Source organism: Streptomyces sp. NPDC046866 (assembly GCF_040704625.1).
Classification (GTDB): domain Bacteria; phylum Actinomycetota; class Actinomycetes; order Streptomycetales; family Streptomycetaceae; genus Streptomyces.
Map to the genome: position 1 here is coordinate 223130 of NZ_JBEYXN010000002.1, position 227529 is coordinate 450658.

At 72.0% G+C, this 227529-nt stretch carries 198 protein-coding genes, 1 tRNA gene and 15 pseudogenes (1 of these 214 running past the window's edge); 96 read left to right on the top strand and 118 right to left on the bottom strand.

Going from position 1 to position 227529, the window contains the following annotated elements; genetic code table 11:
- The 3 genes from AB0953_RS04330 to AB0953_RS04340 form a co-directional block, all read right to left on the bottom strand.
- Positions 1-643: the 5' portion of an NAD-dependent epimerase/dehydratase family protein gene (locus AB0953_RS04330; RefSeq protein ID WP_366857866.1), read on the bottom strand. The gene continues 344 nt to the left of window position 1, outside the view; 643 of the gene's 987 nt are visible here — the first part of the coding sequence; it begins with the start codon at positions 641-643; the stop codon falls past the left edge of the window.
- Between the two features lie 266 nt (positions 644-909).
- Entirely contained in the window at positions 910-1086 is a 177-nt protein-coding gene (locus AB0953_RS04335) for a hypothetical protein (RefSeq protein WP_366858188.1), read from the bottom strand.
- A 359-nt stretch (positions 1087-1445) separates the two neighbouring features.
- Positions 1446-2927: an SDR family NAD(P)-dependent oxidoreductase gene (locus tag AB0953_RS04340; protein WP_366857867.1), complete on the bottom strand. Its 1482-nt coding sequence runs from the start codon at positions 2925-2927 to the stop codon at positions 1446-1448.
- A gap of 290 nt (positions 2928-3217) precedes the next feature.
- On the opposite strand from AB0953_RS04340, the pseudogene AB0953_RS04345 reads away from it, so the two are divergent.
- Positions 3218-4060, top strand: a pseudogene (locus AB0953_RS04345) (DMT family transporter); the annotation flags it as partial.
- Positions 4061-4084: 24 nt separating this feature from the next.
- Here AB0953_RS04345 and AB0953_RS04350 read toward each other — a convergent pair.
- Positions 4085-5350 carry a transglycosylase family protein gene (locus AB0953_RS04350; RefSeq protein WP_366857868.1) on the bottom strand — a complete coding sequence of 422 codons (1266 nt, stop codon included), beginning with the start codon at positions 5348-5350 and terminating at the stop codon, positions 4085-4087.
- Positions 5351-5537: 187 nt separating this feature from the next.
- Between AB0953_RS04350 and gndA the strand changes: the two genes are divergently transcribed.
- Positions 5538-6980 (top strand): NADP-dependent phosphogluconate dehydrogenase, encoded by a 1443-nt coding sequence (gndA, locus tag AB0953_RS04355; protein WP_366857869.1) that lies wholly within the window; start codon positions 5538-5540, stop codon positions 6978-6980.
- Positions 6981-7498: 518 nt separating this feature from the next.
- On the opposite strand, the gene AB0953_RS04360 is transcribed toward gndA, so the two are convergent.
- From AB0953_RS04360 to panD, 3 genes are read right to left on the bottom strand one after another with little or no spacing between them, the layout of a single operon-like run.
- Positions 7499-8140, bottom strand: a complete 642-nt coding sequence (locus tag AB0953_RS04360; protein ID WP_366858170.1) for an aspartate/glutamate racemase family protein — start codon at positions 8138-8140, stop codon at positions 7499-7501.
- A complete protein-coding gene (locus AB0953_RS04365) occupies positions 8134-8487 on the bottom strand; it encodes a GNAT family N-acetyltransferase (protein ID WP_366857870.1) in 354 nt (117 codons plus the stop codon). The genes AB0953_RS04360 and AB0953_RS04365 overlap by 7 nt, the downstream gene beginning before the upstream one ends.
- Before the next feature lie 17 nt (positions 8488-8504).
- Positions 8505-8927, bottom strand: coding sequence for an aspartate 1-decarboxylase (gene panD, locus AB0953_RS04370; protein WP_366857871.1), 423 nt, complete (start codon positions 8925-8927; stop codon positions 8505-8507).
- Positions 8928-9721: 794 nt separating this feature from the next.
- On the opposite strand from panD, the gene AB0953_RS04375 reads away from it, so the two are divergent.
- Together AB0953_RS04375 and AB0953_RS04380 are read left to right on the top strand one after the other, a co-directional pair.
- The gene (locus AB0953_RS04375; RefSeq protein WP_366857872.1) at positions 9722-12382 is read left to right on the top strand and encodes a SpoIIE family protein phosphatase; all 2661 of its coding nucleotides are present in this window, start codon (positions 9722-9724) and stop codon (positions 12380-12382) included.
- Positions 12383-12554: 172 nt separating this feature from the next.
- Positions 12555-13646 (top strand): extracellular solute-binding protein, encoded by a 1092-nt coding sequence (locus tag AB0953_RS04380; protein WP_366858171.1) that lies wholly within the window; start codon positions 12555-12557, stop codon positions 13644-13646.
- Here the strand turns inward: AB0953_RS04380 and AB0953_RS04385 are convergent.
- The 7 genes from AB0953_RS04385 to AB0953_RS04415 form a co-directional block, all read right to left on the bottom strand.
- Positions 13612-14988: a GAF domain-containing SpoIIE family protein phosphatase gene (locus AB0953_RS04385; protein WP_366857873.1), complete on the bottom strand. Its 1377-nt coding sequence runs from the start codon at positions 14986-14988 to the stop codon at positions 13612-13614. The genes AB0953_RS04380 and AB0953_RS04385 overlap by 35 nt on opposite strands.
- Positions 14989-15270: 282 nt before the next feature.
- Complete coding sequence (locus AB0953_RS04390) at positions 15271-15663, bottom strand: hypothetical protein (protein ID WP_366857874.1); 393 nt, start codon at positions 15661-15663, stop codon at positions 15271-15273.
- A 12-nt stretch (positions 15664-15675) separates the two neighbouring features.
- Positions 15676-16383 carry a TNT domain-containing protein gene (locus AB0953_RS04395; RefSeq protein ID WP_366857875.1) on the bottom strand — a complete coding sequence of 236 codons (708 nt, stop codon included), beginning with the start codon at positions 16381-16383 and terminating at the stop codon, positions 15676-15678.
- Between the two features lie 203 nt (positions 16384-16586).
- Complete coding sequence (locus AB0953_RS04400) at positions 16587-17066, bottom strand: hypothetical protein (protein ID WP_366857876.1); 480 nt, start codon at positions 17064-17066, stop codon at positions 16587-16589.
- Between the two features lie 45 nt (positions 17067-17111).
- Positions 17112-18188 carry an SCO0930 family lipoprotein gene (locus tag AB0953_RS04405; RefSeq protein WP_366858172.1) on the bottom strand — a complete coding sequence of 359 codons (1077 nt, stop codon included), beginning with the start codon at positions 18186-18188 and terminating at the stop codon, positions 17112-17114.
- A gap of 157 nt (positions 18189-18345) precedes the next feature.
- Complete coding sequence (locus tag AB0953_RS04410) at positions 18346-19794, bottom strand: NADH-ubiquinone oxidoreductase-F iron-sulfur binding region domain-containing protein (RefSeq protein ID WP_366857877.1); 1449 nt, start codon at positions 19792-19794, stop codon at positions 18346-18348.
- Entirely contained in the window at positions 19791-20924 is a 1134-nt protein-coding gene (locus AB0953_RS04415; protein WP_366857878.1) for a hypothetical protein, read from the bottom strand. The genes AB0953_RS04410 and AB0953_RS04415 overlap by 4 nt, the downstream gene beginning before the upstream one ends.
- A gap of 442 nt (positions 20925-21366) precedes the next feature.
- On the opposite strand from AB0953_RS04415, the gene AB0953_RS04420 reads away from it, so the two are divergent.
- Positions 21367-22737 (top strand): helix-turn-helix domain-containing protein, encoded by a 1371-nt coding sequence (locus AB0953_RS04420; protein WP_366857879.1) that lies wholly within the window; start codon positions 21367-21369, stop codon positions 22735-22737.
- Between the two features lie 212 nt (positions 22738-22949).
- Here AB0953_RS04420 and AB0953_RS04425 read toward each other — a convergent pair whose 3' ends face one another.
- The 7 genes and pseudogenes from AB0953_RS04425 to AB0953_RS04455 all read right to left on the bottom strand — a co-directional run bounded on the left by AB0953_RS04425 (position 22950) and on the right by AB0953_RS04455 (position 30221).
- Positions 22950-23720: a transposase gene (locus AB0953_RS04425; protein ID WP_366857880.1), complete on the bottom strand. Its 771-nt coding sequence runs from the start codon at positions 23718-23720 to the stop codon at positions 22950-22952.
- A 35-nt stretch (positions 23721-23755) separates the two neighbouring features.
- On the bottom strand, positions 23756-24436 hold the full coding sequence (locus AB0953_RS04430) for an ABC transporter substrate-binding protein (protein WP_366857881.1): 681 nt from the start codon (positions 24434-24436) through the stop codon (positions 23756-23758).
- Positions 24437-24581: 145 nt separating this feature from the next.
- Positions 24582-24743, bottom strand: a pseudogene (locus AB0953_RS04435) (IS5/IS1182 family transposase); the annotation flags it as partial.
- A 29-nt stretch (positions 24744-24772) separates the two neighbouring features.
- The gene (locus tag AB0953_RS04440) at positions 24773-25636 is read right to left on the bottom strand and encodes a sigma-70 family RNA polymerase sigma factor (protein ID WP_366857883.1); all 864 of its coding nucleotides are present in this window, start codon (positions 25634-25636) and stop codon (positions 24773-24775) included.
- 131 nt (positions 25637-25767) lie between these two features.
- Positions 25768-27186 (bottom strand): DUF1996 domain-containing protein, encoded by a 1419-nt coding sequence (locus AB0953_RS04445; protein WP_366857884.1) that lies wholly within the window; start codon positions 27184-27186, stop codon positions 25768-25770.
- A gap of 9 nt (positions 27187-27195) precedes the next feature.
- Positions 27196-27933 carry a DUF4142 domain-containing protein gene (locus tag AB0953_RS04450; RefSeq protein WP_366857885.1) on the bottom strand — a complete coding sequence of 246 codons (738 nt, stop codon included), beginning with the start codon at positions 27931-27933 and terminating at the stop codon, positions 27196-27198.
- 209 nt (positions 27934-28142) lie between these two features.
- A complete protein-coding gene (locus AB0953_RS04455) occupies positions 28143-30221 on the bottom strand; it encodes a SpoIIE family protein phosphatase (RefSeq protein ID WP_366857886.1) in 2079 nt (692 codons plus the stop codon).
- A 982-nt stretch (positions 30222-31203) separates the two neighbouring features.
- Between AB0953_RS04455 and AB0953_RS04460 the strand changes: the two genes are divergently transcribed.
- Complete coding sequence (locus AB0953_RS04460) at positions 31204-32781, top strand: alpha/beta fold hydrolase (RefSeq protein ID WP_366857887.1); 1578 nt, start codon at positions 31204-31206, stop codon at positions 32779-32781.
- Between the two features lie 67 nt (positions 32782-32848).
- On the opposite strand, the gene AB0953_RS04465 is transcribed toward AB0953_RS04460, so the two are convergent.
- Positions 32849-33532, bottom strand: coding sequence for a TetR family transcriptional regulator (locus AB0953_RS04465; RefSeq protein ID WP_366858173.1), 684 nt, complete (start codon positions 33530-33532; stop codon positions 32849-32851).
- A gap of 114 nt (positions 33533-33646) precedes the next feature.
- Between AB0953_RS04465 and AB0953_RS04470 the strand changes: the two genes are divergently transcribed.
- Positions 33647-34576: an SDR family oxidoreductase gene (locus AB0953_RS04470; RefSeq protein WP_366857888.1), complete on the top strand. Its 930-nt coding sequence runs from the start codon at positions 33647-33649 to the stop codon at positions 34574-34576.
- On the opposite strand, the gene AB0953_RS04475 is transcribed toward AB0953_RS04470, so the two are convergent.
- The 10 genes from AB0953_RS04475 to AB0953_RS04520 all read right to left on the bottom strand — a co-directional run bounded on the left by AB0953_RS04475 (position 34545) and on the right by AB0953_RS04520 (position 47618).
- Entirely contained in the window at positions 34545-36038 is a 1494-nt protein-coding gene (locus tag AB0953_RS04475) for an MFS transporter (RefSeq protein WP_366857889.1), read from the bottom strand. The genes AB0953_RS04470 and AB0953_RS04475 overlap by 32 nt on opposite strands.
- Positions 36039-36043: 5 nt before the next feature.
- Complete coding sequence (locus AB0953_RS04480; RefSeq protein ID WP_366857890.1) at positions 36044-36457, bottom strand: PaaI family thioesterase; 414 nt, start codon at positions 36455-36457, stop codon at positions 36044-36046.
- Between the two features lie 170 nt (positions 36458-36627).
- The gene (locus tag AB0953_RS04485) at positions 36628-38649 is read right to left on the bottom strand and encodes an NADPH-dependent 2,4-dienoyl-CoA reductase (RefSeq protein ID WP_366857891.1); all 2022 of its coding nucleotides are present in this window, start codon (positions 38647-38649) and stop codon (positions 36628-36630) included.
- A 145-nt stretch (positions 38650-38794) separates the two neighbouring features.
- On the bottom strand, positions 38795-39184 hold the full coding sequence (locus tag AB0953_RS04490) for a hypothetical protein (protein ID WP_366857892.1): 390 nt from the start codon (positions 39182-39184) through the stop codon (positions 38795-38797).
- Positions 39185-39405: 221 nt separating this feature from the next.
- Positions 39406-42432, bottom strand: coding sequence for a glycoside hydrolase family 38 C-terminal domain-containing protein (locus AB0953_RS04495; RefSeq protein ID WP_366857893.1), 3027 nt, complete (start codon positions 42430-42432; stop codon positions 39406-39408).
- A gap of 113 nt (positions 42433-42545) precedes the next feature.
- Positions 42546-43382: a carbohydrate ABC transporter permease gene (locus AB0953_RS04500; RefSeq protein ID WP_366857894.1), complete on the bottom strand. Its 837-nt coding sequence runs from the start codon at positions 43380-43382 to the stop codon at positions 42546-42548.
- Positions 43379-44272, bottom strand: coding sequence for a sugar ABC transporter permease (locus AB0953_RS04505; protein ID WP_366858174.1), 894 nt, complete (start codon positions 44270-44272; stop codon positions 43379-43381). Before AB0953_RS04505 ends, AB0953_RS04500 begins: the two co-directional genes overlap by 4 nt.
- A 41-nt stretch (positions 44273-44313) precedes the next feature.
- The gene (locus tag AB0953_RS04510) at positions 44314-45648 is read right to left on the bottom strand and encodes a sugar ABC transporter substrate-binding protein (protein ID WP_366857895.1); all 1335 of its coding nucleotides are present in this window, start codon (positions 45646-45648) and stop codon (positions 44314-44316) included.
- A gap of 378 nt (positions 45649-46026) precedes the next feature.
- Positions 46027-46947 (bottom strand): serine/threonine dehydratase, encoded by a 921-nt coding sequence (locus tag AB0953_RS04515; protein ID WP_366857896.1) that lies wholly within the window; start codon positions 46945-46947, stop codon positions 46027-46029.
- 26 nt (positions 46948-46973) lie between these two features.
- Positions 46974-47618 (bottom strand): TetR/AcrR family transcriptional regulator, encoded by a 645-nt coding sequence (locus AB0953_RS04520; protein ID WP_366857897.1) that lies wholly within the window; start codon positions 47616-47618, stop codon positions 46974-46976.
- 204 nt (positions 47619-47822) lie between these two features.
- Between AB0953_RS04520 and AB0953_RS04525 the strand changes: the two genes are divergently transcribed.
- From AB0953_RS04525 to AB0953_RS04545, 5 genes are all read left to right on the top strand, one after another.
- Complete coding sequence (locus AB0953_RS04525; protein WP_366857898.1) at positions 47823-49499, top strand: ricin-type beta-trefoil lectin domain protein; 1677 nt, start codon at positions 47823-47825, stop codon at positions 49497-49499.
- A gap of 75 nt (positions 49500-49574) precedes the next feature.
- Positions 49575-51938: an alpha-N-acetylglucosaminidase gene (locus AB0953_RS04530; RefSeq protein WP_366857900.1), complete on the top strand. Its 2364-nt coding sequence runs from the start codon at positions 49575-49577 to the stop codon at positions 51936-51938.
- A gap of 290 nt (positions 51939-52228) precedes the next feature.
- Positions 52229-52546 carry a hypothetical protein gene (locus AB0953_RS04535; protein WP_366857901.1) on the top strand — a complete coding sequence of 106 codons (318 nt, stop codon included), beginning with the start codon at positions 52229-52231 and terminating at the stop codon, positions 52544-52546.
- Positions 52547-52607: 61 nt separating this feature from the next.
- Positions 52608-54230 carry a molybdopterin-dependent oxidoreductase gene (locus AB0953_RS04540; RefSeq protein ID WP_366857902.1) on the top strand — a complete coding sequence of 541 codons (1623 nt, stop codon included), beginning with the start codon at positions 52608-52610 and terminating at the stop codon, positions 54228-54230.
- Between the two features lie 122 nt (positions 54231-54352).
- Complete coding sequence (locus AB0953_RS04545) at positions 54353-55429, top strand: alpha/beta hydrolase-fold protein (RefSeq protein ID WP_366857903.1); 1077 nt, start codon at positions 54353-54355, stop codon at positions 55427-55429.
- Positions 55430-55571: 142 nt separating this feature from the next.
- Here AB0953_RS04545 and AB0953_RS04550 read toward each other — a convergent pair whose 3' ends face one another.
- Positions 55572-56825, bottom strand: a complete 1254-nt coding sequence (locus AB0953_RS04550; protein WP_366857904.1) for a cytochrome P450 — start codon at positions 56823-56825, stop codon at positions 55572-55574.
- 201 nt (positions 56826-57026) lie between these two features.
- Between AB0953_RS04550 and AB0953_RS04555 the strand changes: the two genes are divergently transcribed.
- The gene (locus AB0953_RS04555) at positions 57027-57950 is read left to right on the top strand and encodes an SDR family oxidoreductase (protein ID WP_366857905.1); all 924 of its coding nucleotides are present in this window, start codon (positions 57027-57029) and stop codon (positions 57948-57950) included.
- Here AB0953_RS04555 and AB0953_RS04560 read toward each other — a convergent pair.
- Positions 57941-59053, bottom strand: a complete 1113-nt coding sequence (locus AB0953_RS04560; protein ID WP_366857906.1) for an enoyl-CoA hydratase/isomerase family protein — start codon at positions 59051-59053, stop codon at positions 57941-57943. The genes AB0953_RS04555 and AB0953_RS04560 overlap by 10 nt on opposite strands.
- A gap of 29 nt (positions 59054-59082) precedes the next feature.
- Here AB0953_RS04560 and AB0953_RS04565 point away from each other — a divergent pair, with 29 nt between their 5' ends.
- Positions 59083-59649 (top strand): dihydrofolate reductase family protein, encoded by a 567-nt coding sequence (locus AB0953_RS04565; RefSeq protein ID WP_366857907.1) that lies wholly within the window; start codon positions 59083-59085, stop codon positions 59647-59649.
- A 9-nt stretch (positions 59650-59658) separates the two neighbouring features.
- Here AB0953_RS04565 and AB0953_RS04570 read toward each other — a convergent pair.
- The 6 genes and pseudogenes from AB0953_RS04570 to AB0953_RS04595 form a co-directional block, all read right to left on the bottom strand.
- A pseudogene (locus tag AB0953_RS04570) lies at positions 59659-59784 on the bottom strand (AraC family transcriptional regulator); the annotation flags it as partial.
- Between the two features lie 761 nt (positions 59785-60545).
- Positions 60546-61103, bottom strand: a complete 558-nt coding sequence (locus AB0953_RS04575) for a DUF6434 domain-containing protein (protein WP_366857908.1) — start codon at positions 61101-61103, stop codon at positions 60546-60548.
- A 146-nt stretch (positions 61104-61249) separates the two neighbouring features.
- Positions 61250-61897: an ATP/GTP-binding protein gene (locus tag AB0953_RS04580; RefSeq protein WP_366857909.1), complete on the bottom strand. Its 648-nt coding sequence runs from the start codon at positions 61895-61897 to the stop codon at positions 61250-61252.
- A complete protein-coding gene (locus tag AB0953_RS04585; RefSeq protein ID WP_362182429.1) occupies positions 61878-62237 on the bottom strand; it encodes a DUF742 domain-containing protein in 360 nt (119 codons plus the stop codon). Before AB0953_RS04585 ends, AB0953_RS04580 begins: the two co-directional genes overlap by 20 nt.
- Positions 62234-62620 (bottom strand): roadblock/LC7 domain-containing protein, encoded by a 387-nt coding sequence (locus AB0953_RS04590; RefSeq protein WP_366858175.1) that lies wholly within the window; start codon positions 62618-62620, stop codon positions 62234-62236. The genes AB0953_RS04585 and AB0953_RS04590 overlap by 4 nt, the downstream gene beginning before the upstream one ends.
- A 26-nt stretch (positions 62621-62646) precedes the next feature.
- A complete protein-coding gene (locus AB0953_RS04595; protein WP_366857910.1) occupies positions 62647-64287 on the bottom strand; it encodes an ATP-binding protein in 1641 nt (546 codons plus the stop codon).
- Between the two features lie 301 nt (positions 64288-64588).
- On the opposite strand from AB0953_RS04595, the gene AB0953_RS04600 reads away from it, so the two are divergent.
- Positions 64589-65215, top strand: coding sequence for a hypothetical protein (locus AB0953_RS04600; protein ID WP_366857911.1), 627 nt, complete (start codon positions 64589-64591; stop codon positions 65213-65215).
- 23 nt (positions 65216-65238) lie between these two features.
- Here the strand turns inward: AB0953_RS04600 and AB0953_RS04605 are convergent, their stop codons facing one another.
- Both AB0953_RS04605 and AB0953_RS04610 read right to left on the bottom strand, forming a co-directional pair.
- Positions 65239-66435 carry an ROK family transcriptional regulator gene (locus AB0953_RS04605; protein ID WP_366857913.1) on the bottom strand — a complete coding sequence of 399 codons (1197 nt, stop codon included), beginning with the start codon at positions 66433-66435 and terminating at the stop codon, positions 65239-65241.
- A gap of 146 nt (positions 66436-66581) precedes the next feature.
- Positions 66582-66938, bottom strand: a complete 357-nt coding sequence (locus AB0953_RS04610; protein ID WP_366857915.1) for a PRC-barrel domain containing protein — start codon at positions 66936-66938, stop codon at positions 66582-66584.
- Positions 66939-67135: 197 nt separating this feature from the next.
- Between AB0953_RS04610 and AB0953_RS04615 the strand changes: the two genes are divergently transcribed.
- The 3 genes from AB0953_RS04615 to AB0953_RS04625 all read left to right on the top strand — a co-directional run bounded on the left by AB0953_RS04615 (position 67136) and on the right by AB0953_RS04625 (position 69628).
- A complete protein-coding gene (locus AB0953_RS04615; RefSeq protein ID WP_366857916.1) occupies positions 67136-67849 on the top strand; it encodes an HAD family hydrolase in 714 nt (237 codons plus the stop codon).
- A 121-nt stretch (positions 67850-67970) separates the two neighbouring features.
- On the top strand, positions 67971-68600 hold the full coding sequence (locus AB0953_RS04620; protein WP_366857917.1) for a hypothetical protein: 630 nt from the start codon (positions 67971-67973) through the stop codon (positions 68598-68600).
- The gene (locus AB0953_RS04625) at positions 68597-69628 is read left to right on the top strand and encodes an NAD-dependent epimerase/dehydratase family protein (protein ID WP_366857918.1); all 1032 of its coding nucleotides are present in this window, start codon (positions 68597-68599) and stop codon (positions 69626-69628) included. The genes AB0953_RS04620 and AB0953_RS04625 overlap by 4 nt, the downstream gene beginning before the upstream one ends.
- Before the next feature lie 10 nt (positions 69629-69638).
- Here AB0953_RS04625 and AB0953_RS04630 read toward each other — a convergent pair whose 3' ends face one another.
- The 3 genes from AB0953_RS04630 to AB0953_RS04640 all read right to left on the bottom strand — a co-directional run bounded on the left by AB0953_RS04630 (position 69639) and on the right by AB0953_RS04640 (position 71289).
- Positions 69639-70325 (bottom strand): UdgX family uracil-DNA binding protein, encoded by a 687-nt coding sequence (locus tag AB0953_RS04630; RefSeq protein ID WP_366857919.1) that lies wholly within the window; start codon positions 70323-70325, stop codon positions 69639-69641.
- Between the two features lie 2 nt (positions 70326-70327).
- Positions 70328-70888, bottom strand: coding sequence for a hemerythrin domain-containing protein (locus AB0953_RS04635; RefSeq protein ID WP_366857920.1), 561 nt, complete (start codon positions 70886-70888; stop codon positions 70328-70330).
- Between the two features lie 218 nt (positions 70889-71106).
- Complete coding sequence (locus AB0953_RS04640) at positions 71107-71289, bottom strand: CsbD family protein (RefSeq protein WP_366857921.1); 183 nt, start codon at positions 71287-71289, stop codon at positions 71107-71109.
- Positions 71290-71451: 162 nt separating this feature from the next.
- On the opposite strand from AB0953_RS04640, the gene AB0953_RS04645 reads away from it, so the two are divergent.
- From AB0953_RS04645 to AB0953_RS04680, 8 genes are all read left to right on the top strand, one after another.
- Positions 71452-71607 carry a DUF6131 family protein gene (locus AB0953_RS04645; protein ID WP_366857922.1) on the top strand — a complete coding sequence of 52 codons (156 nt, stop codon included), beginning with the start codon at positions 71452-71454 and terminating at the stop codon, positions 71605-71607.
- A 97-nt stretch (positions 71608-71704) separates the two neighbouring features.
- Positions 71705-72976 carry a cytochrome P450 gene (locus tag AB0953_RS04650; protein WP_366857923.1) on the top strand — a complete coding sequence of 424 codons (1272 nt, stop codon included), beginning with the start codon at positions 71705-71707 and terminating at the stop codon, positions 72974-72976.
- A 225-nt stretch (positions 72977-73201) separates the two neighbouring features.
- A complete protein-coding gene (locus tag AB0953_RS04655; RefSeq protein ID WP_366857924.1) occupies positions 73202-73693 on the top strand; it encodes a nucleotidyltransferase family protein in 492 nt (163 codons plus the stop codon).
- Positions 73690-73944 carry a hypothetical protein gene (locus AB0953_RS04660; RefSeq protein WP_366857925.1) on the top strand — a complete coding sequence of 85 codons (255 nt, stop codon included), beginning with the start codon at positions 73690-73692 and terminating at the stop codon, positions 73942-73944. Before AB0953_RS04655 ends, AB0953_RS04660 begins: the two co-directional genes overlap by 4 nt.
- The gene (locus AB0953_RS04665; protein WP_366857927.1) at positions 73941-74705 is read left to right on the top strand and encodes a metallophosphoesterase; all 765 of its coding nucleotides are present in this window, start codon (positions 73941-73943) and stop codon (positions 74703-74705) included. The genes AB0953_RS04660 and AB0953_RS04665 overlap by 4 nt, the downstream gene beginning before the upstream one ends.
- A gap of 115 nt (positions 74706-74820) precedes the next feature.
- The gene (locus AB0953_RS04670; RefSeq protein ID WP_366857928.1) at positions 74821-75510 is read left to right on the top strand and encodes a HemK2/MTQ2 family protein methyltransferase; all 690 of its coding nucleotides are present in this window, start codon (positions 74821-74823) and stop codon (positions 75508-75510) included.
- Positions 75511-75562: 52 nt separating this feature from the next.
- On the top strand, positions 75563-75829 hold the full coding sequence (locus tag AB0953_RS04675) for a CDGSH iron-sulfur domain-containing protein (RefSeq protein ID WP_366858176.1): 267 nt from the start codon (positions 75563-75565) through the stop codon (positions 75827-75829).
- Complete coding sequence (locus AB0953_RS04680) at positions 75826-76824, top strand: iron-containing redox enzyme family protein (RefSeq protein WP_366857929.1); 999 nt, start codon at positions 75826-75828, stop codon at positions 76822-76824. Before AB0953_RS04675 ends, AB0953_RS04680 begins: the two co-directional genes overlap by 4 nt.
- A 71-nt stretch (positions 76825-76895) precedes the next feature.
- Here the strand turns inward: AB0953_RS04680 and AB0953_RS04685 are convergent, their stop codons facing one another.
- Positions 76896-77861 (bottom strand): LLM class F420-dependent oxidoreductase, encoded by a 966-nt coding sequence (locus AB0953_RS04685; protein WP_366857930.1) that lies wholly within the window; start codon positions 77859-77861, stop codon positions 76896-76898.
- A 90-nt stretch (positions 77862-77951) separates the two neighbouring features.
- Positions 77952-78279, bottom strand: a pseudogene (locus tag AB0953_RS04690) (plasmid stabilization protein).
- Positions 78280-78456: 177 nt separating this feature from the next.
- Here AB0953_RS04690 and AB0953_RS04695 point away from each other — a divergent pair.
- Positions 78457-79557 (top strand): glutamate--cysteine ligase, encoded by a 1101-nt coding sequence (locus AB0953_RS04695; protein ID WP_366857932.1) that lies wholly within the window; start codon positions 78457-78459, stop codon positions 79555-79557.
- A 25-nt stretch (positions 79558-79582) separates the two neighbouring features.
- Here AB0953_RS04695 and AB0953_RS04700 read toward each other — a convergent pair whose 3' ends face one another.
- The 7 genes and pseudogenes from AB0953_RS04700 to AB0953_RS04730 all read right to left on the bottom strand — a co-directional run bounded on the left by AB0953_RS04700 (position 79583) and on the right by AB0953_RS04730 (position 85546).
- A complete protein-coding gene (locus AB0953_RS04700) occupies positions 79583-80140 on the bottom strand; it encodes a DM13 domain-containing protein (RefSeq protein ID WP_366857933.1) in 558 nt (185 codons plus the stop codon).
- 48 nt (positions 80141-80188) lie between these two features.
- Positions 80189-80801, bottom strand: a pseudogene (locus AB0953_RS04705) (hypothetical protein).
- Complete coding sequence (locus tag AB0953_RS04710) at positions 80765-82033, bottom strand: molybdopterin-dependent oxidoreductase (RefSeq protein WP_366858177.1); 1269 nt, start codon at positions 82031-82033, stop codon at positions 80765-80767. Before AB0953_RS04710 ends, AB0953_RS04705 begins: the two are co-directional and overlap by 37 nt.
- Positions 82034-82312: 279 nt before the next feature.
- A pseudogene (locus tag AB0953_RS04715) lies at positions 82313-83458 on the bottom strand (glycosyltransferase 87 family protein); the annotation flags it as partial.
- Positions 83455-84180, bottom strand: coding sequence for a class I SAM-dependent methyltransferase (locus tag AB0953_RS04720; protein ID WP_366857934.1), 726 nt, complete (start codon positions 84178-84180; stop codon positions 83455-83457). The pseudogene AB0953_RS04715 and the gene AB0953_RS04720, both read right to left, overlap by 4 nt.
- Positions 84177-84806 (bottom strand): DUF2064 domain-containing protein, encoded by a 630-nt coding sequence (locus AB0953_RS04725; protein ID WP_366857935.1) that lies wholly within the window; start codon positions 84804-84806, stop codon positions 84177-84179. The genes AB0953_RS04720 and AB0953_RS04725 overlap by 4 nt, the downstream gene beginning before the upstream one ends.
- Positions 84803-85546 (bottom strand): glycosyltransferase family 2 protein, encoded by a 744-nt coding sequence (locus tag AB0953_RS04730; protein WP_366857936.1) that lies wholly within the window; start codon positions 85544-85546, stop codon positions 84803-84805. The genes AB0953_RS04725 and AB0953_RS04730 overlap by 4 nt, the downstream gene beginning before the upstream one ends.
- Before the next feature lie 94 nt (positions 85547-85640).
- Here AB0953_RS04730 and AB0953_RS04735 point away from each other — a divergent pair, with 94 nt between their 5' ends.
- The gene (locus tag AB0953_RS04735) at positions 85641-86381 is read left to right on the top strand and encodes a response regulator transcription factor (protein ID WP_366857937.1); all 741 of its coding nucleotides are present in this window, start codon (positions 85641-85643) and stop codon (positions 86379-86381) included.
- Positions 86378-87496: a HAMP domain-containing sensor histidine kinase gene (locus AB0953_RS04740; protein ID WP_366857938.1), complete on the top strand. Its 1119-nt coding sequence runs from the start codon at positions 86378-86380 to the stop codon at positions 87494-87496. The genes AB0953_RS04735 and AB0953_RS04740 overlap by 4 nt, the downstream gene beginning before the upstream one ends.
- Positions 87497-87512: 16 nt before the next feature.
- Here the strand turns inward: AB0953_RS04740 and AB0953_RS04745 are convergent, their stop codons facing one another.
- Together AB0953_RS04745 and AB0953_RS04750 are read right to left on the bottom strand one after the other, a co-directional pair.
- Entirely contained in the window at positions 87513-88583 is a 1071-nt protein-coding gene (locus AB0953_RS04745; protein WP_366857939.1) for an NAD-dependent epimerase/dehydratase family protein, read from the bottom strand.
- Positions 88584-88647: 64 nt separating this feature from the next.
- Positions 88648-89454: a helix-turn-helix domain-containing protein gene (locus AB0953_RS04750; RefSeq protein WP_366857940.1), complete on the bottom strand. Its 807-nt coding sequence runs from the start codon at positions 89452-89454 to the stop codon at positions 88648-88650.
- A 123-nt stretch (positions 89455-89577) separates the two neighbouring features.
- Here AB0953_RS04750 and AB0953_RS04755 point away from each other — a divergent pair, with 123 nt between their 5' ends.
- The 5 genes and pseudogenes from AB0953_RS04755 (at position 89578) to AB0953_RS04775 (ending at position 93210) form a co-directional block, all read left to right on the top strand.
- Positions 89578-90126 (top strand): DUF2231 domain-containing protein, encoded by a 549-nt coding sequence (locus AB0953_RS04755; protein WP_366857941.1) that lies wholly within the window; start codon positions 89578-89580, stop codon positions 90124-90126.
- A 35-nt stretch (positions 90127-90161) separates the two neighbouring features.
- Positions 90162-90593, top strand: a complete 432-nt coding sequence (locus AB0953_RS04760) for a hypothetical protein (RefSeq protein ID WP_366857942.1) — start codon at positions 90162-90164, stop codon at positions 90591-90593.
- Positions 90594-90669: 76 nt separating this feature from the next.
- Positions 90670-90897: pseudogene (locus AB0953_RS04765) on the top strand (GTP cyclohydrolase I); the annotation flags it as partial.
- Positions 90898-91018: 121 nt separating this feature from the next.
- Positions 91019-92704 carry an SLC13 family permease gene (locus tag AB0953_RS04770; RefSeq protein ID WP_366858178.1) on the top strand — a complete coding sequence of 562 codons (1686 nt, stop codon included), beginning with the start codon at positions 91019-91021 and terminating at the stop codon, positions 92702-92704.
- A 5-nt stretch (positions 92705-92709) separates the two neighbouring features.
- Positions 92710-93210 carry a universal stress protein gene (locus AB0953_RS04775; protein WP_366857943.1) on the top strand — a complete coding sequence of 167 codons (501 nt, stop codon included), beginning with the start codon at positions 92710-92712 and terminating at the stop codon, positions 93208-93210.
- Between the two features lie 31 nt (positions 93211-93241).
- Here the strand turns inward: AB0953_RS04775 and aspA are convergent, their stop codons facing one another.
- From aspA to AB0953_RS04795, 4 genes are read right to left on the bottom strand one after another with little or no spacing between them, the layout of a single operon-like run.
- Complete coding sequence (gene aspA / locus AB0953_RS04780) at positions 93242-94651, bottom strand: aspartate ammonia-lyase (protein WP_366857944.1); 1410 nt, start codon at positions 94649-94651, stop codon at positions 93242-93244.
- A 54-nt stretch (positions 94652-94705) separates the two neighbouring features.
- Positions 94706-95725: an asparaginase gene (locus tag AB0953_RS04785; protein ID WP_366857945.1), complete on the bottom strand. Its 1020-nt coding sequence runs from the start codon at positions 95723-95725 to the stop codon at positions 94706-94708.
- A complete protein-coding gene (locus tag AB0953_RS04790; protein WP_366857946.1) occupies positions 95725-97161 on the bottom strand; it encodes an amino acid permease in 1437 nt (478 codons plus the stop codon). Before AB0953_RS04790 ends, AB0953_RS04785 begins: the two co-directional genes overlap by 1 nt.
- Positions 97158-97835: a FadR/GntR family transcriptional regulator gene (locus AB0953_RS04795; protein WP_366858179.1), complete on the bottom strand. Its 678-nt coding sequence runs from the start codon at positions 97833-97835 to the stop codon at positions 97158-97160. The genes AB0953_RS04790 and AB0953_RS04795 overlap by 4 nt, the downstream gene beginning before the upstream one ends.
- Positions 97836-98368: 533 nt before the next feature.
- Between AB0953_RS04795 and AB0953_RS04800 the strand changes: the two genes are divergently transcribed.
- The 3 genes and pseudogenes from AB0953_RS04800 to AB0953_RS04810 all read left to right on the top strand — a co-directional run.
- Entirely contained in the window at positions 98369-99277 is a 909-nt protein-coding gene (locus AB0953_RS04800) for a LysR family transcriptional regulator (RefSeq protein WP_366857947.1), read from the top strand.
- A gap of 213 nt (positions 99278-99490) precedes the next feature.
- Positions 99491-100756: a hypothetical protein gene (locus AB0953_RS04805; RefSeq protein ID WP_366857948.1), complete on the top strand. Its 1266-nt coding sequence runs from the start codon at positions 99491-99493 to the stop codon at positions 100754-100756.
- Positions 100757-100909: 153 nt separating this feature from the next.
- A pseudogene (locus AB0953_RS04810) lies at positions 100910-101272 on the top strand (VTT domain-containing protein); the annotation flags it as partial.
- A gap of 120 nt (positions 101273-101392) precedes the next feature.
- On the opposite strand, the gene AB0953_RS04815 reads toward AB0953_RS04810, so the two are convergent.
- The 6 genes from AB0953_RS04815 to AB0953_RS04840 are packed head-to-tail and all read right to left on the bottom strand — an operon-like array spanning position 101393 to position 107023.
- Positions 101393-102397, bottom strand: a complete 1005-nt coding sequence (locus AB0953_RS04815) for an agmatine deiminase family protein (protein WP_366857950.1) — start codon at positions 102395-102397, stop codon at positions 101393-101395.
- Complete coding sequence (locus AB0953_RS04820; protein ID WP_366857951.1) at positions 102394-103269, bottom strand: hypothetical protein; 876 nt, start codon at positions 103267-103269, stop codon at positions 102394-102396. The genes AB0953_RS04815 and AB0953_RS04820 overlap by 4 nt, the downstream gene beginning before the upstream one ends.
- Positions 103256-103534 (bottom strand): phosphopantetheine-binding protein, encoded by a 279-nt coding sequence (locus AB0953_RS04825; RefSeq protein WP_366857952.1) that lies wholly within the window; start codon positions 103532-103534, stop codon positions 103256-103258. The genes AB0953_RS04820 and AB0953_RS04825 overlap by 14 nt, the downstream gene beginning before the upstream one ends.
- Positions 103521-104396, bottom strand: a complete 876-nt coding sequence (locus AB0953_RS04830) for a diiron oxygenase (RefSeq protein ID WP_366857953.1) — start codon at positions 104394-104396, stop codon at positions 103521-103523. Before AB0953_RS04830 ends, AB0953_RS04825 begins: the two co-directional genes overlap by 14 nt.
- Before the next feature lie 60 nt (positions 104397-104456).
- Positions 104457-105887, bottom strand: coding sequence for a condensation domain-containing protein (locus AB0953_RS04835; RefSeq protein WP_366857954.1), 1431 nt, complete (start codon positions 105885-105887; stop codon positions 104457-104459).
- Entirely contained in the window at positions 105884-107023 is a 1140-nt protein-coding gene (locus AB0953_RS04840; RefSeq protein WP_366857955.1) for a low specificity L-threonine aldolase, read from the bottom strand. The genes AB0953_RS04835 and AB0953_RS04840 overlap by 4 nt, the downstream gene beginning before the upstream one ends.
- Positions 107024-107335: 312 nt before the next feature.
- Between AB0953_RS04840 and AB0953_RS04845 the strand changes: the two genes are divergently transcribed.
- From AB0953_RS04845 to AB0953_RS04870, 6 genes and pseudogenes are all read left to right on the top strand, one after another.
- Positions 107336-108553, top strand: coding sequence for an MFS transporter (locus AB0953_RS04845; protein ID WP_366857956.1), 1218 nt, complete (start codon positions 107336-107338; stop codon positions 108551-108553).
- 106 nt (positions 108554-108659) lie between these two features.
- A complete protein-coding gene (locus tag AB0953_RS04850) occupies positions 108660-109808 on the top strand; it encodes a PP2C family protein-serine/threonine phosphatase (RefSeq protein ID WP_366857957.1) in 1149 nt (382 codons plus the stop codon).
- Positions 109809-109868: 60 nt separating this feature from the next.
- Positions 109869-110066 (top strand): annotated as a pseudogene (locus tag AB0953_RS04855) (hypothetical protein); the annotation flags it as partial.
- A gap of 281 nt (positions 110067-110347) precedes the next feature.
- Positions 110348-110983, top strand: coding sequence for an ATP-binding cassette domain-containing protein (locus AB0953_RS04860; RefSeq protein WP_366857958.1), 636 nt, complete (start codon positions 110348-110350; stop codon positions 110981-110983).
- Positions 110980-111846, top strand: coding sequence for a metal ABC transporter permease (locus AB0953_RS04865; RefSeq protein WP_366857960.1), 867 nt, complete (start codon positions 110980-110982; stop codon positions 111844-111846). The genes AB0953_RS04860 and AB0953_RS04865 overlap by 4 nt, the downstream gene beginning before the upstream one ends.
- A complete protein-coding gene (locus tag AB0953_RS04870) occupies positions 111804-112613 on the top strand; it encodes a zinc ABC transporter substrate-binding protein (RefSeq protein WP_366857961.1) in 810 nt (269 codons plus the stop codon). Before AB0953_RS04865 ends, AB0953_RS04870 begins: the two co-directional genes overlap by 43 nt.
- Positions 112614-112688: 75 nt before the next feature.
- On the opposite strand, the gene AB0953_RS04875 is transcribed toward AB0953_RS04870, so the two are convergent.
- On the bottom strand, positions 112689-114368 hold the full coding sequence (locus AB0953_RS04875; protein WP_366857962.1) for a class I adenylate-forming enzyme family protein: 1680 nt from the start codon (positions 114366-114368) through the stop codon (positions 112689-112691).
- Positions 114365-116140, bottom strand: coding sequence for a CoA transferase (locus AB0953_RS04880; RefSeq protein WP_366857963.1), 1776 nt, complete (start codon positions 116138-116140; stop codon positions 114365-114367). Before AB0953_RS04880 ends, AB0953_RS04875 begins: the two co-directional genes overlap by 4 nt.
- A 206-nt stretch (positions 116141-116346) precedes the next feature.
- Here AB0953_RS04880 and AB0953_RS04885 point away from each other — a divergent pair, with 206 nt between their 5' ends.
- The gene (locus AB0953_RS04885) at positions 116347-117501 is read left to right on the top strand and encodes an acyl-CoA dehydrogenase family protein (RefSeq protein WP_366857964.1); all 1155 of its coding nucleotides are present in this window, start codon (positions 116347-116349) and stop codon (positions 117499-117501) included.
- Here the strand turns inward: AB0953_RS04885 and AB0953_RS04890 are convergent.
- Together AB0953_RS04890 and AB0953_RS04895 are read right to left on the bottom strand one after the other, a co-directional pair.
- Positions 117488-118579: a sugar ABC transporter permease gene (locus AB0953_RS04890; protein ID WP_366857965.1), complete on the bottom strand. Its 1092-nt coding sequence runs from the start codon at positions 118577-118579 to the stop codon at positions 117488-117490. The genes AB0953_RS04885 and AB0953_RS04890 overlap by 14 nt on opposite strands.
- Positions 118576-119787, bottom strand: a complete 1212-nt coding sequence (locus AB0953_RS04895; RefSeq protein ID WP_366858180.1) for an MFS transporter — start codon at positions 119785-119787, stop codon at positions 118576-118578. The genes AB0953_RS04890 and AB0953_RS04895 overlap by 4 nt, the downstream gene beginning before the upstream one ends.
- 200 nt (positions 119788-119987) lie before the next feature.
- On the opposite strand from AB0953_RS04895, the gene AB0953_RS04900 reads away from it, so the two are divergent.
- Together AB0953_RS04900 and AB0953_RS04905 are read left to right on the top strand one after the other, a co-directional pair.
- Positions 119988-120833, top strand: coding sequence for a hypothetical protein (locus AB0953_RS04900; protein ID WP_366857966.1), 846 nt, complete (start codon positions 119988-119990; stop codon positions 120831-120833).
- A 146-nt stretch (positions 120834-120979) separates the two neighbouring features.
- Complete coding sequence (locus AB0953_RS04905; RefSeq protein ID WP_366857967.1) at positions 120980-121675, top strand: sigma-70 family RNA polymerase sigma factor; 696 nt, start codon at positions 120980-120982, stop codon at positions 121673-121675.
- Positions 121676-121999: 324 nt separating this feature from the next.
- Here the strand turns inward: AB0953_RS04905 and rpsR are convergent, their stop codons facing one another.
- From rpsR to rpmG, 4 genes are all read right to left on the bottom strand, one after another.
- The gene (rpsR, locus tag AB0953_RS04910) at positions 122000-122236 is read right to left on the bottom strand and encodes a 30S ribosomal protein S18 (RefSeq protein ID WP_366857968.1); all 237 of its coding nucleotides are present in this window, start codon (positions 122234-122236) and stop codon (positions 122000-122002) included.
- A 71-nt stretch (positions 122237-122307) separates the two neighbouring features.
- Positions 122308-123459: a GTP-binding protein gene (locus tag AB0953_RS04915; protein ID WP_366857969.1), complete on the bottom strand. Its 1152-nt coding sequence runs from the start codon at positions 123457-123459 to the stop codon at positions 122308-122310.
- Positions 123459-123704: a type B 50S ribosomal protein L31 gene (locus AB0953_RS04920; RefSeq protein WP_366857970.1), complete on the bottom strand. Its 246-nt coding sequence runs from the start codon at positions 123702-123704 to the stop codon at positions 123459-123461. The genes AB0953_RS04915 and AB0953_RS04920 overlap by 1 nt, the downstream gene beginning before the upstream one ends.
- 39 nt (positions 123705-123743) lie before the next feature.
- Positions 123744-123908: a 50S ribosomal protein L33 gene (gene rpmG / locus AB0953_RS04925; protein WP_366857971.1), complete on the bottom strand. Its 165-nt coding sequence runs from the start codon at positions 123906-123908 to the stop codon at positions 123744-123746.
- A gap of 67 nt (positions 123909-123975) precedes the next feature.
- Between rpmG and rpmB the strand changes: the two genes are divergently transcribed.
- The 4 genes and pseudogenes from rpmB to AB0953_RS04945 all read left to right on the top strand — a co-directional run.
- Positions 123976-124212, top strand: a complete 237-nt coding sequence (gene rpmB / locus AB0953_RS04930; RefSeq protein ID WP_366857972.1) for a 50S ribosomal protein L28 — start codon at positions 123976-123978, stop codon at positions 124210-124212.
- Complete coding sequence (gene rpsN / locus AB0953_RS04935) at positions 124212-124517, top strand: 30S ribosomal protein S14 (protein WP_366857973.1); 306 nt, start codon at positions 124212-124214, stop codon at positions 124515-124517. The genes rpmB and rpsN overlap by 1 nt, the downstream gene beginning before the upstream one ends.
- Before the next feature lie 193 nt (positions 124518-124710).
- A complete protein-coding gene (rpmF, locus tag AB0953_RS04940; RefSeq protein ID WP_366857974.1) occupies positions 124711-124881 on the top strand; it encodes a 50S ribosomal protein L32 in 171 nt (56 codons plus the stop codon).
- 4 nt (positions 124882-124885) lie between these two features.
- Positions 124886-125212 (top strand): annotated as a pseudogene (locus AB0953_RS04945) (GTP-binding protein); the annotation flags it as partial.
- A 581-nt stretch (positions 125213-125793) separates the two neighbouring features.
- On the opposite strand, the gene AB0953_RS04950 reads toward AB0953_RS04945, so the two are convergent.
- The gene (locus AB0953_RS04950; RefSeq protein ID WP_366857975.1) at positions 125794-125955 is read right to left on the bottom strand and encodes a hypothetical protein; all 162 of its coding nucleotides are present in this window, start codon (positions 125953-125955) and stop codon (positions 125794-125796) included.
- Positions 125956-126351: 396 nt separating this feature from the next.
- Positions 126352-126861, bottom strand: coding sequence for a helix-turn-helix transcriptional regulator (locus AB0953_RS04955; RefSeq protein WP_366857976.1), 510 nt, complete (start codon positions 126859-126861; stop codon positions 126352-126354).
- A 443-nt stretch (positions 126862-127304) separates the two neighbouring features.
- Here AB0953_RS04955 and AB0953_RS04960 point away from each other — a divergent pair, with 443 nt between their 5' ends.
- The 18 genes from AB0953_RS04960 to AB0953_RS05045 all read left to right on the top strand — a co-directional run bounded on the left by AB0953_RS04960 (position 127305) and on the right by AB0953_RS05045 (position 156563).
- Positions 127305-127697 carry a hypothetical protein gene (locus tag AB0953_RS04960; RefSeq protein ID WP_366857977.1) on the top strand — a complete coding sequence of 131 codons (393 nt, stop codon included), beginning with the start codon at positions 127305-127307 and terminating at the stop codon, positions 127695-127697.
- A 137-nt stretch (positions 127698-127834) separates the two neighbouring features.
- Positions 127835-129139, top strand: a complete 1305-nt coding sequence (locus AB0953_RS04965) for a hypothetical protein (protein ID WP_366857978.1) — start codon at positions 127835-127837, stop codon at positions 129137-129139.
- A gap of 592 nt (positions 129140-129731) precedes the next feature.
- Entirely contained in the window at positions 129732-131612 is a 1881-nt protein-coding gene (locus tag AB0953_RS04970; protein WP_366857979.1) for a phage tail tip lysozyme, read from the top strand.
- Between the two features lie 193 nt (positions 131613-131805).
- Positions 131806-132789, top strand: coding sequence for a hypothetical protein (locus AB0953_RS04975; RefSeq protein ID WP_366857980.1), 984 nt, complete (start codon positions 131806-131808; stop codon positions 132787-132789).
- The gene (locus AB0953_RS04980) at positions 132786-133487 is read left to right on the top strand and encodes a hypothetical protein (protein WP_366857981.1); all 702 of its coding nucleotides are present in this window, start codon (positions 132786-132788) and stop codon (positions 133485-133487) included. The genes AB0953_RS04975 and AB0953_RS04980 overlap by 4 nt, the downstream gene beginning before the upstream one ends.
- Before the next feature lie 74 nt (positions 133488-133561).
- The gene (locus AB0953_RS04985; protein WP_366857982.1) at positions 133562-134350 is read left to right on the top strand and encodes a hypothetical protein; all 789 of its coding nucleotides are present in this window, start codon (positions 133562-133564) and stop codon (positions 134348-134350) included.
- Positions 134347-135057, top strand: a complete 711-nt coding sequence (locus tag AB0953_RS04990; RefSeq protein WP_366857983.1) for a hypothetical protein — start codon at positions 134347-134349, stop codon at positions 135055-135057. Before AB0953_RS04985 ends, AB0953_RS04990 begins: the two co-directional genes overlap by 4 nt.
- 63 nt (positions 135058-135120) lie before the next feature.
- Positions 135121-135645 carry a hypothetical protein gene (locus tag AB0953_RS04995; RefSeq protein ID WP_366857984.1) on the top strand — a complete coding sequence of 175 codons (525 nt, stop codon included), beginning with the start codon at positions 135121-135123 and terminating at the stop codon, positions 135643-135645.
- Complete coding sequence (locus AB0953_RS05000; RefSeq protein ID WP_366857985.1) at positions 135645-136679, top strand: hypothetical protein; 1035 nt, start codon at positions 135645-135647, stop codon at positions 136677-136679. Before AB0953_RS04995 ends, AB0953_RS05000 begins: the two co-directional genes overlap by 1 nt.
- A gap of 95 nt (positions 136680-136774) precedes the next feature.
- On the top strand, positions 136775-139051 hold the full coding sequence (mobL, locus tag AB0953_RS05005; protein ID WP_366857986.1) for a relaxase MobL: 2277 nt from the start codon (positions 136775-136777) through the stop codon (positions 139049-139051).
- A gap of 90 nt (positions 139052-139141) precedes the next feature.
- Positions 139142-139690 carry a hypothetical protein gene (locus tag AB0953_RS05010; RefSeq protein WP_366857987.1) on the top strand — a complete coding sequence of 183 codons (549 nt, stop codon included), beginning with the start codon at positions 139142-139144 and terminating at the stop codon, positions 139688-139690.
- Between the two features lie 364 nt (positions 139691-140054).
- On the top strand, positions 140055-141809 hold the full coding sequence (locus AB0953_RS05015) for an AAA family ATPase (protein ID WP_366857988.1): 1755 nt from the start codon (positions 140055-140057) through the stop codon (positions 141807-141809).
- Positions 141810-141950: 141 nt separating this feature from the next.
- Positions 141951-144008: a hypothetical protein gene (locus AB0953_RS05020; RefSeq protein WP_366857989.1), complete on the top strand. Its 2058-nt coding sequence runs from the start codon at positions 141951-141953 to the stop codon at positions 144006-144008.
- Positions 144009-144144: 136 nt separating this feature from the next.
- Positions 144145-148185, top strand: a complete 4041-nt coding sequence (locus AB0953_RS05025) for a type IV secretory system conjugative DNA transfer family protein (RefSeq protein WP_366857990.1) — start codon at positions 144145-144147, stop codon at positions 148183-148185.
- 165 nt (positions 148186-148350) lie between these two features.
- Positions 148351-153900, top strand: coding sequence for a hypothetical protein (locus tag AB0953_RS05030; protein WP_366857991.1), 5550 nt, complete (start codon positions 148351-148353; stop codon positions 153898-153900).
- 1 nt (position 153901) lies between these two features.
- Positions 153902-155641, top strand: coding sequence for a hypothetical protein (locus tag AB0953_RS05035; protein WP_366857992.1), 1740 nt, complete (start codon positions 153902-153904; stop codon positions 155639-155641).
- Between the two features lie 40 nt (positions 155642-155681).
- A complete protein-coding gene (locus AB0953_RS05040) occupies positions 155682-156047 on the top strand; it encodes a hypothetical protein (RefSeq protein ID WP_366857993.1) in 366 nt (121 codons plus the stop codon).
- A 132-nt stretch (positions 156048-156179) separates the two neighbouring features.
- Complete coding sequence (locus tag AB0953_RS05045; RefSeq protein ID WP_366857994.1) at positions 156180-156563, top strand: HU family DNA-binding protein; 384 nt, start codon at positions 156180-156182, stop codon at positions 156561-156563.
- Between the two features lie 172 nt (positions 156564-156735).
- On the opposite strand, the gene AB0953_RS05050 is transcribed toward AB0953_RS05045, so the two are convergent.
- Positions 156736-157281: a hypothetical protein gene (locus AB0953_RS05050; protein ID WP_366857995.1), complete on the bottom strand. Its 546-nt coding sequence runs from the start codon at positions 157279-157281 to the stop codon at positions 156736-156738.
- Complete coding sequence (locus tag AB0953_RS05055) at positions 157241-157648, bottom strand: hypothetical protein (protein WP_366857997.1); 408 nt, start codon at positions 157646-157648, stop codon at positions 157241-157243. The genes AB0953_RS05050 and AB0953_RS05055 overlap by 41 nt, the downstream gene beginning before the upstream one ends.
- A gap of 473 nt (positions 157649-158121) precedes the next feature.
- Between AB0953_RS05055 and AB0953_RS05060 the strand changes: the two genes are divergently transcribed.
- Positions 158122-158616: a LysM domain-containing protein gene (locus AB0953_RS05060; RefSeq protein ID WP_366857999.1), complete on the top strand. Its 495-nt coding sequence runs from the start codon at positions 158122-158124 to the stop codon at positions 158614-158616.
- A gap of 283 nt (positions 158617-158899) precedes the next feature.
- Here AB0953_RS05060 and AB0953_RS05065 read toward each other — a convergent pair whose 3' ends face one another.
- Complete coding sequence (locus AB0953_RS05065) at positions 158900-159418, bottom strand: hypothetical protein (RefSeq protein ID WP_366858000.1); 519 nt, start codon at positions 159416-159418, stop codon at positions 158900-158902.
- Between the two features lie 266 nt (positions 159419-159684).
- Between AB0953_RS05065 and AB0953_RS05070 the strand changes: the two are divergent.
- A pseudogene (locus AB0953_RS05070) lies at positions 159685-159837 on the top strand (helix-turn-helix transcriptional regulator); the annotation flags it as partial.
- A gap of 30 nt (positions 159838-159867) precedes the next feature.
- A complete protein-coding gene (locus AB0953_RS05075) occupies positions 159868-160533 on the top strand; it encodes a helix-turn-helix transcriptional regulator (RefSeq protein ID WP_366858181.1) in 666 nt (221 codons plus the stop codon).
- Positions 160534-160836: 303 nt separating this feature from the next.
- Here AB0953_RS05075 and AB0953_RS05080 read toward each other — a convergent pair whose 3' ends face one another.
- The 9 genes and pseudogenes from AB0953_RS05080 to AB0953_RS05120 form a co-directional block, all read right to left on the bottom strand.
- A complete protein-coding gene (locus AB0953_RS05080) occupies positions 160837-161466 on the bottom strand; it encodes an HAD-IA family hydrolase (protein WP_366858001.1) in 630 nt (209 codons plus the stop codon).
- A 281-nt stretch (positions 161467-161747) separates the two neighbouring features.
- Positions 161748-162983, bottom strand: a complete 1236-nt coding sequence (locus AB0953_RS05085; protein WP_366858002.1) for an MAB_1171c family putative transporter — start codon at positions 162981-162983, stop codon at positions 161748-161750.
- Between the two features lie 8 nt (positions 162984-162991).
- Positions 162992-163555: a hypothetical protein gene (locus tag AB0953_RS05090; protein WP_362068539.1), complete on the bottom strand. Its 564-nt coding sequence runs from the start codon at positions 163553-163555 to the stop codon at positions 162992-162994.
- A gap of 163 nt (positions 163556-163718) precedes the next feature.
- A complete protein-coding gene (locus tag AB0953_RS05095; protein WP_366858004.1) occupies positions 163719-164045 on the bottom strand; it encodes a hypothetical protein in 327 nt (108 codons plus the stop codon).
- A 1033-nt stretch (positions 164046-165078) separates the two neighbouring features.
- Positions 165079-165635: pseudogene (locus AB0953_RS05100) on the bottom strand (transposase); the annotation flags it as partial.
- Positions 165636-165751: 116 nt separating this feature from the next.
- Positions 165752-166156 carry a hypothetical protein gene (locus tag AB0953_RS05105; protein ID WP_366858189.1) on the bottom strand — a complete coding sequence of 135 codons (405 nt, stop codon included), beginning with the start codon at positions 166154-166156 and terminating at the stop codon, positions 165752-165754.
- Between the two features lie 115 nt (positions 166157-166271).
- Positions 166272-166514, bottom strand: a pseudogene (locus AB0953_RS05110) (transposase); the annotation flags it as partial.
- Between the two features lie 48 nt (positions 166515-166562).
- On the bottom strand, positions 166563-167366 hold the full coding sequence (locus AB0953_RS05115; RefSeq protein ID WP_366858005.1) for a type II CAAX endopeptidase family protein: 804 nt from the start codon (positions 167364-167366) through the stop codon (positions 166563-166565).
- A 20-nt stretch (positions 167367-167386) separates the two neighbouring features.
- Positions 167387-167977, bottom strand: coding sequence for a hypothetical protein (locus AB0953_RS05120; protein WP_366858006.1), 591 nt, complete (start codon positions 167975-167977; stop codon positions 167387-167389).
- A gap of 329 nt (positions 167978-168306) precedes the next feature.
- Between AB0953_RS05120 and AB0953_RS05125 the strand changes: the two genes are divergently transcribed.
- A complete protein-coding gene (locus AB0953_RS05125; RefSeq protein ID WP_366858007.1) occupies positions 168307-168642 on the top strand; it encodes an Lsr2 family protein in 336 nt (111 codons plus the stop codon).
- Between the two features lie 514 nt (positions 168643-169156).
- Here the strand turns inward: AB0953_RS05125 and AB0953_RS05130 are convergent.
- Positions 169157-169576, bottom strand: coding sequence for a hypothetical protein (locus AB0953_RS05130; protein ID WP_366858008.1), 420 nt, complete (start codon positions 169574-169576; stop codon positions 169157-169159).
- Positions 169577-171749: 2173 nt separating this feature from the next.
- Between AB0953_RS05130 and AB0953_RS05135 the strand changes: the two genes are divergently transcribed.
- Positions 171750-172175, top strand: a complete 426-nt coding sequence (locus AB0953_RS05135) for a hypothetical protein (protein WP_366858009.1) — start codon at positions 171750-171752, stop codon at positions 172173-172175.
- Positions 172176-172233: 58 nt separating this feature from the next.
- Positions 172234-173520 (top strand): ParM/StbA family protein, encoded by a 1287-nt coding sequence (locus AB0953_RS05140; RefSeq protein ID WP_366858010.1) that lies wholly within the window; start codon positions 172234-172236, stop codon positions 173518-173520.
- 1265 nt (positions 173521-174785) lie between these two features.
- Here the strand turns inward: AB0953_RS05140 and AB0953_RS05145 are convergent.
- From AB0953_RS05145 to AB0953_RS05165, 5 genes are all read right to left on the bottom strand, one after another.
- Positions 174786-175211, bottom strand: coding sequence for an NUDIX domain-containing protein (locus tag AB0953_RS05145; protein ID WP_366858011.1), 426 nt, complete (start codon positions 175209-175211; stop codon positions 174786-174788).
- A gap of 97 nt (positions 175212-175308) precedes the next feature.
- On the bottom strand, positions 175309-176097 hold the full coding sequence (locus AB0953_RS05150; protein ID WP_366858012.1) for an SDR family oxidoreductase: 789 nt from the start codon (positions 176095-176097) through the stop codon (positions 175309-175311).
- Complete coding sequence (locus AB0953_RS05155; RefSeq protein WP_366858014.1) at positions 176094-177143, bottom strand: hypothetical protein; 1050 nt, start codon at positions 177141-177143, stop codon at positions 176094-176096. Before AB0953_RS05155 ends, AB0953_RS05150 begins: the two co-directional genes overlap by 4 nt.
- Positions 177140-179032, bottom strand: a complete 1893-nt coding sequence (locus AB0953_RS05160; protein WP_366858015.1) for a nucleotidyltransferase domain-containing protein — start codon at positions 179030-179032, stop codon at positions 177140-177142. The genes AB0953_RS05155 and AB0953_RS05160 overlap by 4 nt, the downstream gene beginning before the upstream one ends.
- A 418-nt stretch (positions 179033-179450) precedes the next feature.
- Positions 179451-179588 (bottom strand): hypothetical protein, encoded by a 138-nt coding sequence (locus AB0953_RS05165; RefSeq protein WP_366858016.1) that lies wholly within the window; start codon positions 179586-179588, stop codon positions 179451-179453.
- Between the two features lie 566 nt (positions 179589-180154).
- Here AB0953_RS05165 and AB0953_RS05170 point away from each other — a divergent pair.
- Positions 180155-180325 (top strand): hypothetical protein, encoded by a 171-nt coding sequence (locus AB0953_RS05170; protein ID WP_366858017.1) that lies wholly within the window; start codon positions 180155-180157, stop codon positions 180323-180325.
- A gap of 107 nt (positions 180326-180432) precedes the next feature.
- A pseudogene (locus tag AB0953_RS05175) lies at positions 180433-180910 on the top strand (IS5/IS1182 family transposase); the annotation flags it as partial.
- A gap of 191 nt (positions 180911-181101) precedes the next feature.
- On the opposite strand, the gene AB0953_RS05180 reads toward AB0953_RS05175, so the two are convergent.
- Positions 181102-181323, bottom strand: a complete 222-nt coding sequence (locus AB0953_RS05180) for a hypothetical protein (protein ID WP_366858190.1) — start codon at positions 181321-181323, stop codon at positions 181102-181104.
- A gap of 639 nt (positions 181324-181962) precedes the next feature.
- On the opposite strand from AB0953_RS05180, the gene AB0953_RS05185 reads away from it, so the two are divergent.
- The 8 genes from AB0953_RS05185 to AB0953_RS05220 all read left to right on the top strand — a co-directional run bounded on the left by AB0953_RS05185 (position 181963) and on the right by AB0953_RS05220 (position 192831).
- Positions 181963-182799: a hypothetical protein gene (locus AB0953_RS05185; protein ID WP_366858018.1), complete on the top strand. Its 837-nt coding sequence runs from the start codon at positions 181963-181965 to the stop codon at positions 182797-182799.
- A 183-nt stretch (positions 182800-182982) separates the two neighbouring features.
- Positions 182983-183390 carry a hypothetical protein gene (locus AB0953_RS05190; protein WP_366858019.1) on the top strand — a complete coding sequence of 136 codons (408 nt, stop codon included), beginning with the start codon at positions 182983-182985 and terminating at the stop codon, positions 183388-183390.
- Entirely contained in the window at positions 183387-184487 is a 1101-nt protein-coding gene (locus AB0953_RS05195) for a hypothetical protein (RefSeq protein ID WP_366858020.1), read from the top strand. Before AB0953_RS05190 ends, AB0953_RS05195 begins: the two co-directional genes overlap by 4 nt.
- 197 nt (positions 184488-184684) lie before the next feature.
- Complete coding sequence (locus tag AB0953_RS05200) at positions 184685-184828, top strand: hypothetical protein (protein WP_366858021.1); 144 nt, start codon at positions 184685-184687, stop codon at positions 184826-184828.
- Entirely contained in the window at positions 184825-185475 is a 651-nt protein-coding gene (locus AB0953_RS05205; RefSeq protein WP_366858022.1) for a hypothetical protein, read from the top strand. Before AB0953_RS05200 ends, AB0953_RS05205 begins: the two co-directional genes overlap by 4 nt.
- A 442-nt stretch (positions 185476-185917) precedes the next feature.
- Positions 185918-186817, top strand: a complete 900-nt coding sequence (locus tag AB0953_RS05210; RefSeq protein ID WP_365504034.1) for a hypothetical protein — start codon at positions 185918-185920, stop codon at positions 186815-186817.
- Positions 186818-187015: 198 nt separating this feature from the next.
- Complete coding sequence (locus tag AB0953_RS05215) at positions 187016-189163, top strand: hypothetical protein (RefSeq protein WP_366858023.1); 2148 nt, start codon at positions 187016-187018, stop codon at positions 189161-189163.
- Between the two features lie 44 nt (positions 189164-189207).
- Positions 189208-192831 (top strand): hypothetical protein, encoded by a 3624-nt coding sequence (locus AB0953_RS05220; RefSeq protein WP_366858024.1) that lies wholly within the window; start codon positions 189208-189210, stop codon positions 192829-192831.
- A 198-nt stretch (positions 192832-193029) separates the two neighbouring features.
- Here the strand turns inward: AB0953_RS05220 and AB0953_RS05225 are convergent, their stop codons facing one another.
- On the bottom strand, positions 193030-193479 hold the full coding sequence (locus tag AB0953_RS05225) for a hypothetical protein (protein WP_366858025.1): 450 nt from the start codon (positions 193477-193479) through the stop codon (positions 193030-193032).
- 481 nt (positions 193480-193960) lie between these two features.
- On the opposite strand from AB0953_RS05225, the pseudogene AB0953_RS05230 reads away from it, so the two are divergent.
- Positions 193961-194164, top strand: a pseudogene (locus AB0953_RS05230) (hypothetical protein); the annotation flags it as partial.
- A 281-nt stretch (positions 194165-194445) separates the two neighbouring features.
- Here AB0953_RS05230 and AB0953_RS05235 read toward each other — a convergent pair.
- Positions 194446-194519: transfer RNA gene (locus AB0953_RS05235), tRNA-Pro, on the bottom strand.
- A 108-nt stretch (positions 194520-194627) separates the two neighbouring features.
- Between AB0953_RS05235 and AB0953_RS05240 the strand changes: the two genes are divergently transcribed.
- Entirely contained in the window at positions 194628-195134 is a 507-nt protein-coding gene (locus AB0953_RS05240) for a DUF309 domain-containing protein (protein ID WP_366858026.1), read from the top strand.
- A gap of 1 nt (position 195135) precedes the next feature.
- Here AB0953_RS05240 and AB0953_RS05245 read toward each other — a convergent pair whose 3' ends face one another.
- The 4 genes from AB0953_RS05245 to AB0953_RS05260 all read right to left on the bottom strand — a co-directional run bounded on the left by AB0953_RS05245 (position 195136) and on the right by AB0953_RS05260 (position 198560).
- On the bottom strand, positions 195136-195537 hold the full coding sequence (locus AB0953_RS05245; RefSeq protein WP_366858027.1) for a VOC family protein: 402 nt from the start codon (positions 195535-195537) through the stop codon (positions 195136-195138).
- A gap of 4 nt (positions 195538-195541) precedes the next feature.
- On the bottom strand, positions 195542-196189 hold the full coding sequence (locus AB0953_RS05250) for an LUD domain-containing protein (RefSeq protein ID WP_366858028.1): 648 nt from the start codon (positions 196187-196189) through the stop codon (positions 195542-195544).
- Complete coding sequence (locus tag AB0953_RS05255) at positions 196186-197634, bottom strand: lactate utilization protein B (protein WP_366858029.1); 1449 nt, start codon at positions 197632-197634, stop codon at positions 196186-196188. The genes AB0953_RS05250 and AB0953_RS05255 overlap by 4 nt, the downstream gene beginning before the upstream one ends.
- A 170-nt stretch (positions 197635-197804) precedes the next feature.
- A complete protein-coding gene (locus AB0953_RS05260) occupies positions 197805-198560 on the bottom strand; it encodes a (Fe-S)-binding protein (RefSeq protein ID WP_366858030.1) in 756 nt (251 codons plus the stop codon).
- 18 nt (positions 198561-198578) lie between these two features.
- Between AB0953_RS05260 and cobF the strand changes: the two genes are divergently transcribed.
- Positions 198579-199331, top strand: coding sequence for a precorrin-6A synthase (deacetylating) (cobF, locus tag AB0953_RS05265; RefSeq protein ID WP_366858031.1), 753 nt, complete (start codon positions 198579-198581; stop codon positions 199329-199331).
- Here cobF and AB0953_RS05270 read toward each other — a convergent pair.
- The gene (locus tag AB0953_RS05270) at positions 199318-200547 is read right to left on the bottom strand and encodes an aminotransferase class V-fold PLP-dependent enzyme (RefSeq protein ID WP_366858032.1); all 1230 of its coding nucleotides are present in this window, start codon (positions 200545-200547) and stop codon (positions 199318-199320) included. The two genes, cobF and AB0953_RS05270, sit on opposite strands and share 14 nt — an antisense overlap.
- Before the next feature lie 196 nt (positions 200548-200743).
- Positions 200744-202462 carry a glycoside hydrolase family 71 protein gene (locus AB0953_RS05275; protein WP_366858033.1) on the bottom strand — a complete coding sequence of 573 codons (1719 nt, stop codon included), beginning with the start codon at positions 202460-202462 and terminating at the stop codon, positions 200744-200746.
- 247 nt (positions 202463-202709) lie between these two features.
- Here AB0953_RS05275 and AB0953_RS05280 point away from each other — a divergent pair, with 247 nt between their 5' ends.
- Positions 202710-204065 carry a DUF2254 domain-containing protein gene (locus AB0953_RS05280; protein WP_366858034.1) on the top strand — a complete coding sequence of 452 codons (1356 nt, stop codon included), beginning with the start codon at positions 202710-202712 and terminating at the stop codon, positions 204063-204065.
- 137 nt (positions 204066-204202) lie between these two features.
- On the top strand, positions 204203-204661 hold the full coding sequence (locus AB0953_RS05285) for a hypothetical protein (protein WP_366858035.1): 459 nt from the start codon (positions 204203-204205) through the stop codon (positions 204659-204661).
- Positions 204662-205332: 671 nt separating this feature from the next.
- Here the strand turns inward: AB0953_RS05285 and AB0953_RS05290 are convergent.
- From AB0953_RS05290 to AB0953_RS05325, 8 genes are all read right to left on the bottom strand, one after another.
- Positions 205333-205614: a hypothetical protein gene (locus AB0953_RS05290; RefSeq protein ID WP_366858036.1), complete on the bottom strand. Its 282-nt coding sequence runs from the start codon at positions 205612-205614 to the stop codon at positions 205333-205335.
- On the bottom strand, positions 205611-206159 hold the full coding sequence (locus tag AB0953_RS05295) for a GNAT family protein (RefSeq protein WP_366858037.1): 549 nt from the start codon (positions 206157-206159) through the stop codon (positions 205611-205613). The genes AB0953_RS05290 and AB0953_RS05295 overlap by 4 nt, the downstream gene beginning before the upstream one ends.
- A 156-nt stretch (positions 206160-206315) precedes the next feature.
- Complete coding sequence (locus AB0953_RS05300) at positions 206316-208541, bottom strand: NADP-dependent isocitrate dehydrogenase (RefSeq protein ID WP_366858038.1); 2226 nt, start codon at positions 208539-208541, stop codon at positions 206316-206318.
- Between the two features lie 223 nt (positions 208542-208764).
- On the bottom strand, positions 208765-209118 hold the full coding sequence (locus tag AB0953_RS05305; protein WP_366858039.1) for a DUF805 domain-containing protein: 354 nt from the start codon (positions 209116-209118) through the stop codon (positions 208765-208767).
- A gap of 401 nt (positions 209119-209519) precedes the next feature.
- Positions 209520-210344: a chitosanase gene (locus tag AB0953_RS05310; protein ID WP_366858182.1), complete on the bottom strand. Its 825-nt coding sequence runs from the start codon at positions 210342-210344 to the stop codon at positions 209520-209522.
- Between the two features lie 251 nt (positions 210345-210595).
- Positions 210596-211678: a magnesium/cobalt transporter CorA gene (corA, locus tag AB0953_RS05315; protein WP_366858040.1), complete on the bottom strand. Its 1083-nt coding sequence runs from the start codon at positions 211676-211678 to the stop codon at positions 210596-210598.
- Between the two features lie 75 nt (positions 211679-211753).
- A complete protein-coding gene (locus AB0953_RS05320) occupies positions 211754-212149 on the bottom strand; it encodes a TOBE domain-containing protein (protein ID WP_366858041.1) in 396 nt (131 codons plus the stop codon).
- A 9-nt stretch (positions 212150-212158) separates the two neighbouring features.
- On the bottom strand, positions 212159-213088 hold the full coding sequence (locus tag AB0953_RS05325) for a LysR family transcriptional regulator ArgP (RefSeq protein ID WP_366858042.1): 930 nt from the start codon (positions 213086-213088) through the stop codon (positions 212159-212161).
- Positions 213089-213157: 69 nt separating this feature from the next.
- On the opposite strand from AB0953_RS05325, the gene AB0953_RS05330 reads away from it, so the two are divergent.
- The 3 genes from AB0953_RS05330 (at position 213158) to AB0953_RS05340 (ending at position 216740) form a co-directional block, all read left to right on the top strand.
- Positions 213158-213781: a LysE/ArgO family amino acid transporter gene (locus AB0953_RS05330; RefSeq protein ID WP_366858043.1), complete on the top strand. Its 624-nt coding sequence runs from the start codon at positions 213158-213160 to the stop codon at positions 213779-213781.
- Between the two features lie 83 nt (positions 213782-213864).
- Positions 213865-214977: an NUDIX domain-containing protein gene (locus AB0953_RS05335; RefSeq protein ID WP_366858044.1), complete on the top strand. Its 1113-nt coding sequence runs from the start codon at positions 213865-213867 to the stop codon at positions 214975-214977.
- Between the two features lie 209 nt (positions 214978-215186).
- Entirely contained in the window at positions 215187-216740 is a 1554-nt protein-coding gene (locus tag AB0953_RS05340; protein WP_366858045.1) for an MFS transporter, read from the top strand.
- 3 nt (positions 216741-216743) lie between these two features.
- On the opposite strand, the gene AB0953_RS05345 is transcribed toward AB0953_RS05340, so the two are convergent.
- From AB0953_RS05345 to AB0953_RS05360, 4 genes are all read right to left on the bottom strand, one after another.
- Positions 216744-217754 (bottom strand): hypothetical protein, encoded by a 1011-nt coding sequence (locus AB0953_RS05345; protein ID WP_366858046.1) that lies wholly within the window; start codon positions 217752-217754, stop codon positions 216744-216746.
- A gap of 93 nt (positions 217755-217847) precedes the next feature.
- The gene (locus AB0953_RS05350) at positions 217848-218384 is read right to left on the bottom strand and encodes a cupin domain-containing protein (protein ID WP_366858047.1); all 537 of its coding nucleotides are present in this window, start codon (positions 218382-218384) and stop codon (positions 217848-217850) included.
- Entirely contained in the window at positions 218381-219598 is a 1218-nt protein-coding gene (locus AB0953_RS05355) for a cytochrome P450 (RefSeq protein WP_366858048.1), read from the bottom strand. Before AB0953_RS05355 ends, AB0953_RS05350 begins: the two co-directional genes overlap by 4 nt.
- Before the next feature lie 16 nt (positions 219599-219614).
- Positions 219615-220676 carry a type III polyketide synthase gene (locus tag AB0953_RS05360; RefSeq protein WP_366858049.1) on the bottom strand — a complete coding sequence of 354 codons (1062 nt, stop codon included), beginning with the start codon at positions 220674-220676 and terminating at the stop codon, positions 219615-219617.
- Between the two features lie 224 nt (positions 220677-220900).
- On the opposite strand from AB0953_RS05360, the gene AB0953_RS05365 reads away from it, so the two are divergent.
- Positions 220901-222145, top strand: coding sequence for a cytochrome P450 (locus AB0953_RS05365; RefSeq protein WP_366858051.1), 1245 nt, complete (start codon positions 220901-220903; stop codon positions 222143-222145).
- Positions 222142-222366, top strand: a complete 225-nt coding sequence (locus AB0953_RS05370; RefSeq protein WP_366858052.1) for an acyl-CoA carboxylase epsilon subunit — start codon at positions 222142-222144, stop codon at positions 222364-222366. The genes AB0953_RS05365 and AB0953_RS05370 overlap by 4 nt, the downstream gene beginning before the upstream one ends.
- A gap of 76 nt (positions 222367-222442) precedes the next feature.
- Here the strand turns inward: AB0953_RS05370 and AB0953_RS05375 are convergent, their stop codons facing one another.
- Entirely contained in the window at positions 222443-224254 is a 1812-nt protein-coding gene (locus AB0953_RS05375; protein WP_366858053.1) for a VanW family protein, read from the bottom strand.
- Positions 224255-224582: 328 nt separating this feature from the next.
- Here AB0953_RS05375 and AB0953_RS05380 point away from each other — a divergent pair, with 328 nt between their 5' ends.
- A complete protein-coding gene (locus AB0953_RS05380) occupies positions 224583-225200 on the top strand; it encodes a hypothetical protein (RefSeq protein ID WP_366858183.1) in 618 nt (205 codons plus the stop codon).
- A 52-nt stretch (positions 225201-225252) separates the two neighbouring features.
- Here the strand turns inward: AB0953_RS05380 and AB0953_RS05385 are convergent, their stop codons facing one another.
- Together AB0953_RS05385 and AB0953_RS05390 are read right to left on the bottom strand one after the other, a co-directional pair.
- Positions 225253-225936, bottom strand: a complete 684-nt coding sequence (locus AB0953_RS05385) for a DUF308 domain-containing protein (protein WP_366858054.1) — start codon at positions 225934-225936, stop codon at positions 225253-225255.
- Between the two features lie 50 nt (positions 225937-225986).
- Positions 225987-226826 (bottom strand): class II glutamine amidotransferase, encoded by an 840-nt coding sequence (locus tag AB0953_RS05390; RefSeq protein ID WP_366858055.1) that lies wholly within the window; start codon positions 226824-226826, stop codon positions 225987-225989.
- A gap of 229 nt (positions 226827-227055) precedes the next feature.
- Here AB0953_RS05390 and AB0953_RS05395 point away from each other — a divergent pair, with 229 nt between their 5' ends.
- A complete protein-coding gene (locus AB0953_RS05395; RefSeq protein ID WP_366858056.1) occupies positions 227056-227511 on the top strand; it encodes a DUF6325 family protein in 456 nt (151 codons plus the stop codon).
- Positions 227512-227529: the final 18 nt, after the last annotated feature.

The window sequence follows — 227529 nt, forward strand, 5'->3', positions numbered from 1 at the left end:
GGCAGACCGCGTTGTAGGGGCCGCCGAGGCCGGCCTCGGCCGCGTCGAGGGTCCAGTGGGCGAGGTCGCGCACGTCGATGTACTGCAGCGGCAGGTCCCGGGGCCCGGGCGCGAGCATGGGGCCGCCGCGGGCGGCCCGGCTCAGCCACCACGGCAGGCGGCCGACGTTCTCGTACGGGCCCACGATCAGCCCCGCGCGCACCAGGAGGGCGCTCTCTCCGAAGGCGTCGGCGGCGGCGATCTCCCCGCCGCGCTTGTCCTCGGCGTACGCGACCGGGCCGGCGTCGGGAGAGCCCTCCACGAGCGCGGCGTCCTCGGCCGCGCCGGGCGGCGCCGGGTAGGCGTACACGGAGCGGCTGGAGACGTAGGTGTAGTGGCCGGCGCGGCCGCTCAGCAGCCGGGCGGCGTCGCGCACCGCGGCGGGGGCGTGGGCCCAGGTGTCGACGACGAGGTCCCAGCTGCCGCCCGCGAGGGCCGCCAGGCCGCCGGGCGCGGTGCGGTCGCCGTGCAGGGCGCGGACGCCGGGGGGCGGGGCGTGGTGGCCCCGGTGGAAGACGGTGACGTCCCAGCCGCGTGCCAGGGCGTCCTCGGTCAGGGCGCGTCCGACGAACTCGGTGCCGCCCAGCATCAGCAGTTTCTTCATGCGGGCCAGCCTGCTCGGGCGGGCGGGGCGGTGGAAGCCGTGATCGCCGACAGCGATGACGCTGACGGCGTACCGGGACCGGGAACCCGGGTGCGCGGGGGGAGGGTTGGGCCGGCTCGCCCGGGGCAGGGCGGGGCGGCGGAAGCAGGCGAAAGGAGGGGAAAGCAGGGGCGAAGCAGGCGGAAGCAGGGAGCGGGCGGCGGGCCCGGACAGCGCTGCGCCCCGTCGCCGTGCGGCTCGGGGGCGGTGTGCGCGCTGCTGCGCGGTCAGTCGATGCCGGGCAGGATGTGGGACTCCGCCAGGTCGTCCTCGTATCCGGCGAGCCGGATCGGGGCGGACCGGGCCCAGACCTCCAGGTTTCCGAGCTCCTCGGCGTGCGGGCGGCCCCGCCAGCCCGTGCGCTCCAGCAGCAGCTCGTCGGACTTCGTCGTCGTGTCTGTCACCGCGCACTCACTCCTTTGCGTCTCTCGCTCGGCGGGCGGACCTCGCCGGGCACGTGGGGATAAAGGGTTTCAAGACGCGGTGGCGCCATGGTGGAGCGTGGCCCGGGTGGGGCCTTGCCGTGCCCCTTAGAGTACACATTTGAGCGCGCCTCCGCTCGATAGATTGGCAAAATCCACCCCATTGCCGTGAGTTCCCCGGATGTTGGGGGACCCGTACGCCAGTGTTGCCCCGACCGGCTCTCCGCTCGGCCCGGACGGGGCAATCGGGTGAACGCCCTCCGGGTACACGCGTGCCCCGGTCCCTCCGAGGAGGAGCCGGGGCACGCGGGGGCATCCGGGCGGCGACGGGGCCGCGGCGCCTACCAGTTGGCGGGGGCGTAGTCCTTCAGGAAGACGCCGTACAGGTCCTCGCCGGCCTCGCCGCGGACGACCGGGTCGTAGACCCGCGCCGCGCCGTCGACCAGGTCGAGCGGGGCGTGGAAGCCCTCCTCGGCCAGGCGCAGCTTGTCGAAGTGCGGGCGCTCGTCGGTGATCCAGCCGGTGTCGACCGAGGTCATGAGGATGCGGTCGGTTTCGAACATCTCCTGGCCGCTGGTCCGCGTCACCATGTTCATCGCGGCCTTGGCGGCATTGGTGTTCGGGTGGCCGGCGCCCTTGTAGCCGCGGCTGAACACGCCTTCCATCGCCGAGACGTTGACCACGTACGCACGTCCGCTGGGCGCCTTGCGGGCGGCCTCGGCCATCGACGGCCGGAGCGCGCTGATCAGGATGAACGGCGAGGTGTAGTTGCACAGTTGGGTTTCGAGCAGCTCCACCGGGGAGATCTGGTCGATGGTCTGGACCCAGGTGTTGGTCTCCACGACGTCCGGCAGCAGGCCGCCCGCGTCGATGGCGGTGCCGGCGAGGTGCCGCTCGAGGCTGGCGTTGCCCGCGACGAGGGCGAGGTCGGCGACCTTCTGCGCCTCCAGCCCGCTCACGCCGACGGGCAGCGCCGCCAGGCCGTCGACGGCACCGGAGTTGAAGGCGCCGATGACGTGGTGGGCGGGGAGCTCGCCGGCCGGCAGCGGGGCGCTCTCTCCCTCGACCAGCGCGGCGTACGCGGTGGGCAGGCGGCGCACGGTCTGCGTCGCGTTGTTGATGAGGATGTCCAGCGGACCGGCCTCGGCGACCTGGTCGGCGAGGGCCACGGCCTGGGCGGGGTCGCGCAGGTCGATGCCGACGACCTCCAGGCGGTGCATCCAGTCCGCCGAGTCCTCCATCGCCTTGAAGCGGCGGATGGCGTCCTTGGGGAAGCGGGTGGTGATCGTGGTGTGCGCGCCGTCGCGCAGCAGCCGCAGCGCGATGTACATGCCGATCTTGGCCCGGCCGCCGGTGAGCAGCGCGCGCTTGCCGGCGAGGTCCGCGCGGGCCTCGCGCTTGGCGCGGTTCTCCACGGCGCACGGCGGGCAGAGCTGGTGGTAGAAGTAGTCGACCTCGACGTACCGCGTCTTGCAGACGTAGCAGGAGCGCGGGCGCTGGAGTATCCCGGCGATCCGGCCGGCCTCGGTGATCGAGGAGGGCAGGATGCCCTCGGTCTCGTCGTCGATGCGCTCGGCGGAGCCGGTGGCGGTCGCCTCGGTGACGGCCTTGTCGTTGGCCGTCTTGGCGGCGCGGCGCTCCTGGCGGCGGCGCTGCTTGACCGTGCGGTAGATGCCGGCGGTGGCGCGGCGTACGGTGACGGCGTCGGGGTGGTCGATCTCGAGCCGGTCGAGCTCTTCCAGCACGCTGAGGCAGACGGCCATGCGCTCGGGGTCGATGCCCGGCCCGTATACCTGGTTCTCTTCGGTCTCGGTCGCCGTCATGGCCGCTGCCGTTCCTTGATCACTCGTCCGCGTCCGCCTGCTGCGGAGGTCCCGAAGCGGCAACTGTACGGATCCGACGCGCCCGGAACCAAACCCGTTGCCGCCGGTCTCGCTGAGCGTGAACGGGCGGTCACGGTGGGGTGGTCGAGCGGCGCCCGGAGCGGGGGCGGGGTCCTGCGCGAGGACGGCCCGGGGCGGCCCCGTACTGCCTGCGGAGTACGCCCTGAGCAGGACGGATGACCTCCTCCAGAGGGAGGAATAGCCCGCCCGGGTCGGGCATTGTGGAATTCATGAGTGCCCTGGTGCTGTCGGTCCTGCTCTGCCTGGTGTCCGCCGTCGCGTACGCGGGCGGGGCCATCGCCCAGGAGCGGGTCGCGCGGACCACTCCGGACCGCCCGTACGCACCGCTGCGCCGGCCCGGCTGGTGGGCCGCGGTCGCGCTGAACGGGCTGGGCGCGGTCCTGCACGTGGCGGCCCTGGCGTACGGGCCGCTCAGCCTGGTGCAGCCGCTGGGCGCCCTCACCATCGTCTTCGCCCTGCCGATGGCGGCCCTCTTCGTACACCGCCGGGCGGGCGCGGCGGCCTGGCGCGGGGCGGTCCTGGCCACGGTGGGGCTGGCGGGGCTGCTGGCCCTGACGGGCGGGAACGGCGACCAGGCGCTCACGGCCGGGGAGCGGAGCCTGCTGCCGGCGCTGACGGTCGGCGCGGTGGCCGTGCTCTTCGCGGCCGCGCACCGGGTGCGGCGCGCGGTGCTGCGCAGCGTGCTGCTGGCCGCGGCGGCGGGGGTGTCGTTCGGGATGGCCTCGGTGTTCACCAAGTCGGTGGCCGAGGACGTCACCGGGGCGCCCTGGGGCCCGCCCGGCGGACTCGCCGGCGAGGGCGGCTCCGGCGACCTGTGGCTCGACCTGGCGGCCATCGCGGTCCTGGCGAGCAGCGGTCTGCTGCTCTCGCAGGCCGGCTACCGGGGTGCGGGGCTGACCGCACCGCTGGCCACGGTGACCGTGGTGAACCCGGTGGTCGCGGCGGCGGTCGGCATCGCGTTCCTCGGCGAGGGCTTCCGGTACGGGGCGGCGGGCACGGCGGCGGCCCTGGCGAGCGCGGTCCTGGCCGCGGCGGGCCTGGTCGCGCTCACCGTGGTGCCGCCGCACGTGCGCGGGTCAGATGCTGACGCCGTGGCCGCGGAGGTACTTCAGCGGGTCGATGTCGGAGCCGTATCCGGGAGCGGTGCGCATCTCGAAGTGCAGGTGCGGCCCGGTGGTGTTGCCGGTGGAGCCGGAGCGGCCGATCCGCTGCCCGCCCGAGACCTGCTGCCCGTCCTTCACGGCGAGCGCCGAGAGGTGGGCGTACTGGGAGTAGCGGCCGTCGGAGTGCCGGATGACGACCTGGTAGCCGTAGGCCCCGGCCCAGCCGGCGGAGACCACGGTGCCCGGGCCGACGGCCTTGACGGAGGTTCCGGTGGCGACCGGGAAGTCGACGCCGGTGTGGTGGCCGCTGGACCAGGAGGAGCCGGCGACGCGGTACGCGGTGCCGATGGCGGCGTCGACGGGCGCGACGAAACCGCTGCCCGGGGCGGTCTGCTGCTGCGGGGCTGAGGCCTGCCGGTCGGCGGGCTTGGCCTCGGTCTTGGGCGCGGGCTTCTCGGCGGGCTTTTCCGCCGGCTTCTCGGCGGGCTTCTCGGCCGGCTTCTGCGCCGCGGGCTCCACGGGCTTGACCGGCTCCGCCGTGCGCGGCGGCTTCTCCGGGTTCTGCCCGGGCGGCGCGGCGGTGATGCGCAGGGTGAGCCGCTGGCCCGGGAAGATCAGGTTCGGGTTGCTGCCGACGGTGGCCCGGTTCGTCTCGTACAGGGCCTGCCAGCCGCCCTCGACGTGCTGGCGCACGGCGATCGTGGAGAGGGAGTCGCCGGGCGCGACGACGTACGGGTTCGGCAGGACCGAGGTGTCCGTCGGGCGGGGCGCGGCGGGCGGGGGCGTGGCGTCCTTGGACGCCGGGGCCTGCGCCGTGACGACCCGGGTGGTGGGCGTGAGGACGGGCGCGGGGCCGCCGCGGCTGAGCCCGGCCTGCTTGCCGCACGCCGGCCAGGCCTGCGGGCCCTGCCCGCCCAGGACCTTCTCCGCGACCGCGATCTGCTGTTCCTTGGTGGCCAGGTCGGCGCGCGGGGCGTACACGGTGCCGCCGAAGGCGCGCCAGGTGCTCTGGCTGAACTGGAGCCCGCCGTAGTAGCCGTTGCCGGTGTTGACCTGCCAGTTGTTGCTGGACTCGCAGTCGGCGACCTTGTTCCAGGTGTCCACCGATGCGGCGTGCGCGGCTCCGGCCCCGGCTCCCACCAGCGGGAGCGCGATGCCGGCGCCGCCGGCGGTGACGGCGAGCGAGGCGCGGTTGATGCTGCTCGGCTGGTACCGGCGGTGCCGGCCCCGTACACCCATGGGACTTCCCCCGTCGAAGACATCAGGAACCGCACAACCTAACGTCGCGGCCAGGACGTGACAAGGGGCGCAACAGGGCGCAGGGGCGGCCCAGTTGACATTGTTCCGGTGGCGGAGGGATCTTCCTCCGCCGGTGCCGGGGTAGCGTCGGGGGCACCCGCACATCGAAGCACTCAGGAGCGCACGCATGGGCAGCACGGCCCAGATCGGCGTCACCGGGCTCGCGGTGATGGGCAGCAACCTCGCCCGGAACTTCGCCCGCAACGGCTTCACCGTCGCCGTCCACAACCGCACCGCGGCCAAGACCCGGGCGCTGGTGGAGGAGTTCGGGCACGAGGGGGACTTCGTCGCCGCCGAGTCGGCGAAGGAGTTCGTGGACGCGCTGGAGCGGCCGCGCCGACTGATCGTCATGGTGAAGGCCGGGGAGCCCACCGATGCGGTGATCCGCGAGTTCGCGCCGCTGCTGGAGCCGGGCGACGTCATCATCGACGGCGGCAACGCGCACTTCGAGGACACCAGGCGGCGCGAGCGCGAACTGCGCGAGCAGGGCATCCACTTCGTCGGCGTCGGCATCTCGGGCGGCGAGGAGGGCGCGCTGCTCGGCCCGAGCATCATGCCGGGCGGCTCGCCCGAGTCGTACGCCTCCCTGGGGCCGCTGCTGGAGCGGATCGCGGCGAAGGCCGCCGACGGCACGCCGTGCACCTCGCACGTCGGCCCCGACGGGGCCGGGCACTTCGTGAAGATGGTGCACAACGGCATCGAGTACGCCGACATGCAGCTCATCGCCGAGGCCTACCACCTGCTGCGCGAGGTCGCCGGCTACTCCCCCGCGAGGATCGCCGAGACCTTCCGGGCCTGGAACCGGGGCCGGCTCGACTCGTACCTGATCGAGATCACGGCGGAGGTGCTCGCGCACACCGACGCCGAGACGGGGCGGCCGTACGTCGACGTCGTGGCCGACGCGGCCGAGCAGAAGGGCACCGGGCGCTGGACCGTGCAGATCGCGCTGGACCTCGGGGTGCCGGTGTCCGGGATCGCGGAGGCGGTCTTCGCCCGCGCGGTGTCGGGCCACACCGCACTGCGCGCGGCCGCGCGGGGGCTCGCGGGGCCGTCCGCGGCGCCGCTGCCGGCGGAGGCCGCGGATGCCTTCGCGGCGCGGGTGGAGCAGGCGCTGTACGCATCGAAGATCGTCTCGTACACGCAGGGCTTCCACCAGATCCAGGCGGGCAGCCAGGAGTACGGCTGGGAGGTGGACCTCGGCGCGGTGGCCGCGCTGTGGCGGGGCGGCTGCATCATCCGGGCCGCGTTCCTGGACCGGATCCGGGCGGCGTACGACGCGCAGCCGGGACTGCCGAGCCTGCTGGCGGACGCGGGCTTCGCGGCGGAGATCGGCGCGGCCCAGGGGGACTGGCGGGCCGTGGTGACGGCCGCGGTGGCCCAGGGCATCCCGGTGCCGGCGTTCGCGGCGTCGCTGGCGTACTACGACGCGCTGCGCGCGGAGCGGCTGCCGGCGGCGCTGACGCAGGGCCAGCGGGACTTCTTCGGCGCCCACACGTACCGCCGCACGGACCGCGAGGGCTCGTACCACACCCTCTGGACCACGACCCGCACCGAAATCCGCACGTCCTGACCCACCGGGGCGGCGCCGCCGCAACGCGGCACCGCCCCGTACCGCCCACACGTCACAGCCCGGGTCCGCCCGCGGCCGGCCCCAGGGCCGGGCACTTGCGCCGGGCAGGACACGCCTCCGCCCAGGGCCTGGCGGCTCAGCTGGGCGGCGGGGGCTGCGGGACCGGCGCCGGACCGGGCGGCGGCGGAATCGGATCGGGCTCGGGGAACGGCTCCGGCACGGGCGGCACCGGCCGGGGAATGGGCTCCGGATCCGGGAAGGGGCTCGGCCCGGGCACGGGCGGCTGCGTCTCCTCGTCGTACACGTTTGACACCATGTGTTCCACCTTCCCCGCATCACCCTCCCCACGCCCCCCGAAACGCCGCTCCTCCCTGAAAGCCATGGCCCGCATGTGGCAGCCCGTGCAGCCGCGCGCACAAAGCCGGGGGGGGCGGAACAGGCCAAGCAGCGGAGCCCGGTGTCCGGCAGGGCCGGAGTATCGGCTCCGCGGAGCCCCACCGGGCCTGGCCGGCCGCGGCCTACGGCAGCACGGCGGCGGCGACGCCAAGGGCCGCGGCCAGGCCCAGGGCCGGGCTGGCCAGGACCGGGACGGGCGGGGTGGTCAGGGCGGCGGCCCCGGCCATGGAGGCCTGGGCCAGCACGATGACGTCCGCCTCCGCCTCGGTCACGGCATCGGCGGCCGCAGCCACCGCCGCCAGGTAGCCGTGGCCGTCCCCGCCCTCGAAGCGCTCCCACGCACCTGCGACCACCCGCGCGGCCACCTCGACCGGACGGCCGCCGGCCTCCTCGGCGAGCAGCGCAACCGTCGGGGCCAGCGTCGACTCCAGGGCCGCCAGGACCACGATCCGCGGCCCCGTCCTCACCGCGGCCGCCGCCATCGGCCGGTCGACCCGCAGCACGGGCACGCCGAGGTCACCGGCCAGGGACTCCGCGACCGCCCCGAGCGTCGAGCAGGTCACCAGGACCGGCCCGCGGCACTCGCGCAGCCGGGCCCGCAGGGCCGGAGCCACAGCCTCCGGCCCTTCCTCCCGGGCCCGGTCCAGCAGCTCCGGCGCGACGAGGTGGCGCAGTACGGCGCCGGGGTGCTCCCGGTCCCGCAGCGCGTCGAAGACCGGCACGTGGGCGGGCGAGGTGTGCAGCAGCGTCAGGCTCGTCACCAGAGGTCGGGGCTGGCGTCGAGCTGCGCCCGGGCCGCGGCCGCGACCTCGGCCGGAGCCTCCGGCGCCTCGTCGGGATGCCGGGCGGCCCAGCTCGCCGCGTACGGGCAGAGCGGAACCACGGGCACCCCTTCGGCCGCGGCGATCCCGTAGAACGCGTGCACCAGGTCCCCGGCGATCCCCCGGCCCTCGTGCCCCGGCTCGACGATGGTGTGCACGGCCACCAGCGCCCCGGGCGCCTCGGCGAGCACGAAATACGCGATGAGGCCGACCACCTGGCCGTCCTCGACGGCGAGCAGCCTCCCGGCCTCCCGCTCGTCCTCGAACTCGATCGTGCCGCTCTGCGTCATGGTCCCCGACTCTCCCCTCAGCCGGCAGCCACCGCGTGGGGGCTGCGCTCCTGGTCCGTGCCCGGCACCGGGGCGGACGGGTCCGCGCCCAGCTCGATGATGCGGTTCTGCGCGTCGACGTGCACGACGCGCGGCACGAGGGCCCTGGCCTCGGCGTCCTCCACCTGCGCGTAGCTGATGAGGATGACCAGGTCGCCCGGGTGCACGAGGTGCGCGGCGGCTCCGTTGATCCCGATGACCCCGGAACCGCGCTCGCCCTCGATGACGTACGTCTCCAGCCGCGCCCCGTTGGTGACGTCCACGATGTGGACGAGCTCCCCGGGCAGCAGGTCCGCGGCATCGAGGAGATCGGCATCGATGGTCACGGACCCGACGTAGTGCAGATCGGCCTGCGTGACGGTAGCCCGGTGGATCTTGGACTTGAACATGGTGCGCAGCATCGAGGTACTCCTGGATCTATGCTCCCTGCCTGCGTTTTTGCAGGTCAAGTGCGGTTTCCCTACCCTACAGCCAGTCGCAGGTCCGGTCGGCTTTCCCCAGGTCTTGGAGAACTGATGCAGACCGACTGCCGACTTTCCCGGTTCGTCGTCGGCCAACTCAGGAGGGGCCGGGCGGTTTCACCCACGCCCCCTCCGCGACGACGACGCCAGCCTACGCAACGACCTTCGGCAGCCGTCCAGAACCACTGCCACTGTGACCGGAGCCACGCGAGCAGGCCGCCGGTGGTCCTCCCCCAGACCGGGATGCGGTCCACGGGCCGGACCCGGCGATCGTGCCGTGATGTCCTGTTCGGCCCTCCGGAGTTGGCCGACGCTGAACCGGGAAAGTCCGCGGTCGGTCTGCATCAGTTCTCGAAGACCCGGTGAAAGCCGACCGGACCTTTCCGCAGGTCAGCGGCGTGGTGACGGGGCTTTGGTCAGCAATCAGCCAGCATCGGCCCCGAGGCGCCCGCAGGAGCACACCCGCCGGCGGTCGCGCATGGGTGCCGGCGCCGGGGACTTCCCGGGGGCGGGGTGGGTGGTGTGGCGGGGGCGGGGGGCGTCCGGCTGCCGTCCGGGCCGGGAGCGTTAGAAAATGGGTTATGGGCGACTATCGGGGACACCTCCGGCGCCGGCTGCGCGGTTCGGCCGTGGGCTCTTCCGCCCCACCCGGGGGGCGCGGGCAGACCGCCCCGCCCCCCGCGGGAGGGGCGCCGCGGCAGCATCGTCTTTCCTCGCTGCTGAGCGTCCGCAGCGTGGCCGGCGAGGTGTTCCTCCTCCAGCTGGCCGTCGTGGTCCTCCTCGTCGCCGCCGCGGTCGTGGTCCTCGTGGTGCAGGGCCGCAGCGCCGCCATGCAGGACGCCAGGCACCGTACGCTCGCCGCGGCCGGCACCTTCGCGGAGTCCCCCGGGATCGTCGCCGCCCTGCGCAGCCCGCATCCCAGCGCGCTGCTCCAGCCGAGCGCCGAGGCGGCCCGGAAGATCGCCGGGGTCGACGGCATCAACGTGTACACGCTCGACGGGGTCACCGTCACCCACACGGACCCGCGGCAGATCGGAAAGCACGTCGTCGGCCCGTTCTCCAAGGCGGTGGCCGGCAAGTCGTTCACCGAGACGTTCAAGGGGTCGCTGGGGCAGTCCGTGGTCTCGGTGGTTCCCGTCAGGGACGCCGACGGCCGCGTCATCGCGATCGTCTCCTCCCCGGTCACGGTCCAGAACGTGCAGGGCATGGTGAACAGGCAGCTGCCGGTCGTCCTCGGCAGCGCAGCCGTCGTCCTCGCCCTGTCCGCGGGCGCCACCGCTGCGGTGAGCCGCCTGCTCCTGCGCCGGACGCACGGGCTGGGACCGGCCGAGATGACGAGGATGTACGAGCACCACGACGCCGTGCTGCACGCGGTCCGGGAGGGCGTGCTGATCGTCGGCGACGGCGGGCGGCTGCTGCTCGCCAACGACGAGGCCCGGCGGCTGCTGGACCTGCCGCCGGACGCCGAAGGGCGCCCCCTGGCGGACCTGGGTCTGGAGGACGGGATCGCCGAGCCGATCGCGTCGGGCCGCTCCGTGACCGACGAGGTGCACATGGCGGCCGACCGGCTGCTGGCGGTGAACATCCGGCCCACCGCCCCGTACGGGCCGGCCGGGGCCGTCGTCACGCTGCGGGACACCACCGAGCTGCGGGCGCTGTCCGGCAGGGCCGAGGTGGCCCGCGAGCGGCTGAAGCTGCTCTACGACGCGGGGGTGCGGGTGGGAACGACCCTGGACGTGGAGCGCACTGCGGAGGAACTGGCCGAGGTGGCGGTCCCGCGGTTCGCCGACGTGGTCACGGTCGACCTGCTGGACCCGGTGCTGCGCGGCGAGGAGCCGCCCGAGGAGACCACCGAGATGCGCCGCGCCGCCGCCGTCGGCCTCCAGGGCGACCACCCGCTGTACCCCGTCGGCAAGCTGATCCGGTTCGTTCCCACCAGCCCCATGGGCGCGGGCCTGGCCGGCGGCCATGCGGTTCTGGAGGCGGACCTGCGCACCAGCCAGGGCTGGCGGACTCAGGACCCGGCGAACTCCCTGCGCATCCTGGACCGCGGCATCCACTCCATGATCGCGGTGCCCCTGCGGGCCAGGGGCGTCGTCCTGGGGATGGCCGGCTACTGGCGGGGCCAGGACTCCCCGCCGTTCGACGAGGAGGACGTGTCCTTCGCCGAGGAGCTGACCGCTCGAGCGGCGGTGTCCGTCGACAACGCCCGCCGCTACACGCGCGAGCACACCGTGGCCGACACCCTGCAGCGCAGTCTGCTGCCCCGGGGCGTGCCGGAGCAGACGGCCGTCGAGGTCGCGCACCGCTACCTGGCCGCCCAGGCCGGTGTGGGCGGTGACTGGTTCGACGTCATCCCGCTGCCCGGCGCCCGCGTGGCGCTGGTGGTCGGCGACGTCGTCGGCCACGGTCTGCACGCGGCCGCCACCATGGGTCGCCTGCGGACCGCCGTGTACAACTTCTCCACCCTCGACCTGCCTCCCGACGAGCTCCTGAGCCACCTGGACGAGCTGGTCACCCACATCGACACCGACGAGTACGAATGGCAGGGGATCACCGGGGCCACCTGCCTGTACGCCATCTACGACCCCGTCTCCGGGCAGGTGGCGGCCGCCACCGCCGGCCATCCGGGCCCGGCCCTGGTCCGGCCCGACGGCACCGTGTCCTTCCCCGAGGTGCCGGTCTCCCCGCCGCTGGGCCTGGGCGCCGGTGTGCCGAGGGAGACCACGGAGCTGGCCCTGCCGGAGGGCTCGGTGCTGGCGCTCTTCACCGACGGGCTGATCGAGGGCCGCGACCGCGATCCGGACGCGGGGCTGGCAGCGCTGCGCGCCGCCCTGGCCGGGCCCGCCCGCAGCCCGGAGCAGACGTGCACCGCGGTGATCGACGCGGTGCTGCCCGACCGGCCCAGCGACGACATCGCGCTCCTGGTGGCCCGCACCCGCCGGCTGGACCCCGCGCGGATCGCCCAGTGGGACGTGCCCGCCGACCCCGCGGAGGTGTCACGCGTACGCAACGCCTGCACCCGGCAACTGGCGCACTGGGGGCTGGAGGACCTCTCCTTCACCACGGAACTCGTCCTCAGCGAGCTGATCACCAACGCCATCCGCTACGGGAGCGAGCCCATCCGGGTGAGGCTGTTGCACGACCGCAGCCTGATCTGCGAGGTCTCCGACGGGTCCAGCACCTCCCCGCACCTGCGCCGGGCCGAGGCCACCGACGAGGGCGGCCGCGGTCTGTTCCTCGTGGCTCAGTTCGCCCAGCGCTGGGGGACCCGCTACACCGCCCGCGGCAAGATCATCTGGACCGAGCAGGCCCTCCCGGACGGGACCGGACAGGCTGTGGCCGTTCCGGAGGAGGCACTCCTGGCAGCGTGGGACGACGAGCCGCTCCGGTGACGCGCCGATGCGGCAGCCGCTGGCATGCGGCCGGCGCCGTCGCCTGGAACTGCGCCGCCGAAACCGTGACCGTAGGCTGGTTTCCGACCGGTACGCGACCGCCCGCCATGGAGCCTTCGTGCCCGCACCCCGTCTCCGGACAGCCGCCGGCGCCGGCTGCCTGGTTCTCGCGGTGGCAGCCCTCGGCGCCTGCGGTGAGGAGCCCTCCGCCGCGCCCAGAGCCCCCGCGGTGGCCACCTCGGCCTCGGACGCCGGCGGCATGGCAGCACTGACCGCAGCGGCGAAGAAGGAGGGCGCTCTCCACACGATGGCGCTCCCGCGCGACTGGGCCAACTACGGCGCGCTGATCGACGGCTTCGAGAAGAAGTACGGGATCAAGGTCACGGTGGAGAACCCCGAGGGCACCAGCCAGGACGAGATCAACGCCCTCAAGGAGCGCCGGGGAGCGGGGCGCGCCCCCGACGTGGTCGACGTGGGGGACTCGTTCGCCCGGTCCGCGGCCCAGCAGGGCCTGCTCGCTCCGTACGAGGTCGCCGCGTACGACAGCATTCCCGAGGACCAGAAGGACTCCCGGGCCCGCTGGTACAACAACTACGGCGGCTACGTCTCGATCGGCTGCGACGCCAAGCGCGTCACGACCTGCCCCGCGACCTTCGCCGATCTGCGCAAGCCCGAGTACAAGGGCAAGGTCGCGCTCAACGGCGACCCGACCAGGTCCGGTTCCGCCTTCGCCGGCGTGTATGCGGCGGCCCTGGCGAACGGGGGTTCCTTCGACGACATCCAGCCCGGTATCGACTTCTTCGCCGAGCTCAGCAAGAACGGCAACTTCGTCCCGGTCGAATCCACCCCCTCCACGATCGAGAAGGGACAGACCCCGATCAGCATCGACTGGGACTTCCTCAACCTCGGGTACGCCGACGAGTTCCGCAGGAAGGGCGCGGACGTCGACTGGCGGACCGCCATCCCCTTCGACGGCAGCTTCGCCCAGTACTACGCCAACGGCGTGAACAAGAACGCCCCGCACCCGGCCGCGGCACGCCTGTGGCAGGAGTACGTCTTCAGCCCGGAGGGCCAGAACATCCGGCTCGGCGCCTATGCGCGACCGGTGCTCATGGACGCCATGGAGAAGGATGGCACCCTCGACAAGGCCGCCGCGGAGAACCTGCCGACGGTCGAGGGCACGCCGGCGTTTCCGACGCAGGAGCAGCAGAGGAAGGCCAGGGCGACCGTCAACCGCGGCTGGGCCGAGGCCGTCCCGGGCTGAGGGCGGGGGTGGGGGCGGGGGCGGGGGTGCGCAGGGCCAGGATCGCCATGTCGTCGTGGCCGTCGCTGGGATGGTGATCGGCCAGTGTACGGACGAAGTCCTCCAGCGGCAGCGCCGCGTGGGCGGCGGCGAGGCCGGCGAGCACGTCCAGGCCCTCGTCGACCGGCCGGGCGCGGTGCTCGACGAGCCCGTCGGTGAAGAACACCACGGTGGCCCCCTCGGGGACGGAGCAGAAGTGGTCCGGGCGGTGCTGTTCGGTGCTCACCCCGAGCGGCACGCCGGGCTCCGCCCGCAGGTACTCCGTGCGCCCGTCGGCGGTGAGCAGCAGCGGGGGAAGGTGGCCTGCGGTGCTCCAGTGCATCGTCCAGCCCGCTCCCTCGGATTGGAGGCGGGCCAGGCAGGCCGTGGTGACGGGGTTGTCGGTGGTGGCCTCCAGGGTGCGGTCGAGCTGCGCGAGGATCCCGCTGGGCGGGGTGCGGCGGTCGTAGAGCAGGGCGCGCAGCATGCTGCGCGTCTGCGACATGGCGGCTGCCGCCCGCAGGTCGTGGCCGACGACGTCGCCGATGACGGCGGCGCAGACACCGTCGGGCAGCATCAGGGCGTCGTACCAGTCGCCGCCGATGTGGTCGGGCTCGGAGGCCGGCCGGTAGACGGCCGCCGAGGCGAAGGGGTGCAGGTCGGGGAGGGTCGGCAGCAGGAGGCGTTGGAAGTGCTCGGCGCCGGCGCGCACCTGCCCGAACAGGCGGGCGTTCTCGATCGCGATGCCGACCACGCCGGCCAGCGCGACGACGATCTCCTCGTCGGCACGGTCGAAGGGCCGGCCGTCGCGCCGCTCGGACAGGTAGAGATCGCCGTAGATCGTGCCGCGGACCCGCACGGCGGCCCCGAGGAGGGTGCCCATGTGCGGGTGGCCGGGAGGGAAGCCCACGGAGGCGGGGTGGGAGGGGATGTCTTCGACCCGCATGGGTTCGGGGTGGTGAATGAGGTGCCCGAGCACGCCGCGGCCGTGCGGGAAGTCGATCCCGGCCAGGTCCGCTCGCTGGGACTCGGACAACCCGGCGGTGATGAACTGGTCCAGGTACTCACCGGACTCGTGCAGCACGCCCAGCGCTCCGTACCGGGCGCCCACCAGGCCCATGGCCGCGGTGACGATGCGGTGCAGCACCTCGGGCAGTTCCAACTCCTGGGTGATGGCCAACACCGCATCCAGCAGGCCCTGCAGCTGGTCCTTGGCCCTGCCCGCTTGCCGCAGCTGCTCGTCGATCCGCTCCAGCTCGGCTTCCAGGCGGTGGCTGGGCCCGCGGCTGCGCCGGCGCCGTCGGTGCTCGGACGGCTCCTCCATCACGGCCGCCCGGCCGCCGGCGCCGGCGGCGAAGCCGCCGGACCCGCGTGGCGGTCACGGCGCATCCCTCCACGGGACCCTCTCGGCGAGCAGTGCACCCGGCCCCCTGACACGGACAGCCATCGAAGGGACCACAGCCTCACACAGCCGTCCGCCCGGCCCCGCCGATTGCTCCGTGCGCGGCATGTCGCGTCCGGTCCGTGCGACGGGCCGGCCGAGCGGGCCGGGCAGCCCGGTGGCCGGCCGGCCGCTGCGTCACCGCACGGTGCGGACGCCCCAGGGTCAGGCGGTACGCCCGTCGGCGGGGCCGGGGTGCCCGGGGGACCGGCGGCGGGCCTCGGCGAGGGCGCGTTCGAGGTCCTCGCGTGCCCGCCGCCGGACGGCCTCGCCGTCGTGCAGGAGCGCCTCCAGCTCTTCGGCCGTGGCCGGCTCGGGCAGGGGCCCCTCGTCGGTGAGCCGGGCGTGGAGCCACGCGCACGCCGCGTGCTCGTCCCCGAACCGTTCGAGCACTTCCCGCCGGTCCCGCTCGTGGATGCCCACGACCCATGCGCCCTCGCGCTCTTCGAGGAAGTAGCGGTCCACCGGGTGCGGACCGCCGGGGTGGCCGGGGATCTCGTAGTACGCCTCGGGGACACCGGCCGCGCGAAGGGCTTCATACAGCTCGAACCGGTCCACGGCGCACGTCTCTCACTTGCTCAGCCGCACGAGCGTGCCGTTGGCCACCAGGTCGCCCACCGTGGTGCGGGGGATGTCCGGGCAGAACCGGCTGGACGTCACGTACTGGATTCCCTCGCCGGGCTGTTCGAACGCCGGGGCCTGGGGCCCTGCGCACACGGTGACGTCCTTGGCCACCCGGTACAGGTGGTAGTCGTACGGGTAGCGGGGGTCGCTGGTGTTGAGGTTCGACGGCGGCAGCGCCCGGTACCCGTACTTGGTGCCTGCCGGGGCGAGGAACCGGCCCGCCTCGTTGCCGAAGCGGTCCACGGTGAGGCCGGCTCGGAGGACCAGCGGTGCGGCGACCACTCCCTGGTTGTCGTGCTCGTAGCCGTCGTCGGGCGGGTACTTCCAGTTGCCCTGGCCGGCGTCGGCCGCGGGGTCCCACCACCGGTCCAGGAACTCCACCGCGGTGAGACCGCCGAGGCGGTCGTAACCCTCGAGGATGCTGCCGACGACCCCCTTTTCCGCAAGCCGCGCGGGACCCAGCCGCCAGTCCTTGCAGAAGTACTCGTGCTGCAGGGCCTGGGCGATGGGATACGGCTTCAGGCCCTTGCACGCCTTCGGCGTTTGCTTGCCGTCGTCACCCGCCGGCGCTGCCGGCGCGGTCGACGCGGTCGACGCGGTCACCGCGGCGGCGGGGCCCGCCGCCAGGGATCCGATCAGGCCGATTGCGATCACGAGGCCGGCACCCCGTCTTGACGAACTCACAGAACCTCCCGTGGAGAGAGCCGCGAACAGCCGGAACGGGAGTTCACTCAAGCCCAGGAGGGCGTGAGGACGTGCGAGGCGTGCCGCACCTGGGGCCGAATGGAGCCGCCGGTTCGCACGGTTCAAGGACGCGGCCGCGTACGCCTGCCGGGGCGGCGGGCCCGGGTGGGACGTCAGGGGGAGCCGTGGCCGGCGTGCGGGGAGGAGCCGTGTGCGTCACCGGATTCGAGGGTGCCGCCGAGGCGGGTGCGGGCGGGGGCCAGGGCTTCGGGCGTCGGTGCCGTGATCACCCAGGTGGGGCCGACGAGGTAGGTGCCGCCGTACATCCGGGCCTCGCTCAGCCAGGCCGTGCGGCCCGCCTCGGTGGTGAAGGTGGCCATGCGGTACGCCTGCGGGCCGGTCCCGCACGCCCCCTCCCGTACCTCGTCCGCGTCGACGGTGACCTCGGGGGTGCAGCCGAGGGCGGCCGCGATGTCCTCCAGCGGGGCGGGACGGGCCGCCCCGGCCGGGGACGCGGCCGGGGCGGGGCCGTGCGGGGCGGCCGTGCCGTCGCCGGCGCATCCGCCGACCAGGACCAGCACGGGCAGCACGGGCAGTACGGCGCCCGCGGCCAGGCGGCGGAGGGTGGTCGGCGTGGGCATGGGCTCGGGCACGGCTGCCTCGCAGGGGTGGAAGGGGCAAGGGGGTGGGCGCCGGGCTCAGCCGGCCGTCGGGGGGACCTTCTTGCCCGCGGCCGTCACCGCGAACCACAGGCCCTGCTTGTTGTGGCCGTTGGTCTGGCCGGGCTCGGTGTCGCCGGTGAAGGTGTACACGGGCCAGCAGTCGATCGTCAGCTGCTCGCTGCCGTCGGGCCGCTTGACCGAGCCGACCAACTCCGGCCTGATTCCGGTGGCCTTCGTCTTGTCGATCGCGGCCGCGGGCTTCCAGGTGTCCAGGCAGGAGCCGAGGCAGCCGAATTTCATCGGCCACGCACTGTCCTTGTCGAATCGGTAGAGGGTGCGCCACCGGCCGTCGACGAGGATTTTCCCGAGTTTCCCGTCGGACGCCACCGACAGTTCGGCGCCCGTGTTCATCTCCTGGTCGCCCATGCCCATGCCCGTTCCCGCACCCATTCCCGCGCCCATTCCCGCGCCCATTCCGCCGCTGCCGCCTCCCTTCTGTTTCCCGTCGACCGCCTTCTTCCCGTCCGGGGCGAGGGCGTGCCAGGTGCCGCCCACGCCCTCGCCCTTCGCCTCGCCCGGCGCGGTGTCCTTGGCGTACCGGTACACCGGCCAGCCGCCCAGCGTCAGCTGCTTGCTGCCGTCGGAGCGGGTGACCGCGCCGAGGAGGCCCGCCTCGATGCCGGCGGAGGCCGACGCGTCGTCGGCCGGTACCGGCGGCCAGGCCGTGGCGCAGTCGCCTTCGCAGGCGGACTTGGGCGGCTGTGCGGTGTCCTTGTCGAAGCGGTAGAGGGTGGCGCCGCCGCTGTCGGTGACCACGCTGCCCACGCCCGCTATCTCCCGTACGGCCAGCCGGCCCGCCGGCCCCGCCTTGCCGGTGCCCGCCGAGGGGTCCGCGCCCGAGCCGGCGCCGGTGCCGCTGAGGTCTCCGGGGGTGCCCCCGTAGCCGCCGGCCCCGTACCCCGAGCCCGACCCGTATGCGTCCGAGAGAGACTTTCCGGCGCCCGCCGGCTGTACGGCGTTCCCGGTGCGGGCGGCGTTGTCGTCGCCGCCGCTGCAGCCGGCCGCCAGCAGCAGAACGGCGGCCACCGATCCGGCGGTTGTCACGCGGCGCATCTTCTTCACGGTCACTCCTTCGGGTCCCATCCCGGGGGTTTTCGCTTGCCGGTTTATTCATAAACCCTGCGGGAGGCCGATCAATGGAACGGCCGGGGATTTATCAAATGACGCTAACCCGCGAACTCGCGCCTGCCCGACGCCGATTACCGCGGGGTCATTCCTGAATGCGCAGTGCGAGCGCAGGACAGCGGCGCACCGCGCGCAGGGCCTTGGGGCGCAGCCGCCCGGGTACGGGCATGACGGCCTGGGCCGGGTACCCGTCGGCATCGAGCCGGACGACGTCGGGAAGCAGGTCCACGCACAGCCCGTGGCCCTTGCACAGCGTCCAGTCCACGACGAGCCGTTCGGGGTTCTCGTCCTCGGGCAGCGGCAGCGCCCCGAGGACGCGGCGGCCGCAGCCGCTGCCGAGGGCGTGGTCGCGCAGCTCGTCGGGGAACACGGCGAGCGCGGAGGCGACGAACGAGGAGGTGCCGTCGGGATGGCTGCACGCACCGCGGCCGCGCACCGCCCGCATGCGCGCGTCGACGGCCTCCCAGGCGGCCCGCCCTCCGCCGCCGACCAGGTCCTCCACGGCGGAGGCGAGCGAGGGCAGCCCCCTGACGCAGGGACCGCACTGGCCGGCGGACTCGTCGGCCATCCAGCGGGCCACCCGGGCCACTTCGCCGGCCGGGCAGGTGTCCTCCGGCAGGGGCAGGACCGCCCCGGCCCCGAGGACGGCGTTGACGGTGGCCAGGGACTGCCGGGACAGGGTCACCGTGCGCGCCGCGGCCGCGGTGAGCCAGCGGCCGTGGTAGCCGCCGACCAGGACGCCCTGGCCGGGACCGGATCCGCACAGCTCCAGGACGTACGCCAGCGAGGTCCCGGTCGGCACCTCCAGCACCGTCGACCCGCCGACCGTGAGCAGGACGGTGCCCGGCTCGGTCGCGAGGCCGGCCGTGCAGTAGCCGGCCGCTCCCATGCGGGCCGCGATGGCGAGCTGGGCGTAGGTCTCGGTGTTGGACAGCAGGGTCGGCACGCCGCCGAGCCCGCGGTCGCTGGTGCGCACCTTCTGGCCGTTGGGCAGGGCGGGGCCGCCCTCGATGCCGTTGATGAGGGAGGTGCCCTCGCCGGTGACGAACCGCTCGGGGAGCAGGGCGACGCGGACCCGGGCGGCGGCCTCGCCCCGCTCGGCGATGGCGGCGCGTACGGACTGCTCCACGTCGTCCCGGGTCACGCCGAGGACGACCTCCTCGGCGCCGACCGCGGAGGCGGCCAGCAGGGCCCCGTCGAGGACGAGGTGCGGGGCGTGCAGCAGGACGGCGGTGTCCTTGAGGCAACTGGGCTCGCCCTCACTGCCGTTGACCACGACGGCGGTCCGCCCGTCGCGTGCGCGGGCGGACCGCATGACGGCCTTGAGCTTGCGGGCGAAGGGGAAGCCCGCTCCGCCGCGGCCGCGCAGGTCGATGGCCTCGGCGAGGGCGACCAGGTCGTCCGGCCGGTACGGGGGCACCTCCCCGTGCACGGTCAGATGGTCGACCCGGTCCAGGCGCGGGAGGGCGTCGAGGCCGGCCAGCACCCGGGGTTGGCCCACGCAGCCGAGGGCCGGGCTGGTCACACCGGTCACTGCCGCCCCCGCGCCCCGCCCAGCGGGCGGCTGCCGGGCCGTTCGGCGGACATGTCGAGCCTGCTGGTGATGAAGGCCGCGCCGGCGCCGTACGGCGGGCGCTCGGGCACGGGCGTCAGCGCCGGCCTCGGCGGGGCCGCGGCACGCGTGCCCGCCGCGCCCGCCCGGCCGGCGGCGGACGCCCCGACCGGGTCGGGGAGCGGGCCGGCCTGCCGTCCTGCGGTGGCGCCGGCCGCGGTGGCGGCCGCGCTCTGCCGGGCCAGCCGGGCGGTCAGCCGCTCGGCGGCCCACTCCGCGGGCCGCCGGACGAACCGGCCCCCCGGACGGGGCCGGGCGGCCTGCCCGGCCCCCCGGGGCGCGGACGGCTGCTGCGCGGCGGGGAGGGCGGCCTCGGCGCGCAGCCTGGCCCGCAGGCGTACCACGAGGACGGCCGCGACCCCGGCCAGGCACAGTGCGTACGCCACGGTCACCCAACCGCTCGCGGAGCGGCCGGACTTGAGGCCGTGGACCAGGGACGCGCCCCAGGCCGGGTACGCGCCCACGTGCAGGGCGCGCCACCACAGGGACCGGCCCTTGGTGGCGAAGGCGCTGCGGACGGCGCCCGAGACCGCAACGGACACGAAGAAGTAGCCCGCCAGGCTGCCGAGTCCGATCAGCACGGGCTGGTTCCGGTCGGTGAAGGGGATGAGGACGGAGAGGACGTCGGTGTGCGACTCCGCGATCTTGATCCATATGTGCAGCGCGAGGAAGCCGAGCCCGGCGACCGCGAGTCCCCGGTGCACGCCCTGGGCGACGAGCCGGTGGCCGGAGGTGAGCAGCACCCGGTCGGTGGCCGCGAGACCCCACAGGACGGCGGAGGTGAGGGAGACGAGCGAGAGGACGCCCGCGCCGAAGTCGAGGAAGTCCCACAGGTGGGTCAGGGCGCCCACCCGGGCCGCGACCCCGAGGGAGAGGAGGGCGGCGAGGGCGGCGCCGACCAGGGCCGCCGGGTGCAGGCCTCCGGCGGGAGACAGCAGCGGCGGCCTGCGCACGGCCCGCCGGCCGGCAGCCGCGGCCGCGGCCACGCCGGCGTGGCGTCTGGTGCGGCGGGCCCGGTGAGAGCGGGAAGCACGGGTCTGGGACAGGGGCATCGGGTTCTCCCATACCGCCCGGGCCCGAGGCACTCCAGCGCGCTCTCGGCGCCCGGGGTGTCGACGGAACTGCTCCGCGGCGGCGGGAGATGGGTGCCTCGCCGACCGGGAGCGGGGGCCGGAGTGCAGAAGCATCGTGGAGCTTCGCAACGCCTCCACAGGATTTATCGAATCGTGACAAGTTCTTGTGTGCATGGCATCGTCACACCGAACGTCCCCGGAAGATTCCCTTCCAACGGTGCGGTGGCGCCAGGAGGTGACGCCTTGTCCGCCGCCACACCTCCCCGTCGGCAAAATCGAGGCAAAGCCGCGGGACCGCAAGTGCTCGGCACTCTCCCGGAGGGTGTACGAGGTGCCCAACTCGCCCGTCCGCACCGGCGCGGAGGGGAAGGGGGGCGGCTCGACAGGCCTGTTCCCCTCACGGGGCAGGCCGTACCCCGGCATGAACGAGGTAACAATGTGCGAACTGCTGAACCGTATCTGGGCCCGCCCCCGCGGCGAATGGACCCGGGTCCTGCGCAGGGAACTGCCCGCGCTGGCCGCCGGGATGGTGGAGGAGCTGAGGGACGGGCTCCCCGGCTTCGCCGCCCTGGTCGATGAGCTCGACGACGAGGTGGTCAGACAGCACGTCGAGGCAGCCCTGCTGACGGCACTCGGGTACCGCGAGCCGGCGCCCCGCCTGCAGGACCGGCAGGCCGGCAGGCGGGACGACGACGCCGAGGACGACGGCCCGCAGCGGGGCTGCGACCCCGGCCTCGGGATCGGCCTCGAGGCGCACGCCGACGCGGACGGGTACGGGCGCGACGACGAGCGCGACGAGGAGCACGACCACGGGCACGCGGACGGAGCGGGAGGAGACGCGGATACGGACGCCGACGTTCTCGCGGCACAGGAGTTGAGCGCGATGGTGGCGCGCTCCGGCCGGATCCCCATCCCCGTACCGCGCCAGGCCTCGGACCGCAGGAGGGCCGCGCCGCCCCTGACGGTGGTGCCCTCCGAGGGGCCGGGCAGTCCGTCCGAACGGGCCCGGCGGGAGCTCTTCTCCGCTCTTACATGTGACATGCCCATGGCTGAAATTGCGCTCTCGGAGCTGGCGCGGGCGGCCGGCTGGCCCCTGCCCGCCGAGATACGCGCCGTCGCGCTCGCGACCCCCGGCGAGACCCAGCAGCTCGCGGCCGCCCTGGACGACGGACTCGCCGGCATGGTCGGCGGGCAGCCCTGCCTGCTGGTCCCGAGTCCCGACACCCCGGACACGCGCACCTCCCTGGAGGCCCTGCTGCGCGGCCGGTTCGCCGCCGTGGGCCACCCCGTCGCCCCCGGCGACACCTCCCACTCCCTGCGCTGGGCCCTGCGGCTGCTGGCGCTGACCCCGAACCGCCCGGGCCTCGACGGACGCCCCCTCTTCGTCGACGACCACCTCTCGACCCTGCTCCTCCTCCAGGACGAGCCGCTCGCGCACGCCCTGGCCGCCCGCTGGCTGCGGCCCCTGGCCAACCTGACCCCGCGCCAGAGCGAGCGGCTCGAGGTGACCCTGCTGGCCTGGCTGGAGGGCGGCGGCGCGCCCGAGGCCGCCAAGGCGCTCAGCGTGCACCCGCAGACGGTGCGCTACCGCATGCGGCAGCTGGAGAAGCTCTTCGGGCCGGGCCTGCGCGACCCCCGTACGCGCTTCGAGCTCGAGATGGCCCTGCGCAGCCGCCGCCTCATGGCCCAGGTCAGGCGCCAGTACTCCCGGGTCGGCCGCAAGGCCAGGGTCACCGCGACCGACTTCCGCCCCCTGGGCGTGGGCCGCATGGCCCGCGTCAACGGCCTGTAGGCCACCGGACCCCCGACCCACCGGCCTACCCGACCGACCCGAGCGACCCCACTCACCGAACCCACCCGACCCACCGGACCGACAGCGCTGCCGGTGGCGGCCGCTCACCTGCGGCACGCCACCGGCAGCGGCATGTCGGGAACCGGGCCGCCCCCCTAAGGGCTGTCCCGTAAATGATCTCTGACGCCCCTGCTGGCCTGCTGGTTTCTGTGTCACCCGGCGAGGACAAGGTTGTGCATACGGGCGACGCCGAGCATGGCGTGGTGGACGCCGTCGCCTTTCAGGCGGCAGTCGCGGAGAATCTTCCACGTCTTCATGCGGGCGAAGACGTGCTCCACTCGGGCGTGGACTTTGCGGTGAGAGGTGTTGTGTTCCTCCTGCCACGCGGAGACGTCGGTCTGGCCGCGTCTGCGGCGGTGCGGGATGACCAGGCCGGTGCCGCGGTAGCCGCCGTCTGCGATGACCGTGGTGTTGCCGATGGCGTCCTTGGCGCCGGACAGCTCCCACGCTTTGCAGTCGTTGCGGTTGCCGGGCAGCGGTCGGCCCACCGCGACGATGAACTGGGTGTCGGCGTCGATGACGACCTGGTGGTTGGTGGAGTACCGGTAGTTCTTGGACTGCTCGGCGATGGTGTGGTCGCGGGTGGGGACGAGGGTGCCGTCCACGATCAGCACGGTGCCCTTGCGGAACCGCTTGCGCTGCTGGAGCGCGAGCGAGGGCCTGAGGTGGTTGATGATGCGGTCGGCGGCCGACTTGGAGACCCCGAACAGGGGAGCGAGTTGGCGCAGGGTGAGGTTCGTGCGCCAGTACGCGGCTACGAGGAGCACGCGGTCCTCCAGCGGCAGGCTCCAGGGCCGGCCCTTGCGCACCGGGTCCGCACCCTCGCGCCGGAGCACGGTGATCAGCTTGCCAAACTGACGCGAGCTCAGCCCGGTGAACGGGGCTATCCAGGAGGGCTCCGACGCCGTGATCACACCAGACACAGCAAGATCATCTCACCTGTGATCTCGCCCTCCGGTCACCGCTCCCGCTGGGCGATCTTGCTCCTGGCTTCGAGCCACCTCGTCAGGCCGGTCACTCCCTCCTCACGGAGGATGCCATCCCACTCCTGTCGCTTGAGGGTGACGAAGCTGAAACCTTGGACGGAGTAGTCGGCGATCTGCCACAAGCCGGTCCCCCTGTCCTTGAGCCAAGTGACCTCCAAGTACACCGACTCGTCGCTCGGGGTTGGGAGTTCAACCTGGATGGTGGTGAGGATCGCTGAATGCCGGACATTCCCCTCGATGATGTAGGTCTGGTCAGGGGCGGCTGAGGCCAGCTTCTCGCCGATTTCCACGGCCAGGTAGTCCCTGAAGGCCGCGAAGTAGGCTTCGCGCTGCGCTGATGTGGCCTCCCCGTTGTAGCGCCCCAGGATGCTGGCCCCCATGTACCGAGAATTCACATCAGGAAGAATCTCCCGGCGCGCAACCTCGCGGAGCTCGGCAGGGGTCCTCTCCGTCGCGGCCACGCTTGCCAAGGTCCGCCGGAGCATGTCGTCAGTCCCCTGGAGGGGATCCGAGACCGAGCCGACCGCCGCCCGGACATGGCCGCCCATAGCCGCGCTCGCGGGCTCGGCCGACGCAGGGGCCGCCACGAGTCCCAGCGGCAGCATCACGCCGGCAGCGGCGATGGCCAACGCCATCGTCATCGAACGCTTCATCCCAAGATCTCCTCCTCGCCGGGGCTAACCCCGGGTCCTGGCCCCGGACACCACACACGCGTATCCGCAGGCACCGGCTTTCATGTACACGCTGCCGTGCCAAACACCCTGTGCCCGGGGCCGGTTACGGCTGGTCGGCGAAGTGGAGCACGCGGTCCTCCAGCGGCAGGCTCCAGGGCCGGCCCTTGCGCACCGGGCCCGCACCCTCGCGCCGGAGCACGGTGATCAGCTTGCCAAACTGACGCGAGCACAGCCCGGTGAACGGGGCTATCCAGGAGGGCTCCGACGCCGTGATCAGACCAGACACAGCTTTGACCACCACTTACGGGACAGCCCTTAGGGGGCGACGAGCGCGGCGCCGGCGCCCGCGCGCAGTGCGGCGTCGAGGTCGAGGAGTTCGGCGTACGCGCGGGAGCAGGGCCGGCAGGCCGCCAGGTGGCGGGCCAGGCCCCGGGTGCGCGGCGTCGGGCGGCGGCGGACGGCCGCGCCCAGCACGCTGCCGTAGTGGCGGCACCGGGCGTCGGCCGCCGAGGAGAGGTGGGCCCGCAGGTACGCCTCGCGCAGCCCTTCACGGGCGCGGAAGGCCAGGGAGGTCACGGCGCTGGGGGTGATCCCCAGCAGCAGCGGGACGGGGTGCGGGCAGTCGTCCTCGACGAGGGTGTGCCAGAGCACGGCCTTCCACCGCTCGGGCAGGGCGTGGAAGGAGCGGGCGACGAGCCGGCGGTCCTCGCTGTCCAGCAGCCGGCGCTGCGGGTCCTCCCCGCCGGGGCCGGGGCGGCACCACGGCTCGACGTCGGGCGTCAGGACGGTGCGCCCGGCGCCGGCCCGCCACTCGATGGCGGTGTGGCGGACGACTGCCAGCAGGTACGGGCGCCACTGCTCCCGCGGGCCGGCGCCGGAGCGGACGGCCTGCACCGTCCGTACGAAGGCCTCCGAGACGAGGTCCTCGGCGTCCTGCGGGGTGCGGCAGCAGTTGCGCGCACATGCGAAAGCGGCGGCACGGTGCCGCCGGTAGAGGAGTTCGCAGACGTCGGGGTCGCCCGTCCCGGAGGCGTAGGCCTGCCGCAGGCGCCGGATGAGGTCCGCGTCGGACCCGGGCTCCGGACTGGAGCGGGCTGCACAGCCGGCGGCCGGGTCGTGGGGCGGGGGCCCGGCCGCGTGGAGCGGGGCGGCCTGGGCGGGTGGGTGAGGGCCGGACATGGCACTCCTGGTGTGGTCGGGGGCACGTACGCACGGATGCGGTGCCGGCCCGAAGCCGGCTGGCTTCGGGCCGGCACCGCTCTCGGGGCGACACCGGGGAGGTGGAGGGACTGCGCGCCGCCCCGAGGGACTCAGCGGCAGGCGCGCCCGTCGTTGATGCAGCGCACCGCGTTCGACATGAGGCCGTTCGACATGACGTTGATGAAGTCGCCGTGGTCGGTGACCGGCTTGTGCAGCTGTTCGGGGAAGCTGTCCACGGCGAACCGGGAGCCCGGCGGCACGCTGTAGACGATCCGCTGCACCAGCTGCGGGATGGCCTTGAAGCCGGGCTTGCAGGAGCCGTCCTTCTTGGCGAAGTCCACGTGGGTGCGGTGGTTGGCGCTGTCGGTGTTGCGGCCGTCCCAGCAGCTCTGGAAGGTGAACGTGCGCACCACGTCGCTGCCCTTGGGGCAGACGGGGTACTTGTCCTTCAGCTGGCGGTTCTCGAAGCCGGTGCAGCTCCACGAGGCGTTGGCGTTGCCGGGCCCGTTGGTGAAGGACTTCGCGTCGCCCGTGATGATCCGCAGGAACCGGGGCATGGCCGTGACCTTGGAGGTCGGGTTGCCCTTGAACTCGATGGTCACCTGCTTCGGCTTCAGGATCGTGCCGACGTTGGCGTCCTGTCCGCCGCCGGGCGCCTTGGCGTCGCGTTCGGCGCGGCCGTCGCGCAGCCGCAGCACCGGCCAGTAGTAGGTCGACTGGTCGCCGTTGGTGCAGGTGGTGCCGGAGGCGGCGAGGCTGTTGTTGGTGGAGAAGGCGTCGGTGGTCTTGTTGCCCACGTAGTCGTGCATGTGGTGCGCGCCGTTGCTCACGCCGGGCGCGACGATGACGTTGTCCGGGTTGAAGTGGCCGTTCTCGTTGCGGCCGCAGTTCACCGCGAAGGAGCCCGTGGAGGCGTTGCCGCGCGCCGCCGGGGTGCGGACGTTCGGCTTCACCGTCCCGATGGCGACGAAGTCGCTGCGCGCCGGGCCGCCCTTGGCCTGCGGGGCGCCGCCCGCCTGCTGCGGTGCGGCGGCGGCCGCGCCGCCCTGCTCGGCCGCGCCCCGGGCGCCGGCCGCGGCGGCGGGGTCGTCGGCCGGGTCGGCGGCCGCGGCCTGCTTCAGCTTGCAGGAGCTCATCCCGTCCAGCCCGGCGGGGCGGGAGCCGGCCTTGCCGAGGGCGTCGCCGATCGCGGATATGGTCTTGCCGCGCTGGTCCTTCAGGCCGCTGAGGAGGGCGTCGCCCCTGGCCCGGCCCGTGGAGAGCTTCTGGTAGGCGTCGGCGACCTGGGTGTCGAGCTGGGCGAGGTTCTTGTCGACCTCGCCCTTGGCCTGGTCGGGGACGTCGCGGAGCTTGTCGCCCACGTCGGGGCAGTCGATGGTGGCGGTCACCGGCGCCGTACGGGAGTCCTGCCCGGCGAAGGCGCCCTGGGCGACGAACACGACCCCGCCGCCGCCCAGGACCAGGGCGGACACCGTGGCGAGGACCTTGTGCGACGTCCGCAGACGGCGTTTGTGGCCCTTTTGACTCATGCGATCACTTCACTTCGTCGGTCGGGGAAGGGTGGAGGAGGCGGGGACGGGGACCGGCGCGCCGGGCGATCCGGGCGCCGCGGGCGCGGTGTCGGCGAGTCCGTCGAAGTCGACCAGCCCGCTGGCCTCGAGGACCGAGATGTGGTCCAGGACGGTGGTGTTGGCGTCCGTGGCCAGCGCCCGGACCATGGAGTTGCGGGTCTGGGCGCGGATCTGTGCCACGAGCGTGAAGACCTTGCCGTGCGCCCGGCGCAGCAGCTGGACGAACAGCTGCTCGTACTGGGGGCCTTGAGCGGTGTCGAGCTGGGCGAGCCAGGCCTGCTGCTGCGGGCTGGGCTGGTTGGGCAGGTCCATTCCGAGGGCCTGGCCCACTTCGAGGACGCGCCGGTCCAGTTCGGTGTGGCCTTCGACGAGGTGCTCGCCGGCGGTGCGGATCGCGGGACGCTTCCCGCGCTGCTGGGCCTGGCGGCCCGCGGGCAGCTCCCACAGTCCGGCGAGGCGCACCTTGCGGACGAAGTCCCGGTCCTGGGGGGTCAGCGGCCCGAAGGCGGTGCTGACGGTGCCGAGTCCGTCGTCGTCGGCCGCCGGGGCGGTGGCCGCGGCGGCGGTTCTGCCGCCGAACTTCTGCACGGGGATCAGCAACGCGATCAGCGTGAAGGCGAGGGCGCCGATGACGGCGGCCGTGGCCAACACGTGGCGCGAAGCCACCGACATGCCGCCGAGGGCCGACCGACGGAATGACAGCACTGTGCCTCCTTGCTTCGGGGCCGGGAGGGGCTGCAGGGGCAAGGGATACGGCGGTTGTGCCGTGTGCACCCGCGCTCCCCGGGTGGCACGGGACGCTAGTGCCAGTTGTGGTGCCGGTTTGGAAGGACCATCACGAATGGACAAACATCCGGGCAACCACTCGAAAGACTGGTACCGTGCCCCGGCCCGCCCCGCCCGGCCCCGGCCCGCTACAGCGGCCTGGTGCGGGCGATGAGCAGCGCGACGTCGTCGCGGTCGTCGGGCTGGCGCAGCCGGCCCAGCAGCACGTCGCAGGTCTCCTCCAGGGCGCGCCGCGGATCGTCCAGCAGCGCGGTGAGGGCCTGCAGGCGGGTGTCGATGTCCTGGTCCCGGGTCTCGACCAGGCCGTCCGTGTACAGGACCAGCTCGTCCCCCACCGCCAGGTCGAGGGCGGTGGCCTCGAACGGCACGCCCCCGACGCCCAGCGGCGCCCCGGTCGGCAGGTCCAGCAGTTCCGGGGGCCGGCCGGGGCCGGTCCGTACGGGCGGCAGGTGGCCTGCGGTGGCGATGCGGCAGCGGCCCCGGTGCGGGTCGTACACGGCGATGACGCAGGTGGCCATGGTGTGGCCGAGCCCGGTGGTGGTGTGGTCGAGGCGGGTGAGCACCGCGGCCGGGTCGAGGTCGAGTTCGGCCAGGGTCCGGGCGGCGGTGCGCAGTTGGCCCATGGTGGCGGCCGCGTTGATGCCGCTGCCCATGACGTCGCCGACGACGAGGGCGGTCTTGTCGTCGGGCAGCGGGATGACGTCGAACCAGTCACCGCCGACCTCTCCGGCGGTCGTGGCGGGCTGGTAGCGGTAGGCGATCTCCAGGCCGGGCGTCGGCGTCGGGTGGTGGGGCAGCAGGTGGCGCTGAAGGGTGAGGGCCGCGTGGCGCTGCTTCTGGTACCAGCGGGCGTTGTCGATGCAGACGGCGGCGCGGGCGGCGAGCTCGCCCGCGAGCAGGACGTCGTCCTGGTCGAACGGCAGCGGGTTGGTGGTGCGTTGCAGGCCCAGGGCTCCGATCACCTCCCCGCGGGCGATGAGCGGCACCGCCAGGTACGAGTGCAGGCCGGCCTCGGCGAGGAGGGCGGCGGCCTCCGCGTCGCGCGCGATGCGGGACAGGTCCCGCGGCCCCACGTGGGCCAGCAGTATGGGGCGCCCGGTGCGGACGCACTGGGTGACCAGGCGGGTGGCGTCGTAGCGGGCGAGCGAGCCGACCGGGTCGGCGGCGCGCAGCGCGGGGGTGGGCTGGGCGGCCTTGATGGCCAGGGCCCGGAACTGCACGGTCTCGCCGGCGGTGGCGCCGGGCGGGTGGTCCCCGACGAGGACCGCGTCGAGGACGTCCACGGTGGCCAGGTCGGCGAGCTGCGGTACGGCGATGTCGCCGAGCTCGCGCGCGGTGACGCCGAGGTCCAGGGTGGTGCCGATGCGGACGGAGGCGTCGGCGATCAGGGCGAGCCGCTGGCGGGCGAGGGACACGGCGAGTGAGGTCTTGTGCTGCTCCGTGACGTCGACGATGGAGGCGGCGACGCCGATGGGCCGCCCGGACCAGTCCTCGAGCCGGTAGAAGGAGGCGGACCACGCGTGGTCCTGGTCGGGGTCGGCGGGGGTGCGGCCGGTGGTGAACTGGTTCAGCCGGGGCACGCCGCTGATCAGGACCTCGCGCATGGCCGCCTCGATGGCCGCGACGTCCAGGTGCGGGAGCGCCTCGTGGAGCCGCCGGCCCACGTGCTCGGCGGCCGGGAGGCCGTTGAGGCGTTCGAGTGCCGGGTTGACCAGGACGTAGCGCAGGTCGGTGTCCAGGACGGCGAGGCCGATCGGGGACTGGGCGACCAGCCGCATCGACAGCGCCAGGTCGCGCTCCAGGCGCTGCAGGGTGGCCTGGTCGGAGGCGATGCCGAGGGCGTAGAGCCGGCCCTCCCGGTCCTCCAGCCTCATGTTGCGGAACTCCGCCAGCCGGGTGCTGCCGTCCTTGTGCAGGACGGGGAAGACCCCGGCCCACGGGCCGCCGCCGGTCATCACCTTCCGGAAGAGGGCGAGGACGAGGTCGAGGTGCTCTTCGTCGACGAGCAGCTGGGCCGCGAACCGCCCCAGCGCCTCCTGCGCCGTGTAGCCGAAGAGCTCCTCGGCCTGCGGGCTCCACAGGGCGATCCGCCCTTCGGCGTCGAGGACCACCGCGGCAACGCCGAGGACGTCCAGCAGGCCAGGCCCGGTGGAGGGGCCGTCGGCCTCCGGATCCGCACCGGCCGGGACGCCGTTCGCCGTACTCATGCCGACCGCTCCTTCCCGTCCGCCGCCGAAGGGGCGGTGCGTCGGCCGCCCGCTGCCGCCCGTTCGGCCCGGGCGGCCCGGTCCGCGCGCTCCGGGCGCATCCCATCCTCCCCCCACCGGCGGGGAGCGGCACTGTGGCCGCCCGCCGATTCGGCCGTACGACGGAGCACGTACGGCCGGGTGCCGGGCGCGGCATGGGGGGAACCCGGGGTGCGGTTCCCTGATCGCGGTCGTCACGGCGGTGGACCTGGCGGCGCCGCCCGAGGTGCACCCGGGTCCGTTCCCGGTGGCGGCGCCTGCCGTGGCGGCCTCGCGGGGCCGCGCACGACCGGGTTCGTCGGGGTGGTGGCCGTGCTGGCGCAGGCGTCGGTCGCCGCTGCGCGCACCACCCCGACCGATCTCGACCACACCTTCCAGATCACCGCCCTGGTGCTGATCTCGACCTTCGTCATCTTCTTCGCACACCTGCGCGAGGTGCACGAGAGGCAGCTGACCCGGCTGCGGGCGGTCGCCGGGGCCGCCCGGCAGGGGGTCCTGCGGCCCCTGCTCGGCCGGATGGGGCCCGCCGCGGCTGGCCGCGGTGTACCTGGCCGCCGGGGGCGAGGCGCAGATCGGCGGCGACCTGTACGCCGCCACCCGGCGGACGGCGTGACCGAGGCCCGCGACGCGGCCGGCGTCTTCTTCCCGCTGCAAGGAGCGCCCCGCCGACTGGCAGGGCGACGGCCCGGCGGCACTGCTGCGCCGTCTGTGCCGGGACCTGCTCGCCCACTCCCCCGGCGGCAGCCCCGGCGACGACGCGGCGATCGTCGCGATCGAGCGCGTCGGCCGAGCGGCGCCGCCGTCCGTGGCGTGTCGGCCAGTTGTCCGGATATGAGCTCGTTCGCGAGGAGCATGCGGGCCGACCTCCGGGATGATTCGCCCGGGGCCGTGCCTCCAACAAGGTGGTGGGGCAACCCACTTCACGGAAAGGACACGGCTCTTCGTGAACCTCACCCGCCTCACGCCGGTGCTCGCCGCCGGCCTCCTCGCCACCGCCCTCCCCGTACTGTCCGCCCCACCGGCGTCCGCCGCGCAGGAGTCCGCCGCGTCGCAGACCGCCGAGTACGCCCCGCAGAAGCCGCAGTGGCACCGCTGCAGCCCGGAGCAGCCGGCCGCGTACGAGTGCGCGACCCTGAAGGTCCCGCTCGACTACCGGCGTCCCCAGGGGCGCGCCATCGACCTCGCCATATCCCGGATCAGGAGCGGGAACCCGGCCAAGCGGCACGGTGCGATGCTGTTCAACCCGGGCGGCCCGGGCGGCTCGGGGCTCGATCTGCCGTTGATGTTCGACGCGTCGATGCCCAAGGACGTGCGCGAGCAGTACGACCTGATCGGCTTCGACCCGCGCGGCGTCGGATCCAGCAGCCCCGTCACCTGCGGCCTGACCGACGCCGAGCAGAACATCGACCGCCCGTACAAGGAGGAGACGTTCGCGGCCGACGTGGAGTGGGCGCGCACGGTGGCGGAGAAGTGCCGCGAGAAGTCCGGCCAGGTGCTGCCGTTCATCACCACCCGCAACACGGCGCGCGACATGGACGCGATCCGCGCCGCGCTGGGCGAGAAGAAGATCTCCTACGTCGGCTACTCGTACGGGACGTACCTGGGGGCCGTGTACTCCCAGATGTTCCCCTCCCGCACCGACCGCTTCGTCCTCGACAGCGGTGTCGACCCGCAGCGCGCGTGGCGCGGCATGCTGCAGGTGTGGGCGACCGAGGCGGAGCCGGCCTTCGCGCGGTGGACGCAGTGGACGGCCGAGCGCAGCGGCGAGTTCGGACTGGGCGACACCCCGGCCGCGGTGTCGAAGACGTTCTGGGACCTGGTGGCGCGCGCGGACCGGGAGCCGATCGAGTTCGAGGGGCAGAAGCTCACGGGCGACATGATCCGCACCGCGCGGGCGCTGTTCTTCTACCCGGCGCAGGCGGCCCCGGTCGTCAAGGCGCTGAAGGACGCGGCCGACGGCAGGCCGGGCGCGCCGCTGTCGGCCGAGCAGCGCAGGCTGCTGAAGCCCGCGGCCGAGCCGGCGACGGACAACGGGACGGCCGTGTTCCTGTCCGTGCTCTGCGGTGACGTGGAATGGCCGCGCTACCCCGAGCAGTACGCCCGTGAGGCGGCCCGGGACAAGGTCCGGTACCCGCTGTACGGGGACTTCGCGTCCAACATCAAGCCGTGCGCCTACTGGCAGCGGCCCGTCGAGCCCGTGACGCAGATGAAGACGCGGGCGAACCTGCTCACCGTGCAGAACGAGTGGGACTCCCAGACCCCGCTGGCGAGCGGCCAGGGCCTGCACGGCGCGCTCAAGGGCTCGCGGATGGTGCTGGCGATGGGCGGGGAGGGCCACGGCGTGTACCTCTTCGACGGCGCGTCCTGCGCCAACGCCCCGGTCAACGACTACCTGGCCTCGGGCCGGCTGCCCGCCGCGGACGTGACCTGCCGGACGGCCCCGGGCGGCGGCGAACGCCGCGCGGAGCTGGTGCCGTCCTCGCCTCAGCGCTTCCCGGGCGGGCGTCCCGACCGGTTCTGAGGGATGTCGGACCGGACGGAGCAGAGGGCCCGCACTCCGCGCAGGAGTGCGGGCCCCCGTCATGCCCTCACGTGCGCCGGGCCGCCCGGGCCAGCAGGCCCGCGAGCATGACCTCCAGCGTCTCGCGCAGGGTCGGGCCGAATTCCAGGCGCAGGACGGCCAGCGCGGGGTCCGCCTCGTACGCCGCGAGCATGGCCGGCGAGGGGTGCGCATGGGTCCAGACGGATCCGGTGGCCATCACGGCGCCCGCCACGAAGCGGAAGGCGTCCTCCTCCCCCAGCTCGGGCAGGTGCGCGGCGAGGCTCCCGGCCAGGGCGCTCGCGTTGGCGATGACGCCCCGCTTGTACCGCACGGCCGCCTCGGGCGAGACGTTGCGCTCCAGGACCGCGGCCTGGGCGCTGATCAGGTCGCACAGGACGGGCCGTTCCTCCAGGCACCGCGTCAGGCAGGCGGCGATGCGGTCGGGCCGCTCCTCGGCGGGAGCGCCCTCCAGGGCCTCGGCCAGAACGCCGTCGAGACGGTCGACGAGCTCGCGGGAGGCGGCGTCGAGCAGTTCGAGCAGGACCTCCTCGCGCGACTCGAAGTAGCGCAGCACGTTGGACTTGGCGAGGCCCACGCGGCGGGCGAGCTCGTTCAGGCTGACCTGCGCCACGGGCATCTCCGCCAGCATCGCGGCCGCCGTGTCGAGGATCGCCCGGCGCCGGACGGCGCGCTGCTCCTCGTTGCGGGCACGCTGGAACTTCACAGGCAGGGTCACCCCGCCAGCCTACAGACCTGCGGTCTGTTGTTATGAGACCGGCGGTCTGCTACGTTCGGGACCATCAGCAGACCACCGGTCTCTTATTTCTCCGCCGAGGAGCACGCCATGTACGCCGTTCCCGACCAGTCCGGCAAGCTCGCCGTCGTCACCGGCGCCAACAGCGGAACGGGCAAGGAGGCCGCGCGCCGCCTCGCCGAGGCGGGCGCCCGGGTCGTGCTGGCCGTGCGCACGCCCGCCAAGGGCGAGCAGGCCCGCGCCGAGATCCTCGCCCGGCACCCGCGGGCGCAGCTGGAGGTGCGGCGGGTCGACCTGGCCGACCTCGCCTCCGTCGCCGCGTTCGCGGACGGGCTGCTCGCCGACGCCGTCCCCCTGGACCTGCTGGTCAACAACGCCGGCGTGATGGCCCCGCCGCGCCGGATGGCCACCGCCGACGGCTTCGAGCTGCAGTTCGGCAGCAACTTCCTCGGCCCGTTCGCCCTGACCGCACGGCTGCTGCCCGCGCTGCTCGCCGCCCCCGCCCCGCGGGTGGCCACCATGAGCAGCATCATGGCCCATTTCGGCCGGATCGACTTCGGCGACCTGCAGTGGGAGCGGCGCCGCTACCAGCCCATGCTCAGCTACGCCCAGTCCAAGCTGGCCGACCTGATGATGGCCCGCCACCTGGCCGAGCTGGCGGCCGAGCGCGGCTGGCCGCTGCGCAGCACGGCCGCCCACCCGGGCTACACCCGCACCAACCTCCAGACCGCCGGCGCGAGCCTGGCCACCGGTCGGCCCTCGCGGCTGCACCGCCTGACCAGCGCGCTGGACTTCCTGCCCAAGCAGGAGGTCGGCACCGGCGCCGAGCCCCTGCTGTACGCGGCCACCGCCGCGGACGCCGCCCCCGGCGGCTACTACGGCCCCGACGGCCCGTTCGAGCTCACCGGGCCCACGACCACCGCCCGGGTCGCCCGCGGGGCGCTGGACCGGGGGGCGGCAGCCCGGCTGTGGGCCGCCGCGGAGCGCCTCACCGGCGTCGAGGCCGCCTCGGTCGGCTGACCGGACCGCCCGGACGGTCAGGACCGTCGGGAGCATCGGGGCCGTCCGGGCCGTGCGAACCACCCGGGCCGCCGGGCCCGTCCGCAGCCCCGGCCCCGCCGGAGCCCTCCGCGCCGACGGGGCCGTGGAGGCCGCGGCCGCTCCCGCCCCCGTGTCCGGTGGCGGCCCCTCCCGCCACCGCCGCCCGAGCGACGGCGGCCGGGCCGCCCGGGGCCTGTCGGCGCCGCAGCGGCGTCAGCAGCCCCGCGGCCACGATGAAGAGGCAGAACGCCCCGCCCGCGACGCTGACCGCGGGTACGCCCCAGCGCGCGGCCAGCACCGTGAGCACGGCCGCCCCCACCGGGCCCGAGGCGTTGTGCACCGTCCAGAAGGCGGAGGTGACGCGCCCGAGCAGCGGGTCGGGGGTGACCTCCTGGCGCATCGTCATGGAGCAGACCCCGCCGAGGGTCATTCCGAACATGAACACGGCGGCCAGCACGGCCGTCACCGCGGTGCTGCGGCTCAGGCCGATCCCGGCGACCGCGAGGCCGATCAGGGCCGCCGCGCCCAGCCAGCAGACGCCGAAGCCGAACCTCCGGCGCAGCCGCCCGGCCGCGGCGGCCGCGCCCACGACGCCGAGCCCGCTGACCGCGATGACCGAGCCGGCGACCGTCGCGTCCCCGCCCAGCTCGTGCGTGACCCGGTAGAGCAGCAGATCGGTGGCGCCCATGGTCACGAACGTCAGCAGGGTCAGCAGCACCGTCAGCGGACGCAGCAGCGGATGCGCCCACAGGAAGCGGAAGCCCACCGCGAACATCTCCCGCAGCCGTCCGGCACCGCCGCCGCCCCCGGTTCCCTCGTGCGCCCCCGGGCCGGTTCCCGCTGCCCTGTCCCGCCGCCCGAAGGACACCCGGCACAGGCTGGCCGCGGAGACCAGGAAGGTCGCCCCGTCCACCCCCAGCGCCCAGTCCCCGCCCACCCAGGCGGTGAGGAGACCGGCCAGCGCCGGCCCGCAGAGCGTGCCGACGGCGAAGGTCCCCATCAACCGTGCGTTGGCCGCGGCGAGCTGCTCCGCGGACACCAGGTTCGCCACGGCCGTCACGTACGCCACGTCGAAGAACGTCTTGAGCGCGGTGACCAGGGCCGTGAGCACGTACAGCACCCACATCCGCGGGCCGGCGAGCCAGATGAAGGGCACCGCGCCCAGCAGCACGGCCCGTCCGAGATCGCAGGCGATCATCAGGCGGCGCCGGTCGGCGCGGTCCACGACGTACCCGGCGAACAGGCCCGTTCCGATGCCCGTGGCCCCGATGACGACGGTGACCAGGCCCATCTGCACGAGGGACCCGGTCGCCTCCAGCACGAGCAGCGGCAGGGCGAGGTAGGAGATCGAGCCGCCGAGGACGGACAGCGCCTGGCCGAGCCAGAAGACGGTGAAGTCCCGGTTCCGCCACAGCGAGGAGGGTTCCGGCTCCGGCGGCACCCCGCTCAGCCCAGCAGGGCGTAGACGGTCGACGCCGTCGCGGCCGGCTCCTGGGCCCCCTCCGGGGTCATGGTGATGTCGGCGAAGGCCATGCGCTTGCCGAGCTTGGTGACGCGCACGTCGATCAGCACGTCCGCGCCGACCACCGGCCGCTGGAAGCTCGTCGACTGCTGGACGGTGGTCATCGGCCCGTAGCCGCCGCGCGCGGCCGAGACGGCGATGACGGTGGCGGTGTCGGCAGCGGCCATCAGGGCCTGCCCGGACAGCCCGCCGCCGTCCCGGGCGAGCGCCCCGGACCACGGCAGCCGCAGGACGGCGTGCCGCTCGCCGGTCTCCTCGACGGTCAGGCCGAGGGCGAGCACCCAGGGGGCGAAGTTGTCCTTGAGGACCTTGTCTGCATCTGCCGGAGTCAGAGTCACCCGGAGATTGTGGCGGCCCGCCGGGGCCGCCACAACACCTTTGGTGCGGCGGAGAGTCGGACGGTGCACCGGGGCACCGCCCGAGCGGGGCGGCCGCACCGTCCGAGCGGGGCGGCCGCACCGTCCGAGCGGGGCGGCCGCCCCGGGGGCGGCGCCGGGCGCCGGCTCCATCAGAGCGAGGCGGCCAGCTCCGTGCCCTGGCGGATCGCCCGCTTGGCGTCCAGCTCGGCGGCGACGTCGGCGCCGCCGATCAGGTGCGCCTGGACGCCGGCCGCGCGCAGCGCCTCGTACAGCTCGCGGCGCGGCTCCTGGCCGGTGCAGAGCACGACGGTGTCGGCGGGGACGAGGCGCTGCTCGCCGTCGACGGTGATGTGCAGGCCCTCGTCGTCGATGCGGTCGTACGCGGCGCCCGCGACGGAGACGACGCCGCGGTGCTTGAGCTCGGCGCGGTGGATCCAGCCGGTGGTGGTGCCGAGGCCGGCCCCGACCTTGGTGGCCTTGCGCTGGAGCAGGTGCACGCGCCGCGGGGAGGCCGGCCGCTCGGGCGCGGTCAGGCCGCCGGGGCCGGCGTAGGAGGTGTCCACGCCCCAGTGGCGGAAGTACACGTCGGGGTCCTGGGAGGCTCCCTCGCCGCTGTCGGTGAGGAACTCGGCGACGTCGAAGCCGATGCCGCCGGCGCCGACGACGGCGACGCGCTCGCCGACGGGGGCCCCGTCGCGCAGCACGTCGAGGTAGCCGACGACGTTCTCGTGGTCGACGCCCTCGATGTCCGGGGTGCGCGGGGTGACGCCGGTGGCGACGACGACCTCGTCGTAGCCCTGGAGGAGCTGGGTGTCGGCGGGGGTGTTCAGCCGGACCTCGACGCCGCGCTCGGCGAGCTGCGTGCCGAAGTAGCGGATGGTCTCCTCGAACTCCTCCTTGCCCGGGATGCGGCGGGCGACGTCGAGCTGTCCGCCGATGTGGCCGGAGGCCTCGAAGAGGGTGACCTTGTGGCCGCGCTCGGCGGCGGTGACGGCACAGGCCAGGCCGGCCGGGCCGGCGCCGACGACGGCGACGGTCTTGGCGAGCCGGGTGGGCGACAGGACGAGTTCGGTCTCGTGGCAGGCGCGCGGGTTGACCAGGCAGCTGGTGATCTTGCCGCTGAAGGTGTGGTCGAGGCAGGCCTGGTTGCAGCCGATGCAGGTGTTGATGTGCTCGGGGCGGCCCGCGGCGGCCTTGGCGACGAAGTCGGCGTCGGCGAGGAAGGGGCGGGCCAGGGAGACCAGGTCGGCGCGGCCCTCGGCGAGGATCTCCTCGGCCTTCTCGGGGGTGTTGATGCGGTTGCTGGTCACGAGGGGGACGGAGACCGCGCCCATCAGGCGCTGGGTGACCCAGGTGTACGCGCCGCGCGGGACGGAGGTGGCGATGGTGGGGATGCGGGCCTCGTGCCAGCCGATGCCGGTGTTGATGATGGTGGCCCCGGCCGCCTCGATCTCCTTGGCGAGGTGGACGACCTCCTCCAGGGTGGAGCCGCCGGGCACCAGGTCCAGCATGGACAGGCGGTAGATCAGGATGAAGTCCGGGCCGACGGCCTCGCGGGTGCGGCGGACGATCTCCAGCGGGAAGCGGACGCGGTTCTCGTACGAGCCGCCCCAGCGGTCCTCGCGGCGGTTGGTGGCGGCGGCGATGAACTCGTTGATGAGGTAGCCCTCGGAGCCCATGATCTCGACGCCGTCGTAGCCGGCGAGCTTGGCCAGGCGCGCGGCGCGGACGAAGTCCTCCACGGTCTGCTCGACCTCGGCGTCGCTGAGCTCGTTCGGGGCGAAGGGGCTGATGGGGGCCTGGAGGGCGCTCGGGGCGACGAGGTCCTTGTGGTACGCGTAGCGGCCGAAGTGGAGGATCTGCATGGCGATCTTGCCGCCCTCGGCGTGCACGGCCTCGGTGATCTGCCGGTGCTCGGCGGCCTCCTCCTCGGTGGTGAGGCGGGAGCCGCCCTCGAAGGGCCGGCCGGCGTCGTTGGGGGCTATGCCGCCGGTGACGATGAGGCCGACGCCGCCGCGGGCGCGCTCGGCGTAGAACGCGGCCAGGCGCTCGAAGCCGCGCTCGTGCTCCTCCAGGCCGGTGTGCATCGAGCCCATGACCACGCGGTTCGGCAGCGTGGTGAAGCCGAGGTCCAGGGGGCTCAGCAGGTGCGGGTACCGGCTCTGGGTCATGGGGGCGCCTCCTCGCGCGGGGGTGGATGCCCCTGTTCTAGCGATCCGGCGGAGGTTATGCAACAAGGTGCATAACCGGGCCGGGGCCGCCCGACCGCTTTGCCCCGCAACGACGGGCCCGCGCCCGTCGCCCCTGTGGCACAGTTCACGCCGGGCCCTGCCGGGTGAAGCCGGCCTGAAGCGCGTGCACGGTGACGGTGGCCCCGCCGAGCATTTCGGCCTTCGCCCGCAGCGCCCGTACGGCCGCCGGGCCCGGGCTGCCGTACACGTCGATGGACCGCAGACGGATGAACGGCGCGAACTCCCGGAACCTCGGCCCGCCGATCTGCATGTGGAACTCCATCGACTCCGTGTCGGGATGGACGGCCACCACGGACATCGTGGATGCGGACTCGTCGATGTAGCAGCCGTAGGCCTGCAGCCGCGGCTCGTGCGCCTCGACGAACGCGGCGAGCCCGTGCATCAGCCGCCTGACCTGTGCGGCCTTGCCCTCCAGGATGTCCGACCGGTCGACGTAGTGGATGGGTTCCGCCATGCCCCGAAGCTACCGCCGGCCGGCCGCCCCCTCCGCCGCGGCGCGCGGGGCCCCCTGCTGCGGCTCCCCCGGTCACGGTGTTCGGACAAGGACCGGCTTGCTTTCCGGAGTCCGGGGGAGGGTCGGGGCGGAGCCCGCTGCCCGGCGGAGCCGGGTTCCTCGGGGCTCCGCCCCCGACCCCGCGCCTCAAACGCCGGCGAGGCTCACATGGCCGGACCCCGTCACAGGTGGCGGCGGAGGCGGAGGGTGACGATCTGGAAGGGGCGGAGGGTCAGGGGGAGGGAGCCGTCCGCGGCAGCGGGGCCCAGGGCCGTGCCGGGCAGCGGGCGCTCCAGGAGGTCGGTTTCCAGGGCCTGCGTGACGGGGAAGTCCGGCGTCACGGTGGCGTTCGCGCGGCCGCCCAGGGATTCGTACAGGCGGACCACCACGTCGCCGGTGCGGTCCTCGGCCAGTTTGAGCGACTCGAGCACCACCGCGCCCTCCGTCACCGCGACCAGCGGCGCGATCGGGCCCGCGCCGGTCAGCACCCGCTCGGGCAGGTTGAGCGCGTGGCCCTCGCGGACCGCGTCCGCGATCCCGGCGCCCGGCGCGAGGGCGTACCGCAGCGTGTGCGCGCCCTGGTCGGTCTCCGGGTCGGGGTAGCGGGGGGCCCGCAGGAGCGAGAGGCGGACGGTGGTGGTCTGGCCGCCGTCGGGGCGGACGTCGCGGGTGACGTCGTGGCCGTACGTGGAGTCGTTGACCAGGGCCACCCCCCAGCCCGGCTCCTCCACGTGGATCCACCGGTGGGCGCAGATCTCGAACTTGGCCGCCTCCCAGGAGGTGTTGGTGTGGGTGGCCCGGTACACGTGCCCGAACTGCGTCTCGGACGCCGAGCGGTCGGCCTTGACGTCCAGCGGGAAGGCGGCCTTCAGGAGCTTCTCCGTCTCGTGCCAGTCGACCTCCGTGACGAGGTCGACGGTGCCGGCGTCCGCCCTCAGGGTGAGGTACTGGGCCACCCTAGACCGGCCGAAGGAGCGGGCCGCGCGCAGCGTCACCGCGTCCGGGCCCTCCTCCACCACCTCCAGGGCGTCGAGCTCCACGAGGTCGGCGACGTTGTTGCGGTAGAACGCGTCGACGTCCCACGCGTCCCACATGTTGGGGAAGTCCGGGTGGAGCTGCAGCAGGTTGGCCGCCCCGCCGGGCGCCACCGCCTCCCGGCCGGCCGCCACGTCGTACGCCGAGACGATCAGCCCGCGGCCGTCGACCTCCACCCGCAGCCGCCGGTTGTCCAGGACGTGCCCGCCGCCGGTCCGCGGCGTGCGCCGCACCGGCCGGGAGGCCGCCGCCGGCCGGCCCGCGCCGCCCGCCGGGACGCCGCGCCGGGCGTGCGGCGCGGCGTTGAAGACCAGCTCCCCGGCGCCCTCGCCGGCCAGCGCGAGCTGCGCCGCCAGCGTGATCGACCGCAGCTCCTCGCCCACCCGCGCGTACGTGGCACGGGCCTCGCGGTGCACCCAGGCGATGGACGACCCGGGCAGGATGTCGTGGAACTGGTGCAGCAGCACCGTCTTCCACAGCCGCTCCAGGTCCTCGTACGGGTAGGCGTACCCCGGCACGCGCACCGCCGCCGTCGCCGCCCACCACTCGGCCTCGCGCAGCAGGGACTCGCTGCGCCGGTTGCCCTGCTTGGTCCGGGCCTGCGAGGTGTAGGTGCCGCGGTGCAGCTCCAGGTAGAGCTCGCCCGCCCAGACGGGGGCGTCCTCGTACTCGGCGCGGGCCTGCTCGAAGAAGGCGTCGGGCGTCTCGATCTCGACCCGCGGGGAGCCTTCGAGGTTCCGCTGGCGGGCGGCACGGGCCAGGTGCTCGCGGGTCGGGCCGCCTCCGCCGTCGCCCCAGCCGAAGGGGACCAGCGACCGCGAACCGCGGCCCTTCTCCCGGTAGTTGCGGGCGGCGTGGGCGAGCTGGGCGGCGCCGAGGTCGCTGTTGTACGTGTCGACGGGCGGGAAGTGGGTGAAGACGCGGGTGCCGTCGATGCCCTCCCAGCGGAAGGTGTGGTGCGGGAAGGGGTTCACCTGGGACCAGCAGATCTTCTGCGTCAGGAACCAGTGCGAGCCGGAGAGCCTGACGATCTGCGGCAGCGCGGCGGTGTAGCCGAAGGAGTCGGGCAGCCAGACGCCCCGGGTCTCGATGCCGAACTCGTCCAGGAAGAACTTCTTGCCGTACAGGAACTGCCGGACCATGGCCTCGCCGCCGACCATGTTGGTGTCGGACTCCACCCACATCCCGCCGACCGGCACGAAGCGGCCCTCGGCGATCTTCTTCTTGATCCGCTCGAAGAGCTCGGGCCGGTGCGTCTTGATCCACTGGAGCTGCTGCGCCTGCGACATCGCGAACACGAACCCGGGGTGCTCCTCCATCAGGCCGAGCACGTTGGAGGCGGTCCTGGCCACCTTGCGGACGGTCTCGCGCAGCGGCCACAGCCAGGCCGAGTCGATGTGGGCGTGGCCGACGGCGCTGATCCGGTGCGCCGAGGCGTGGGCGGGCGCGGCCAGCACCCCGGCCAGGCGGGCACGGGCGGCCGCCGCGGTGGCGGGCACGTCGGCCAGGTCCACCGCGTCCAGGGCCGCGTCGACGGCGCGCAGGATCGCGTACCGGCGGGCCTCGTCCTCGCCGAGCTGCATCATCAGGTCGTGGAGGACCTCGAGGTCCAAGGCGAGTTCCCAGACCTCGGTCTCGAAGACGGCCAGCTCCATCCGGGCGATCCGGTACAGGGGCCGGTCGCCGCTGGTGAGGGGGTCGCCCTCGTACGTGGGCCGGTGCTCGACGAGGACGGGGTTCGAGGCGGCTTCGACGTACCACTCGATCCGCTCGCCGCCCGCCGCGCGGTCGGCGACGCGCACCCAGTCGTTGTACGGGTTGAGGGCCTTGACCTCGCTGCCGTCGGCGCGGTGGACCAGGCCCTCGCACTGGAAGCCGGGCATCATCCGGTCGAAGCCGAGGTCGAGGACGGCCTCGACGGTACGGCCCGCCCAGTCGGCCGGCACGGTGCCGGTGACCTTGAACCAGGTGGTGCCCCAGGCAGGGCCCCACTCCTCGCCGACCGCGCAGGGCCCGTACGGGGCGGCCAGCCCGTCGGCGACGGGCACGGGCTGCCCGCCGGCGTCCCAGCGCTCGACGGTGAGCGGGACGGGGCGGGAGTACACGGCGGGCCTGATGCGCTCGGCCAGGACCCGGCGCAGGCGGTGTTCGGTGAGGCTGCGGTCGTCGTGCATGCGGCGGCTCCAGGTGGTGTCCGGGGGCGGGAGGCGGCAGGGGCGGCAAGCGGTGGGACGGCAGGGGCGGCAGGGCGGCAGGGGCGGCAGGGGCGGCAGGGGCGGGCGGCGGCTCAGGTCTTGACGGCTCCCTCGCCCACTCCCTTGAAGAAGAAGCGCTGGAGGGCGAAGAACAGCAGCATCATCGGCAGGAGCGCGGCCATCGCGCCGGCGGCGACGATGCGCTGATCGTTGGTGGTGGTGGCCCCGGCGAGGGTCTTCAGGCCCAGTTGGAGCGTGTAGTGGTCGCTGTCGGTGAGGACCAGCAGGGGCCACAGGAAGTCGTCCCAGGCCCCCATGAAGCTCGTGAGGGAGACGACGGCCAGCGAGCCCTTGGCGGCGGGCAGGAAGACCCGGGTGAAGCGGGTCCATTCACGGGCCCCGTCCAGCACGGCGGCCTCCTCGATCTCCCGCGGCACGGCGAGGAAGGCCGAGCGCATGACCATGATGTTGAGGACGGAGACCGCGCCGGGGAGCCACACGCCGATGAGGGTGTTCACCAGGCCCATCCCGCGGATCGTGAGGAACATCGAGATCATCACGGATTCGAAGGGGAACATCAGGGTGGCCGCGAGGAGGGTGAGGACGGTGGTGCGGCCCTTCCAGCCGGCCCGGGAGAGGGCGTAGCCGCCCATGGAGGCGAACAGGACGTTCGAGGCGACGGCCAGGGCGGCGACCGCGAGGGTGTTGGCGACGTAGCCCGGCAGCGGGAAGGACTCGGCGACGCGGGCGTAGTTGTCCAGGGTGGGGTGGGCGGGCAGCACGCCGTCGTACACGTTCTCCGTGCGGCCGCGGAGGGAGGTCAGGAACTGCCAGGCGATGGGCCCGAGCATCACCACGAGCATCAGGAGCAGCACGGCGTACCGGGCGGCGCGTGCGATCAGGCGGCGCGGGGCGGCCGGGGCGCTCAACCTTCGTCTCCCCTCGCCAGGCGGCGGCCCAGCAGGCTGAAGACCAGCGTGAGGAGGAACAGCAGGAGGGAGACGGCCGAGGCGTAGCCGGTCTCGCCGGCGAAGCCGAGGCCGACCTGGCGGATCAGGAAGGGCAGGGTGCGGGCGCCGCCGCCGGGGCCGCCGCTCTCGCCGCCGAGGATGTAGATCTCGGTGAAGACGCGCAGGGCGGAGATCGCGGAAAGGGTGCCGACCAGCAGCATCATCGGCTTCACCTGCGGGATCGTGATGCGGATGAAGCGGCGGACGGGTCCGGCGCCGTCGAGGGAGGCCGCCTCGTGGAGGGAGGCGGGCACGTTCCCGAGGGCGGCGAGGTAGAAGACCATGTAGTAGCCGAGGCCCTTCCACACGGTCACGGCCATCGCGGAGGCGAGCAGCATGCCGCTGTCGGTGAGGAAGGGGACCGGCTCGCAGACCAGCCGGAGCTTCAGGAAGACGGTGTTGACCAGCCCGTCGCTGCGCAGCACCCACTGCCAGATCAGGCCGACGACCACGGCCGAGGCGATCACCGGCGTGTAGAGGGCGGAGCGGAAGAAGCCGATGCCGGGTACCTTCGCCTGCACCAGCACGGCGAGGGCGAGCGGCAGCAGGACCAGGCAGGGCACGACGACGAGCAGGTAGAGCACGCTGTTGCGGGCGGCCGTCCAGAAGTCGGGGTCGGTGAGGGCGCGGGTGTAGTTGTCGAAGCCGACGAAGGTGCCGCCGCGCAGGATCCGGGCGTCGGTGAAGGACAGCACGACGGTGTTGACGAACGGCCAGAGGCTGAACAGGACGACCGTCACCAGGCCGGGGGCGAGGAAGAGGTACGGGGTCCACCACGCGCGGTGCGGCAGCCCCGGCTCCGCCGCCATGGCCCGCAGGGCCGCCGTACGGCTGCGGCCACGGGCGGGGATCACTTGCGGGCCGCGCGGACGAGGAGCTTGTTGGCCTCCTCCTGGGCCTTGCGCACGGCCGTCCTCGCGTCCTGTTCGCCCTGGATGGCCTTCTGCACCTCGCGGACGACGGCGTCGCCGACCTGGTTGGTCCACTGGACGGGGGTGTTCGCGTCGAGCGCGGCGGTCCTCAGCTGTTCGGCGCCCACGGCCCGGGCGACGGTGTCGGCGTCCGTGCCGTCGCCGCGGTCGGCGAAGCGCGGGTCGGCGAGGCCCCGGGCGTGGGAGGGGTAGATGGTGGCGTTCTTCGAGAACTCGACCTGGTTGGGGCCGTTGGTGACCCACCGGGCGAACTCGGCCGCCGCGTCGAGGTGCTTGGTGTCCTTCCGGATGCCGAGGGACTGGGCGTAGATGCCGATGTGCCCGAGCCGGCCGGTGACGGCCGGGGCGACCCGGGTGTGGGCGTAGACCTGCGGGGCGTTCTGCTTGATGTCCCGGACGAACCCCGGGGAGCCCGGGCCGAAGACGAGTTTTCCGCTGCCGTACAGCTGGTTGATGTCGTCGGCCTTGACCAGGGACTCCTTGGGCATGGCCCCCTTGGCGTAGAGGTCCTTCATCCGCTCGACCCAGGCGACGGCCGTGTCGGTGTCGAAGGTGAACCGGTCCTGCTGCTCGTCGAGGATCGGGACGCCCATCTTCTGCCAGTCCCCCGGCAGGCGGCCCTTGGGGTCGGCCATGAACGCCGCGTACCGGCCCTTCGAGGCGGAGGCGATCCGGTCGGCCTGGTCGAAGAACTGCTCGACGCTGGTCGGGGGCTTGTCGGGGTCCAGGCCGGACGTGCGGTAGAGCTCCTCGTTGTAGGTGAGGATCTCGGGGGTGACGTACCACGGGTAGGCGTACACGCCGTCGCCCTTGCCCGGGAGCCTGAACTGCTGCCAGGCGCCGGGCACGTACTCCCAGGCCGACTCCCCGTCGAGCCGGGCGACGTCGACGAGCAGGCCGCGGTCGCCGAGGAGCTGGAAGGAGTCGGTGGAGAGGTTGACGACGTCCGGGAGTGCTCCGGCCTGGGCGTCGGCGACGAGCTTCTCGTTGTAGCCGTCGCCGGGGACGTCCTCCCACGTGACCCTGGCCTCGGGGTACTTCTTCTCGAAGGCGTCGATGACGCCCTGGACGTACGCCGTGTACTTCGGCTTGAGCTGGAGGGTCCGGAAGGTGATCCCGCCGGCCACCTTGCCGGTCCGGTGCGCCTCCTTCGCGTCGGCCGGACCGCCGCCGACACCGCATGCGGAGGCGGACAGGAGGGTGCCGGCCACGAGGGTGGCGAGGGCGGTGCGGGGCAGGTGCGAACGGTTCATCGTCGGCCGCCTTAGGGGAGTTCCGGCCTCGCTGCCGGAGCGCGGGGCCACGCTGGCCGCGCGGAGCGATCGCGTCAATGAGGCGGGGCCGGCGGTGGCCGAGCGGGCGCGCCCTCCCCGTCGCGGCGCAGGGTGCGCGCGACGGGCCGGAGCCGTCCCGTCAACACGGCGGCGACCTGGACGGTTGCGCCGTGCTCGGGGAGCCGGCGGGAAGGGCCCCCATCCCCCTGGCGGAGGGGGGCCCTTGCCGGAGTTTGACTTCATGTGACCGGTCCGCGAAACCGGCGCGGTGCGCGCGGGCTGTCGCTCCGCCCGACCGGGGCCGCGATCCCCTCCGTCGGGGCCCCGGGCCGAAGGCGTACGGCGATCCGGGGACGGCTACAGGTCGCAGGGGTCGGTGTTCGCGCCGCACAGGACGACGGCCACCCGCTTCCCCAGCGGCTCGGGGGCCTCGCGCACCGCGGCCAGGGCGGTGGCGGCGCCCGCCTCCACCACGATGCGGTGCTCCTCCCACAGCGCCCGCCGGGCCGCGGTGATGGCGGTGTCCGGCACCAGCACCGAGCGGACGCCGGGGTCCTGGGCGGCGGCCAGTGCGTCCGCCGAGACGCGGGTGGCGCCGAGCGAGTCGGAGGCCACCGAGTCCACGGTGACGTCGACGGGCCGGCCGGCCTCCAGCGCCGCGCGGAGGGCCTTGCAGCGCTCCGGCTCGACGGCGGCGACGCGGATGCCGTGCTCCCGGGCGGCGGTGGCCACGCCGGCCAGCAGCCCGCCGCCGCCGACGGCGACGACGACCGTGTCCACGCCCGGCAGCCCGGCCCAGATGTCGTCCAGCAGGGTGCCCGCGCCGGCCGCGACGAGCGGGTGGTCGTACGCGTGGCTGCTCAGGGCGCCGCTTTGCGCGGCGAACTCCCGGCAGGCCGCCAGCGCATCGGCGTACCGCTCCCCCACGAGCCGTACGTCGGCCCCGTACCCGGCGAGCCGCTCCACCTTGACGCGCGGGGCGGTCACCGGCAGGAACACGGTGGCGGGGATCCCGTGCGCGCGGGCCGCCCAGGCGCAGGCCAGGCCGGCGTTGCCGCCGGAGGCGATGGTGACGCCGGCGTCGGGGAGGGCGCCGGCGGCGCGGTGGGCGGCGAGGAAGTTGTGGGCGCCGCGGGCCTTGAAGGAGCCGGTGTGCTGGAGGTACTCCAGGGCGTACCAGAGGCCGTCGGCGGCGGGCACCACGGCGGCGGGGCGCACGGCCCCGGCCATCCGGGCCGCGGCGGCGCGCACGGCGGCGGCGTCGAGCTGCTGTTCCACGATCGCTCTCCTCTTCGGGTGTGCGGTCAGGCCCCGGCGGGCCGGGCCGCCTCGATCAGCTGGCGCAGGGCGCCGTAGTACACCTCGTGGTCGGTCAGGGCGGGCAGTACGTCGGCCAGCCCGGCCGAGAGCACGGGGAACTCCTGCGGATCCAGTGCCGCGAGGGCGGCCCGCGAGACGGCGGTGGCCGCGGCGGGGTCGCGGTGGTCGACGAAGGCGGCACTGCCCAGCGTGAGCAGGTACAGGCGGCGGTAGACGGTCATCGCCTCCGCGGTGGCCATCCCCGCGGCCACGCTGTCGGCGAGGAAGGGCTCGACGAGCCGGGCCAGCAGCTGACGGCCCGTCCAGGGGCGGCCCCCGCGCAGGACCAGCAGTCCGGGATGGGCGGTGAGCAGCCGGTACAGGGCGGTGAAGCGCAGCTCGGCGGCCTCCGCCCAGCCGGTTCCGGCCGGGACCTCGGGCAGCCGGCCGGCCAGGTGGTCGGTGCACAGGTCGAGCAGGCCCGCGAGGTCGGTGCAGCGGCGCTGGACGGTGGCGTGCGAGACGTCGAGCCGTTCCGCGAGGGCGCGGAAGCTCAGCGCCCCGGGACCGTGCTCGTCCAGGATCCGCAGGGCGGCGACGGCGATCGCCTCCGGTGTGGCCCGGTCCAGGGCGGTGGATCTCCTCGGCATGAGATACAGCGTATCAGCCGCCGTATCTTCCGGTGTCTCTTTCGGCGCCACCGAATGGCGTCGGCCCGCGGCCTGCCTCCCGCTCGTGTGATCGCGGGTACACCCGAACTGCTGATCATCGAGCCGCGGCCATCGCGGGGCGTTGACAGAAAGTAATCGCGCCGCTGCACTGGGCGACACCTCCCCCACCCCAAGGAGTCCCCCGTGCCGCCTCGCCCGCGTGCGTCGCTTCCCTGTCTGACCGCGGCCGCCCTGCTCGCGCTCTGCCTCGCCCCGGCCCCCGCGGCGGCCGAACCCACCGCCACCTCGGACACCCCGCTCGCGCTGACCCCGCCGATGGGCTGGAACAACTGGGCGCACTACATGTGCGACATCGACGAGGCCAAGGTCGTCGCCAACGCCGACGCGCTGGTCGCGAGCGGCCTGGCGGCCAAGGGCTACGACACGGTGACCGTCGACGACTGCTGGATGGCGAAGAGCCGGGACGCGCGGGGCGCCCTGGTCGCCGACGCGCAGAAGTTCCCGCACGGCATGGCCTGGCTGGGCGAGTACCTGCACGCCAAGGGCCTGAAGTTCGGCATCTACGAGGACGCCGGCTCCCTGACCTGTGAGAAGTACCCGGGCAGCGGCTCCCCCGAGGGCGGCGGCCCGGACCACTACGCGCAGGACGCACGGCAGTTCGCGTCCTGGAAGGTGGACTACGTCAAGATGGACGGCTGCAACCTCTGGGTGCCGCCGGGCATGACGAAGGAGGAGGCCTACCGGGACGCCTACCACGCCGTGGCCGACGCGCTGCGCGACAGCGGCCGGACCATGGTGCTCTCGGCGTCCGCCCCGGCCTACTTCCAGCAGGGCGAGTGGGGCGGCCCCGACTGGCACCGGGTGCTCGGCTGGGTGGGCGAGACCGGCCAGCTGTGGCGCGAGGGCAAGGACATCAAGGTCCACAACCCGGCCGCGCCGGCGGCCTCCCGGTGGAGCTCCGTCCTCGGCAACTACGGCTACAACCGCTGGCTCGGCCGGTACGCGGGCCCCGGCAACTGGAACGACCCGGACTTCCTGATCGCCGGCGCGCCCGGGCTCACCGACGCCGAGAGCCGCAGCCAGGTCGGCCTGTGGGCGATGATGGCCGCCCCCTTCATCCTGTCCTCCGAGGTCTCCCGGCTCACCCCGGGCGGGCTCGCCGCCCTCGGCAACAGCGACCTCATCGCCCTGGACCAGGACCCGATGGGCCGCCAGGGCGCGGTGGTCTCCGCGAACGCCACCTTCGAGGTGCTGGCGCGGCCGCTGGCGGGCGGCGACCGCGCCGTCGCCGTGCTCAACCGGTCCGGCAGCACCCGGGACATCTCGGTCCCGCTCGCCGACATCGGCCTGTACGGGTGCACGGTCACCGCCAAGGACCTGTGGAGCGGGGCCGGCACGAAGGTCTCCACCTCTCTGACGGGCACGCTCGCCGCGCACGACACGGCGGTGTGGCGGCTCACCCCGGGCCGCGGCTGCGGCGCGGCCGTCCCCACGGGGCAGGTCACGGGCAACGGCTCCACCTGCGCCGACGGTGCCAACACCACCGGGGCCGGGGCGGTGGTCCTGGCCCCGTGCACGGCCGGGGCCGACCAGCGGTGGGTGCTCGGCGCCGGCGCGACCCTGCGGCTGGCCGGGAAGTGCCTGTCGGCGGGCGAGGACGGCGCCGTGGAGCTGGCCCGGTGCGCGCAGAGGCAGCCCGGGCAGAGCTGGACCCACCGCCGGGACGGCGCGCTGGTCGAGGACGTGAGCGGGCTCTGCCTGACCGCGCCCGCCGCGACCGCGGGCGCCCCGGCGCCGCGGCTGCGCCTGGAGGCCTGCGGCGACCACCGCATCGACCAGGCCTGGTCCCTGCCGGTCTGACGCACGGACGACACCTCCGGTGTCCCCGGCGCATGCCGTGATCCAGCACACGACCCCGAGCGGACGAGGGAGCACATGACGAACCACCCGAACCGCCGCCGGGCGGCGGACCCGCAGCCGCCCCGCCGCCGGACCCGCCGGAGCCGCCGCCCCCGCGCACGGGCCGCGCTGCCCGCCGCCCTGCTGGCCCTGGTCTGCGCCGGGACCGCCCCGGGCGCGGGCACCCCGGCCCGCGCCGCCGACGGGCCGGCCGCCGCCGGTGCACCCGGCGCGCGCCCGGCCCGCAGCTTCGACACCGGCCCCGCGCGGGCCGCGCTGAAGCGGCTGCTGCCGCGCCACGCCGCGCAGTTCACGCTCGTCGCCGACCCGGCGGCGGGCGGGCCCGACTCCTTCACCGTGTCGGGGAGGGCCGGCGCGATCACCGTCCGCGGCACCACAGGCGCCACCCTCCTCACCGGCGTCGGCTGGTACCTCCAGCACATCGCCGGCGCCGACATCGGCTGGCCCGGCGACAGCCTCGGCATGCTGCCCGCGCGGCTCCCGGCCGTACCCGCCCCGGTCACCCGCAGCGCCCTCGTCCCGCACCGGTACGCCCTCAACGACACCGACGACGGCTACTCGGGCCCGTACCGCACCTTCGAGCAGCACCGGCGGCAGATCGACCTGTTGGCCCTGCACGGCGTCAACGAGGTGTTCGTGCAGGTCGGCGCGGAGTACCCGTACTACCGGGCGCTCCAGGGCTTCGGCTACGGGGCCGCGGAGCTGCGCGAGTGGATCCCCGCCCCGGGCCACCAGAGCTGGTGGCTGCTGCAGAACCTCAGCGGCTTCGGCGGCCCCGTCTCCGAGCGGCTGATGCGCGAGCGCGCCGGGCTCGGCGCGCGGATCGCCGAGCAGCTGCGCGGGCTCGGCATGACGCCGGTGCTGCCCGGATACTTCGGCACCGTGCCGCCGGGGTTCGCCGCCCGCAACGAGGGCGCGCGGACGGTGCCGCAGGGCGACTGGGCGGGCTTCGAGCGGCCCGACTGGCTGGACCCGTCCTCGCCGGTGTTCCCGAAGGTGGCCGCCGCGTACTACGCGGAGCAGCGCGCGGTGTTCGGGGACAGCGCCATGTACCGGATGAGCCCGCTGCACGAGGGCGGGCAGACCGGCCCGGTCGACGTCGGGGCGGCGGCCCGCGCGGTCCAGGCGGCCCTGCACGCCGCCCACCCCGGGGCGGTGTGGGCGGTGCTGGGCTGGCAGGACAGCCCCCGCAAGGAGCTCCTGGCGGGCGTCGACACCTCGGAGCTGCTGATCCTGGACGGGCTGTCCGACCGGTACAACCGCCTGGACCGGGAGGCCCGCTGGGGCGGGGCGCCGTACGCCCTGGGCACGATCTACAACTTCGGCGGGCACACCACCGTCGGGGCCAACACCTCCGTGTGGATCGACCGGTTCGGCTCCTGGCGGGCCAAGGACGCCAGCGCGCTGCGCGGCACCGCGTACCTGCCGGAGGCGACCGGCACCAACCCGGCCGCGTTCGACCTGTTCACGGACCTCGCCTGGGAGCCGGGGCGGATCGACCAGCGGGCGTGGTTCGCCGGTTTCGCGGCCCGCCGGTACGGGCGGCCGGACCCGGAGGCCGCCGCCGCGTGGGAGGAGCTGCGCAAGGGTCCGTACAGCACCTCGTCCGGGCTGTGGTCGGAGTCCCAGGACAGCCTGTTCACCGCCCGGCCGAGCCTGACCGCGGCGGGCGCTGCGCACTGGAGCCCCACCGCGATGCGCTACCCGGCGGATGCGGTACGGCGGGCCCTGGAGCACCTGCTGAAGGTCGATCCGCGGCTGCGCGGCTCCAGCGCGTACCGCTTCGACCTGGTGGACACGGCCCGGCAGGCCCTCGCCAACCACTCCCGGGTGCTGCTGCCGCGGATCAGGGCCGCGTACGAGGCCCGGGACCCGGCCGCGTTCCGGGAGCTGACCGCCGCCTGGGCGGACGCGGAACGGCGGCTGGACGCCCTGGCCGGCTCCGACCCGAACTTCCTGCTGGAGCCCTGGCTGGCCGCGGCCCGCTCCTGGGGCGCGGACGAGGCGGAGAAGGACCGGTACGAGTACGACGCCCGGTCGATCCTGAGCGTGTGGGGCCGGCACGGCACCAGCGAGGGCGGCTTCCTGCACGACTACGCGAACCGGGAGTGGGGCGGCCTGATCCGCGAGCTGTACGCGCCGCGCTGGGCGGCCTACTTCGGGACGCTGGAGGAGGCGCTCGTGAAGAAGACGGCGCCGCGGGAGATCGACTGGCACGCCTTCGAGGAGGAGTGGGCGCGGCGGACCACACGGCGGCAGCCGGGCGTCGCGAGCGGCGCGAACGGCCCGACCGGCAACCCGTACGCGCTGGCGGCCGGGGTGGCGGCGGCCCTGCGGGCGGACGGGCAGCCGCCCGCACGGCCCGCCCGGCGCGGCTGAGCCCTACCGCACCGCAGGGGGTGGCGGCGGCGCCTCGCCCGCACCTCAGCCGCCCGGGGGAATCTCGCCCCTCCTACGGGGGAGAACCCCGCGGCGGAGCGCCGCACCCGGCGGGCACTCGCTTCACTGGCCCGGAAGCGGACGGGGGGCGGTTGCCGGAACGATCCGGCGGCCGTCCCCTTCCGCGACCGGGACGGCCCCCGCACCATGACGGCCCCGCGCCGGCCCGGCCGCCACGCCATGACGGTCCCGCGCCACGACGGCCCGACGCGAGCAGGAGTGCAGCGAGCATGCCCCAGACCGGACACGAGCGGCCCGGACGGCCCGGGCCAGGGCAGGAGCGCCCCGTGCGGGAGCGCCCCGCGCAGACCACCCCCGGCCGCGCCCGGCCGGCGCCGTCCGCCGACCGGCCGCAGGAGGTGCCGCGGCCCGCCGACCCTCGGGAGCTCCTCACGGACGGGGTGGTGGAGCTGCGCAAGCGCGGCGGGCCGGCGGGTCGGGCGGCGGGCGCGGAAGCCGAGGCCGAGGACCCCTTGGAGAGCGTGGCCCGGCGGGCGGCCGAGCGGACCGCGGAGCGGGTCGCCGCCGAGGGCCGGGCGCGCACCTGACCGCGCGGCGCCACACTGGAACCTGCGGGCGAAGGCCCTGGCAGCGGACGGTGGGTTGCACATGACCGGAGCGAATGGCGCGAAGGCCGGCCTCGGGCGTCGGCGCCTCCTGGCGGGCGCCGTCGGCGGGCTGGTCGCGGCCTTCGCGGGGCTCGCGGTGGCGGAGCTGGCCGCGGCGGCCGTCCGCCCCGAGGCCGCGCCGGTGACCGCGGTCGGCGGCACCGTCGTCGACCTCACGCCCACGGCCCTCAAGGAGTGGGCGGTGCGGCAGTTCGGAACCGCCGACAAGCTGGTGCTCGCGCTCGGGATCATCGTCGTCCTGGGCGCCGTGGCTGCCGCCGCCGGGGTGCTCGCGGTCCGCCGACTGCCCGCGGGCCTGGCCGTGGTGGGCGCGTTCGGGCTGGTCGGGGCGGTGGCCGCAACGAGCCGGCCGGAGGCGTCCTGGCGCGATGCGCTGCCCTCGCTGGCGGGCGGGCTGGCCGCAGCCGGGGTGCTGTACGTCCTGGTGCGCGCGCTGCGCCGGCCCCGGCCGGCGGGGGCGCCGCCGGGCGGGGCCGGGGCGATGGACCGGCGCGGCTTCGGCCGGCTGGTCGCCGCCGCGCTCGCCGCCTCGGCCGGCATCGGGTACGCGGGACGGCGCCTCGGCGCGTACGCCTCCGTCGGGGCCGGCACCTCCCGGGCGGAGCTGGTGCTCCCGCCGCCGGACGTGCCCGCCCCGCCCGTGCCGCCCGGCGCGGAACCGGCGGTGCGCGGGATCTCCTCCTTCCTGACCCCGGCCCGGGACTTCTACCGGGTGGACACCGCCCTGGTGGTGCCGCGCGTGGACGCCGGCTCCTGGCGGCTGCGGATCCACGGCGAGGGCGTCACGCGGCCGCTGGAGCTGGACCTGCGGGCGCTGCTGGCCCGTCCGCTCGTCGAGCACGACCTCACCCTCACCTGCGTGTCGAACGAGGTCGGCGGCCCGTACGCGGGCAACGCCCGCTGGCTCGGCGTGCGCCTGGCCGACCTGCTGCACGAGGCGGGCGTCCGGCCGCCGTCGCGGGGCGGCCCGGCGGACCAGCTGGTGGCGCGCTCGGTGGACGGGATGACCATCGGCACGCCCGTCGAGACGGTGATGGACGGGCGGGAGGCGCTGCTCGCCGTCGGGATGAACGGCGAGCCGCTGCCCTTCGCCCACGGCTTCCCCGTCCGCATGGTCGTACCGGGCCTGTACGGGTACGTGTCCGCCTGCAAGTGGCTGCGCGAGCTGCAGCTCACCGGCTTCGCCGCGTACGACGCCTACTGGGTGCGCAGGGGGTGGGCGGCGCAGGCCCCGGTGAAGACGCAGTCCCGCATCGACACCCCGCGCTCCTCCGCCGAGCCGCTCGCGGGCCGGGTGGCGGTCGCCGGGGTGGCCTGGGCGCAGCACCGCGGGATCGCCCGGGTGGAGGTACGGGTCGACGGCGGGCCGTGGCAGGAGGCCCGGCTGGCGGAGGCGGACGGGGTCGACACCTGGCGGCTGTGGTCCTGGCCGTGGGAGGCGGCGCCCGGTCGGCACACCCTCCGGGTCCGGGCCACGGACGGGAGCGGCGCCGTCCAGACCGACGCGGTCCGGCCGCCCGTGCCCGACGGGGCGACGGGCCTGCACACGGTGACGGTGCACGTCCGGCCGCGCCCGGCGGGGGCGGCGGCGCGGACGGGGTGACGGTCGGCCCGTCTACCGCGCCAGGAACGGGAGGAACCGTACATTTACCGCACCTCCTTCGCGCCTCCCCCGCGGCCCCTCCCCTCTGGATCCGCGGACACCAACGTCAGGAGCCGGCCCCTGTGGAGCTCACCAGTACCTCGCTGCTCGTCGCCCTGATCGCCGTCACCGCCCTCGCCATGCTGGCCGCGCTGCTGCTGTGGAACCGGATCCCCGGCCCCGGGTGGCTGCGCTGGCCCGCACGGGTGCTGATGCTCGGCCTGTGCCAGCTGACCGCCATCACCGTGATCGCCGCGTGGATCAACGGCAGCTACGGCCTCTACTCGTCCTGGGACGAGCTGCTGGGCACCGGGAACGGGCAGGACGCCTCCGCGATGACCGGGCCGACCACGGGCCGGGCCCGCTTCGCGCCGGGCGACAACGGCACGCAGACCGCCTGGTTCCGCGGCACCCACTCGAAGCTGGCCGGCCAGGTGATCGTGTGGACGCCGCCCGAGTACCGGGCCCCGGGAGCCCAGAGGACCCGGTTCCCGGTGCTGATGCTGCTGCACGGCTCCCCGGGCTCCCCGCGGACGTGGATCGACCTGGGCGGCATGCCGGGCGCGCTGGAGCAGCTGATCGCACTGGGCGCGTCGCGCCCCTTCGTCCTCGTGATCCCCGAGATCTACCCGGGCGGGGTGAACACCGACTGCAGCAACGCGCCCGGGCGGAAGGTGGCCGACTGGCTCGCGCGGGACGTGCCGGAGCTGGTCGCGAAGAACTTCCGCACCCTGCCCGAGCCCGCCGGCTGGGGACTGATGGGCGTGTCGACCGGGGGGTTCTGCGCGGCGAAGCTGCCGCTGCAGTACCCCGGGGTGTTCCGGGCCGGTGCGGCCCTGGACCCGGACCCGCTGACCGGGGACCCCGAGGTGCTGGCCGATCCGGTGCTGCGGGAGCACAACAGCCCGATGTGGCTGGTCCGGCAGGCCCGGAAGGCCGACGTCGGGCTGTTCCTCGCCACCTCGGCGCAGGACCGGGGCAGCCCGCCGCAGCAGCTGGAGGCGTTCACCCGGGCCGCGGAAGGCAGCCGGGTCCGCGTCAAGACCCTGGTCCGCCCGGCCGGCGGGCACAACTTCCAGACGTGGAGCGCGATGTACCCCGATGCGCTGGGCTGGCTGAGCACGGAGCTCCCGGCGCCCGGCGAGGGCCGCGGCCGGTGAGGGCACCGTGCGGGGCGCGCCGGGGGCCGGGCCGCGCCGTCCGCGCCGTGGGCCGGGCGGGTGACGGGGTGGCGGAAGGGGCCGGAGCGGTACCTCCCGTACCCCGCCCCGGCCCCTGGCGGCTACTGCAAGGCCGCGTGGCCTAAGCCCTCGCCCTGCCGAGGCGGACCGGGAGGGCTTCGACGCTGTTGCCGATGAAGCTGCGCTGGCGGGGCAGTTCGGCCTCGGGGACGGCCAGGTCGAGGTCCGGGTAGCGGGTGAAGAGCCGCTCCAGGGCGATCGTGGCCTCCAGACGGGCGAGCGGGGCGCCGACGCAGTAGTGCACGCCCTGCCCGAAGGAGAGGTGCCGGGCCGCCCCGGGCCGGGTGACGTCGAAGCGGTCGGCGTCCGGGCCGTGGAAGGCCGCGTCGCGCCCGGCGGCGGTGTAGCCGGCCAGCACCGGGGTGCCCTGCGGGATCACCGTGCCGCCGAGGTCGAGGTCGCGGGTGGGGTAGCGGAAGGGGAACCAGCTGACCGGACCGTCCCAGCGCAGCGTCTCGTCGACCACGTCCGACCAGGTGGCCTTGGACTCCAGGACCAGCGCGAGCTGGTCGCGGTGGGTGCACAGGGCCCGTACGGCGTTGCTGATCAGGTTGAGGGTGGTCTCGTGGCCGGCGACCAGCATCAGGCGCATGGTGCCGATGAGTTCGGCCTCGCTCAGCCGGTCGCCGTCGCCCTCCCGGGCGGCTATCAGGGCGCTGGTCAGGTCGTCGCCGGGGGCGGACCGGCGGGCGGCCGCGATCGTGCCGAGCAGCTCGACGAGCTCGCGGACGGCGGCCGTCACCTCCGCAGGGGTGGTGTCGGTGGCGATGACCACCGTGTAGGTGAGGTCGTGCAGCCGGCCGCGGTGCTCGGGGTCCACGCCGAGCAGTTCGCAGATCACGCTCATCGGGAGCGGCAGCGCGAAGTGGGTGCGCAGGTCGGCGATGCCGTCCGGGTCGGCGGATGCGGCCCGGCCGAGGTCGTCGAGCAGACCGGCGGTGAGCTCCTCGATGCGGGGGCGCAGCCGCTCGACCTGGCGGGCGGTGAAGGCGTTGCCGACGAGGGAGCGCAGGCGGCGGTGGTCGGCGCCGTCGGCGGTGTGCATGCCCTGGGCACCGGCGAAGACCCGCAGCGGCCAGTCGGCCGGGATGGTGCCGTCGTTCAGGGCCGGGCAATGGCGGGCGTCCTTGGCCACGTCGGGGTGGGAGAGGAACTCCTTGAGCGCGTCGTGCCCGAGGACGACCGCTGCGGGCACCCCGCCGGGCAGGACGATGTCCGCGACGGGCCCGCGGGCGCGCAGCGCCGCGTTCAGGGCGTGCGGGCAGCCGCCGGCGGGATCGACGACGTGGGCGGGGGCGGGGGTGGACGAGGACAAGCCGGTTCTCCTGACCGTACGGACCGATATCGGCCAACAGTGCGCCGCCGCACGCCGCTTGTACAAGCCCCTCCCCGGCGCCCCGGCCGCCGAAGCCGCGCCCGCTCCGGGCCCCCGCGCCCCGAACGGCGGTGGAGCCGCCCTGGCCGGACCCCTTCCCGGGCGTCGGCGGGAGCCGCGGGGGCGGCGTAGGGTCGGGGGATGGTGCAGAGGCGGACGCTGGAAGGCAAGGTGGCCCTGGTGGCCGGCGGGACGCGGGGCGCGGGCCGCGGCATCGCGGTCCAACTGGGCGCGCAGGGCGCGACGGTGTACGTGACGGGCCGCAGCTCGCGCGGCGGCGGCCCGTCGGAGTACGGCCGCCCCGAGACGGTCGAGGAGACCGCGGAGCTGGTCACGGCGGCGGGCGGGCACGGGATCGCGGCGGTCGTGGACCATCTGGTGCCCCAGGAGGTGCAGGCGCTGGTCGCACGGGTGGAGGCCGAGCAGGGACGGCTCGACGTGCTGGTCAACGACATCTGGGGCGGTGAGCGGCTCTTCGAGTGGGAGAGCCCGGTGTGGGAGCACGACCTCGACAACGGCCTGCGCCTGCTCCGGCTGGCGATCGACACCCATGCGATCACCAGCCACTTCGCCGTGCCCCTGCTCCTGCGGGAGCCGGGCGGGCTGGTGGTGGAGATGACGGACGGCACGGCCGAGTACAACGCGGGCCGCTACCGGAACTCCTTCTTCTACGATCTCGCCAAGTCGGCCGTGCTGCGGATGGCGTTCGCGCTCGGGCACGAGCTCGGGCCGCGCGGCGCCACGGCGGTGGCGCTGACGCCGGGCTGGCTCCGCTCGGAGATGATGCTCGACGCCTTCGGCGTCACCGAGGCCACCTGGCGCGACGCCCTGGAGAAGGTGCCGCACTTCGCCATCTCCGAGACCCCCGCGTACGTGGGCCGTGCGGTCGCGGCGCTGGCCGCGGACCCGGAGGTGGCCCGCTGGAACGGCCGGTCGCTGTCCAGCGGGCAGCTCGCGGCCGAGTACGGCTTCACGGACCTCGACGGCAGCCGGCCGGACGCCTGGCGGTACATGGTCGAGGTCCAGGACCCCGACCGCCCGGCCGACACCACCGGCTACCGCTGACCCGAGCCGGGGCCGGGGCCGGAGTCCGGGGCCGAGGCGCCGGCGGGGCGCAGTTCGCGGCCGGGCCCGAGCGGGGCGAAGAAGGCGGCCACGGCCTCGTCGGAGACCTCGCGCAGGTCGGACGGCGACCAGCGCGGGGTGCGGTCCTTGTCGATGACCTGGGCCCGGATGCCCTCGACCAGGTCGGGCGAGCGCAGCGCGTGGCAGGAGGTCCGGTACTCCTGGGCCAGGACCTCCTCCAGGGTGGCGAGGGTCCGGGCCCGGCGGACGGCGGCGAGGGTCACCTTGAGGGCGGTCGGGGACTTCGCCAGGATCGTTTCGGCGGTCTCCTTGGCGGCCGGATCGCCCTCGGCGAGGAGGCGTTCGACGATCTCCTCGACGGTGTCGGCGGCGTAGCAGCGGTCGATCCAGGGCCGCCGCGCGGCGAGTTCGCCGGGGGCGGGGGTGGCGGCGTACCGCGGGAGCACCTCGTGCGCCGGCTCCTCGGCGAGGGCGTCGGCCAGCTCGGGGAGCAGGGCGGCGGGTACGAAGTGGTCGGCGAGCCCGCACAGCAGTGCGTCGGCTGCGCCCACGGCCGAGCCGGTGAGGGCGAGGTGGGTGCCGAGCAGGCCGGGGGCCCGGCCGAGGAGGTGGGTGCCGCCGACGTCGGGGACGAAGCCGATGCCGGTCTCCGGCATGGCGATGCGGGAGCGCTCGGTGACGATGCGGACGCTGCCGTGGGCGGAGACGCCGACGCCGCCGCCCATCACGATGCCGTCCATGAGGGCGACGTACGGCTTGGGGTAGCGGGCGATCAGGGCGTTGAGCCGGTATTCGTCGCGCCAGAACGCGGCGGAGGCGGAGGTGCCCGCCTTGGCGTCGTCGTGGATGGCGCGGATGTCCCCGCCGGCGCACAGGCCGCGGTCGCCGGCGCCGCGGATGAGGATCCGCTCGACGGCCGGGTCGGACGCCCAGGCGAGCAGGGCCTCCTCGATGCGCAGCACCATGGGGTGGGTGAGGGCGTTGAGGGCCCGGGGGCGGTTGAGGGTGATCGTCCCCGTGCGTCCCGTCGTGTGGAACAGGACGGTGTCGTCGGCGGCGCCTGTGGCGTGGTGGCTCTTCACGGCAGCCAGTATCGGTAGGGTGGGCCGCTGTGCGAAAGATCGTCCTGATGATGTCGGTGTCCCTGGACGGGTACTTCGAGGGGCCGGAGCGGCAGATCGACTGGCATGTCGTCGACGAGGAGCTGCACCGGCACTTCAACGAGGAGCTCGCCGACATCGGCGGTTTCCTCCACGGCCGGGTCATGTACGAGCTGATGGCCGCCTACTGGCCGACGGCGGACGCCGACCCGGCGAACGCCGGTGCGGTGGCCGAGTTCGCGGACATCTGGCGGCGGACCCCGAAGTACGTGTACTCGCGGACCCTGGGCCCGCAGGACGTCGGCTGGAACTCCACGGTGGTGCGGGACGTCGTGCCGGCGGAGGTGGCCGCGCTCAAGGCGGGCCCCGGCGGGGACCTGGTCCTGGGCGGCGCCGGGATCGCCGCCGCGTTCCTGCGGCACGACCTGGTGGACGCGTACCGGATCTACGTGCACCCGGTGCGCATCGGCGGCGGCAGGCCGCTGTTCCCGCCCGGGGGCGGCCCGGTGCCGCTGCGGCTGGAGGGCACGCGGACCTTCGGCAACGGGGTGGTCCGGCTGGCCTACGCACGTCCGTAGGAGCTCGGGTCACGGCGCCGGGCCGGAAAGCGGGCGCGGGTGCGTGCCGGGGCTGTGGCCGAAGGCCCGCCGGGAGACGTCGACGAAGGCGCTCGCGGAGGACCAGCCCCAGCGGTGGGTGACGGCGGTCCCGGGCCGTGCCGACGGCCGATGCCCTGGCTATCCCCCTGGGCACGGCCGCCGCGGGCGCGGGCATCGCCCTGGTCGTGGACGCGGGCTGTGCGGCGACCGTGGCCGCGGTGGCCCTGTCCGGGCTGGGCGCGGCCGCGTACCACCCGGCGGCGGCCCGCCCGGTCCGCACCGGGGCGCCCGGCGGCGGGCACACCCCGATGAGCTGGTTCGCGCTCGGCGGCACCGCCGGCTTCGCGTGCGCGCCGCTGCTGGTGGCCGGCGCCCTGGCTGCTGCCGGCGCTCCCGGCGGTGCTGGGGGTGCTGCTGAACCGGCGGCGGCCGAGGCCGTCGGCGCGTTCCTACGCCTGGCCGTGGCGGTGGTCCTCCGGTCCGTCGTCTTTGTCGGGCTGAGCGGCTTCCTCGCCCTGTACGCGGCGGCGGTGGCACCGGCGGGGCGGCGGCCCTGGCCGCCCTGTACGGCGGCACCGCGGCCGGCACGCTGCTCGGCGGGCGGCCGGCGTCGCGCCGGGGCGGGCCACCGCCGTCCGGCGGGCCTACGCCGCGGCCGCGCCCGCCGTCGCTCCTGCTGCCACGTCTGCGCTGCGCCGGCCGCCACCGGCCTGCGCGTGCCGTTCTCGCTGCAGGTCACCCTCGGGCAGGACTGCCTGCCGAGCCGCACGGGCACGGCGAGCGGGGTCAGGCCGGGCCTGGCGGTCAGCGTCGGCGGCCCGCTCCCGGAGCCTGGGCCCACCTCGCCCTCGTACCGACGTGCCGCGGTGGCGGGTTCAGTGCCGCGGCCGGGCCCGGTGGGCCTGCCAGGCGGCCAGGGCCTCGGCCCGGGCCCCGTCCGGGTGGCGGGCGTGCCAGTCGCGCAGGAACCGGTTGAACTCGAACTGGGCTCCGACCTCCCGGGGTTCGGCGGCCAGCGCGCGGGTGGCGTGCCAGTGGGCGACGGCCTCGGCGAGGGTGTGCCCGGCGCCGTCGGCGATGTAGTCGCGCATGGCGGCGTCGAAGTGGAAGGCGGGGCCGATCTCGCGGACGAAGAACTCCCGGAGGACCTGGCTGCACCGCTGGCCCTGCGGGATGACGGTGGCGCCGTCGACGGGGGCGGCGAGCTGCCGCCCGGCGGGCCGGCGTGTCGGGCGGGGCGGCTCGGGCTGCGGGAGCCCGTCGAGCGCGGCCGCCAGGCGGTCGGTCAGCGCGGCCTTGCCGCCGCCGGCGGAGAGCCCCATCGCCCGGGCGAGAAGGGTCAGTTCGGCCAGGGTCCAGTACCAGCGGCGCAGTTCCGCGCCGGTGAGCTCCGCAGTGAGGTCGGGACGGGACTCCCCCGCGTTCGTACTCATGTTCACATCCTAGGCCGCGCGGACCGGCAGCCGGACGCGCCCGCTCCGCCACCCCGTGCGGCCTGCCCCTGCCGGGCCGCAGGGACGGGGCACCGCTCCCCCGCCCCCTCGCGGCGGGGCGGGGCCGGGGCCGGGTGCGCCGGTGCTCACAAGGCTTCCGGGGTCACCGCGAGGGAGTGCAGGTAGCGCATGAGCGTCATCAGGACGTCACGGCTGGAGTCCCGGCGGCGGGCGTCGCAGACGACCAGGGGGACGGACGCGGGCAGGTCGAGGGCCTGGCGGAGGTCCTCCAGGGGGTGTTCGGGCGCGTCGGGGAAGGAGTTGACGGCGACGACGAACGGCACCCCGCGCTCCTCCAGTCGGCCGATCACGTCGAAGCTGACCTCCAGGCGGCGGGTGTCGACCAGGACGACGGCGCCGAGCGCGCCCTCGAACAGGCCCCGCCACAGGAACCAGAAGCGCTCCTGGCCGGGGGTGCCGAAGAGGTAGAGCACCAGTTCTTCGTTGATGCTGATGCGGCCGAAGTCCATGGCCACGGTGGTGGAGGTCTTGCGCTCCACGCCGGCGGTGTCGTCGACGCCGACGCCGGCCTGGGTCATCGTCTCCTCGGTGGTCAGCGGCCGGATCTCGCTCACGGAGCCGACCAGGGTCGTCTTGCCGACGCCGAAGCCGCCCACGATCACCACCTTGACGGCGGCGGCGGCCGTGGCCGGCAGCGCGTCCTCGCGCCGCGGCCCGGCCGGGAGGGGCCCGCGGTGGGGGGCCGGGGGCGGCTCAGAGCTTTCGAAGTCCATCGATGACTGCCTCTATCAGTGCCAGGTCGGGGAGTTTGGCGGGGGCGACGGGCGGGCGGGAGAGCACGTGGCCGGCGGTGAGCAGGTCGCCGAGGAGTACGGTGACCACGCTCACCGGCAGGCCGAGGTACGCGGAGATCTCGGCCACCGACAGCGGCGAGTGGCACAGGCGCATGATCGCCGCGTGCTCCGGCTGCATCCCGGGCCTGGGCCCCGACTTGGCGACGATCAGGGTGACCAGGTCGAGCGTGGCGGGGTTCGAGGCCCCGCTGCGCCCGCCGGTGATCACGTACAGCCGCTCCGGTGTGCCGTCCTCCCAGTCCCGGCCCGGGTTGCTCACGCGGAGGGCCCGTCGAGCCGCGGCGGGCTGCTGAGGTGCTCTCCGATCCGGGCGACGAGGTCGCGCATGCGCTGGCCCATGAGGCCGGCGTCCACGCCCTCGTCGGCGAGGACGGCGAGGTAGGCGCCGGAGCCGGCGGCCATCAGGTAGAAGAAGCCGCCGTCCATCTCGATGACGACCAGCCGCATCCGCCCGCTGCTGTGCGGGAGTTCTGCGGCGACGGCGCCGGCGAGGCTCTGCAGTCCGGCGCAGGCGGCGGCGAGCCGGTCGGCGGTGTCGGTCTCCGCGCCGTACTGGGCCATGCGCAGTCCGTCGGCGGACAGGACGATGACGTGGCGGGTCTGCGGGACGCTCTCGGCCAGGTCCTTGAGCATCCAGTCCATGTTGGCCAGGTTGGTCTGCTGCTGACTCACGGCTGTTCCCCCTTGCTCGCCGCGGTCGGCGAGGCGTCTGTGTGCTGGCTTGCTGCGCCGCTGCGGCTCGCGGCGGTCCTGCTGCTGCTCTCCCCGGTCAGGCCGCCCTGGAAGGCGGCCAGCCACATCCCGGGCTGGACCTCGGGCTGCGGTTCGGGGTCGGGCGCCGCGCCGTCCCGGGCGGCGGTGGCCGGGACGGGTGCCGGGCCGGCGGTGCCGCCGGGCAGGTCGGGCGCGGCGACGCGGGCCCGACGGCGGCGCTGCGGGAGGCCGGTGGCGGTCCGCTCGGTGACCACGGGTACGTCGTCTGCGTCGGACCAGTGATGCGGGCCGGTGACCGGCCGGGCCGGCTGCGGCGGGGCGTCGGCCGCCCCGGCGGCGGAGGTCCCGGCGGCGGAGGACCCGGCCGGCGGGGCCGGGCGCTCGGGGGCCGGCGGGAGGGCGGCCCGGGGGCCGGAGGCGGTGCCGATGCCGTGGGCGACACCGGTGGCCGCGGAGACCGTGGTGATCAGGGCCTGCGGGATCACCAGGACGGCGCGCACACCGCCGTACGCGGACGAGCGCAGGGAGACCTGGAAGTCGTAGGCCTGGGAGAGCCGGCCGACGACCGCGAGGCCGAGGCGCGGCGTCTCGCCGAGGTCGGTGAGGTCGATGCCCTCCTGCGCCTGGCGGAGCATCCGTTCGGCCCGCTTGCGGGCCTCCTCGCTCATGCTCACGCCGCCGTCCTCGATCTCTACGGCGATGCCCGAGTTCACGTCGACGGCGGTCAGGTGGACCTTGGTCTGCGGCGGCGAGTAGCGGGTGGCGTTGTCGAGGAGCTCGGCCAGGGCGTGGATCAGCGGTTCGACGGCCGGGCCGACGACGGCGACCTGCGAGACCGAGTGGAGCTCGACGCGCTGGTAGTCGATGATCCGCGACATCGCGCCGCGCAGCACGCTGTACAGCGGGACGGCCTTGGACCACTGGCGGCCGGGCCGGGCGCCGCCGAGGACGGCGATGGAGTCGGCGAGGCGGCCGATGAGCGCGGTGCCGTGGTCCAGGCGCAGCAGGTCGCCGAAGACCTCGGGGCTGCGGCCGTGGCGGTCCTCCATCTCGCGCAGCTCCTGCGCCTGCTGGTGGACGATGGCCTGAACACGACGGGCGATGTTGACGAAGGCGCGCTGGGCGGAGTCACGCAGGTCCTCCTCCGCGACGACGGCTTCGAGGACGGAGCGCAGCACGGCACGGTGGGCGGCGCGGAACTCGGGGGTCAGGCCGGGACCGTGCGTTCCGGGCTCTTCGAGGGAGGAGAGCACCTCCTCGGGGAACTCGCCCTTGCGCAGGCGCTCCACGACGTCGGGGAGCAGCTCCTGGGCGAGGCGTACGGTCTCGGTCTGCTGCCGGTACAGCGCCGCCTCCTGCGCGGCGACCGCGGCGCGCAGGAGGACCACGGCCTTGCCGCGCCGGGCGGCCTCACCACAGGCGAGGGCGACCGCCACGAAGGCGAGCGCCCCCACCCACGCCACGGGAGTGCGGGCGGGTGCGGACACCACTGCCACGGCGACGGCCGCAGCGACGGCGGTCACCAGCGGGGGCAGCGCCCATAGGGCGGGTGAGGTGGGCCCTGGACTTCCGGGCGACGATCCCACGCGAACCATCAGAACCCTCAAACGATCGAAAGCGAATGATCATATGACAACGGCCCGGAATCCTAGCGCCTTCGGCGCACGGGTCTTGACAGCAGGTCATGATCCGGACACAGCGGGCCGGTTGGCGACGGCGGATCTGGCCGAAACCGGTGTGCGGGCCGGTCGGAGGGGGGACCGGCGGCGTACCGGAAGCCCCTTCGCCCGACGGGCACCCCGTGCGGAACGCCCCCTTCCTCCCGGGTAACTTGATCTTCGGGCCGGAGGTGACCAACCGGCTCGTCAGCACAACCACGGAACAGGAGCGCACGCGTTGAACCAGCAGGCGCGCGAACAGGCACACCCCTTCCTGCACCAGCACGAGCGGCTCATCGCCGCCTGCGCCTATGAACTCGGCCCGGGCGTACCGTACCCGCCCGAGTCGCTCATCGCCCCGCCGGAGCCCTCCTCGCTCGGCCGGCGGATCGAGGCCAGGGTCCCCCGCCCGCTGCGGGAGTTGGTCAAGTCCCAGCTCGACCCCCGGCACTCCAGGCCCGCCGCCGCGGCGAGCGCCCTCGACCGCGCACCGGACGCCGTCGACGACCTCGGCAGCCGGCTGGTGCACGGCAGGAGCATGGAGGGCGGCTGGCAGAGCGCCGCCGGCCGCTTCGTCGTCAGCCGCGCGAGCGCCCGCGGCTCGGTGACGGGCGTCCTCGCCGTCACCGACCGCCGGTGGTTCGCGCTCACCGACGTCTCGCCGCTGTGGCGGACGACGCCCGTGATGAAGCAGTACTGGGAAGCACCGCGCTCCGCGGTCTCGGCGCTGCGCGCCAACCCCAAGGGCATGCTCCAGAAGGGCCGCATGGACATCGAGTTCACCGACGGCTCCTGGGTCGCGGTGCTCGCCTCGCCGGCCGCCCACGCGGCGCCCTTCGCCCAGGCCGCGGCCTACCACCGCTGAGGGCCCCGCCCGGGTCCCCGGCATCAGCGCGAGGTGTCGAACACCTCGTCGCGGACGGCGGTGAGGGCCTCCTCCAGGGCGCCCCGCAGCACCGGCCGCTCGCGGATCTCGCCGAGGACGAGGGGCGGACGGCACACCGAGAGCCCGGCGAGCTCGGCCTCGACGAGTTCGCGCAGGGGCTCCCCGCCCGCGAGCATCACACCGCCGCAGAGCACGACCAGTTCGGGGTCGAGCACGGCCGTGATCGAGGCCAGGCCGGTGGCGACACCGGCCGCGAACTCCTCCAACAGGGCCCGGTACGGCCCGTCTTCGGCCCGCGCGGCATGCTCCACCACCGCGGTGGCCACCCGGAGCACGGAGTGCTGCGCCGGCCGGCCGCCCCGGGGCCGCAGGGCCTCGATGTCCGCGCAGTAGTCGAGGCCGAGGCGCTCCGCGATCCGCGGCACCGCCTGGCAGCCCGCGAGGTCCTGGTAGCCGCCGGTCTGCGCCGCGTCGACGTCGCGGACCAGGGGCGTACCCGGCACGGGCATGAAGCCGACCTCGCCCGCGCCCCCGCTGCGGCCGCGGTGGAGCCGTCCGCCGAACACCAGCGCGCCGCCGATGCCCTCCTCGTTCCACAGCAGGAAGAAGTCGTCCCGGCCCCGGGCGGCTCCGCTGCGGTGCTCGGCCACGGCGACGAGGTTGACGTCGTTCTCGCACCGGACCGGCACCGGCAGCCCCTCGGCGAACTCCGCGGCCAGCGTGGGCGATCGCCAGCCGGTGAGGTGGCTGGGGTAGCGCAGGCGGCCGTCCTTCGGGTCGAAGGCCAGGGGCGTGCCGATGACGACCCGGTTCAGCGCCTCCGGGGCGAGGCCCGCCGCGCGGGCGGCGCCGGCCAGGGCGGCCTCGACCTGGCGGACCTCGGGCCCGAGCCGTTCCGGTCGGGCCAGTTCGTACGTGCCCAGGGTGCGGCCCGACAGATCCGCGACGGCCGCGGTGATCAGGCCGGGGGTGACGTCCAGTCCGGCGGCGTACCCTGCCGCCCCGTTGACCGTGTACAGGACGGCGCCGGGCCCCCGGTGGCCGGCGGAGGTGCCGCTCTCCACCACCAGGCCGGCGTCCTCCAGCCGGGCCAGCATCTGCGAGGCGGTGGGCTTGGACAGCCCCGTCAGACGGCCGATCTGGGCCCGGGAGAGCTCTCCGTGGGCGAGCAGCAGCTCCAGTGCGGCCCGGTCGTTCATCGTCCGCAGTACCCGGGGGACCCCGGGAGTCGTCGCCTTGTTCACACGAGCCCCGAGCTCCGATCGGCAGGTTGGTTTTCAGTCTATCCGCCGATCAAGGCCCGGTGCCCGGCCGCGCTCCGCCCGCCGGGCGGCAGCGGGGCCCGTCAGAGCCCCGGGATCATGCCGTAGTAGCCGCCGATGCGGCTGCGGTACTCCCGGTCCGGATGCAGGAGCTCCTCCGGTATGTACCGGGGCGCGTTCTTGATCTGCTCCTTGGTCAGGCCGACACGGACCTCCTTCGCCTCCGTGTCGATGGCCGTGACGGTCCCGGCGGGCAGGAGGACCTGCTTGCCGAAGATCCACGGGCCGGTGTCGACCACGAGATAGGCGTCCCCCACCTCGTCGGAGTGCTTGTCCACCTTGCCGATGCCGCCGTCGGCGGCCTCCACCTTGAACCCGGTCAGGTCCACGTCGGTGATGCGCCCGACCATGACGCGGTAGGCCCAGACATTGCCGTCCATGGGAGAAACAGCTCCTTTCTCGGTTCGCCCGACCCCGCGGGCCTCGGTACGCCCCGTCTGCCCCTGGACACGGCCCGTACACCTTGCAGGCGCCGAGAAGCGTTTTTACCGTTTTATGTGGAACGCGCGGGGCAGGCGGCAGGAGAAGTGCGGGCTGCGGCCCGCCCCCGCCACGACGACCGGATCGGAGAAGTCGTATGAACGTTCCGCAGTCCGGCGCGCGCTCCCGTACCCCCGACCCCTCCGCCCGCGCGGCCCTCTTCGACGTCGACGGCACGCTCACCGACACCAACGCCCTGCACGTGACCTCCTGGTGGGAGGCCCTGCGCCAGGCCGGACACCGCATCCCCATGCACGCCGTGCACCACGCCCTGGGCCTGCCGGGACGGGACCTGCTGGCGCACCTGCTGGGGCCGGAGCGCGACGAGGCCGAGGCAGAGCGGATCAACACCGCCCACGACGTGCTCTACGCGACGTACTTCGACCGCATCACCACCACGCCCCGCGCCGGTGACCTCCTGCGCGCGCTCGCCGCCGAGGGCTGGCGCGTCGTGCTGGTGACCTCGGCCTCGGGAGCGGAGCTGTCGGCACTGCTGCGGGCCATCGACGCCGACGACGCGATCCACGCCACCACCAGCGCGGACGACGTCGACCACGGCAAGCCGCACCCGGAACCCGTCCACCAGGCCCTCGAGCTCGCCGGCACCGCGCCCGACAGGGCGGTGTACGTCGGCGACAGCGTCTGGGACATGCGGGCCGGCCGGAACGCGGACGTGGCCTGTGTCGGGCTGCTCTGCGGCGGCATCCCCTCGGCGGACCTGGAGGCGGCCGGCGCCCACTGCGTACGGCAGGACCCGGCGGACCTCCTCGCCGGCCTCGGCACCGGCCCCTTCGCCGAGGTGGGCGCCTGAACCGGCAGCACGGCGCGGCACCCCCGAAAACAACGGCACGGCAAGGCACGGCAAGGCAACGCAAGACAAGGCACGGCAGCACAAGGCAAGTCAAGGCAAGCCACACGAGCGGAGCTGTGACATGACCCCCGACCTCGACCGCTCCCGGTCCTCCCCCGACCCGGAGCGCCTCCTCGGCATCTACCTCAACGACCACCTCGGGGGCGCGACGGCCGGCGTCGCCCTCTCCCGGCGCATGTCCCGCGCCCACCGCGGCACGCCCTCGGAAGCGCCGCTGGCCGCACTCGCCCAGGAGATCGCAGAGGACCGCGACAGCCTGCGCGAGGTCATGACGGCCCTCGACGTGCCCGTCATGACGGCCCGGTCCCTGGCCGCCTCGCTCGCCGAGAAGGCCGGCCGGCTGAAGCTGAACGGCCGGATCCTGTCCCGCTCCCCGCTCAGCGACGTCCTCGAGCTGGAGGCCCTGCGCCTGGGCGTGGAGGGCAAGCTCGTGATGTGGCGCTGCCTGCAGGGCATCGCCCGCACCGACGACCGGCTGGCCGAGCACCACATCGACGAGGCGGTCCTCGACCGCCTGCTGTTCCGCGCCGCACGGCAGATCGGGGTGCTGGAGCGGCTGCGCGTCGCGGCCGCCGAGCGCGCTTTTTCTGCCGGCCCCGAGGTGTCCGTACGGGCGCGGCAGGCCGGCGAGCGCCACGGGCGGCACCACCACCGGCGCCCCTCCCACCGGAAGGCCGGGTGGGCGTCATGAGGGTCGTCGTCACCGGAGCCACCGGCAACGTGGGCACCAGCGTGGTGCGCGCCCTGGCCGCGGACCCCGCCGTCTCGGACGTCCTCGGCGTCGCCCGCCGCGTCCCCCGTGACGAGGTCCCCGGCGTGCGCTGGGCGGCCGCCGACGTCGAGCCCGGCCGCGCCGACCTCGACGCGGTCCTCGCCGGAGCGGACGCCGTCGTCCACCTCGCGTGGAAGTTCCAGCCCACCCACGACCCCGTGGAGACCTGGCGCACCAACGTGCTGGGCAGCATCCGCGTCTTCGAGGCGTGCGCCCGCACCGGGGTGCGCACCCTGGTGTACGCCTCGTCGGTCGGCGCCTACTCGCCGGGGCCGCAGGACGGTCGCCCCGTGGACGAGTCCTGGCCCACGCACGGCTGGCCCGGCGCGGCGTACACCCGGGAGAAGGCCTACCTGGAGCGCTACCTCGACGGCTTCCGGCTCAGCCACCCGGAGCTGCGGGTGGTGCTGATGCGGCCCGCCTTCCTGTTCAAGCGGGCGTCGGCGTCCGAGCAGCGGCGGATCTTCGCCGGTCCGCTGCTGCCGTGGAAGCTGGTGCGGCCCGGATTCGTCCCGGCGCTGCCCGCCGTGACCGGGCTCCGCTTCCAGGCGGTGCACACCGACGATGCCGCCGAGGCCTACCGCGCGGCGGTGCTGCGGCCGGTCCACGGGCCGTTCAACCTGGTCTCCGACCCGGTCCTGGACACCGCCGCCGTCGCCCGCCTGCTGCACGCCCGTACGGTGCCGCTGCCGGCCGGCGCCGCCCGCGCCGCGCTGGCCGCCGCCTGGCGGATGCACCTCGCACCGGCGGCGCCGGGGCTGCTCGACGCGGTGCTGAGGCTGCCGCTGCTGGATGCCGGGCGCGCCCGCACGGAACTCGGCTGGGAGCCGGTCCGTTCGGCCACCGAAGCGATCGGGGAGTTCCTGGAGGGGCTGCGCGAGGGCGCCGGCCTCGACACCCCGCCCCTCGCCGGCGCCGGCGCCCCCGCCTCCACCGCCCGCCGCTGATCACCTGCGGTCAGCCCAGGGCTCGGGCGGCTGTGCGGAGGTCCGAGACGAGGCCCTGGTACAGGGCCTCGCGGTCCTCGCCCCGCAGCACGGCCGAGGGGTGGATCGTGGCCAGGCCCTGCCCGTGCAGGGCCCCGTCGTCGAGCGTCGGCAGCGGGACCAGCAGGCCCCGCCGCTCGCCCACCCGGAAGCCGCTGCCCCACAGCGCCCGGCCCGCGGTCGCCCCCAGGGCGACCACGAGGTCCGGGTCCACCAGCCGCAGCTCGGCGGCCAGCCAGGGCCGGCAGGCGGACAGTTCGCGCAGGGTGGGCTGCTTGTGGATGCGCCGCTTGCCGCCACCGGACGGCCGGACGAACTTGAAGTGCTTGACGGCGTTCGTGACGTAGGCCGCGTCGATGTCCAGGCCGGCATCGTCCAGGGCCCGCCGCAGCAGGCTCCCGGCCGGCCCGACGAAGGGCTCGCCCCGGCGGTCCTCCTGGTCACCCGGTTGCTCGCCGACCAGCATCAGCCGGGCCGAGGCGTCTCCGGCGCCGAAGACGGTTCCCGTCGTGCCCTCGTACAGCGGACAGCCGCGACAGCCGGCCGCGGCCTGCCGGTGCGCGGAGAGACCGCCGCGCACCGGCAGGAAGGGACGGGCGTCGTACCCGTCGGCGGCCGACGTGTCGCCGCCGGGCCGTGTCCCGGTGGCGCGCGGCACGGTCAGGACCCCTTGCCGCGCCCGCTGATCAGGTCGCGGGCCCGGTCCACCAGGCCGAGGCCCGGACCGAGGAGCTTGTTCGCGGGAGGTGTGGAGGGGCTGCCCGGGTGGGGCCGGGTCGGGGCCAGCTTCTTGGCCCGCCGGATGCGGTCGCCGAGGTCGTCCAGCGCCTCCTGCGGGCAGTTGTGCTGCAGGGTCGGGAAGAGGTTCTCCTCCTCGTCCTTGATGTGGGCGAGGACCTCGGTGCGCAGGTCGTTCACACATGCGGTGAAGCCGGCTCCGGCGGGGTCCAGTTCCTCCAGCTGCTTCAGCATCTCCTCGACACGGGAGTGGTCCGCGATCTCCTTGTCGGCGATGAGGTCGCCGCCGTCCAGGTGTTCGCGGACGGCCGGATAGAGGTACTGCTCCTCCGCGACGGAGTGGCGGACGAGTTCGATGGTCAGCTGGTCGGCGATCTCGCGGCACCGGCCCGGGTCCTTCTCCGTCGCGAGCCGGGCGAAGAAGTCCCTGACCTCGTCGTGGTCGGCGGTGAGCTCGCGCACCACGTCTCCTCCGTGTCCCATGGTGTGCCTACCTCCTGTGGGCTGCGGGTCCGGGACGTTCGCCCGGACGCTCATGACGGGCGCCTGCCCCGGGGCCCCGCCGTCATGCGCCCACCCGCCGAAAACACCGCCGGACGGGGGACGGGGGACGGCGGACGGCGGACGGCCTCGGGCGGACATGCGACGGCGGGCACGGCGCAGACCCGCTGCGCCGTGCCCGCCGCGCCGAGCCGAACCGATCAGCGCTTCTTGTCGCCGATCTTCCTCATGTGGGCCGCGGTGTCCGACGCGGACTCCTTGACGCGCCCCTTGGTCTTCTCGGCCTTGCCCTTCATCTCCATGCTCTTGTCGTCGGTCATGGAGCCGATCTCTTCCTTGGTCTTGCCCTTGGCCTGTTCGGCCTTGCCCTTCAGCTTGCCCATGGCGGACTCCTGACGCTCGGGGGTTACCGATCGCCTGGCGGCTACCCCGGATGGGGACACCCATGCCCGCCGGCGAAGCGCACCCTGACTCACAGGCATGAGAAGCCGCGTACGTGGTAGACGCACCAGGTTCCCCCGTTCGACAGGGACCTGGAGGTACCCATGATCATCCTGGGGCTTATTCTGCTCATCCTCGGCTTCGTCTTCGGGATCTCGATCCTCTGGACGATCGGCGTGATCCTTCTCGTGATCGGCCTCATCCTGTGGGTGCTGGGCGCCATGGGGCACGCCGTCGGAGGCCGGAAGCACTACTACTGACGATGCGCACCGCACCGGCTGCCCGCCCCGCACCGCCGCACGACCCCCGGGACCACCGGACGGGGATACCGGCGGAGAAGGCGGGTAGCCGCGCATCATGAACTCCTTCCCCGACAGCACCCTGGCCCTGCTCACCCGCGGCTACGCGTGGCGGCCCGGCCGCGGGCGGAGCCCCGGCGGCGATCCGGTCCGGGTACGGCTCCTCGGCCGCCGTGCCTACGTCCTGTCCGGGCCCGACGCGGTCGGGTTCTTCTACGACGAGGAGCACATCCGGCGGCGCACGGCCGTGCCGGGGCCGGTCCAGGACACCCTGTTCGGGCGCGGCCCGGTGCACACCCTCGACGGCGCCGCGCACCGCACCCGCAAGGCCCTGTTCACCGGCCTGCTGATGGATCCGGAGCGCGTGGCGGCCCTCGGCGAGCGGGTGCTCACCCTGTGGCGCCGCGAGCTGGCCCGGTCCCGGGGGCGGGAGCTGTGCGTGTTCGAGGCGGCGAGCCGGGTCCTGGCCCGCGCGGTGTGCGGCTGGGCCGGCCTGCCGCTGTCCGAGCGGGACATGCGGCGCACGGCCCGCGACTGCGTCGCGATGGTCGACGGCTGGGGCACCCCCGGGCCCCGGCACTGGCGGGCGCGCCGGGCGCGACGGCGCCAGGAGAAGCTGTTCGCGCGCCTGGTCCAACGGGCCCGGGCGGCGGACGCCGCCCAGCCCGCGTCCGCCGCCCGGGCGGCGTCGCCTTCCGGGCTGCCGGCCCGTCCCCCGTCGGTCCTGGAGGCCGTGGCCCGGCACCGCGATGCCGACGGGTCCCTCCTCGACGCGCACACCGCGGCCGTCGAGTTGCTGAACGTCGTGCGGCCCACCGTGGCCGTGGCCTGGTTCGCGGCCTTCGCCGCCCACGCACTGCACCGGTGGCCCGAGGAGGCCGCCGCGCTGCGGGAGGACGGCGGTGGGCGGGCCCGCGCCTTCGCCCAGGAGGTCCGCCGGTTCTACCCGTTCGCACCGTTCGTCGGCGGCAAGGCCGCCACCGACCTGGTCCTGGGCGGTGAGCGGATCCCGGCCGGCAGCCTGGTCCTGCTCGACGTGTACGGCCAGAACCACGACCCGGCCCTGTGGGAGGCCCCCGAGCGGTTCGACCCGGCCCGGTTCGACGGCCGGCCGCCCGAGCCCGACGTCCTGGTCGCCCAGGGCGGCGGGGATGCGCGCAGCGGGCACCGCTGTCCCGGCGAGGACATCACCGTCGCGCTCGTCTCGGCGCTCGCCGCGGACCTCGCCCGGCGCTCCTGGACCGTCCCGGAAGGCCAGGACCTGCGGATCCCGCTGCACCGCATGCCGACGCGGCCGCGCAGCGGCATGGTCATCGTCCCCGGCCCCTGAGCACCACCCGCGACCGCGTCACCCCCGTGAGGCACTCCATGACCCGTCCGAACGACCGTGACCCCCGCTACCCCGGCGAGCTGCGGGCCCCGCGGGAACTGGAACCCGCCGAGCCGCCCCAGGAACCGCTGCCCAAGGACCACACACAGGCGATCCTGGAGACCACGAAGCAGGTGGCCGCACTGCTCAAGCGGTCCGGGCACCCCTTTCGCCCTGGCGGGCAGCGTGGCCGCCTTCGCCCACGGACTGCCCGCGAGCTTCCAGCACGACACCGACTTCTGCGTGCGCCCCGAGGACGCCGACGAAGCGATCAAGGCCCTCGAGGACGGCGGCATCACCATGCGCCGCGCCCCCGAGGACTGGCTGGTCAAGGGGCGCTCGGGCGGCGAGGAGATCGACCTGATCTTCGAGCTGGCCCGGCGCCCGGTCAGCACCGCCCTCCTGCAGCGCGCCACCGTCAAGGCGGTGGACTCGGTGTGGATGCCGGTGCTCTCCCCCACCGACCTGATGGACAGCCGCCTCGCCGCCCTGTGCGAGCACTACTGCGACTTCGGCGACCTGCTGCCGATGGCGCGCATGCTGCGCGAGCAGATCGACTGGGCCCGGCTCGACCGCGACCACCGCGATGCGCCGCTGGCCGACGCCTTCCTCCACCTGCTCGACAGGCTCCACGTCATCGACCGCCCGGACCCGGACAGGACGGAGCACCGACCATGAACACGGCCGACATCATCGAATACCGCATCGAGCACCTGCGCGACCGGCTCGCCCGCGAGGAGGCCGCCGAGCTGAGCGTGCAGATCGAGATGCACGGGTCCCGGGCCGTCCTGCGCGGCTGCGTCACCGACGAGGGCACCCGGGCGGCCGTGCTGCGGCTGGCCCGCGAGGAACTGGCCGGCTTCGACTGGTACGAGGACGTCTCCGTGTGCCGTCCCGAGCCCCCCGACCACGTGGAGGAGCTGTCATGACCCGTGTCGCAGCCGTCGGAGACATCCACCTCGGGCCCGAGAGCGCCGGGACGCTGCGGCCCGCCTTCGACACCCTCGGCACATGCGCCGACCTGCTGCTCCTGGCCGGCGACCTGACCCGGCACGGCACGCGCAGCGAGGCCCGGGTGGTGGCGGCCGAGGTGGCCGGCCTGCCGGTGCCCGTGGTCGCGGTGCTCGGCAACCACGACTACCAGAGCGGGGAGGAGGAGGCCGTCACCGAGGAGCTGTGCGCGGCGGGCGTGCACGTCCTGGAAGGCGACGGCGTCCTGCTCGACCTCGACGGGGCGCGGGTCGGCATCGCCGGCACGAAGGGCTTCTGCGGCGGCTTCGCCGGGCGCAGCGGCAGCGAGTTCGGCGAACCGGAGATGAAGGCGTTCATCCGGTACACCCGCTCCTGTGCGGAGGGCCTCGGCCGGGCCCTGGGCGGGCTGGGCGCGTCCGGCAGCACGCTGCGGATCGCGCTCACCCACTACGCGCCGGTCCCGGACACCCTCGCGGGAGAGCCGTCGGAGATCTTCCCCTTCCTCGGCAGCTACCTGCTGGCGGAGGCCATGGACGCCGAGGGCGCCGACCTGGCGGTGCACGGCCACGCCCACCTCGGAACCGAGCACGGCATGACCGGCGGCGGCATCCCGGTCCGCAACGTCGCCATGCCCGTCATCGGCCGGGCCTTCGCCGTGTACCACCTCACCCCGCACCGCCGGCCCGCCGCGGCGGGTAGCGCCGCGGGTTCCGGGTAGCCGCGGAGAGAAGGCGACCGGCCGGCACCGCACGGCCGCATCCGCAACCGTCCGCATCCGCCACCGTTCCGCATCCGCGTCCGGACCCGCATCCGGAGCCAGGAAGGAAGACCCGATGCCCAGAACCGCGCCGAGCCCGCGGCGCGCCCCGACGCCCCGGCTGTTCGCCCCGCCCGGGGTGTACCGCCCGCAGGCGGACACCCGGCTGCTGGCGGCGGCCCTGGACCGGGAGGAGCTCGCGCCGGGCACGGCCGTGATGGAGATCGGCACCGGGACCGGGGCCCTGGCCCTGCGCGCCGCGGACCGGGGCGCCCGGGTCACCGGGGTCGACGTCTCCTGGGCGGCGGTCCTCGCCGCGTACGTGAACGCGCTGCGGCGGCGGCTGCCGCTGCGGGTGCTGCACGGGGACTTCGCCGCGCGCACCCGCGGCCAGCGCTTCGACCTCGTCCTGGCCAACCCGCCCTACGTCCCCTCCCCCGAGCCCGGGACGCCGGCCCGCGGCCCCGCCCGCGCCTGGGACGCCGGCCCGACCGGGCGCCTGGTCATCGACCGGATCTGCGACCTCGCCGCGGCGCTGCTGCGCCCCGGAGGCGTCCTGCTGCTGGTCCACTCGGGCATGTGCGGGCCGCAGACCACGGTGCGCAACCTGGAGCGGGCCGGCCTCTCCGCACGGATCGTGCTGCGGGCGGCCGTGCCGTGGGGGCCGGTCCTCCGCTCACGCCGGGCCTGGCTGGAGAGCCGGGGCCTGGCCCACGCGGGCGATGCCTGGGAGGAGCTGGTGATCATCCGTGCCTGCTGCCCGTGAGCCCGACCCCGCACCCGACCCCGCCCCGGGCCCGTCCGGGCCGGCCCGTCGGGTGACGGTGGACCCGCACGGCCCGGTGCTCGTCGAAGGCCCGGTAGAAGTGGTGCTGGAGGACGGTACGGTCGCCCGCTCGGACCGCTTCGTGGTCGCCCTGTGCACCTGCCGCCGCAGCCGCACCCCGCCCTGGTGCGACACCAGCCACCGCCCGCGCCGCCGGGACGCGGCGGCTCCGGCACCGCAGGCGCCGGCCGCCGACCCGGCCCCCGCCGCGCCCGACGGCCCCGAGGCGAAGGCGCCCGACGACAGGAGTGACCCGTGACCGACCCCGACCGCCCCGGCCTGGTCCCGGCGCGCGGCGTGCTCTCGCAGGCCCTGCTGGACGCGCTGCGCACCGGGCGGCTGCCCGTGTGCCCCCCGGCGGCCCTCGATCGCGCCGACCCCTGGGGCGAGGACCTCCAACTCGCCCTCTACCTGCTGTACGAGCTGCACTACCGCGGCCTCGACGAGGTCGACGACGAGCGGGAATGGGACCCGGACCTGCTGCGCCTGCGCCGCGGTCTGGAGGGCGCGATGCTGCGCGCCCTGCGGTCCGAGCTCCGGGACGCGCCGCGCCGGGTCGAGGAGGCCTTCGGCCCGCTGCTCACCGAGCCCGTCGCACCTGCCCACAGCATCAGCCACTACCTCGAGGAGCGGGGCGAGCTCTGGCAGATGCGCGAGTACGCCGCCCTGCGCTCCCTCTACCACCTCAAGGAGGCCGACCCGCACCTGTGGGTCGTCCCGCGCCTCTCCGGCCGCGCCAAGGCCGGGATGGTCGCCGTCGAGTACGACGAGTTCGGCGCGGGCCGCGCCGAGGCCGTCCACTCCCGCCTCTTCGCCGAGCTCATGGCCGACCTCGGGCTCGACCCCGCGTACGGCACGTACCTGGAGCACGCCCCGGCGCCCGTGCTGGCCACCGTGAACCTGATGTCCCTGCTCGGTTTGCACCGGGCTCTGCGCGGGGCGCTGGTGGGGCACTTCGCCTGCGTGGAGGTGACCTCCTCGCCGGGATCCCGCCGGATGGTCCGCGCGATGCGGCGCCTGGGCGCGGGCCCGGCCGCCGAGCACTTCTACGCCGAGCACGTCGAGGCCGACGCCGTCCACGAGCAGGTGGTGCGCCGCGAGGTCATCGGGGGGCTGCTCGCCGACGAACCGGGGCTGGAGGCCGACGTGGCCTTCGGCTGCGCGGCGACGCTGCTGCTGGAGGACCGGCTCGCCGCGCACATCGAGACGGCCTGGCAACGGGACGCCTCCGCGCTGCGCGTGCCCCTGCCCTGACCGGGACGGCCGGCCGGGGGCAGGGGCACGGTTGCAGGGGCAGGGTCGGGGCCCGGGCGGCCGGGGCCGGCTCACAGCTCCCGCAGGGCGGGCAGCAGCTTGGCCTCGGCCCAGTCGAGGAACGGCTCCTGCCGGTCCCCGCCGATCTGGACGAGGGCGACCTCCGTGAACCCGGCGTCGCTGTAGGCGCGTACGGCCTCGACGACGGCGTCCACGTCGTCCCCGCAGGGGATGGCGTCCGTGAGGTCCTCGGGGCGGGTGTGCTGCGTGGCCGCGGCGAAGCCGGCCGGGCCGGGCAGCTCCGCGTTGACCTCCCAGCCGCCCGCGGACCAGCGGAACTGGTCGTGGGCGCGCGCCAGGGCGGCGTCCCGGTCGGTGTCGTAGCAGAGGGCGAGCTGACCCGTGCAGGGCTTGCCGGAGCCGCCGTGGGCGGCGAAGGACTCCACGAGCCCGCGGTCGGGCTCGACGGCCACGAGGAGGTCGCCGTACCGCCCGGCGATCTCGCAGGAACGGGGCCCGGAAGCGGCGATGCCGATCGGCGGCGGCTCCTCGGGGAGGTCCCAGAGCCGGGCGTTGTCCACGTCGAAGTGGGTGCCGTGGTGGCTGACGGGGCCGCCTTCGAAGAGGGCGCGCACGATCTCCACGGCTTCCTCGAGCATCTCCAGGCGGACGGGCGCGGCGGGCCATCCGGCCCCGATGACGTGCTCGTTGAGGTTCTCACCGGAGCCGAGGCCCAGCCGGAAGCGCCCGCCGGACAGGAGCTGCATCGTGGCGGCCTTCTGCGCGACCACCGCGGGGTGGTAGCGGAAGGTCGGGCAGGTCACGTACGTCATGAGCGGGATGCGGGTGGTGGCCTGCGCGGCGGCGCCCAGCACGCTCCAGGCGTAGGGCGCGTGTCCCTGGGTCTCCAGCCAGGGGAAGTAGTGGTCCGAGATGACGGAGAAGTCGAACCCCGCCCGCTCGGCGCCCACCACGTGGTCCACGAGGTCCCGGGGGCCGGCCTGCTCGGTCATCATTGTGTATCCGATGTGCACCATGCCCGGCGCCTTGCCGCTGGTGCCGGGCCGAAACCTGCGCCGGTGCCGCCGGGCCGCCCGGCCCCCGCTCGTCCCCCGGTCATTCCCCGGTCATTCCTCGCCCAGGGCCTTCTTCAGCTCGGCCTTGTTCATGTCCGAGCGGCCGTGGACGTTGCGGCGCCTGGCCTCCTCGTACAGCTGGTCGTACGTGGGCCCCTGCGCGCCGCTGTGGGAGCGCAGTCCGCCGCGCCGGGAGGAGGAGATGTCCTCCAGGGACGTCCTGCTCGCCGTCTCCGACTCGCCGGCGCGCGCCCTTTCCTTGTTCACGGTGCGGGCCGCGATCTCCTTGGCCCGCTCCTCGCTCTCGCCCCCGTTCCTCGGCGCTCTCCTTGATGTGTTCGTACTGGCGTTCCCTCTTGCTGCTCCAACTGCGCGGCATGGTTCCCTCCCGCGAGGAGTCGAGTGGTCCGGAGTCGCCCCCCGGTGGTGCTGGCGCTTCGCCCCGCGTCTACCCGGCGGCGGCGCCCCCACGCGCCCGCAGGAGCGGGACCTGCCCGCGCGAGGACTGCACGGGCAGAGGCAGGGGTAGGCGCAGCGGTCAGCCCGAGGAGCCGCCATGACCCTGCTCACGATGGGAGTGGAAGAGGAGTTCCTGCTGGTGGACGGCGTCAGCCGGCGGCCCGCGGACCGCGCTCCCTCGGTGATCGCCGCGGCTGCCGCGGAACTCGGCCCGCAGGTGCAGGCGGAGTTCTTCACCGCCCAGGTGGAGGTGTGCACGGAGCCGGTGGCCGCCACGGACGCGCTGCGGGCCGAGCTGGCCCGGCTGCGGCGCGCCGCCGTCGCGGCGGCCGGGGCGTCAGGCTGCCGCCTGGTGGCGACGGGGACGCCGGTGGTGCCGCCGGTCCAGCCCCTGACCGTGACGGACACCGACCGCTACCGGCGGATGGCCCGGAAGTTCGCCGCGTACGTCGGCGAGTACGACGGCCTGGTCTGTGGCTGCCACGTCCACGTCGGCAGCATCGACCGGGCCTGCGCCCTGGCCCTGGCGAACCACATGCGGCCCTGGCTGCCGGTCCTGCAGTCGCTCACCGGCAATTCGCCCTTCTGCCTGGGCCGGGACACCGGCTTCGAGAGCTGGCGGTTCAAGACCTTCGCCCGCTGGCCCACCGTCGGCCCGGCCCCCGTGCTGCGCGAGAACCAGTACGAGGCCCGCGTGGGCGCCCTCGTCGCACGCCGGGTCCTGATGGACCGCCGGATGGTCTACTGGTACGCCCGCCCTTCCGAGCACGTGCCCACCCTGGAGATCCGCGTCCCCGACTCCAACGCCGACCTGGACACCGTGGTCCTCGTCGCGGCGCTGGTCCGCGGGCTCGCGCAGAGCCTGCGGGCGGAGGGCGCCGAGGAGCGGCCGCCGCCGCGCGCGCCGAACCGGCTGCTGCGCTGCGCCCACGAACTCGCCGCCTCCCAGGGCCTGACCGGCTGGGGGCTGGACCCCGTCAGCGGCGAACAGCTGCCCGCCGGCGTCCTGGTGGACCGGCTGGTGGCCCGTGCGGCCCCGGGGCTGGAGGCCGCCGGAGACCTGCCGCTGGTGGCCGAACTCCTGGCCCGGCTGCGCCGCAACGGCAGCGGGGCGAGCCGGCAGCGGGCCGTCCTGCGCCGCACCGGCCGCCTCACCGAGGTCGTCGACGCCCTCGCCGCCACCACGGAGGCCGTCTGACATCCGGCCGGCGGGTCCGGGCGGATCAGGTGCGGCGCAGCTCGGCGGCGCCGAACGAGACGTCGAAGCGGTCGCACCAGATGGTCACGCTCGTGTAGTCCGCGAGCTGCACCTCGGCGGGGATCGGATAGTTCTGGTCGCCCTTGTTTCCCTTGAGCTTGCCGAGGCTGAGGTGCTTGCCGTCGTCGAACACGCGCCAGCCCGCCACGCCCTCCTTCACCGGGGCATCGGTCAGCCAGACGCGCAGGTCGGGTCCGTTGCTGGTGTCCAGGCCCTCCAGCCGGAGCGTCCGGGACCCGTCGGGGAGCTGCACGATCCTGGCCGTGCCGGTGGTCGTGTGCTCGTGGCTGATCAGCCCGCCCTCGGCGAGGGTGCGGGGACCGGCCGGCGCGGCGGCGGAGCCGCCCGGGGGCGCAGCCGCCGGCGTCCGCGGCTGGGCCGGCGCGCCCGGGAGCGCCTCGTCGACCTTCTCGTCCGTCCACAGTTTCCAGGGCTGGAACCAATACAGCCCGACGCACGCCAACGCCACCGCCGACACCACCGCGCCGAGCACCGCCCTGCGCCGCTTCCCGCTTCCTGCCATCCCGTCCGCTCCCTCCGCTCCCACCTCGCCACCTGCGCTCGGGGTGATTCAACTGCGTGCCCGGCCCCGCTTCCAGCGGCGGCCGATGACGATTCCCTTACGTGCCCTTGCGGCCCGGGCGCGGGCCCGGACTCTTCGGGCGCCCCTGCCCCGCTTCCACAGCCGTGCGGCGAGGACGGCCGCGGAAACGGCGAAGAGGCAGGCGGTGATCAGCAGCCACCGCCCCAGGAAGACGCCGGCCGGCAGGCCGGTGGTCGCCGTGTACCGGTCCACGTCCCGGAGCACCAGCGGCCAGTACACGAGCAGCAGCACCCCGGAGACGAAGGCCGGAACCCGGACGTGGTTGAGGCCGGCCCGCGGCGGGCGTTCCCCGTCCCGCGCGCCGTGCCCGAAGAGCCGCTGGACGGCCAGGTCGGTGACCGCGTACAGCGGCAGGAGGACGAGGTCGTGCAAGAGCGCGGCCCCGACGAACCACAGGGCCACGCCGAGGGCGTCCCCCTTCGAGCAGGCGCAGGCCGGCGTGGCAGGCCAGGGCGAAGGAGGCGAGGGCGAGCAGCAGGTGGAGCGGGGAGGCGCCGTAGCGGCGGCGGAAGGCGCGCGCGGCGGCGCCGGCGGCGGGACTCCTCACGACGGCTCCCCGAAGGTGAGGCGGGTGACCCATTTGGTGGTGTGGACGCCTGGGGCGCCGGGGACGATCACCCGGGCCGGATGGCCGTGGTCGCGGGAGAGGACGGCCCCGTTGACCCGTACGGCCAGCAGCGAGCGGGCGTCCCGTACCTGGCGACCGCTCAGGACGACGGAACGGAACGAACCGCCCCGCTGGACGGATTCGACCAGGACCTGCGGGGTGTGCGTGCCCAGGCCCACGAGCGCGGCCAGGTCGGTGAGGCGGACGCCGCTCCAGTGCTGGTCCGGGGTCGACCAGCCCTCCACGCAGGCGATGGGCAGCAGCGCTTCGTGCTGCGGCAGATCGAGCAGTTCGGAATGGGTCAGGTCGATCCGGCGGCCCGGGCCGCGCACGGTCAGCCGCCAGGCCGGACCGATGTCGCAGTCGCGGATGCCCACGGAGGCGGCGGTCTTGTTGATCTGGAAGCCGTTCGGGCCGGAACCCGGGTCCCGGCCGTGCGGCGCCAGGAGCGCCGTCCCGGTGAACCGGCCGCCCGCGCTCTGCCCGGCGGTCACGGCGAGCAGCGCGAGGGAGCCGAGCCCGACCATCCCCACCGCGCCGCGCCGGGAGATCGTGGGAGCGGCCGGGCGGGGCGCGACCAGCCCGGCCGCCTCCTCGCTCCCCGGGGCCGGCTGCCGCCGCGGCCCGGCGCGCAGGGCCCGCACGGCCCGCCCCAGCCGGAGGGACACGTGGACCGCGAAGGCGCCGATGAACACCCAGGCCCCGTAGAAGTGGAGCGCGTAGAAGGAGCCGGGGAAGACGTAGTGCAGCTGCACGTTGAGGATGCCGGTGGCGAACTCGAACCCGGCGCCCGCCACCAGCAGGAGCAGGGAGAGGCGCTCGACGGCCTGGGCGGCCGACCGCACCGGCCGCCAGGCGAAGAGCGTGGGGATCACCGACCACAGCTTGGCCAGGAGCACGGGCACGAGCACCACGCCGAGCGTGACGTGCACCCCCTGGGTGACCCGGTAGAGCCAGTACGGGGAGGTCGGCCAGGAGAAGAGGTAGAAGCCCAGCACGCCCTTGCCCGGGGTCTGGTCGTTGACCGGCGCGAGGTCCGGTTCGTACGCGGCGTACGACAGCAGGCCGGTGGCGAAGAGGACCGTGATGCCGATGAGCAGGACGATGCCGAACACCGCGGTCAGCCAGGGGCCGCGCAGCGGGCTGCGCCAGAACTCCGGGCGGGAGGGTCCGCGCGGCGGCCCGGCCGCCCACGCGGACGCCAGGGCCGACCGCAGCCGGGCGCCGTGGCCGCCGCGGCCCGGTGCCGCGGGACGGTCCGCGCTGCGGGGCGGTCTGCGGCGACGCCTGCGCGCCGCCCGGCCGCAGAGGACGGCCAGCGCGGCGGCGGCGTACAGGACGGTGCCGGCCGAGGGGACGACACGGCCCGTCACGTAGGCGGCCGCACCCGCTGCGGCGACGCCGAGCCATTCCCAGCGGCCGTCGAGCGCCACCAAGGCGACCAGGAGGAGGGCGTACCAGGAGTAGCCGGGGGTCGTCAGCAGGAAGGCGGTGCCGGTGACCAGGAGGGCACCGCTCCACGGGCGCTCGGGGTCGCCCCGCCGGATCACGTACAGGCTGACGGCGAGCATGCCCGCGACGACGGCGGCCGGGGCCCAGGAGTCGGGGAGCAGCAGGCGCAGGAGGGCGTAGCGGCGCCCGGCGGAGGGGTCCCGGTACCCCTCTTCGCCGGCGTAGCCGCCGAGGTAGCCGAGGACGGAGGAGTGGGAGAGCAGGACGTACGGAAGGTAGAGGGCGGCGAGGACCGCGGCGGCGGGCAGCAGGGTGGCGGCGGCGTCGCGGGGTCGGCGTACCCCGGACAGGGCGCCGGGGATCAGGACGGCGGGCAGGAGTTTGGCCGCGGTGGCCAGGCCGAGCAGGGCGCCGCCCCACGCGCGGTGGCGGACCGTCAGGCCCAGGGCGGCGACGGACAGCAGGGCCGCGAGGACGTCGGCGTGGGCGTTGTTGACCGCCTCCACGGGGACGGCCGGGCACCAGGCCCAGTAGGCCGCGGTGCGGGGGTCGCCGCGGCGGCGCAGGATGCGCAGGAGCACCAGGGTGGTGGCGACGGCGAGGACGGCGCCGCCCGTCTGGAGGGCCTTGTGGCGGACCCCGTCGGGGGAGAGGGCGTGGACGAGGAGGAAGTACAGTTCGCCGGCCGGGGGGTAGACGGTGTGGACGCGGGGGCGGTTGATGCGGGTGCAGACCCCCTCGGACACCGGGGCCAGGTCCGGCGCGCCGCACGACGACCCGCGGGGGAACAGCCAGGTGTCGCGGTACGGCAGGAGGGCGGCGTCGGCCGGGGCGTGGTCGTAGGGGGAGATGCCCGCCGCCTGCACGCGGCCGTCCCAGGCGTAGCGGAACGAGTCGGTGCTGGTGCGAGGCGGGGCGACCAGGCCGGTCGCGGCGACGGCGATACCGCCGGCGAGGACGAGGGCGGCGGCGTGCCGGGCGGGCACCCGGCGCAGGGACCATGCGGCCGCTGCGAACAGGGCCCAGCAGGCGGCGTAGAGCCACGTCAGGCCGCCCGGGTCCGCGAAGTAGCCGTCCTTGCGCACGGTGGGCACCAGCAGCGCCGCAAGGGCGGTGACCAGCACGGCGGTGAGGGCGGTGGCCCGAGGGGGGACGGGGACGGCGGGCAGCCGGATCACGGAGCGGCTCCCGCAGCGGTGCGGGGCCGGGCGATCGCGGCGCGGTGGGGCGGTGTGGCGGGCACCAGTTCGGCGAAGTGCCGGCCGCTCGCCGTCCAGCTGCGCAGGGCCCGCCAGCCGGCGGCCTGCGCGTGGCGCAGCAGCGCGCGGCGCCCGACCCGGGCCCAGGGGAAGGGGGCGCCGAGCGCCCCCCGGCCGTCGTCGAGGCGCACCACGCACCGCTCGTCCACCTCGACCGGATCGGCCTCGGCGAGCAGGCGGCCGCAGGGAGCCAGCAGCCGGGCGGTGCGCTCCAGGAGGGCGGCGGGGTCGCCGCCGATGCCGATGTTGCCGTCGATCAGCAGGGCGGTGTCCCAGCGGCGTTCGCCGGGCAGGGGCTCGAAGACGGAGCGGCACAGGGCCGTTGCGCCGCGGCCGACGGTCCGGGCCACGGCGGCCGGGGCCACGTCGATGCCGAGGGCGCGGTGGCGGCGTCCGGCCAGCGCCGCGACGAGCCGGCCGGGTCCGCAGCCGATGTCGAGGACGGCTCCGCGGCACCGGGCGAGCACGCTCTCGTCGGCGGCGTCGGTCCCGGCGCACCAGCGCTCGACGTCCAGGGGGAGCAGCCAGCCGTCCGCCCTGCGCAGGAAGAGGGGGCCCCGGCCGGTGCGCAGGGCCAGGGTGTAGGGATCGGCGGGGGCGGTGGGGGCCGTGGGCGCGGCGGGTGCGGTGGGCGCGGTCATCGTGCCACCCGTGCCTCGGCGCTGAGCTGCCGGTGGCGTGCGGCGAACCGGCCGGCCGGCGCCAGGGCCGCCACCTCGGCGGCGTCGGCTGCGGTGTCCACGTCCCGCAGCCGCGGCAGCAGGGCGGTGCGCAGCCCGGCCGCGCGCAGCCGCTCGTACTGCACGGCCCCGGTCTCGGGTACGGACATGGGCACGCCGAGCAGCAGCGCCGGGTCCGGCGCCGCCAGGCCGAGGGCCCAGAACCCGCCGTCGGCGGCCGGGCCGAACCAGGCGTCGCACGCGTCGAAGGCCAGTGCGGGCGCCAGGAGTTCCGCGGTGACCTGCGGGGTGTCCATGCCGATCAGCAGGGCCGGCCCGGTGCAGGCGGCGAACGCGGCCGCGAGCCGCGCGTCGAGGCCGCCGCCGCCCTGCGGCACGACCTGGAAGCCGGGCGGCAGCCACGGCCCCGGGGCGCCCTCCAGGACCAGCACGTGCCGGTCGGCCGGCGCGGCCGCCGCGGCCGCCAGGGTGTCGGCGAGCGCGGCCTCGGCCAGGGCCGCCGCCTGATCGGGGGTGAACGGCGGGCTGAGCCGGGTCTTGACCCGGCCGGGCACGGGCTCCTTGGCGATCACGAGGAGGCAGGTCACCGGGCACCCCCGGACCGCTGGGCACCACCGGGGGCGCCGGGGGCGTACACGGGCTCGGTGAGCACCGCCCGCATGTCGCGGACCGCGTGCCAGGTGCCCCGCCACGTGCCGGTGACCTTGGACCTGCCGCGGCGCGGCAGGTAGGGCACGTCCTCCTCGCGCACCCGCCAGCCCGCGTCGGCGGCGCGCACGACCATCTGCAGCGGGTAGCCGGAGCGCCGGTCGGACAGCTCCAGGCGCAGCAGGGCCTCGCGGCGCATCGCCCGCAGGGGGCCGAGGTCGTGCAGGCGCAGGCCGGTGCGGCGGCGCAGCATCCGGGAGAGGACGAGGTTGCCCGCCCGGGCGTGCGCGGGCCACGCGCCGCGGCCCCGGGGGCGGCGGCGGCCGAGGACGAGGTCGGCCTCGCCCGCGGCCACCGTCCGGACGAAACCGGCCAGCAGGCCCGGGTCGAGGGAGGCGTCGCAGTCGCAGAAGCAGACGTACTCGGCCTCGGCGGCTTCGAGCCCGGCACGGCAGGCGGCCCCGAAGCCGCGCCGGGGCTCCCGTACGACGGTGGCGCCCAGGGAACGGGCGAGGTCGGCGGAGCCGTCGGTGGACCCGTTGTCCACGACCAGGGCCCGCCAGCCGGCGGGGATGCGGGCGAGCACCCAGGGCAGGGCCTCGGCCTCGTTCAGACAGGGCAGGACGACGTCCACGGAGTATGCGGTCACGGTGCCACCGTAGGAATTCCCAGGGGACATGGCGGACATCGACTCCTTACGAAACACGGACGTCGGCCGTACGGGGTCGGGCCGGCCGGGACGGCGCGGGCCCGGCGGTGGGAGGCTTGCCGTCATGAGCACGGCCACGAGCACGTCCCCGCCCCCTGCGCCCGCCCGCATCCTCGTCGTGGACGACGACGCGACCGTCGCCGAGGTCGTCACCGGCTACCTGCGCCGTGCCGGCCACGACGTCGACCACGCCGCCGACGGCCCCGCCGCCCTCGACGTCGCCGCCCGGCACGACCCCGACCTGGTCGTCCTCGACCTCATGCTGCCCGGCATCGACGGGCTGGAGGTGTGCCGCCGGCTGCGCGCCGAACGCCCCGTGCCGGTGATCATGTTGACGGCGCGCGGCGACGAGGACGACCGGATCGCCGGCCTGGAGCTCGGTGCGGACGACTACGTCACCAAACCCTTCAGCCCGCGCGAGCTGGTCCTGCGCGTGGAGTCCGTCCTGCGCCGCAGTCGGGCCGCGGCGCCGGAGGCCGCCGGCCGGGCGCTGCTGACCGGCGGGGGAATCCGGCTGGATCCCCGGACGCGCCGGGTGGCCAGGAACGGGCAGGAGATCGTCCTGACCCTGCGGGAGTTCGACCTCCTCGCGCACTTCCTCGCCCACCCGGGCCGGGCCCACGGGCGTGAGGAGCTGATGCGGGAGGTGTGGGGCTGGGACTTCGGCGACCTGTCCACCGTCACCGTCCACGTACGGCGCCTGCGCGCCAAGATCGAGGACGATCCGGCGGCGCCCCGCCTCATCAGGACCGTCTGGGGCGTGGGCTACCGCTTCGAACCGGGCGCAGGGGACGGGACGGCATGAAGGACGTCCTGGTCATCGCGGCGTTCGCGTTCGGCGGCGCAGCCTGCGCCGGCCTGCTCGGCGCCGTCGCCCTGCGCCTGCTGCGGCACCGGTCCGTCGCCGTCGCCCTGGCCGTCGTCGCCGCGGTCGCGGTCACCGCCATGCTCGCCGGCACCCTCGCCGTAGCCCGGGCGATGTTCCTCTCGCCCCACGACCTGAGCGTCGTCACCCTCGTGGCCGCCATGGCCGCCGTGGTCTCCCTGGCCACCGCGCTCCTGCTCGGGAGGTGGGTCGTGGCCCGCGGCCGCGACCTCGCCCGCGCGGCCCGGGACTTCGGCGAGGGCGGCAGCTTCGCCGCGCCCCCGGCCCGGCCCACGGCGGAACTGGCCGCCGTCACCCGCGAACTGGCCGCCACCAGCGCCAGGCTCGCGGCCTCCCGGGAGCGCGAGCGCGCCCTGGAGTCCTCCCGCCGCGAGCTCGTCGCCTGGATCTCCCACGACCTGCGCACCCCGCTCGCCGGGCTGCGCGCCATGGCCGAGGCCCTGGAGGACGGGGTGGCCGCCGACCCCGCCCGCTACCACCGGCAGATCCGCACCGAGGTCGAGCGCCTCGACGGCATGGTCGGCGACCTCTTCGAGCTCTCCCGCATCCACGCCGGGGCCCTCGAACTGACGCGCAGCCGCGTCTCCCTCCGGGACCTCGCGGCCGACGCCCTCCTGGGCGCCGACCCGCTGGCCCGCGAACGCGGCGTACGGCTGCTGGGCGACGACATCGCCCACGTACCGGTCGAGGTGGACGGCAAGGAGATGACCCGGGTGCTGGCCAACCTCCTCGTCAACGCCATCCGCCACACCCCCGCCGACGCCACGGTCGCCGTACGCGTCGACCGGCGCGAGGACACCGCCGTCCTGTCCGTCACCGACGGCTGCGGCGGCATCCCCGAGGAGGACCTGCCCAAGGTCTTCGACACCGGCTGGCGCGGCAGCCGGGCGCGCACGCCCCCCGCCGGCGCCGGGCTCGGGCTGGCGATCGTACGGGGCATCGTCGAGGCCCACGCCGGCCGGGCGCGGGTCCACAACGTGCCCGGCGGCTGCCGCTTCGAGGTGACGCTGCCGCTCGCGGGCGCGACCGCCTGACCGGATGCGCGGCCGGCTACCCCGCCCCGGATGGGGTGGACGGGGCCCGCTGCCCGGCGCGGGCGAACTCGGCCATGCCCTCGGCGAACCCGACCCGAGGGCGCCAGCCCAGCTCCCGCCGCAGCCGGGAGGAGTCCGCCGTGATGTGCCGGACGTCGCCGAGCCGGAACTCCCCCGTCACCACCGGCTCGGGGCCGCCGTGCTCCGCCGCGAGCGCGGCGGCCATCTCGCCCACGGTGCGCGGATCGCCGCTGCCCACGTTGTAGACCGCATGGCCCCCTTCCGGCAGGCCCCCGAGGCCGGCCAGGACGGCCGTGTTCGCCGCGGCGACGTCGCGTACGTGCACAAAGTCCCGCCGCTGGACGCCGTCCTCGAACACCCGCGGGGCCTCGCCCCTGGCCAGCGCCGACCGGAAGAAGGAGGCCACCCCCGCGTACGGGGTGTCCCGCGGCATCCCCGGCCCGTACACGTTGTGGTACCGCAGGGACACCGCCGTGCCGCCGACGCACCGTGCCCAGGCGGCGGCCAGGTGCTCCTGCGCGAGCTTCGTCGTCGCGTACACGTTCCGCGGATCCGTCGGCGCGTCCTCCCCCACCAGCCCGGGGGCGAGCCGGGCCCCGCAGCGCGGGCACCGCGGCTCGAAGCGGCCCGCCTCCAGATCCGCCACCGCCCGCGGCCCCGGCCGCACCACCCCGTGCTCGCGGCACTCGTAGCGCCCTTCGCCGTACACCACCATCGAGCCCGCCTGCACCAACCGCCGCACCCCGGCCCCGGCCATCGCGGCCAGCAGCACCGCCGAGCCCAGGTCGTTGCAGGCCACGTACTGCGGCGCGTCCGCGAAGTCCTTCCCCAGGCCCACCATGGCGGCCTGGTGGCACACCGCGTCCACGCCGTGCAGGGCGGCCCGCACCGCCTCCGCGTCCCGGACGTCGGCCCGGACGAACTCGGCGTCCGGCAGGTCGGGGGTCCGGGGGTGGGCGGCCGGCAGCAGCGCGTCGAGCACCACCGGCGCATGTCCCTCGGCCGCCAGGGCGGCCACCACGTGGGAGCCGATGAACCCGGCTCCTCCTGTGACGAGTACTCGCATGCCCGGCACGCTACGGACTCCCAGCCGCCGCCCGGGGCTGCCGCACCGCCCCGTAAGACTCCCGTCACCCTCCTCCGGCCGGTGCGGGCTCCGCCGTTGCGGGCTGCAGCCGGACGCAGCACTCGCCGGGGACCGGCGCGAGGACGGCTTCGACACCCGAGACCTCCAGGCCCCGGAGGTAGTGGGCGAGGAAGGCGTGGTTCATGCCGCAGACCAGTTCGGGGGCCTTGGCCGCGAGGGGGTGGAACGGGCAGTTGCGCAGCCGCACCTCGGTCGGGTTCTGGCGGACGGGCTCGAACCCGTAGGCCTCGAGCATCTGCTCGCAGAGCGTCAGGCCTCGTTCGGCGCCGAGCCGCCCGGGCCTGCCCGCCTCGCGCTCGGCCTCCCCGAGCAGGCGTCCGCGCCGGCCCGCCGCCGCCACGGCGGCCTCGGCGGCGCTGCCGCCGGCGCTCTGGGCGAGGACGGCCTCCAGCAGCAGGTCGGCCAGCAGCTGGTGGCGGCGCTCGGGGATCGAGACGGTGATCTGGGCGTCGGTCGGTTCGTAGACCTTCGGCTGGCGTCCGACCTTGCGTACCGCGCCGGGCGCGCCGTAGCGGGAGCGCAGCAGGCCCGCGTGGACGAGCTTGTCCAGATGGAAGGCGGCGAGCTTGCGCGAGATGCCGACGCTCGCGGCGGCCTCGTCACGGGTCACCGGCCGGCCGGCCCGCCGGACGAAGGCGAACATCCGGCGCCGGGAGTCCTCGCCCAGAACGCTCACGGACCGGATGCGGTCGGCCGGAGCCACCGCCGTGTCCTCGGTGCTGCCGCTGTTCCCGGTGCTCTCGGTGCTGCCGGTGCTGCCGGTGCTCTCGGTGCTCTCGTCACGGGTCACGTCCCCACAATAACTCCCACGGGTGAAGGCGAGGCCCCGTACGCAATGCCATGGCCTGCCCGTCTTGACGCCGAGCGCGAATAACGACAAGACTTGTTGGTGAAAAGCGCGAAGGAGCCCGCCATGGTCCCTCGACATGACTCGCAGGCGAAACGGCCGGTCAGCGCGGTGCTGGCAGGGCCGTACGGCCATCCGTTCCACCCGATCCTGGTCACCGTCCCCATCGGCGCCTGGGTGGCGAGCCTGGTCTTCGACCTCGCCTCCCTCTGCGTGCGCGATCCGGCCTTCCTGGCCCGGGGCTCGATGTGGCTGATCGCGGTGGGCGTGCTCGGCGCGCTGGCGGCGGCGACGGTCGGGTTCCTCGACCTCTTCGCCATTGCGCCGGGCACCCCGGCCATGCGCACCGCCCTCCTCCACATGACGCTGAACCTGCTGGTGACCGGCGCCTACACGGGCGGTTTCCTCTGGCGGCGCGCCGCCGGAACGGCCGGAAGCGTCGGCGCGGGAATGCTCGCGCTGTCCGCGGCGAGCCTCCTCGCGCTCGGCGTCTCCGGTTTCCTCGGCGGCAAGCTCGCCTACCGCTACGGCGTACGGGTGGCCGACGAGGCCACGCAGGCCGAGGGCTTCGTCCGGACCGGCGGGGGACGCAAACGCCCCGACGCCTCCCCCTGACCCGTCACCTCCCCCACTTTTTCCCTGGAGTCCCCGTGGACATCGCAGCTCTCGCCACCTGGCTGATCACCGCACTCGGCGGCTTCTTCATGCTGGGGGTGTGGATCCGGCACGGCGGCGTGCGCCGGCGGCGCACGGGCGGCAGCCGGCTGCCCGCCCCCGTGCTCTTCGGGCACTTCGTGCTCGCCGCCGCCGGCCTGGTGGTGTGGATCGCCTACCTCGCCGTCGACCGTGCGGCCCTGGCCTGGACCGCGTTCGGCCTGCTGGTGCCGGTCGCCCTGCTCGGCTTCACCATGCTGGCGCGGTGGCTGCCGGTCCTGCGCGCCCGCACGACGGACACCGGCCCGGACGCGCAGGCGCCGGCCGAGCGGCACTTCCCGGTGCCGGTCGTCATCGGCCACGGCCTGTTCGCCGTCGCCACCGTGCTCCTCGTCCTGCTCAGCGCCCTGGGTACCGGAGGCAACTGACAAGGCCGCTTCCCCCGCCGTCCCCGTGCCTCCGTGCCGACTCGCCGAAGCGGGACCGCCTCCTGCGGCCCTTCGCGTGGTGCACGAGTCCGACGCCGTCGACCCGGCCGCCGCCGAACGGGCCGCCGACCAGTTCCTGCGTGCGCGGGGCATCAGCCCCGACACCGAGGGGCTGCGCAGCACGCCGCGCCGAATGGCCCGCGCATACGCCGAGCTGTTCGCCCCGCGCCCGTTCGACCTGACCACCTTCCCCGACGACGAGGGCTACGACGAGCTCGTCCTGGCGCGCTCCCTCCCGGTCCGAGATCGGCGAGGAGGAGGAGCGGCCCTACGAGCGCCCGCCGCTGTCCAAGGGCTACCTGAGGGGCAAGGGCCCGCGCGAGAAGCTCTACGTCCACCCCCGGCCGTGGTACGCCGAGCACGGCATCGACCTGCGCCTGGGCGTCCAGGTCGCCGGGATCACCGGCAACGGGGGCGTCGCCGACAGCGTCCTGCTGGCCGACGGCACCCGCATCGAAGCCGAAGCCGTCATCGTCGGCATCGGCGTCACGCCCCACACCGAACTCGCCCGGGCCGCCGGACTGGCCGTGGACGACGGCATCGTCACCGACCGGTACCTGCGCACCTCCGCAGCCGGCGTCTTCGCCGCCGGTGACGTCGCCCGCGCCCACCACCCGTTGCCGGGACGGCACATCCGGTCGGCGGCCGCCGCGGCCGGGGCGCGGAGTTCGGCCGTCCCGGGTGCGGTGGCCGCGTCGACCGGGGGCGGGGCGTCCCGGCACGCGCCGGAGTGGGCGAAGCTGTACAACGATCTTCTCGCCCCGTGCCGCGGCCGCACCCGAAAGGCTCCGACCCTGAACGCCTCCCTCGCAGAAGCACTGTCCGTCGTCCTGCTCCTCGCGGTCCTGGCCTGCGCGGTGATCAGACCCTGGGGCTGGCCGGAGGCGGTCGTGGCGGTCCCCGCCGCCGGAGTGGTCATCGCGGCCGGAGCGATCTCGCCCGGCCACGCCGCGCCCGAGGCCGCCCGGCTCGGCCCGGTGATCGGCTTCCTCGCGGCCGTGCTGGTCCTGGCCCAGCTGTGCGACGACGAGGGCCTCTTCCACGCCTGCGGCGCCTGGATGGCGCGCCGCGCGGCCGGCCGGCCCCGCCGCCTGCTGGTCCTCGTCTTCGTGATGGCCTCCCTCATCACCGCGGTCCTGAGCCTCGACGCCACGGTGGTCCTGCTGACTCCGGTGGTCTTCGCCACCGCCGCCCGGCTGGGCGCCCGTGCCAAGCCGCACGTCTACGCCTGCACCCACCTGTCGAACACCGCCTCGCTGCTGCTGCCGGTGTCCAACCTGACCAACCTGCTGGCGTTCGCGGCCAGCGGCCTGGCCTTCACCCGGTTCGCCGCGTTGATGGCGCTGCCCTGGCTGGCCGCGATCGCGGCCGAGTACGTGGTGATCCGCCGCTTCTTCGCCACCGACCTCGACGCCGGCGCCGACGCCCCGCCCGCGGCCGAGCCGCCGGAACTGCCGCTGTTCGCCCTGCTCACGGTGGCGGGCACGCTGGCGGGCTTCGTGCTGGCCTCGGTGCTCGGCATCGACCCGGCCTGGGCGGCGGCCGCGGGCGCGGCCGTCCTGGCGGCCCGGGCCCTGGCGCGGCGGCGCACCTCCCCCCGCGCGCTCGTGCGGGCGGCGGCCCTGCCCTTCTGCATCTTCGTACTGGCGCTGGGCATCGTGGTCCGGGCGGTGGTCGACAACGGCCTCGCGGACGCGCTGGGCCGCCTCGTTCCGGGCGGCACCGACCTGGTGTCGCTCCTCGCCATCGCGGGGCTGGCGGCCGTACTGGCGAACGTCATCAACAACCTGCCCGCCGTGCTGGTGCTGCTGCCGCTGACCGCCCCCACCGGACCGGGCGCCGTCCTGGCCGTGCTCCTCGGGGTGAACATCGGCCCGAACCTCACCTACGCCGGCTCCCTGGCCACGCTGCTGTGGCGGCGTATCGTGCGCGAGCACGACACCGATGTGGAGCTGGGCGAGTTCACCCGGCTCGGACTGCTCGCCACGCCGGCCGCCCTGCTGCTGTCGGTGGTGGCACTGTGGGTGTCACTCCACACGATCGGAGGCTGAACACGGTGACCGTCATCGTCTGGATCGTCGAGGGAACCTGGCCCGCCTGTGTGGACGCGGCGCGCGCCCACACGCCCGAGGACGCCGAACCGGTGTTGCTCCACGTCAGCGGCCCCGGCGCGCCCGGCGTGGCGCACGGCGCCTACGCCGGTCTGCTGGGCCGGGCGCGCCCCGACCGCGATCCCGGCACCCGGGTGGAGCACCTGGCCCACGATGCGGGCGAACGGCTGTTGGCCGACGCGGCCGCACGGCTGGGGCGCCCGTGCACCCGGGAGGAACGCTCGGGCCGCGTCGAACGCGAGGTCGTGGCTGCCGCCGAAGGCGCCGACCTGCTCATCCTCGCCCGCGACGGCGACCGAAGCCACCTCGGGCCCCGCAGCCTCGGCCCCGCCAGCCGTTTCATCGTCGACCACGCCCCCTGCCCGGTGCTGCTGGTCTGGCCGGAGACGGCACCGGGCACGGCCACCCTCCCGCCACCGCCGCCCCACCCCCCGCGCCCGCGCTGATGCCGCGGCCCGCGGGCCGGCGCGGCCCGGGTCAGGCCCCGGCCGCGCCGGTTCCCGCGATCACCTCGGGGCGCAGCAGGGCTGCGAGCCTCTCGGCCGGGAGCAGGCCCCGCTCCAGGACGAGCTCGGCCACGCCCCGGCCGGTGGCGAGGGCCTCCTTGGCGATGTCGGTGGCGGCGGTGTACCCGATGTGCGGGTTCAGGGCGGTCACCAGGCCGATGGAGTTCTCGACCGTCGCGCGCAGGGTCTCGGTGTTGGCGGTGATGCCGGCCACGCACCGCTCGGCGAGGGTGAGGCAGGCCGCGCGCAGGTGGGTGAGGGACTCGGACAGCGAGTGGAGGATGATCGGCTCGAAGGCGTTGAGCTGGAGCTGCCCCGCCTCGGCGGCCATGGTGATGGCGACGTCGTTGCCGATCACCTCGAAGGCGACCTGGTTGACGACCTCGGGGATCACCGGGTTGACCTTGCCGGGCATGATGCTCGAACCCGCCTGCACGGGCGGCAGGTTGATCTCGCCGAGGCCCGCGCGCGGGCCGGAGGACAGCAGGCGCAGGTCGTTGCAGGTCTTCGACAGCTTGACGGCGATGCGCTTGAGCACGCCGGACATCTGGACGAACGCGCCGCAGTCCTGGGTGGCTTCCACCAGGTCGGCCGCGGTGACCAGGGGCAGACCGGTGATGTCGGCGAGGTGGCGGCGGGCCGCTTCGGCGTAGCCGGCGGGGGCGTTGAGGCCGGTGCCGATGGCCGTCGCGCCGAGGTTGATCTCGTGGATCAGCTCCACGGCCTCGGCGAGCCGGCTGCGGTCCTCGTCGAGCATGACGGCGAAGGCGGAGAACTCCTGTCCGAGCGTCATCGGCACGGCGTCCTGCAGCTGGGTGCGGCCCATCTTCAGGACGTCGCGGAAGTCGGCGGCCTTGCGGGCGAAGGCCTCCTGCAGGACGGCCATGGCGTCGAGCAGGCCGTGCACCGCCGAGACGGTCGCGATCCGCACGGCGGTCGGGTAGACGTCGTTGGTCGACTGGCCGAGGTTGACGTCCTCGTTGGGGTGCAGGTGGCGGTATTCGCCCCTGGCGTGGCCCAGCAGTTCCAGGGCCCGGTTGGCGATGACCTCGTTGGCGTTCATGTTGGTCGACGTGCCGGCGCCGCCCTGGATGACGTCGACGACGAACTGGTCGTGCAGCTTGCCGCCGCGTATCTCGCGGCAGGCCGTGGTGATCGCGGCGGCCTTCGCGGGCTCCAGCAGGCCGAGTTCCTCGTTGGCGAGGGCGGCGGCCTCCTTGACGGCGGCGAGGGCGTCGATCAGGTGCGGGTAGGCCGAGATCGGCGTGCCGGTGATGGGGAAGTTCTCGGTGGCGCGCAGGGTGTGGACGCCCCAGTAGGCGTCGGCGGGGACGTCGCGGTCCCCGAGCAGGTCGTGTTCGCTGCGGGTGGCGGCGGTCATGGGTGGTGCGTCCCTCTTCCTGGGGTGGGTGGTTCGGGTGGTGGAGCGGACGGGTCAGGCCGGGAGGGCGGGTGCGGTGGCGGGCTCCGGCGCCGCCACCGCCCGGATGCGGCCGACGGGCCGGCCGCCGCCGGTGACGGGCTCGCCCTCGAACCGGGCGAGCAGCCGCGGGTCGACTCCCGCCCGGGCCAGGGCCGCTGCCGTCACGGGGATGCGGGCCCGGTCCGACCCGTCGGCGATCTTCACGGCGACGGCCCGGCCGTCGGGCAGTGCGGCGACCTGGACGCCCTCGAAGCCGTCCTTGGCCAGCAGTCCGGGTACGGCGCGCATCAGCTCGGCCGTGTCCCGCCCGGTGCCGGAGGCCATCTCCGGGTGGGCGCGCAGCGCGTCCGCCACCCGGCGCTCGGCGGTGCCCGGCGCGGCGGTGGCGATGCGGGCGGCGGCTCGGGCGAGTCCGTGCAGGGAGACCGAGAACAGCGGGGCTCCGCAGCCGTCGACGGTGACGTTCGCGATGCGCTGGCCGGTGAGTTCCTCGACGACCCCGGCGATCGCCGTCTGGAGCGGGTGGGCGGGGTCGAGGTAGGTCTCCGGGGGCCAGCCGGCCAGCCTGCACAGGTACAGCATCGCGGCGTGCTTGCCGGAGCAGTTCTGGGCGAGCCGGGACGGCCCCCGGCCCTCGCGCACCCAGGCGTCCCGGACCTGCGGCGCGTATGGCAGGTCGGGGACGTTGCGCAGGTCGTCCTCGGCGGCGCCGGCCAGGTCGAGGATCTGCCGGGTCGCGGCGAGGTGGCGCTCCTCGCCGGAGTGACTGCCCATCGCCAGGGAGAGCAGGGCGCCGTCCAGCGGCAGTCCGGCCCGCACCATGGCGACGGCCTGGAGGGGTTTGAGGGCCGAGCGGGGGTAACAGGCCGCTTCGATGTCGCCGGTGCTCCACCGGAGGTCCCCGCCGCCGCCGAGGACGGCGACGGAGCCGTGGTGGACGCCCTCGATCACGCCGCCCCGGACGACGTGGGCGACGGGTGCGTGCCGGGGCTCGCGGACCGGGGGCGCGTCCGCGGGGGGAGCGCTGCGCATCACTGCCTCTCGGCTGCGGTGCGCGCCACGCGGCCGCGGACCGCGTACCAGCCGGCGACCAGCGCCGCGGCGATCAGCGGCACGCACAGCACGGTGGTGCGCGCGGCCCCTCCGTCGGCGTACATGAGGACCAGGACGGAGGCGAGGAAGGCCAGCGTCACGAGTTCGGTCCACGGGGAGCCGGGCAGGCGGTAGGCGGGGCGGGTGAGTTCGCCGGCGCGGGTCTTCCGCCAGAAGAGGAGGTGGCAGACCATGATCATGCCCCAGGTGGCGAGGATGCCGATGGCGGCCAGGTTGAGCACGATCTCGAACGCGTCCGCCGGTACCACGAAGTTGAGGCCGACGCCCAGGACGCACATGCCGCTGGTGAGCAGGATGCCGCCGTAGGGCACCTGGGTGCGGCTCAGCCGTGCGGTGAAGCGCGGGGCGGAGCCGTTGACCGCCATGGAGCGAAGGATGCGGCCGGTGGAGTAGAGACCGGAGTTGAGCGAGGACATGGCCGCGGTGAGGACGACCAGGTTCATCACGTCGCCCGCCGCCGGGACGCCGATGTGGGAGAGCACGGTCACGAACGGGCTCTGGCCGGCGCTGTAGCTGCTCCACGGCATCAGCATCGACAGCAGGACGACCGAGCCGACGTAGAAGAGGCCCACGCGCCACATGATCGAGTTGATCGCCTTCGGCATGATCTCCTCGGGGTTCTCGGTCTCACCGGCCGTGACCCCGACCAGCTCGACGGAGGCGTAGGCGAAGACGACGCCCTGGATGATCAGCAGCATGGGCAGCAGGCCGTTGGGGAAGATCCCGCCGTTGTCGGTGATCAGGGCCGGCCCGGGGACGGCTCCGTCGACGGGGTGCCGGGTGGCCAGGAGGAAGATCCCGATGGCCATGAAGACGACCAGCGCGCCGACCTTGACGATGGCGAACCAGAACTCCAGTTCGCCGAAGATCCGCACCGAGATGAGGTTCACGGTCAGGACCACGGCCAGGGCTATGAGCGCGATCACCCACTGCGGGACGTCGGAGAACAGGTGCCAGTAGTGGGTGTAGGTGGCGACGGCGGTGATGTCGGCGATGCCGGTGGTCGCCCAGTTGAGGAAGTACATCCAGCCGGCGGTGTACGCGCCCTTCTCCCCGAGGAACTCCCGGGCGTACGAGACGAAGGCGCCGGAGGACGGCCGGTACAGGACGAGCTCGCCGAGCGCGCGCACGACGAGGAAGGCGAAGACGCCGCAGACGGCGTAGGCGACGAACAGGGAGGGCCCGGCGTCCGCGAGGCGTCCGCCCGCGCCGAGGAAGAGCCCCGTGCCGATCGCCCCGCCGATGGCGATCATGTTGACGTGCCGGGGTTTCAAGGACTTGCTGTAGCCGGTGTCTCCGGCGTCGACGTGGCGGATCGTGGGGCGCTTCTCGTCTTTGAGGAACTGCTCGCTCACGCCTCGGGTCTGCCTTCCGTGGGGTTGGCCGTGCGCCGGGGGCGCACGATGTCGGTGAGGGTCGTCTCGACCCGCAGGAGGTGGTGGGACATGGCTTCGACCGCGTCGTGTTCGGAGCCGTCGGCCAGCGCCTCGAGGATCGCCCGGTGCTCGCAGTTGGACTGCTCGCGCCGGCCGCCCAGTTCGTTGAGGAAGGTCGACTGACGCGCCAGTGCGTCGCGGATCTCCTCGATGACCCTGCGGAAGACGGGGTTGCGGGATGCCTCGGCCACCGCCAGGTGGAAGACGGTGTCCATCGCCACCCACGCAGTGGTGTCGGTCTCCTGCTCCATCCGGTCGAGCAGGTGGGCCAGATGGTCCAGGTCCTCCGGGGTGCGGCGCAGCGCCGCGTACCCGGCGACCGGGATCTCGACGTGCCGGCGCACTTCCAGCAGGTCGCTGGCGGCGTAGTCGCCGAAGGTCGGGTCCTCGACCGTGTTGGCCAGGACGAAGGTGCCCTTGCCGCTCCTGGAGACGGTCAGCCCCATGGCCTGGAGGGCCCGGAGCGCCTCCCGCAACACGGGACGGCTGACCTGGAGGGTCCGGCACAACTCGGCTTCGGAGGGGAGCTTGTCGCCGACGACGTACTCCCCGCGCTCGATGGCGCTGCGCAGGTGGCCGAAGACCGCTTCCATCGCGCTGACGCGCCGCGGGCCCGGACCACCTGTCTGGCTGTCTGACAGGTTCACGCTGCGATCCTGGTGGGTGTGCGGGAGGGTGTCAAGACACCTGTGTCGGGAAAGTCCGGCCCGGCGGGCTTCGTACCGTGCGCGCCGTGCGTCCGACCGGCGAGGCCGCCGCACCGGCGCCCGAGGCGGAGCCCGGCCGGGTGCTCGCGGCCGCCTCCACGGCCCCCTGCGCGGCAGGGGCGGCGACGATCCGCACGGCGCCGAGTGCACGCTGTGGCATACCGGTTCCTTTCGGGGCGTACGGGGCGGTCGCCGGCGGCCGGATCCGCACCCGGGCACGGGGCGTCGCCGACCGCGGCGGCGTGGGCAGGAGGCGGACGGGGCCCTTGCAGAGGGCGCCCCGACGGGAGGAGGGAGCGGCCGTCACGGCCCGGAAGAGCCGGCTTGCGTTTTTCTTGCCGCTGGCAAGAATCCTGCTGGCGTTCATCCGCAATCACAAGAAAACACATCTTCACGACAGATAAGCGAGCCTTAACTCCGTGCACGCACTCGACCCCCGTCTGCTCGCCACCCTCGAAGCCGTCGTACGGCACGGCTCCTTCAACGCCGCCGCACGCGAGCTCGGCTACAGCGCGCCCGCGGTCTCCCAGCAGATCGCCGAACTCGAACGCCGCACAGGCCTCAGAGTGCTCGAACGCCGACCGGTGCGCGCCACACCGGCCGGCGAGGTCCTGCTCGACGCCGAGCAGGGCGTGCGCAACGCGCTGGCGACGGCCTCGGTGGAACTCGGCGCCATGCGCGCGGGTACGGCGGGCCGGATCCGGCTCGGCGCCTTCGCCTCCGCCGCCACCGGCATCGTTCCGCAGGCGCTGGCCCAGCTCCACGCGGCCTACCCCCACGTGCAGGTCAGCCTCTGCCAGTTGGAACCCGAGGCGGGCTACAACCGGCTCAAGCGGGGGGACATGGACCTGACCCTCGGCTACGACTACGACTTCATCCCCGACCCGCCGCCCCGGATGCTGCGCCGGACGCTGGTCGCCCGGGATCCGGTGGTGGCCGTGGTCCCGGCACACCACCGCCTGGCCGACAGGGAGGTCATCGACCTGGCCAGCCTCGCGTCCGAGACGTGGGTCGCGGCTCCGGAGGCCGCCCTGCGGCTGGAACTCCTTTCCCAGATCGCCAAGACGCCGGGTTTCCAGGCCCGCCTGCAGTACGAGGGCGACGACTTCAACACCGTGCTCGGCTTCGTGGCCGCAGGCCTGTGCGTCGCCGTCATGCCGCGGCTGGCGCTGCCCCGCAGCAGCGCCGGGGTCGTGGCGCGGCCCCTGGCCGAGCCGGAGTTGACGCGCTTCATCTACGCCGTCCGCATCGACACCCGGCACACGCCGCGCGCCGTCCTGGACCTGGAGCAGATGCTCGCCGCGCAAGCGCTGGCGGCGCTCTCCTGAGGAGCGCGGCAGGGCGGGCGCCGGAGGCGGGCCGGAGCAGGAAGCCAGCGCGAAACACGCCAACTTGCCGGCGGCCGCACGCGCGTAGACCGCGCCGGGATGCCAGACTCCCGGCGTGTCCGACTACCGGACACGGTGGCTGAAAATTAAACTATTGTGTGACCGGCACGCTACGTTTGCGGCGGTTGACGTTCCACCGAGAGGAAACCCCTCATGACCGCAGCCGACAGCGCCCCGGGAACGGCCCGAATCCTCACCGGCTACCGCCCCGAGGACGGCTTCATGGCCGTAGAGCTGGATCCCCCTCCGGCCGAGTACGTATGGCACGACGAGCACGCCGAACAGCAGGAGCAGCGCTACGGCCCGGGAGTGGTCTACCAGCAGTGGCTGGCAGTGGACGCACGTGACGGCGCCGTCTGGTTCGGCGACATCGACTGGCGCACCGCACGCGAAGACCTCGGCAGCCGGCTCCCCGGCCTCCCCCGCAGGGCGCTCGGCGACGGAGCAGTCCCCGCCCCCGGGGTCATGGTGCAACTGCTCGGCCACCTCGCCCATGACGAACGGCGCGGCTGCTCCTGGCACTTCTTCACCGCCGAGGAGCTGCACGCGGTCGCGCTGCGCATCCTGCCCGCCGTCCAGCGGCTCGTGGACTCGATCCACCGGGTCGGGCCGGAAGGCGAGCTGGAGTGGTCGGCCGAGGCCGCCACCGCCTGGGACGACATCGAGCACGCCGTGACGCACACCTTCGACCCCTCCGGCGAGCTCCTGTGGCCCAGGCCGCGCACGACACCGACCCCCGCCTGGCGCGTCGAGGTCGCCGATTTCCTCGCCATGAACCCCGACCTGTGCGACCCCTCCTGGGAGCTGGCCACGGACGAGGAGCTCGACGCCTACGCCGACTACCGTCCGGACAGCGGCTACGGCGGCGTACCGGGGCGGATGTGCCGCGCCGCCGACCGGCAGATCGAGGACGGCTTCACCTTCTACGGCCACCGTGCCGCCCTGTACGCCCACCGCGCGAAGGCGTGCGGCGGCCGCACTCCGACGGACGCCCGCATCTGGCTGGAGACGACGGAGGCCGGCCGGGGCACCTGGGAGGCGGCCAAGCCCCTCGGAGCCACCCTCGCCGACGTTCCGGACTGCGCGCTGGCGGCCCTGGCCGAAGGGTTCCAGAGCGCCGCGCACGAGGAGGGCCTGGTCCTGATGGGCCTGGAGGCCTACATGCGCCGGCTGCGCGCCGAGGAACGCTCCGCCGTCGACCGGCAGCTCGTCCGTGAAGCCGAGGAGGTCGAACGCCTCGAGACCATGCTCAAGGAGTTCCGCGCCGCACGGAACCGGACCGTGACCCGGATCCTGGCCTGGTCCGACGGGCGCAGCGACGGGGACATCGCCCGCCTGGCGTCCATGCCCGACGAGTACGTCGGCGAGTGGCGGGCCCGCCTGACCGACGAGCAGACGACCTCCGCCCCCGGAGCGTGAAGGACGGTCCGGCGCCGCTCGGGCGCCCTGCGCCTGTCCCCCGTGTCCGCGCTCGGTTAGGCTTGCCTTGCTTTGCGCGCGGCGGTGCAGGTTCGGTCCCCGTGGCGCATTCGGCATCCACAGGACGGAACGGCAGAGGCGGGACGAGGCGTCGTGGACAGGATCGTCGTCACCGCCGGAGCCCTGTACGCGATCGTCCTGCTCCGGGGCGGAGGGACGTTCGCCGTCGGGTGGCTCGCCGGCGCCGGTGTCCGGCGCAGCAGGTACGCCGAGCGGATCTCCTCGGCGAGGTTCCGGCGCGCCGAGCGGGCGATCCAGCGGTGGGGCGCGCCGGTGGTGGCCGTCTCCTTCCTGACCGTCGGTTTCCAGACCGCCGCCAATTTCCTCGCGGGCAGCATGCGGATGCCGCTGCCGCGCTACCTCCCCGCCCTGTTCCTGGGAGGAGCGGCGTGGGCGCTGATCTACGCGACCGCGGGGCTCGGCGTGCTGGAGGTGCTGGAGAGGCTCTTCGCCGACTCCTGAGCCTGCCCCGTCCCCCGCGGGAGGGAGGACGGGGCGTGGCCGGCCCGTGCCGGCTGGCGCCTTCCGGGTGGGGCGGCCCCGGCGTGGGACGGCCGCGGCCGCCGGGTCGGGCGGCTACGGCTTCCGAGGGGCCGGGAGCTGTTGGGTGATGCAGTGGATTCCTGCGTCACCGGTGGCCAGGGTGGGGGCTTCGACGCCCACCACACGGTGGTGCGGGAAGGCCGCGGAGGCCGCTTCCAGGGCCTCGGCGTCCCTGCCCGTGCCGGCCAGCGGCATGATCACCCCGCCGTTGGCGATGTAGAAGTTCATGTAGTTCACCACGGCGTCCCGGCCGTGGACGCGTACCGGCTGCTGCGGGGGCAGTTCCAGGATCTCCAGGCTCCGGCCGGCCGCGTCGGTGGCGGCTTCCAGGACGGCGCGGTTGGCCTTGAGACGTGCGTGGTCGGGGCGCGCGGGGTCACCACACGCCTCCACCAGGACACGGCCGGGCCCGATGAACTGGCAGACGTGGTCGACGTGGCCGTCGGTGTCGCCGGCGAGGTGGCCGTACGGCAGCCAGATCACCTTGGTGGCGCCGAGCAGGGCCTCGAACTCGGCCTCGACGTCGGCGCGCCCGAGCCGCGGGTTGCGGTTGGCGTTCAGGACGCACTGCTCGGTGGCGATCAGGGTGCCCTCGCCGTCCACGCTGATGGCCCCGCCTTCGAGGACCGTCATGGTCGCCCGGCGCCCGAGGCCCAGGACGGGGAGCAGGCGCTCGGTGATCCTGTCGTCCTGGGCGTAGGGGTGGAACCGCTCGCCGAAGGAGTTGTAGCGGAAGTCCACGCCGACCCGGCCCTGCGGGCCGTGGACCACGAGGGGTCCGGTCGCGCGGAGCCAGGCGTCGTCCATGGGGATGTCCACCGTGGTGACGTCGACTTCGCACAGGTCCCGCACGCGCTCGGCCTGGCCGGGCAGGACGAGCACGATCACCGGCTCGAACGCCGCGATGGCCCGGACGACCTCCGCGTACTCCCGCTCGACGGAGCCGAAGCTGTCGCCCCACAGCGACGCGTGCGGCGGCCAGGCCAGCATGCAGGCCTCGTGGGGTTCCCACTCGGCCGGCATCAGGTAGCCGGTCATGGCGTCCCCTGCGGAAGGGGGAAGGACGCCACGGCCTCCTCGGCGGCGGTCCAGTCGCCGGCGAAGCGGTCGGCGAGGACGTGCAGCCACCGTTCCATGCCGAAGGCCACGCAGGAGGTGTGGGCCGCTTCGCCCGCGTGGGTGATGCCGGCCCGCTCGCCGAAGAAGTTGCGGTGGTAGTTGACGGAGGCGATCGCGAGGCCGCCGTCGGCGACGAACTCCTCCTTGGTGGGGAAGAGCCGCTGCATCACGGCCCGGGAGCCGTTGGCGTCGAAGAACGGATCCGTCGCGACCTCGGTCGTGAGCCGTAGGCCCAGGTGGGCCGCGAAGTCCAGGACGAGGCCCTTGTGGGCGGTGAGGTGGCCCTTGACCGTTTCCGCGTCGCCGACGGCGATGATCTCGCGCATCGTGAAGCCGTGGAGGCGGCGCAGGCCCTCGTAGTGCGTCTCGCGCCGGAAGCACTGCGCGATGGTGGTGAACCGGACCGGTTCGCCGAGCCGGCTGCCCGCCAGGGACAGGTAGGCGTTGTAGCAGGCGGCCGAGGGCAGGACCAGGCAGGCCTCGGCGAGCTGGTGGCCGCCGAGGGTGGTGCCGGGTTCGGCGGGGTGCGCGGGCAGGTCGGCGATCGCGTCGGTGTTGACCGCCGCCGCGGCGAGGACCAGGTGCGGGAAGTTGGTGAAGTAGTCGAAGCGCGCCAGGTCGGCGACCGGGATCAGCGGCGGGTAGAGGACCTCGGCGGCGCCGGCCGCGGCGGCCCAGCCGGTGAACACGGCGTCGAGCGCGGCCCGCAGGCGGACCGCCTCGGGGCCGAGCGTGACCAGGCCGCCGGTGACGTCGACGGGGGCGCGCAGGCCCGGTTCAGGCGTGCGCACGGCCGGCACCTTCCGTGAGCAGCGCGTTGATGCGCTCCAGCGTGCGGAAGTTGTCGACGTCCGTCGTGGACAGGTCGACGGGCTCGCCGGTCAGTTCCTCGATGAGGAGGAGGAACTCGACGAAGGCCAGCGAGTCCAGGATCCGGGCCTCGATGAGGTCGCGGTCCCAGGCGATGGTGTCGACGGAGGCGTTGAGCTTGCGCAGGAAGTCGAGGACGGTGTCCATCGACGGGTGCGCCGCGGTCGTGTTCTCACGCGCTGACATGGTCGGTCCCCCAAGAGGTGCTGAAGATTTCACTGGCGACGAAGAACCGGTCGACCCGGGCCATGAGTTTGACGTGGAACGCCTCGCGCACCGGGTGCGACAGCGCCTCGCGCCGGACCGCAAGGGGGTTCGCGACACCGCAGTCGCGGAAGATCTGCGGGTTGTAGAGGCTGCGCACGGAGTACGTCATGTAGTCCTTGACATACTTCTCGATCTCCTCGCGGCGGTCCGGGTCGGCGGCCAGGGCGCGGTCGTAGAGGCGCTTGACGAGCTGCTTGCCGAAGGCGACGTGGCGGCTCTCGTCGTGGTGGTGTGCCGCGTGGATCTCGCGCAGGATGTCCGGGATCAGCGCGTCCTTGCCCATGCGGCTGTTGTAGTAGTCGAAGATCTCCTCGAAGATCAGGATCCGGGAGAAGACGATCACGTCGTCCCACAGGTTCCCGAAGCCCTCGCGGCGGAGCGGGGAGGGGGCCTCCGGGTAGATGCCGCCGGTGTACCGGTGGCAGAACTCGGCGAAGAACCACATGTGGGCGTTCTCTTCGCCGATGAAGTGGTGCAGGTACTCGTTGTACTCGGCGAAGTCGGGCGTGTGGATGCGCTTGGCGACCTCGATCATCAGCTCGCGGATGCCGTGGACGTGCAGGCTGAAGAAGTTGACCGTCTCGTGGCGGGCCAGTGCCTTCAGCGTCTTCTCGTCGTCGATCAGACCGGTGCCGGACACCGTGAGGTAGTCGGGGTTCATCCACCACTGGTCCTCGGGCACGGTGTCGGGCCAGGTGAACTTGGTGTACGGGTTGTAGTACTCGTCGCGCGACTTCTCGGAGAGGCGCGCGAGCATGGTGCTGAAGCCGGAATCGTCCATGGTGATGCGTTCTTTCGAGTGGTACCGGTACGGGTGCGGCCGCCCGGGTGGCGGCCTCGGTCATGCGGCGGAGTCGGCCGTTGCGACGAGCGAACGCTCCAGTTCGCGCAGGAAGGACTCCATGCGGGCCTCGGTGACGTGCCTGATGTCGCAGGTCAGGGAGAACTCCAGATAGGCGCCGCCGTGCTCGCCGCCGTGCTCGCCGCCGTGTTCGCCGTCGTCGACGACGAGGTAGAAGGGCTCCTGCTCGGTGACCGGGAGCCAGGTGAGGACGGTGTCGGGCAGCATGTCGGCGGCCGGGGCGCCGCGTCGTACGTCCGCGTCCGCGCCTGCGTCCGCCGGCAGGGTGCGCCGGTCGTTGATGCAGTAGGGGAAGCGCAACGGTGCGTCCGGGCCGCCGCCCAGTTCGGCGAGGAGCCGGTTCATGCTGTCGGCGTCGCACCCGGACTTCTGGAAGGCGGTGATGGCGGAGAGCCAGGACCGTTTGACCGCCTGGGGCAGGTCGGCGCCGGCGAGGTCCACCGAGAAGTAGCTCTCCTGCATCATCGTGGCGACGGTGGTGCGGCTGTCCCGGCCGAAGCGCTGGGAGCTCGTGAGGTGGAGGTCGATGCGGTCGCTCCCGGTCAGGTCGCGCAGCAGCAGGGCCGCCGCACCGATGATGACCGCCGCGACGCTCAGGCCGGAGTCCTGCGCGATGCGGGCGGCGGCGTGCCAGGCGGCCCGCGACCGCAGGGCCGCCTGCCGGTACGCCGACTCTTCGGGGAGGTCCGCGACCGCGGGAGGCAGCTGGAGGGGCGGCCGGTCGCGGTAGAGCGAGGCCACGTGGGCCAGGGTGCGGTCGCGCCTGCGGACGCCGTCGGGCGACTCCTGCCACTCGGTCAGGCCCACCGAGGTCATCGTGCCGGGCGGCAGCGGATCCAGCGTACGGCCGTTGCGGAAGTACGCGGCGACCTCCTCGGCCAGGTACTGGAGGGCGTACCAGTCGACTGCCATGTGCGAGAACACGTACACCCCGCCCCACACCCGGCCCTCGGTGACCAGGAGCACCAGGCGCAGGGGCAGTTCGTCCGCGAAGGAGAACCGCCTGGTGGCGAAGGACGCCTCCAGGGCGGCGATCTCCCCGCCCCCGTCCGTCGGCGTGTCCACGCATTCGACGGGCAACTCCCCCTCGGCCAGCACGCGTTGCACGACGCGCCCGTCCGGCCTGCGCGGGAAGACCGAGCGCAGCGCCTCGTGGCGCGAGAGGAAGAACGAGAGCGCGTCGAGGCACTCGTCCTCGGTGGGGCGCACTGCGGGCGGTACGCGGAACGACTCGACCACGTTGTAGACGTGGTGGTGGGGCGCGGCCTTCTCGATCAGTGCCCAGATCTCCTGCTGGCTCCAGTTCAGCCCCGCCTCGACGGCACGCCCGCCCCGGAAGGGCGCGCGGCGGACCCGCGCGGGGAAGGGCTGTCCGCTGCGGTCGCGGTCGGCGTGCACGGGCGCGTTCACCTCGCCACCGTCCCCGTGTCCGTCCGGTCCGCCGCGGGTTCGCCGGCGGCCTCGGTGACAGCGGAGACGGCGGCGACGGTGGCGACGGCGGCGAGTTCTTCGGCGAGGGCCGCGACGAAGGCGTCGACGTCGTCCGGGGTGGTGTCGAAGGTGCACATCCAGCGGACCTCGCCGGTCCCTTCGTCCCACACGTAGAAGGGGTGGCGCTTCCGCAGGCGGGCCGCGGCCTCCTCGGGCAGGACGGCGAACACCGCGTTGGACTCCACCGGCCGGACGATGCGCACCCCGGGCAGCTCCCCGGCGGCCACGGCCAGGCGGGACGCCATGGCGTTGGCGTGGCGCGCGTTGGCCAGCCATGCCCCGGACTCCATCAGGGCGATGAACTGGGCGGAGACGAAGCGCATCTTGGAGGCGAGCTGGGTGGCGGCCTTGCGCAGGAACTCGGTGCCCCGGACGGCGTCCGGGTTGAGCACGACCAGGGCTTCGCCCAGGAGCAGGCCGTTCTTGGTGCCGCCGAAGGAGAGGACGTCCACGCCCGCGTCGGTGGTGAGGGCGCGCAGGGGGACGTCGAGGGCCGCCGCGGCGTGCGCCAGCCGTGCTCCGTCGAGGTAGACCGCCATGTCGCGCTCGTGGGCGAAGGCGCAGATGTCGGCGATCTCCTGCGGCGTGTACAGGGTGCCGAGTTCGGTGGGCTGCGTGATCGTGACGACGGTCGGCTGGGCGCGGTGGACGTCGCCCCGCCCTCGCGCGTGCCGTGCGATGAGGGCGGGGGTGAGCTTGCCGTCCGGGGTCGGCACGGGGAGCAGTTTGACGTGGGCGATCCGCTCGGGGGCGCCGCACTCGTCGGTGTTGACGTGCGCGCTTTCGGCGCAGATGACGGCTCCCCAGGGCTCGCTCATGGCCTGGAGGGCCACCACGTTCGCGCCGGTGCCGGTCAGCACGGGGTACACGTGCGCGCGTGCGCCGAAGTGGTCGCGGAAGACGTGCTGGAGCCGTTCGGTGTAGGCGTCTTCTCCGTACGCCGGCTGGTGGCCCTCGTTGGCGGTGACGAGGGCGGCCAGGACGTCCGGGTGGATGCCCGAGTTGTTGTCGCTGGCGAAGCCCCGCGAGGCGGGGTCGTGCAGTCGGGAGATCAATCCTTCGTCCTTCACTCACGCGGCGGCCCTCGTACGGGCGCCGCGGTGTCGGCTGGATCACGGGTTGCGCCGGGGGCATGCGGGGATGCCGGGACGCGTGGGGGGATCCGGATGCATGGGGGGTGCAAGGTGTCATGGGCTGCTGGTGGCAGCCGTACCTGTCCCACTCCCCTCGATGTCCGGTGCGAAGATCCTAAGAGATGATCTAGTAATCGGCGCAAGCCTTCCGGCACACTTCTGATCAAGAAGAAATTCTGCCGTGCAGCCTTGACGTGCTTGGCAGTTGCCCGTATGAGCACAGGAAGAGGGAGCATGCAGAGTTCCCCGGAAAGCGCCCTGCGGCGCGCCCACCGAGGTGTCCTCGGCACCTTCGCCCTGGTCGGTGTGGTGAACGGCATCCTGGCCGCCCGACTCCCCGGACTGGCCTCCAAGTTGGGCCTGGACACGGGCGATGTCGGACTGGTCATCCTGTCCTGGGGCGTCGCGGCGACGCTGACCATGCAGTGCATGCGCTGGATCGTCGCGGCGCTGGGGAACCGGGTGCTGCTGAGGATCGGCACCCCGATGGTCACGGTGTCCGTCGGGCTCATCGCCCTCAGCCCCTCGTTCCCCCTGCTGCTCGCCGCCGCCGCGGGGTTCGGCGTGACGTCCGGGGTGGCCGAGGCGATGATGAACGCGCAGGGCAGCCTGGTCGAACGGCGGGCCAGGCGGCCGCTGTTGAACGGGTTCCACGCCGGATGGAGCGCCGGCGCGGTGGCCGGCGGCCTCCTCGCCGTGCTGCTGGCCGCGCTGGACGTGCCGTACACCGCCTCGGTGCTGGGCGTCGCGGCCGTCGCCCTGCCGGCGGCCCTGGCGGTGGGCTGGACGTACCTCGACGAGCCGGCCGAGGAGGAGGAGGAGAGCGAAGAGCGCCGCAACCTGCCCGGCATCATCTACCTGATCGGCGCCGTCGCCTTCATGGCCCTGCTCCTCGAAGGGCTGGTTGCGGACTGGAGCGGCCTGCTCCTGACCCGCGAGCTGCACACGACAGAGGCGGTCGCCGCCCTCGCCTACCCCTTGTACGAGGTGGCCACGTTCACGGGGCGGCTCTTCGGTGACCGGCTGCGCCTGCGATGCGGCAGCCGCCCGCTCCTCGCGGCGGCCGGCACCGTGACGGCGCTGGGCGTGCTCCTGGTGGTCGTGGCGCCTTCCGCGGCCTGGGCGATCGCCGGGTTCGGGCTGACCGGCCTGGCCGTCTGCATCGTGGTGCCCCTGTGCATGTCGCTGGCCGGAGCGGTCGTCCCCGGCCGCTCCGACGCCGCCATCGCCCAGGTGTCGGCGATCGGTTACGCGGGCCTGCTCGTCGGCCCGGTGCTCATCGGCTTCGTCGCGGAGGCCGGCTCGCTGCGTACGGGGATCGCCATGGCCATCGGTGTCGCGCTGTTCATCACCGTCGCGGCCGGCCGGATGCCGTCCGGGCTCCCCGCCGCCCCCCTCCCGGACCCGGACCCGGCCCCCGTCCCGTCGGGCCGCGCCACCGGCGACTCCTGACCTCGCGCTCGGCCCCGCAGGGCCGCCGCGTACGCGCACGGCCACGGGCAGCGGTCCCCGGAGCGCCTCATCCTCATGGTGCGGAGGCGGATGGAAAGCTTGAGGCATGGCCCTTCGAGCATGGCTGGACATCAGGCGGTTCTGGCAGCCGGAGCACGCGCCCGCGCTGCTGATGATCCCGCTCGGGCTGATCGTCACCGTCTGCGTGGTGGATGTACTGGCTCCGCCGCACATCCATCTCGGGCCCCTGCTCGTGGCAGCCCCCGCCATCACGGTGGCGTTCGGCGGGGCCCGTACGACGGCGGCGATGGGGGCCCTCGCGGTGGCGGCCCAGGTGAGTATCGGCGTGCTCAGGGGGGTCTTCGGCACCGCCAACATCCAGGCCCAGATCGCCGCCCTGATCGTCGTCTCGGCCGTCTGTGTCACCGTCTGTGCGGTGCGGGACCGGCGCGAGCAGCAGCTGCACCAGGTGCGGTCGGTGGCCGAAGCGGCCCAAAGAGTGCTGCTGCAGCCGCTGCCCCCACGCGCCGGCCCGCTGCGGATCGCCGGCCTGTACCTCCCCGCCGAGGCCGAAGCCGAGCTGGGCGGAGACCTGTACGCGGCAGCACGCACCGCCCACCACAGCACCCGGCTCCTCATCGGCGACGTACGCGGCAGCGGTCTGGGCGCCATCAGCAAGACCGCCCTGCTGCTCGGCGCCTTCCGCGCAGCCGCCCATCGGCAGGCCACCCTTCCCCGCCTCGCCGTCCACCTGGACGGCGCGTTCCGCTGGGACACCCGCCAGTGGGGGTCACAGACGGAACAGGACACCACCGAAGACTTCGCCACCGCCCTCCTGCTCGACATCCCCGACCACGATCCGGTCGTCCACCTCATCAGCTGCGGACACCCACCACCGCTCATCCTCCGCGGAGACCGGCTCATCCCGCTCGTGTCCGAGGCCAGCCACCTTCCGATCGGATTCGGAGGGGCTTTCGGCGTCGCCGACTACGACGTGCAGACCTTCCCGTTCGAGGAAGGCGACCTGATGCTCCTCTACACCGATGGCGTCATCGAGGCACGCAACGCAGAGGGACGCTTCTACCCGTTCAGCGAGCGCGCGCCCCAGTGGAGTGCGGACGACCCCGGCGAACTCCTGCGCCATCTCCAGGCCGACCTGCTGGCCCACGTCCACGCACACCTCGACGACGACGCGGCCGTCGTCGCGATCCGCCGCACGGCGCCCACCCCTCCGCCATCCGGCCCGGCCCTCTGAACGGGGGCGGGGCCCCTCTTCACACCGTCACGTCCTGCGGCCGGAGAGCTACCGGGCAGCCTCAACGTGGTCTGGGCGTTCGGCTACAACGCGGTGACCGTGCCGCCGGCGGCCGTGGGCCGGCTCAACCCGATGGTGGCCGCGGCCGCGATGTCCGTGAGCTCGCTCCTCGTGGTGGCCAACAGGCTGCGCCTGCGCACCTGGCAGCCCTCCCCCCAGCGCCCTGCGCCTTCCGCCCGGAAGTCCTCCCTGCGGTGACCGACTCCCTCCGGCCCGCGGCGGCGGAAGGCGGGCGGCCCGGCCGTCGGCGCCTGCGCGACGGGCCGCCCGCCGCGCTCGTCCCCGTCGTGGTCTGCCTGACGGCACTGGTCGGCCTGACGGCGTGGACGAAAGCGGGCCGCAGGCCGCCCCGCGCGCAGTCGCGACCGATCGCCGACATGCGGGAACCACGCGCGCCCGCCGTCCGACTACTGCGGCGTGGGCGAGGGGCGGGCATCCCCTCGAGCCCCCGCTGCTACGTGAGGATCGAGGTGGGTGTGATGGGCGGGCTGGACGTCCGCATGCGCCAGGTGGCCTGTCGGCACGGCCGGGTCGAGGCGGTCGCCGACGTGGATCTGGAGATCGCGGCCGGTGAGCGCGTGGCGCTGACCGGGACCAACGGCTCGGGCAAGACCACGCTCCTGCGTGCCGTGCTCGGACTCCACCGGCAGGTGACGGGCTCGATCACGGTCGGCGGGCGGGGGACCGCGTCGCCGGCGGAGTGGGCGTGGCGGCGCAGGGCCTGCGCCTGGATCCCGCAGAAGCCCGCGGCGGGCCGGTTCCCGTTGCTCGGTTCGGAGTTGCTGGCCAGCAGCACCGCTCCGGCGGACGCCGCCGAGGCGGCGGAGCGGCTCGGTGTCGCGGCGCTGACCGAGCGTCCCCTGCACACCCTCTCGGGCGGCCAGTTGCAGCGGATGTACCTGGCCCGCGCGATGGGCTGCGTGGCCGCCGGGGCCCAGGTGCTGCTGGCGGACGAGCCGACGGCCGCCCTCGACTTCGAGGGACAGGCGGAAGCCGCGGACGTCCTCACCTCCTTGCCGGTGACGCTGGTCGTGGTGACGCACGACCGGACCCTGGCGGAGCGCTGCGACCGCGTGGTGGAGATGGCCGCCGGACGACTGCGGGAGGTCCGGTGACCCTCGCCACCGCCGACCTCGGCGCCCTCCTGCAGCTCGTACCCGTTCAGCGGGCCGGAACCGCCCTGCTGCTGGCGGCGGTCGGGCTGCCGGTGATCGGGGTGGTCATCGTCGGGCTGGACATCATGCCGGTGCGGTTCGCGATGATGCACGTCGCGCTGCTCGGCATCGCCGTCGGCCTCCTGACCGGACTGGACCCCATGCTGTGCGCGCTGGTCGCCTGCGCCCTGGCCGGTGCGGGTGTGGCCCCGCTGGCCCGTACCCCGGACGGCCTCTCCGGCGCGATGGGGCTGTTGATGAGCCTGGCGATCGCGGCGGCGCTGCTCCTCATGGCGGTGTCCGGGGTCAACGCGTCCGGGGCGTTCGCGCTGCTGTGGGGCTCGATCCTGTCGGTCGGGACACCGGACGTGATCGTCCTCGGTGTGCTGGCCGTCGCCGTGCCGGGCCTGTTCCGATGGCGCAGGCGCGAGATCGGTCTGCTGCTGTACGACCGTGAGCTCGCCCAGTGCTCGGGCGTACCGGTGCGGGCGCTGACCGCCGTCCTCCTCGTCCTGGTCGCGATCGCCGTCGCCGGAGCGATCAAGCTGACCGGTGCGCTCCTGGTCGACGCCCTGACCCTGCTGCCCGCACTCGCGGCCCGCCGCCTGGGCAGCTCCTTGAAGTCGATCACGCTGTGGGCCGTCGGCATCGGCGTCCTCGTCAACCTGACGGGGTTCCTGCTGGCCCTGTGGCTGGACTGGCCGCCCGGGCCCGTCCTCGTCCTGACGGCGGGGGCACTCGTCCTCGCCGTGCATGTCATTCCCGAACGGAGAATCAGCTCATGGCGCGCACCCGCGTCCGTATCCCTGCCCTCGCCGCACTGAGCGGGGCACTCCTCCTGACCGCGGCGTGCGGCAGCGAGAAGGCTTCCGACGACGCGCCGGCCAAGAGCGGGAGCGAGACCAGGAAGGGCAAGCCCGCGGTGGTCGTGACCACTGCCTGGGAAGGCGCCTTCGCCAAGGCCGCCGGGGCCGAGGACGTCAAGGTCATCGTCCCGCAGTCCGTGCACCACGCCCCCGACTACGACCCGAAGCCCTCCGACCTCGCCGCCGTGGCGAAGGCGGACTTCGTGCTCTACGCGCCGTTCGAGCCGTATGCCGCGAAGATCAAGGAAGCGGCGGGCTCGAAGGCGAAGCTGGTCGAGGTGGACCTCGACAACGACCCCGACAAGGTCAAGGCGGAGGTCGGCAAGCTGGGCGCGCTCTTCGGCACGGCGGACGCCGCCGCGCAGTGGAAGACCGGCTTCGACACCGAGTACGGCAAGCTCAACAAGGACCTCCAGGCCGCCTGGCCCGGCGGGAAGAGCCCCGCCGTCGTGACCCAGGTCTTCACCGCCTGGGCCGCGAAGCTCGCGGGAGCCACGTCCGTGGGCACCTACGGACCCGAGGCCGTCACCCCCGCACAGCTCGCCGAGCTCTCGGCGAAGAAGCCCGCCCTCGTCCTCGACAACGCCCACATGTCCACCGGTACGGTCCTGCCCGACTCGGGCGCCAAGCAGGTCGAGATCGTCAACTACCCCGGTGCTGACCTGGAGTTGCTGCCCGTCTACCGCAACGCGGCGGCCGAACTGAAGAAGGCCCTCACCTCCTGAGGCGGGAGGGGCGCACCTGGGTGGGCCCCTCCCCGGGCAGGGCCCGGGCGGCATCGCGCCGCCCGGGCCCTCGCGTCATCCGGCCTGGGCGAGCGGGGCCGGGTCGGCGTGTCCGGGGCCGTCCGGCTCGGACAGGCGTTCCCTCAGGGCGGCCCGGTCGGGCTTGCCCGCCGGAGTGAGGGGCAGCTCGGCCACCGCCAGCAGGCGCTCGGGGTGCTTGCGCCGTTCCAGACCTCGGGCGGTCAGGTACGCACCGAGTTCCTCCAGGCCGGGCACCCGGGCCGTACGCGGCACGATGCAGGCGGCGAGGCGTTCGCCCATGAGCGGGTCCGGGACGCCGACGCACACCACGTCGCGGACCAGGGGGTGGGAGGCGAGCTCCCGCTCGACCTCGGCGGGGCTGATGTTGGCACCGCCCCGGATCACGATGTCCTTGAGCCGGCCGACGATGTGCAGGGTGCCGCTGTCGTCGAGGAAGCCGAGGTCTCCGGTGCGTACCCAGCCGTCGGGGGTGCGGTAGCGGGCGTCGAGGTGCGGGGAGGCGACGTAGCACAGCGGGGTCATCGGGCCGCGCGAGATGATCTCGCCGATGGTGCCGTCGGGCAGCGGTGCGTGGGTGTCCGGGTCTGCAATGCGGATCTCCGCGACGCGGGGGTCGGGGTGGCCGGCGACCACGCCGGTGCTGTCGGTGGGCGGCACCCGGTGGGCCAGGCCCGTGTGGCAGTTGACGCCGTCGGCGGATCCGTAGAGGTTGACGACGGGGCAGCCGAAGGCGCGGGCGGCGTCCCTGGCGGTCCGCTCGTCGAGCGGCGCACCGCCCAGGACGAGGGCGGTGGGGGCGGGCAGGGAACCGCCGTCCGCGTCGAGCCGGTCGAGCATCATGCGGATCATCGTCGGCACGCCCAGGACGTGGGTGGGCTCGTGCTCCCGTACGGCCGCCACGGCGGCTTCGGGGGTGAAGTGGTCGAGCAGGACGAGGGTGCCCCCGTGCCGGGCCAGGGTCACGGCGGTGCCGTTGGAGCCGAAGGCGGAGCCGAGCGGGACGAGGAACAGGCAGCGCGGGGGCGAGCCGTCCGGCATGAGGGAGGCGAGGAAGTTGCCCCGTCCGCCGGCGAGGGCGTTGTGGGAGTAGGCGATCATCTTCGGCTCCGCCTCGGAGCCGGAGGAGACGAGGATGCGTGCGGCGCTGTCGGGATCGGGGCGGGCCGGGGTGAACGCCGCGGCGTCCGAGCGCAGCAGCTGCGAGAAGGAGACGGTTCCTTCGGGGGCCGTTCCGGGGCCGGCGGCGATCACGTGGCGCAACGCGGGCTGCGAGGGGGCCAGGGTGAGCAGGTCGGCGGCGTGGTGCGAGCCGCGGTGTTCGGTCGCGGCGATGACGGCGACGGCCTCGGCCCGGCGCAGCAGGCACTCGGCCTCCAAGGCGCCCCGGCCGACGGGGAAGGGCAGGGCCACCGCGCCGATGGCCGCGATGGCGAGGTCGGCGATGACGGCGTTGCGGTCGTTGGGGAGCTGGACGCCGACCACGTCGCCCGGGCGTATGCCCAGGCCGCGCAGGCCGACGGCCAGACATCGCACCTTGCGGTCCAAAGCGGTGTAACAGAGCTTGCCTTTGGCATCGAGGACGGCGGTCGCGTGCAGGTCCGCAATCTGGCGTGCCCGGAAGAGGCTGTAGAGGTCGAGGTCGGGGCAGGTGCCGTCGACCACCCAGGAGCGGCGGAGCTCGGCGGGCAGCAGGTCGTGCAGTTCGACGGTCATCTGAAGCTCCAGGGGTCGGGAACGGCGTGGGCGCCGTGCGCGTCACGGCTGATCGAACCGGCAAAGCGCGCATCGTGGTGGAGGTCGGACAGGTCCGTGGTGACGGCGGTGGCCGTCAGCCCGTGGCCGCCCAGCAGGGCGAGCGCCTCGGGGGTGGTGAGGGCGCCCAGGTCGTGGCCGGCGGCGGCGTCCGCGCACGCGTCGGCGGGGGCGATCCAGCCGTCGGCCGTACGCAGCGGGCGGCGGAACCCGGCGGGCCGCCTGGGGTTCTCCCCTCGTGCCGCGCGGCGCAGGGCCGGGGCGGTCAGGGTGTCGGCGGCGCCGAGCAGGGAGGAGTCGACGCGTACGCCGTGCCCGGTGCGTTCGCGCAGCAGCAGGCCGGCCAGTACGGCCTCGGCTCCGGTCAGTCCGCCCAGGACGTCGAGCAGGGTCATCAGGGACGGGGCCGGTGCCTCGCCCTGCGGGCGCACCGCCTCGCCGATGCCGGTGCGGGCCTGGACCATGAAGTCCGTGCCCATGGGGGCGCCGGGCAGCCGGTCGGCCCAGCCGCTGGTGTACGCGTACACCAGCGCCGGGTTGACGGCGGCCAGGTCGTCGGCGTCGAGGCCCAGTTCGGCGGCCTTGCCCGGCGCCCAGTTGTGCAGGAAGACGTCCGCTCCGGCCGCCATCTCCCGCAGCCTGCGCCGATCGGCGTCGGCCTTGATGTCGATCTCGACGGCCTTCTTGCCCCGGTTGAGGGCCAGCCAGCGGGCCGAGATGCCGGAGCAGGCGGGCGGCATGCCGCGCAGCGGGTCCCCGCCCGGCGGCTCGATCCGGATCACCTCGGCGCCGAGCAGCCCCAACAGGTGGGCGGCGAGAGGGGCCTGGATGCGGCGGCCCGCTTCGAGCACGGTGAGCCCGGCCAGCGGACGGTCCGAGGCCGGTGCCGCCGTGGCGGTACGGGTGCCGCCCCCGAGGAGGTGGAGCGACCACGGCGCGGCGCCGTCGTGCTCGGCGGCCCGGTCGGCCAGTGTGCGCAGGACGCACACCTCGGCGCCGGAGAACGCGGCGGCCTGCCGGATCCGTTCCAGGGAGTGGGTCCGGGTGACCGTGTGCAGGGACGCGGGGAAGGGGGCGCAGGCGGTGGCGTACCGGAACTGGAAGGGCCGCCAGCCGGCCCGCATCGCGTCGGCGGGCGCCTCCAGGTCCCGCCAGAAGGCCGCCCAGGCTCCCGGGTCGAGGGTCTCCAGCTCGAAGAGGGTGCCCTCGGCCGAGGCGAACGGCGGGCCGCCGGCCGCGATCTCGGCGGCCTCTGCCTCGTCGGCTCCGGCGGCGGCGAGGTACTGGGAGACGGCCAGCAGCCCGGCCCGGTCCGCACCGGTGGCGACCTGGCGCGGGGTCATGCCGCGGGCCGCGCCCACGAGCGAGGCGAGCAGCCCCTGGACGGTGAGGACGGCGGTGGCCGTCGCGGTGTAGTCGACGGCCAGGCCGCGCGGGCCGCCGTCGCGCCGGCCGTGGACGGCCATGACGCCGGTGGCGGCCTGCACGGTGGCCTCGTCGACGATTCCGCTCTCCGCGTCGCCCCAGCCGGTGACCGCCCGGACCGGCTCGAAACCGCCACCGGCGAGCGTGACGTGCCCGGCGGCCGTGTCCCCCGGGCCGGCCCCGTCGGCCCGTGCCCCGAACAGCCGGAGGCGGTCGGCCACGGCATCGGTGATCTGCGGTGGCCCTGACGTGTCGAAGCGCATCGTGTCGAGCGGCCGGGCCGTCTGCGGGGTGGCGGGTGACGCCATGCCTCTCCTCTCGTGGCGCGGCGGTGGCCGGCGCCCGGAACGTCTGTCGAATCCTGGGAACCGGGGAGCCACGGCACCCGACCAGTTCCACGGACAGACAGTCGGACAACCGTTCCCACGGGTTCCCGGGACATCGGAGGAAAGCAGTGGCAGATCCTGGCGCAGCCCGCGCTCATCGCAGCGAACGCGTCCCGCAGGAGCCGGAGTTGCACGAGCGGGTCGCCCGGTTCGTGCGGAACTCGGTGATCCCGTACGAGCCGGAGCTGGAGGCGGGCGGTCCCGCGGCGGCGGCCGCCCTGGGCGAGCTGCGCGGCCGGGCCCGCGAAGAGGGACTGTGGGCACTGCCGCTCCCGGTGGAGCTGGGCGGCGGCGGGCTGGGCCTGCGGGCGTACGCCGAACCGGCCGAGGCGGAGGGGGCCAGCGACCACGGGCCGGCCGCGCTCGGCTCCGCTTCCCTGCTCGACGTCACGATGCTCGCGCGCCACGGTGGTGCCCGGGTCCGCGAGGAGTACCTGGCGCGGCTGGTCGCCGGGGACATGCGCGCGTGCTACGCCATGACCGAGCAGGACGTTCCGGGCACCGACCCGTCGCTGACCCGGACCAGGGCCGAGCGGCTGGCCGGCGGAAGCTGGCGCGTCACCGGCCGCAAGTGGTTCACCTCGGGTGCCGCGGGCGCGGATCTGGTCACCGTACTGGCCCGGACCGGCGGATCGGACGGCGACCGCGGGGGCCTGTCCCTGCTGCTCGTACCCACCGCGTCCGCCGGCTTCCGGGTGGTGCGCGCACTCCCCGTCCTCGGGGCGACGGGCCAGTACGAGATCGAACTCGACCGGGTCGTGGTGCCCGCCGACCACCTGATCGGCGAGCCGGGCCAGGGGCTGGCCATCGCCGGGGAGCGGCTCCAACTGGGCCGGACCCTGCGCTGCCTGCGCTGGCTCGGCCAGGCCCGGCGCGCCTTCGACCTCATGTGCGAGCGGGCCGCCGTCCGCAGCGGCTCCCGCGGTCCGCTCGCCGGACACCAGCTGGTGCAGCAGCACGTCTTCGACGCCCTGCTCGCGCTGCGCACGACCCGCCCCCTCGTGTACGAGGCGGTCGCCCTGCTCGACGCGGGGCGGGACGCACACGTCGAGGTGGGTCTGGCCAAGGTCGCCGCCGCCCGCATGCTCCAGCAGGTCGCCGACTCCGCCATCCAGGTCCACGGCGCCGCCGGGCTCGGGCCGGACACCGCGCTGCCCGCGCTCTTCCGGACCGGGCGCGCGGCACGCGTCCTCGACGGGCCGGACGAGGTGCACGTCACTTCGGTGGCCCGCCGCGTCCTGCGCGGGTACGGCGCGGCTGCCGAGGCCGCTACACGCGGGTGATGTCGACGACGCCGGCCAGGGAGGCCAGCCCGAGCCCCAGGAAGAAGTCCCCCCAGACGAGCTCGTGCCGGACGGCCCGTCCCTTGTCGGCGTCGTAGCAGCCGTTCAGCAGCATCCCGGCGGGCCGGTCGGCCTCACCGTCGCAGAGGTGGGCCGCCGTCAGATGATGCAGGATCGCCACGGCCCGGTCCCAGCACGCTGCGGCTCTCGGGCCAGGGACCCCGGCGAGTTTCAGCAGGGCGACCGCGGTGATCGCGGCGGCCGAGGTGTCGAGCGGGCCGTCCGGACGGGTCGTACGGGCCGGCGCCACCAGGGGGCCGGTGAGGAACCCCCCTTCCGTGAGCATCCGCCCGGCCGCCTCCGCCAACCGCTCCTGCCCTGCGAGGACTTCGGCGCGGAGCAGGCCATCGGCCACCGCCAGCAGCAGCCAGGCGTTCCCCCGGCTCCAGTCGGAGGGCGGGTCCGCGCAAGGCTGCCAGCCGACCGTGCTGTCGAAGCTCCAGGCCGGGTGGGGCCACGTCCCCTGCCGGGGGCCCTCGCCGAGGCAGACGTCGAGGTGCCGGTGCAGATGGCCGGCTGCGACGGCTGCCGCCTCCGGCCCGGCCCCGGCCAGCAGGGGGACCATCCCGGGTACGCCGTCCACCCGCGCCAGCAGGCGCGGGCCGCCGAAGGCGCCACCCCACGGCACCATGCCCGGTCCGGGATCGAACGCCGCCGCACAGGCGCGGGCCGCCCGGTCCCGCAGCGCCACGGCCCGGGCGTCGTCCTCCCCGGCCAGAGCGGTCCCGTACCAGAAGATCAGGCCGCGGGTGGCGGTATCGGCATCCACCCATGGCTCCAGCCGGGCCGTACACGCCGCTGCGGCCTCCTGATCGGCCCTACGGCCGGAGATCCGGGCCCGCAGCCACAGCAGCCCCGCCCAGAAACCTCCGGCCCAGGAGCCACGGCCGGTCGTCTTCCAGGTCCCGTCGCCCGGTTCGGCGTACAGGGGGAAGCGGGTGCCCACCTCCGCGGCGGTGACCCCGATCCGTGCGACGACCGCCGCGAGAGCCCGGCCGGACCAGTCCTCGGAGGTCACCGCGCCTGCCCCGAGCGCGCGCGGCGGTCCCGTACGGCCCAGACGAACGCGACGGCGCCCGCCGCCGCGAACTCCGCCGCCACCAGCAGCCAGCCGGCCCCGTACCGGCCGCTCTCCGCGAGACGTCCGAACAGCGGCGGCCCCACCGCGAATCCGGCGAAGAACCCGGCAGCGGCGAGCGCCGAATCCTGGCCCGCCCGGCCGGGCGCGGCCCGCTGCATGACCAGCACCATCGTGACGGCGTTCGCGGGGACGGCGAACAGCCCGACGGCAACGGCACCGACCCACACCAGCGGGCTCGCCGCCGACGCCGCCGGCAGCAGGGCCGCGGCGCCCACGGCGCCGCAGGCGAGCCGGCCGGGCAGCCACTCGGCACGCCCCGGCAGGGCCGCCCGGGACCAGCCGACCCGGCCGGCGATGCCCGTCACCCCGAGCACCGCGACCAGGGCCCCGGCCGCCGTCGCGCCCATTCCCAGCTCCGTCGCGCCGAACAGGGCCAGGTAGGTGTTCACCGAGGCGATGCCGCATCCGAGGAACAACGAGAAGACCGCGAGCCAGGCCACCGCACCGCGGGGCGCGAACGAGGCACGGGATTCGGCACCACTCAGCGGCGGGGGGTCGGCCGGAAGCGCACGCAGCGCCCACAGCCCGGCCAGGAGCGCCGCTCCGGCCGCCGTCCACACCGCGCCGCGCCAGCCGAGTCCGGCGGCGAGCGCGGTCAGCGGCAGTCCGGCCGCGAACGCCCCCAGCTGCACGCCGGACTGCTTCACACCGGTCACCGCCCCCCGTGCGGCAGCCGGCACGGCGGCGAGGATCGCCTTGTTCGTGGCCGGATTGGCCAGCGCCTGCGGTACGCCGCCCAGCGCGACCGCCGCCAGCAGCAGACCGGCGCCGGGCGCGGCACCGATCAGCGCGAGCGCCGCGGCGGACACCAGCAGCAGGGCGACCAGCGAACGGCGCGGACCCACCCGGTCCACGATCCGGCCACCGATCGGCGACAGCACGGCCGCCGTGCCGAACCCGATCGTCGTCGTGAGGCCGAGCACGGTGGGCGAGATGCCCAACTCCCCGACCAGACGCGGGCCGAGCGCGCCCAGCAGGAACAACTGCACCATCGAGAAGGCCATCGCGCAGGTGAGGAGCGCGGTCAGCCCGCGGTCCGCCCGAGCGTCCGCCGCCCTGTCCGTCGTCGGCCCCTCGGCCACCACCGCTCCCTCGCTCTCCGGGTGTTGGGCGTCCAGCACGGGAAGTCAGTCGTCCGGAACGGCTCGCGCGTTCCCGGCGCCGCCTGTGACCTGTGCCACGTGAGGCGCCGGGTACAGGCGTGGCATGCCGCACGGCGGGAATTACTCAGATCCTGCGCACCCGCGTACTCCGCCGGTCAGGGTGATGCGAGGATGAGCCCGCCATGACACCGGGTCGATGTTCACGAGCCGTACGGGCTGCGCTGTTCGCAGCCGTCTGCGTGCTGCTCGCGTCCCTCGGCCACGTGACGATGTCGGGCGTGCCCGTCCCCTGGTGGGCCGTGGCGACCGCTCTCCCCTGTCTGGCGGCGGCCGCCTGGTTCCCGGCCGACCGGGAGCGCGGCCTCCTCGCCGTCACCACGGCGACGGTCGCCGTCCAGGCCGCGCTGCACGCGGCCTTCTCCCTGGTCCAGTCCCTCGCTCACCCCGCCCTGCCGACGGGCACGTCCTTCGCCCGCCAGTGGGCCCGGTACCTGACGTGCGGCGACACGTCCGCAGCCGCCCTCTCCCCGCGCGAGGCGCTCCGCGTGGTCGCCGACGCCGGGCTCACCGGCGTGGTGGACCAGCCGCCCCCCGGCACCCCTGCGGCAGCCTCCGTGGCAGATCCGGCACTTCACTCCCACTACGGCATGCACGGGATGCACGGCATGCACGGCGTGCACGGCATGGCGGACTCCGCCGCCGGAGCCGTCCTGCCGAGCGGCCACGCCATGCCGGGGATGGCGGGCACGGCCGGGATGTCGCCGGCCGGGATGCTGGCCGCCCACCTCCTGGCGGCCGTACTCGCAGGCCTGTGGCTCGCCTACGGCGAGCGGGCCGCCTTCCGCCTGCTGCGCCTGCTCGCCGCATGGTTCCGCGCCCCGCTGCACCTGCTCTTCGTACCGGCGCGGATACCGCACCGGCCACCCGTCCGCGGACGCCGCGAGCGCCGGCACAGCGCGCTGCGGCAGCTGCTCCTCGTCCACGCCATCACCTCAAGGGGTCCGCCCGCGGGAACCGCTGTCATCTGACAGCCGGCTCCCCGAGCGCGCACCGCAGTCTTCGTCGCGCCTCGGGCATCGGCCCTGCCCTCCGGCAGGCCGTACACCCTTCACCGGCACGCCGCCTCGCTTCGCGCTGCGCCGGAAAACCCCTTGCCTTTAAGGACCTTGTGGCGATGACACCTGCCCTGACCACCCCGCGCTCCGCCGCCGGCCGACGGCCGGCCCGGCACACCTGCGACACCGACGCCGCCGTGACCCGGCTCGCGCTGGCCGCCCGCGACGGCGACCCCGAGAAGGCCGACCGGTTCGTACGCGCCCTCCACCGCGACGTCTGGCGCTACGTCGCGTTCCTCAGCGCCGACGTCCAGGCGGCCGACGACCTCACCCAGGACGTCTTCCTCCGCGCCCTCGCCGCACTGCCCCGCTTCGAGGCCCGCTCCTCCGCCCGCACCTGGCTGCTCTCCATCGCCCGCCGCACCGTCGTGGACAGCCTGCGCCACTCGGCCGCCCGACCCCGGCTGTCGGACCGCGACGACTGGCAGACCGCCGCCGAGCAGAGCCAGCCGCAGGGAGTCCCCGGCTTCGAGGACGGCATCGCCCTCGCGGAACTCCTCGCGACGATCCCGGCCGAGCGCCGGGACGCCTTCGTCCTCACCCAGCTCCTGGGCCTGCCCTACGCCGAAGCGGCGGAAGCCATCGGCTGCCCCGTGGGCACGGTCCGCTCCCGCGTCGCCCGCGCCCGCACGTCGCTCATGGCCCTCCTCACGGACACCGGGCCGCACGCCCCTGAGCGGGGGAACCCGACGCCCCCTCCGTGCCGGCCCGAACCGACGGTCCCGGCCCCCGGGGCCATTGCCCTTCCCGCCTGACGACCGCTCCCGGCGGGAGAGGGGCGCGGCCGACGCCGCGCCCCTCTCCCGACCGCGCCGTCACCCGGATGGCGCAACATGACGTGCCACCCAGAGGGGGAACAGGTCAAGGCCCTGATCGAGGCCAAGGCCGCGGGCGAAACCGCGGAGAAGGCGGAGCCGGCCGCACAGCCCACCGGCGACCAACGCCGAGCCGTACGAGAAGGCCGCCAAGGCAGGCGTCGAAGGGGCCGGCGCAACGAGTCCGGCGCCAGGGAGGGCTGGAATGCCGGGGCGGGCGGTGCCGTGGCTGCGACCACCGCCCGCCCCGGAGTCGGGGACACGTCAGCGACCGGCGTACGGCAGCAGCGCCATCTCGCGCGCGTTCTTGATGGCGGCGGCGAGGGCCCGCTGCTGCCGGGCCGTCACCCGGGTCACGCGCCGGCTGCGGATCTTCCCGCGGTCGGAGATGAACTTCCGCAGCAGGTCGGTGTCCTTGTAGTCGATGTAGGTGATGCCGGCGGCGTCGAGCGGGTTGGGCCGGGACGTGACCGGCTTGTGGGGAACGGGGCGTCGGGCCATGGTGGCGTCTCCTTGAGTGAGCGTTTCACTCACGGCCTCGTCAAGCCGCGAGCAGGTGGTGGGTAGGGAGGTCAGGCGGCGTCGAGGAGGCAGTCGAAGGCGGCGGGCAGGCTCTTCCAGGCCTCGGGCCCCGACCGGTACTCCGCGTCCGTCAACAAGCAGGAGTCGAGGAGCCGTTCCAGCCCGTCCCGGTCAAGGCCCGGCGAGGTGAAGACCAGGTGCTGGCAGCAGTCGCCGTGCTCGGGGTGCCAGTCCAGGGCCGCAGCAGCCCGCCGCATCGCGGGGACCATGTCCCACGCCGCGTCGGGCAACGACGCCAGCCACGGACCGGCGCTCTCGACGCACAGCGCGCCGCCCGCGGCGTCCCAGGCCAACAGGGTGTCCGGGCGGTCGGCGAGCCAGAACCTGCCGCGGCTTCGGGCGGCCGCACAGCACAGGTCCTCCAACGCCTCGTACAGGCGCTCGGGATGGAACGGCCGACGGCGGTGCCAGACCAGCGTGGTCACGCCGGCCTCGTCCGCCTCCTGCGGCAGGAGCGCACACGCCGGGTGCTGCGCCGCTGCGGCCGCCTCGACGTCGAATCCGGCGAATGCGGCCCGGGCGAGTTCCACGGAAGCGACCGGTACGCGCCGTGCGGTGGGGTGCAGTTGAGCGAGCAGCGCCCGGTCCTCGTCGTCGGCTCCCTCGCTGTCGACGAGGGCGAGGACGGGTGCGTACTCCAGTTGGCGGGCCCAGGTGTCGCCGACGGTCCGCCGGTCGGTGGGGGCGGCGGCAAGGCCGGCTTCGGCCAGGTCGTCACCGTTGGCGAGGCAGGGCAGGACGAGGGCGGGATCCACGGCGGTGATCACGTTCGTCAGCACGAGGCGGTCCGCGCCATGCCCGGCGACGACCTCCGCCATGGCCTTCGGTTCGACCGAGTCCCACAGTTCGACCACGGCGAGCCGGGTCAGGCCGCTGCCCGCCATCCGCTCCAGTTCCGGGACGAGGTCCTCGCGCAGGGCGCAGCAGGCACAGTCGTTGACCAGCGGTGTCTCACCGCTGGAGAGGAGTCCGGAGGCGTCGCGGATCAGACGGAGCACGGTGCCGTCGGGCGCAGCGGACAGGTCGTGGTGGAGCGCCACGCTCCCGGGAACGGTCCGCAGGAGCTGATCGACGACCTCTCGCCGGGCTTCGGAGTGCATCCCGGCGACGATCACGACGGGGAGCTGGTGCTCGTGGCCCATCACCGGGCCCCGTAGCGGCGCTGGAACTTCTCGACGCGGCCGGCGGTGTCCATGACGCGCGCGGTGCCCGTGTAGAAGGGGTGGCTGGCGGAGGAGATCTCCACGTCGACGACCGGGTACGTGTTGCCGTCCTCCCAGTCGACCGTCTTGTCGCTGGTCATCGTGGAGCGGGTGAGGAAGGCGGTGCCGGAGGCGGTGTCGCGGAAGACGACGGGGCCGTAGGCGGGGTGGATTCCGGGCTTCATGGCAGGAACCTTTCGGCGTGCGGGCGGGGTGGGGGGCGGTCAGCGCTCTTCGCGGAAGTCGACGCGGCGCCGGGCGACGGGGTCGTACTTGCGCAGCACCAGCCGGTCGGGGTCGTTGCGCCGGTTCTTGCGGGTGACGTAGGTGAATCCGGTCCCCGCCGTGGAGCGGAGTTTGACGACCGGGCGGATCTCGTTGCGTGCCATGGCACCACTATATGACAATGATTTCCATTGCCAACACGCCACGCTCACCAAGGAAGGCGACAGACCCATGTCAGCGCACTGCCAACTGACCGGCGCCAAGCCGGGATTCGGCCACCGCATCTCCCACTCACACCGGCGCACCTCACGCCGCTTCGACCCGAACATCCAGCACAAGCGCTACTGGCTGCCCAGCGAGGGGCGACACGTCCGACTGACGCTGAGCACCAAGGCGATCAAAACCGTGGACGCGATCGGCATCGAGGCGGCCGTGGCCCGGATCCGCGCACGAGGCGGCGAGGTCTGATGGCGAAGAAGAGCAAGATCGCCCAGAACGAGAAGCGCAAGGAGACCGTCCAGCGGTACGCCGCCCGGCGGGCCGAACTCAAGGAGATCATCCGCCGCCCGTCCTCCAGCACGGCCGACCGGGACGCCGCCCTCGCAGAACTGCACCGGCAGCCGCGCAACGCCAGCGCCACCCGCGTGCGCAACCGCGACAGCATGGACGGCCGTCCCCGGGGCTTCCTCCGCAGGTTCGGGCTGTCACGGGTACGGGCGCGACAGCTGGCTCATGCGGGGTTCCTGCCCGGAGTCACCAAGTCGTCCTGGTAGCCGAGACCGGCCGCACGCACACCGGATCCCCCTATTGAAAATGATTGCCATTAGGGGTTAGGGTGCCTCGGTCCGCGTGTGGCGCTCCTACGGGCAAGCAAGGGGGGCCCGGCGGGGTGCCGCACGCGGACTCACGATCAGCCGTGCCGTCATCACGGCGGAACAAGAAGTCAACCGAGGCGAGGAGCTTCACGTGGCCGTTCCCAAGCGGAAGATGTCCCGCAGCAACACCCGTCACCGCCGGGCCCGGTGGAAGGCGACCGCGCCCCAGCTGGTGCCGGTCACCGTCGACGGCTCCGTCCACCAGGTCCCGCAGCGCCTGGTGAAGGCCTACGAGCGCGGCCTGCTCCGCCCCGAGGGCTGAGTCCGTGACGTCGTACGATCGCCTGCCGGTGACGGTACTGTCCGGCTTCCTGGGCGCGGGAAGGGCCACCCTGCTCAACCATGTGCTCGGCAACGGCGAAGGCCTTCGGGTCCGGTGATCGTGGGTGCATCTGCTGCACCCTGCGCGACGACCTGCTGGAGGAAGCCGACCGGCTCGCCCGGGAAGGCCACTTCAACTACCTGCTCATCGAGTCAGGCGGTATCTCGGAGCCCATGCCGGTGGCCGCCACCTCGGCGCCACGCTCGGTGATCTCGCCCGCCTGGACGCGATGGTGACGGTCCTCGACGCCGCGAACTTCCTGCGCGAGCTGGAAATCTGGGCCGTGAGATGTCCGAGATGGCAGTGGTCCGGGCACTGGAACTGGCAGGCAAACGCCTGATGGCCCGGAACGGCCGGGGTGACCGAGGTGCTCTGCAGCGCATGCCCCCTGGGACCGACACTCGTTCTTCCGCGTGACTACGGCTGGCCGGAGCGGGTTCGTGGCGATGCGGGACACGATCACCACGCCCCGCTCCCGAGTGCCCTGGGCAGACCACGGGAGATCAGGATGGGCGTGGGCGCACGGCCCGGGCCTGAATGATCGGGGGGGCGTCGGGGGTCAGGCTCCGCCGGAGCCGAAGTCGATTGCCGCTATGCCGGCCGGACCCGCGATTCCCCGGCCAGCTCAGCGCCCCGCCGAAGAAGCCGGCGACGGACGCCGGGCCGTCCGAGCGCGACTTCTCGCCACCCGTGCCGCGCCCATCCGGAGACGGCGAGGCGAGGTTCCCGATGGCACGCTTGACCACCGGTTCATTACGGGGCAGAAGCCTCTGATCCCCCATGCCCGCCAGAGCGGACCAAGCCCAACAAGCAACCCCGGCTCATCGGGCAGTCTCTGCCTGCGCCCTCAGGTCAGCGCAGGCCATCCGTGTCGTCGGACTCTTCACCGACCGGGAGTGGCCGATGGTCGTTCTCCGAGGTCTCGCCATACACGACCGAGGAGACCGCCCTGTCGTATGCCTCGTCGAGACCGTTCCCGCTTGTGCCGAGCATGTTTTCCCAGTCAAATCCCATACCTGCGATCCTATCCGAACTGCCTCGACACTCTTGGTGATTCGGGACACTGCGGCCGTGCAGCCGCACGGCCTGGAGCTACATCCGCCGACGGATGCACGGGCCCGTGGCCGACCGAAGGCCGACCGAAGGCCGACCAGGACGATGTGCCCCTCGACGCACGGATCCACACGACCGGTGTGAGCGGCGACGCGCTGCACGCGATGCTGCACCGGCACCTCGAGCGGTTGGGAAGGATCCGCCGGCATACGACGTGCACAGTCTGCGGGCTGGTCATGTCGCCCAGATGCGGCGGAACGACGCGAGCACCGAGGAGATCATGCAGGCCGGCCGGTGGCGGAAACCGGGACGGTGAACGTCTGCGACCGGAAGTTCAACCCGGCCGCCCGCACAGCGTCATGCCCCTGGGCCTGGCCCCTCTCCGACCTGCTTGTTGCGGACATCACGCATCCGGACATCGAGCGCGGCCTGCGTCTCCGGGTCGAGCTCGTGGTCGCCGGCGGTTTCAGGGTTGACGCTCAGCGCGTGGGAGCGGAAGGCCTCCCGCTCGGCGGAGAGTTGCTGGATGGTCTGGGTGATCCGGTGGATCTTCTGCAGCACCCTCTCCCGCTCCTGCTCGGCGATGGCGAGCTCGGCGAGCTGTTTCCGGATCTCAGCCTCGTTTTCCCGGGCGTAGTTGTCGCTGATCAGTGTGATCAGCGGAACCCCGAGAGCCTCGGCAGCGGTGACCGCCTCATCGAGCCTGACCGCACGGGTCTGCTGCTCGATGCGCGTGATGGCAGTGGAGTCAACGTTCGCGCCAAGCAGTGCGGCCATACGGCGCGCCAGCTCTGCCTGGCTGATGCCTAGGCGTTCGCGCTCTTGACGAAGCCGACGGGCGAAGAGGTCACCGGGCAGTGGGTTCATGGCGGTTTGACACTTCCTGGTCAAGATCGCGATCGACGGGGGGCAGGCGGGGGCGGCCCACCTCGGAATCGAGCAGGCCGACGTCGCGGCACTGCTGGAGCAGCACCTTACACATCCCGAACTGCGGATTCCACAGCTGCCCGCCGCACCTCAACGGCCGCGCACCACCTCCACGACCACGCACCGGTACGTCGATTCGCCTCGTCCCCGAGGCCCTTTCGATGGTCTATCGATACATCTACCGCACCCCTACGATCGACGATTCGAATGGTGTAAGTTAGCCACTCGGGATGCACACGTATACGAGTCAGCAAGAGGAGTCGATGGATGCCATCGACCTACTCAGCCCCTATCACTACCTGCCATGGTAGGCAGTCAGCGCTTGTTGCCTTGCGACTCGATGTCACACCACTGGATGAATCGAAAGGCGAGAGGAAAGAAGTATGCCGAAGACCGACGGGGCAGCCGTCCTCACACAGGCACCCCTGCCGAGCGCCGCCTGGGACCTGACCAGCTTCCTGCAGAACGCCAAGTCCCAGGTCCAGCTCTGGGGGGGTTCTGTACTCATGCTGCTCGGCGTTGTCGGCCTGGTCTGGGGCGGCGTGCTCTTGATCAAGAAGCTGATGGCCAACCCGCAGTCCGCCGGCCAACAGCAGGGCTGGGGCACGATCGCGCTCCTCGTTCTCGTCGGCGGAGCTTTGAGCACCGGCGGCTGGACGCTGATCTCGACGATCGGCTCCGGCGGCCAGCAGACCATTACGGATCTCGGTGGCGGCACGGTGATCGCGCAGACCTTCGACCAGGTCACCGGATTCCTGAGCGGCCCTTCCAAGTAAGGGGCCGTCACGGCTGCGCACACGAACGGTGACAGAGCCATCGAGCGAGCCGGGTCGGTTGAGGCGCAAGGCCTCTTCCGACCCGGTTCGCCGTACCCGGGCTCGCAGCACGGTGCAGGCGCGAAAGAGAGCAGAACATGGGGATCAGGAACAAGGCGCTGGGCTTCAGTAGGAAGTTCAAGCTTGACTCGCACCACGCGATCGAGCGTTTCGGGGTGTTCTTCGGCATCTTCGCGGTCACGGGCGCGATCGCGATCGGCGCATCAGGGGTCTCGGCATACCAGGCGGGACGTGACTCGCTGTCACAGACGGCGCTGTACACCAGCGACTTCAAAACGTCGAAGACGAATCTCGACGGCACCGTGGACGGGGTCTACACCAACGAGCGCGGCAACAAGGCGCTCGTGATGATGCACTTCAGCCCGACCGCTCAGATCTCGTACAACGCCGCGGACTACAGGGCGTTCCTGCTCGGGTCGGACACCTCACTCAACAGCGAGCCGGTCAGCACCAGGGGGATCAAGGGATCCCTCTACACCTTCGGCTCGACCGGCTACATCGGGATCCTCCTGAACGCCGACCGGCCCTTCGACCGTCAGGTGTTGAATCTGACGGTCCGTGCGAATGCCGAACTCACCGCGCCCGGAGCCCAGCCGAAGCAGAGCAGCGGCAAGCTCGCCGGTGACGAGACCTTCACCAAGTACGACCAGTGGCGGGTCTTCTTCAACCCCGGTGCGTCCGGGGTCCAGAAGATCGCGGCGCTCAACGCCCAGACCTTCGATCCCGCGCAGGCCTACTACTGGGTCGCACTCAAGAAGAAGGAGACCGAGGCCAGGAAGGCCCTGGACCAGAAGCTCGTCGAGATGCGCGCGAATCTGACGCAGATTCGGTCTTATACGTCCGACCTGCAGACGACGAAGATCGACGGGCTGTTCCTGCGTCCGCCGACCGTTCCGGCCTCGATCGCCACCGACAAGATCACGGGGGTCTCCGCAGCAGAGGCAAAGGATGGTGTCTCGACGCTGGCGCTGCAGACCAAGCACGTCGCCCCCGGCGGCTTCGACCTCAACTGGCGTACAGGCAACGTCTACGACGGCTACCTCGATGCCCTGGTGCCGGCCGGACAGAGCTACGCCCAGTTGTTCGCCAAGAAGCGTGACGAGGGATCAGATCCGACGATTCAGCAGATCTCGGACATGCAGTGGATTCTCTCGGATGGCACCAGCCTCACCAAGGACTACCAGTCCTCTGACGTGACGATGCGCCCGCTCATGAACATCATGAACAACCTTTCACATGCGTATCAAACCTACTCAGCGAACAAGTCCAAGTACCAGTCGGACCTCTCACTCAACCTTCTCCGCCTGGACGTGAGTCTGCGGGACGTGCAGTCCAACAGCACCGTTCGTGACGACAAAGACTTCCTCACCACGCTCCACTGAGCGGCGAAGAAGCGTCGGATCCTGCTGCCTGGATTGAGCCGGAAAGGAACATAGCATGGCCGCCGACCAGCCGAATCGGAGCTCCGAGACGGGGACGACGAAGGACCAGCCGGACACGTCGGCGAGTCAGGGGATGCCCCGGCAGGGGCGCGGGACCAAGAGCCTCGATTCGGCGGCGCCCCTGCGCCGGCACAGCAGGATGAAGGCGGCGGCGCCCACCCGAAAGGAGGGCACCGAGAAGCCTCCTGAGGGCAAGACCGCCGTGCCCAAGCAGCTCCCGGGGCGGGGAGCTGATCCTTCCGGTCCTTCCCGTCCCTCCCGTCCCTCCCGTCCCTCCCGTCCTTCCGGTCCCTCCGCTCCTTCTGGCCCTTCCGGCCCTTCTAGCCCTTCTAGCCCTTCTGGCCCTTCCGGCCCTCCTGGTCCTCCTGTTCCTTCCGGTCCTTCTCGTCCTTCCGGTCCTTCTGACCCATCCGGCACGGCGAACACCGCGCGACCGAAGATGGCGGAGGCCGGGTCGAAGGCACCGGACAGTGCAGACACGGCAGGCAACACAGCCGGGGCCGCGAACGCCGGGGCGACGATCAAGCAGGGTATGGACGGCGTCGCCGGGAACCTGGCCGGAGGCGCGACCCAGAAGGCGATCGAAGGAGACGGCAGCAGCGCGACCCGTCGTAACGTCGGGCGTTACGCGGGAGCTGCTGTCTCCGGTGCCGTGGCCGGCGCACAGGCCGGCGGGCTTCCGGGAGCCGCCGTTGGCGCAGCGAAGAACCTCGCTGTCGAGGGTGCCCAGGACACGGTCAAAGGCGTGTCCAAGGCCACCGGCGGCAGCCCGGACGCCAAGCCGGCCGACCAGCGCGAGCTGGGTGTCGGCGGCACGGGCTACGAGCGCGGTGCGACGAAGGACGACGAGGGCCTGGGCGCGAAGGCGGCCAAGGGCGTCGCCATCGGCGGTGGTGCGTCTGCTGCTCCGCCGGCCATGGGCCTGGTCATGGCCATGGCCTTACTGAACTGGCTCAAGTCCATGTTCTTCGCAGCCATGGCGATGGCCGTCAACGCCGGGAAGCTGCTGTGGACTCTCTTCGTCAACATCCTCAAGGCGGTTGGGCATGCGATCGCCGCACCGTTCATGGCGATCGGCAGCTTCCTGGCCAAGGGGGCCGGCGCGGTCCTGGGCTTCACCGTCACTGCGACGATGGCCCCTGTAGCGGCAGCGCTGTCGGGTGCGGTCGCGCTGACCGCCACCGTGGCCCTGCTGGGCACGGTCCTGACCGGTGTCCTCAACTCGACGGCGTTGACCGAGGGCAGCATCAACGCGAACAGGGCGGCGTGCTTCGTCAACGCGGACAACGTCGGCAACGGTTCCGGTGCCACAGTCCCGGCGAACGTGGAGAAGAACGCCAAGGAGATCTACTCGGTACTCAGCAGTTGGGGGATGCCGAAGGCGAACATCGCGGGCATCCTCGGGAACTGGTCGCAGGAGTCCGGGATCGACCCGACGAGTGTGCAGAACTTTCCGACGGGGACGTATGCCATGACCGCCGCGAAGGCCGGCGCCGCGCAGAACACGGACAACGGTATCGGCCTTGGGCAGTGGACGTTCGGCCGCAACACGCTGCTGCGCCAGTACGCGCAGCGCAAGGGCGTCGACTGGTTCACGATCAAGGCCCAGTTGGCCTTCATGGTCGATGGTGACAACCCGGGCGACGTTGCGGTCTTCAAGGACATGCTCAGGAAGTCGCAGGGCTCGCCGCGTACGGCGGCGGTGCACTTTCACGCGAACTGGGAGCGCTCCGCCGACGGCGCGGCCGGAATCGCTGCGCGAGGCGACAACGCCGAGATGTGGTTCGGCAAGATGAGCGGCTGGTCGGTCGACAGCTCGATCGTCGGTGGCGTCGAGGACATCGTCGGCGGGATCATCGACAACATATCGAACGGGATCGACACGATCCTGGGAAACTGCGCCTCCACGGCCGGCGGTTCCGTCTCGCCGAAGGACGGCGGGATGACGCAGGAGGAGGCCCAGGCCCTCGTCGACCTCTTCAACAAGGAGGGCGACAAGTTCCTCGACGACCGGTACGGTCCGGGCGGCGGCCCCGGTTCCTGCGGCGACAACCACGCGATGAACTGCGTGAGCTTCTCGACCTACTTCGTGAACAAGTACACGACGTTCCAGGCCTACCCGGCCGGTGACGGCAAGGAGACGGCCTACACGATCGCGAGGGAGACCGGCAAGACGATGCAGTCGACCCCCGTCCCCTACTCGGTCGGGTCCGGGCCGGGATCCACTTCCGTCGGCCACACCCTCGTGGTGCTCGGCGTCCAGGGGGACAAGGTCATCCTCGGTGAGGCCGGCTACTGCGCCTACATGGGCCGGGTCCGCGTCGACAGCGCGGCGCGGCTGGCTGCCGCAGGCTGGAAGTTCGTGGACATGTCGGATGCGATGCTCACCTCCGACAAGATCAAAACGGCCTGATGCGCAGCATCTGACCTGGGAGGAAGACGCCGGTGCTCGGCGATCCGGGCACCGGCTTCTTCGTGTCCGAGTCAGGTCCGCGCGCCGGTTCCACCGTCGACGCTCTTACTGAATGGATTCACACTCGGCCATGAATGGCTTTTGATATAGGCTTCACTCGTTTATGAGAACAACGCGGAGTGAGGAGCGTTCCGTGACGACAACCCCTGACGAGTCCGAGGGCATCGGATCGGAGCAGGAGAGCGAGTCGATGCCCGGGGAGAAGCCCGCGGTATGGAAGACGCATACGAAGGTCACCGGAGTCGAGCTCGAAGAGCGCTTCGCGGGCTGGATGGTGCGCCGGCGAGAGAAGGGCCAGGCCCGCGCCCCGGCGGACAACGCACGCCTGCTCCGCCGCGGCGTCACCGCGGTGATGAGTGCCGGGATCCTCGCCCTGGTCATCACTGCGGGCGTGACCGGCGAGAGCTTCAAGACGACCACAGCGGACAACGAGGCCCGGATCCTCCAGCTCACCCAACAGTTGGACGATGCCCAGTCCAAGCCCGCGAAGGCGGACGTCGGCGCGCAGTTGTCAAAGCTCACCGAGGCGGCAGCCGCCGACGCGAAGAAGGTCGCGGCGGGTGAGCAGACCTTCGCCGAGTTGTACCACCAGGCCGATGTCCAGCCCAGCGCGAAGAACGGGGCTCCGAACCAGGCCACGCTGGACATCGTCGAGCACCGACGGGACTTGGCGCCGCTGTTCGGCAAGGACTCCTTCCTCGTCAGTGACAAGGAGGCGTACAGCACGTCGTCGCTGACGCCGTTCGACGCGACCACCGAGATCGATCCGCGCCACGCCTGGTACATCCGCTACGACGGCGACAAGGCAGCTGACCCGAGCACGTACGCATGGAAGGTCGAGACGGTGATGCCCGATCTGAGCGTGAAGGGCGGCTCCGGCGCGACGAACCAGGCAAGGGTCGTCTGGCTGTGCCGGGACACGACGAGCGGCGAGGTGCTCGCCTGGGCGAGCGCGCGTTACGTACGCAATGGCACGGCGGGGGCCTTCGACCACTTGGCCCTCGTGGTAACCGCCGCCGGGGCTCCGCACGAGAACCCGGCGGTCAGGATGCCGGCCGGGTCCGGAGTACCCGAACTCAGCGGCACGGGCACACAGGAGGCGGGCGGGAAGCGATGACGGAGCAGACGGCAGCACCCGCGCGGCGGGGATTCTTCCGGCGCAACCTCTCGGTCCTGGGGACGGCAGCGGTCCTCACGGTGGTCGCGACGGTTGGCGGAGTGACCTGGAGCAGTCGGCACGCGGCCCTGGTCGAGCAGGAAGCCCGGATCAACGATATCGAGGGACATCTGGCGGCAGTCCGGAAGAGTGACGCCGAGCAGGTGAACGCGGACGTCATGGCGGCCCTGGGTGTCAGCCGGAGTCGGCTGAGCACCGACCGTGAGCGCATCAAGTCGCTGCTCTCGATGGTCTTCACGTGGGACTCGGGGCAGAGCTACGAGGCTGCGCGCGAGAGGCTGAAGAGTCGGTTCGACCTCACCGAGAACGAGATGTTCCTGAAGTCGTTCATGCCCCCGTCGAGGTTCAACGAGGATTCCCAAGGGCGGCGCTACCACTACATCGACGCGGTTGGCCTGAACTCGGCCCTCGGCCCGGATCCGGACGTGGAGTTCATCGACGCCAAGGCGGGCGTCTACACCTACGCGGTCCTTGCCGACGTCGAGGTCACCTCCGACGCGACGTCCCGGAACAAGGCGAGCAAAGCCAGTGTCACGGCGTACCGGCGCGCGCTCCTCTTCGCCACGGTCGACGCCCAGGGCAAGGTCGCGAACCTCTCCGGCGTGCCGGCGAGCGGCGAGACTCGCCATTCCAAATGACTCACACGCCCTTTCGACTCGTCTCACTGATAGAGTTAGACTGGTATTTGAGTAGAACAGCGAGTTGAGGAGCAATGGCGTCGACACAGACCGATGAGTCGGGCGGGTCCGCGGTACGCAAGACGCGCTTCGTCGCGACGTCCGGGTCCTCGCAGGAGGGCGCGGACACTCCTGAGCGCATGGAGCCCGCGGGCAGCCTGCGCAAGCGCACCCTTGCGGCCGGTCTGAGCATGGGTGTGGGCGCACTGCTGTGCTTCCTACTCTCCGCAGGAACATCCGACGGCCAGAGCGCGGTGCGCGGTACGGCCGTACCGGAGGTGTCCTCTCTGCGGGAGCAGCTCAGGATCACCGAGGCGAAGACCGCGGCGCTACCGAAGGCCGACGACGCCGAGCGTGGTCTGACCGCGGCCCTGAGGGCGGCTGGTCAAGTCGCGAAGCTGCAGAACGACTACCGCTACCTGACGCCCAAGGTGGCGGCAGACGGCGGCAAGCTCGACGCGGCGACGTCTCAGTCGACGCTACGCAATCTCATCCCCTACTTCGCCCCCTCGGTACACCAGGAAGACCTGGGTCCGTGGTACCTGCTCGCCGGGGACAAGGACGTACCAGCCGGCGTCGGGATCCCAATGAGCTTCGACTCGGGCTTCGAGTGGGCAGGCCAGGTGCCTTACCTGGTCAACGACGACGGCACCATCGCGGTGACCTGGCTGGCGACGGAGACCAGGACCGGTGCGGGCGAAAAGCCGGCGGTGCTGGCCTGGGCCCGCGCCGACTACGACCTGGTCCGCAACGCATTCGTCAACATCCGGACCGGTACGACGGTCACGGGCAAGGCTCTGGAGCAGGAGGTGAGGGCACCGTGAAGGAGGAGATCAACGACAAGCTGCGCCTGCACGCCGGGAGGATCCTGCTCGGCGGCACCGGGGCTCTGCTCGCGCTCTCGGTGGTCACACTCGGAGTCGGCCTGCTCAGCGACGGTCCGGCGGTGTCGGACATCCAGGACAACGCGGTCGTTCAGAAGCTCGAAGGCGACCTCAGCGACGCCCGGACCGAGCTCGCAGCACGGCACACGGCGCTGCTGGCCCAGTTGCCGGGCGTGGACATCGAGCGGGTGAACCGTGACAGGACGACGGGCCGGTCCCTTCTGCTCGGCCTCACGGACAGCTCGGCGTCGAGCCGGACCGTCAAGGAGCAGCAGGCGCTACTCGACGCGCGCTACGGCTTCCTCGACCACAAGTCCCGGGTACTGACTGAGTTCGTGCCGGAGTGGATGACTGCGACCGGTGCCACGAAGGGCGCTGGGACGACGTACGCGCTTGCCGATCTGGACGTTCATGTGAGTCGAGTGCAGGGCCTGAACTACTCCTACACGGGGGTGGCCCGTCTCGATCCGGTCCACGTTGGACCGGATAAGAGCGGCCCCGCCAAGAGCGAGTTCGTGGTCCTCACTTACTCCACCTCTCAGGACGGCACGGCGACATCGCTGGACGCCTATCGGGCCTCCGGCAAAACCCGCGACGCCCTCCTCGGGGCCGGCGAGGAACAGTCCTCCCCCAAGCCGAAACGGTGAGCGAAGCACCCACCGTTTCGGCACGCACCCCAGAAGACCTCTACGAGACGTAAGGACACGAGCATGTCGACTCAGGCCCTGGAGAAGACCGAGACGACTGTCCCGACGAGCACGGCCTCGGCGGCGAGGAGGACCACGGCCAAGGCTGAGAAGGAGCCCAAGGCTTCGAAGCCGCGCACCGGATGGCGGCGCCTGGCTCCGAGGAATCAGGCCGGTGGGTTCTCCGTCGTGGTGTGGGCGGGGTTCTTCCGGGCGGTCGTCCTTCTCGCCGACTACCTGCTGGCATGCATCACCGCCGTGGTCATCATCCCGCTGCTGGGCGCATGGCTGCACCAGCAGTCGGGCGCATCCCGGGTTGCGCTCAGCGCGGATGGAACCATCGCCATGTGGCTGATCCCGCTCCTCTTCCTGGTCGCACTGCTCGTCGCGGGCGAGATCGTCGTGATGCGCGGCATGTGGCGCTGGGCAACGCGGATGATCGCGAAGATCCAGGACGCCCGGGGCGAAGTGACCGGGGCCGACGTCACACCGGAGTCCACGACCAGGACCACCAACCGGAGCAGGACCAACCGCAAGAGGAGCAAGTGATGCGGACCGCAGGACTGACGATGAACGACGTATGGGCCCACCGTGTCCTGCGTGAACGAGGAGTGGAGACGTACCGGCTGGAGGGGGTGGTCGCCGAGCTCGGCGTCATGGTCGAATCGCTCGACCTCAAGCATCGCGGCCGGGAGGAAAACTACCGTCCGTATCTGCACATGACGGGCGAGCTGCGCTCGGTCACCCCTGCGGAGACCCTGCCGTTCGGCATATCCCAGGTGACCTACTCCCCCGGCCAGGGCGAGAGGGTGGACGCCTTCTACGAGTTCGACGACCAGCAGCTGGTGGTGCTGGCCGGCAAGGGATACTTCACGAGCGGCTTCACCGTGCCCGAGCAGGTCACTGGGATCGAGTGGGAGCTGCCGGCCACGGCGGACGTGCTCGTCCTCGCTCCGTCGAAGGTGCAGACCGAAGGCGATGTGCCCGTGGTCTTCACCCAGATCCACGGCATCGGGGGCTTGGAGATCGATCTCGAGTCCAGCGGCTACGACCTCGCCGACTACTTCGCCGACCAATCCAAGAACGGCGTCGAGCGGGCCGAGGCCGTAGTCGACGCACGTGGGCTGAAGTCGCGCTCGGACGCGATCAACCCGCTGTTCACCGAGGACGAGCTGGGCCTGGACACCGAGACCAAGCAGGTCGTCGGAGCGCCCGCGCCCGAGGCAGCGCCGGTGGCTGACGGCATGAACGCACGCTTGCGGCAGATCGAGGCGGAGATCGCCGCCGAACGGGAGCAGTACGAGACCGAGCGTGCGAGCACCGAGGGCACCACGGAGAACCTCTACCGGGAGCGCGTGGCTGCACCACTGCACAAGGCTGAAGGGCAGGAGGTGCCGTCCGCCTCCTCGGTCCCGACCCGTGAGGCGCAACGCGACCTGAACCTCGATCCCGACCTGGAGGAGGAGGCACGCCGACAGGAGGTCAAGCCCGTCCCGAGCCTGGACGAGCGCAAGCTCCAGGTGGCCCAGCGTGCGGCCGATCTGGACTTCGGCCTTGACGACGAGCAGAGCTTGGGCTCCTGAGGCCGGATCAGGCAGGACGTGCGCGGCCCGGGGAGCCGGCTGACAGCAGCCGGGGCCCGTAGTGCATCGGTGGCGAGACAGGAAGGCGAGCGACGATGGGCCTGAAGCAGGACATCGTGATCGTGAATGAGTTCAGCGTGCCGCTGCCCGGCGGCAAGGGATCGCGCGGCGCGACGCCGGGAGACTACGTCACCCGGTACATGGCCCGCGCGCAGGCGACGGAGTCCCTGGCTCCGATCCAGCGTCTGCGCACCGACGACTTCATCCTGCGCTACACGGCGCGGGAGTCCGCCGTCGAGCGCGTCGGCATCTCGCGGGGTGCGACGAAGCACGAGATGCGCCAGGCGCAAGGCGACGGCGGCGTGGCCTTCGGCTACGGCTCGGTCTCGCTCTCGGACGAACAGCTCAAGGCGGCCGGCAAGGACATCCAGCACTACTTCGACGCGGGGCACACCGTGTTGAAGACCGTGCTGTCTTTCGACGAGGAGTACCTGCGGAAGCAAAAGATCATCGACGTCGACTTCCGCTGCGAAGCCCGCGGTGACTACCGCGGCCACATCGATCAGATGAAGCTGCGCATGGCGATCATGTACGGCCTGGAGCGGATGGGCTCGGGCACCAGCGGCTTCGACGACCTGCGGTACGTGGGGGTCATCCAGGTCGACACCGAGCACGTGCACTGCCACCTGGCCATGGTCGACGGCGGCCGGGGCCAGGTGACGAAGAACGGCACGCAGCGCGGCAAGCTACTGGACCGGCACAAGTCCCGGCTCCGCCGCGGCGTCGATGCCTGGCTCCACGAGAAGCAGGCGGTCGCTCACCTCTCCAGCGCCGTCGGCTACGAGCGGCGCAACGTCACCACCTTCATCAAGCGGTGGGCGCACGAGCGGATCCGTGCCGAGTCCCTGCCGCAGTTTCTGGTCGCCTGCCTGCCTGGGGACCGAACGCTTTGGCGCGCCGGCTCGGACGACGCTCGCATGCGCAAGGCGAACCAGCTGGTGACCGAGCTCGTGAAGGAGCAGCTCGAACGTGCTGGGTCCCCGATGCCCGCGGCCATGGAGCGCATCGTCGACTACGCCAACGAGCGCCGCGCGAAGGAGTCTCTGAGCACGGAGGAATGGCAGAAGCTGGTCGAGCAGGGACGTACACAGATCACGGAGCGCGCCGTCAACGGCATCTACCAGATGCTTCGGGCCATGCCGGAGTCGGAACTGCGAGTGCGCACGCCGATGCTCGAAGTCATGGGGATGGACTACCAGCAGATGGCGGCGCTGGCTGCAGATCGTCAGGTGGACCACGAGAACACGGAAGCCGATCTGGTCTCCTTTGGCTTCCGGCTGCGCAGCTACGCCTCACGTCTACGGCATCACCGGGAGAAGGTCGGGGTCTACCGCGATCTCACCCACCAGTGGGAGCGGGCCGAGAAGGCCGGTGTGGCCGCCGAGGATTCGCGCCCGCTCTACGACTTCTACCGCTTCGAGGAGGCCTACCACTGGAGGCTGATGAGCAAGTACCGCCACTTCCTGCCCTTTGTCGGGGGTGCGGGCGCATGGCACGAGCAGCAGCAGGACGTGGCGGCTTACGGCCGGCGGCTGCTCTCGCTCATGGCCCTGCGCGCGGATGCCTCTCTGCAGCGGATGAAAGACTCCGCGGAGGCCGAGAATCTGGGCCGGACGATCTACGGTCAGCCCGGCGGCAGGCTCCTGACCGAGGGCATGCGCGGCCGGGCGGTGCTGGACGCGCGCATTCGGACGATGAAGCAGTCCTATGACCGGAAGTTGCACGGCCTCCGGGCCGATCTGGCTTCCTCCGGCCTGGTGCTGCGCGTGGGGTCGAGCGCCGACGATCGGGCGAGTACGGAGACGGACGCGGTCAGCACGGACTTCAAGGTCGTCGTCGGTACCGCGTATGACTTCGACGAGGTCAAAGGCTTGGATCTACATCACCTGGGCTACGACTTCGTCACCGACGTCGTCATCGGGCCGCGCGCACACCAGGCCTTCGTCGAGACGGCCAGGGATCGCCGACGGCTGCTGCTGGCGGCGATGGACTACCTGGACCAGTCCGGTCAGGCAGAGGCGATTGCCGATCTGCCGGTGAACGATGTCGCGGCGATGACACGGCTGTCCCGGGAGCTGACGTCCCAGCAGACGGGCCGGCGATCCGGCTCGCTCATGTTGCGTTCCCGAATCGCGGAGCTGCGCGCCGGGCGCGAGCAGGCCGAGGGGATGCGGCGGTCCAAGGCTTCCTCGCTGGACGCCGGCCTGGTCGTGCGGGTCCAGGCCCGAGTCGATCAGGCTGTGACCACAGCAGACGCCGAGAGGGCATTCGACTCGCATCAGCCGTCCATCTCAACCGCTTTTGAGCCCTAACCAGACGAGCTGCTTACGTCTTGTTCGGGCGATGTGACTGATCGCGGTCGACTGTCAGATGACAGGCGGAACAAGTGGAGGGAAGAGATCATGGCACTTCTCAAGGGCCGGGGCGCGATGACCGGAGTCAACCTCATCGCGATAGCCTACAAGAAGGGCTTCACCAAGGATGGCAAGTCCCAGTACGCCGACATCCAGCTTGACGCTCGAGACCTGCGCGGCCCGAAGCAAACGAACCTGCATCTGAAGTCCGATCGGGTTCAGGGCGAGGACGGCAAGGTCCGCTACAACAACGGCGCCCCGTACTCCCCCCGTCAGATGGAGGAGATCGCCGAGGCCGCGGGGCCGAACACCGAGCCGATCCTGGACAAGGACGGCAACGAGATCGGCACCATCTACGGCTTCAAGGGCAATGTGATGCCCGCGACGCACGGCACCGGCCTGGTGGTCAACACCAAGTCCGTCGAGGCCTCCGAGTTCATGGTCGACAGCAGAACGCTGGACCGCCAATTGGCCTCCATGCGTGCAGCCCGCGAGGCCCAGGCCGCGGCCAAGGAGTCACAGGCTCAGACTTCGGCTCCCGAGACCGAGCGGGAGCAGGCAGCCGAGGTCGAGGTCGACCAGCCGACGGTCGGCTGAGACCAAGGGCGAGGCCGAGTCAAGCCCTCGAAAGGCCTCTGGAATGACATCCAGGGGCCTTTCGGCTACACGGGGGCGCCTGCCTGCCGGTCAGCTCGCACCACCGAAGACGTCAGCGCGCGACCGCACGCATCCGGACGCACAAGTCGATCGCCTTGACCCACTGGAGTGCATGACCTACGACTACGAGATGTCGAGCGCTGATCGCTCGGCCACCTTCCAAGACCCACCTCCGAATGCCCTCACGAGCCCTTCTCGCCTCCCATTAAGCGCCCTGTCGAGTGCGGCTCATGATAGGTTTCGACTGGTTTTGCAGTCGAATCGTCAGTCCTGTCGAGAGGTCTTGTGTGGCATGTTTCAACAGGTGCAGCTCAACGAGCGCTACCGGCTCCTGTCCAAACTCTCGGAGCCGCTGAAGAAGGCCGAGCGCGACATCGTCGGCCGCGAGCACGAGACGACACAGCTGCTGGCCTCGCTGAGCCGTCCCGAGCTGTGCAACGCGCTCCTGTTGGCCGAGGCCGGCACAGGCAAGACGGCCCTGGTCCAGGCCACGATGCTGGTGGACAAGGACCGCCTCTACCTGGAAGTGGACCCAGCGCGCATGATCTCCGAGGCGGGCACCGCCGAGAACATGGCCGCGATCCTCAAGGGCTTCTTCGACGAGGCCGAGGACTTCGTCAGAAACGAGAAGCACGAACTGGTGCTCTTCATCGACGAGTTCCATCAGGTCGCTCAGCTCTCCGACGCCGCCGTCGAGGCGATCAAGCCGGTCCTCGCCGCATCGGGAACCCGCGGCATCAGGATCATCGCGGCGACAACCTACGAGGAGTTCCACAAGCACATCTCGCCGAACCAGCCGCTCGTCGAGCGACTGCAACGCATCAACCTGAACCCGCCCGACCAGTCGACGACCATCAAGATTCTGCAGGGCATGGCCGAACGATATGGGGTGGCTGACGAGTTCTACGACGACCACATCTTCCGGCAGATCTACGAGTACACCCAGCGCTACATGCCGGCCAGCGCTCAACCGCGCAAGTCGATCCTCGTGCTCGACTCCATGGTCGGCTGGTCTCGCCTGACGCACCGGCCGATGGACCGGGACCTGCTCTCGGACGTGCTCATGGAGACCCTGAACGTCAACGTGGCCTTCAAGGTCGACGGCGCGAAGATCAAGAAGCAGCTGGACGAGAGGGTGTTCAGCCAGGAATGGGCGACCGGCGCGGTGGCGCGTCGCCTACAGCTGGCGGTGGCGGACCTCCACGACAAGGGAAAGCCAATGGCGAGCCTGCTGTTCACGGGCTCCACCGGCGTCGGCAAGACCGAACTCACCAAGCAGCTGGCGAAGCTGCTGTTCGGCGATGACCAGCGGCACCTGATCCGTTTCGACATGACGGAGTACGCCGAGGACTCGTCATTCGCGGCCTTCCGCTCCGAACTCACCAAGCGGGTGTGGGACCTCTCCCACGCCGTGTTGCTCTTCGACGAGGTCGAGAAGGCCTCGGCGATGGTCACGCGCGTGCTACTACAGGTGCTCGACGACGGCCGGCTCAACGACGACAACAACCGCGAAGTGAGCTTCCTCAACACGTACATCGTTCTGACGACGAACGCCGGCACGGAGATCTACAAGAGCATCTCGCAGTACGCCGCCGACGACACCGGCTCGGGCAAACAGCTGATGGAGTACGAGAAGCTGATCCGCCGCTCCATCTCCTCGACGACAGGCGACAACCGGTTCCCGCCCGAGCTGCTGGGCCGCATCGACGCGATCGTACCCTTCCAGCCGCTGTCGCTGCCGACGCAGCAGAAGATCGTGCGGAAGAAGCTCCGGCAGATGGTGCAGGAGGTGTTCATCAAGCACAACGTGCGGGTCGACGTCGATGCGAGGGTGCTGCAGTACCTCATCGAGGACAAGGGTGACACCGACTCCGATGCCGGCGGCGCGCGTGCGGCCGTGGCGAGGCTGACCGACGAGGTCACCACCGCGGTGGCGACCTTCCTCAACGAGCACCCCTCAGAGCGACGGATCCGCATCGACGTCGTCGGCGCCTTGGTCAGCGACGACAAGAACCTGCTGAGTTCCGATGCCTACATCGAGGTCAGTGCGGTGCGATGAGTCGGTAAAGGCCGGCCGGACCTAGTCGACTAACGAGTCGATAGCCCTGTGACACCCTATAGTTGCTCACTCAGACAAGGCAGCGATAGGATGCTCGTAAACCAGGCGGACTGTGTTCTTTTGGCGAGGGGATCGGCATCAATGGGCATTCTGGGAGCGGCGGCGGTCCGCCAGAAGAAGGAACGGAAGAAGAAGCCCAATGAGCTTCTGGCCTCCGTGGTGAGAGAGACGGCGATCCCGGCAGCGGTCGAGTTGCTGCGGTCGAACACTCCGTTCGTCTTTCCCAGCGGCACGGCCTGGGTGATGCTCGTGCTTGCTGCCGAGGAGATCGGCGGCTTGAGCATGCGGCACGGCCGGAACGAGGCGAAGGGCTCGATCATCGAGCTCATCAGCTCCGACCAGATCCGCACGGTGGCCACGGCAGAGATGCTCGAAGAGGAGGTCTTCGGCATCATCCCCACCGACGAGACTCTCGCGCGCATGGAGGAGTACTCGCTGCTCACCGGTGCCGCCTACGCCTGGGCCGTCGTGTGGCAGAAGCCCGGCGGCGATCTGCTCGTCGATCTGGTGAACGATGCGACCTTCGCACAGGCGCGCTTCGTCGCCGCAGGTATCACGACCCTCGAAGAAGCCGTGGGTAAGAAGGCGTGGGAAGAACACAGCGGCCTGGTCGCCGAGGCTGGGACCGCCGACCCCTCCCCGGCGCTCCTCGATGAGGACGAGGGGGATGCGATCTTCGATGAGATCCCCGGTGACGAGGGGGCTGACGAGGGCCTGGACGACGAGCCGCGTTTCAGCGACGTCGTCGACGACGATGAACGGGTGGACGCACCCGTGTTCGACGGGGACGACGTGGCCACCGTTTCGGTCGAGTCGGAGCCGGACTACGACGGCGACGAGGTGACCGGCTACGAGGGCTTCGACGAGACCGACGCCGGCTACGACATCGAAGGCGACTACCAGGAAGCCGGCGACGCCGTGCCGCTGGCGGATCAGGCCCAGGTACGCGACGTCATCGCCCGCCGGTTCCTCTCCGAGGAGCTGGACTTGGACGTCCGGCTCGACGAGTTCAACGCGACCTTCACCATCGGCGCACCGGTCGTACAGATCGCCGTGCCCGAGGGAACGACCGAGTGGCTCGGGGACCAGGTCGCCCAGCTCAACCGGCAGGCCAACGCGGACTTGATGCAGCTCCGTTCCGCGCACGAGGTCGAGCTGCGTGCGCTCTACGTCAACCTCATGTCGGCGCACACCGAGCAGGTCATCCGTGCGGTGGCCACCGACCGCGAGGGCTCCCGGTACAAGCTGTTGAAGGACGCGGCTGAGGCTGAGCACCAGCAGCGGCAGACAGAGAGGGAGGAAAAGGCCCGAGCCCGCCGGGCGGAGATCGCCAAGGACTATGAGGCGCAGGCCGCCAAGGTGGCCCAGCAGGCGGCGCTTTCGGCGGAGCTGCAGTACAAGGAGCGCAACCGCTCGCGGATGGAGCGCGAGCAGATTGACTCCGTCGCCCAGATCGAGCGGGACATCGAGGATGCCCACGCGCACAACCAGCAGGAAATCCTGCGGGTCCGGCGGTCGGACGCAGCGCTGAAGATGCAGACCGGGCAGACGCGGATATTCGAGGTGCTGGCCGAGCGGCAGTCGGAGTACCTGGCGGCCGAGGAAGAGCGCCTGAGCCGGTGGAAGTCCGAGATCCAGCGAATCGTCGACGACAACCGCAAGGCGGACATCGCCCAGTCCGAGGCGCTGGCCGAGCACCAGCGGACCACGGACGAGATCGGCATCCTGCGCCGGGAACAGCAGGACCTCCTGGAATCGATGCGCTCTGAGCACGCCGACCGGATCCGCCGAATGGAGGACGAGCTCGAACGCAACCGCAAGGACGCCATCACGCAGATGGCGGCTCGGGACGCCGAGTGGCAGCACAACCTCAACCTGGAGAAGGAGAAGACCAACTTCCAGGTGACGCGGGTCACCGACCTGCTCAAGCAGCTGACGACGGTCGAGGATTCAGCGGCCAGGCGGTACGAAGCCCGCCTGACGGAGATGCAGGCCGACAAGGAGGCCTATGCCAACGAGCTGGCGCGGGCTTCCGAGATGCAGAGCCGCTCGAACAAGATCCTCGTCGTCCTGATCGTCACGCTCTCGCTCCTGATGGGTGTGGCCGGCTTCATCGTCGGGGTGGTCTTCGTCCGTTGAGCGAATCGGTCATGACCGACGGGGTGATCTGACGGCGCACGGGGCGCGTTCCCCATGCGCCGTCGTCGTCTGCGCAGCCGGGCGCAACGGACAGCGGGACAGCGAAATGGGCGAGGCTCGAGAGTAAGGAATCACGATGGCCACGAACAGACGGAAGGCGGCACGGCCGAAGGCGAGCAGCTGGGAGAAGATCTCGGCGCGGAAGCCCGGCGAGACGCTGACGCACCGAGACGTCCACGACGGCCAGCAGTTGGACCGCAGCAAGTTCCTGACCCTGAGGTCGACCAGACCGGGCATCGTCGTCGCGGTGATTACCGGAGTGCTGGTGACGGTCGTTGCCTGGGTCTTCTACTCGCTCATCGCCGCGGCGGTGCTCTCGGTGGGCGTGTTCGCGGGCTCGGGTGTGTCCGGCAGCGGCAAGCCGAGTGCGTACTACGTTCAGGACACCATGACGGGTGCGGGCGGCTCGGTCGTGAAGTGTTACCGACCCCTGACCCAGGACGGCAACCCGGACGTGAAGGCGAAGTGTCACCCCAGCGCTGAGGCTGTTCCGGTCCCCGTCTGGTACACCGCGGCGAAGGACGGCAAGCTCGGCGCCGACAGGCCGTCCGAGCCCAAGAAGAGCGCGACGACGGTCGGAGAGCAGCTGGCCGACGTCTCGGGGTTCAAGCTTTTCCTCACGCTCGGCTCGGGTCTGATGGTCGCCCTCGTCATCGGCACGTGGTTCTCGCGGAGGGTCGCCGCGGCGAACCTGATGAACACCACGAGCGACATCAACCAGTACCAGAACGACCAGCACATCGCTCTGCCGGAAGAGATCCAGCAGAACTACGACTGGTTCCCTGACGCCGGTGCTCACTCGAGCGTGCAGGTCAGCTCGATGCTCAGCCACATGATGCTCAGGCAGAAGGGTCTGGGCACCGTCGAGGTCGCCCAGCGCGCCAAGGAGGACGTCACCGATGAGGAGGGGAACCTCGTCTATTACGCCGGCGAGGTCATGGACGACGACGAAGGCAGTCCGCTGACGCAGACCCTGCCGATCATCGACGAAGTCTTCGGCGACGAGCTGTTCGAGGCTTCCGGCCTCCCCGATGACAAGACCCTGCGGCAGAAGTACGACGCCACGCGCATCCCGTACAACCCTGACGGCAAGAACCGGGACAAACTCGGCTTCGGATCGAACACGTACAAGACCGTCGCCGCCCTGATCAAGGAGGACTGGACGTTCCCGGAGTACGAGGTCCAGCGCCCTGCCGGGGCGTACGTGGTCGATACCGCGCCGGTGAACACCATGGTGCTGGCCATCACCCGAGCCGGTAAGGGCCAGACGTACATCGAGCCGGTCATCGACATGTGGTCGCGGGAGAAGAAGCCCTCGAACATGGTCATCAACGACCCCAAGGGCGAGCTGCTGGTGAAGAACTACGTGCCCCTGGTCACCCGGGGGTTCGAACCGGTGCAGTTCAACCTGATCAACTCCATGAAGACCGACATCTACAACCCCCTGGGGCTGGCGGCCGACGCAGCGCGTGAAGGCAACTTCACCAAGTGCGCACTGTACGTGGAGAACATCGCCGGGATCTTCTTTCCGCTCGACGGCGGCGAGGACCCGGTCTGGCCCAATGCCGCCAACAACGCCTTCAAGCGCGCGGCCTACGGACTCATCGACTTCTACCTGGAAGAGGAACGGGAGCTGCGCAGCGCCGCAGCCGTGCTGAACATGGACCCGGCGCTGCTCGAGCAGAAGCTCGATGACCTCTGGGGCAAGGTCACGCTCTACAACTGCTACCAGCTCTTCGTGCAGATGAGCTCGAAGAAGATCAAGAACCCTGAGGCCGAACTGGAAAAGCGGGTCAAGGCAGGCGAGTTCGACAACGACGCGGACGCCCTGGCCGAGGAGCAGGAGAAGGCTGCGGCCCGGGCCTTCATGTGGGAAGGCAAGGCCGATCAGGACATGCTCAGCCTGTACTTCAACGCGAGCGAAGCGCTGCCCCGCAACAACATGCGCACGATGGTGGGCAACGCCCACAACGCGCTGCGCTCGATGGCCGGCGCAGAGAAGATGCTCGCCTCTGTGTACGGCATCGCGATCACCGCCATGTCGTTCTTCACCGACCCCACGATCTCGACGCTGACCTCGGGCAAGCCGTCGCAGAACACCGACCTGGCCGGCCTGAGCTTCCCGCGTCGCCTCGGCGTGCGCTTCGCACCGAACTACGTCAAGCGCGACCACCTCGTTGGTCAGCAGGCCGTGTGGTCCGCCTACGCGGACCCGATGTTCACCAAGAACCTCGGCGAGGACTTCGAGCACGAGGAGATCGTCGGCCGCGAAGGTTGGGCCCGGTACAACTTCAAGGGCAAGTTCCCCGGCGCCGAAGCCTGGCTCAAGCTGGAGCTGGTCAACCCACAGACGAAGATGCTGCTGCGCACCTTCTACTTCAGCTTCACGAAGACCCACCAGGTCTCGCTCAATGGCCGGCACTACGTGGTCGAGCCGGTGACGGGCAAGAAGATCGTGAAGAACGGCGTGATGCGCGAGCTGAAGCCGGTGCGTGAGGGTGGCACTCGGGACGGGAAGATCCTGTCCTTCCAGGCCGGGGACACGCTCTACCCGGACACGCGACTCGACTTCTCCGGCGGCGGCAACCCGGAGAAGGTCTCGTATCAGGCACGGGCGATCACGCAGAAACTGTCTCGCTACTCGGAGTCCCCGAAGGCGCTGTTCCTGGTGACTCCGCCTCACCTGATGAAGTACGCGAAACTGATCCTGATTCTGGTCAAGCAGCTGTTCGACGTGAGCGCCGACCAGTCGTACATGACGAAGTCGAACCAGAAGCCGCTCTACCGCACGCGGTTCATGCTCGACGAGCTCGGCAACCTGCAGTCGGAGGGCAAGGGCATCGACGGCTTCGCGACGATGCTCTCCATCGGCCTGGGCCAGGAGCAGCAGTTCACGCTCATCCTGCAGACCCTGCAGCAACTGCGCGACGTCTACGGCGAGAGCGTCGACAAGATCGTGCAGGGCAACACCTCGAACATCGTCTTCTTGAAATCCACGGACGACTCGATGATCGAGACGCTGGAGAAGATGAGCGGCAAGACTCACCGCTCGTACAGGGACAGCAAGCAGATCAGCCAGGATCTCGACAAGGTCATCGGCGGCAAGACCGAGGGCCGGGTCTCCTACACGATGAGCACCAGGGAAGAGCCGCTGATCAGCTACAACGACATGGCCTTCCTCTCGCCGCGCAACTCGATCGTCTTCCGGGCCGGCGATGCGCCGATCTGGAACCGCAACCAGACGATCCTGCCGATGTCGGTCCGGCTACTGAGGAACACGATCAAGCACCCGGGGCACACGTACTCACTGCAGACGATCCCGACGCTGTCCAGTGCCATGGACTTCGACGTGCGGATGAACCAGCCGGACTTCGTGAAGATGCTGGAGAAGCGCATGCGGCAGGCGGTCAAGGCCGCGGACGCGAAGGCGCAGTACAAGGAGATCTACGGCTACCGGGAGGTCGACATCGAGCGCCTGGACCCGGATGTCTACGCCGACGAAGTCATGGAGGTCATCACGACGATGACCACGGTGGACGAGGGGCATGACCCCAACGCTCCGGTGGTCGTCGACCCCGACGAGTACGAGGGGATGAGCATGTTCGACGAGGACCAGTTCATTGAGAACGTCGAGGTCGGTGTCGCAGTCGCCGAGAGTCAGGCGGTCAGCGTCGAGCGGCAGCGTCTGCTCTACGCGGAGGGGACGATCAGCAAGGAGATGCTGGTCAATCCCGACGGCTCGGCAAAGGTCAAGAGCCTGGACATCGAGATCGCTGAGGCTTACAAGTCCGCGCAGACCGAGTTGGAACAGGATCGCGAGCACTTCTCGGTCGGCGGCGACGGCGAACTGCGCAGCGCCGATGGGTCTCAGACCTACATCAGCCAGATCCGCTCGGACGCATACGCCAAGGCCGCCCGCCGGATCAACGGCCACGTGAAGGACGGGGACTCGCGGGTGTTCGCGGAGGAGGACGTCACCGAGGAGGACCTGAAGTCGCTGGTGACGGTGAAGGTCCACTCGGCCTTCTACCAGTACCTGGCCTCGCTGCCGAGCTGGGAGGTGCTGGCCGACGGCCGATTCGACAGGGCGATGGCCATCGAGATGAACTCGAAGTAGCCGGCGGCCGCTTGGGGTCGGACGAGGATCACAACCAGTGCCGAGGCCATCTCTCCCCCAAGAGCGACAGCCTCGGCACTGACCTTTCGAATAGCTTCCAACTCTCTTTCGATAGGCGATGTAAGCTCTATCCAACCCGGAGCATCCACAGGAAGCTGATTGACTATGAAGAAGGCACGCGGACTGCGGAAGTACTTCTACGAGTACGTCTACTACAAGGCAGTCGAGCAGGCCCGGGTGCAGGCCGGACAGGTCATTCCGATCTCCCAGGCCAAGGCGATCCGCGCCCGAGTCGACGAGCTCCTCGGCCGGCGGGGCACCGCACTGGCCGACCCCCGGCTGGGCATCGCGGACTGCCTCTCCGCCATCGACCAGGCGTTCGCGGAGAAGGTGTCCGACTACGAGCCGCAGTTCGGTGATCATTCCCCCCGGAACGAGCGCTATCAGCAGTTGCAGCGGGAGTTCACCCGCGTCACCGGTGTCGGTGCCCAGGTCGACTCGCAGTCGGCCCGGCTGCCGATCAGCCCCTATGACCCCGACTGGTCCGAACGCGCGACCGTGAAGCGCGTCGGAACCGCGCTGCTGTACCTGCCGGACGAGACGATCGGACGCGTGGCCGGCGGCGAGGTGGAGACCCTGGCCGACCCGCGGCGCGGAAACATGGTGCTCTGGCGCATCGACGACAACGGCCGGCCGTTCGAGGCAGGCCGCGCGATGACGAACGACGACGCGGCGGGACTCACCGCGCTCATGGACAAGATGAGCCGGCAGGAGTACGACCAGGTGCGCGAGTGGGTCATCGACGGCGGCCGGAACCCGCAGACGAACCGCGTCGACGGCAACCGCTTCATGTCCCGGCGCGCCGTGGCGCGCTCGGCAGCACTGCTCGAAGAGCTGAAGGCCCAGGGCGTGTCCTACGCGGTGATGCGCGACCGCGAGCCAGGTCAGATCAAGGCGAAGATCGCTGGGACCGGCATGGAGATCCGCCTCATCGACACACGCCAGGAGGAGTACGCCGGAGCTCGGATATACGACAACGGCACCGTGCTGCGCTACTCGACGAACCACCGGGTTCCCGGCGGCATGGCGGTCTACTCCCCCTCGCCGGCGGAGGCCGTCCAACTACTGCGCTTCGCCCAGGGACATCGCGTCGAGCGTACGGATCTTCCGGGGCGCGCCGCCGGCGAGACCGGCGCGACGCACCAGGAGCCCGGCCGTGGCCGCATGGTGGTGGATGTGCCCGACAGCTACCACGTTGACCGTGAGTCGATGTTCGTGGTCGGCGACTACGTGGCCCCCGGTGAGTCCGGCCCTCGGCCCGGCTCGAAGGTGATGCTGCGCCGGGACGCGAAGAACCGCACACTGCCGGCCTTTTTCCTCGACACCGAGTCGGCCGCGGCCTATGCGAAGACCGCCGTCGAGAGCGCCCGGGAGAACCTGCGGGCAGCCCTCGGCGTCGAGGACCTCATTGCTCGTGCCGAGACGGAGCTGGAGCGAACCGGCGGACAGCTGGATGCGATCGAAGCGCCGGAGTACTCGGCTGACGCCGAGGTCGCTGCGATCCAGCGCTCGTACTGGGACGTGCTCACGGGCGCGCACAGCGAACTGCTGCGCCCGGGTGCGACCGAAGAGATGTACCAGCAACGGCTGGAGGGGATCGGCGAGCTGCAGGCCGACGAGGCGCCCGAGATGGGCAACCTTGTCTACGGCGGCACCGCCGTCGAGAAGGTCCGACAGCACGCCGAGGACGTTCCCTTCGAACTCATCGGGACCTGGGAGGCGGAGCCCCACGACGTCGACGGCGAGTGGGTCGATCAGCGCTTCAACCCGGAGCGGGTGGCGCGGTACATGACCAGCCCCACCGGGCAGTGGTCGAACCTCGACAACCTCGCCTCAGCGCTTCGTCGTTGCGAGATCTCCCCTGACGAGATAATGGGCTCGACCTTCCAGACGACCCGGTTCAAGGACCGGCTCGTCCGCTTCAACGCCGAGCGTGCCGTGCCGATCGCCGATCACGAATCCGCGTTCATGCGGCGTATCGGGGTCACCGTGCGCGAGAGCATCGAGCGCAACGCGGCGACGGTCGCCGAGATCCTGGTCGACGATCACGGCGTCATCCGGTGGAGTGGCGAGAAGCTTCGCCGTGACGGCAAGGGAACTCCGATCTCGGGTGAGATCGGCCAGGTGTTCGATGTCGGCGAGTACGGCGAGATCACCACCGCCTTCGCCAGCGGGCAGAACGCCCTGATCGTGCCCGGCTACGAGGCCACGATCACGGCCCAGACTCCGGGCGAGGCTCCGACCTCGGTCGAGGAGCGCACGCGCCTGCGCGGCTACGAGCAGCTCATGCACGAGCGCATCCAGTACCAGATCGCCGGTGACGTCATCACCGGGCGGAGCGAGACCGGCGAGCCCTCCTCGCTCAACACGGTCTACTCACAGCTTTACGGCACCAAGCACCCCATCGACTACATCGAGCGCGCCACCACGTACCGGCGGGACGAGTCCACCGGCGAGATCAAGGCACACCTGGACGAGTGGACGGCAGCGATCCTGCAGACCGAGGCGCGCCGTGTGCGCTACTCCAACGAGATCAAGGCCGGCTCGACCGTCTACGCCGAGTACAGGGCCCAGCGCGACCGAACCGACCCGGCTGATGACAACCACTTCGACGCCTGGCGGCTCACCGGCGGGCGGAACATGGCGGTACTCACCGGCAATGACCGGAACAACGTGGCAGCGCCCAGCGGCTACTTCGACCCGGTGATGACCGGAGGCGGGACCAACCAGGGCATCGTGCGGTACCTGACCACTCAGGCCCAGGTCGACAGCGATGGTCGGATCGTGCCGGGCGACGAGAGCGTGGCCGGACAGCGTGCGCCGCTCATGGCTCTCCCCGAGCTCGAGACGCTGCGGTACGACCCGTTCGACCGACAGCAGATGACGGCCTCGACGATCATGCAGTCCTCTGAGGTCACTGCGCCGGCGAAGACGGCGCTGATGACCTTCGGCGGCTGGACGGCTGATGACCCGATCGTGGTGTCGAAGGAATTCGCCGGGCGCCACCGCATCCGCGGGGCCGGCGGTCGGGAGCGCGATCTCGTCGTGGGCGACAAGATCTCGGATCTGCACGGCAACAAGGGCGTGATCTCGCTGATCGTCGACCGGGACATGCCCCTGCACGACGCGCAGCAGCAGGCCGTTGTCGAAGAGGTCAACTGGTTCCGGGCCAACCCGGGTCTGGACGTGGTGATGAGTCCGTTCAGCCTCATCTCCCGGCGCAACGCGGGCTCGGCGCGCGAGCTGATGAGCGGGAACGTCTCCGATCTGCGCTCGCCCAACGGAGAACTGCGGCCGAGTGCCCTGGGCGAGATGCGCTTCGTGGTCACCCATATGGCCGTCGACGAGAAGACGAAGATCTACGACGACGAGCAGGTGCGTGCCGGCAAGGGCCGTAAGGCCTCCGCTCAACTGGCCTGGGCGCTGCAGTCTCAGGACTGCCCGGCGATCATGCGCGAGTTCTACGGCCACAACAGCGGGGCCGAGTCGAGCCTGCGCGAGTACCTGCTGGTATCCGGCATGGACATGGACGCTGACGGCACGCTGCGCGTGATCGGCCAGGCCGAGGGCCTCGACGAGCGTACCGAGCGTCGGTTCATCCCGATGCCCGACTTGCTGCGCACGCAGCCGCGCAAGGCGGGCCAGCTCCCGGGACTGAACACCATGGCGATGCGCAAGTCCTTCGGCGACCTCATCGGCGACCGCGGTGGCGACATGGAGATCCCGTTTCCGCTCACGTATCCGACCGGTGAGCAGACCGAGACGGCGAGCGCGAGCTCGTGGAAGCTGCCGGTGATGTCCTCGCATCTGCGGAGTGGTCAGGAGTTCGAGGACGGCTCCTCCGTCACGCACGACTACACCCGCAGCTACCAGGACGTCTTCGTGGAGGCCTGCCGCTACCGGTACATGGCCGAGCAGCTGGACGGCCAGGGTCTGTCCGCCGAGAAGCGCGCCGAGGTGCGTCGCGGCATGAGCGAATCGGTCTCGCGCGCTCAGCGCGCCTTCGAAGCGATCACGACCGACGTCCAGAACCGAGTGCTGACGGGCACGAGCAACATCTTCAAGACCGGGCTGATGTCCTCACGGCTCACCGACTCGGCGACGATGGTGTGGACCGCAGACCCACGGCTGGACGTCGACCAAGTCGCGCTCAGCTCGGTCAAGGCTGCGAAGTTGGGGCTCGCCGAGGGCGACCACGCGCTGGTGTGGCGTGATCCGGTGCTCCGTGACGCCGGTGTGCGCTACATGCGGGTCGCGATCGACGACCGGCTCACCGGCGCGGCGATCAATCCGGTAATGGACGCTTGCTTTGACGGCGATTTCGACGGTGATGCCGTCGCCGTGGTGAAGCTGCACAGCGAGGCAGCCAAGGCTGAGGCCCTGGCAAAGCTCTCGGTGCCGGCCAACCTGTTGGACACCGGAGTGGTCAAGGGCGATGGTTCACACCCGCTGGCCATGCAGGTGTCGCTGGACACCCAGGTCGCGCTCTCCAAGAACGCGGGAATGGCTCGTGAGTTGGAGCGTTCGCGGAGCGAGGCCAACCGGCTCAGGCTGCGGGCCATCAGGGGTTCGGATTCGCCGGAGGACATCAGGCTCGCCCAGCAGATCGTGACGGAGGAGCTGAGCGGGCTGTACCGCCGGGCGCAGCATGGCGAGTTCGGTGCGGCTCTGACGTTCTCGGATCGCGAGGCACACCTGCAGAGCGTGCGCGAGGTCTGTGTCAAGACCGGCGCGAAGGGGAGCGAGAAGAAGCTCGAGGACTACGCCCGGAACCTGGGCGATGCACAGGGCACGCCCGGCATCGCCCCATCCGACCAGGAAGCATCGATGTTCGCCACGGCGATGAAGTCCCACGCCACCGGCTTGGGTGGCTCGTTCAGCCAGCGCGCCGTGTGCGCGCTGCGCGGCGAGGATCTCAAGGCCGTCCTGGAGGTCACCTACCCGGTGACCCAGTCGATCCTGCAGGCGAAGCACGACGCTGCCGAGGCCCGGCACAAATACGCGATGCTCCAGGGCCCCGGCCGTGATCTCTGGAGGGGCCGCAGCATCGAACGTGTCGGCCCGGGCCAGTGGCGCACGGCATTCCTGGACGGTGAGCCCGTCCAGGCTACGGCCGAGGAGTGGGAGAAGCAGTTCATCGAGTTCTACGAATCCAAGGATGGCTTCGGAGTCAGGGTCAACCCGGAGTACGTGGCCCGCGTGGCCAGTGCGCTGGAGGACCCGGCGACCGGGCTCATCCGCAACCTGGAAGAAGACGTGTCGCTGCGGGGTACCCTGATGGACCGGATGGCCTACGTCGGCGCGTTCGCCGATCTGGTCGCGGCGGCCAAGAACCGTGAGAGCGTCTACGACGGCGAGAAGAACGAGCAGTTCGCGTCCTCGGCGGCTCTGAAGGCTCGGGTGCAGATGTCGTGGCAGCTCGATCAGCTGGGCTCCACCGAGAGGCACAGCCCGGACCACGCCGTGATCGCCGTCGATGACTCGGTGGTCAAGCGCGACGTGATCTCTCAAGACGCGGCGGCGTCCCGCACCCGCGGCTCGCAGCGCCGCTCCGCGCATGCCGTGGTCGTGGGCGCGAGGCGCCCGGTCTACACGCCGAGCATCGAGATCGATCAGCCCGAAGTCAACGAAGACGACTACGGGATGGGGTACTGAGATGGCACAGCACAAGGAACTGGGGACAGGACCCGCGGGCCGCCGGCGCGCGACCAAGGTGCTTCCGGTTGGCGACGATCGGCTTCGGACCGGTGAGCCGCGGGGCAACACCTACGCCCACTGGGACTCGCGCTCGGACGAGCCGATCGACGCCGAGGTGATCGACGATCCGGGGCCGCAGGACGCGGACGGTGCGCGCGCCTGGCGTGAGCGGCTCCGGGACCGTGCCCGCGAGTTCTTCGGTGAGAAGACCCGGAAGCGGATGGCCGACCGTGACCGCGTGCACGGGATCGACGTCGACCGGGCCGAAGACGAGAGCGAGGGCCTGGATCAGCGCGAGCAGCTGCTCAAACTCAGGGCGGAGACGCGGCTGGCCTGCGAGAAGTACATGGCCTCGCTGCGGGACTCGAAGCTGTTGGTGCCCGGCTTCACCGACGAGGAGCGGACGCAGGATCTCGGCGTCATGCACCACGTCTACATGCAGATGATGATGCAGTCCTGTCTCAAGCCGCTCTCGCGCGGAGTGAATGCCAACTCGATCATCCAAGCGGTCGGCATGGTGATGACGATGCGGATGCTCGCCCCGGATTTCAAGAAGGAGATGGACAGCTACCTCCAACCCCTCAGGGACAGGATCCAGGAGCGCATCGACACCCGGACCCGTGGCATGGTGGCCTTCGCCGAGAGCGGCATCACGCACCGGCAGAGGATCTTCAAGGACCTGCCGAGCGGGGCCCGGCGCGAGCGCCTGATCGGCAGCACGGATCCGCGTGACCACCTGTCGAAGAAGTGGCGCACGCGCTTGGACGCCATGCAGCATCGTGAGCGCGGCCACCGGGAGATGTTCACTGCGGACTCGGCAGCCATGACCGAGGTCGCTCTCATGGAGAACGCCTTCTGGAAGATGCGTGAGCCGGGCGCGGACGTCGGCCTGATCCGCGAGGGCCACCGGGCGCTGCGCAAGCGCCTGTACGAGCAGATCAGCGAAGACGGCCTGGAGCGCCGGGAGGTCGTCCAGCGCGCCCGAAAGATCATCGGCGAGCGGATGGAGTACGAGCCCGAGCTGCGCACCATGTTCAACGGCGTGGCCCACGGACGGATCGTCAAGGCCCCCGCACACCAGGAGCGGATCGCGGGCTCCGATCGGGTCCACACGGTTTGGAGCGGGGAGTTCCACGACCAGTTGGGCCGGCGTCTGCCCGAGGACGGGATGTTCACACTCCGCCGACCCATGGACGCGGACGCCCACCAGGTTCAGCTCGCCGAGACGATGAAGACCTCGCTTCTCAACGCGCTGGGCCGCGGCGACCAAGAGGCCTACGGAGGCAACGTGCTGGGCTACCTGGTCGGCTTCGCGGCGCAGAAACAGGGTCTGGACACCAGCGGGCTGCCCGACATGCTCCAGCACCGCCTGGACCAGTCCGAGGTGATGATCGCGAGCATGGACATCGACGGTCTGCCACCCGAGGAGCAGCAGCGGGTCTACTCCAACGCCTACGTCGACGCGATGGAGGCAGTGAACGAGAAGTACCCGGATCTCGAGGCGCAGCTGAAGCGGAGCCTCGGAGAGAACTGGCAGCGAACACTGCAGACGGCGGTCGACGACCCCGGGGCCTTCTTCGAGGAGCAGCGGCTCAAGCCGCGGTCGCGCCCTACGGGTCCGTCGGCCGAGCAGGAGGCCGGCGCGCAGAACGACGGCCCGAACGCCGAGGCCGACTCCGAGGACTTCCAGGCCACCTGAGCGCGATCCGAGAACACGAACGAGGACAGGAGGAGGGGGCATGAGCCAGGAACAGAGCGAGGGTCAGCAGGTCAGGTTCGGATCGCGCTTCGCGCGGATGTTCGGCTACGTCACACCGGAGGATCGGAGCCGATGGGAGCAGCAGCGGGCGCAGAACAAGCCGCACGTCAGCGCGCTCCGGCAGGGCGCGGTGTCGGCACTGAGCTCGATGATGGAGTTCGGAGAGCGCAACATCGGCGCGAAGCTCGATGCGGCCCACCGCGTGGCGGCGCAGCAGCGGTTCGAGGAGTCGCACAACAAGGTCGTGAACCAGCGCCGCGATCCGAACACGCGGAACATCATCGAGTCGGTCGACTATGAGCCCAGGGGCGACCGGGAGGGGATCGAGCCGGATCTGGAAATCTAGTCAAATGGGCAACGATAAGCATAGTGACTGCACTTGATACGCCCAACTCCCCTTCTCCACTCATGACTATCTCCGATAGACTGACTTCCAATGGGAACCGTTTCACGAACGGCGATAGGACAGGGTGTAGACATGGAAACGATAAAGACACCGCGTGTCAATAAGCGCGAGTTCATCTCGCGGGTCGCGACTCGCAGCAAGTTGCCCATACGAGTGGTGAACAAGGTATACGAGTCCTTGCTCAGTGAACTCACTGGGGCGGTCAGCTGCGGAGAGGCGGTCGTACTCACGAGCTTCGGCCGCTTCTACCGGCAGGACCACAAGGGTCACAAGGTGCGCTTCGGCAAGAGCAACGTCGATGACTACGTGGTTCTCAAGTTCTCCGCATCGAGCAGCTTCAACCGCCGACTGGGGGGCAATGAGGACGACGCCCCACCGGAGGCCTACGGGACGATCGGGGATGCCGGCAAGTTCGAAAACGTCATTGAGGGTCGTGAGCTGCGGCCCGCGTCGTAGAAAGCGAGGAGCCGGCAGAAAAGAAAATCCCCGTGATGCCTGCAGGCATCACGGGGATTTTCTTTATGGATGAGGTGCGTTCGGCCGCGAGGCTCAGCCGTCGGCGACGACGAAGATCAGCACGAGCGCGCTGACCGGGACGATGAGCACGCCGGCCACGGCCAGGTACAGGTCACTCGAACTGGTGGTCAGGCTCGTTCATGGATGGCGTGTCGAAACTGCCGGTCAAGCGCCGCCTGGGTCGCGAGGGACTCACAATCGGCTCGCGCTGTGCGGCCAGCTCGGCGAGAGTGAAGCCCACAGGGCGGCCCAGACGCTGGCCGGCCATGTAGTAGGCCTGCCCGTTCGCGCGTTCACCCAGGGCGATGATCTCGCGGATGACGGGCTCGCCCGGGCGCTGGGGCGCGCGCTCCCGCCAGACGATCCGGTGCGAGGGCTTTGCATTCGGATCTGCGCCGACGTACGTGGTCTCACAATCGGAGAGATCGGGATAACTGGGCATGTACCCCAGCGGGTGCGTGCCCGGCGCGCCTTGCTGGATCCGGGCCAGCTGGTTGAGAGCCACGCGCAGGAGCCGGCCCTCTGGTCCTTGAGGTTTCTTCAGCGCAGCGTCGTGGAGTGTCTGGAGGTCCTGCTTGAGACCGGCGGTCGGCAGGATGCGGATGACAGGCCGACGCTCACTCATGACGCTTCTTCTGCTGGGCAGCACGATGGTCATCCGCCCACTGCTGACCGAGCGGGCCGAGGCTCTCGGCCAGCTCTTCGACGGTCATGCCCGCCTCGCCGGAGGCGTCGGACTCCTGGATGCGATGGGAGAGCTCGGCCTGGAAATCAGCCTCAGCGTGGACGTGGGCCGCGTGGTCGTACTTCATGAGGCGCACGAACGCGGCAAAGGGGATGATCGCGGCCTCGGGCTTGTTGCCGTCTCCGAAGATCAGCGGCGTGATCTGGCCGCGGCGATAGAGGTTCAGGACCGTGGCGAGTTCCTCGTGCCTGAGCTGGTCTGTCGGGACGACATTGACAGAGAACTTCGGGAGCTCGGCGCCGGGACTGCTGTCGCCGTGAGCACTGTCGTTGCGAGTCATACCTTCAGTATAGTCAGTCTGGATTGACTTGCTGTCGACTCGCATACGAGGGTCATCGCCGAGTCGACATGGATGTCGAATGATGGCTCACTCCATCGCCGAGAGGCAGGCCAGACAAGAGAAGAAGGAGCCCGTGCTCCAGTCCCGCACGGTGCGGGCTGGAGCACGGGCTCTGATTGATGGGCAGGCACGACTCCAGGAGTCCCCTCGTCGACCTGCATGCAGACAATGCCGAGCAGCTCGTGCTTGACGGCGTGTTCGCTCGGGGCGGACGTCTCCCCGTCATTCAATCCCTTATTGCATCGACTTGGATTCGACTGTGAGTAGAATGGCAATGTTAGACGCGGATGACTCTGCATGCTATTCATAGAGGAGTTGGGGCAGGGATGGCGGCTACGGTTCAGAGGCCAGAGGGGACGGCGTCGAAGCCGACGGCGCAGACGAGAGCAACTGCCGGGAGTCGCACCGGCCCGATGGGCTTCGGCAACGGGCCGCTCATCGCGGCCGGCCTCATGGCGGGCGGAGCGGCGCTCCTCGCCGGCTGGGGCCTGACGCAGCTCGCGACTTCCGACGGCGGCTTCACCCAGGCACTGCATGGCAATCACGCCCCGGACGAGGCACCGGGCAACCCCGACGAACAGAACGCCGGAGGCAGCAGCGCCCAGCAGCCGAGCGAGGCCGGCACGGGGAAGCAGGACGAGAGCGGGGCGAGTCCGACTTCGAAGCCCGGTCGCGGCAGCGAGGGCGAGGGCGAGGGCGAGGATCAGGACGAGGACGAGCCCAACGGATCGGGCGCACCCGCCGAGCCCGCGCCGAAGACGAAGCCGGGCACCATCGTGCCAGGCGAAACGCTCGCCGAGATCTCAAGGAGGACGGGGGTTCCGATCGGCATTCTGGTCGAGGCGAACAAGACCCAGAATTCGGATCTCATCCACGCGTGGGCCTCGCGGCTCCTCCCACGGGCGTGACGACGCGACAGGGCAACACCGTCACGTACCGAGCCTGAATCGACGCCCTGACGCCACGAGGCCGTCAGGGCGGCATCACGGGTTCCACTCCTGGAAGGCGACTGTGTCGAAGACGAACTGCGTGACCTCGCGGGGCTCACCGCCAGGCGTCACCCGGGACCGACGTCACCCGGGACCGGCATGAGCCGGTCCGAGGATGCAGCGCCGTAACAGCGTCAGAGATCAGGCGACCCCGCCAGCAGCCTCGCCGGCGGGGTCGTCTGACGTACAAGATCGTGGCCCCTCAGGCCGCATCAGCCTCATCGGACTCACCTTGGCCAAACAGGAATCCGCGGACCTCGCCGTTCTTCATCATGTCCTGCAGATGCACCAAGAACACCGCGCGCTGCGTGGCCCGGCGATCGGCCAGGGGCTCGTACTCGCGCAGCACCTTCAGGTTGACGACCCAGCCGTTCTCCCGAGAGATGGCCTGGTCAAGCTGCGAGTCCGGCACGACGTCCATCCCAGTGAAGTCGTGGTCGAACTCGGATGCGATGTCGAGGTGTTGGTTCGGCCCGTCGACGTAGAGCGTGTCGACGCCGACCTGCCGGCCGGCCTCGTCGAACGCCACGAGGAACAGGCGGTCTGCCCGGGTGGTGTTGTCGACGTGGACCGCTGCGACGTTGGCATCAGCGAGGAAGCTCGTCTCCTCGAACCGCTCGCACACGCGGGCACGAGCCTCGTAGCACCACATGATGCGCCGGGCTTCGTTGAAACCTTTGAACTCGCCAGAGTTGGACACCTCTGGGTGAGAGTGGATCATCGGTGGGATCCTTCCAGGTTCCTGGGCTGTTGCATGACCGGGTCCGGTGGACCCGCCTTGTACAGGGCGGGTAGTTCAGCGATGGACTAACCACAGGGCATAGGATCGACGCGCGAGCAGAGCCCCCACCATCAGGTGCGATACAGAAACGTACGATAGATGCATGGATCGATCAAGCCGGTTTCCGTTAGGGTTCTCTCATCACCACCCGAGGCCTAGACCAAGTCGCAGGAGTTCATGTGCCACGTCAATTCGACGGCAGCCGAGTGCGAGCTGTCAGACGGGGCAAGGAGCTCAGCCAGAAGGAGTTGGGCGCGAGAGTAGGCGTCCGGGGCCCCACCGTGGCGCGATGGGAAAGCGGCGAGGAGTTCCCCAAGGGGGAGAAACTCCCGGGGATCGCGTCGGCACTCGGTCAGGACCTTGACGTCCTCTTTCCCTACGACGGGCCCGTGGACCTGCAGTTGCTCCGCTGCGACGCCGGCCTCAGCGTGGCGCAGGCCTCCGAGGCCATCAACACCAGTCGCGTGCCGTTGAGCAACGCGGAGTCCGGCAGGCGTCGGCTCCAGGACGCCTACGTGGGACCTCTCTCGCGCGCCTACGGGGTGACGACGGAAGAGCTGCTGGCCGCGCAGGACGTTTCGTTCGGGGTCCGCAGGGCGCGGCCGCCGAGGGAAGCTCGTCCGTCTGCACCTCGCACCGTCGGCGAGAAGATCAACTTTCTGCTGGAGCACGGGTACGCAGGCCGGACGCCTCCGTCCAACGAGCAGATCGCGCAGGCCGTCAACGAGCACAGCGGCACGACACACATGACTGCCGATGACATCGCCACGCTGCGTTCGGGTGCCCCGACGACTGCCTCGGGCGCAGTACGTGCCGGCTTGGCCCATGCTCTCCAGGTCGACATCGCCCTCTTCCAGGACGACGCCGAGTTGAGCCCTGCGGTCGGTGAATTCCTCGAAGCCATCCGCTTCCTGGGGTCGATCCACCAAGGCCAGATCCTCGGCCTCGCCGCCCGGGGCAACCAGGCGGGGCTGTCGGCCGGCATGATGGCCAAGATCAACGAAGTCGTCGGAGAGCTGAAGAACAAGCTGCCGGGCGAGCAGAGCGAGCAGTGACGCCGGCGCCGCGCCTTGACAGCGCCGCCGAGCCGGCCGCTTCACGCCCTCGGTCTGACGCCCTTCGCGGCTGAACTGCAGCTCGGGGCAGGCCCCATGCGGGGTGTCGAGGCAGCCGACGGCGGGGCTTCGTCCGGTGGCGGAACGCCACTTTCCGTGTACCGGATGCGGTCCCGCAGTCCTGACGCTTACGACCAGGGTCCCGAGCCGCACCGGCACGACGCCGACCCGGCCGTTGACCACCTCGCAGTGAGGTGGCCGACGGCCGGGGACGGCCGGACCAGGCGCCTGCTCGGGGGAAGGCTACGGCGCGGCGGTGAGGTCCACGCCCAGCAGGTTCGACAGGTCGGCCACCGTCTGCTCGGGGTCCTTGTTGTGCACCCCCGCGAAACCGAGCTGCTCCGCCGCCTGGACGTACGCCTCGGTGTCGTCCACGAAGACGCACTGCTCGGCAGGCATCTCCATGAGCTTGAGCGTGATCTCGAAGAGCTCGGGGTCGGGCTTGCGCAGCCGGTGGTGCTCGGAGATCACCACGACGTCGTACAGCTTCTCGAGGTCGTAGCCGTCGTAGAGGTCCCAGGGCGCGAGGCCCACCGAGTTGGACAGGATGCCCACCTTGATCCCCGCTCGCCGCGCCGCGGCGGCCGCGTTGATCAACAGCGGCTCCGGACGCAGACCTCCGAAGATCCTGCCCATCAGGTTGTCGGGAGAGACGCCCAGCTTCTTGCCGGCGAACTCGTTCCACTCGGTCTGGCTGACCGCTCCGCGCTCGAGGTCGCTGGTGATCCGGACGCCCTCTTCGTCCTGGTACAGGGCCGAGATGCATGCACCCTGGGGAAGCCCTTCACGCTGCTCGAAGGCGAGCACCACGGGCAGGAGCGGTGTGGTGAGCACGCCTCCGAAGTCGAGGACGAGGCCGGTGTGCTGAGACATGCAGGAACTCCAGTGCTGAGAATCTGGGCGCCGCCCGTACTGGACAGCGTTCCGGCCCCGGCATACGCGTGGCGGCGACAGCGCCTGCGCTTCGCTTTCCAGGGTCGGCGGTATTTACAAGGGCGGAAGACGATGCCACCCACTGTCTGGCCCACGGTACCGGTACCAGCCACCTCTTTGCGGGACTGGCGGCCCCGCCCGAATCCGAAGGGCGGCAATAGCACCTGGGGGCTGTTTTCTATTTCACGCGACCTCCCAATTGAGTCGACTTCTTCAGCGTGTTACGCGTCCGGTTCAAGACTCAGCTCCGCAGACTGCTCCAGAAGCTCTTGAGCGTCGCCCGGGGTGATGACCGCGTAAGCCTTGCTCACTCGCACGAGCCAAGCCGCCTCGCTGTTCGTGTCGACGAAAGGTTTCTCCTGGAGCGGGCCCGTCGCGTACTGGTTGGGCTTCGTGGTGGCAGCGGCACGGAGCGCCGCGGCGATCCAGTACGCCTCGGCGCCCGGCTCGGGGTCGGGGTGCGACGCGGCTGCCTCCTCAGCAGCCCACAGGAGCGTCTCCGGGGCGTAGTACCGGAGCTTCTCGCAGGCATCAGCGATGTCCTGGGTCCATCGGTCCAGGCGGACGTCGCTGGGGACCCGCATGTGGATCAGCTCGGCCAGGCGCGACCCGGGCGGGTAGAGACTCGTTCCGGGGAACGCCTTCACCAGGTCGAACCAGAGCGGGTGGAGCCGGTAGAGGGTCTTCCATGTCTTCCAGCGAGCGGCAACGACGCTGGTGGTGGGGATGCTCGCGCCTACGGCCACGATCAGGAAGAGCAGGTTCATCCACATCGCCGTGAGATCAATGAGCATCTCCATTGTGGAATGACTCAGCGGGAAACATACCGCCGTCCACACGATGACGATTCGGGCCGTCGTGTGGAGGAGCCCCATCCACATCGAGATTCCCATGAGCCTGAGACCGATGCGCATACTGATCGTCTCGGCTTCTCGCGCCCCCCGCGACCACTGGTAGCCGCAGACGGCGGATGTGACGAGCGGGAAGAAGTAGAAGACGCTCATATACGCAGCGGCGCCCAATTCCCCTGCATGATCGCTGAGGAAGTCTTCACTTTGCCGCCGGCGGTCCACAACGGTGAAAAAGAGAATGGTGAGCAGGGTCACGCCGATCGCGCCCACCGGGTAGGAGGCACGGGCGATCCAGCGGGACACCGTGACGTGTCGTGGCACCACGGCGTCGGAGCTCTTGCCGTAGCTGGTCGCAACGTACGTCAAGGACGCGATGATGGCGGCGGTGCTGGCGAAGTGTCTCAGGAGAGCGTTCAGATCGATCACGGGGATGCGGTCCACGGCCTGCATCGCTGCTGGTGTGTAGAGCCACAAGGCCACGGAGAATCCGGCGTAGCCGCCCCAGAGGGCTCGGCGGTGGGCGTCACCGTACCGGACGGCGGGGAATCGCCAGACGGCTATGAGGGTCATCACTGCCGCGGTCAGGTACCTGAAGAAGTCGAGCATGCCGTCCGTTATTCGTTCTTGGAGCCACGCCGCGGCGGAGCAACCGGGTGGGAGAGCGAGGACTCCAAGAGGCTGACCATGTCGTCGCCGGCCAACGGCTGGCGGCGGGCCAACCTCTTGATCAGGGACGCCGACAACTCGGCCTGCTGCTCCTCCGGGCTGTCGTAGTTCACGCGGCCTTGGACCAGAGCCAAGGGGAATCGACGAAGGACTTCCTCCCGGATGTGCTCAGGGACGTATCGCTCGACCTCTTCATCGTTCAGGGTGCTCCCGTGGTCCAGCCACTCGTGCGCCAGCTCATGAAGGATGATGTGCTCGGTCTGGTTCCGGCTGGACCGGCGCCGGTAGAGCACGACCGTGAACTCCGGCGTCCTGACTCGAAGGCCGCAGGCCGTGCCCAGCCCTCCATCCGGGTCGTCAAAAGGCACCAGCCGAATCTGACGCTTCAGTGCATGCTCCATGTTCCGGACCAGCGCCTCGACACTGAAGGGAGTGGGCACAGGCAGATCGGCAAGCAGCTTCTCGCATTCCTTCAAGAGGGCGCGTCGCGAAGGGTCCCTGCGCCACTGCATGACTGCTCTCGCGAGGTGCATCGGCGTTGTACCGCCTGGTTCTGCACGCAACCCGCCACTCTCCCCGCTCCGGGCGGTCTTCCGTCGAGCAGCCCAACTCATCGACCCGTCCCCCTCGCCCCTACCCCGTATGCTTTCGGGGCTCCACCCACCCCGCGCTCAGTCATGCGTTCGGCAGGCTGAGCCAAGTAGTCGTCAGACTTTCCGCGTGTGCAGTGAACCCTCGCTTCGCTGCCCAGCGTGGACGACGTGTGGTGACCATGTGCAGCACGTCGTAGACGACGTCCAGCACCATTGCCACGGCATTCACCGCCCGCCCGGGTGTCTGCTTGACCGCGCCGCCCCGCTGCCCCGCGCAGACCGCGACGGCAGCGGTGCAGAGACAGAACAGGCCCATGCCTATCGGTAGACCCAAGACGCCGGCGTGCGGTTCCATGAAGTACCGGATTTCAGCGACAGTCTCGAACGCAACGGTGAACGCGAAGGCCAACGCGATGACGGCACCCGGGAACGCCCGGGTGGCAATGCGGTGGACTGGTCGTGATCCACGGACACTGCTCGGGCGGAAGATGTTGTCAAACGGCTGCGCCCTGCGCTTGGTTCTCTCAACGATGTTCCCGGACGCTCCGCGTACGGCACGGCGGCTGACCGTATACCCCTTGCCGACGCGGCGAGCTTTCCACCGCATGTGCTGGCCTTACCCCCGTTGCGGAACAGAACTAGTCAAGTCGACTGATTTTAGCGTACGTTCGGGTTGAGCCGACGCCACCGGAGGACAGTCGGCAGCAGGGATGAAGTGGCGGCGTGGGGCCCAGAGCACGACGAACCCGGCTGCGGCCCCGCCGACGGCTGCCGCGGGAGCAGTGGCCGCCTGCATGAGCCCCGCGAGTGCGATCCCAGCGGCCTGTCCCAGGCCCGGAGAGGCGATGAGCCAGGCCGACGCCTCAGCGAGAGCAGGCGGGGGACGAGGAAGTCCAGCGTGTGGAAGCCGGTCACCAGCAGTGGCGAGGGGAAGAGGCCGGGCAGTACGGCGGCCGTGATGGCCAGGGCAGGGACGGGGTCGGCAAGCGTCGGCAGGGAGCCGACCGCAAAGCCGCAACCGTTCGCGCGGAGTTGACGCGTCGGCGAGCCGGGCCAGGTGCGGCGTCACGTAGAGGAAGCCGCCGATCGGGCTGCCGACGACGAGCACCGCGGGAATCATCGTCGAGAAGTACTCGGCGTGGTGACGTTCGGCTGCGGCGAGGGCGACGACGTCGAGTGCTCCCAGGGTGATGCCCGCCCCGAACAGGGCTGCCGCCAGGGCGCGCCGGCCGGGGGTACGGATCGGGCCGAGCCAGTGCGTGCGGGTGCAGGACGGCTTCCACGGGCGGGGCGACGGTGCGGTGAGGAACAGCGCGCACCCGGCGAACACGATCGCCGCTGTGGCGATGAGCACGACGGTGGTGCCGGTCAGGGTGTGCAGGGCCAGGACGGGTAGCGGGCCACCGATGAACAGGTACCGCCGCCGTTCTGCTGGTCACCCAAAGGGGGTGAAGAGGGTGGGCCTCCAGAAGGGTGCCGTTCTGGGCTTCCAGTGCCCGGCGCTGTTCGTGGACCGCGCAAGCGAGTTGGCCGGCGAGGGGATGACCACGCCAAGGGTGCCCATTCCCGGTACCACTGCGGTCTGTTCGTCGAGGGCGTCGAAGACGTCCTCGATCAGCCGGGTGGCCCTGCACCGGGCCTTGGCCCGGATCAGCTCGATGCGTCTGCGGCGGCCGGCTTTGGGCAGTGCGGCCGGGGATCCGTAGCGCTCGAGGAGCCAGGTGACGGCAGGGTGATCCAGCCGTGGGCCCAGGACACGCTCCAGTGACGGGTGGAACTGGGTGATCAGGCCGCGTACCCGGTTGCCGGTGCGGGTGGCTTCGGCGGCGAGGTCCTGGTCGAAGCCGGTCAGGACGGTGAGCTCGGCGGAGATTTCGTCGGTCAGCTCGGGCGAGCGCGCGATGTGCGGCATTGTCCGGGCCGCATCCGCGATCACTGCCGCGTCCTTCGCATCGGTCTTTGCCTCGCCCGGGTGGAGGTCGGCGATCCGCCACATGGCAGCCGGTGGCCGTGGTGGGCCGTCCTGCCGACGTGCATCCCGTGCATGACATCGCACCCTTCCGCGGGTGTTGACGGTGCCGGCCTCGGCGGTGGCACCGTGTTCGCGGATCCACGTTATGCAGACCTGTCGCCCGCGAACCGCCCGGCATTGCGCCGGATCGGGCGGTGGCCGGGTCTCTCATCAGTGTCTCCGACGGCACCCCTCGGACGCGGCGACACCACCCCCCAGGTCAGGCCTTCGTCAGAGGGGAATCTCAATGACGAGCCCGGCTGCCCGCTTATCGCTCTGCTGGACTGGGCGGCCTCGGCGGCCTTGACCGCGACGGTATCGACGCCAAGGACCTTGCGGCGTTCCAGCCACGTCGTCAGTTGCTTCGCTCCGAGCCGGCGCAGGGCGGCCGGGGTCAGGACCCGGAGCGTGGAGACGAGTTCCGGCGGCGTGTCCAGCGGGGCGAAGCCCTTCGGGCGCATCCGGGCCTGATCGGCGATGACCCGGGCGTCCTTCGCGTCGTCAGTCATACCGGGCCCGGAGGTCGGCGGCCCCATTGCAGGACCGCGAAAAACACAACGGTCGGGGCGCCCCTATGAGTTCGGTCAAGCTGATGGGGCAGGTTGGGGTTCGCAGAAGGTCGCAGAAGGTGCCGTCTCGGAGCATCGCGAAGAGGACGTCGGCTCGGCGCCTGGCAAGGCAGAGGAGGGCTTGGGTGTGGTGCTTTCCACGTCGGGAGGGCTGTTCGCCACGGATTGACGAGCCTGAGCTGCGGGTCGCCGGGGCCAGGCCTGCGTAGGCGGCAAGGTGGGCGGCAGACGGGGAGCCGGATCCGTCGCCGATGTCGATGAGGATCCGGGCTCCGGTCCTGACGCCGATCCCCGGCACATCAGGACCTTGGCACCATCGTCTTCCAGAGGAGGCTGAGTACCTCGCTCACTGCATCGCGGCCTCGCTTCCCGAGGCCGGGCCTGCGCTTGGCGCAGTCAAGCCGGCGACCCGCCGGTAGAGCCCAAAGGCACAACCAGCGAAAGCCAGGTACAGGAGCGCCGCGGAGACGGGGTTCGCCAGAGCGACGAACACCTGTGCTGGGACGAGGGCGGCAGCGAGGTTGAAGCCCAGGTGCAGGAGCACGCAGGGCCACAGCACGCGCGTGTGTTCGTAGATCAGGGCCAGAAGCACCGCCAATGGCAGGGTCGAGGCGAACTGCACGGCGTTGCCGTGCAGCAGGCCGAAGACCACGGCGGTGACCAGCGTGGAAGCGAGTATGCTCACCCGCTTGCGCAGCAAGGGGTAGACCAGCCCTCGGAACAGGGCCTCCTCCCCCGCAGGAGCCGCGACCATGGCGAGCAGCAGGGTCGCCAGCACTCCAGCCGCGTGCCTCGTCTGGTTCGACGCATCGAAGCCTGTGGACCCGGTCGTGGCGTAGATCCACAAGGCCATCGACTGCCCGGCGAGGAATGCCAGAACCGCGCAGCCGACGACGGTCCACCCGAAGCGCGGAATGTCCACGCTCGGCCGCGGGGCCGGCGCATGCGCGAGCCACTGGGGCCGCTGGATCCTCACCGAGCCGACCAGGATGACAACAAGCATGCCCAGGACGGAGGTCGCGACGATCGGCTCTCCGATGAGGCGGACTGCGACGGTGCCCAGACCGAGGTAGACCGCGGCGACGGCGAACGGCACGAGAGCGCACCACCCGATGCCGAGCAGACGCGAAGTGGTCGGTGGCGTGGTCATGGGCTCCTCCTCTACGGGGCTCAAGCACCCGTGATGATCTGTTCGTTGATGACGGCCCGGACGCGGGTGTCGCCGCGGAAGGTGTCCAGCTTCGACGTCGCCGTGAGGCGCAGCTCCCAGCTGGGTACGGCCGGCGCGCTGCACGGGGTAACCCGGGCGGTCTCCTGCGGCACGGCGACCAGGTGGCCCGACTTCTCGTCCTTCGCGACGCGAAGGACGCGTGCCTGCTGGTGTCCGATGGCGTTGAGACCGTCGTGCTGCTCCAGGCTGGTGATGATGTCGAACCACCTCGGCCCGCGGCCGGAACCGCTGACGGCATCGTCGGGCCCGGCAGGCCGGTTGACGACCACGACCGGGTGGCCGTTGAACCCCATCATCCGGTTGGCCAGCCTTCCGTACATGCCCGGGGGGCGCCCGAGAGGTACACCCGCGGGTCGTCTGTTCGCCGGGCTCGGCACCGTCTCCGACGTCATGCCCGTGCTGTACGGCGCGATCGGACTGACGGCCGCGAGCTCGTGGCCGCGGCGGTCGTCGGGAAGGTGCGGCTCGACGTCGAAGCCGAGCTCGGACAGGCCTGCGGAGCCGAGGACGCCAGAGGAGGTGCCGTCCATGTCGACTCGATCTTCTTCGGGTACCGATCCGACCATCCTGTGCGCTGACACAGCAGCGTGAAGAGGTCGATGTCCTCGTCGGTGAGCGGGTGGTCGTCGACGGCATGAAGCGTGGACATGGTGGAGGCCCTCTCGATCGGGGTCGCTGGTCGGTGGAGAACAGGTACGAGGCCCCCTTTCCACGTCGCTGCGATTTTAGCAGTACTAGTCACTTCTTCTGCCAGTTCACCAGCATCTTTGAGCCTCATTCGGGCACCAAATGGCGCACTTATATCGAATGATTGCGACAGGCTTTCCAAAGTCCTTGCGCATCGGCTACTCTCACCGGTATGGCTATTCGAAGCATTGTCGAGTCAGATCTCAGCGGTAAGCCGGATGCGGCTACCGTGACCTTCGGCCTGGGAGACACCTGGTACGAAGTCGATCTCACAGCTGAGGAGAAGAAGGACCTTGAGGCTGCACTGAAGTCCTACCTGGAGGTCAGCCGGAAAGCCGGGAAGCCTGCGCCCAAGAAGCGAGTCGTACCTGAGACGACTGCCGAGGAGCGAGACAAGATCCGCGAGTGGGCCAAGGGAGAGGGCTACGAGTTCGCGGATCGGGGGCGCATCCCGAAGAAGGTCATGAAGGCCTACGACGAGGCTCACGGCATCGATCGGAGCAACTAGCACCGAGCCTGATGTTCGCCTCCTGGCCGTTTTCCCTCATTCACCCCCGATGGGCCCTGCAGCACACTGCAGGGCCCATCGCGCGTCTTGAGACCGGATGGATCACCGTGGTCGTCTTGATCCCCGCAGCTCGCGCTCGAGCCCTGCGGTGGATGGTGCCGTGTGAGAAGTGCCCCGGTGTATCCGGCATGAGCTGCTCCTGGCTTCGCTTCGGGCATCCGGGCTTCCGGCAGAGGTCGAGGAAGGCCGTGTAGAGCACCTGAGCCCGGCCTCGCGGAAGACCTGGGCGCCGTCGACCAACTCCTGGTTCCGCTGGAATCCGACTGCTCTCCCGCGGGCCCGCCAATCGGCGGGAAGGATGATGATCCCCAAGCCTGCGTCCCGCCAGATCAGTTCCGCCCTGGCGCCGGACCCCTTGGGACACTGCCCCGAAAGCAGCACCGGCCGGGTGACGTTCTCGGGCCCCCAGCCGCGCGAGCCGTCGTCGAACGTCTCACGCATGCTCTTCGCGTCGTTACCAACTGCGGAAACCGGTGACCAAGACGACGCACGAGAACGATTCCGGAATCATTTCAGCAATCATTCGAGTCTCCTCTCCTTGTGACTCGGCGGTCTCCACACCTGGAGTCGAGGGCTGTGGTCCTGGCGTCTGGGCATGCGCGGCGGCCTGCGTGCTGCTGCCCCATTCCGGCCCGCCGGTACGAGACCCGATCACGGCCAGGCCCTTCTCCCACTCGAGCTCGACGCGGATCTGATCGTCACCACACATGGGCATGAGGTGGACGATGCACACCCCGTCACCGCCACGGGGGATGTTCACGGTGACGACCGTGCCGTTCTCGTCGTCAGTGAAGCCGACGTCGTCGACGTCCCCGACTTCGCCGGAGCGGATCCTCGGCGACGGCTCGCTGTTCGACTTCCACAACTTCCGCACGCAGCGGGCTCCTCCATCGCAGGAGGAGTTCAGGCTGGGGCCGTGTCGTGGTGCGCCTCTTCGTGGACTGCGGTGGAGTAGGGACCATGACGTGCGGACCCGGCGAGGTCCGTGCGACCTCGATGTTCACTCCCCGACTCCCGCGGCGGCCCTGCCGGCTGAGGACCCGGGAGGTCCCGCTGGAGTGATCTACTCCGGGCCGGATCACCCTGCGAGCCACCGCGCCGAGCGCCACTTCTCGCCTGAGCCAGGCTGCACGCTTGCCCCTCCACTGCCGCGCCCTTCGCCCCTGCCCACACGTCTGTGGAGACAGCGGTGGGGCAGTGTTGCGGGTGGTCTCTCAAGCGCAGGGCTGGGCACAGCCCGAGGGAGCGCCGGCGACCGACGGACCGGCGAGCCAAGCGACCGGTGGAACCCGTCGGCCATGGCTGACACGTCATCGGAGCGCAGTGAAGAGGCCGAGCGGAGCGAGGGTCCGCAGGACACGTGTTATCAGATTCCCTTATGCCCTTTCGCTTCCTTGTCGCCGTCCCCACCGTTCCACGGCTGGAGCATGGGCGGAAGCCTGGAACATCAGGGGAAACGATCCGTACCCCCTCGACTCGTACCCCTCGCCCCTTTCGGGCAGCAGGGGTACGGGGCAGGCTGTTTCGCCTGGTCATCACACCTTCGGACGGTACTGCTGCTGCGTCGTTCGGGATACGGCCGTACCCCGTGCCGATCCGTCCTCGTGAGGGACGAACGAGGCGGGGTACGGGTCTGCTCCCGACGGGGCACAGCTCCGGTGCATCCCCTTGCCGCCGTAGGCGGCACAGCCCTCGCCCAGCAGCGGATCCGTCCTCTCGCGACGCCGTCGCTTCGGCCGTGGATGACGCTCGACTTCATCGCTCGCCGCTGACGGCGTAGCCGGCCTCGCACCATCGTGCTGCGCCGGCTGCACCATCCTGGATCTGCTGTGCTCCGGTCCTTGCTCCGGTGCTGCTGCGACAGCGTGCCGACACGTCACGCACCGCGGCCGAGGCGGGCGTTCGGCACCACCTTGTCGACACGATCCGGCCCCGGGCCGTGGTGCGTGTCGCGCTTGCGCGGCAAGCCCAGGGCGGTCTCTCGTGGACGCATCGGAAGAAGAGAGCCCCGGCTGCTGCGACCATCTGCCCATCGGGCACCGCGAGCAGCTCGAGGGGGATCGGAGCGTTGTCGCCTTCCTCCAGGCGGCGGCCTCCGCAGCGATGCCTCCGAGCCTCTTCCACCCCGCGGCCCATGCTGCACAAGCACGTCGTTCCTCGCACGCTCGCCGGGTGTGGGGACCTACTCCCCCGTCGGCCCTTCTCTCTCTGCGCAACCTCGTCGGGTCGACGACGCCCCTGTGCCGACCGCCGCACCGGCACCGCGTCGGTGTCTCGCTCAGAGCCGTGCCGCCGCGCTCCGCCGGCGTCCGTGACCGTCGCGACGTACCCGCCGGATGGCTGCAGCAAGGGGTGCGGTCAGGCTTCGCGGCCCCGTGAACCAGCGCTCACCTCGCGTCTCTTCGGTGACCCATCGGAACGTGCAGGGGCCGTGACCGGGACACGGACAGGACACCGACTGCTGCTACTGCGTCCCTCGAAGTCCCGCGCGTGTCCGCACGGCATCTCGCATGCGCTCCAACGGTGCCGACCCGGTGTCGCACACAGTGCCCTCGGAGGACACATCCGCGTCGGGAAGCCGGGTGGTGTCTCTCAGCAGACGCATTCGGGACACGAGTGGAAGCTCGCGTGTGCCCCCGTGCGGCTTCCCCGAGACGACGCCCTGACGCCAGGTGTCTCGCAGGTGTCCTGTGGGAGCCCTTGCTGCGTTGCAGGTGAGACTCATGGGCGCATGGCGCCCTCGGCTCGCGCCCAGCCGTCTCCGGCAGGGGCACCGCGGCGTCTCACAGGTGCCCCTACCAGAGACGACTGAGGACATCAATGGAGTCCGACTAGCGTATCGAGTGGGACTTGCATGGGGCTTGATAGGGACACTAGAGTCAACTCATAGCGATTCACATTCGAAGAGAGACGTGAAGGGTGGCGAGTCCATGTGACAGAGCGAGAGACACCCCGCGAACGACCGGATGGAGTGCAGGAGCGAGTGGCAGTGCGAGGTGAGTGCGATGGCGAATCGGCCGAGTGAACCTCGCAAGGTCCGCTGGACCGTGCCCGCTGCCGACACCTCGGTGATCGAGTGGCTCGATCAGCAGGAGAACATCTCGCAGTCGCTGCGACTGCTCATTCGGGAGTCCATTCAGCGCGACGGATACGTCGACGTGTACTACAAGCCCGTCGAGCAGCTGCCGCGTCGCGGCCGGCCGCCCTTGGAGAGCACCGAGCAGCGCGAGGACGACGAGGCGGTCATCGAGCGCCGTCCGGCCGCCACGCCTGTTCGGCGGCCACAGCCCGTGGTCGCTGTCCGGGCCGACGCCGTCGTCGAGAAGACGGCACCAGCGCCGGTAGCCCAACCCGAGCCGGTTGCACCACCTGTTGGGACGGTCGAGGGTCCTGCGGTAAGTGCCACCGGCCCGAACCCGGAGCCTCCGAAGCAGGCCTCCATTGACGAAATCATGGCGAGTACTCGGCGCTGAGTGGCGCGGTGAATTTCATTTTCCAGGCAGACGACACAGACACCGAGGGACCGAATTCATGAGCGCCAACAGCAACGACGTCATCACCCTCACCGGCGGCATCGACGTCGGCAACGGCTACGTCAAGGGCGTCATCCAGAACACGAAGCGGGAGATCTTCGACGAGATCGATCTGCCCAGCGCGGTCGTCTCGACTTCCCGCACCTCGCCGAAGGTGCCGCTCCCCGACGCGGATGCGGCCTCCGTGATGGCGGGCGACTTCTACAACCAGATCGACTGCTCACTCACCACAACCCTGGTAGCGGCGTCGGACCGGCGAATCTTCGGCCGGGCAGCGCTGAGCGTGCGCGGCTCGAAGTTCACCGAGTTCGAGGTACTGGGCAAGCACTCCAAGGCTGATCAGGAGCTGAGCAAGGTCCTGGTCCTGGGTGTCTTCGCCGCGAAGGCCCTGCGCGACTACGTCCGCGAGAACGGCACGCTGCCCCGTCACGAGCTGCGCGTGCAGGTGCGCGCCGGCCTCGCGCTGCCGATCTCCGAGTTCGTCGCGCGCCGCCACGCCTACGCCGCCGAGTTCATCGGTGTGCTGGGCAGCTCCGACCCCGCGGTGCACCTGGTGACGATCAAGAACTTCAGCACCCCGGTCTCGGTGCGCCTGCAGTTCGTCGACGTTCAGGTGATGGCCGAGGGTGCCTCCGCGCAGTTCGCCATCACCGACAAGGGCGAGCCGCTGGCCCAGGCTCTTCTCGATGATCTGCGCACTCGCGACGCCTCCGTGGTGGAAGGGGTCTCGGCCGCCGATCTGGTGGCGGTGCAGAACACCATCGGTGTCGACGTCGGTGAGGGCACCGTGAACTTCCCGGTCTTCACCGATGGGCGGTTCAACCCCGAGGCGGCAGCCACGCTCGACGAGGGCTACGGCACCGCGCTGATGAACGCCATGGAGCGGATGAGTGAGTCGGACGCCACGCTGCAGTTCTCCTCACGCAAGCAGCTGGCGGACTTCCTCCACGCGAAGCCGTCCGTGCTGGTGAAGAACCGTCACCAGCGCGCCGTGGGCTTCGTCGAGGACGAGGCCGGCTACCTGGTCGAGGAGATCGTCTCCTCCTTCGGCGACGTCCTCTCCCAGGCCGGTGCGACGACGGAGGTCGTCTACGTCTACGGCGGCGGCTCGGGCCCCATCAAGCACCTGCTGCACCCTGCGCTTCTGAAGGCCGCCGGCGATGTGCCCGTGCTCTACCTCGACTCGAGCTACTCGCGGCACCTGAACCGCGAGGGCCTGTACATCGCGGCACGGCACGTCGAGCAGCAGGCCCTCGCCGCGAAAGCCGGCGGGCAAGCACAGTAAGGAGGTGGCCTGATTGGCGATCTCCCCCGGACGAGGTGATGGATTCGGCAGTGAGACTCCCGGCGCTGCTCTGCAGCGGAGCGCCTGGCTCACGGCTGTACTCCTGGCGTGGACGTGGTCTTCCGAAGGCCAGACCGGATCAGCTCCGCTGATCATGCAGAAGAGAAGAGCCTGGCGCAGTTGCCGGCCACCGTTCGAGAAGAGACCACTCGGGCTTGCTGTGACGGAGCCGCTCGGTCATGGTGGCCGACACCTCGGAACACTCGCCGCCCTCGGCGGCCGTGCTCCACGTGGTGCCGCGCGCGGTCGCCCTGGTCGCACGTTGCCGGCGTCGCCGTCTCGGGCGCGGCGGCGGCCGTTGGGCGACTCGCCGGGAAGGTCGAACAGCCGGCCGTACGCCGTATTCGGCGCCCTCCGGCGCATGGCCGTTGGTCGGGGTGTGTCGGCGGTAGGAGCGGGGGACGATCTCCCGAACGATGCTGCGTGCCCTCGTGGTGGTCATGGTTTGGGATTCCTTCCCGAGTGCTGCGGTGGTCTCCGTACGCCGACCGAGGTGCGGTCGGCTCCCCCGCCCCGCCTCGAACCGGGAGGGACCGGCCAGAGGCCCCCGGATCCGGAGGCGCCCTGGCGTCAGAACGGAGGGCAGTAGCGGCGACCGGCGCACACGTGCGCGGCGGTCTCGGCTCCCGCCTCACACGGCGCGTTGTCGCACCGGCTGTGTCCGGTGATCCCGTTCGTGGACCGGTCAAAGCGGGTGATCAGGACGTGGTCTTCGCACGAGCCGCACAGCGGTTCCGGGGCGTGCGGAGTCCTGCCGGCTTCGTCAACCAGGAGAGGAACACCTCGGCGTTGTCAGTGCAGTTCCGTGGTACGGATGCTGGGGTGCACGGGCCGGCACAGGACACGGCAAGGCGGTAGCCGCTCACGGAGTCGGCCAGGCCGACTCCTGGCGGAACGAGGATGTTCTTCGACGTCAGATCCGGATCAGCTCTGCTGATCCCTTGTGCTCACGGCCTTCACGGGGCGAGTAAGGCGAGCCACGAAAAGAAAAACAGCACCCCGGCGCCGCGGTTGCCCGAAGGCAGCGCGCGCACCGGGGTGCTGGGGTGGTTGGAGCTGCACAGATCTCCAGGGGCACGCCTCAGGGATCATCAGCAGCGCTCAGGAGTCGAACCCGTTCCGTGGGTGGCCTGCACGGTGTTCCCAGTGGCGTACGCCCAGGATCAGCCGGCGCACTGCGGATCAGAACCGCTCCGTGCAGAGCCTCACGCCCATTCGGACATGACCTTCTGGATCAGGGGCAGCACCGTGGGAGGCTGGAGGTTGAGGGTGGCCAGGGCCTCGGGGGTGGTGAGGGGGATCTCGACGAGTTCGTAGGTGCCGCGATCGGCACGCGTGAACTCGCTGCCGGTACGGTCGTCGAAGGCCCAGGTGCGGACCTCGGCGAGATAGATGTGCTGGATCTCTTCGCGTTCGGTGTCGGCGAGAGTGCCCAGCAGCCGGACGATGTGAGCCTTCCCGGCGATCTCCTCGTGGATCTCACGATGGAGAGCCGCTTCCGGTGTGGGGTCGCCGTCCTCGATGCCGCCGCCGACGAGGACGTGGTAGACGTCGCGGCCGGGGATGGTGCGGCGGATGATGAGCATGGTGCGCGCCGGTGTGATCAGGACGGCACGGACGCGTTCTTTCACTGTGTCTCCTCAGGCGTTGCTGTCGAGGAGATCAGTTCATCATCCGGCCGCCATCACCGTGGAAAATTCGACCGGTGGTGAACCCGGCCGAAGGAGATCAGCTCATCACCCACCCGCCATCCACGTGGAGGCTCTGACCGGTGATGAACCCGGCCGCAGGACTTGCCAGGAAGGCCACAGCGGCGGCCACGTCCTCCGGCCGCCCGCGGCGGGGAACGCACTGGCGGGCGATCTGGTGCTCGGGGGACACCCGGGCGGCGGGCGGGAGGGCATTTTCGGCAGGAACCTGGATCGCTCCGGGCAGGACCGAGTTGACGGTGATCCCGCCCGCTCCGACATCGCGAGCCAGGGACCGGGTCAGTCCGAGCATCGCGGCCTTGGCCGTGGCGTACGGGGTGAGCTGGCGACGGCCCACGAGGGCGTTGATCGAGCCGATGTTCACGATCCTGCCCCACTGGCGTGCCGTCATGCTCGCGGTGACAGCCTGGCACAGGCGGCGCGGAGCGTGGAGGTTGACGGCGAGGGACTGCTCCCAGTCGGCCTCGTTCAGGTCTTCCCAGGCGATACGGGGGTAGGCACCGGCGTTGTTGATCAGGATGTCGACGGGTGCCAGGGCGTCCGTGACGGTGGTGATCAGGGCGGCCGGGAACTTCGGATCGGTGAGGTCACCGGAGACGGCGATGCCTCGGGTGGGCAGCTGGTCCAGGAGGTCGGCGGCGGCCGCGTCCTCGTCGTAATGGGCGACGGCGACGTCGGCGCCGGCGGTGGCGAGGGCACGGCAGATCGCGGTGCCGATGCCACCGGTGGCTCCGGTGACCAGAGCAGTGCGGCCGAGCAGGGGTCGGGCGCTCAGCGACTGATCGGTGATGGAGAGGGCGGGGTTCACGGGAGCTCCGTTTCGAGTGTGTGCTGAGTGAAGAACTCGGTGGCGTTGCTGCTCGGCTGATGGAGTTCGGCAGCTTTGATCAGCGTCAGGAGGGTGTCGGTCGTCGTGATGGGCCAGAGACGGACGACACCGAGGACGCGGAGGGTGAGGAAGGGGCGCAAGTCGTGCCAGGGGATGCCGGGCAGGGCTCCCAGGGCGGTGGTGAGGGCGGCTCGGCGGCCGGGGCCGGTGTTCCAGCGGTAGTGGATGTCTAGGTGGCGGAGTCGGGGGTGGTGGTCCAGGTGGGTGATCCGGGGGGTCGTAAGGGGCGGGAGGGCGAGGCGCATGGTGCGCCTGTAGGTGTCGAGTTGATAGGTGGGGACGAGCCAGCCGCCCAGGCCCATCAGGTACCAGAGGAGGTTGGCGGCTTCGCCCGGAAGGGTGTTGAGGCCGGCGAGTGCGAAGTCGAGCCAGCACAGGGGGTCGGCGATGTTGGGCTCGGTGGGGTCTCCCTGAGTGAGTCCGCACACCCAGCTGCTGTCCGGTGTCAGGATCTGGCGGGTGGTACGGACGATGTCGGGGAGGTCGATGGTGAGCGGCCGGCCGTTGACGGTGATCGTGTGGTCGGCGAGGTCGGCCACAGTGAGAGCAGAAACGTTTCCTCCGGCCGGAACGACGGGGTGGCCGGGGTTCAGGTACCAGCGGTCCAGGCGTCCACCGGGCCGGATGCGGTCGGCGTAGAGGGTGGGAACGCAGCTGCTCAGGGGGTATCGGCGTTCGTGCGTGAAAGCGGTGGTCAGGTCGTGACACACGGCTTCAACGAGTTCGACGAGACGGGGTATATGGCTCGGGTCGCGGTCGGCCAGGGCGATGAGGTCGCCGAGGAGGAGTTCGCACCGTCCCTGAGCGAACACGTCGTCGAAGACCACCTGGCTGCCGTCCGGCCCGTCGTGAAGACCATGGAGCCGGGGTACGGAGAGGCGGTGTTCGATCAGGCGGTGGCCACGAACCTCCCCCATCGCGGCGGTGCGATTGGGGAAGTCCTTCGCGAAGACTGCGTCGGTCACTGCTCCACTCCGTTCATGGTGTCGTCCCACAGGTCGAGGATGATCCGGGCGACCTCGAGGGCGGCGGCGCGGTCGGTACGGGCGGTGCGGGCCAGGGAGGTGTCGTGGCCGTGGGCGCCGAGGAGCGTGGTCAGGGCGTCCTCGTCGGCGGAGACCGGTACGCGGCGGAACTCCAACTGCACCTTCGCGGACAGCGCCGTCACCTTGTAGAGGGCGTGCAGATCGCCGGCGCCTGCGAGGATCTGGCGGCGGATGTCGAAGGTTGCCTGGACCCCGTTCATGACGGTCGCGGCCACGATGGCGGCCGGGTCCGGAGCGGGGAGCCGCAGGCCGTTTCGGACCCACAGCGGGGTGATGGCACCGGCACCGATCTGGGCCAGCACGTGCTGGAGTCGAACGGACACGTTGCCGGTGCGACATTCGGCGAGCGTGACGACGCTGACGCCGACCTTGACGCCCTCCAGGTCGGCGCGGAGTTCGGCCAGCACGTCGGCGAGGGGACCCAAACGGGCGTTGTCGGCGACGACGAGCACGTCGAGGTCGCTCCAGCCGCTCTGGTACCTGCCCTTGGCGGCGGACCCGGTGACGGCCAGCAGGTCCACCACCGGGTCAGCGCCGCCGGTGGTGCGGTCCAGCAGCTTGTGCAGGTAGGACTCCAGGCTGATCGGGAGGCCCAGCATGTTCACGGACTGCGTCTCCGGGTGCCGTGCGGGCCAGTGGCGATCGAGGACCAGCGCGTCCAGGCAGCGCTCCAGGCGGAGCCGTGTACCGGAGTTGTCGATCACCCGGTCCGCGATGCCCGCGATCCTGTCCGCGCCTCGACTCTCCTTGACGAGGTCGCGCACGGCCACGTCGTCGGCTCCGGTTTCGCTGCGTGCGCGGCGGGCCGCCATAGGCGTGTCGAGGTATGTGACGGTGACCTGCCGTCCGAGCAGTCGTCGCAGTGCGGCGGTGGACTCCAAGGAGTGCAGCGACTCGATCGTCACGTCGGTCAGGTAGTAGTGGGCCGTCAGGTAGCGATCCAGGGCGTCGACGATCAACTCGGCCTGGACGTCCTCCGTGACCGCGTACGGGTCGGGAAGGCCGGCGTGCGCGGCGGCGGTGGCGAGCAGCCACCCGATCTTGAGGCGGGCGTGGCCGTGTCGCATGCGCAGGTACTCGCCGGCGCTGCTCTTGCCGCTCTCGGACAGCCCGGCGAGCGCGATGACCTGCACCCCGTCCAGCGCACGGGCAGGCACGGCCGGGTGCCGCGGGTGCAGCAGACGCCGGATGTCCCGCTGCACCTCGACGATGGAGCGGCCACCGATCAGCACCGTGTGCGAGAAGCGGCCCTCTTCGGTGGCCATGACGTGGAGTCGTTCGTGCAGGGCCCGCTGGTAGCGGTCGTAGGGCGGGGTGACGCTCGCCTGATGGGCGAGGCTGTGGGTCACGTTCTTGTCGATCTCGTTGGAGAACGCCAGGTAGAGGGAGAGCTCAGCGTTCTCGGCGGCGCGAAGGTCCGGGGCCCACGGTTCGAGCAGGGCCCGTGCCCGGTCGGCCGCCGCCGGGGCGGCCAGGTCCTCGCGGACGGCAACGGTCGCGGCGACCGACGCCTCCAGCATGGGGATGCCCCGGTCGAACAGTCGCAGGCTCCCGACGCTGGGGGCGGCGGATCGCGCGAGGTACGAAGACGCCAGGACGTCCACGAACTCCTCGATGTGGCTCTTCTCGAACCACCACCCGGCCATGTCGCCCTGGATGTCGGCCCATCGAGGGTCGTGGTCGTGCAGGGCGCCGGCGAGCGCCGCAGCCGGACCGATCCGGCGGGCCAGCAGGCCGACCTGTGTGGTCTTACCCGTGTTGTCGGCCCCGCTGAACGCGACCGACCGCTTCGTGGACTCGTGATTCATCAGGTTTCTCCTACTGCGCGGGCAGCACAAAGCGCTGCCCACTACATGGGTGTTCAGGGCAAGGGGTTCAAGTGCGGGATCCGGCCTGGTCGCGGCCAGCCCAGATGGGTTCAACACAAAGCCAGACGGGCCGTTTTGCCACACGCTCGCTACCGAATCCGACGGCTTCGAGATGCGCACCACGGCCGTACAGCGCCTCGAACTTCACCGAACCGACTACTGCCAGGTTCTGGCCGAGACCTGTCTGGGCCGCGCCAACGGCTGGCCCCGCTGTCCGTTGTTCGGAGCGTTCGGCATGAGTTCTTCTGCTCGGATACAGCAAAGCGCCCGGATCGACGACGTCGTCCGAGCGCAGTTGGCTGATGGGGCTGAGATGTTCAGTTGTCCTTCATGCCCCCATCCGGATCGGCTTCGCCGATCAGATGATTTTCTCTTTCAGTGCTTCATCCGAATCAGCTGCGCTGATCGAATGCGTCGTCATTCCGAGCCCCGGATCGGCTTCGCCGATCAAACTCGCTTTCTTCGCCGAGCAACCGGCCACTCCCGACCAGACCACGGCGTGATGTCCCCTGGCTCGGCATTCACTTGACCTGCGCCAAGGCGTGCCTTCCAGGGGTTCTGATGCGGGATCATGTCGGCACGGGGCGTCATCATGAGCCGACGAGGTCCGAGACAGCCGCGCTGACCGAATACCTCGCCATTCCGAACCCCGGATCGGCTTCGCCGATCAACTTCACTTGACCAGCGCCAAGGCGCACCGCCAAAGGGCTCTGATGCGGAATCATGTCGGCATGGCACATCTCATGAGCCGACGAGTTCCGAGACAGCTACGCTGACCGAATACCTCGTCACTCCGAACCCCGGATCGGCTTCGCCGATCAAAATCACGCTCCTCGCGAGCAACCGACCACTCCCGACCAGACCACGGCGCGACGCCCCCCAGCCCGGCAACGAGGTTGGACGACCGGCGGGTGCTGAACGGAATCGTGTGGAAGCCGCGGACGGGGTCGGCGTGACGTGACGTGACGGCACGGTACGGGCCCTGGAGGACCCTCTACACGCGTTTCCGCAGGTGGGTGCTGGACCGGACGTTCACGCGAAGGCCGGCCGCCCGCCCAGGCCATGAGGGACGCGACCGGTGACGGCTGGCTGGTGTCGGTCGACCCCACGGTCCCGCGGGCCCACCAGCATGCCGTGGGCGCCCGTAAAAAGGGGCAGGGCCTCCACCTGTCCTGCGACGGCCGCGGCCGGCCTCTCGGCTTCGTCCTCACCGGCGGCAACGCCGCCGACTGAACCCGCTTCGAGGAGGTCATGGACACCGTCAAGGTCCGCCGGGCCGGCGGACAAGAGCCACGGCTCCCGGCAGCCGTCACCATCCCGCAGACGTTCACGGCTTGCGGATGGATCGGTTCGTGAAGCTGGTGAGAGTGGTGCGGGAGCGGGGCGGGAAGGGACCCGGTGGCGGCCGACCGTGATGTTTGCCGCTGGCGGTGTAGTACCGCAGGAACCTCACGATGCGGCAGCCGGCCCGCTGTTCGGTATCTCCTCGGCGACGGTCGGCCGGGTCATCCAGCGGCTGAGGCCGTTGCCGGCGCTGGAGCCGGCAACGCGGCCCGTCGCGGACGTACACCCGGCTGGTCATGGCATCGGCCCGGCCGGCGCCGAGAACAAGGCCGATGCCCGCGTGTGGCGGGAGTCGAACCTGCCGGCCGTGGCCGCCGGGACGACGGTGATCGGGGACGTCGCCTACCTGGGCACCGGGCTGATCACCCAGCACCACAGAAGGGCCGGTCGGCCCGTTGCCTGGGCCAGGAGGGGGACAACGCCGGACACCGACGGGTCCGTGCCCGCGTCGAGCACACCTTCGCCCGGATGAAGACTTGTACGTGTCCGAGATCCGTGATCTCGATGCCGCGGAGCGTTGCGGTGATGAACCGGAACACCAGGGCCATTGCGAAGACGAGGAATGACGGACGTCATGGCACCGGGCCGGCGGATCAGGGTCAAAGACCGCCGCGGCACCGGGCGGCGCGGCAGGTGTCCCGCTCGCCCCGAACCAGGGCGTTCACTCAGCCGAGCCGGCCGGGATCGATCGGGACCGGTGCTGCACGCCTGTCGCCGGGTCGGTGACTTTGGCGATCACGGGTGCTGTGCCTTCCGTGTTGTGAGGTGGGCCAGTTCGAGGCGGTCGCGCACCACCCGCAGTGCGGCGTGCGGGTCAGGCTGCGCCGGATGGCGAGGGCGAGCAGAGTGGCCACGCAGCCGAGCAGCGCGCCGATCGCGAGCACCATGTCTCCGTCCGTCGTGGTGGTGTTGGCGGCGCGGAAGACGCCGGCGGCGGCATCTGCGCTCGTGTCGTATCTGAGGTCCTCGGGTGCCTCGTGGACCTTGCGGTTCGCGGTGGTGGCAACTCACCACCGGGACGGGCTCACAGCCTCGGTGCCGACCGGTTGGGGCCGGCGCTTGCTGCGCCCTGGCGGGTCGTACCCCAGGCAACGCCAAGGTCTGGGTGGTGCGCGCCGTGCATTGTCCGGCGCTCTCCTTCCGAAGTGGACACGCGTCAGAGCGTGGCCCCCTGCATGAACTCCCGGCCTCCGGCGATGGACGCGAGCACTGCACCGAAGGTCCGAGGGAGCCGACCTCAGCAGGTCGAGGCCATCTCGACTGCGAGGCACGGCAGTTCCTTGCACCAGGCTGCGCCCTGCTTTCGCAGAGCCCTCCGGATCAACTCTGTTGATCCTCAAGCGCCAGACGGGCCCACAGGCACTCTGCGCAACCGAGTCCCGCTCTGTGCAGCCTCTGCAACCCCTATCGCGCGACATTCCGACTCATCACAGACCATCATTGAATGGCCACTCGAATGAGATACCCTCAGAGACCAGTGGATCCAATCAGACTGGTCGGCAACAGGGGATGCGAGGCGAGACGAGATGAGGGCCTGGAGGACGAGGAAGGTTGGACTCTCCACTGCGGCGCTGACTGCGGGCGTTGTGCTCGTTGGGTGCTCCGGCGGCAACGGCGGAACGGCCAAGGAGACACTGCCGTCGCCTGCATCAAGCCCGGCGGCGAGCACAGCCAAGGTCGCCGACACGGCTCTCGGCAAGGCGCTGGACAAGCTCGCCTTCCAAGGCGCCGGAAGCTCCGGAAAGAACAGCGGAGCTTGCCTGGGTAGCGCGGTGCGGAAGGCGGGAATGTCGGAGAAGGCGCTGGCCTACATCATCAAGGCCGACAGCGACGACATCGGCACGGTCATCGGCGGACTGAACAAGGTGAGCGAGGACGACGCCGCACTCCTGGCCTCGCGGTCGCTGCGCGAGGACTTCGACGGATGCGTCAGCGAGGCCGTACTTCCGAACAGCGGTAGCCCCAAGCCCCAGAGCTACGCGCCGCCGGAGGCAGCCGCGAAGCCAGTGGCGGGCAAGCCGAACCTGAAGCCTGCCTACCCAGTCCGCGCGGATCAGCCAGTCAGCTCTTCCATCGAGCTCACCAAGGGCCTGGTCTCGATGTTCTCCTCCTACGCCCGTGACGAGAGCCAGAAGAAGACCTACGCGGCGGCCGGCCCGTGCCTGTCGACCTTGGTGTACAAGGCGGGCTTCAGCCAGGAGGCGCTGCACTTCTTCGCCGGCGGTGCGCCGCTCGGCACCGGGTCAATCGTCGAACACCTGCCGAACGACAAAGACAAGGCGATCTGGCAGTCCCCGAGGTTCACCCAGGAGCTTGTCGACTGCACGGCGAACGCGACGCCGACTCCCCTGTCCGAGCCCTGAGCGGGCGCTCATCGGACTGGACCACCTGCTGCGGCAGTGCCTGGCAAGGGGTCCGACTGGGCGCGTCTTCGACTCTGCCGATGCTCGACAGGCAGGAAACACGAAGAGTGGCAGATGTCTTATCCACCAGCGCCGACAAGGCGACTTCACGGATTGGCGAGGGAAGGTATGGAGAAGCCGCAGATGACTGCCGTACCCGAGTTGGACAAGGCGACGCCTCCTGTGCGCGGCGCGAAGAGAAGGCTGTCGGGCGGGACACAGAGCAGCAGCGGTGGCCGCCAGGGCATGTTCGTCCGGCTGAGTTCGGACGAGAAGCAGCGCGCGGAGTACTGGGCCGACAAGCGCGGGTTCTCCTCGGTGAGCGAGTACGTGGCCGAGGCGGTGGTCGAGAAGATCCGGCGCGAGAACCTCGACTATGACCTGCCGACCCTGGAGATCGCGCGGCTCAATGAGCTCGTCGATCAGGTCGCGGCGCTGGCGAAGAACTCGGCGAACCTCGAACGCGTCGTCACCACGGGCTTCGACTCGCTGATCGGGCTCACCCGCGGCGACAACTACCTGCTCGACGAGGAGGACGGTGAGCTCGTATGAGCCGGGACTTCGCAGAGATGCTGGAGGCGGCCACGCCCACCGACGAGGTGATGGATGTGGACACGTCCTTCCTCGACGCCTACCGGCGTGGTGGGAGCGAGGAGTTGAAGCGCGTCCAGGCTCAGGCCGCACGGCGTGGGCCTGCGGCGGCAACACCCGAGCCGGAGGTGCGGTTCGATGAGACCGGCGACATCGACTCTCAACTCGGGGTTGAAGGTCCGCGGGCTGATCTCGACGGGGAAGCCGGAACGGATCGCCCGAACCTGGAGCAGGACCGCGAGCCCGATGTCGGCAACTCCGAACGCGCCGGCAGATCCCATCAGCGCGGTGGCGCCGGCGGCGGGCAGAACACCGCTAACGGGGTGCTCCCTGGCGGTGTGCCGGCGGGCCCTGCGGCCGACGACGTCGCCCCACCGGACGAACCCGAGCAGGTGGGGCCCGGATCGCTGCAGTTCACCGGTGATCGGCGCGCCGCGCAGAGCGCGCCCTCGAAGAGGGGCTCGGGCAGTACAGCCGGGACCGCCACGCTCCCCCAGTCGGGCTTCCGGCTCGTCGGCGTGCAGAGCCAGCCGCACATCAAGGCGCTGCCCGAGAGCGTCATGAATGCGCTGCGGGAGCAGCTGCGAGCAGCCGCGGTCCGTGAGCTGGGCGTGAGCGACAGCGCCGCTCGGGAGTTCAGCCGGCGGCTGAGCCAGGGCACGCTGGTGATGGCGTTCCTGTTGGCACAGCTCGACCTGCGCCTTGATGCCGATCCTGCCACCGAGCGCGCCGTGGAGCTGTTCCGCTCCCGCGATCCGCTGCTGGGCAGCGTGTTGACACGGTTGATGAGCATCGAGGCTGTCGAACGCGAGCGGGACGGGTTGTTGCGCAAGCTGCGCGACGAGCTGGGCGAGGTGCGCCAGACCAGCGCGGTGATCGAGCAGGCGCTCGCATACTCCATCGCCGACCGCACGGAGAACTTCCTGCGGGGCTCGCACAACCTTCATGACGCGCCGATCACCCACAAGGAGGCGATCCATCTCCGGGACATGGCCCGTGAGGCGACCAGGAAGCAGTCGAGGCTCGAACGCGAGCGGGAAGGGCGGCCGATCCGATGAGGAGCAAGGAGAAGCTCTTTTCCGTCCGTCAGCGCGGCAGGGCGTGGGGTTGTCGGGTCTCTGTGTCCAGGACCCGGGTGTGCGGGCATGGCCGCGCCGGCCTCGCGCCCCGAGGACGCGCCGCGCCTCACCGGCAGCCTCGTTCCACGCACGTGAAGCCCCGGGGCGCGCACGGTCCGAACCGTCCGGGTCTGAAGGTGCCCTCGTCGCTGGACGAAGTCGAGCGCAAGTACGGCAAGGCCGGGCTGGGCCCCAGCGACCAGGCGAAGTACCCGCTGCCGACCGAGAAGGGCCGGAAGCTCAGGCCGGCGCAGGCCGGCGAAATGAGCTCGCCACGATGACGAAGAACGCCTCGTCCATGCGCGCCGAACTGGGCCTGGAAGACCAGGTCGGCGCCGCCCGCGCCGAGGGCGTGTGGCAGGCCGCTCCAGGTGGCCCGCAGAGGGTCGCGTTTAAGAAGGTCTGGTCGGGCCACGAGTTCAGCGATGACGAGGTGGCAAAGCTGCTCGCGGGCGAAACGATCTCGTTCGAGGCGAGGCCGAAGGAGAACAAGCCCTTCCCGGCCACCGGTGCGCTCGGCGTCGGCAACTTCAGGGGTCGCAAGTTCGTCGGGTTCCAGCTGGAGGTCCCGGACAAGCCGACGAAGTGGTCTGGCCGGACGTTCACGCCGGCGGAGGTCGCGGCGCTCCTGGCGGGCCAAGCGCTGGAAATCGACGACTTCGTCAGCGCGCGGACGCGCAAGACCTTCGGTTGCAAGGTCACCTGGGACGCGAAGGCCAGGAAGATCATCCCTGATTTCGGCTCCGACGACGAGCCACCTCGGTCCTGGTGCCAGGTGATCTTCACCGATGCGCAGCGCAAGGACCTGGCGGCCGGTAAGACCATCCAGGGCACGGGTTTCGTCTCGGCCAAGGGCAAGACCTTCGACGCCCGCATCTCCTGGAAGGAACAGGGCGGCAAGAAGAAGATCGTCCCGTCGTTCGGTTGATGGCGGCCGGGTAGTGACGAGTGGGAGCGGGTCCCGGACCTCGGGGCCCGCTGCTGCCGTTTCACGACAGGAACGAGGATGCCGATGGGAGCGATGCGCGACATCGCTCAGCCGGGCCACCGGGTGGCCTGATCGGCGATGCACACGGCGACGCCGGCGACGCCATGATCTTGCGCGCCGCAGTGGTGGCGCCGGCGTCCGACCCGGTCCGGTCCGGTCCGGTCCGGTCCGGTCCGGTCCACGACTGATATGTCAACCGCTCAAGCGACACTCGATGGCTCTGATCCGCTAGTCAGCCTCGCCTCACGCCGCCATCCGAGTCCCTTTCACTCTCGTTTCGAATGACTTATCTAAGATAGGATGCCATCCGCGCGCCTCACATATGAAGGCTTCTCGACAGGTCGAGCAATGGCCATTGCGGTGGCAGGGGGATGGGAGATTCATGGCGAAACTGTCCTACAAGGTGCCAAGTTCGCTGAACAGGAGCTTTCTGGATCACGAGATCACGCTCAGCAAGGGCGGCTGGGCGGCGAAGCCCTCCCCGATCAAGCAACTGCTCTTCTTCGGTGGCGGCATCCTCGCCCTGCTGTGGTTCAGCACGTCGACGTTCGTCGCGAGCTCGGGCCCAGTCGCCATCACGTTCTTCGTTCTCTGGGGACTGGCGGCGATCGCCTACTTCGGCGGGCTGATGAAGACGAAGGAACTGCGCATCATGCGGGTGCCGGCCTTCCTTGCCTACCTGCCCCGCACGGCCCGCCACGTCTTCACCCGTCGCAGCTCGAACCCCACGGACTTCTACTCGATCGTCGGCATCGACGGGATCGACGAGGACGGGCTGATCCGTTTCTCCGACGGCGGCGAAGGCCGGGTCTACCTGGTCGTCGGCTCAGCGAGCTATCTGCTCTTCGACGAGGACCGGATCGGGATCCTCGACCGGGTCGACTCCTTCTGGCGCAAAGTCGAGACGACCTGCGAGCACAGCTTCATCACGACGAAGGAGCCGCAGCGGATCTACCACCAGGTGGCGAACCTGGAGCGGCGCAACCAGGCCCTTCAGCTCCGTGACCCCGATCTGATCGAGCTGCAGAACGAGCAGTACGACATCCTCACGCAGCACGTGGGCGGCAAGTTCCCCTCGATCCACCAGTACCTGCTGCTCAAGGGCAAGAACACCGACGCACTGCGCAAGGGACACCAGGTCCTCCAGGCCGAGGTCGGCGGCTCCACTCTCATGATCAAGGAAGCCACGATGCTCGACCGCGAGGAGGTCGAGCCGATGCTGCGGGTCTTCTACCAGGGCATCGACGACGAACTGCTCGACCTCAAGACGTCGCTGAACTGACAGCGCCAGGCCGACCCACACGACGAGGAACGAACGAAGGACACCATGGCGCTGATGACGAAAGTCCGGGCACAGCTCGGCGTCCCGGGAAAGAAGCCTGACGAGACGCATGAGAGCGGGGAGCTTCTGGTCGGTGATCAGCCCGCGGACGACGCTGCTCAGGCTGAGGGCGCGCAGACCACTGCGGCAGCTCACGGCGTGGCCGACGAAGCCGCCGAGCCGAAGAAGAACTGGTGGCAGCGCCGCCGGGAGGTGAAGCACCTCCAGGGCACATTCGACGCCTATCCGCATCTGCTCGCGCTGAAGCCGAAGGAGAAGTACGTCTTCCGCTCCGACTACTTCGAGGTCGACGGCTCGGTCGCCTGCATCCTGGCGTACTTCCACGACGACGCCGCGCACGACAACTTCGCCGCCTTCTGGGGCATCGACCGGATCCCGGACGGCCTGGACGAGCGGGTCACCGCGGTCGTGCTCGAGCAGGTCAAGCGGATGGACGACAAGTGGATCGACTCATATACGAAACAGTCCGAGAAGCTGGAACGGCTCGATGCCAACGAGCAGGAGGAGACGGGCACGACCTCCTCCAGGCGCAAGGCCGCGAAGATCTCCGGTGACCTCGGGGTCACGATCGGAGAGCTCCAAGACGGCGCGAGCTACCTCTCGGTGCACAACCGGCTCTTTCTCAAGGCCCCGGATCTGGCGACCCTGGACGACACGATCGACCGGGTCACGCGCCTGTACATCGACCGCTTCGGCACGCTGAAGGCTGCGCCCTACGCCGGCGAGCAGCGCCAGGAGCTCTCGGGCCTGTGGAAGAACAACGAGAAGAAGAAGGGCAAGGGCTTCCACTTCACCTCGACCGAGCTGGCCGGCTCGTACTCACTGGTGACCAACGGCCTCAACGACAAGGGCGGCGAGTACGTCGGCTACATGGTCGGCGACGTCAACAACAGCGCCGTGCTCATGGACGTGAACGCCTACGCCCACCACGTGATCGTCGCCGACGCCACCCTCAGCGAGTACCTCGACCGCCAGCGGGTGGCCAACATGTGGTGCTCGAAGATCTCGCAAGCGACGCTCCTGAACAACGGCCAGGTCGTCCACCTCGTCCTTGACGGGGCGAACCTCGACAAGCTCGGCCCGAGGTTCGAGCGGCTCACCTCGCGCGTGGACCTGAACCAGGGCGACGTGAACATGTTCGAAATGTTCGGCGAGGAGGAGGACGAGCTGACGGTCTTCTCCGCTCAGATGGAGAAGCTCAAGCTGATGTTCGAGCAGCTCTACGAGAGCACCGACGGTGCCGTTGGCTCGATCATCCGCAGTGCCCTCGAAGACACGGCCACGGACTTCTACATCGAGCAGGGCATGTGGCGGCACAACGCCAAGGAGCAGCGCAACCGCCTGCGCGTGGTGAACATCCCGCACACCCAGGTGCCGCGTCTTCAGATGTTCGTCTCCTACCTGGCGACCGCGCACAAGGCGCTGTTGAACTCCAGCAAGACCGACCCGGACCAGCTGCGCGCCTACAACGTGCTCAGAGGCATCGCCAACGCGATGCTGAGCACCAATGGCGACCTGTTCAACAACCACACGGCCTCGGCCGTGGACGGGGTCCGGGATTCGCGGCGCGTGGTCTACGACTTCTCGCGGCTCATGCGCCGCGGCAAGGGCGTGGCGATGGCGCAGCTGGTGAACATCGTCGGCTTCGCCGTCGGCAAGCTGGGAATCGGCGACACAGTGATCATCCACGGCACCGAGCACATCGACGACCGGGTGAAGAAGTACCTCAAGGACCAGTTCGACCACATGCACGAACGCGGCGGCCGGGTGGTCTACAGCTACAACGACGTCGACAAGATGCTGGCCGACAGCGACTTCAACAAGTTCGACGCTGCGGACTACACGCTCTTCGGCCCGATGCGCGACAAAACGGTGGCGGAGTACCAGAAGCAGTTGCACCAGCGGATCCCGCCGGATCTCGCCCGACTCATCACGACCAAGGACGAGAACCTCACGTACCTGCGCCGGGGCGTCTCCAACGTGGTCTTCCACCTGGATTTGGCACTGGGCATCAACCCCTACCGCGAGGCCCAACGCAGGCAGGTCCGAATGGAGGCGGCCAAGGCCGAAGAGACGGCGCGGATGGACTCGATCATGCACGACAAGCCGACGCCGGGCGCGAACCTCACCAGCATCCGGAAGCACAGCGAGGGCGACGGCGGTGGGGCCGACGCGGGCCAGGCTGACGCGATCAAGCGCAGCGACGGCAAGAGCCTGCAGCGGCCCGTGGACAAGGCAAGGCGACCGGCAACAAGGCCCAGGCCCAAGAAGCTGGAAAAGACATGAGCGAGGTCGGCACTGATACGAGGACGAGGAGCAGGGGAGAGAGCATGAACCGGACGATCACGGCGGTGGCGAGGCTGCGTGCCCGGGCCGGCCACAGCGTGGGTGCGGTCCGCCCGGGCAGGCCCGCGCGCGGGCTCGCCCTCATGCTCCTGGCGGCGCTGCTCGTGCCGGTCTTCATGATGGCGACGTCTTCGCCGGCGTCCGCGGACGACAAGAAGGAGCGCGACAACTACAGCCTCTACCAGCTGGCCTCGAACGCGAGCTCGTACTTCAGCGAGAAGAACTCGCCGCAGAACGACAAGGGCATGCACGAGAACTGGAAGCCGGTCACGTCCAGCCCGGCATCGGGCGGTTCCATTCTCGGCTACGCGGACCCTGAGTTCAGCCTGGGCAACATCGTGGGCTGGTTCTTCGCCGAGGTGTCGGGGTCCTCGCAGACCGTCACCTACGAGACCCTGGCCGCGAAGGACGACAAGGGCAACGCCAAGTACGCGGGCATGCTCGACTACGCGCACTTCGGGGCGGCCAACAACGACCTTGGCCTGGACACGATGTCCTCGGGCATCGGCGGCCAGATCGTGAGCGTGATCGGGGGGTCGATCATCTGGGTCCTCTACGCCCTGGCGCTGGCGGTCGGCACGCTGTTCTACGTCATCATCCAGTTCCTGAAGCTCATCAACCCCTTCCTGTGGTTCTACAACGCGGTCGCGGCGGTGAATCCGACTTTCGCCGAAGGTATGACGGGAGGCGATACCGGAGGCGGCGCCCTCTCGGGTCTGCAGCACTGGATCAGCGGCTGGTACGGCTTGCTCGTCGACATCTCGTGGCAGGCGCTCGTGCCGATCTTCATCGGCTTCCTGCTCATCGGCCTGGTCATGTTCAAGAAGATGGACCGAGGCTCGGCGGTCAAGAAGCTCGTCGTGCGCGTCGTCTTCATCGGCGTCGGCCTGCCGCTCGTCGGGTCGATGTACTCCGGCGTGCTCGGAAAGTTCGACGACTCCGTTCTCGGTCAACACGCCGGCCCGACGCGCGTCGTGCTGAGCACGTACGTCGACTTCGAGGCGTGGATGATGAACGACCGCCTGGGGATTCCGGACCAGGCCACTGTTTCCTGGGACGATGACCAGGCCAGCCCGGACGCGATGATGTCCGTGCGCACGAGTGCGCTGGCGATCAACAAGCAGTCCCACGGGGCGACGTTCAACGGCATCAACATCGGGACGAAGGCCAAAGACGCCGAGTCGGCTTGGAAGGACGGCACCGTCTCCGTCAACGGAGGCCGTGCCTCGGACGACTTCAAAGCGGTGTTCTCGACCTTCGGGATCATCGGCAAGTACATCGCGAGCAACGAGATCGCAGCCTCCGACTTCGAGTCGGGGATCAAGACCTCGATCACGCAACTGGACGAGAGCTCGGATACCAAGAAGCGCTGGTTCGTCGACAAGTCAAGCTACGGCGACGTGAAGGAGTTCGGTGAGGAAAAGGGGCCGAAGCCGGTCGACCACCCGGTGATCTCGACCGACGGCACGGGCTTGACCTCCTCTCGTCCCGGTAAGGATTCGACGGTCTTCACCACGACGGGGACGAAGAGTGGCTGTGGCTTCACGGTGGGCAAGACACCCTCCTCGTGCAACCTGTCTCCCCTGGCGGCGTACAACTACCTCAACACCGGGTTCAACCCCGGCTCACTGGCCATGTACTCATCGAACAACGCCACCAGCGGGTTCACCCGCGAGAACCACATGGCCGTCAGCCAGGTGGGCACGGGGCCGGCGAAGTTCATGTACTGGAGCAACGCGGCCACGGTCCTGGGCTCCATCGTCCTGCTCGGCTTCTGGTACGCCATCGGCATGCTGGCCGGGGCGATCAAGCGGACCTTCGGCCTGGTGGCCGCCGTACCGTTCGCGACGCTGGGCGCCCTGCAGGCGATCGCCAAAGTGATCGTGTACTCCACGGCGATGATCATGGAAGTCCTCGTCACGCTGTTCGTCTACCAGTTCGTCTCGGAGTTCCTGATCTCGGTCCCGGACATCATGGCCGGCCCCGTGTCGAGCTTCATGAGCCCGGGTGGCTTGTGGGGCAGCCCCGCGCTCGGCGGGATCATCGTGGTGGTCCTGACCCTGATCTCCTCGCTGGTGATCATGGGCATCACCTTCGCCCTGCTACGGGTGCGCAAGACCGTGCTGCAGGCGATGGACGAGGTGGTCACCAAGCTCGTGGACAAGTTCCTCGAGACGAACAGCACGCCGAAGCCGGACAAGGGTGGGCTGATGCCTGCTCTGGCCTCGGGTGCGGGGGCCGGCGCGGGTATGGCCATGGGGAACAAGCTCGCCAACGGGTTCGACAGCAAGACCAGCGGTCCGGCGTCCCCGCGCGGGGGCAAGCCCACGGGCAAGACGGCGTCGACGAACGCCGGCGGCACGAACGGTGGCACCGGGGAGTTGACGTCCGGTAAGCAGCAGCTGACCCTCGAGGGTGGCGGGCAGGATGGTCCGGATGGACCGGACAGTCCGGCGCTGGATGGCGGTCCTGGTGGTAGTGGCTCCGACGGCGGCAGTGACGGCGTCAAGGCTCTGCCGGGCGGCATCGGTCCCGCCGGTGGTCTGGGCACGCCCGGTCGCGACGGACAGGCCGACAAGGGTGGTCCGCTGCAGCTGACGAGTGGCGGAGCGGGCAGCTCGCGCTCGGACAAGCAGACGGCGCAGGGTCTGAGCAACCAGGGTGGCCTGTCGAACCTCGGGTACACCGCGGACGGCCACAAGGTCATCCGCGGTGAGGTACTTTCCTCGTCGACGGAGCCGTCGAGTTCTCGTGGTGGTGCTCAGGGCGAGAGCGGCGCCAACGGCGCCGGTTCTGTCCCGACCAGCGGAGACCGTACGGCCGTCGCCGGTCAGACGGTACCGACGCAGTTCGGCGCGGGCTCCCAGGGGGCGCAGAGCCGACAGGACGGCAACCAGCAGGCTGCACCGCAGCGCTTCAGCGGCGACGCCGTGCCTGCCCCGGCTCCGGCTCCGGCTTCGGCTCCGGCTCCGGCTCCGACGCAGCCGGGTGCGCCGAGCGCGCGTCCGACGCAGTTCGGCGCGGGTTCCCAGGGTGCGCAGAGCCAACAGGACGGCAACCAGCAGGCTGCACCGCAGCGCTTCAGCGGCGACGCCGTGCCTGCCCCGGCTCCGGCTCCTGCTCCGACGCAGCCGGGTGCGCCGAGCGCGCGTCCCACGCGCTCCGCTCAGAGCACCCCTGCCCCGGCTCAGGCCCAGACCCCCGTCCGGCCGCCGGCACGGCAGGAGCAGGCCGAGGCGCAGACGAAGAGTGACCGGCCGCTGCCCGTGAACGGCGCCCGCCGCGACGGCTCCTCGGCTCCGAGGCAGCCGGGGGCCGGTGCTCCGGCTGTGGGTCGGGCTCCGGCTGCGCCTGGTGCGCGGACTCCGGGTCGGACGCAGGCAGCGCGTCAGCCGGGTTCGATCCAGACGTCGACGCCGCGCCAGACGCCTGCCCCGGCGGGGCGTCCTCCGCGGCCGTCGGCCCCTGCACCGGCTCCTTCGCCGCGGCAGGCTCCGGTTCCGCGTCCGCGCCGGACGGCCGATCCGGCCCCCCAGAGCGTGGAGACCCCGGAGCCGCAGCAGCGGCCGGCCGTTGGCCCCCGCCGAGGCCGGCGCGAGGAGGACTGATCCTCCGATCGAGGGCGAGCGTGGAGGCCTGACGCACCCGGTGAGAACGATCAACCTCACCGGGTGCGTCGTCCCTACCGGGCGCCGCAGCTTCAGGAGGAGACGTCAGAGGCTTGACCAGCCGAGGAAGGACAGAACCCCGTGGACGCGATGCCACGGGGTTCTGTGCTGCTTCGCCGGCCAGGCGGGACGTCGACGCTACTTGGCGCACTTGGTCTTGAAGCCGTCCAACAGGGTCTTGCCGGCATCGGAGTCGTCACGCACGTACACGCTCCCGCCGATGCTGATCGAGGTGTTGCTGGTCGAGATTGACTCGCTGCCGGTCCGCTTGTTGCGGCTGTCGTCTCCGGCGACCGTCCAGATGATCTGGGTCTGATCCTTGCTGAACTCGCCGGCGCTGGTCACGCCCGGCTTCTCGTAGACACCATCGCAGGTGTACTCATGATGCGAGACGCTGTTGCCCTTGACGACCAGCTGGCCGAGGTCGGACGTGCCGTTGACGTCCTTGACGTAGTAGGTGCCGTCGAGCTTGCCGGCGCTGTCGCTGCTTCCGCCGCAGGCGGTGAGTATGAGTGAACCCGCGGCCAGGGCCGCGACGGACACGGCGATCCTGGCCCGCGTCCTACGTGCAGTCCTGGTGATCCTCATGGCGTTTCCCTTCGTTCGTTATGGCAGTCGATTCGAGACGGACAGGCCAGTCAAAATAACCTATGGATAGGGGACTTTGGCGGACCAGGACCGTTTGTCAGGTGCCTTCTCGGAGGTTGTCGAGCCGATGCCCCGTCAGCGCCATTGCGGCCTGGGCCTGATGGGGCGCGTGTTCGCCGTCCTGGATGCGCCACTGCAGACGCTGCACCGGCGGGGCGTCTGCCGACGACGAGTACCTGTTCCAGCTGAGTTCGTGTTGGCATGCAGCCCGCCGCCCATGGCCGGGTCACCGGCTCCGCGCACCGGGGCCGCTCGCGATGAGCGCCCACCACCACGTCCAGTCCCCCGCCACGACGCGGGACGACGACGCCGACCTCGCGCGACGGGACGACGACGGCGCCCCGACCGCGCACCCCGTTCCTCCCCGGACGCGCGGCTGCGCGTGGGAGCCGAACTCGGCGATCGGCTGGTCGCCCTCTCCGGCCGCCTCAACATGCGCGCGGCCCTCGCCCGGGACGCTCAACGCGCGGCCGGGTCGGTCCCCACCGCGGAACCGTTCACCCCCACCCGCCGCCGGAACTCCCCCACCCCACCGCTGCGCGTGGGTATCGCCGTCGACGTCTCCGGCTCCATGCGTGCCGCCTGCGCGCCCGTCACGTCCGCTGCCCGGATCGTGGCACGCGCAGACGCCGGCGTCCCGCTGCACGTGCTACGCACGATCGCCGGACACGGCTCACTGACCACCACCCAGCGCTACCTGCACCCCGACGCTGACCAGATCACAGCAGCTGGTGCCGCACTCCCTGCGCACCTCATGGTGCTCCGCGCACCTCGTTCACTGCCACTCACGGCGATGGCCGCCGTCTGACCCGTTGAGACCGGCTTGGTCCCCAGCTGGTCCCCAAAAACGATCTTGAGGCCGTATCGGATGCTTCCGATACGGCCTCTGACCTGCGTATTCGCAAGTCGGGACGACAGGATTTGAACCTGCGACCCCTTGACCCCCAGTCAAGTGCGCTACCAAGCTGCGCCACGTCCCGTTGTGCTTCCGGCCTGGGCTTTTTCCCGTCCCGGCGGCACATGCAGAACATTACCGCACGTTGAGGGGTGTGTATGCACGGGTATCCGGGGCGGGGCAGGATGGCGGGGTGAGCGGACGGGATCGGGATGCCGAGGGGCGGGCGCGCAGTGCGCGGCCGCGGGACGGGCTGGGGCGGCCGCTGCCCTACGGGGAGCCGGGGGTGGCGCGGCAGCCCGAGGGGGTGGTGCGGACGCCGGCGGAGACGGTGGCGGAGGCGCAGCGGCTGCTGGACGCCGGGATGCCCTTCCACGCGCACGAGGTGTTCGAGGACGCCTGGAAGTCGGGGCCCGAGGCGGCGGCCCCGCTGTGGCGCGGGCTCGCGCAGCTGGCCGTCGGGCTCACGCACGCCGCCCGCGGGAACGCGGTCGGCGGGGCGCGGCTGCTGCGGCGCGGGGCCGAGGGGCTGGCAGGGCCAGGCGCGGCCGGTCCCGCGTACGGGATCGACGTGCCGGGACTGGTGCGCTGGGCGCGGGAGCTGGCGCTGCGGGTGGAGGGCGGTCAGGCGGTCGACGCGGCCGCCGAGGCGCCCCGGATCCTCCCCGGCGACGAGCCGCCCGCCGGGGAGGGCGGGTAGGTCAGCCGGCGGCCGGGGCCGGCTGGAGCAGGTCCCAGCGGTTGCCGTAGAGGTCCTCGAAGACGGCGACGGAGCCGTACGGTTCGTGGCGCGGCTCCTCCAGGAAGCGGACGCCCTCGGCGGTCATCCTGGCGTGGTCGCGGGCGAAGTCGTCCGTGTGGAGGAAGAAGCCGACGCGGCCGCCCGTCTGGTCGCCGACCCGGGCGCGCTGGGCGTCGTCCTTGGCCCGGGCCAGCAGCAGCGCGGACTCGGTGGCGCCGGGCGGGCGCACCACGACCCAGCGGGAGCCGTCCGGGCGCGGGGTGTCCTCGACGAGGGTGAAGCCGAGGGCGCGGGTGTAGAAGTCGACGGCCTCGTCGTAGTCGTGGACGACGAGGGCGGTCAGGGCGATGTGGGATGACATGCCGCTATTGTGCGCCGAGGAGCACGACCTCCAGGGTGCGGGGTCCGTGTACGCCTTCCACCCGGTCCAGTTCGATGTCGCTGGTGGCGGAGGGGCCGGAGATCCAGGTCAGCGGGCGGGTGGGGTCGAGGCGTTCCAGGGCCTGCGGGACGGAGTCCACGACCTGGTCGGGGACGCGGACCACGCAGATGTGGTGGTCCGGGACCAGGGTGGTCCTGCGCCGGCCCTGGTCGGGGCCGCCGTCGAGGACGATGGTGCCGGTCTCGGCGATGGCCAGGGCGCAGCCGGTGACCACGCTGTCGACGCGGTCCAGTTCCCCCGGGGTGCAGGCCGCGCGGTCGTGGACGCGGGTCGCGTCGGCGGCCGAGAGCCAGTGCGGGGGCAGCGCGGGCGGTACGAGGACCGTGAGGGACCCGCGCCCGGCGAGCAGCCGCATCAGCAGCAGCGGCAGGCCCTCCTCGTCGGTGCGGTGGACCTTCGCCCGGTACTCCGCGAGGTGGGCGGCCAGCAGGTCGGCGGTCTCGGCGGGGGTGCGCCGGCCGTGGGCGCGGAGGTAGTCCCGCGGCACGGCCCCGGCCGCGGGGGGCGGGCTGCCGTCCGGGGTCTGCAGGGCCCGGCGGATGCGGGCCAGGATGACGTGCTTGCTGCTCATGCGCGGCCTCCCCGCTCTCGGGCCCACCAGTCGCGGAACGGCCGCTCCGGCAGGTGGGGCAGCTCGCGGGTGTCGGTCCAGGCCCGTCCCGGACCGGGCAGACGGCGCGGCCGGAGCCGGCGGGCCCGGGCCAGCAGCCGCTCCCCCGCCCGCAGCGCGCCCGGGCGGTCCAGCAGCAGGCGGGCGGCGCGCATCGCGGCCCGCTCGGCGGCGTGGCCGCGGGCGGGCCGGATCACCGTGCGCAGGCCCCCGCGGGTCACGGGCCCCCCCTGGGCGACGCGTTCGCGCAGGTGGACCAGGATCTCGGGGATGTCGATGGCGACGGGGCACACCTCGTAGCAGGCGCCGCACAGGGTGGAGGCGTACGGCAGCGAGGCGTCGAGGGGGCTGTCGGTGCCGCGCAGTTGGGGGCCGAGGACGGCGCCGATGGGGCCGGGGTAGACGGAGCCGTAGGCATGGCCGCCGGCGCGCTCGTAGACGGGGCAGACGTTCAGGCAGGCGGAGCAGCGGATGCAGCGCAGCGCCTGGCGGCCCGCCTCGTCGGCGAGGGTGTCGGTGCGGCCGTTGTCGAGGAGCACGAGGTGGAAGGCGGAGGGGCCGTCGCCGTCCGCGGTGCCGGTCCACATGGTGGTGTACGGGTTCATCCGCTCGGCGGTGGAGGAGCGCGGCAGGGTCTGGAGGAAGATCTCCAGGTCGCGGAAGGTCGGCACGACCTTCTCGATCCCGACGACGGAGATGAGGGTCTCGGGGAGGGTCAGGCACATCCGGCCGTTGCCCTCGGACTCGAAGACGACCAGGGTGCCGGTCTCGGCGACCATGAAGTTGGCGCCGGAGACGGCCACCTTGGCGCGCAGGAACTTCTCGCGCAGGTGGAGGCGGGCGGCCTCGGCCAGCTCGCACGGGTCGTCGCCGAGCCCGTCGGGGGCGGGGCGGCCCCAGCGGCCCATCTCCCGTGCGAAGACGTCCCGGATCTCGCCGCGGTTGCGGTGGATGGCCGGGACCAGGATGTGCGAGGGGCGGTCGTGGGCGAGCTGGACGATGAGCTCGGCCAGGTCGGTCTCGTACGCGGCGATCCCGGCGGCCTCCAGGGCCTCGTTGAGGCCGATCTCCTGGGTGGCCATCGACTTGACCTTGACGACCTCCCGCTCGCCGGTGGCCAGGACGAGGCCGGTGACGATCCGGTTGGCCTCGGCGGCGTCGGCCGCCCAGTGGACGGTGCCCCCGGCGGCGGTCACCGCCTCCTCCAGCTGGAGCAGGTAGTGGTCGAGGTGGCGCAGGGTGTGGTCCTTGACGGCCTTTCCGGCGGCGCGCAGCCGGTCCCAGTCCTCGAGTTCGGCGACGGCGCGGGCCCGTTTGTCCCGGATCGTGTGGGTGGCGTGCCGCAGGTTGGCGCGCAGGACCTCGTCGCGGACCGCCTCGCGGGCGGCGACGGGGAAGGCCGGCATGCCGACGAACGTGCCCGTCCGGCCGGTTCCGCCCGTTGCACCTGTTGCACCTGGTGCACCTGGTGAAGCTGTTGCACCCGTTGCGCCCGTTGCGCGACTTCCCTCCGTGCCGGGCGCCCCGCCCGCCGTTCCCGTCCCGTCCGTCCCGTCCGTCCCGTCCGTCGCGTCCGTCATGCGTACGGTTCCTCCTCCGTCGACGCCAGGATCTCGGCGAGGTGCACGGTCCGCAGGGGCGCGCCGCTGCGGCGCAGGATGCCGCCGAGGTGGGCGAGGCAGGAGTTGTCGGCTCCGCACAGCACTTCCGCGCCCGTGGCCGCCGCGGCGGCGGTCTTGTCGGTGCCCATCGCGGCGGACACGTCGGGGTTCTTCACGGCGAAGGTGCCGCCGAAGCCGCAGCACTCCTCGGCGCCGGGCAGCTCGATCAGATCCAGGCCCTTGACGGCGGCGAGCAGCCGGCGCGGCCGGTCCCCCAGCCCGAGGCCGCGCAGACCGTGGCAGGAGGGGTGGTAGGTGACGGTGTGCGGGAAGTACGCGCCCACGTCGGTCACCCCGAGGACGTCGACCAGGAACTCGGTCAGCTCGTACACCCGCGGGGCCAGGTCCCCGGCCAGCCGGGCCAACTCCGGGCCGCGGCCCTCGCGCTGCGCCAGGGCGCCGATGCGCGGGTAGTGGGCGCGGACCATCGCGGCGCAGGAGCCCGAGGGGGTGACCACGTACCGGTGGCCGGCGAAGGCCTCGGCGGTGCGCCGCAGCAGCGGTTCGCTCTCGCGGCGGTAGCCGGTGTTGTACTGGGGCTGGCCGCAGCAGCTCTGGGCCGCCGGGAAGTCGACCTCGACGCCGAGCCGCTCGAGCAGGCGTACGACGGCGATGCCGGTCCGGGGGTACAGCGCGTCGTTGACGCAGGTGACGAACAGGGCGGCGCGCATGACGGGCAGAATAGCCGGGTGAAGAAGTTCTCAGTGATCGGCATAGGCGCGGGCGACCCGGACCACCTGACCCTTCAGGCGGTCAAGGCGATCGGCGCGGCGGACGCGTTCCTCATCCTGGAGAAGGGGGAGGAGAAGGCGGACCTGACCGGCCTGCGGCGCACGATGCTCGATGCGCACGCCCGCCCCGGCCACCGGCTGGTGGAGGGCCGGGACCCGGACCGGGACCGGAACCCGGACCGGTACGCGCCGACGGTGGACGGCTGGCGCAGCGCGCGGGCGGAGATTTTCGAGCGGTTCATCGCCGAGGACCTGGCGGACGGCGAGACGGGCGCGTTCCTGGTCTGGGGCGACCCTTCGCTGTACGACTCCACCCTCGCGATCCTCGACGAGGTGCTGGAGCGGGGCCGGGTGGCGTTCGAGCACGAGGTCGTGCCCGGCATCAGCAGCATCTCCTCCCTGCTGGCCCGCCACCGCACCACCTTGAACCGGGTCGGGCGGCCGGTCCAGATCACCACCGGCCGGCGCCTGGCCGAGGGCTGGCCGGGCGACGTGGACGACGTGGTGGTGATGCTGGACGCCCGGCACGCCTTCACGGCCCACCTCGACCAGGACCTGTACATCTACTGGGGTGCGTACGTGGGCACCCCGGACGAGATCCTGGTCCAGGGGAAGCTGGCGGAGGTCGCCGGCCGGATCGAGGAGCTCCGCACCGAGGCCCGCGCCCGCAAGGGCTGGATCATGGACACGTACCTGCTCAGGCGCGCCTGAGGTAGGCCGGCAGGACGGCGGCGAGGCGTTCGTACTCCTCGGGGCGGTTGTAGAGCTGCCCGCAGACGCGGATGCCGCCGCCGCCCGGCCAGGGCCAGACGAGCACCCGGATGCGGTGCTCGGCGGCGATCCGCTCGCGCAGGGCGCGGGCGGCGTCCGGGGTTTCGGCGAAGCCGGGGGGCAGCCGCAGCGAGCGCATGGCCAGGCCCTCGGTGTACGGGAGCGGGGTGATGCCGGGGACTTCGGCGAGCAGGGCCGCACCGTGGGCGGCGAGCGCGCTGTTGTGGGCGCGGACCTTGGCGGCGTCGAGCCGGGCGAGGAGGTCCAGGCCCTCGGGGGCGGCGAGCCAGCCGGTGTAGTCGGCGGTGGCGCGGTTCTCGACCGAGCGGGGGAACCCGTGGGCGTCCTCCCAGGAGGGCACCAGGGCCCGTACGCGCCCGCGGTGGCCGGGGGCGACGGCGAGGACGGCGGTGCCGGAGGGGGCGTAGCCCCACTTGTGCAGGTTCCCGAAATAGAAGTCGGCGCCGCCGGCGAGCGGGTCGGCGAGCATGCCGGGGGCGTGCGCGCCGTCGACCACGGTGGTGACGCCGCGCTCCGCGAGGTCGGCGAGCAGCCCGGGCGAGGCGATGAGCCGGGCGGTGGGCGAGCTGATGTGGTCGAGGAGGGCGACCTTCGTACGGGGGGTGAGCGCGGCCAGCACGGCCTGGCGGACCGCGTCCTCGTCCGGGAGGTACGGGTCCAGGCGGACCGTGGTGACGGGGGCCCGGCGGGCGGCGGCCGCGGTGACGGTGCCGTAGCCGTGGTCGGTGACCAGGATCTCGTCGCCGTCGTCGAAGGGGATCGCGGTGAGGGCGAGGTTGGCGCCCTCGGTGGCGTTGGAGACGAAGGCGAGCCCTTCGGGGTCGGCCGTGGCGCGGGGCGTGCCGTGGGGCGTGCCGCCGGGCGCCAGGTGGGCCGCGACCCGGGCCCGGGCCGCGGCGATGCGGTCCGCGGCCCCGACGAAGAAGGCGTCGGGGTCGGCGTGGAGTTCCTCGCGCAGCGCCGCCTGGACCTCCTGGACGGGTACGGGGACGGCGCCGAACGAGCCGTGGTTGAGGTGCGCGATCCGCGGGTCCAGCCGGAACAGGCCGGGCCCGCCCGGGAAGACGGTGGGCGCGGGGCCCGCGGGGGCGGGTGCTGCGCTGTTCGGGTTGCTCGGCTCGTTCGGCTCGGTCACGGGTCCTCCGGGAGGTGTAGGGCGGGTGCGGTCGTCCTCCTCCGGATGATCGGGCGCCGGGTGGCACCCGTGAAGAGCCAATTCCGCCAGGGTGGTCTGCCCCTCGCCCCGCCGGCGCCTGAACCGGGGACCGCCGTCCTCCACCGGCCCGTTGCCCGGGGCTGAAATGCTCCACCCCGGTTGCGGAACCGGCGGCTCAATCGGCGGGGGTGGCGGTGGGGCCCGGGCGGCCGCTGGTGGCGGCGTAGTACTGGAGGTCCTGGACGGCCGGCGTGCGTTCCACCGGGTACGGCAGCTCCGCCGCGGCGCCGGCCCTCCCGTCCCGGACGACCACCGCCGAACTGGTGCCCGCACGCAGCGGCAGCAGCTCAGAGTGCATCCCGGCCGGAGCCTCGTACGCCTGCTCGGCCCGGCCCACCCGGGTGCGTACGGCCGCCGGCGCGGTCAGGAAGCTGAGCACCTCCACCGTGTCGCGCGCGGCGGCGCTGCCCTTGCGCAGGGACATCAGCAGCGGCTGGCCGCCGGCGGGGGCGGCGGCCGCGAACTGAGTGCGGGAGGAGACGTACAGGGTGTCGCGGACGATCACCGGCCAGCTGCCGGTCTTGAACCGGGTGAGGTAGTACGAGGTCAGGTCGAGGTAGGCGTGGCCGTTGTGCAGCGACGGCGCGAACTGGCTGCCCTCGGAGTAGTCGTTCCAGGTGGTCAGCTGGACCCAGTCGGCGCCGTCGTCGATGGCGTGGTTCCATGTTGCGCGCAGGGTCGCGGTGTTGCCGGCCTCGTCGTACACGCCCTGGTTGGGCCGGGCGTCCTGGACGGACACCGGCTGCATCCAGATCCTGCCGGCGGCGTGCGCCCGCTGCGCGTTGCGCGTGGCCCCGTCCTGGCCGGTGTGGCTGCGCGAGCCCCATGCGGAGAGGCCGTGGCTGATCGGCGCGAACCGGGCGTGGTGGGCCTCGAAGTCGAGGAGGGTCGGGACGAGGGCGGTGCGGATGCCGTGCCGGGACTGCATCAGCTCCGCGAACCGGGCCCACCAGCCCGGGTCCTTCGCCTCCGCCTTGAACGGGGAGACGACGAGGCGTCCGTCGCCGAGGCGGTGCGCGGCGGGCGCCCGGCCGAGGGCGGCGACGGCGTCGGCGAGCACGGCCGGGTCGTCGGCGGTCAGGGAGGTCATGTCCGGCATCAGCATGACCCTGAAGCCGGGATCGACGGAACGGGCCGCCTCCATCAGGAGGTTGGCCCGCTGCCAGTGCGGGCCGGACAGCGACAGCAGGTCGAGGGTGAACCCGTCCAGGCCCGCGGCGCGGGCGGTGCGCACCTCCTGGCGGAGGTTGGCGAGCTCCCAGTCGCCCTCCTTGGGCCGGACGGGCAGCGGCCGGTCGCGCAGCAGACCGCCGTAGCTGCGGTGCTTGCCGTTCTCGCCCGCGGGGTCGAGGTAGTGGCGGGTGTAGTAGTCCCCGTCCGCGCTCGCGTTGTCGAGGGAGAGCGGGTACGGGGTGAAGTAGTGGGCGAACACCAGTTTCCGGTCCGGTCCGGCGGCGGCGCGCAGGGCCGCAGGCCCGGGCAGGTCGAACGGCAGCGCCCCGGGCGGCCGTTGGTCGGCGGTGTCGCCGGCGTCCGGGACGGGGGCGGGCGCTGATGAGGACCCGGACGCGGATGCGGATGGGGATGGGGATGGGGAGGCGGACGGGGATGCGGACGCAGGGGCGCCCGTACGGGAGGGGCTGTGGGCGGCGCCGGCGCCCCGCCCGGAGGCGGCGGTGAAGGGGTCCCCGGCGATGCCGGTGGCGGCGCAGACGCCGACGAGGAGGAACACCGCCAGGAGCAGGGTCACCAGGGGCCTGCCGCGGAAGCCGCGGCGGCGGTGCGCTGCGGGGCGGGCCCCGGCGCCCCGGGTGCCGCGCGGCGGGCGCGTCACGGCGCGCCCCTCCCCCGGCCCGTCCGCGGGCCCGCGCCCCGGGCCGTGTCCGCGCCGGTTCGCCTCCGGTCCGCCGTCATGGCCGCCCTCCCCTGCAACTCGCCCCGCGTACCGGGCCGAAGAGCAGTAGAACCGATGAACGGCGGCCGGACAACCGCCGCCGGCCGACGGCGCCGGGCCGCGGCGCGTACGGCGCGCGGCGCAGCGGAGCTACGTCCGCCGCTGTCCCGGGGCTAATTTGACATCCATGGCGATGACCGTCGTGCGGCGCAGCCGCGGTCCGTTCCCGATGCTGCGCAAACGCATGCGCAACTCCTTCCTCTTCGTGCCGTTCGCGGGGCTGCTGCTGGGCTGGTTACTGGCCACGGCGGTCGTGCAGACGGACACCCTCATCCACGACCTCGATGCGCGGTGGACTGCCGTGGACCTCGCCGACCTGTGGTTCCTGCGGACCGCCGCGGACCTCGGGGCGTCCGCCAAGAGCGCGGTCGCCTCGATGAGCTCGGCGATGCTGACGTTCATCGGCGTGGTCTTCTCGATCACCCTGGTCGCGCTCCAGATGGCCGCCGGCCAGTTCACGCCGCGCGTCCTGCGGCTGTACGTCGAGAGCCGGGTCACGAAGCTGACCCTTGCGGTGTTCCTGTGCACCTTCCTCTACACACTGCGGCTCCAGAAGGAGTACACGGCGGCTGCGGGCGATGCGGACGGTGCGGACGGTGCGGTGGTGCCCTACGTGGGCGCTTCGCTCGCGATGGGCTTCCTGGTGCTCAGCCTCGCGCTGTTCGTCGTCTACGTGCACTCCACCATCCGTCTGATGCGGGTCACGTACGTCATGGACCACGTCGGCGAAGAGAGCCTCGCGCTGATCCGCGAGAGCGCCGAGCCCGCGCTGCCGGGGCAGGAGGGCGGGCACGAGGCCGATCCGCCGCCGGACCCGGGCGGGAGCGTGGTGCCGCACGTGTGGCGGCCCGGTGTGCTCCAGGCCGTGGACGTGGAGCGGCTGGTGGCGCTGGCCGAGCGCGAGGGGCTGGTGCTGCACCTGATCCCGCGGATCGGGGACTACCTGGTGCCGTACACGCCGCTGTTCCGGGTCACCGGGGGGCCGACGCCGCCGGACGCCGTGCTGCAGGCGGCGCTGGACATCGGGGTGGAGCGCACCACCGAGCAGGACCTGGCGTTCGGGATCCGGCAGCTGGCGGACATCGCGTCCCGCGCGCTGTCGCCGGCCGTCAACGACCCGACCACGGCGGTGCAGTCCCTGGACCGGATCCAGGTGCTGCTGACGGCGCTGGCCCGGCAGCCGCTGGGCCGGGCCCGCCACCGCGACCGGGGCGGTGCGGTGCGGCTGGTGGAGACGCTGCCGAGCTGGCCGGAGCTGCTGGACCTCGCGCTCACCGAGATCCGGGACTACGGGGTGGGCTCGGTGCAGGTCACCCGGCGGATCGCGGCCTGCCTGGACGATCTGGAGCAGCTCGCACCGCCGGAGCGGCGGGAGCCGGTCCGGCGCCACCGGGACCTGCTGGAGGAGGCCGTGTGGACGGCCGCGCCGAGTCCGCTGCGCGCGGCGTTCGCGCTCCAGCCCGACCGGCAGGGGATCGGCTGAGCGCCGGCCCGCAGGGCGGCCCGCCATACGGAGTCCGCCATTCCCCTGGCCCTGCCGCAGCGCTGGCGCATAATCGTCGCTACGCGGCGCGGGGGACCCCTGGGCCGCGCCATGGACACGCATGCAAGGGGGGCATCGTGCCGACGAGGGAACCGGGAGGGGCCACAACGCTGCCGGCCACGTCCGACGAGCTGTCCCGCCTGCTCACCGCCGTCCGACGCGGCAGGGTGCTCACGGTCACCGGGCGGTTCCGGGAGCCGCGGAGCCTGCTGGTGCGGGAGATCGCCGCGCGGCTGTCGTCCAACTTCTGCGACGGCGCGGCCGTGGTGGCCCTCGACCGGCCCTTCGGCGTGCGGGAGCTGACGGCTGCGCTGGGGTGTGTGCCGGGGGTGACGTTCCCGCCGTGCGGGACGGCCGACGCCGTGGCCTGGCTGGCCGAGCGGGACGTCCTGCTGGTCCTGGACGGGGCCGACCTGCTGACCCCGCAGGCGCGGGCGTGGCTGCGGGGGCTGCTCGACGCGGCTCCCGGCCTGCGCATCCTGGCCGCCGCCCGGCACCCCCTCGGCTTCCCCCCGGAACGCGTCCACCGCCTGTAGCGGGCCCCCGGCGGAGCCGTGCTTCGTGGGGCGCCGCCCCAAACCCCGCGCCTCAAACGCCGGCGGGGCTGGATGTGCCCGGCCCCCGGCTCAGTGTCAGGGGAGCCGGCCGGGCTTCCGGGGCGCCGCCCCAAACCCCGCGCCTCAAACGCCGGCGAGGCTGAATGTGCCCGGCCCCCGGCTCAGGTGTCAGCGAAGCCAGCCGGGCTTCCGGGGCGCCGCCCCAAACCCCGCGCCTCAAACGCCGGCGAGGCTGAATGTGCCCGCCGCCGCTTCGAAAGCGACGGCTGGGCTGGGTGGCGTCGGCCTCCGGTGCGACGGCAGACGGACCGCCGGGTGAGGTTCGAAGCCGGGGTCCGGAACATCCAGCCCCGCCGGCGTTTGAGGCGCGGGTCCGGGCAGAGCCCGGTGCCCGGCGGGGGCGGGGTCGGGCGCCGAGCCCGGTGCCCGGCGGGGGCGGGCGCGGAGCACGGTGTCCGGCGGGGGCGGGCGCGGAGCACGGTGTCCGGTGGGGGCGGGGTCAGGCGCGCAGGCGGGTGAGGAGGCGTTTCAGGGCCGTCGGCGGCACTGGCGCCGCGGGGCGACGGGACTGGAGCTGGGCCCAGACGCCGGCCGGGCAGCGGCCCTGGGGGCCGGACTTCAGGAACCTCCGGTACGGCACCACCCGCGGCTCACGGCCGATCTCCACCCAGTGCGCGCAGCCGGACACCCTGTCCCAGCCGGGCGGCCGCCCGCACGAGGAAGAGCCCCCGCACGAACCGCGCGCCCCGCCCCGCAACGGCGGCCAGGACCAGCGCCACGGCGACGGCGACCGCGTCCGGCAGGACGCGCAGGACGCGCAGGACCCACCGTGCGGCGCCCCGGGTCTCCCCCGGAAGGCTCAGCTCCGGCAGGACCGCGGGCAGCGCCAGCAGGCACCCCGACGGAACCGCACCTGCCGCGCCAGTGCTCACCACGGCGGCCCGGCCGGCCGCTTCCACTCGTCGACGGGCAGGCCGAGGACGACCTCGTCGACGAAGGCCCCCGACACCCAGGCGGAGCGCCTGAGCTTGCCCTCCAGGGTGAACCCGGCCCGCCGGGCGGCGCCGATCATCGCGGTGTTGTCGGCGAGGGTGTCCACCTGGAGCCGGTGCAGTCCGCGCACGGTGAACCCGTAGTGGCACAGCAGCTGCACGACCTCCGCGCCGATCCCCCGGCCCCGGCTGCCGGGGCGCAGCGAGAGGCCGAGGTGGGCGCTGCGGTTGTGGGTGTCGATGCCCCACAGCAGGGCCTCGCCGGCGAGCTCACCGCAGGCGCGGTCGACGACGGAGAAGACGGCAGCGTCGTCGGCCGGGCCGGCGGGCTCGTACGGGGAGTGCCCGCCGGCGGCGGGCAGCGGCCGCCACGGCCGCGAGTCGGCGCGCGAGCGGGTCGCCACGTCCTCGTACAGCTCGGCGTGGAGTACGGCGACGTCGTCGGCGTGCCGGGCGCGCAGCCCGGCCAGGGGGCCCTGGATCACCGGGCCTTCGTATCCCCGCCGGGGCCCGGGCCGCAAGCGGGTTTTCCGGGCCTTGCGGGGCAGGAGGTGCGCCGGTGGCGGATACGGGTCCGCCCCGGCCGGCGGCTGCCGGCCGGGGCGGAGCCCTGACCTGGTCCGGCCTGGGCCGGGGGGTCCTTACGCCAGGGTCGCGATCGCCTGGTTGAAGGTCGCCGACGGGCGCATGACGGCGGCGGCCTTGGCCGGGTCGGGCTGGTAGTAGCCGCCGATGTCGGCCGGGGAGCCCTGGACCGCGATCAGCTCGGCGACGATGGTCTGCTCCTGCTCGGTCAGGGTCTTCGCGAGCGGGGCGAACGCGGACGCCAGCGCGGCGTCGTCGCTCTGCGCGGCCAGCTCCTGGGCCCAGTACAGGGCCAGGTAGAAGTGGCTGCCGCGGTTGTCGATGCCGCCGAGGCGGCGGGTCGGCGACTTGTCCTCGTTGAGGAAGGTGCCGGTGGCGCGGTCGAGGGTGTCGGCCAGCACCTGGGCGCGGGCGTTGCCCGTGGTGGTGGCGAGGTGCTCGAAGCTGGCCGCGAGGGCGAAGAACTCGCCCAGGCTGTCCCAGCGCAGGTAGTTCTCCTTGACCAGCTGCTGGACGTGCTTCGGGGCGGAGCCGCCGGCGCCCGTCTCGAAGAGGCCGCCGCCCGCCATCAGCGGGACGACCGACAGCATCTTGGCGCTGGTGCCCAGCTCCAGGATCGGGAAGAGGTCGGTCAGGTAGTCGCGCAGGACGTTGCCGGTGACCGAGATGGTGTCCTCGCCGCGGCGGATGCGCTCCAGGGAGAACTTGGTGGCCTCGACCGGGGAGAGGACCTTGATGGTCAGGCCCTCGGTGTCGTGGTCGGCGAGGTAGGTGTTGACCTTGGCGATCAGCTGCGCGTCGTGGGCGCGGGTCTCGTCGAGCCAGAAGACGGCAGGGGCGCCGGTGGCGCGCGCGCGGGTGACGGCGAGCTTGACCCAGTCCTGGATGGGCAGGTCCTTGGTCTGGCAGGCGCGGAAGATGTCGCCCTCGGACACCTCCTGCTCCAGGACGGTGTTGCCGGCGGCGTCGACCAGGCGGACGGTGCCGGCGGCGGCGATCTCGAAGGTCTTGTCGTGGGAGCCGTACTCCTCGGCCTTCTGCGCCATCAGGCCGACGTTCGGGACGGAGCCCATGGTGGCCGGGTCGAAGGCGCCGTGCGCCTTGCAGTCCTCGATGACGGCCTGGTAGACGCCGGAGTAGCTGCTGTCCGGGAGGACGGCGAGGGTGTCGGCCTCCTGGCCGTCCGGGCCCCACATGTGGCCGGAGGTGCGGATCATGGCCGGCATGGAGGCGTCGACGATGACGTCGGACGGGACGTGCAGGTTGGTGATGCCCTTGTCCGAGTCGACCATGGCCAGGGCCGGGCCCTCGGCGAGCTCGGCGTCGAAGGAGGCCTTGATCTCGGCGCCCAGGCCGTGCGGGATGGACTCCAGGCCGTTCAGGATCGCGCCGAGGCCGTCGTTCGGGGACAGGCCGGCGGCGACCAGGACCTCGCCGTACTTGGCGAAGGTCTGCGGGAAGAAGGCGCGCACGACGTGGCCGAAGACGATCGGGTCGGAGACCTTCATCATCGTGGCCTTGAGGTGCACGGAGAACAGCACGTCCTCGGCCTTGGCGCGGGCGACCTGCTCGGAGAGGAAGGTGCGCAGGGCGTCGACGCGCATGACGGAGGCGTCGACGACCTCGCCGGCCAGGACCGGTACGGACTCGCGCAGGACGGTGACGGCGCCGTCGGCCGCGACGTGCTCGATGCGCAGGGTGCCGGCCTCGGCGATGACGGCGGACTTCTCGGTGGAGCGGAAGTCGTTCTCGCCCATGGTGGCGACGTTCGTCTTCGACTCGGAGGTCCAGGCGCCCATGCGGTGCGGGTGGGCCTTGGCGTAGTTCTTGACCGAGGCGGGGGCGCGGCGGTCGGAGTTGCCCTCGCGCAGGACCGGGTTGACGGCGCTGCCCTTGACCTTGTCGTAGCGGGCGCGGATCTCGCGCTCCTCGTCGGTCTTCGGGTCGTCCGGGTAGTCCGGGAGCGCGTAGCCCTGGCCCTGGAGCTCGGCGATCGCGGCCTTCAGCTGCGGGATCGAGGCCGAGATGTTGGGCAGCTTGATGATGTTGGCCTGCGGCGTCTTCGCCAGCTCGCCGAGCTCGGCGAGGGCGTCGGCGATGCGCTGGCCCTCCTCGAGGTGCTCGGGGAAGCTGGCGATGATGCGACCGGCCAGGGAGATGTCACGGGTCTCGACATTCACACCGGCCGTCGACGCGTAGGCCTGGATCACAGGCAGGAAGGAATACGTCGCGAGGGCCGGGGCCTCGTCAGTGTGCGTGTAGATGATGGTCGAGTCAGTCACCGGATGCTCCGCTCCACAGTCTGCGTCTCTCGTCTGCAACATTGCTCGACATCAAGATATCTCGTGATCGGGCCCATCCGGACAGCCCCTGCCGACAAGCCGGACGAGACGCGTGTCACCCCGCGTGGCGGGTGGGGCCGGCCGGGAACGACGCGAGCGCCGCACCGGCTGTTTTCAGCCGGTGCGGCGCTCGGGCGCTGCGGCTGCCCGGGGGCAGGGCGGGTCAGGCCTGGACGGCCTTCGGGTTCGGGCCGTACTGGTTCGGCTGCGGCTGGCCCTCGGTCGCCATGAGGACGATCAGCCAGATGCCGCCGATGAGGGGGACGAGGGCGATGAGCAGCCACCAGCCGGACTTGCCGGTGTCGTGCAGGCGGCGGACGCCGACGGCCAGACCCGGGAGGAGCACGGCGAGCGCGTAGATCGCGTAGAGCAGCGGGTAGGTGCCGAGCGCGCTGTCGACGACGGCGACGATGATCGCGGCGGCCAGGTTGAACAGGAAGAACATCCAGTACTCCTGCCGGCGGGCGCGGCCGGAGAAGACGGCGTACTTCTTCAGAACGTCGGTGTAGTAGTGCACGTTGTCCCCCCTGAGGACGGTTCGACGGCCCGTCCTGCTGGAGCAAGCCGGGGCAGAACTTATGCCCCGCTTACGTGGCGGTCAAGCCACTTCACAACCCGCCCGAAGGCCCGCGATCACAGGCTTCCACGGCCAAACACACCCCTATCGGGCGCCACTTGGGACCCACCGGTGGTCCGGTGTCACACGGCGTGACGAAACACAGGTGACGGGATCCCTCCAGTGGGGCGGGGAAGCCGATTTGTTCCGTTCACCGTGCACCACTTCCCCGGTATGAGGGGAGTTGTCACCGGCGCGGCCGAGGGGTGCGGGACACACATCGTTACGGCTCTGCGACGTCACAGGCATCATCCCGTGCCCTTGGACGCGCCGGTTCCGGCCACGGCGCCCCGCCGGGCGGTTCAGCCGATGCGGTAGGAGTCCCCGTAGACCTTCCATTCCAGCGGGGTCTGCAGGGTGAGGTTGCCCTTCTTCAGGAAGACCCGCTGGGCGGTGTCCACGCGGCTGGTGTCGCTGTGCGCCTCCTCCTGCTTCATCGCCCAGACCCGGGCGTCGAGGAAGGCGTTCAGCCAGGCGGTCTCGCTGCCGCCCTGGGCGGGGGGCTTGGCCTTGGACAGGGCCCGCTTGCGGATGTTGCGGAAGGAGGTGGAGTCCGAGCCGTCGCCGTGCATGACGAGGGCGTCGTAGTAGACGAACTGGCCGAGGACGCCCACCCCGTCGGACTTGCCCTGCTTCACGGCCGGGTTGAAGTAGACCCGGTCGCGCTCGTGGTCCTGGGCCTTCTTGAACTCCGGGTCCTGGGCGGCCTTCGCCCAGTCCTTGGGGAAGTTCGGGTCGAGGCCGGCGTGCGAGTCGCTGCCGTTGACCTTGCGCAGGGCCGGCAGGTACTTGGCGAGGACGTTGCCCGGCTTCACCTGCGTGTAGTACTCGACGAGGTCGAGCATGTCACCGGTGCCGGAGCAGAAGCCGATGATCCCGGCGGTGTAGCCGCGGCCGTCGCCTATGTCCTCGATGTACTTGTACTGGGCCTTCCAGTCCAGCGAGGAGTTCTCCGCGCTGGAGACGATCTGCATGGCGATGTCCTTCTTCACCGGATCGTCGAGCCCGACGGCCGCAGTGCGCACGGCCCTTGCGACGGCCGCGTCCGCGAGCGGCACCGGCGCCGGGCCGGCGGCCGCGGCGGCGTGGACGGTGAGCGGCGCGGCGAGGAGGACGCCGCCGAGCAGGGCGCCGATCGCCGTCTTCGTGCGGGGGAGGGTGAACACGAGGCCTCCAGGGGTGGGTTGAGGCGGGGCCACTTCGTTAGGAAACTTTACTGCCGGTATTGGGGCCGCCTCAAGCCCCTGCAATCGGCCTCCGCCCGACCGGAATTCGGCCGTCCACAGCAGAACGGGGCGAAGTGCCGAGCACTTCGCCCCCGAACCGGGCACGGTGGGGCGTCAGGCCGCGGGCACCGGACGCCGCGTCATCCGCCGCCTCACAGCCAGCCGTTGCGGCGGAAACCGCGGTGGATGACGTAGCAGGCCAGGGCCATCACGCCGAGCACGACGGGATAGCCGTACGTCCAGTGCAGCTCCGGCATGTGGTCGAAGTTCATGCCGTAGACCCCGCAGACCATGGTCGGCACGGCGACGATCGCCGCCCACGCCGTGATCTTGCGCATGTCCTCGTTCTGCGCGACGGTGACCTGCGCGAGGTGCGCCTGCAGGATGGAGTCCAGCAGGGCGTCGTACGCGTTGATCTGGTCGGTCGCCCGGGTCAGGTGGTCCGCGACGTCCCGGAAGTAGGCGCGGGCCTCGGCCGGGACCGCCTGTATGGGCTGCGTGGCCAGCTGCTCCAGCGGCCGGCCCAGCGGGGCCACCGCCCGGCGCAGCTCCAGCAGTTCGCGCTTGAGCTGGTAGATGCGGCCCGCGTCGCCGCGGCCGCCGGATTCGCTGAACACGGCGGTCTCGACGGCGTCTATGTCGCTCTGCACGGCGTCGGTGACCGCGACGTAGTCGTCCACCACGTGGTCGGCGATCGCGTGCAGCACCGCAGCCGGGCCCTTGGCCAGCTGCTCGGGGGCCGCCTCCAGGCTCTCGCGGACCGGGCCGAGCGTGCCGCGGCCGCCGTGGCGGATGGTGATGACGAAGTCCTCGCCGGTGAAGGCCATCAGCTCGCCGGTCTCCACCACCTCGCTGGTGGCCGTCAGTTCCTCGTGCTCGACGTACCGCACGGTCTTGAAGACGGCGAACAGTATGTCGTCGTAGCGCTCCACCTTGGGCCGCTGGTGGGCGTGGACGGCGTCCTCGACGGCGAGGGGGTGCAGCCCGAACAGCTCCGCCAGCCCGGCGAGCTCCTCCTGCGAGGGCTCGTGCAGTCCGATCCAGACGAACCCCTCCCCGGTCTTGCGGACCCGGCGCAGCGCCTCCTCCGTCTCGGCGCAGCCGTCCTGCCGTACGCCGTCCTCGTAGACGATGCAGTTGACCACGGCGCTGCCGAGCGGGGAGCGGGCCGGGTGGCTGAGGTCGACGGCCCGCCGGTAGCCGCGGCGCACGGCCCGGCGCAGGTTGCTGAACATGGACAACGGTGTGACTTCCCTTCGGCGGATCAGCGGCCAGTCTGCCACCGCCGCCGCGCCCGCCCCCGGCGGGCGTCAGGCGCGGTCGACGAAGACGCTCGTCGACTTCACCCGGGCGACGGCCCGTGCCCCCACCTCCAGGCCGAGCTCCTCCACCGCCTCGCGGGTCAGCAGCGACACCACCCGGTGCGGCCCGGCCTGGATCTCCACCTGGGCCGCGACGTCGCCCAGCGTGACGGCGGTGACGATGCCGGGGAAGGCGTTGCGCGCCGAGGTGTAGGGGGCCTCTTCGCCGTCCCCGCCGCCCTCCTGGGCGACCTCCACGCAGAACGCGGCCAGGTCCGGCCCGTCCACCATCCGCCGGGCGCCCTCCCGGCGGGTGGGGAACCGTTCGGCGTCCGCCCAGCGGCGGGCCGTGTCGACGCTCACGCCGAGCAGCCGCGCCGCCTGGCCGATCGTGTAGGAGTCCATGGCCGCAGCTTACGGGGCCCCCGGAGGCAGCAGCGCCTGCGCCGCCGCGGCCGCGACCACCTCGGCCACCGTCGACAGCGCGGGCGAATCCAGCTTCCACTGCTGCCAGTACAGCGGGACGTCCAGCGGGCGCCTGGGCACGATCAGCTCCAGCCCGCCGGAGCGCAGCAGGGGTGCGGCCTGCGGCTCCGGCACCAGCCCCCAGCCCAGGCCGGCGGCGACCGCGTCGCAGAACCCCTCGGACGTGGGCACGTGGTGGCGCAGCGGCCCGGCGCCGGCGTCCCCGGCCTCCGCGTCGCCCGTCAGCGCCCGTACGAAGGTGTCCTGGAGCACGTCCCGCCGGTCGAACACGATCACGGGGGCCTGCTGCAGCGCCCGCGCCATGACGCCCGCGCCGCGCAGGTACCGGTCGGCGAAGCGCGGGCTCGCCACCGGCAGGTAGCGCGCCAGGCCGAGCCGGCGCACGGTGCACCCCGCCACCGGATCGGGCGAGGAGGTGACCGCCGCCATCACCTGGCCCTCGCGCAGCAGGGCCGTGGTGTGCGACTCGTCCTCGCGGTGCAGCTCGAAGAGGACCGGCGGCTCCTGCGGCACCCGGGTCAGCGCGGGCAGGAACCAGGTGGCGAGCGAGTCCGCGTTGACGGCGATGGGCAGCCGCACCGGGCCGCCCGCCTCCTGTGCCATCCCGAGCTCGGCGCGCGCGTCGCGTTCGAGGCGGGCCAGCTGCCGGGCGAAGCGGACGACCACCTGCCCGGACTCGGTGGCCCGCACCGGCTTGGTCCGCATCAGCAGGACCCGGCCGGTCCGCTGTTCGAGGGCCTTGACCCGCTGGCTGACGGCGGAGGGCGTCACGTGCAGTGCGGCCGCGGCGGCGTCGAAGGTGCCCTCGTCCACCACTGCGAGCAGGGTCCGCACCTGGTCCAGGGGAAGCTCATCCATCACGAGCGCTAAGGGTACGTAAAAATCTTTAGCTGTACTGCACGGCACGCCGTTCATATGGTCGAACGCATGACACACGGCATCATCGCGGCGGCCCTCGCCGGCTTCGGCACCGGACTCTCCCTCATCGTCGCCATCGGGGCGCAGAACGCCTTCGTCCTGCGGCAGGGGGCGCGCCGCCACGCCGTCCTCGCCGTGGTCGCCATCTGCGCCGTCTCCGACGCGCTCCTCATCGCCCTCGGCGTGGCCGGCGTCGGCGCCTTCGTCACCGCCTGGCCGGCCGCCCTCACCGCGGTCGGCATCGCGGGCGGCGGGTTCCTGATCTGCTACGGGGTGCTCGCCGCCCGGCGGGTGGTGTCTCCGGTCCCCGGGGCCGCGCTGGAGACGGAGGGAGCCGCGGCCGCGTCGCGCCGGCGGGCCGTGCTGACCTGCCTGGCCATGACCTGGCTCAACCCGCACGTCTACCTGGACACCGTCCTGCTGCTGGGCTCGCTCGCCGCCGACCGCGGGTACCTGCGCTGGGCCTTCGGCATCGGTGCCGCACTGGCCAGCCTGACCTGGTTCGCCACCCTGGGCTACGGGGCCCGGCTGCTGAGCGGGGTGCTGGCGCGGCCCTCGGCCTGGCGGGTGCTCGACGGCTTCGTCGCGGCGACCATGGTCACGATGGGCGCCCTGCTGCTGGCCGGCGGCTGACCCGGGGGCGGTACGGTCGCTGCGGGGCTGCGGCCCCGGCTCGCCCGCCCGCCCCCGTCGTACGCCGTCCCCGGGAGACCGCCGTGCCCGACCGCCCCGACCGCCCCGACCGCTCCGACCGCCCTGCACGACCCGCCGACCGGCCCGGCGACCGGACCGGCGCGGTGCGCCCGGCGGCCGGCGGGGCTCCCGGTCCGCTGGTGGCCGTCTGCGCGATCGCCCTGGACCCGGCCGGGCGGGTGATCGTGGCGGAGGCCGCCGACGCCGCCGGGGCGCAGCCCCGCCTGCCGGGCGGCCTCGTGACGGGCTCCGAGACACCGGAGCAGGGGCTGGCCCGCATCCTGGAGGAGGAGCTCGGCCCGGGCGTGCCGCACGTCGGCCGACTGCTCGTCGTGGACGCGCAGCCCGCGGCGGGGGCGGGCGGACGGGCCTGCGTGGTCCACGTCCACCTGGTCGCGCCGCTGCCGCCGGAGTCGTCGGCGGGGGTGCGCCGGCGCACGCCGCAGGAGGCGTACGAGGTCCTGCCGAAGCGGGACGAGGCCCGGCTGCGCGCCGGGCTGGCCGCCCTGAACGCCGGCACCGTGGCCCACCTCATCGACGGGTTCCCGCACACCGGTTCGCCGGTCGGCCTGGACCCGGTGCACCGGGCGATGCTGGAGCACGCCGGGGCGCTGGACGCCGCGAGCCACCGGGCGGTGCGGCCCAAGGCGCTGACCGCGGCGAGCGTGGTGTTCACCGACACGGCGGGGCGGGTCCTGCTGGTGGAGCCCGCCTACGGGCGGCCGGGCCGGTGGAACCTGCCGGGCGGCGGCATCGACGGCGACCTGGGCGAGACCCCGCGCGAGGCCGCCCGCCGCGAGGTCCGCGAAGAGCTCGGCCTGGACCTGGAGCCGGGCCGCCTGCTCGGGGTGAACTGGTCCCACAAGCCCGGCCACCCGGCCCGGATCCGCTTCCTGTACGACGGGGGCGTGCTGGCTCCGGACACCCTGGCCGAGATCCGGCTGTCCCCCGTGGAGCTGCTGCGCTGGCGGGCCGCGGCCCCCGCCGAGCTGCGCGGCCTGGTGAAGCCCGCGCTGCGCCGGCAGATCAAGGCCTGCCTGCGGGCCCGGCACCGGGGCACGGGCCCACTGGAACTGCACGCGGGCCGCCCGGTGCCGGTGCTCCGCGCAGGCGGCGAGGGCGGCGCCGGCCCCTGAGGGGACCCAGCGCCCGCTCGCGGGCGGGCCGGGGGGTGAGGCGGGCCGGCCGGCGCCTCCTGGGAGGCGGCGTCGCTGGTCCATCCGGACGGCATCGTGGCGTGGCGCGCGGGCGGCGGGCCCGTCTCGCGCATCGTCGAACCGGAGCGCAGCCGCGCCCGACACGCACTCTCGCCTGCGAGAACGAGCGTTTCCCTGGAGTGACGACCATGTCCGCAGAATCGACCGGTCCGGCCCCCGGACCAGCCCCCGGACCAGCCTTCGGCACCGGCACCGGCCCCGGCCCGGCAGCCGCCGGTGCCCCGGCCCCGCCCGATCCGCGCCGCTGGTGGATCCTCGCCGTGATCGGCCTCGCCCAGCTCATGGTCGTCCTCGACGCCACCATCGTGAACATCGCCCTGCCGTCCATCCAGGACGACCTCGGCTTCTCCGACCAGCAGCGGCAGTGGGTGGTCACCGCCTACGCCATCTCCTTCGGCAGTCTGCTGCTGCTCGGCGGGCGGCTCGCCGACCTGATCGGCCGCCGCCGGGCCTTCCTGATCGGGCAGCTCGGCTTCGCGGCGGCCTCCGCCGTGGGCGGCGCGGCGGCCACCTTCGGCGTCCTGGTCACGGCGCGGACGCTGCAGGGGGTGTTCGCGGCGCTGCTGGCCCCGGCCGCGCTGTCGCTGCTGACCACGACGTTCTCCTCGCCCGCCGAACGCGGCAAGGCCTTCGGCGTGTTCGGGTCGCTCGCCGCGTCCGGGGGCGCGGTGGGGCTGCTGCTCGGCGGCGTCCTCACCGAGCACCTGAGCTGGCGGTCGACCCTGTACGTGAACGTGCTGTTCGCCGGCATCGCGGTCACGGGCGGGGTGCTGCTGCTGCGCCGGCAGGCTCCGGCCGCACCTCCGAAGCTGGACCTGCCGGGGACCGTCCTGGCCTCGTCGGGGCTGTTCTGCCTGGTCTACGGCCTGGCGACGGCCGGCCCGCACGGCTGGCAGGGCACGAGGGCGCTGGGCTTCCTGCTGACCGGGGCCGCGCTGCTCGGCGCGTTCGCCTGGTGGCAGCGCCGCAGCGCACACCCGCTGCTGCCGCTGCGGATCGTGCTCGACCGGGTCCGGGCGACGGCTCTGGCGTCCGTGTTCATCACGGGCGTGGGCATGTTCGGGGTGTTCCTGTTCCTCACGTACTACCTCCAGCACACCCGCGGCTACAGCCCGGACCGGACCGGCCTGGCCTTCATGCCGATGTCCGGATGCACCATGATCAGCGCGATCGGCAGCAACATGGGGCTGCTCGGCAAGGTGGGCGGCCGGCCGCGCATCGTCACCGGGATGCTGCTGGCGGCGTGCGGGATGGCGTGGATGACGAACCTGTCGGCGACGGGCCCGTACGTGGTCGACGTCCTGCCGGGGCAGGTGCTGACGGGCCTCGGGATGGGCCTGATCACCGCGGCCGCCATGAACCTGGGCACGGCGGGCATCGACCCGCGCGACGCCGGGGTCGGTTCGGCGACGGTCAACGCCATGCGGCAGATCGGCGGCTCCGTCGGCACGGCGCTGATGAGCACCCTGGCCGCCGGGGCCGTGAGCCGCTTCCTGGCAGGCCGGCAGCCCGCGCCGGAGCTTCTGGCGCGGGCTGCTCTGGAGGGGTACCACACCGTCTTCACGGCCTCGGCGGCGATCTTCAGCGCCGGGGCCGTGCTGACGATGCTCCTGCTGCCCGGCGGCCTGTCCATGGAGCGCACGCACGGCGCTCCCCCGGGCCGCCGGCCCTCGGGCGGCTGAGGGCTAGGGCCGGCGCTGCGGCCGTGCGGCGCCGGCCGCCTGCTTCGACTTCGACGGCTTGGAGGCGGACGGCCTGGAGGCGGACGTCGACGGCTTCGAGGCGGACGCAGCAGGCTTCGAGGTCGTCGGCTTGGAGGTGGAGGCAGCGGGCTTCGAGCTCGACGTCGAGGGCTTGGAGGGGGCCGCGGGGGCGGCGGCCTCGGGGGCCGGGGCCGACACCGTGCAGTTGGCCACCGAGCTGCGGACCCGGTCGCCGGTGGAGTAGTGCTTCAGCTTGCAGGCGTTGGCGCCCAGACCGCCGTCGACCTGGCCGTAGCCGGGGCCGATCGTCAGGACGCTGTCGCTCTGGCCGCGGACGGTGTCGTCGCCCGGGCCGCCCAGGACGATGCCCGCGGACTCCGCGCCCACCGACTTCGGCTCGATGGTGTCGGCCTGGCTGCCGCCGAGGATGCGGCCGCCGAGGTCGACGTTGCCCGTGCGGATGAAGTCGCGGCCGTCGTTGCCGAAGACCTGGCCGCCGCCGCGCTGGTACTCGCCGGGCTCGCCGAGCACGCTGCCGGTGGTGATGTTGTCGTCGCCGTGGTCGCCGTAGACCGTGGCGCCGTGTTCGGCGGTGCCGACGACGAGGGCGGTGATGATGGTGTCGTCGCCGGACCCGCCGCGCACCGAGGAGTTGCCGTTGCGCGGGTAGAGGTTGTTGACCTGGAGCGTGTCGTTGCCCTCGCCGCCGAGGACCTGGGAGTCGACGAGCATCCCCTTGACGCGGATGTTGTCGTCGCCGCCGCCGCCGTAGATGATCGTGTTCTCGACGTCGTTCTCGCACAGGATGGTGTCGGCACCCGGCGTGCCGTTCACCCGGTCCCCGGGCGGGGCCTCGACTCCGTTGACGTAGCACCAGTGGGACGGCAGGGCCTCGGCGGCGCGGGCCGGCCCCGCGGCGAGCGAGGCGGCGGCCGCGACCGTGCCGGCCAGGGCGTAGGTGGCCGTGCGGAGTTTGCGGCGGGTGAGCAGCATTGATTCTTCTCCCGAGCATGGGGGTGGGTGGGATGGAGGGTGGTGCGGGTGGTGCGTGGTGCCCGCCGGTGCGGCGGGCGCGGTGATGGCCGGTCAGGACAGCTCGTGGCGCAGGGGCGTGAGCTGTTCGATGTCGTAGCGGGTCCGCAGTTCGAGGATCGCGGCGGGATCCGGGGTGGCGCTCGCGTCGAGCAGGGCGAGGAGCTCCTCGAAGTACCGCTCGTGATCGGGTGGCGGTGAGGCCTGGAAGAACATGCGGGCCGGCTCGCCGGTGGGGTTGGCGAAGGCGTGCGGGCAGCCGGGCGGAACCACGATGACGGTCCCGGGGCCGGCCCGCACGACCTGGCGTCCGTCCAGCGACTCCCAGTGTCGCCAGTTGTCGCCGCTGCGCACGCGCGGCTCGAAGGCCATGACGTCGAGTTCACCCTCCAGGACGTAGAAGAGCTCCTCGCTGCGCATGTGCCGGTGGGCGCCGACGTCGAACCCGGGCGGGACGACCACCTCGAAGCTGGAGGCCACCGAGGAGTGCTCGCCGGTGACCTTGAACGTGACCTGCTGGGCCTCGGTGTGCAGGATGCGTCCGTGGCCCGGCGGCACCAGCAGGCCGTCGCGGGCGACGTGCGCGGTCATGACCAGGTCACCGGCAGGCCTTCGGGACCGCGGATGAGGGCGCCGGGCCGCCAGCGCAGTTCGCTCGGGGGCACGGTGAAGCGGATGTCCGGGAACCGGTCGAGGAGGGCGTCCACCAGGAGTTCCGATTCGAGGCGGGCGAGCATGGCGCCGGGGCAGAAGTGCGGCCCGTACCCGAAGGAGACGTGCGGGTTCGGGCTGCGGTCCAGGTGCAGTTCGTCCGGATCGGGGAAGACGTCCGGGTCGCGGTTGGCGGCGAGGTAGGAGACGTAGACCGCTTCGCCGGCGCGGATGCGCTGCCCGGCGATCGTGACGTCCTCCAGGGCGATCCTGGAAAGTCCGACCGCGTTGCGGTGCGGGATGTAGCGCAGGAGCTCGTTCAGGCCCGAGGGGCGCAGGGCGGGGCTGTTGCGCAGCTGCTCCATCAGGTCCGGCCGGGTGAGCAGGATGTACACCATGTTGCCCACGTTGTTGGTGACGGCCTCGCCGCCGATCTGGATGAGCAGGCCCAGGCCGGTGGCCTCCTCCAGGGTGACCTCGCCGTCGCGGACGGCCCGGTCGAGGAGGCCGATGACGCTGTCGTCGTGGGCGACGGTCCCGGAGCCCAGGCGGGCGCCCAGGTAGGCGAGCGCCTCGTTCTTGGCCTGTTCGCTGCGCTCGGCGCCCTGGGCGGAGGACAGGATCAGGGTGGTCCATTCGTGGACCATGGGCCGGTCCTCCTCGGGGACGCCCATCAGCTCGCACACCACGGCGAGCGGGAAGGGCGCGAGGAGGCGCTCGGTCAGGTCCGCGGGCGGTCCGTCCTCGAGGATCCGGTCGACCATCGCGTCGAGCATCTCCTTGGCCCGGCTGCGCAGCCGCTCCACCCCGGTGGTGGTGAAGGCCGCGGCGACCGTGCGGCGCAGCCGGGTGTGGTCGGGCGGGTCCTCGAAGCCGACGGCTCCGGGTGCGGGGATGAAGTGGGGGGCCAGGCGGGTGACGTCGTGCTCGGCGACCAGCTTGCGGCTGAAGCGGGGGTCGTTGGCCACCATCCGCACGTCGTCGTACCGGCAGACCAGCCAGGCCCATCCGGAGCCGTTGGGAAGCCGGATCCGGGTGACCGGCCCCGCCTGCATCAGACCGGCGAGGACGGGGTCGAAGTCGACCCCGTCCAGGGCCGGTGTGGGCCAGTGCGTGATGGGTGGCCTTGCGGTTGCGGGGCCGTCCTTCAGCATCGTTCGGATTCCTCCCTCACCCGGTTCCTCGTTGCGAGGTCCAGCTGCCCAGTGAGATCTCGGCGGTGATGCCCGGGCCGAAGCCGGCCAGCAGGCCCTTCGCGGCGTCGGCGGTGCCGTTCTCGTCGAAGAGTCGGCGCAGCGCGTCCAGGACGACGGCGCTGGCGATGTTGCCGTACTCGGTCAGTGTGGCCCGACTGAAGCGGAATGCCTCGGGTGCCACACCGAGGTACTTGCTCAGGTCATCCAGGATGCGGGGGCCACCGGCGTGGATGATGTAGAAGTCCAAGGCTGCGGCGTCCCAGCCATGGGCTTTGGCCAGTTCCTTGAGCGAGGGCGCGAGCGGCTCCATGGTGCCCGGCACCCGCCGGTCCAGCTTGAAGTGGAACCCGGTGGACTTGACGTCGTACATGATCCAGTCCTCGGTCTGGGGGATGATGTACGAGCTGTTGCGGTGCAGTTCCATGCCGGTGCCGCCGCGTCCGCGGACGACAGCGGCGCCCACTCCGTCGCCGAAGAGGCCGTTGGAGAGCAGGTTGCCGACTTCGAGGTCGCTCGGCTGGTAGCACAGCGAGCAGAGCTCGCAGGACACGATCAGCGCGTTCGCCTCGGGGTAGGCGGTGCAGAAGTCGTGGGCGCGGTTGACCGCCGCCCCGCCCGCGGCGCAGCCCAGCTGGGCGATGGGCAGCTGCCGGGTGTCGGTCCGGAAGCCCATCGCGTTGATCATCCAGGCGGTGAGCGACGGCATCATGAAGCCGGTGCACGACACGTAGATGATCATGTCGATGTCCTTGGCCCGCAGCTGGGCGTCCTCCAGCGCCTGCCGCACCACCGCAGGGACCCGGGCCTTGGCCTCGGCCTCGTACACGGTGTTGCGCGATTCGAAACCCGGGTGCTTGAGCGTCTCCTCGATGGGCTGCACGATGTGCCGCTTCGCGACGCCGGTGTTCCGGATCAGGCGCAGTGCCAGGTCGAGCTGCGGATGGTCGGCGTGGACGGACCGGGCGAGGTCGAGGGTCTGCTCCATCGTGATCACGTGCTCGGGCACGGACACCGTTGGCCTGCACAGAGTCGCCATGGGTGGCTCTCCTTTCGTGTCTGACACAGCCTCACGGACCTGCGGCCGAAGCGCGCGCGGGACTACGGCGTTGGGGGACATGGGCCAATCCGGTGACGCTGCCCGGGGAAGGCAGCGACGCGTGTGGCGAGCGGGAAGGGATGGGTCTGCCGCTTTCCCGGCGGAAGCCGATTTCCCCGCGGAAACGCGCCTTGGGGGGTGCCATCCACGCAGGGAGATGAACCATGACGTCAGAACCGCGCACGGCTCCGGGGCCCGGTACGGAGCCGTCCCCGGACGAACCGGTGCACGTCTGGAGCCTGGACGACTTCGAGGCCCTGGACTTCGATCCGTTCCTCCACGACCGGCTGAAGGACGGCCGGGCCACCCGCGTGCAGCTGCCGTTCGGCGAGGGCAGCGCCTGGCTCATGGCGCGCTACGCCGACGTCAAGGCGGCCACGACCGACCCGCGCTTCAGCAGGTCGCAGCTGGTCGGCCGGTCGGTGACCGCCTCCTCCCCGCACGCGATCGCCTCGCAGAAGGCGTCCTTGAACTACGCCGACCCGCCCCGGCTGAACGACATGCGGCGCGTGGTGGCCCGCGCCTTCACCGGCAAGGCCATGAAGAAGCTGGAGCCGACCGTGCAGCGGACCCTCGACGGGCTGCTGGACGCGATGGAGGAACACGGCTCGCCGGCGGACCTCGTGGAGCACCTGCACGGCCCGCTCCCGCTCGCGGCCGTGGCCGACCTGCTGGGCATGCCGCAGGAGATGCGGGCGGACATGACCTCGTGGGCGAACGTGGCCATGACGCCGGGCCCGGCCCCCGCGCAGAGCGTCGACGCCCTCAAGACGGTCCGCGAGACCGTCGTCGCCCTGCTCGACATGCGCCGCAAGAAGCACAGCGACGACCTCGGCGGGGTGCTGACCGCCGCGGCGGAGGCCGGCGAGATCACCGATGACGAGGCCGTCTCCCTGGCGACCGCCATCCTGGTGAGCGGCGCGCACGCGGTCCGCAACAACAGCGCCAACATGGTCTACGCCCTGCTCACCCATCCGCAGCACCTCCAGCGGCTGCGCGCCGAGCCGGAGCTGATCCCGCAGGCGGTCGACGAGCTGCTGCGCTTCATCCCGCACCGCAACGGCGTGGGCCTGCCGAGGATCGCGACGCGCGACATCGAGATCGCCGGGGTCACGATCAAGGCCGGGGAGGCGGTCTACTCCTCGTACCTCGCGGCCAACCGCGACCCCGAGGTCTTCCCGGACCCGGACACGCTCGACTTCGACCGCGGGCCCATCGCCCACATGGCCTTCGGCAACGGCCCGCACCACTGCGTCGGCTCGATGCTGGCCCGGATGGAGTCCGAGCTCATGCTCAGGACCCTGCTGCGGCGCTACCCGCGCCTCGCCCTGGCGGTCCCGCCGGAGCAGGTCGAATGGCAGCGCGGCGGGCTGATCCGCGGCCCCAAGAACCTGCCGGTGTCCTGGTGAAGGGCCGGCACCGGATACGGGTGGTCCGCGGCGTCCCGGACCACATAGAACTGGCGGCCCTCACGGCCGCCCTGCTGATGCTGGCGCGCGCGTCCGAGGCGGACGTGGCGCCGCGCTCCACGCGGCGCCACCGCGCCCACTGGGACCGCAACCTGCCGTCCGTCATCCACCATCCCGCGCAGTCGTGGCGGGCCCGGCCGGGCTCGCCCTTCACCCACTGAGGGGAAGGGCGGGCCCGGCCGGGGCAGGGGAGGCCACAGGGGTGACGGGGGCCGCGGCGCCTGCCGGCGGCTCGGCTCAGGCCGTGCCGCCGGGTGCCGCAGGTGCTGCCGGGGCCGCGGCGGCGGCCGGGGCCGAAGGAGCCGCCGGCGCGGACGGGGCCGCAGGGGTCTGCGGGTCGCAGGTGACCTCGTCGCGCGGGATGTAGTGCGTGCGGTAGGTCTCCCGCTTGACCTCCCGGCCGCCCTGGACGAAGACGCGGTCGACCGCCACGTCGAAGCCCTCCAGGGGCGTCTGCACCTCGCACGCGGGACCGGAACCGGCGATCTTCGCCGGCGGCACGGTGTTCGTGCGCGGGCCCTTGACCGAGCGGATCTCGTCGTACTTCTTCGTCCCGAGCAGGGTGATGGTCACCGAGGAGTCGGTGGACTCGGCCTTGACGTAGAGGGCGTGGCCCGAGTCGTTCAGCCAGCGCAGGTCGAGGCTGCCCCAGGCCACCGTCGCCTCGCGGCCCTCGGGGTACCGCTCGATGTAGAACGAGTGCGCGCCGTGCTCGACGGGCTTGACGCCCGCGAAGAACGCGGCGTTGTACATGGTCGTCGCGACCGCCGAGACCCCGCCGCCCGGCGACTTCACGAACCGGCCGTCGTTGATCATGATGCCGTCGACGAAGCCGTTCTCCCTGGTCCGCTCGCCGACCGTCTTGTTGAAGCTCCAGGTCTCGCCCGGCAGGACGACGGAGCCGTTGATCCGCTCGACGGCGCGCCCGATGTTGGTGGTGCGGTACGGGGCGACCGGGAAGCGGACGGTGAAGGAGGAGACCTTCTCCTTGATGCCGAGGCGCCGGGCGTCGGCCGCGGTCAGCTTCGGCGGCACGGCCGTCGCCGCCAGCTCCCCGGTGCGGGCGGCGCCCGTACGGGTGAGCAGCGGCATCACCGCGTCGCCCAGGGCCTTGGCGGTGACCCGGAGCCCGCTGCGGCCGTCCTGGACGACGACCGCCCGGCCCGCCGCGTCCACCCCGAAGGTGGCGCCGCGCGAGGGGGTGGTGAGGGCGGAGATCTGCCGGGCGACCTCGGGCTCGGCCAGCAGCCCCTCGGCGTCGAGCTGCGGGACGAGCCTGCCCTGGCCGTCGGGCTTCACCGTGAGGTGGCGGCCGATCACGGCCGGGGTGAGGGTGACGGGCTTCCCGGCGAGGGTGAGGGTGACGGGGCCGGACATCGCCGGCTCGGCGAACTCCTTCAGGGCCCGCTCGGTCTCCCCGGCGTCCACGGCCGGCGGGGTGAGCTCGACCGGCACCGCCACGGGCGCGGTCTGCGGGCGCAGGTAGGCGGCCCGTACGGCGGCGGCCGCCCGGTCGGCCCGGACGGTGACGCCGGTGGTGGGGGCGACGACCCGGGCCGCGCCGTCCTCGAAGGTGATGGCGCCGTCGCGGGGTGTGCGCCCGGCGCCGGCGAGGCGCTCGGCCGCGGCCCGGTCGGTGGAGCCGTCGCTGCGGATGACGGGCTCGACCTCGCGGGGCTCGGCGGCGCCGAACAGGCGGCCGATCACGGTGAGCGGGTCGGAAGAGGTCTGTGCGGCGCGCCGTGCGGTGGCCGCGGTGTCCAGGGAGAGCCCGAAGGCGGCGGGCTCGGCCTGGGCGGTCCGGTCGTCGATCCGCAGGGCGATCGGGGCGGCGGCGGCCCGGCCGAGGGTGCGGTCGAGTGCGGCCTCGGCCTCCGTGCGGCTCATGCCGCCGAGGTCGACGCCGCGCACGGTGGTGCCGTCGGCGATGGCGTCGCCTGCCGCGGCGAGGCCGGCGAGGTAGAGGCCGCCGAAGCCGAGGACGGCGGCGCCGCCCGCGAGGGGCAGGGCCGTCCGCCAGTTCGCCCTCAGGCGGTGTACGCGTGGCATGTCTCTCCCGTGACTGGAACGGGCGCGGGGGGCGCCGGGTCACCGACCAGGATTCACCAATTCGGACCAAACGGGTCAAAAATGTGCGTGTTCTCACGTAGGAGGACCGGCCTGCGAGGGGAGCGGCGGTCCACCCGGGGAAAGAAGGTCCACTTGCCTCGGATTGGCCCTGGGCGGGGATGCCGCAGATACCACACCGTGGGATCCCTCGCTCTTTGGCTCCCATGAAAGGCACCCCGTGCGCTCCACCGTGGCCCCCGCCGTGCGCTCCTCCTCCGCCGCCCCCGGCGCCTCCGCCGTCGGCGCCTCCGCCCGCGCCGCCGGTCGCCTGCCCCGTCGGCTCGTCCAGCTCTACGCGGGCCTCGCCCTGTACGGCGCGAGCTCGGCGCTACTGGTGCGGGCGGGCCTGGGCCTGGACCCCTGGGACGTCTTCCACCAGGGGCTCGCCGAGCGGACCGGGTGGAGCATCGGCACCGTCTCGGTGGCCGTGGGCGCGCTGGTGCTGCTGCTGTGGGTGCCGATGCGGCAGCGCCCGGGGCTCGGCACCGTCTCCAACGTGTTCGCCGTCGGGCTGTCCATGGACGCCACGCTGGCGGTGGTGCCGGGGGTGCACGGCGCGGCGCCCCAGGCGGCCCTGCTCGCGGCGGGCATCGTGCTCAACGGCGCCGCCACCGGCCTGTACATCGCCGCCGCCTTCGGCCCCGGCCCGCGCGACGGCCTGATGACCGGGCTGCACCGGCGGACCGGGCGCTCGCTGCGGCTGGTGCGCACCGGGATCGAGGTGACGGTCCTCGCGGCCGGATACCTCCTCGGCGGCACCGTCGGCGTGGGCACGGTGGCGTACGCGCTGGCCATCGGCCCGCTCGCCCAGTTCTTCCTGCGGCGGTTCGCGCTGCCGCCGGCGGCCGGCCCGGTGGCCGCCGGCACGCCGTCGGCCGCGGCGTAGGCCGGTGCCGCGGCGCCGGCGGGGGCGTCGGACCCCGCCGCGGCGGCGGAGCTCAGGCGTGTCGGAAGGCCGAGCGCAGGGCGAACGCGGCGACCAGCTCCGCCGCGCCGAGCAGGACGAGCCACAGGCCGAGGAGCCTGGTCAGGGCGACGGCGGACTCGATCGGCAGGCACAGGACGACCACGCCCGCGACGACGCCGAGCAGGGCGAGGCCGAAGGTGAGGCCGCGGTGCGGGAGGTCCTTGATCACGACGGCGCGGCAGGCGCCCAGCATGCCGGAGACGAGCCACACCATGCCGACGATCAGCGCGAGGACGGTGATGGTCTGCTGTGGTCCGCGCAGGCACAGCACTCCGGCGATGACGAACACCACCCCCGCGAGGAGGGTCGGCCACCGCTCGCCGTGCTCGTGCCGGGAGAACGCCGACACGAACCGGAACAAGCCTCCCAGCAGCAGGTACAGCCCGATGAGGACGGCCAGGACGTGCAGGGTCTCGTCCGGCCAGACCAGGACGAGGATGCCCGCGGCCAGGGTGACGAGCGCCGAGCCCAGGGCCCACTTCCACGAGGCTCCCAGTACCGACAGCCCGCCGAAGGGGTCGGCCCGCACGGCTGCGCCCACGTCCTCGAAGGCACGCTCGGGAGGCGGTTGGTCGGGCGGCGGTCGGTCGAAGGGCGGTCGGTCGGCGGGTCGGTCCGGGCCCGACCCCGGCTCCGGTCGTTGCGGCATGGTCATGGCTCCTCCTCGGGGCCGGGTCGCGAAAACTGCCTGGCCCGGCACCGGTCTCAGGCCGGCACCGGGGTGAACGGGTGGAGCGAGTCATGCCCGGCGCGCACGACCCCGTAGCTGTGCTCCGGCACCTCGTTCCAGGCACCGGGAAGGTCCCCGAGGGGTTCCGACACGACGAGCCGGGTCTCCTCGGACAGCTCCCGGAGGTACGCGGCGTCGGGGTGCAGGGCCCGCAGGGAGTCCACCTTGGTGCTGTAGTAGAGCGAGCGGGCGGTTCCCCCGCTGGCGTAGCGGAAGGCCCACACCGCCGTGCCGTCCGTCACGGCGACGGTCATCTGCACGGGGTCGGCAACGCCGTGCTCGCGGCCGGTCCGTTCGACGTGGCCCACCATCCGGGCCACCGCCTGCGGCGGATCGTCCTCCAGGCCGAAGGTCATGGCGAGGAAGAACATCAGCTCCGAGTCGGTGGTGCCCTCGATGTCCAGGAAGAGCCGGGGGTCGACGGCCAGGCTCAGCTCCCTGCGCATCTGGTGGAAGCCCGCGATGGAGCCGTTGTGCATCCACATCCAGCGGCCGTACCGGAAGGGGTGGCAGTTCGTCTGCTGCACGGCCGTGCCGGTCGAGGCCCGGATGTGGGCGAAGAGCAGGGGGGACTTCACGTGCTGGGCGATCTCCCGCAGGTTGCGGTTGTTCCACGCGGGCCCGACGTCGCGCAGGATCGCCGGGGTGTCGCTGCCCGACTCCGGGGCGTACCAGCCGATGCCGAACCCGTCGCCGTTCGTCGTCTCCACGCCCATGCGCGCGTGCAGGCTCTGGTCGATCAGGGAGTGCTGGGGCCGGTAGAGGATCGTGTCGAGGAGCAGGGGCGTTCCCGAGTAGGCGAGCCACCGGCACATGGTCGATCACTCCTTTTCCGAGGTCACGGGGCTCACGGGCCGGGGCCGCCGAGCGGCGCGGGGCGTGAGCCGGCCCAGGCGTGGAGGCCTGGCGCTCCTCGAGCATCGGTGCGCGCCGCGGGCCCGTGCATCACCCGCCGGGGGTGATCCCCCGCCGCCGTGCCGCTGCCTACGCTCGGGGCGGTGTGAGGTGCCCCGGATCGTTCCGGGCCTTGCGACAGGAGGAGACGTGACCACAGAATCCAGCGACCGGCTCCACGAGCTGGGACCCATCGACTACCTGGTTGTCGAGTTCCCGGGCAGCCACCTGACCGGCGAGGGGATGCCCCTGCTGGTCGACCTGGTCGACCGCGGCATCATCCGGATCCTCGACCTCGCCTTCTTCACGAAGGACGAGGACGGCACGGTGCGCGGTCTGGAACTGGCCGACGTGACGGGTGACGGCCGGCCCGACCTCACCGTTTTCGAAGGGGCCTCCTCGGGGCTGCTCGGCGACGACGACCTCTCCGAGGCCGGGTCCCTCCTCCAGCCGGGGGATTCCGCCGCCGTGCTCCTGTACGAGAACCTGTGGGCCGCGCCGCTGGCCGCCGCCCTGCGCCGCGCCGACGCCCGGATGATCGCGAGCGGGCGCGTGCCGGTCCAGGAGGTGATCGCGGCGCTCGACGCGCTCGAGTCCTCCGACTGACTCCCTCCCCTACCCCAT

Excerpts from the sequence above, each read along its gene's own strand:
- AB0953_RS04340 (WP_366857867.1), bottom strand. The coding sequence starts at position 2,927 with ATGACGGCGACCGAGACCGAAGAGAACCAGGTATACGGGCCGGGCATC.
- AB0953_RS04350 (WP_366857868.1), bottom strand. The coding sequence starts at position 5,350 with ATGGGTGTACGGGGCCGGCACCGCCGGTACCAGCCGAGCAGCATCAAC.
- gndA (WP_366857869.1), top strand. The coding sequence starts at position 5,538 with ATGGGCAGCACGGCCCAGATCGGCGTCACCGGGCTCGCGGTGATGGGC.
- AB0953_RS04365 (WP_366857870.1), bottom strand. The coding sequence starts at position 8,487 with ATGACGCAGAGCGGCACGATCGAGTTCGAGGACGAGCGGGAGGCCGGG.
- panD (WP_366857871.1), bottom strand. The coding sequence starts at position 8,927 with ATGCTGCGCACCATGTTCAAGTCCAAGATCCACCGGGCTACCGTCACG.
- AB0953_RS04385 (WP_366857873.1), bottom strand. The coding sequence starts at position 14,988 with ATGGAGGAGCCGTCCGAGCACCGACGGCGCCGGCGCAGCCGCGGGCCC.
- AB0953_RS04405 (WP_366858172.1), bottom strand. The coding sequence starts at position 18,188 with ATGCGCCGCGTGACAACCGCCGGATCGGTGGCCGCCGTTCTGCTGCTG.
- AB0953_RS04415 (WP_366857878.1), bottom strand. The coding sequence starts at position 20,924 with ATGCCCCTGTCCCAGACCCGTGCTTCCCGCTCTCACCGGGCCCGCCGC.
- AB0953_RS04420 (WP_366857879.1), top strand. The coding sequence starts at position 21,367 with ATGAACGAGGTAACAATGTGCGAACTGCTGAACCGTATCTGGGCCCGC.
- AB0953_RS04430 (WP_366857881.1), bottom strand. The coding sequence starts at position 24,436 with ATGAAGCGTTCGATGACGATGGCGTTGGCCATCGCCGCTGCCGGCGTG.
- AB0953_RS04440 (WP_366857883.1), bottom strand. The coding sequence starts at position 25,636 with ATGTCCGGCCCTCACCCACCCGCCCAGGCCGCCCCGCTCCACGCGGCC.
- AB0953_RS04445 (WP_366857884.1), bottom strand. The coding sequence starts at position 27,186 with ATGAGTCAAAAGGGCCACAAACGCCGTCTGCGGACGTCGCACAAGGTC.
- AB0953_RS04455 (WP_366857886.1), bottom strand. The coding sequence starts at position 30,221 with ATGAGTACGGCGAACGGCGTCCCGGCCGGTGCGGATCCGGAGGCCGAC.
- AB0953_RS04470 (WP_366857888.1), top strand. The coding sequence starts at position 33,647 with ATGTACGCCGTTCCCGACCAGTCCGGCAAGCTCGCCGTCGTCACCGGC.
- AB0953_RS04485 (WP_366857891.1), bottom strand. The coding sequence starts at position 38,649 with ATGACCCAGAGCCGGTACCCGCACCTGCTGAGCCCCCTGGACCTCGGC.
- AB0953_RS04490 (WP_366857892.1), bottom strand. The coding sequence starts at position 39,184 with ATGGCGGAACCCATCCACTACGTCGACCGGTCGGACATCCTGGAGGGC.
- AB0953_RS04495 (WP_366857893.1), bottom strand. The coding sequence starts at position 42,432 with ATGCACGACGACCGCAGCCTCACCGAACACCGCCTGCGCCGGGTCCTG.
- AB0953_RS04505 (WP_366858174.1), bottom strand. The coding sequence starts at position 44,272 with ATGGCGGCGGAGCCGGGGCTGCCGCACCGCGCGTGGTGGACCCCGTAC.
- AB0953_RS04510 (WP_366857895.1), bottom strand. The coding sequence starts at position 45,648 with ATGAACCGTTCGCACCTGCCCCGCACCGCCCTCGCCACCCTCGTGGCC.
- AB0953_RS04520 (WP_366857897.1), bottom strand. The coding sequence starts at position 47,618 with ATGCCGAGGAGATCCACCGCCCTGGACCGGGCCACACCGGAGGCGATC.
- AB0953_RS04530 (WP_366857900.1), top strand. The coding sequence starts at position 49,575 with ATGACGAACCACCCGAACCGCCGCCGGGCGGCGGACCCGCAGCCGCCC.
- AB0953_RS04535 (WP_366857901.1), top strand. The coding sequence starts at position 52,229 with ATGCCCCAGACCGGACACGAGCGGCCCGGACGGCCCGGGCCAGGGCAG.
- AB0953_RS04540 (WP_366857902.1), top strand. The coding sequence starts at position 52,608 with ATGACCGGAGCGAATGGCGCGAAGGCCGGCCTCGGGCGTCGGCGCCTC.
- AB0953_RS04555 (WP_366857905.1), top strand. The coding sequence starts at position 57,027 with ATGGTGCAGAGGCGGACGCTGGAAGGCAAGGTGGCCCTGGTGGCCGGC.
- AB0953_RS04575 (WP_366857908.1), bottom strand. The coding sequence starts at position 61,103 with ATGAGTACGAACGCGGGGGAGTCCCGTCCCGACCTCACTGCGGAGCTC.
- AB0953_RS04580 (WP_366857909.1), bottom strand. The coding sequence starts at position 61,897 with ATGGACTTCGAAAGCTCTGAGCCGCCCCCGGCCCCCCACCGCGGGCCC.
- AB0953_RS04590 (WP_366858175.1), bottom strand. The coding sequence starts at position 62,620 with ATGGACTGGATGCTCAAGGACCTGGCCGAGAGCGTCCCGCAGACCCGC.
- AB0953_RS04595 (WP_366857910.1), bottom strand. The coding sequence starts at position 64,287 with ATGGTTCGCGTGGGATCGTCGCCCGGAAGTCCAGGGCCCACCTCACCC.
- AB0953_RS04605 (WP_366857913.1), bottom strand. The coding sequence starts at position 66,435 with ATGAACGACCGGGCCGCACTGGAGCTGCTGCTCGCCCACGGAGAGCTC.
- AB0953_RS04610 (WP_366857915.1), bottom strand. The coding sequence starts at position 66,938 with ATGGACGGCAATGTCTGGGCCTACCGCGTCATGGTCGGGCGCATCACC.
- AB0953_RS04615 (WP_366857916.1), top strand. The coding sequence starts at position 67,136 with ATGAACGTTCCGCAGTCCGGCGCGCGCTCCCGTACCCCCGACCCCTCC.
- AB0953_RS04620 (WP_366857917.1), top strand. The coding sequence starts at position 67,971 with ATGACCCCCGACCTCGACCGCTCCCGGTCCTCCCCCGACCCGGAGCGC.
- AB0953_RS04625 (WP_366857918.1), top strand. The coding sequence starts at position 68,597 with ATGAGGGTCGTCGTCACCGGAGCCACCGGCAACGTGGGCACCAGCGTG.
- AB0953_RS04635 (WP_366857920.1), bottom strand. The coding sequence starts at position 70,888 with ATGGGACACGGAGGAGACGTGGTGCGCGAGCTCACCGCCGACCACGAC.
- AB0953_RS04640 (WP_366857921.1), bottom strand. The coding sequence starts at position 71,289 with ATGGGCAAGCTGAAGGGCAAGGCCGAACAGGCCAAGGGCAAGACCAAG.
- AB0953_RS04645 (WP_366857922.1), top strand. The coding sequence starts at position 71,452 with ATGATCATCCTGGGGCTTATTCTGCTCATCCTCGGCTTCGTCTTCGGG.
- AB0953_RS04650 (WP_366857923.1), top strand. The coding sequence starts at position 71,705 with ATGAACTCCTTCCCCGACAGCACCCTGGCCCTGCTCACCCGCGGCTAC.
- AB0953_RS04660 (WP_366857925.1), top strand. The coding sequence starts at position 73,690 with ATGAACACGGCCGACATCATCGAATACCGCATCGAGCACCTGCGCGAC.
- AB0953_RS04665 (WP_366857927.1), top strand. The coding sequence starts at position 73,941 with ATGACCCGTGTCGCAGCCGTCGGAGACATCCACCTCGGGCCCGAGAGC.
- AB0953_RS04670 (WP_366857928.1), top strand. The coding sequence starts at position 74,821 with ATGCCCAGAACCGCGCCGAGCCCGCGGCGCGCCCCGACGCCCCGGCTG.
- AB0953_RS04685 (WP_366857930.1), bottom strand. The coding sequence starts at position 77,861 with ATGGTGCACATCGGATACACAATGATGACCGAGCAGGCCGGCCCCCGG.
- AB0953_RS04695 (WP_366857932.1), top strand. The coding sequence starts at position 78,457 with ATGACCCTGCTCACGATGGGAGTGGAAGAGGAGTTCCTGCTGGTGGAC.
- AB0953_RS04700 (WP_366857933.1), bottom strand. The coding sequence starts at position 80,140 with ATGGCAGGAAGCGGGAAGCGGCGCAGGGCGGTGCTCGGCGCGGTGGTG.
- AB0953_RS04720 (WP_366857934.1), bottom strand. The coding sequence starts at position 84,180 with ATGACCGCGCCCACCGCACCCGCCGCGCCCACGGCCCCCACCGCCCCC.
- AB0953_RS04730 (WP_366857936.1), bottom strand. The coding sequence starts at position 85,546 with ATGTCCCCTGGGAATTCCTACGGTGGCACCGTGACCGCATACTCCGTG.
- AB0953_RS04735 (WP_366857937.1), top strand. The coding sequence starts at position 85,641 with ATGAGCACGGCCACGAGCACGTCCCCGCCCCCTGCGCCCGCCCGCATC.
- AB0953_RS04740 (WP_366857938.1), top strand. The coding sequence starts at position 86,378 with ATGAAGGACGTCCTGGTCATCGCGGCGTTCGCGTTCGGCGGCGCAGCC.
- AB0953_RS04745 (WP_366857939.1), bottom strand. The coding sequence starts at position 88,583 with ATGCGAGTACTCGTCACAGGAGGAGCCGGGTTCATCGGCTCCCACGTG.
- AB0953_RS04755 (WP_366857941.1), top strand. The coding sequence starts at position 89,578 with ATGGTCCCTCGACATGACTCGCAGGCGAAACGGCCGGTCAGCGCGGTG.
- aspA (WP_366857944.1), bottom strand. The coding sequence starts at position 94,651 with ATGACCGCCGCCACCCGCAGCGAACACGACCTGCTCGGGGACCGCGAC.
- AB0953_RS04785 (WP_366857945.1), bottom strand. The coding sequence starts at position 95,725 with ATGCGCAGCGCTCCCCCCGCGGACGCGCCCCCGGTCCGCGAGCCCCGG.
- AB0953_RS04795 (WP_366858179.1), bottom strand. The coding sequence starts at position 97,835 with ATGGAAGCGGTCTTCGGCCACCTGCGCAGCGCCATCGAGCGCGGGGAG.
- AB0953_RS04805 (WP_366857948.1), top strand. The coding sequence starts at position 99,491 with ATGACCGCAGCCGACAGCGCCCCGGGAACGGCCCGAATCCTCACCGGC.
- AB0953_RS04815 (WP_366857950.1), bottom strand. The coding sequence starts at position 102,397 with ATGACCGGCTACCTGATGCCGGCCGAGTGGGAACCCCACGAGGCCTGC.
- AB0953_RS04825 (WP_366857952.1), bottom strand. The coding sequence starts at position 103,534 with ATGTCAGCGCGTGAGAACACGACCGCGGCGCACCCGTCGATGGACACC.
- AB0953_RS04830 (WP_366857953.1), bottom strand. The coding sequence starts at position 104,396 with ATGGACGATTCCGGCTTCAGCACCATGCTCGCGCGCCTCTCCGAGAAG.
- AB0953_RS04845 (WP_366857956.1), top strand. The coding sequence starts at position 107,336 with ATGCAGAGTTCCCCGGAAAGCGCCCTGCGGCGCGCCCACCGAGGTGTC.
- AB0953_RS04850 (WP_366857957.1), top strand. The coding sequence starts at position 108,660 with ATGGCCCTTCGAGCATGGCTGGACATCAGGCGGTTCTGGCAGCCGGAG.
- AB0953_RS04860 (WP_366857958.1), top strand. The coding sequence starts at position 110,348 with ATGGGCGGGCTGGACGTCCGCATGCGCCAGGTGGCCTGTCGGCACGGC.
- AB0953_RS04870 (WP_366857961.1), top strand. The coding sequence starts at position 111,804 with ATGGCGCGCACCCGCGTCCGTATCCCTGCCCTCGCCGCACTGAGCGGG.
- AB0953_RS04875 (WP_366857962.1), bottom strand. The coding sequence starts at position 114,368 with ATGACCGTCGAACTGCACGACCTGCTGCCCGCCGAGCTCCGCCGCTCC.
- AB0953_RS04880 (WP_366857963.1), bottom strand. The coding sequence starts at position 116,140 with ATGGCGTCACCCGCCACCCCGCAGACGGCCCGGCCGCTCGACACGATG.
- AB0953_RS04900 (WP_366857966.1), top strand. The coding sequence starts at position 119,988 with ATGACACCGGGTCGATGTTCACGAGCCGTACGGGCTGCGCTGTTCGCA.
- AB0953_RS04905 (WP_366857967.1), top strand. The coding sequence starts at position 120,980 with ATGACACCTGCCCTGACCACCCCGCGCTCCGCCGCCGGCCGACGGCCG.
- rpsR (WP_366857968.1), bottom strand. The coding sequence starts at position 122,236 with ATGGCCCGACGCCCCGTTCCCCACAAGCCGGTCACGTCCCGGCCCAAC.
- AB0953_RS04915 (WP_366857969.1), bottom strand. The coding sequence starts at position 123,459 with ATGGGCCACGAGCACCAGCTCCCCGTCGTGATCGTCGCCGGGATGCAC.
- AB0953_RS04920 (WP_366857970.1), bottom strand. The coding sequence starts at position 123,704 with ATGAAGCCCGGAATCCACCCCGCCTACGGCCCCGTCGTCTTCCGCGAC.
- rpmG (WP_366857971.1), bottom strand. The coding sequence starts at position 123,908 with ATGGCACGCAACGAGATCCGCCCGGTCGTCAAACTCCGCTCCACGGCG.
- rpmB (WP_366857972.1), top strand. The coding sequence starts at position 123,976 with ATGTCAGCGCACTGCCAACTGACCGGCGCCAAGCCGGGATTCGGCCAC.
- rpsN (WP_366857973.1), top strand. The coding sequence starts at position 124,212 with ATGGCGAAGAAGAGCAAGATCGCCCAGAACGAGAAGCGCAAGGAGACC.
- AB0953_RS04950 (WP_366857975.1), bottom strand. The coding sequence starts at position 125,955 with ATGGGATTTGACTGGGAAAACATGCTCGGCACAAGCGGGAACGGTCTC.
- AB0953_RS04955 (WP_366857976.1), bottom strand. The coding sequence starts at position 126,861 with ATGAACCCACTGCCCGGTGACCTCTTCGCCCGTCGGCTTCGTCAAGAG.
- AB0953_RS04960 (WP_366857977.1), top strand. The coding sequence starts at position 127,305 with ATGCCGAAGACCGACGGGGCAGCCGTCCTCACACAGGCACCCCTGCCG.
- AB0953_RS04965 (WP_366857978.1), top strand. The coding sequence starts at position 127,835 with ATGGGGATCAGGAACAAGGCGCTGGGCTTCAGTAGGAAGTTCAAGCTT.
- AB0953_RS04970 (WP_366857979.1), top strand. The coding sequence starts at position 129,732 with ATGGACGGCGTCGCCGGGAACCTGGCCGGAGGCGCGACCCAGAAGGCG.
- AB0953_RS04980 (WP_366857981.1), top strand. The coding sequence starts at position 132,786 with ATGACGGAGCAGACGGCAGCACCCGCGCGGCGGGGATTCTTCCGGCGC.
- AB0953_RS04985 (WP_366857982.1), top strand. The coding sequence starts at position 133,562 with ATGGCGTCGACACAGACCGATGAGTCGGGCGGGTCCGCGGTACGCAAG.
- AB0953_RS04995 (WP_366857984.1), top strand. The coding sequence starts at position 135,121 with ATGTCGACTCAGGCCCTGGAGAAGACCGAGACGACTGTCCCGACGAGC.
- AB0953_RS05000 (WP_366857985.1), top strand. The coding sequence starts at position 135,645 with ATGCGGACCGCAGGACTGACGATGAACGACGTATGGGCCCACCGTGTC.
- mobL (WP_366857986.1), top strand. The coding sequence starts at position 136,775 with ATGGGCCTGAAGCAGGACATCGTGATCGTGAATGAGTTCAGCGTGCCG.
- AB0953_RS05010 (WP_366857987.1), top strand. The coding sequence starts at position 139,142 with ATGGCACTTCTCAAGGGCCGGGGCGCGATGACCGGAGTCAACCTCATC.
- AB0953_RS05020 (WP_366857989.1), top strand. The coding sequence starts at position 141,951 with ATGGGCATTCTGGGAGCGGCGGCGGTCCGCCAGAAGAAGGAACGGAAG.
- AB0953_RS05025 (WP_366857990.1), top strand. The coding sequence starts at position 144,145 with ATGGCCACGAACAGACGGAAGGCGGCACGGCCGAAGGCGAGCAGCTGG.
- AB0953_RS05030 (WP_366857991.1), top strand. The coding sequence starts at position 148,351 with ATGAAGAAGGCACGCGGACTGCGGAAGTACTTCTACGAGTACGTCTAC.
- AB0953_RS05035 (WP_366857992.1), top strand. The coding sequence starts at position 153,902 with ATGGCACAGCACAAGGAACTGGGGACAGGACCCGCGGGCCGCCGGCGC.
- AB0953_RS05040 (WP_366857993.1), top strand. The coding sequence starts at position 155,682 with ATGAGCCAGGAACAGAGCGAGGGTCAGCAGGTCAGGTTCGGATCGCGC.
- AB0953_RS05045 (WP_366857994.1), top strand. The coding sequence starts at position 156,180 with ATGGAAACGATAAAGACACCGCGTGTCAATAAGCGCGAGTTCATCTCG.
- AB0953_RS05050 (WP_366857995.1), bottom strand. The coding sequence starts at position 157,281 with ATGACCATCGTGCTGCCCAGCAGAAGAAGCGTCATGAGTGAGCGTCGG.
- AB0953_RS05055 (WP_366857997.1), bottom strand. The coding sequence starts at position 157,648 with ATGACTCGCAACGACAGTGCTCACGGCGACAGCAGTCCCGGCGCCGAG.
- AB0953_RS05060 (WP_366857999.1), top strand. The coding sequence starts at position 158,122 with ATGGGCTTCGGCAACGGGCCGCTCATCGCGGCCGGCCTCATGGCGGGC.
- AB0953_RS05065 (WP_366858000.1), bottom strand. The coding sequence starts at position 159,418 with ATGATCCACTCTCACCCAGAGGTGTCCAACTCTGGCGAGTTCAAAGGT.
- AB0953_RS05080 (WP_366858001.1), bottom strand. The coding sequence starts at position 161,466 with ATGTCTCAGCACACCGGCCTCGTCCTCGACTTCGGAGGCGTGCTCACC.
- AB0953_RS05085 (WP_366858002.1), bottom strand. The coding sequence starts at position 162,983 with ATGCTCGACTTCTTCAGGTACCTGACCGCGGCAGTGATGACCCTCATA.
- AB0953_RS05090 (WP_362068539.1), bottom strand. The coding sequence starts at position 163,555 with ATGCAGTGGCGCAGGGACCCTTCGCGACGCGCCCTCTTGAAGGAATGC.
- AB0953_RS05105 (WP_366858189.1), bottom strand. The coding sequence starts at position 166,156 with ATGACTGACGACGCGAAGGACGCCCGGGTCATCGCCGATCAGGCCCGG.
- AB0953_RS05115 (WP_366858005.1), bottom strand. The coding sequence starts at position 167,366 with ATGACCACGCCACCGACCACTTCGCGTCTGCTCGGCATCGGGTGGTGC.
- AB0953_RS05120 (WP_366858006.1), bottom strand. The coding sequence starts at position 167,977 with ATGGACGGCACCTCCTCTGGCGTCCTCGGCTCCGCAGGCCTGTCCGAG.
- AB0953_RS05125 (WP_366858007.1), top strand. The coding sequence starts at position 168,307 with ATGGCTATTCGAAGCATTGTCGAGTCAGATCTCAGCGGTAAGCCGGAT.
- AB0953_RS05140 (WP_366858010.1), top strand. The coding sequence starts at position 172,234 with ATGAGCGCCAACAGCAACGACGTCATCACCCTCACCGGCGGCATCGAC.
- AB0953_RS05160 (WP_366858015.1), bottom strand. The coding sequence starts at position 179,032 with ATGAATCACGAGTCCACGAAGCGGTCGGTCGCGTTCAGCGGGGCCGAC.
- AB0953_RS05170 (WP_366858017.1), top strand. The coding sequence starts at position 180,155 with ATGAGGGACGCGACCGGTGACGGCTGGCTGGTGTCGGTCGACCCCACG.
- AB0953_RS05180 (WP_366858190.1), bottom strand. The coding sequence starts at position 181,323 with ATGGTGCTCGCGATCGGCGCGCTGCTCGGCTGCGTGGCCACTCTGCTC.
- AB0953_RS05185 (WP_366858018.1), top strand. The coding sequence starts at position 181,963 with ATGAGGGCCTGGAGGACGAGGAAGGTTGGACTCTCCACTGCGGCGCTG.
- AB0953_RS05190 (WP_366858019.1), top strand. The coding sequence starts at position 182,983 with ATGACTGCCGTACCCGAGTTGGACAAGGCGACGCCTCCTGTGCGCGGC.
- AB0953_RS05195 (WP_366858020.1), top strand. The coding sequence starts at position 183,387 with ATGAGCCGGGACTTCGCAGAGATGCTGGAGGCGGCCACGCCCACCGAC.
- AB0953_RS05205 (WP_366858022.1), top strand. The coding sequence starts at position 184,825 with ATGACGAAGAACGCCTCGTCCATGCGCGCCGAACTGGGCCTGGAAGAC.
- AB0953_RS05210 (WP_365504034.1), top strand. The coding sequence starts at position 185,918 with ATGGCGAAACTGTCCTACAAGGTGCCAAGTTCGCTGAACAGGAGCTTT.
- AB0953_RS05220 (WP_366858024.1), top strand. The coding sequence starts at position 189,208 with ATGAACCGGACGATCACGGCGGTGGCGAGGCTGCGTGCCCGGGCCGGC.
- AB0953_RS05225 (WP_366858025.1), bottom strand. The coding sequence starts at position 193,479 with ATGAGGATCACCAGGACTGCACGTAGGACGCGGGCCAGGATCGCCGTG.
- AB0953_RS05245 (WP_366858027.1), bottom strand. The coding sequence starts at position 195,537 with ATGTCATCCCACATCGCCCTGACCGCCCTCGTCGTCCACGACTACGAC.
- AB0953_RS05250 (WP_366858028.1), bottom strand. The coding sequence starts at position 196,189 with ATGAGCAGCAAGCACGTCATCCTGGCCCGCATCCGCCGGGCCCTGCAG.
- AB0953_RS05255 (WP_366858029.1), bottom strand. The coding sequence starts at position 197,634 with ATGCCGGCCTTCCCCGTCGCCGCCCGCGAGGCGGTCCGCGACGAGGTC.
- AB0953_RS05260 (WP_366858030.1), bottom strand. The coding sequence starts at position 198,560 with ATGCGCGCCGCCCTGTTCGTCACCTGCGTCAACGACGCGCTGTACCCC.
- AB0953_RS05280 (WP_366858034.1), top strand. The coding sequence starts at position 202,710 with ATGGCGATGACCGTCGTGCGGCGCAGCCGCGGTCCGTTCCCGATGCTG.
- corA (WP_366858040.1), bottom strand. The coding sequence starts at position 211,678 with ATGTTCAGCAACCTGCGCCGGGCCGTGCGCCGCGGCTACCGGCGGGCC.
- AB0953_RS05320 (WP_366858041.1), bottom strand. The coding sequence starts at position 212,149 with ATGGACTCCTACACGATCGGCCAGGCGGCGCGGCTGCTCGGCGTGAGC.
- AB0953_RS05325 (WP_366858042.1), bottom strand. The coding sequence starts at position 213,088 with ATGGATGAGCTTCCCCTGGACCAGGTGCGGACCCTGCTCGCAGTGGTG.
- AB0953_RS05330 (WP_366858043.1), top strand. The coding sequence starts at position 213,158 with ATGACACACGGCATCATCGCGGCGGCCCTCGCCGGCTTCGGCACCGGA.
- AB0953_RS05340 (WP_366858045.1), top strand. The coding sequence starts at position 215,187 with ATGTCCGCAGAATCGACCGGTCCGGCCCCCGGACCAGCCCCCGGACCA.
- AB0953_RS05345 (WP_366858046.1), bottom strand. The coding sequence starts at position 217,754 with ATGCTGCTCACCCGCCGCAAACTCCGCACGGCCACCTACGCCCTGGCC.
- AB0953_RS05350 (WP_366858047.1), bottom strand. The coding sequence starts at position 218,384 with ATGACCGCGCACGTCGCCCGCGACGGCCTGCTGGTGCCGCCGGGCCAC.
- AB0953_RS05355 (WP_366858048.1), bottom strand. The coding sequence starts at position 219,598 with ATGCTGAAGGACGGCCCCGCAACCGCAAGGCCACCCATCACGCACTGG.
- AB0953_RS05360 (WP_366858049.1), bottom strand. The coding sequence starts at position 220,676 with ATGGCGACTCTGTGCAGGCCAACGGTGTCCGTGCCCGAGCACGTGATC.
- AB0953_RS05365 (WP_366858051.1), top strand. The coding sequence starts at position 220,901 with ATGACGTCAGAACCGCGCACGGCTCCGGGGCCCGGTACGGAGCCGTCC.
- AB0953_RS05375 (WP_366858053.1), bottom strand. The coding sequence starts at position 224,254 with ATGCCACGCGTACACCGCCTGAGGGCGAACTGGCGGACGGCCCTGCCC.
- AB0953_RS05385 (WP_366858054.1), bottom strand. The coding sequence starts at position 225,936 with ATGACCATGCCGCAACGACCGGAGCCGGGGTCGGGCCCGGACCGACCC.
- AB0953_RS05390 (WP_366858055.1), bottom strand. The coding sequence starts at position 226,826 with ATGTGCCGGTGGCTCGCCTACTCGGGAACGCCCCTGCTCCTCGACACG.